Annotated in this window: 227 protein-coding genes, 4 tRNA genes and 6 pseudogenes (2 of these 237 running past the window's edge); 109 read left to right on the forward strand and 128 right to left on the reverse strand. The window is 67.7% G+C overall.

The annotated features are described in order from the left end of the window. On the forward strand, positions 1-725 hold the 3' portion of the coding sequence (locus tag EXE63_RS31080; protein ID WP_168145148.1) for an SDR family oxidoreductase. Its footprint begins 295 nt before the window's first position; only the last 725 of its 1,020 coding nucleotides appear in the window; its start codon lies off the left edge, out of view; it ends in the stop codon at positions 723-725. Here EXE63_RS31080 and EXE63_RS31085 read toward each other — a convergent pair. The 6 genes from EXE63_RS31085 to EXE63_RS31110 form a co-directional block, all read right to left on the reverse strand. Further along, positions 715-1,770, reverse strand: a complete 1,056-nt coding sequence (locus tag EXE63_RS31085) for a zinc-binding metallopeptidase family protein (protein ID WP_168145149.1) — start codon at positions 1,768-1,770, stop codon at positions 715-717. The genes EXE63_RS31080 and EXE63_RS31085 overlap by 11 nt on opposite strands. A gap of 81 nt (positions 1,771-1,851) precedes the next feature. Further along, on the reverse strand, positions 1,852-2,727 hold the full coding sequence (locus tag EXE63_RS31090) for a transglutaminase family protein (RefSeq protein WP_168145150.1): 876 nt from the start codon (positions 2,725-2,727) through the stop codon (positions 1,852-1,854). Continuing rightward, the gene (locus EXE63_RS31095; protein ID WP_436277731.1) at positions 2,724-5,402 is read right to left on the reverse strand and encodes a circularly permuted type 2 ATP-grasp protein; all 2,679 of its coding nucleotides are present in this window, start codon (positions 5,400-5,402) and stop codon (positions 2,724-2,726) included. The genes EXE63_RS31090 and EXE63_RS31095 overlap by 4 nt, the downstream gene beginning before the upstream one ends. After that, positions 5,402-8,716: a transglutaminase family protein gene (locus EXE63_RS31100; RefSeq protein ID WP_168145151.1), complete on the reverse strand. Its 3,315-nt coding sequence runs from the start codon at positions 8,714-8,716 to the stop codon at positions 5,402-5,404. Before EXE63_RS31100 ends, EXE63_RS31095 begins: the two co-directional genes overlap by 1 nt. Before the next feature lie 55 nt (positions 8,717-8,771). Next, positions 8,772-10,115, reverse strand: a complete 1,344-nt coding sequence (locus EXE63_RS31105; RefSeq protein WP_168145152.1) for a hypothetical protein — start codon at positions 10,113-10,115, stop codon at positions 8,772-8,774. 160 nt (positions 10,116-10,275) lie between these two features. Beyond that, the gene (locus tag EXE63_RS31110; RefSeq protein WP_168145153.1) at positions 10,276-10,773 is read right to left on the reverse strand and encodes a winged helix-turn-helix transcriptional regulator; all 498 of its coding nucleotides are present in this window, start codon (positions 10,771-10,773) and stop codon (positions 10,276-10,278) included. Positions 10,774-10,868: 95 nt separating this feature from the next. On the opposite strand from EXE63_RS31110, the gene EXE63_RS31115 reads away from it, so the two are divergent. Then, positions 10,869-12,053 carry a thiolase family protein gene (locus tag EXE63_RS31115; RefSeq protein ID WP_168145154.1) on the forward strand — a complete coding sequence of 395 codons (1,185 nt, stop codon included), beginning with the start codon at positions 10,869-10,871 and terminating at the stop codon, positions 12,051-12,053. A gap of 15 nt (positions 12,054-12,068) precedes the next feature. On the opposite strand, the gene EXE63_RS31120 is transcribed toward EXE63_RS31115, so the two are convergent. The 4 genes from EXE63_RS31120 to aspS form a co-directional block, all read right to left on the reverse strand. Further along, positions 12,069-13,421 (reverse strand): hypothetical protein, encoded by a 1,353-nt coding sequence (locus tag EXE63_RS31120; RefSeq protein ID WP_168145155.1) that lies wholly within the window; start codon positions 13,419-13,421, stop codon positions 12,069-12,071. An 85-nt stretch (positions 13,422-13,506) separates the two neighbouring features. Further along, a complete protein-coding gene (locus tag EXE63_RS31125) occupies positions 13,507-13,968 on the reverse strand; it encodes a nitroreductase family deazaflavin-dependent oxidoreductase (protein WP_168145156.1) in 462 nt (153 codons plus the stop codon). Between the two features lie 29 nt (positions 13,969-13,997). Beyond that, complete coding sequence (locus EXE63_RS31130) at positions 13,998-14,864, reverse strand: DUF8686 domain-containing protein (protein WP_234904339.1); 867 nt, start codon at positions 14,862-14,864, stop codon at positions 13,998-14,000. A 50-nt stretch (positions 14,865-14,914) separates the two neighbouring features. Continuing rightward, positions 14,915-16,687, reverse strand: a complete 1,773-nt coding sequence (gene aspS / locus EXE63_RS31135) for an aspartate--tRNA ligase (protein ID WP_168145158.1) — start codon at positions 16,685-16,687, stop codon at positions 14,915-14,917. A gap of 118 nt (positions 16,688-16,805) precedes the next feature. Between aspS and EXE63_RS31140 the strand changes: the two genes are divergently transcribed. Then, on the forward strand, positions 16,806-17,297 hold the full coding sequence (locus tag EXE63_RS31140; protein ID WP_168145875.1) for an SRPBCC family protein: 492 nt from the start codon (positions 16,806-16,808) through the stop codon (positions 17,295-17,297). Positions 17,298-17,307: 10 nt separating this feature from the next. Here the strand turns inward: EXE63_RS31140 and EXE63_RS31145 are convergent, their stop codons facing one another. Beyond that, positions 17,308-18,783, reverse strand: a complete 1,476-nt coding sequence (locus EXE63_RS31145) for a carboxylesterase/lipase family protein (protein WP_168145159.1) — start codon at positions 18,781-18,783, stop codon at positions 17,308-17,310. A gap of 82 nt (positions 18,784-18,865) precedes the next feature. Between EXE63_RS31145 and ypfJ the strand changes: the two genes are divergently transcribed. From ypfJ to EXE63_RS31170, 5 genes are read left to right on the forward strand one after another with little or no spacing between them, the layout of a single operon-like run. Then, positions 18,866-19,762 carry a KPN_02809 family neutral zinc metallopeptidase gene (gene ypfJ / locus EXE63_RS31150; protein ID WP_105366192.1) on the forward strand — a complete coding sequence of 299 codons (897 nt, stop codon included), beginning with the start codon at positions 18,866-18,868 and terminating at the stop codon, positions 19,760-19,762. Further along, positions 19,759-20,301 (forward strand): DinB family protein, encoded by a 543-nt coding sequence (locus EXE63_RS31155; RefSeq protein ID WP_436277732.1) that lies wholly within the window; start codon positions 19,759-19,761, stop codon positions 20,299-20,301. Before ypfJ ends, EXE63_RS31155 begins: the two co-directional genes overlap by 4 nt. Before the next feature lie 33 nt (positions 20,302-20,334). Next, positions 20,335-20,922 carry a TetR/AcrR family transcriptional regulator gene (locus EXE63_RS31160; RefSeq protein ID WP_168145160.1) on the forward strand — a complete coding sequence of 196 codons (588 nt, stop codon included), beginning with the start codon at positions 20,335-20,337 and terminating at the stop codon, positions 20,920-20,922. Beyond that, positions 20,919-22,481, forward strand: coding sequence for a flavin-containing monooxygenase (locus EXE63_RS31165; protein WP_168140750.1), 1,563 nt, complete (start codon positions 20,919-20,921; stop codon positions 22,479-22,481). Before EXE63_RS31160 ends, EXE63_RS31165 begins: the two co-directional genes overlap by 4 nt. Further along, positions 22,478-23,299: a mycofactocin-coupled SDR family oxidoreductase gene (locus EXE63_RS31170; RefSeq protein WP_168145161.1), complete on the forward strand. Its 822-nt coding sequence runs from the start codon at positions 22,478-22,480 to the stop codon at positions 23,297-23,299. Before EXE63_RS31165 ends, EXE63_RS31170 begins: the two co-directional genes overlap by 4 nt. A gap of 22 nt (positions 23,300-23,321) precedes the next feature. On the opposite strand, the gene EXE63_RS31175 is transcribed toward EXE63_RS31170, so the two are convergent. Next, entirely contained in the window at positions 23,322-24,230 is a 909-nt protein-coding gene (locus EXE63_RS31175; RefSeq protein ID WP_168145162.1) for an acyl-CoA thioesterase, read from the reverse strand. An 84-nt stretch (positions 24,231-24,314) separates the two neighbouring features. On the opposite strand from EXE63_RS31175, the gene EXE63_RS31180 reads away from it, so the two are divergent. The 4 genes from EXE63_RS31180 to EXE63_RS31195 are packed head-to-tail and all read left to right on the forward strand — an operon-like array spanning position 24,315 to position 28,635. Continuing rightward, positions 24,315-24,956 (forward strand): TetR/AcrR family transcriptional regulator, encoded by a 642-nt coding sequence (locus EXE63_RS31180; protein ID WP_168145163.1) that lies wholly within the window; start codon positions 24,315-24,317, stop codon positions 24,954-24,956. Between the two features lie 55 nt (positions 24,957-25,011). Continuing rightward, on the forward strand, positions 25,012-26,241 hold the full coding sequence (locus EXE63_RS31185) for an amidohydrolase family protein (RefSeq protein WP_168145164.1): 1,230 nt from the start codon (positions 25,012-25,014) through the stop codon (positions 26,239-26,241). A gap of 13 nt (positions 26,242-26,254) precedes the next feature. Further along, positions 26,255-27,385: an acyl-CoA dehydrogenase family protein gene (locus EXE63_RS31190; protein ID WP_168145165.1), complete on the forward strand. Its 1,131-nt coding sequence runs from the start codon at positions 26,255-26,257 to the stop codon at positions 27,383-27,385. Further along, positions 27,382-28,635 (forward strand): acyl-CoA dehydrogenase family protein, encoded by a 1,254-nt coding sequence (locus tag EXE63_RS31195; RefSeq protein WP_168145166.1) that lies wholly within the window; start codon positions 27,382-27,384, stop codon positions 28,633-28,635. Before EXE63_RS31190 ends, EXE63_RS31195 begins: the two co-directional genes overlap by 4 nt. A 10-nt stretch (positions 28,636-28,645) precedes the next feature. Here the strand turns inward: EXE63_RS31195 and EXE63_RS31200 are convergent, their stop codons facing one another. Then, positions 28,646-29,152: a hypothetical protein gene (locus tag EXE63_RS31200; protein WP_168145167.1), complete on the reverse strand. Its 507-nt coding sequence runs from the start codon at positions 29,150-29,152 to the stop codon at positions 28,646-28,648. 156 nt (positions 29,153-29,308) lie between these two features. On the opposite strand from EXE63_RS31200, the gene EXE63_RS31205 reads away from it, so the two are divergent. After that, entirely contained in the window at positions 29,309-30,055 is a 747-nt protein-coding gene (locus EXE63_RS31205) for a phytanoyl-CoA dioxygenase family protein (protein ID WP_168145168.1), read from the forward strand. A 12-nt stretch (positions 30,056-30,067) separates the two neighbouring features. On the opposite strand, the pseudogene EXE63_RS31210 reads toward EXE63_RS31205, so the two are convergent. The 5 genes and pseudogenes from EXE63_RS31210 to EXE63_RS31230 form a co-directional block, all read right to left on the reverse strand. After that, a pseudogene (locus EXE63_RS31210) lies at positions 30,068-30,328 on the reverse strand (Rv2578c family radical SAM protein); the annotation flags it as partial. 131 nt (positions 30,329-30,459) lie between these two features. Next, positions 30,460-31,227, reverse strand: a complete 768-nt coding sequence (locus EXE63_RS31215) for an ATP-binding protein (protein ID WP_168141302.1) — start codon at positions 31,225-31,227, stop codon at positions 30,460-30,462. Continuing rightward, a pseudogene (gene istA, locus EXE63_RS31220) lies at positions 31,224-32,740 on the reverse strand (IS21 family transposase). The gene EXE63_RS31215 and the pseudogene istA overlap by 4 nt, the downstream one beginning before the upstream one ends. Before the next feature lie 216 nt (positions 32,741-32,956). Next, positions 32,957-33,718, reverse strand: a pseudogene (locus EXE63_RS31225) (radical SAM protein); the annotation flags it as partial. 48 nt (positions 33,719-33,766) lie between these two features. Further along, positions 33,767-34,198 (reverse strand): Rv2576c family protein, encoded by a 432-nt coding sequence (locus tag EXE63_RS31230; RefSeq protein WP_168145169.1) that lies wholly within the window; start codon positions 34,196-34,198, stop codon positions 33,767-33,769. Between the two features lie 231 nt (positions 34,199-34,429). On the opposite strand from EXE63_RS31230, the gene urtA reads away from it, so the two are divergent. The 5 genes from urtA to urtE are packed head-to-tail and all read left to right on the forward strand — an operon-like array spanning position 34,430 to position 39,243. Then, a complete protein-coding gene (gene urtA / locus EXE63_RS31235) occupies positions 34,430-35,692 on the forward strand; it encodes an urea ABC transporter substrate-binding protein (protein ID WP_168145170.1) in 1,263 nt (420 codons plus the stop codon). A 29-nt stretch (positions 35,693-35,721) separates the two neighbouring features. Then, the gene (urtB, locus tag EXE63_RS31240; RefSeq protein WP_057164982.1) at positions 35,722-36,606 is read left to right on the forward strand and encodes an urea ABC transporter permease subunit UrtB; all 885 of its coding nucleotides are present in this window, start codon (positions 35,722-35,724) and stop codon (positions 36,604-36,606) included. Then, positions 36,603-37,721 carry an urea ABC transporter permease subunit UrtC gene (gene urtC, locus EXE63_RS31245; RefSeq protein ID WP_168145171.1) on the forward strand — a complete coding sequence of 373 codons (1,119 nt, stop codon included), beginning with the start codon at positions 36,603-36,605 and terminating at the stop codon, positions 37,719-37,721. The genes urtB and urtC overlap by 4 nt, the downstream gene beginning before the upstream one ends. Further along, complete coding sequence (gene urtD, locus EXE63_RS31250) at positions 37,718-38,551, forward strand: urea ABC transporter ATP-binding protein UrtD (protein ID WP_168145172.1); 834 nt, start codon at positions 37,718-37,720, stop codon at positions 38,549-38,551. Before urtC ends, urtD begins: the two co-directional genes overlap by 4 nt. Beyond that, a complete protein-coding gene (gene urtE, locus EXE63_RS31255) occupies positions 38,551-39,243 on the forward strand; it encodes an urea ABC transporter ATP-binding subunit UrtE (protein ID WP_168145173.1) in 693 nt (230 codons plus the stop codon). Before urtD ends, urtE begins: the two co-directional genes overlap by 1 nt. Before the next feature lie 40 nt (positions 39,244-39,283). Here urtE and EXE63_RS31260 read toward each other — a convergent pair whose 3' ends face one another. Then, positions 39,284-40,366: an IS630 family transposase gene (locus EXE63_RS31260; protein ID WP_168145174.1), complete on the reverse strand. Its 1,083-nt coding sequence runs from the start codon at positions 40,364-40,366 to the stop codon at positions 39,284-39,286. Positions 40,367-40,414: 48 nt separating this feature from the next. Next, positions 40,415-40,849 (reverse strand): D-aminoacyl-tRNA deacylase, encoded by a 435-nt coding sequence (gene dtd / locus EXE63_RS31265; RefSeq protein WP_168145175.1) that lies wholly within the window; start codon positions 40,847-40,849, stop codon positions 40,415-40,417. Positions 40,850-40,871: 22 nt separating this feature from the next. Here dtd and EXE63_RS31270 point away from each other — a divergent pair, with 22 nt between their 5' ends. Next, a complete protein-coding gene (locus EXE63_RS31270) occupies positions 40,872-41,426 on the forward strand; it encodes a hypothetical protein (RefSeq protein ID WP_168145176.1) in 555 nt (184 codons plus the stop codon). 207 nt (positions 41,427-41,633) lie between these two features. After that, entirely contained in the window at positions 41,634-42,905 is a 1,272-nt protein-coding gene (locus EXE63_RS31275) for an APC family permease (protein ID WP_234904340.1), read from the forward strand. On the opposite strand, the pseudogene EXE63_RS31280 reads toward EXE63_RS31275, so the two are convergent. Continuing rightward, positions 42,891-44,105: pseudogene (locus EXE63_RS31280) on the reverse strand (cation:proton antiporter domain-containing protein); the annotation flags it as partial. The gene EXE63_RS31275 and the pseudogene EXE63_RS31280 sit on opposite strands and share 15 nt — an antisense overlap. A 67-nt stretch (positions 44,106-44,172) precedes the next feature. Between EXE63_RS31280 and EXE63_RS31285 the strand changes: the two are divergent. Beyond that, a complete protein-coding gene (locus EXE63_RS31285) occupies positions 44,173-45,591 on the forward strand; it encodes a DUF2254 domain-containing protein (protein WP_168145177.1) in 1,419 nt (472 codons plus the stop codon). A gap of 102 nt (positions 45,592-45,693) precedes the next feature. Beyond that, positions 45,694-46,083, forward strand: coding sequence for a hypothetical protein (locus EXE63_RS31290; RefSeq protein WP_234904341.1), 390 nt, complete (start codon positions 45,694-45,696; stop codon positions 46,081-46,083). Between the two features lie 145 nt (positions 46,084-46,228). On the opposite strand, the gene EXE63_RS31295 is transcribed toward EXE63_RS31290, so the two are convergent. Genes EXE63_RS31295 through EXE63_RS31305 form a run of 3 tightly spaced genes read right to left on the reverse strand, consistent with a single transcriptional unit; the run spans position 46,229 to position 48,700 of the window. Beyond that, the gene (locus EXE63_RS31295) at positions 46,229-46,708 is read right to left on the reverse strand and encodes a lipoprotein LpqH (RefSeq protein WP_168145178.1); all 480 of its coding nucleotides are present in this window, start codon (positions 46,706-46,708) and stop codon (positions 46,229-46,231) included. Between the two features lie 42 nt (positions 46,709-46,750). Beyond that, on the reverse strand, positions 46,751-48,010 hold the full coding sequence (hisS, locus tag EXE63_RS31300) for a histidine--tRNA ligase (RefSeq protein WP_168145179.1): 1,260 nt from the start codon (positions 48,008-48,010) through the stop codon (positions 46,751-46,753). Positions 48,011-48,019: 9 nt separating this feature from the next. Continuing rightward, positions 48,020-48,700 (reverse strand): MBL fold metallo-hydrolase, encoded by a 681-nt coding sequence (locus EXE63_RS31305; protein ID WP_168145180.1) that lies wholly within the window; start codon positions 48,698-48,700, stop codon positions 48,020-48,022. Positions 48,701-48,837: 137 nt separating this feature from the next. On the opposite strand from EXE63_RS31305, the gene EXE63_RS31310 reads away from it, so the two are divergent. Both EXE63_RS31310 and EXE63_RS31315 read left to right on the forward strand, forming a co-directional pair. Further along, positions 48,838-49,713: a peptidylprolyl isomerase gene (locus EXE63_RS31310; protein WP_168145181.1), complete on the forward strand. Its 876-nt coding sequence runs from the start codon at positions 48,838-48,840 to the stop codon at positions 49,711-49,713. A gap of 4 nt (positions 49,714-49,717) precedes the next feature. Next, a complete protein-coding gene (locus EXE63_RS31315) occupies positions 49,718-50,701 on the forward strand; it encodes a peptidylprolyl isomerase (protein ID WP_168145182.1) in 984 nt (327 codons plus the stop codon). A gap of 10 nt (positions 50,702-50,711) precedes the next feature. Here EXE63_RS31315 and EXE63_RS31320 read toward each other — a convergent pair whose 3' ends face one another. Further along, entirely contained in the window at positions 50,712-51,005 is a 294-nt protein-coding gene (locus EXE63_RS31320) for a DUF4333 domain-containing protein (protein ID WP_234904342.1), read from the reverse strand. Positions 51,006-51,153: 148 nt separating this feature from the next. Between EXE63_RS31320 and ehuB the strand changes: the two genes are divergently transcribed. From ehuB to ehuA, 4 genes are read left to right on the forward strand one after another with little or no spacing between them, the layout of a single operon-like run. Next, positions 51,154-52,035, forward strand: coding sequence for an ectoine/hydroxyectoine ABC transporter substrate-binding protein EhuB (gene ehuB / locus EXE63_RS31325; protein ID WP_168145183.1), 882 nt, complete (start codon positions 51,154-51,156; stop codon positions 52,033-52,035). A gap of 12 nt (positions 52,036-52,047) precedes the next feature. Continuing rightward, the gene (gene ehuC, locus EXE63_RS31330; RefSeq protein ID WP_168145184.1) at positions 52,048-52,770 is read left to right on the forward strand and encodes an ectoine/hydroxyectoine ABC transporter permease subunit EhuC; all 723 of its coding nucleotides are present in this window, start codon (positions 52,048-52,050) and stop codon (positions 52,768-52,770) included. After that, the gene (gene ehuD, locus EXE63_RS31335) at positions 52,767-53,426 is read left to right on the forward strand and encodes an ectoine/hydroxyectoine ABC transporter permease subunit EhuD (protein WP_168145185.1); all 660 of its coding nucleotides are present in this window, start codon (positions 52,767-52,769) and stop codon (positions 53,424-53,426) included. Before ehuC ends, ehuD begins: the two co-directional genes overlap by 4 nt. A 1-nt stretch (position 53,427) precedes the next feature. After that, positions 53,428-54,192, forward strand: coding sequence for an ectoine/hydroxyectoine ABC transporter ATP-binding protein EhuA (ehuA, locus tag EXE63_RS31340; RefSeq protein ID WP_168145186.1), 765 nt, complete (start codon positions 53,428-53,430; stop codon positions 54,190-54,192). Here ehuA and EXE63_RS31345 read toward each other — a convergent pair. The 6 genes from EXE63_RS31345 to yajC form a co-directional block, all read right to left on the reverse strand. Beyond that, complete coding sequence (locus tag EXE63_RS31345) at positions 54,189-56,525, reverse strand: RelA/SpoT family protein (protein WP_168145187.1); 2,337 nt, start codon at positions 56,523-56,525, stop codon at positions 54,189-54,191. The two genes, ehuA and EXE63_RS31345, sit on opposite strands and share 4 nt — an antisense overlap. A gap of 66 nt (positions 56,526-56,591) precedes the next feature. Continuing rightward, a complete protein-coding gene (locus EXE63_RS31350) occupies positions 56,592-57,128 on the reverse strand; it encodes an adenine phosphoribosyltransferase (RefSeq protein ID WP_168145188.1) in 537 nt (178 codons plus the stop codon). A 19-nt stretch (positions 57,129-57,147) separates the two neighbouring features. Then, on the reverse strand, positions 57,148-58,791 hold the full coding sequence (locus EXE63_RS31355) for an ABC transporter substrate-binding protein (protein ID WP_210000166.1): 1,644 nt from the start codon (positions 58,789-58,791) through the stop codon (positions 57,148-57,150). A gap of 11 nt (positions 58,792-58,802) precedes the next feature. Beyond that, positions 58,803-60,044, reverse strand: coding sequence for a protein translocase subunit SecF (secF, locus tag EXE63_RS31360; RefSeq protein ID WP_168145190.1), 1,242 nt, complete (start codon positions 60,042-60,044; stop codon positions 58,803-58,805). A gap of 3 nt (positions 60,045-60,047) precedes the next feature. Further along, positions 60,048-61,859, reverse strand: a complete 1,812-nt coding sequence (gene secD / locus EXE63_RS31365; protein WP_168145191.1) for a protein translocase subunit SecD — start codon at positions 61,857-61,859, stop codon at positions 60,048-60,050. A gap of 101 nt (positions 61,860-61,960) precedes the next feature. Further along, entirely contained in the window at positions 61,961-62,320 is a 360-nt protein-coding gene (gene yajC, locus EXE63_RS31370; RefSeq protein WP_168145192.1) for a preprotein translocase subunit YajC, read from the reverse strand. Positions 62,321-62,588: 268 nt separating this feature from the next. Between yajC and gabT the strand changes: the two genes are divergently transcribed. Continuing rightward, the gene (gene gabT / locus EXE63_RS31375) at positions 62,589-63,932 is read left to right on the forward strand and encodes a 4-aminobutyrate--2-oxoglutarate transaminase (protein ID WP_168145193.1); all 1,344 of its coding nucleotides are present in this window, start codon (positions 62,589-62,591) and stop codon (positions 63,930-63,932) included. Positions 63,933-63,974: 42 nt separating this feature from the next. On the opposite strand, the gene EXE63_RS31380 is transcribed toward gabT, so the two are convergent. Next, positions 63,975-64,799 (reverse strand): alpha/beta fold hydrolase, encoded by an 825-nt coding sequence (locus EXE63_RS31380; protein ID WP_168145194.1) that lies wholly within the window; start codon positions 64,797-64,799, stop codon positions 63,975-63,977. Between the two features lie 57 nt (positions 64,800-64,856). On the opposite strand from EXE63_RS31380, the gene EXE63_RS31385 reads away from it, so the two are divergent. Together EXE63_RS31385 and EXE63_RS31390 are read left to right on the forward strand one after the other, a co-directional pair. After that, entirely contained in the window at positions 64,857-65,321 is a 465-nt protein-coding gene (locus EXE63_RS31385; RefSeq protein ID WP_210000168.1) for a MarR family winged helix-turn-helix transcriptional regulator, read from the forward strand. Positions 65,322-65,409: 88 nt separating this feature from the next. After that, positions 65,410-66,480, forward strand: coding sequence for a GGDEF domain-containing protein (locus tag EXE63_RS31390; RefSeq protein ID WP_168145195.1), 1,071 nt, complete (start codon positions 65,410-65,412; stop codon positions 66,478-66,480). 1 nt (position 66,481) lies between these two features. Here the strand turns inward: EXE63_RS31390 and EXE63_RS31395 are convergent, their stop codons facing one another. The 5 genes from EXE63_RS31395 to ruvC are packed head-to-tail and all read right to left on the reverse strand — an operon-like array spanning position 66,482 to position 69,785. Beyond that, positions 66,482-67,144 carry a hypothetical protein gene (locus tag EXE63_RS31395; protein ID WP_168145196.1) on the reverse strand — a complete coding sequence of 221 codons (663 nt, stop codon included), beginning with the start codon at positions 67,142-67,144 and terminating at the stop codon, positions 66,482-66,484. A gap of 40 nt (positions 67,145-67,184) precedes the next feature. Next, entirely contained in the window at positions 67,185-67,574 is a 390-nt protein-coding gene (locus tag EXE63_RS31400) for a DUF1304 domain-containing protein (RefSeq protein ID WP_168145197.1), read from the reverse strand. Between the two features lie 5 nt (positions 67,575-67,579). Next, positions 67,580-68,641, reverse strand: coding sequence for a Holliday junction branch migration DNA helicase RuvB (gene ruvB / locus EXE63_RS31405; protein WP_168145198.1), 1,062 nt, complete (start codon positions 68,639-68,641; stop codon positions 67,580-67,582). Beyond that, entirely contained in the window at positions 68,641-69,231 is a 591-nt protein-coding gene (gene ruvA / locus EXE63_RS31410) for a Holliday junction branch migration protein RuvA (RefSeq protein ID WP_168145199.1), read from the reverse strand. Before ruvA ends, ruvB begins: the two co-directional genes overlap by 1 nt. Continuing rightward, positions 69,228-69,785, reverse strand: a complete 558-nt coding sequence (ruvC, locus tag EXE63_RS31415; RefSeq protein WP_168145200.1) for a crossover junction endodeoxyribonuclease RuvC — start codon at positions 69,783-69,785, stop codon at positions 69,228-69,230. Before ruvC ends, ruvA begins: the two co-directional genes overlap by 4 nt. Before the next feature lie 104 nt (positions 69,786-69,889). On the opposite strand from ruvC, the gene EXE63_RS31420 reads away from it, so the two are divergent. Continuing rightward, on the forward strand, positions 69,890-70,537 hold the full coding sequence (locus tag EXE63_RS31420) for an SDR family oxidoreductase (RefSeq protein WP_168145201.1): 648 nt from the start codon (positions 69,890-69,892) through the stop codon (positions 70,535-70,537). On the opposite strand, the gene EXE63_RS31425 is transcribed toward EXE63_RS31420, so the two are convergent. Further along, a complete protein-coding gene (locus EXE63_RS31425; RefSeq protein ID WP_168145202.1) occupies positions 70,534-71,535 on the reverse strand; it encodes an SDR family NAD(P)-dependent oxidoreductase in 1,002 nt (333 codons plus the stop codon). The genes EXE63_RS31420 and EXE63_RS31425 overlap by 4 nt on opposite strands. A 39-nt stretch (positions 71,536-71,574) precedes the next feature. Here EXE63_RS31425 and EXE63_RS31430 point away from each other — a divergent pair, with 39 nt between their 5' ends. Next, positions 71,575-72,570: an AraC family transcriptional regulator gene (locus EXE63_RS31430; protein WP_234904343.1), complete on the forward strand. Its 996-nt coding sequence runs from the start codon at positions 71,575-71,577 to the stop codon at positions 72,568-72,570. Here the strand turns inward: EXE63_RS31430 and EXE63_RS31435 are convergent. After that, positions 72,516-73,271 (reverse strand): YebC/PmpR family DNA-binding transcriptional regulator, encoded by a 756-nt coding sequence (locus EXE63_RS31435; RefSeq protein WP_168145203.1) that lies wholly within the window; start codon positions 73,269-73,271, stop codon positions 72,516-72,518. The genes EXE63_RS31430 and EXE63_RS31435 overlap by 55 nt on opposite strands. A 180-nt stretch (positions 73,272-73,451) precedes the next feature. On the opposite strand from EXE63_RS31435, the gene EXE63_RS31440 reads away from it, so the two are divergent. Next, on the forward strand, positions 73,452-74,663 hold the full coding sequence (locus EXE63_RS31440) for an acyl-CoA dehydrogenase family protein (RefSeq protein ID WP_168145204.1): 1,212 nt from the start codon (positions 73,452-73,454) through the stop codon (positions 74,661-74,663). Between the two features lie 97 nt (positions 74,664-74,760). Continuing rightward, the gene (locus tag EXE63_RS31445; RefSeq protein ID WP_168145205.1) at positions 74,761-76,425 is read left to right on the forward strand and encodes a purine-cytosine permease family protein; all 1,665 of its coding nucleotides are present in this window, start codon (positions 74,761-74,763) and stop codon (positions 76,423-76,425) included. Here the strand turns inward: EXE63_RS31445 and EXE63_RS31450 are convergent. Next, positions 76,422-77,315 (reverse strand): SDR family NAD(P)-dependent oxidoreductase, encoded by an 894-nt coding sequence (locus tag EXE63_RS31450; RefSeq protein WP_168145206.1) that lies wholly within the window; start codon positions 77,313-77,315, stop codon positions 76,422-76,424. The two genes, EXE63_RS31445 and EXE63_RS31450, sit on opposite strands and share 4 nt — an antisense overlap. Before the next feature lie 49 nt (positions 77,316-77,364). Here EXE63_RS31450 and EXE63_RS31455 point away from each other — a divergent pair, with 49 nt between their 5' ends. Further along, positions 77,365-77,937: a TetR/AcrR family transcriptional regulator gene (locus EXE63_RS31455; RefSeq protein ID WP_234904344.1), complete on the forward strand. Its 573-nt coding sequence runs from the start codon at positions 77,365-77,367 to the stop codon at positions 77,935-77,937. Here EXE63_RS31455 and pdxT read toward each other — a convergent pair. The 11 genes from pdxT to EXE63_RS31510 form a co-directional block, all read right to left on the reverse strand. After that, on the reverse strand, positions 77,934-78,524 hold the full coding sequence (gene pdxT, locus EXE63_RS31460) for a pyridoxal 5'-phosphate synthase glutaminase subunit PdxT (protein WP_168145207.1): 591 nt from the start codon (positions 78,522-78,524) through the stop codon (positions 77,934-77,936). The two genes, EXE63_RS31455 and pdxT, sit on opposite strands and share 4 nt — an antisense overlap. Next, positions 78,521-79,369 (reverse strand): acyl-CoA thioesterase II, encoded by an 849-nt coding sequence (tesB, locus tag EXE63_RS31465; RefSeq protein ID WP_168145208.1) that lies wholly within the window; start codon positions 79,367-79,369, stop codon positions 78,521-78,523. Before tesB ends, pdxT begins: the two co-directional genes overlap by 4 nt. Positions 79,370-79,376: 7 nt before the next feature. Next, positions 79,377-80,282, reverse strand: a complete 906-nt coding sequence (pdxS, locus tag EXE63_RS31470) for a pyridoxal 5'-phosphate synthase lyase subunit PdxS (RefSeq protein ID WP_105365329.1) — start codon at positions 80,280-80,282, stop codon at positions 79,377-79,379. Between the two features lie 67 nt (positions 80,283-80,349). Next, a complete protein-coding gene (locus tag EXE63_RS31475) occupies positions 80,350-81,384 on the reverse strand; it encodes an NUDIX hydrolase (protein WP_168145209.1) in 1,035 nt (344 codons plus the stop codon). After that, positions 81,381-82,511, reverse strand: coding sequence for a glycosyltransferase family 4 protein (locus tag EXE63_RS31480; protein ID WP_168145210.1), 1,131 nt, complete (start codon positions 82,509-82,511; stop codon positions 81,381-81,383). The genes EXE63_RS31475 and EXE63_RS31480 overlap by 4 nt, the downstream gene beginning before the upstream one ends. Beyond that, positions 82,511-83,362: a phosphatidylinositol mannoside acyltransferase gene (locus EXE63_RS31485; RefSeq protein ID WP_234904676.1), complete on the reverse strand. Its 852-nt coding sequence runs from the start codon at positions 83,360-83,362 to the stop codon at positions 82,511-82,513. Before EXE63_RS31485 ends, EXE63_RS31480 begins: the two co-directional genes overlap by 1 nt. 92 nt (positions 83,363-83,454) lie before the next feature. Then, positions 83,455-84,120, reverse strand: coding sequence for a phosphatidylinositol phosphate synthase (gene pgsA / locus EXE63_RS31490; RefSeq protein ID WP_168145211.1), 666 nt, complete (start codon positions 84,118-84,120; stop codon positions 83,455-83,457). Continuing rightward, positions 84,117-84,686, reverse strand: a complete 570-nt coding sequence (locus EXE63_RS31495; RefSeq protein ID WP_168145212.1) for an ATP adenylyltransferase — start codon at positions 84,684-84,686, stop codon at positions 84,117-84,119. The genes pgsA (EXE63_RS31490) and EXE63_RS31495 overlap by 4 nt, the downstream gene beginning before the upstream one ends. Next, positions 84,683-86,731, reverse strand: a complete 2,049-nt coding sequence (gene thrS, locus EXE63_RS31500) for a threonine--tRNA ligase (RefSeq protein WP_168145213.1) — start codon at positions 86,729-86,731, stop codon at positions 84,683-84,685. Before thrS ends, EXE63_RS31495 begins: the two co-directional genes overlap by 4 nt. A gap of 70 nt (positions 86,732-86,801) precedes the next feature. After that, on the reverse strand, positions 86,802-87,215 hold the full coding sequence (locus EXE63_RS31505; protein WP_168145214.1) for a TIGR02611 family protein: 414 nt from the start codon (positions 87,213-87,215) through the stop codon (positions 86,802-86,804). Next, the gene (locus EXE63_RS31510; protein WP_168145215.1) at positions 87,212-87,832 is read right to left on the reverse strand and encodes a PaaI family thioesterase; all 621 of its coding nucleotides are present in this window, start codon (positions 87,830-87,832) and stop codon (positions 87,212-87,214) included. The genes EXE63_RS31505 and EXE63_RS31510 overlap by 4 nt, the downstream gene beginning before the upstream one ends. A gap of 37 nt (positions 87,833-87,869) precedes the next feature. Between EXE63_RS31510 and EXE63_RS31515 the strand changes: the two genes are divergently transcribed. Beyond that, a complete protein-coding gene (locus tag EXE63_RS31515; RefSeq protein WP_168145216.1) occupies positions 87,870-88,343 on the forward strand; it encodes a DUF1990 domain-containing protein in 474 nt (157 codons plus the stop codon). On the opposite strand, the gene EXE63_RS31520 is transcribed toward EXE63_RS31515, so the two are convergent. The 4 genes from EXE63_RS31520 to EXE63_RS31535 form a co-directional block, all read right to left on the reverse strand. Next, positions 88,344-89,111 (reverse strand): enoyl-CoA hydratase/isomerase family protein, encoded by a 768-nt coding sequence (locus EXE63_RS31520; protein WP_168145217.1) that lies wholly within the window; start codon positions 89,109-89,111, stop codon positions 88,344-88,346. It lies immediately after the preceding gene. 1 nt (position 89,112) lies between these two features. Beyond that, positions 89,113-90,201, reverse strand: a complete 1,089-nt coding sequence (locus EXE63_RS31525) for an acyl-CoA dehydrogenase family protein (protein ID WP_168145218.1) — start codon at positions 90,199-90,201, stop codon at positions 89,113-89,115. Beyond that, positions 90,188-91,066, reverse strand: coding sequence for an acyl-CoA dehydrogenase family protein (locus EXE63_RS31530; protein ID WP_168145219.1), 879 nt, complete (start codon positions 91,064-91,066; stop codon positions 90,188-90,190). The genes EXE63_RS31525 and EXE63_RS31530 overlap by 14 nt, the downstream gene beginning before the upstream one ends. A gap of 71 nt (positions 91,067-91,137) precedes the next feature. Next, positions 91,138-92,190 carry a phosphotransferase family protein gene (locus EXE63_RS31535; RefSeq protein ID WP_168145220.1) on the reverse strand — a complete coding sequence of 351 codons (1,053 nt, stop codon included), beginning with the start codon at positions 92,188-92,190 and terminating at the stop codon, positions 91,138-91,140. Positions 92,191-92,271: 81 nt separating this feature from the next. Between EXE63_RS31535 and EXE63_RS31540 the strand changes: the two genes are divergently transcribed. The 6 genes from EXE63_RS31540 to EXE63_RS31565 all read left to right on the forward strand — a co-directional run bounded on the left by EXE63_RS31540 (position 92,272) and on the right by EXE63_RS31565 (position 101,846). Beyond that, positions 92,272-94,770 (forward strand): glycogen/starch/alpha-glucan phosphorylase, encoded by a 2,499-nt coding sequence (locus tag EXE63_RS31540; RefSeq protein WP_168145221.1) that lies wholly within the window; start codon positions 92,272-92,274, stop codon positions 94,768-94,770. A 10-nt stretch (positions 94,771-94,780) separates the two neighbouring features. Next, positions 94,781-97,159 (forward strand): phosphoketolase family protein, encoded by a 2,379-nt coding sequence (locus tag EXE63_RS31545; RefSeq protein WP_168145222.1) that lies wholly within the window; start codon positions 94,781-94,783, stop codon positions 97,157-97,159. Between the two features lie 199 nt (positions 97,160-97,358). Next, a complete protein-coding gene (locus EXE63_RS31550; protein WP_168145223.1) occupies positions 97,359-98,021 on the forward strand; it encodes an Abi-alpha family protein in 663 nt (220 codons plus the stop codon). After that, positions 98,018-99,253 carry a DUF445 domain-containing protein gene (locus tag EXE63_RS31555; RefSeq protein WP_168145224.1) on the forward strand — a complete coding sequence of 412 codons (1,236 nt, stop codon included), beginning with the start codon at positions 98,018-98,020 and terminating at the stop codon, positions 99,251-99,253. Before EXE63_RS31550 ends, EXE63_RS31555 begins: the two co-directional genes overlap by 4 nt. A 91-nt stretch (positions 99,254-99,344) precedes the next feature. Then, positions 99,345-100,478: an LLM class flavin-dependent oxidoreductase gene (locus EXE63_RS31560; RefSeq protein ID WP_168145225.1), complete on the forward strand. Its 1,134-nt coding sequence runs from the start codon at positions 99,345-99,347 to the stop codon at positions 100,476-100,478. Positions 100,479-100,487: 9 nt separating this feature from the next. Continuing rightward, a complete protein-coding gene (locus EXE63_RS31565) occupies positions 100,488-101,846 on the forward strand; it encodes an NtaA/DmoA family FMN-dependent monooxygenase (RefSeq protein WP_168145226.1) in 1,359 nt (452 codons plus the stop codon). On the opposite strand, the gene EXE63_RS31570 is transcribed toward EXE63_RS31565, so the two are convergent. Together EXE63_RS31570 and EXE63_RS31575 are read right to left on the reverse strand one after the other, a co-directional pair. Then, positions 101,830-102,933 carry a DUF1214 domain-containing protein gene (locus tag EXE63_RS31570; protein WP_168145227.1) on the reverse strand — a complete coding sequence of 368 codons (1,104 nt, stop codon included), beginning with the start codon at positions 102,931-102,933 and terminating at the stop codon, positions 101,830-101,832. The two genes, EXE63_RS31565 and EXE63_RS31570, sit on opposite strands and share 17 nt — an antisense overlap. Continuing rightward, positions 102,930-103,505, reverse strand: coding sequence for a TetR/AcrR family transcriptional regulator (locus tag EXE63_RS31575; protein ID WP_168145228.1), 576 nt, complete (start codon positions 103,503-103,505; stop codon positions 102,930-102,932). Before EXE63_RS31575 ends, EXE63_RS31570 begins: the two co-directional genes overlap by 4 nt. Positions 103,506-103,617: 112 nt before the next feature. Between EXE63_RS31575 and EXE63_RS31580 the strand changes: the two genes are divergently transcribed. Both EXE63_RS31580 and fdxA read left to right on the forward strand, forming a co-directional pair. Further along, a complete protein-coding gene (locus EXE63_RS31580; protein ID WP_234904677.1) occupies positions 103,618-104,778 on the forward strand; it encodes a sulfotransferase family protein in 1,161 nt (386 codons plus the stop codon). 75 nt (positions 104,779-104,853) lie between these two features. Continuing rightward, positions 104,854-105,207, forward strand: a complete 354-nt coding sequence (gene fdxA / locus EXE63_RS31585) for a ferredoxin (protein WP_168145229.1) — start codon at positions 104,854-104,856, stop codon at positions 105,205-105,207. A gap of 4 nt (positions 105,208-105,211) precedes the next feature. Here the strand turns inward: fdxA and EXE63_RS31590 are convergent, their stop codons facing one another. From EXE63_RS31590 to EXE63_RS31600, 3 genes are read right to left on the reverse strand one after another with little or no spacing between them, the layout of a single operon-like run. Further along, entirely contained in the window at positions 105,212-106,144 is a 933-nt protein-coding gene (locus tag EXE63_RS31590) for an LLM class flavin-dependent oxidoreductase (protein ID WP_436277733.1), read from the reverse strand. 38 nt (positions 106,145-106,182) lie between these two features. After that, positions 106,183-106,587: a hypothetical protein gene (locus EXE63_RS31595; protein ID WP_168145230.1), complete on the reverse strand. Its 405-nt coding sequence runs from the start codon at positions 106,585-106,587 to the stop codon at positions 106,183-106,185. A 31-nt stretch (positions 106,588-106,618) separates the two neighbouring features. After that, the gene (locus tag EXE63_RS31600; protein WP_168145231.1) at positions 106,619-107,113 is read right to left on the reverse strand and encodes a MarR family winged helix-turn-helix transcriptional regulator; all 495 of its coding nucleotides are present in this window, start codon (positions 107,111-107,113) and stop codon (positions 106,619-106,621) included. Between the two features lie 66 nt (positions 107,114-107,179). Here EXE63_RS31600 and EXE63_RS31605 point away from each other — a divergent pair, with 66 nt between their 5' ends. Continuing rightward, entirely contained in the window at positions 107,180-108,964 is a 1,785-nt protein-coding gene (locus EXE63_RS31605) for a chloride channel protein (protein WP_234904345.1), read from the forward strand. Continuing rightward, positions 108,961-110,139, forward strand: a complete 1,179-nt coding sequence (locus tag EXE63_RS31610) for an FAD-binding domain (RefSeq protein ID WP_168145232.1) — start codon at positions 108,961-108,963, stop codon at positions 110,137-110,139. Before EXE63_RS31605 ends, EXE63_RS31610 begins: the two co-directional genes overlap by 4 nt. Positions 110,140-110,150: 11 nt before the next feature. On the opposite strand, the gene EXE63_RS31615 is transcribed toward EXE63_RS31610, so the two are convergent. Continuing rightward, on the reverse strand, positions 110,151-110,777 hold the full coding sequence (locus EXE63_RS31615) for a flavin reductase family protein (RefSeq protein WP_168145233.1): 627 nt from the start codon (positions 110,775-110,777) through the stop codon (positions 110,151-110,153). 60 nt (positions 110,778-110,837) lie between these two features. Next, positions 110,838-110,909 (reverse strand) — tRNA-Val (locus EXE63_RS31620). A 147-nt stretch (positions 110,910-111,056) separates the two neighbouring features. Between EXE63_RS31620 and EXE63_RS31625 the strand changes: the two genes are divergently transcribed. The 5 genes from EXE63_RS31625 (at position 111,057) to EXE63_RS31645 (ending at position 112,889) form a co-directional block, all read left to right on the forward strand. Then, positions 111,057-112,070: an alcohol dehydrogenase catalytic domain-containing protein gene (locus tag EXE63_RS31625; RefSeq protein ID WP_168145234.1), complete on the forward strand. Its 1,014-nt coding sequence runs from the start codon at positions 111,057-111,059 to the stop codon at positions 112,068-112,070. Between the two features lie 44 nt (positions 112,071-112,114). Beyond that, on the forward strand, positions 112,115-112,531 hold the full coding sequence (locus EXE63_RS31630) for a DUF6636 domain-containing protein (RefSeq protein WP_168145235.1): 417 nt from the start codon (positions 112,115-112,117) through the stop codon (positions 112,529-112,531). A 95-nt stretch (positions 112,532-112,626) separates the two neighbouring features. Beyond that, positions 112,627-112,699: transfer RNA gene (locus tag EXE63_RS31635), tRNA-Gly, on the forward strand. Positions 112,700-112,727: 28 nt separating this feature from the next. Then, positions 112,728-112,801, forward strand: a tRNA-Cys gene (locus EXE63_RS31640). 13 nt (positions 112,802-112,814) lie between these two features. Continuing rightward, positions 112,815-112,889: transfer RNA gene (locus tag EXE63_RS31645), tRNA-Val, on the forward strand. 63 nt (positions 112,890-112,952) lie between these two features. On the opposite strand, the gene EXE63_RS31650 is transcribed toward EXE63_RS31645, so the two are convergent. The 6 genes from EXE63_RS31650 to EXE63_RS31675 form a co-directional block, all read right to left on the reverse strand. Further along, positions 112,953-113,495 carry an LppA family lipoprotein gene (locus tag EXE63_RS31650; RefSeq protein WP_168145236.1) on the reverse strand — a complete coding sequence of 181 codons (543 nt, stop codon included), beginning with the start codon at positions 113,493-113,495 and terminating at the stop codon, positions 112,953-112,955. 13 nt (positions 113,496-113,508) lie between these two features. Then, a complete protein-coding gene (locus EXE63_RS31655) occupies positions 113,509-114,267 on the reverse strand; it encodes an SPW repeat domain-containing protein (protein ID WP_168145237.1) in 759 nt (252 codons plus the stop codon). Between the two features lie 80 nt (positions 114,268-114,347). Further along, positions 114,348-115,079 carry an Rv2253/PknI dimerization domain-containing protein gene (locus tag EXE63_RS31660; RefSeq protein WP_168145238.1) on the reverse strand — a complete coding sequence of 244 codons (732 nt, stop codon included), beginning with the start codon at positions 115,077-115,079 and terminating at the stop codon, positions 114,348-114,350. A gap of 18 nt (positions 115,080-115,097) precedes the next feature. Continuing rightward, the gene (locus EXE63_RS31665) at positions 115,098-115,406 is read right to left on the reverse strand and encodes a hypothetical protein (RefSeq protein ID WP_105364205.1); all 309 of its coding nucleotides are present in this window, start codon (positions 115,404-115,406) and stop codon (positions 115,098-115,100) included. A 49-nt stretch (positions 115,407-115,455) separates the two neighbouring features. Continuing rightward, positions 115,456-116,355, reverse strand: a complete 900-nt coding sequence (locus EXE63_RS31670; protein WP_168145239.1) for an extracellular catalytic domain type 1 short-chain-length polyhydroxyalkanoate depolymerase — start codon at positions 116,353-116,355, stop codon at positions 115,456-115,458. A 19-nt stretch (positions 116,356-116,374) separates the two neighbouring features. Beyond that, positions 116,375-116,806, reverse strand: coding sequence for a type II toxin-antitoxin system Rv0910 family toxin (locus tag EXE63_RS31675; protein ID WP_168145240.1), 432 nt, complete (start codon positions 116,804-116,806; stop codon positions 116,375-116,377). 27 nt (positions 116,807-116,833) lie between these two features. Here EXE63_RS31675 and EXE63_RS31680 point away from each other — a divergent pair. Continuing rightward, positions 116,834-117,665, forward strand: a pseudogene (locus EXE63_RS31680) (class I SAM-dependent methyltransferase). A gap of 16 nt (positions 117,666-117,681) precedes the next feature. On the opposite strand, the gene EXE63_RS31685 reads toward EXE63_RS31680, so the two are convergent. From EXE63_RS31685 to EXE63_RS31695, 3 genes are all read right to left on the reverse strand, one after another. Further along, complete coding sequence (locus EXE63_RS31685) at positions 117,682-118,605, reverse strand: AEC family transporter (protein ID WP_168145241.1); 924 nt, start codon at positions 118,603-118,605, stop codon at positions 117,682-117,684. Between the two features lie 36 nt (positions 118,606-118,641). Next, positions 118,642-119,694: a 3-deoxy-7-phosphoheptulonate synthase gene (locus EXE63_RS31690; RefSeq protein ID WP_168145242.1), complete on the reverse strand. Its 1,053-nt coding sequence runs from the start codon at positions 119,692-119,694 to the stop codon at positions 118,642-118,644. Positions 119,695-119,917: 223 nt separating this feature from the next. Further along, positions 119,918-120,103 carry a hypothetical protein gene (locus tag EXE63_RS31695; RefSeq protein ID WP_168145243.1) on the reverse strand — a complete coding sequence of 62 codons (186 nt, stop codon included), beginning with the start codon at positions 120,101-120,103 and terminating at the stop codon, positions 119,918-119,920. Positions 120,104-120,128: 25 nt separating this feature from the next. On the opposite strand from EXE63_RS31695, the gene EXE63_RS31700 reads away from it, so the two are divergent. The 6 genes from EXE63_RS31700 to EXE63_RS31725 are packed head-to-tail and all read left to right on the forward strand — an operon-like array spanning position 120,129 to position 123,590. Then, on the forward strand, positions 120,129-120,785 hold the full coding sequence (locus EXE63_RS31700; protein ID WP_168145244.1) for a class I SAM-dependent DNA methyltransferase: 657 nt from the start codon (positions 120,129-120,131) through the stop codon (positions 120,783-120,785). Between the two features lie 14 nt (positions 120,786-120,799). Then, positions 120,800-121,276, forward strand: a complete 477-nt coding sequence (locus EXE63_RS31705) for an SRPBCC family protein (protein WP_168145245.1) — start codon at positions 120,800-120,802, stop codon at positions 121,274-121,276. 48 nt (positions 121,277-121,324) lie between these two features. Beyond that, complete coding sequence (locus tag EXE63_RS31710) at positions 121,325-122,041, forward strand: Clp protease N-terminal domain-containing protein (RefSeq protein ID WP_168145246.1); 717 nt, start codon at positions 121,325-121,327, stop codon at positions 122,039-122,041. 8 nt (positions 122,042-122,049) lie between these two features. Then, on the forward strand, positions 122,050-122,475 hold the full coding sequence (locus tag EXE63_RS31715; RefSeq protein WP_168145247.1) for a PPOX class F420-dependent oxidoreductase: 426 nt from the start codon (positions 122,050-122,052) through the stop codon (positions 122,473-122,475). Between the two features lie 48 nt (positions 122,476-122,523). After that, the gene (locus tag EXE63_RS31720; RefSeq protein ID WP_168145248.1) at positions 122,524-123,066 is read left to right on the forward strand and encodes a hypothetical protein; all 543 of its coding nucleotides are present in this window, start codon (positions 122,524-122,526) and stop codon (positions 123,064-123,066) included. Continuing rightward, positions 123,039-123,590: a GNAT family N-acetyltransferase gene (locus EXE63_RS31725; protein WP_436277763.1), complete on the forward strand. Its 552-nt coding sequence runs from the start codon at positions 123,039-123,041 to the stop codon at positions 123,588-123,590. Before EXE63_RS31720 ends, EXE63_RS31725 begins: the two co-directional genes overlap by 28 nt. Here EXE63_RS31725 and EXE63_RS31730 read toward each other — a convergent pair. Together EXE63_RS31730 and zapE are read right to left on the reverse strand one after the other, a co-directional pair. After that, a complete protein-coding gene (locus tag EXE63_RS31730; RefSeq protein WP_168145249.1) occupies positions 123,566-124,321 on the reverse strand; it encodes an alpha/beta fold hydrolase in 756 nt (251 codons plus the stop codon). The two genes, EXE63_RS31725 and EXE63_RS31730, sit on opposite strands and share 25 nt — an antisense overlap. Then, entirely contained in the window at positions 124,322-125,362 is a 1,041-nt protein-coding gene (gene zapE / locus EXE63_RS31735) for a cell division protein ZapE (RefSeq protein WP_168145250.1), read from the reverse strand. Between the two features lie 35 nt (positions 125,363-125,397). Here zapE and EXE63_RS31740 point away from each other — a divergent pair, with 35 nt between their 5' ends. From EXE63_RS31740 to msrB, 4 genes are read left to right on the forward strand one after another with little or no spacing between them, the layout of a single operon-like run. Continuing rightward, a complete protein-coding gene (locus EXE63_RS31740; protein WP_168145251.1) occupies positions 125,398-126,168 on the forward strand; it encodes a pyrimidine reductase family protein in 771 nt (256 codons plus the stop codon). A gap of 31 nt (positions 126,169-126,199) precedes the next feature. After that, entirely contained in the window at positions 126,200-127,759 is a 1,560-nt protein-coding gene (locus EXE63_RS31745) for an alpha/beta hydrolase (protein WP_168145252.1), read from the forward strand. A 20-nt stretch (positions 127,760-127,779) separates the two neighbouring features. Beyond that, complete coding sequence (gene aftC / locus EXE63_RS31750) at positions 127,780-129,069, forward strand: arabinofuranan 3-O-arabinosyltransferase (RefSeq protein ID WP_168145253.1); 1,290 nt, start codon at positions 127,780-127,782, stop codon at positions 129,067-129,069. Continuing rightward, positions 129,066-129,494 carry a peptide-methionine (R)-S-oxide reductase MsrB gene (gene msrB / locus EXE63_RS31755; RefSeq protein WP_168145254.1) on the forward strand — a complete coding sequence of 143 codons (429 nt, stop codon included), beginning with the start codon at positions 129,066-129,068 and terminating at the stop codon, positions 129,492-129,494. The genes aftC and msrB overlap by 4 nt, the downstream gene beginning before the upstream one ends. Here the strand turns inward: msrB and EXE63_RS33345 are convergent. From EXE63_RS33345 to hemE, 4 genes are read right to left on the reverse strand one after another with little or no spacing between them, the layout of a single operon-like run. Further along, the gene (locus EXE63_RS33345) at positions 129,442-131,772 is read right to left on the reverse strand and encodes a putative bifunctional diguanylate cyclase/phosphodiesterase (RefSeq protein WP_168145255.1); all 2,331 of its coding nucleotides are present in this window, start codon (positions 131,770-131,772) and stop codon (positions 129,442-129,444) included. The two genes, msrB and EXE63_RS33345, sit on opposite strands and share 53 nt — an antisense overlap. 41 nt (positions 131,773-131,813) lie before the next feature. Next, complete coding sequence (gene hemQ / locus EXE63_RS31765; protein WP_168145256.1) at positions 131,814-132,506, reverse strand: hydrogen peroxide-dependent heme synthase; 693 nt, start codon at positions 132,504-132,506, stop codon at positions 131,814-131,816. A 4-nt stretch (positions 132,507-132,510) separates the two neighbouring features. Next, positions 132,511-133,866 carry a protoporphyrinogen oxidase gene (locus EXE63_RS31770; RefSeq protein ID WP_168145257.1) on the reverse strand — a complete coding sequence of 452 codons (1,356 nt, stop codon included), beginning with the start codon at positions 133,864-133,866 and terminating at the stop codon, positions 132,511-132,513. Continuing rightward, entirely contained in the window at positions 133,863-134,912 is a 1,050-nt protein-coding gene (hemE, locus tag EXE63_RS31775) for a uroporphyrinogen decarboxylase (RefSeq protein WP_168145258.1), read from the reverse strand. Before hemE ends, EXE63_RS31770 begins: the two co-directional genes overlap by 4 nt. A gap of 58 nt (positions 134,913-134,970) precedes the next feature. Between hemE and EXE63_RS31780 the strand changes: the two genes are divergently transcribed. Both EXE63_RS31780 and EXE63_RS31785 read left to right on the forward strand, forming a co-directional pair. Continuing rightward, on the forward strand, positions 134,971-135,573 hold the full coding sequence (locus EXE63_RS31780; protein WP_194166545.1) for a DUF3000 domain-containing protein: 603 nt from the start codon (positions 134,971-134,973) through the stop codon (positions 135,571-135,573). Then, positions 135,573-136,847 (forward strand): HRDC domain-containing protein, encoded by a 1,275-nt coding sequence (locus tag EXE63_RS31785; RefSeq protein WP_168145259.1) that lies wholly within the window; start codon positions 135,573-135,575, stop codon positions 136,845-136,847. The genes EXE63_RS31780 and EXE63_RS31785 overlap by 1 nt, the downstream gene beginning before the upstream one ends. On the opposite strand, the gene dxs is transcribed toward EXE63_RS31785, so the two are convergent. Next, a complete protein-coding gene (gene dxs, locus EXE63_RS31790; RefSeq protein WP_168145260.1) occupies positions 136,844-138,754 on the reverse strand; it encodes a 1-deoxy-D-xylulose-5-phosphate synthase in 1,911 nt (636 codons plus the stop codon). The genes EXE63_RS31785 and dxs overlap by 4 nt on opposite strands. Before the next feature lie 27 nt (positions 138,755-138,781). Next, a complete protein-coding gene (gene nhaA, locus EXE63_RS31795; RefSeq protein WP_168145261.1) occupies positions 138,782-140,092 on the reverse strand; it encodes a Na+/H+ antiporter NhaA in 1,311 nt (436 codons plus the stop codon). A 269-nt stretch (positions 140,093-140,361) separates the two neighbouring features. Between nhaA and EXE63_RS31800 the strand changes: the two genes are divergently transcribed. After that, complete coding sequence (locus tag EXE63_RS31800) at positions 140,362-141,630, forward strand: integrase core domain-containing protein (RefSeq protein WP_168145262.1); 1,269 nt, start codon at positions 140,362-140,364, stop codon at positions 141,628-141,630. A 96-nt stretch (positions 141,631-141,726) separates the two neighbouring features. Further along, complete coding sequence (locus EXE63_RS31805) at positions 141,727-142,992, forward strand: HNH endonuclease (protein WP_168145263.1); 1,266 nt, start codon at positions 141,727-141,729, stop codon at positions 142,990-142,992. Here EXE63_RS31805 and EXE63_RS31810 read toward each other — a convergent pair whose 3' ends face one another. Further along, positions 142,993-144,189, reverse strand: coding sequence for a class I SAM-dependent RNA methyltransferase (locus tag EXE63_RS31810; protein WP_168145264.1), 1,197 nt, complete (start codon positions 144,187-144,189; stop codon positions 142,993-142,995). Beyond that, positions 144,186-146,180 (reverse strand): APC family permease, encoded by a 1,995-nt coding sequence (locus tag EXE63_RS31815; RefSeq protein WP_168145265.1) that lies wholly within the window; start codon positions 146,178-146,180, stop codon positions 144,186-144,188. The genes EXE63_RS31810 and EXE63_RS31815 overlap by 4 nt, the downstream gene beginning before the upstream one ends. 111 nt (positions 146,181-146,291) lie before the next feature. Here EXE63_RS31815 and EXE63_RS31820 point away from each other — a divergent pair, with 111 nt between their 5' ends. Then, positions 146,292-146,963 carry a potassium channel family protein gene (locus tag EXE63_RS31820; RefSeq protein ID WP_210000953.1) on the forward strand — a complete coding sequence of 224 codons (672 nt, stop codon included), beginning with the start codon at positions 146,292-146,294 and terminating at the stop codon, positions 146,961-146,963. After that, entirely contained in the window at positions 146,963-147,628 is a 666-nt protein-coding gene (locus EXE63_RS31825) for a potassium channel family protein (protein WP_168145266.1), read from the forward strand. The genes EXE63_RS31820 and EXE63_RS31825 overlap by 1 nt, the downstream gene beginning before the upstream one ends. On the opposite strand, the gene EXE63_RS31830 is transcribed toward EXE63_RS31825, so the two are convergent. Continuing rightward, entirely contained in the window at positions 147,616-148,293 is a 678-nt protein-coding gene (locus EXE63_RS31830) for a DUF3159 domain-containing protein (protein ID WP_436277734.1), read from the reverse strand. The genes EXE63_RS31825 and EXE63_RS31830 overlap by 13 nt on opposite strands. Next, positions 148,290-148,661, reverse strand: coding sequence for an OB-fold nucleic acid binding domain-containing protein (locus EXE63_RS31835; protein ID WP_168145267.1), 372 nt, complete (start codon positions 148,659-148,661; stop codon positions 148,290-148,292). Before EXE63_RS31835 ends, EXE63_RS31830 begins: the two co-directional genes overlap by 4 nt. Before the next feature lie 121 nt (positions 148,662-148,782). Here EXE63_RS31835 and EXE63_RS31840 point away from each other — a divergent pair, with 121 nt between their 5' ends. Further along, complete coding sequence (locus tag EXE63_RS31840; protein ID WP_168145268.1) at positions 148,783-149,484, forward strand: serine aminopeptidase domain-containing protein; 702 nt, start codon at positions 148,783-148,785, stop codon at positions 149,482-149,484. Here EXE63_RS31840 and EXE63_RS31845 read toward each other — a convergent pair. Beyond that, entirely contained in the window at positions 149,481-150,212 is a 732-nt protein-coding gene (locus tag EXE63_RS31845; protein WP_168145889.1) for a DUF3710 domain-containing protein, read from the reverse strand. The two genes, EXE63_RS31840 and EXE63_RS31845, sit on opposite strands and share 4 nt — an antisense overlap. After that, complete coding sequence (gene dut, locus EXE63_RS31850) at positions 150,188-150,652, reverse strand: dUTP diphosphatase (RefSeq protein WP_168145269.1); 465 nt, start codon at positions 150,650-150,652, stop codon at positions 150,188-150,190. Before dut ends, EXE63_RS31845 begins: the two co-directional genes overlap by 25 nt. Positions 150,653-150,677: 25 nt before the next feature. Between dut and EXE63_RS31855 the strand changes: the two genes are divergently transcribed. Beyond that, positions 150,678-151,166 (forward strand): DUF3093 domain-containing protein, encoded by a 489-nt coding sequence (locus tag EXE63_RS31855; RefSeq protein WP_168145270.1) that lies wholly within the window; start codon positions 150,678-150,680, stop codon positions 151,164-151,166. A gap of 9 nt (positions 151,167-151,175) precedes the next feature. On the opposite strand, the gene EXE63_RS31860 is transcribed toward EXE63_RS31855, so the two are convergent. Continuing rightward, the gene (locus EXE63_RS31860; RefSeq protein ID WP_105364183.1) at positions 151,176-151,478 is read right to left on the reverse strand and encodes a DUF4193 domain-containing protein; all 303 of its coding nucleotides are present in this window, start codon (positions 151,476-151,478) and stop codon (positions 151,176-151,178) included. Between the two features lie 174 nt (positions 151,479-151,652). Here EXE63_RS31860 and cei point away from each other — a divergent pair, with 174 nt between their 5' ends. Further along, positions 151,653-152,306: an envelope integrity protein Cei gene (gene cei, locus EXE63_RS31865; RefSeq protein WP_168145271.1), complete on the forward strand. Its 654-nt coding sequence runs from the start codon at positions 151,653-151,655 to the stop codon at positions 152,304-152,306. 1 nt (position 152,307) lies between these two features. Here the strand turns inward: cei and EXE63_RS31870 are convergent, their stop codons facing one another. Then, positions 152,308-153,150, reverse strand: a complete 843-nt coding sequence (locus EXE63_RS31870; protein ID WP_168145272.1) for an inositol monophosphatase family protein — start codon at positions 153,148-153,150, stop codon at positions 152,308-152,310. Between the two features lie 72 nt (positions 153,151-153,222). Between EXE63_RS31870 and ppgK the strand changes: the two genes are divergently transcribed. Further along, a complete protein-coding gene (gene ppgK, locus EXE63_RS31875; RefSeq protein ID WP_210000170.1) occupies positions 153,223-153,987 on the forward strand; it encodes a polyphosphate--glucose phosphotransferase in 765 nt (254 codons plus the stop codon). A gap of 206 nt (positions 153,988-154,193) precedes the next feature. Continuing rightward, entirely contained in the window at positions 154,194-155,612 is a 1,419-nt protein-coding gene (locus EXE63_RS31880; RefSeq protein ID WP_234904346.1) for an RNA polymerase sigma factor, read from the forward strand. Here EXE63_RS31880 and EXE63_RS31885 read toward each other — a convergent pair. The 3 genes from EXE63_RS31885 to EXE63_RS31895 all read right to left on the reverse strand — a co-directional run bounded on the left by EXE63_RS31885 (position 155,609) and on the right by EXE63_RS31895 (position 157,708). Beyond that, positions 155,609-156,403 (reverse strand): hypothetical protein, encoded by a 795-nt coding sequence (locus EXE63_RS31885; protein WP_168145274.1) that lies wholly within the window; start codon positions 156,401-156,403, stop codon positions 155,609-155,611. The genes EXE63_RS31880 and EXE63_RS31885 overlap by 4 nt on opposite strands. A gap of 36 nt (positions 156,404-156,439) precedes the next feature. Continuing rightward, the gene (locus EXE63_RS31890) at positions 156,440-157,273 is read right to left on the reverse strand and encodes an SDR family NAD(P)-dependent oxidoreductase (RefSeq protein ID WP_168145275.1); all 834 of its coding nucleotides are present in this window, start codon (positions 157,271-157,273) and stop codon (positions 156,440-156,442) included. A gap of 66 nt (positions 157,274-157,339) precedes the next feature. Next, the gene (locus tag EXE63_RS31895) at positions 157,340-157,708 is read right to left on the reverse strand and encodes a DUF952 domain-containing protein (RefSeq protein WP_168145276.1); all 369 of its coding nucleotides are present in this window, start codon (positions 157,706-157,708) and stop codon (positions 157,340-157,342) included. A gap of 135 nt (positions 157,709-157,843) precedes the next feature. Here EXE63_RS31895 and EXE63_RS31900 point away from each other — a divergent pair, with 135 nt between their 5' ends. Both EXE63_RS31900 and EXE63_RS31905 read left to right on the forward strand, forming a co-directional pair. After that, positions 157,844-158,035 (forward strand): DUF7455 domain-containing protein, encoded by a 192-nt coding sequence (locus tag EXE63_RS31900; RefSeq protein WP_105361684.1) that lies wholly within the window; start codon positions 157,844-157,846, stop codon positions 158,033-158,035. Between the two features lie 61 nt (positions 158,036-158,096). Next, on the forward strand, positions 158,097-159,026 hold the full coding sequence (locus EXE63_RS31905; RefSeq protein WP_168145277.1) for a YihY/virulence factor BrkB family protein: 930 nt from the start codon (positions 158,097-158,099) through the stop codon (positions 159,024-159,026). On the opposite strand, the gene EXE63_RS31910 is transcribed toward EXE63_RS31905, so the two are convergent. After that, positions 159,016-159,252 carry a DUF3039 domain-containing protein gene (locus EXE63_RS31910; RefSeq protein WP_168145278.1) on the reverse strand — a complete coding sequence of 79 codons (237 nt, stop codon included), beginning with the start codon at positions 159,250-159,252 and terminating at the stop codon, positions 159,016-159,018. The genes EXE63_RS31905 and EXE63_RS31910 overlap by 11 nt on opposite strands. A gap of 60 nt (positions 159,253-159,312) precedes the next feature. Here EXE63_RS31910 and EXE63_RS31915 point away from each other — a divergent pair, with 60 nt between their 5' ends. From EXE63_RS31915 to EXE63_RS31925, 3 genes are all read left to right on the forward strand, one after another. Continuing rightward, positions 159,313-159,711 (forward strand): DUF3099 domain-containing protein, encoded by a 399-nt coding sequence (locus EXE63_RS31915; RefSeq protein ID WP_234904347.1) that lies wholly within the window; start codon positions 159,313-159,315, stop codon positions 159,709-159,711. Between the two features lie 147 nt (positions 159,712-159,858). Beyond that, positions 159,859-160,818 (forward strand): sigma-70 family RNA polymerase sigma factor, encoded by a 960-nt coding sequence (locus tag EXE63_RS31920; protein ID WP_057168796.1) that lies wholly within the window; start codon positions 159,859-159,861, stop codon positions 160,816-160,818. Positions 160,819-160,953: 135 nt separating this feature from the next. Continuing rightward, on the forward strand, positions 160,954-161,658 hold the full coding sequence (locus tag EXE63_RS31925) for an iron-dependent transcriptional repressor DtxR (protein WP_168145279.1): 705 nt from the start codon (positions 160,954-160,956) through the stop codon (positions 161,656-161,658). A gap of 13 nt (positions 161,659-161,671) precedes the next feature. On the opposite strand, the gene EXE63_RS31930 is transcribed toward EXE63_RS31925, so the two are convergent. The 3 genes from EXE63_RS31930 to EXE63_RS31940 all read right to left on the reverse strand — a co-directional run bounded on the left by EXE63_RS31930 (position 161,672) and on the right by EXE63_RS31940 (position 165,151). After that, positions 161,672-162,712: a DUF4192 domain-containing protein gene (locus EXE63_RS31930; RefSeq protein ID WP_168145280.1), complete on the reverse strand. Its 1,041-nt coding sequence runs from the start codon at positions 162,710-162,712 to the stop codon at positions 161,672-161,674. A 97-nt stretch (positions 162,713-162,809) separates the two neighbouring features. Further along, positions 162,810-163,811 (reverse strand): CNNM domain-containing protein, encoded by a 1,002-nt coding sequence (locus EXE63_RS31935; RefSeq protein WP_168145281.1) that lies wholly within the window; start codon positions 163,809-163,811, stop codon positions 162,810-162,812. After that, the gene (locus EXE63_RS31940; RefSeq protein ID WP_168145282.1) at positions 163,808-165,151 is read right to left on the reverse strand and encodes a hemolysin family protein; all 1,344 of its coding nucleotides are present in this window, start codon (positions 165,149-165,151) and stop codon (positions 163,808-163,810) included. The genes EXE63_RS31935 and EXE63_RS31940 overlap by 4 nt, the downstream gene beginning before the upstream one ends. 174 nt (positions 165,152-165,325) lie before the next feature. Between EXE63_RS31940 and sthA the strand changes: the two genes are divergently transcribed. The 4 genes and pseudogenes from sthA to EXE63_RS31960 all read left to right on the forward strand — a co-directional run bounded on the left by sthA (position 165,326) and on the right by EXE63_RS31960 (position 169,583). Further along, positions 165,326-166,732, forward strand: a complete 1,407-nt coding sequence (sthA, locus tag EXE63_RS31945) for a Si-specific NAD(P)(+) transhydrogenase (RefSeq protein WP_168145892.1) — start codon at positions 165,326-165,328, stop codon at positions 166,730-166,732. A gap of 101 nt (positions 166,733-166,833) precedes the next feature. Then, positions 166,834-167,812 (forward strand): annotated as a pseudogene (locus EXE63_RS31950) (proteasome assembly chaperone family protein). Between the two features lie 36 nt (positions 167,813-167,848). After that, positions 167,849-168,871, forward strand: coding sequence for an alpha/beta fold hydrolase (locus EXE63_RS31955; protein ID WP_168145283.1), 1,023 nt, complete (start codon positions 167,849-167,851; stop codon positions 168,869-168,871). 13 nt (positions 168,872-168,884) lie between these two features. Further along, complete coding sequence (locus EXE63_RS31960; protein ID WP_168145284.1) at positions 168,885-169,583, forward strand: PhzF family protein; 699 nt, start codon at positions 168,885-168,887, stop codon at positions 169,581-169,583. Between the two features lies 1 nt (position 169,584). On the opposite strand, the gene nrdR is transcribed toward EXE63_RS31960, so the two are convergent. Both nrdR and EXE63_RS31970 read right to left on the reverse strand, forming a co-directional pair. Then, positions 169,585-170,046 (reverse strand): transcriptional regulator NrdR, encoded by a 462-nt coding sequence (gene nrdR, locus EXE63_RS31965; protein WP_105361640.1) that lies wholly within the window; start codon positions 170,044-170,046, stop codon positions 169,585-169,587. A gap of 74 nt (positions 170,047-170,120) precedes the next feature. Then, on the reverse strand, positions 170,121-170,618 hold the full coding sequence (locus EXE63_RS31970) for a LysM peptidoglycan-binding domain-containing protein (RefSeq protein WP_168145285.1): 498 nt from the start codon (positions 170,616-170,618) through the stop codon (positions 170,121-170,123). 174 nt (positions 170,619-170,792) lie between these two features. On the opposite strand from EXE63_RS31970, the gene EXE63_RS31975 reads away from it, so the two are divergent. Genes EXE63_RS31975 through lexA form a run of 4 tightly spaced genes read left to right on the forward strand, consistent with a single transcriptional unit; the run spans position 170,793 to position 172,812 of the window. After that, positions 170,793-171,224, forward strand: coding sequence for a MarR family winged helix-turn-helix transcriptional regulator (locus EXE63_RS31975; protein WP_168145286.1), 432 nt, complete (start codon positions 170,793-170,795; stop codon positions 171,222-171,224). 19 nt (positions 171,225-171,243) lie between these two features. Then, positions 171,244-171,666 carry an organic hydroperoxide resistance protein gene (locus EXE63_RS31980; RefSeq protein WP_168145287.1) on the forward strand — a complete coding sequence of 141 codons (423 nt, stop codon included), beginning with the start codon at positions 171,244-171,246 and terminating at the stop codon, positions 171,664-171,666. Beyond that, positions 171,659-172,105: a DoxX family protein gene (locus tag EXE63_RS31985; RefSeq protein WP_168145288.1), complete on the forward strand. Its 447-nt coding sequence runs from the start codon at positions 171,659-171,661 to the stop codon at positions 172,103-172,105. The genes EXE63_RS31980 and EXE63_RS31985 overlap by 8 nt, the downstream gene beginning before the upstream one ends. A 32-nt stretch (positions 172,106-172,137) precedes the next feature. Then, positions 172,138-172,812, forward strand: a complete 675-nt coding sequence (lexA, locus tag EXE63_RS31990) for a transcriptional repressor LexA (RefSeq protein WP_168145289.1) — start codon at positions 172,138-172,140, stop codon at positions 172,810-172,812. Positions 172,813-172,818: 6 nt separating this feature from the next. On the opposite strand, the gene EXE63_RS31995 is transcribed toward lexA, so the two are convergent. Next, positions 172,819-174,843 (reverse strand): sunset domain-containing protein, encoded by a 2,025-nt coding sequence (locus EXE63_RS31995; RefSeq protein ID WP_168145290.1) that lies wholly within the window; start codon positions 174,841-174,843, stop codon positions 172,819-172,821. A 116-nt stretch (positions 174,844-174,959) separates the two neighbouring features. Continuing rightward, positions 174,960-176,117, reverse strand: a complete 1,158-nt coding sequence (locus EXE63_RS32000) for an acyl-CoA dehydrogenase family protein (RefSeq protein ID WP_105366293.1) — start codon at positions 176,115-176,117, stop codon at positions 174,960-174,962. Positions 176,118-176,214: 97 nt separating this feature from the next. Between EXE63_RS32000 and EXE63_RS32005 the strand changes: the two genes are divergently transcribed. Then, positions 176,215-178,497, forward strand: a complete 2,283-nt coding sequence (locus tag EXE63_RS32005) for a molybdopterin guanine dinucleotide-containing S/N-oxide reductase (protein ID WP_168145291.1) — start codon at positions 176,215-176,217, stop codon at positions 178,495-178,497. On the opposite strand, the gene EXE63_RS32010 is transcribed toward EXE63_RS32005, so the two are convergent. Genes EXE63_RS32010 through EXE63_RS32025 form a run of 4 tightly spaced genes read right to left on the reverse strand, consistent with a single transcriptional unit; the run spans position 178,488 to position 182,909 of the window. Further along, complete coding sequence (locus tag EXE63_RS32010) at positions 178,488-179,048, reverse strand: TetR/AcrR family transcriptional regulator (RefSeq protein WP_168145893.1); 561 nt, start codon at positions 179,046-179,048, stop codon at positions 178,488-178,490. The two genes, EXE63_RS32005 and EXE63_RS32010, sit on opposite strands and share 10 nt — an antisense overlap. A gap of 16 nt (positions 179,049-179,064) precedes the next feature. Then, positions 179,065-181,287, reverse strand: coding sequence for an acyl-CoA dehydrogenase family protein (locus EXE63_RS32015; RefSeq protein ID WP_168145292.1), 2,223 nt, complete (start codon positions 181,285-181,287; stop codon positions 179,065-179,067). A gap of 9 nt (positions 181,288-181,296) precedes the next feature. Then, positions 181,297-181,701 (reverse strand): Zn-ribbon domain-containing OB-fold protein, encoded by a 405-nt coding sequence (locus tag EXE63_RS32020; protein ID WP_105366289.1) that lies wholly within the window; start codon positions 181,699-181,701, stop codon positions 181,297-181,299. 2 nt (positions 181,702-181,703) lie between these two features. Then, on the reverse strand, positions 181,704-182,909 hold the full coding sequence (locus EXE63_RS32025; protein WP_168145293.1) for a thiolase family protein: 1,206 nt from the start codon (positions 182,907-182,909) through the stop codon (positions 181,704-181,706). A gap of 138 nt (positions 182,910-183,047) precedes the next feature. On the opposite strand from EXE63_RS32025, the gene EXE63_RS32030 reads away from it, so the two are divergent. After that, positions 183,048-184,415, forward strand: coding sequence for a PE-PPE domain-containing protein (locus EXE63_RS32030; protein WP_168145294.1), 1,368 nt, complete (start codon positions 183,048-183,050; stop codon positions 184,413-184,415). 70 nt (positions 184,416-184,485) lie between these two features. On the opposite strand, the gene hflX is transcribed toward EXE63_RS32030, so the two are convergent. From hflX to EXE63_RS32055, 5 genes are read right to left on the reverse strand one after another with little or no spacing between them, the layout of a single operon-like run. Further along, complete coding sequence (gene hflX / locus EXE63_RS32035; RefSeq protein ID WP_168145295.1) at positions 184,486-185,886, reverse strand: GTPase HflX; 1,401 nt, start codon at positions 185,884-185,886, stop codon at positions 184,486-184,488. Between the two features lie 32 nt (positions 185,887-185,918). Further along, on the reverse strand, positions 185,919-186,767 hold the full coding sequence (dapF, locus tag EXE63_RS32040) for a diaminopimelate epimerase (protein WP_168145296.1): 849 nt from the start codon (positions 186,765-186,767) through the stop codon (positions 185,919-185,921). Further along, complete coding sequence (miaA, locus tag EXE63_RS32045; protein WP_168145894.1) at positions 186,764-187,663, reverse strand: tRNA (adenosine(37)-N6)-dimethylallyltransferase MiaA; 900 nt, start codon at positions 187,661-187,663, stop codon at positions 186,764-186,766. Before miaA ends, dapF begins: the two co-directional genes overlap by 4 nt. A 38-nt stretch (positions 187,664-187,701) precedes the next feature. After that, complete coding sequence (locus EXE63_RS32050; protein ID WP_168145297.1) at positions 187,702-188,382, reverse strand: class III extradiol ring-cleavage dioxygenase family protein; 681 nt, start codon at positions 188,380-188,382, stop codon at positions 187,702-187,704. Positions 188,383-188,386: 4 nt separating this feature from the next. Further along, positions 188,387-189,274, reverse strand: coding sequence for a DMT family transporter (locus EXE63_RS32055; protein WP_168145298.1), 888 nt, complete (start codon positions 189,272-189,274; stop codon positions 188,387-188,389). A 162-nt stretch (positions 189,275-189,436) separates the two neighbouring features. On the opposite strand from EXE63_RS32055, the gene EXE63_RS32060 reads away from it, so the two are divergent. Continuing rightward, positions 189,437-190,804 (forward strand): DUF349 domain-containing protein, encoded by a 1,368-nt coding sequence (locus EXE63_RS32060; protein WP_168145299.1) that lies wholly within the window; start codon positions 189,437-189,439, stop codon positions 190,802-190,804. Here the strand turns inward: EXE63_RS32060 and EXE63_RS32065 are convergent. Both EXE63_RS32065 and miaB read right to left on the reverse strand, forming a co-directional pair. Beyond that, positions 190,801-191,403 (reverse strand): Rv2732c family membrane protein, encoded by a 603-nt coding sequence (locus EXE63_RS32065; protein WP_168145300.1) that lies wholly within the window; start codon positions 191,401-191,403, stop codon positions 190,801-190,803. The two genes, EXE63_RS32060 and EXE63_RS32065, sit on opposite strands and share 4 nt — an antisense overlap. Then, the gene (gene miaB / locus EXE63_RS32070; protein WP_168145301.1) at positions 191,391-192,911 is read right to left on the reverse strand and encodes a tRNA (N6-isopentenyl adenosine(37)-C2)-methylthiotransferase MiaB; all 1,521 of its coding nucleotides are present in this window, start codon (positions 192,909-192,911) and stop codon (positions 191,391-191,393) included. The genes EXE63_RS32065 and miaB overlap by 13 nt, the downstream gene beginning before the upstream one ends. Positions 192,912-192,992: 81 nt before the next feature. Here miaB and EXE63_RS32075 point away from each other — a divergent pair, with 81 nt between their 5' ends. From EXE63_RS32075 to EXE63_RS32095, 5 genes are read left to right on the forward strand one after another with little or no spacing between them, the layout of a single operon-like run. Beyond that, the gene (locus EXE63_RS32075) at positions 192,993-193,721 is read left to right on the forward strand and encodes an amino acid ABC transporter ATP-binding protein (protein ID WP_168145895.1); all 729 of its coding nucleotides are present in this window, start codon (positions 192,993-192,995) and stop codon (positions 193,719-193,721) included. A 26-nt stretch (positions 193,722-193,747) separates the two neighbouring features. Next, positions 193,748-194,560: a glutamate ABC transporter substrate-binding protein gene (locus tag EXE63_RS32080; protein WP_168145302.1), complete on the forward strand. Its 813-nt coding sequence runs from the start codon at positions 193,748-193,750 to the stop codon at positions 194,558-194,560. 12 nt (positions 194,561-194,572) lie between these two features. After that, positions 194,573-195,253 (forward strand): amino acid ABC transporter permease, encoded by a 681-nt coding sequence (locus EXE63_RS32085; protein ID WP_105366277.1) that lies wholly within the window; start codon positions 194,573-194,575, stop codon positions 195,251-195,253. Continuing rightward, positions 195,250-196,119 carry an amino acid ABC transporter permease gene (locus EXE63_RS32090; RefSeq protein WP_210000185.1) on the forward strand — a complete coding sequence of 290 codons (870 nt, stop codon included), beginning with the start codon at positions 195,250-195,252 and terminating at the stop codon, positions 196,117-196,119. Before EXE63_RS32085 ends, EXE63_RS32090 begins: the two co-directional genes overlap by 4 nt. Before the next feature lie 54 nt (positions 196,120-196,173). Continuing rightward, a complete protein-coding gene (locus EXE63_RS32095) occupies positions 196,174-196,872 on the forward strand; it encodes an SDR family oxidoreductase (RefSeq protein WP_168145303.1) in 699 nt (232 codons plus the stop codon). A gap of 16 nt (positions 196,873-196,888) precedes the next feature. Here EXE63_RS32095 and recX read toward each other — a convergent pair whose 3' ends face one another. Both recX and recA read right to left on the reverse strand, forming a co-directional pair. Further along, positions 196,889-197,416 (reverse strand): recombination regulator RecX, encoded by a 528-nt coding sequence (recX, locus tag EXE63_RS32100; protein ID WP_168145304.1) that lies wholly within the window; start codon positions 197,414-197,416, stop codon positions 196,889-196,891. Further along, positions 197,385-198,431, reverse strand: coding sequence for a recombinase RecA (recA, locus tag EXE63_RS32105; protein WP_168145305.1), 1,047 nt, complete (start codon positions 198,429-198,431; stop codon positions 197,385-197,387). Before recA ends, recX begins: the two co-directional genes overlap by 32 nt. A gap of 170 nt (positions 198,432-198,601) precedes the next feature. Here recA and EXE63_RS32110 point away from each other — a divergent pair, with 170 nt between their 5' ends. After that, on the forward strand, positions 198,602-199,486 hold the full coding sequence (locus tag EXE63_RS32110) for an alpha/beta hydrolase (RefSeq protein ID WP_168145306.1): 885 nt from the start codon (positions 198,602-198,604) through the stop codon (positions 199,484-199,486). Between the two features lie 4 nt (positions 199,487-199,490). Here EXE63_RS32110 and EXE63_RS32115 read toward each other — a convergent pair whose 3' ends face one another. Then, positions 199,491-199,685, reverse strand: a complete 195-nt coding sequence (locus tag EXE63_RS32115; protein ID WP_105366269.1) for a DUF3046 domain-containing protein — start codon at positions 199,683-199,685, stop codon at positions 199,491-199,493. Between the two features lie 9 nt (positions 199,686-199,694). Then, complete coding sequence (locus tag EXE63_RS32120) at positions 199,695-200,867, reverse strand: glycosyltransferase (RefSeq protein ID WP_168145307.1); 1,173 nt, start codon at positions 200,865-200,867, stop codon at positions 199,695-199,697. Positions 200,868-200,909: 42 nt separating this feature from the next. On the opposite strand from EXE63_RS32120, the gene EXE63_RS32125 reads away from it, so the two are divergent. After that, positions 200,910-201,353 carry a limonene-1,2-epoxide hydrolase family protein gene (locus tag EXE63_RS32125; protein ID WP_168145308.1) on the forward strand — a complete coding sequence of 148 codons (444 nt, stop codon included), beginning with the start codon at positions 200,910-200,912 and terminating at the stop codon, positions 201,351-201,353. Continuing rightward, entirely contained in the window at positions 201,350-201,760 is a 411-nt protein-coding gene (locus EXE63_RS32130; protein ID WP_105366266.1) for a DUF5313 domain-containing protein, read from the forward strand. Before EXE63_RS32125 ends, EXE63_RS32130 begins: the two co-directional genes overlap by 4 nt. A 2-nt stretch (positions 201,761-201,762) precedes the next feature. On the opposite strand, the gene pspM is transcribed toward EXE63_RS32130, so the two are convergent. From pspM to pgsA (EXE63_RS32150), 4 genes are all read right to left on the reverse strand, one after another. Then, positions 201,763-202,587, reverse strand: coding sequence for a phage shock envelope stress response protein PspM (pspM, locus tag EXE63_RS32135; protein WP_168145309.1), 825 nt, complete (start codon positions 202,585-202,587; stop codon positions 201,763-201,765). Positions 202,588-202,595: 8 nt separating this feature from the next. Next, positions 202,596-203,405 carry a phage shock protein PspA gene (pspA, locus tag EXE63_RS32140; RefSeq protein ID WP_168145310.1) on the reverse strand — a complete coding sequence of 270 codons (810 nt, stop codon included), beginning with the start codon at positions 203,403-203,405 and terminating at the stop codon, positions 202,596-202,598. Positions 203,406-203,491: 86 nt separating this feature from the next. Further along, positions 203,492-203,800 (reverse strand): transcriptional regulator ClgR, encoded by a 309-nt coding sequence (gene clgR, locus EXE63_RS32145; protein WP_105366263.1) that lies wholly within the window; start codon positions 203,798-203,800, stop codon positions 203,492-203,494. A gap of 43 nt (positions 203,801-203,843) precedes the next feature. Beyond that, complete coding sequence (gene pgsA, locus EXE63_RS32150) at positions 203,844-204,437, reverse strand: CDP-diacylglycerol--glycerol-3-phosphate 3-phosphatidyltransferase (protein ID WP_168145311.1); 594 nt, start codon at positions 204,435-204,437, stop codon at positions 203,844-203,846. A 42-nt stretch (positions 204,438-204,479) separates the two neighbouring features. Here pgsA (EXE63_RS32150) and EXE63_RS32155 point away from each other — a divergent pair, with 42 nt between their 5' ends. Then, on the forward strand, positions 204,480-204,989 hold the full coding sequence (locus EXE63_RS32155; RefSeq protein WP_234904348.1) for an amino-acid N-acetyltransferase: 510 nt from the start codon (positions 204,480-204,482) through the stop codon (positions 204,987-204,989). On the opposite strand, the gene EXE63_RS32160 is transcribed toward EXE63_RS32155, so the two are convergent. Beyond that, positions 204,986-207,523: a DNA translocase FtsK gene (locus EXE63_RS32160; RefSeq protein ID WP_210000193.1), complete on the reverse strand. Its 2,538-nt coding sequence runs from the start codon at positions 207,521-207,523 to the stop codon at positions 204,986-204,988. The two genes, EXE63_RS32155 and EXE63_RS32160, sit on opposite strands and share 4 nt — an antisense overlap. Before the next feature lie 273 nt (positions 207,524-207,796). Here EXE63_RS32160 and EXE63_RS32165 point away from each other — a divergent pair, with 273 nt between their 5' ends. Genes EXE63_RS32165 through EXE63_RS32180 form a run of 4 tightly spaced genes read left to right on the forward strand, consistent with a single transcriptional unit; the run spans position 207,797 to position 211,991 of the window. Further along, positions 207,797-209,935: a SulP family inorganic anion transporter gene (locus EXE63_RS32165; RefSeq protein WP_234904349.1), complete on the forward strand. Its 2,139-nt coding sequence runs from the start codon at positions 207,797-207,799 to the stop codon at positions 209,933-209,935. 39 nt (positions 209,936-209,974) lie between these two features. Next, complete coding sequence (locus EXE63_RS32170; RefSeq protein WP_168145314.1) at positions 209,975-210,289, forward strand: putative quinol monooxygenase; 315 nt, start codon at positions 209,975-209,977, stop codon at positions 210,287-210,289. An 8-nt stretch (positions 210,290-210,297) separates the two neighbouring features. Further along, complete coding sequence (locus EXE63_RS32175; RefSeq protein ID WP_168145315.1) at positions 210,298-211,116, forward strand: mycofactocin-coupled SDR family oxidoreductase; 819 nt, start codon at positions 210,298-210,300, stop codon at positions 211,114-211,116. Beyond that, positions 211,116-211,991, forward strand: a complete 876-nt coding sequence (locus EXE63_RS32180) for an SAM-dependent methyltransferase (RefSeq protein WP_168145316.1) — start codon at positions 211,116-211,118, stop codon at positions 211,989-211,991. The genes EXE63_RS32175 and EXE63_RS32180 overlap by 1 nt, the downstream gene beginning before the upstream one ends. On the opposite strand, the gene EXE63_RS32185 is transcribed toward EXE63_RS32180, so the two are convergent. Both EXE63_RS32185 and dapA read right to left on the reverse strand, forming a co-directional pair. Beyond that, positions 211,988-213,664: a ribonuclease J gene (locus EXE63_RS32185; RefSeq protein WP_168145317.1), complete on the reverse strand. Its 1,677-nt coding sequence runs from the start codon at positions 213,662-213,664 to the stop codon at positions 211,988-211,990. The genes EXE63_RS32180 and EXE63_RS32185 overlap by 4 nt on opposite strands. After that, entirely contained in the window at positions 213,661-214,599 is a 939-nt protein-coding gene (gene dapA, locus EXE63_RS32190; protein ID WP_210000195.1) for a 4-hydroxy-tetrahydrodipicolinate synthase, read from the reverse strand. The genes EXE63_RS32185 and dapA overlap by 4 nt, the downstream gene beginning before the upstream one ends. Positions 214,600-214,643: 44 nt before the next feature. Between dapA and EXE63_RS32195 the strand changes: the two genes are divergently transcribed. The 5 genes from EXE63_RS32195 (at position 214,644) to EXE63_RS32215 (ending at position 217,408) form a co-directional block, all read left to right on the forward strand. Further along, positions 214,644-215,213, forward strand: coding sequence for a tRNA-specific adenosine deaminase (locus EXE63_RS32195; RefSeq protein WP_168145319.1), 570 nt, complete (start codon positions 214,644-214,646; stop codon positions 215,211-215,213). Between the two features lie 75 nt (positions 215,214-215,288). After that, on the forward strand, positions 215,289-215,603 hold the full coding sequence (locus EXE63_RS32200) for a WXG100 family type VII secretion target (protein WP_168145320.1): 315 nt from the start codon (positions 215,289-215,291) through the stop codon (positions 215,601-215,603). Continuing rightward, on the forward strand, positions 215,603-215,887 hold the full coding sequence (locus EXE63_RS32205; protein ID WP_168145321.1) for a WXG100 family type VII secretion target: 285 nt from the start codon (positions 215,603-215,605) through the stop codon (positions 215,885-215,887). Before EXE63_RS32200 ends, EXE63_RS32205 begins: the two co-directional genes overlap by 1 nt. Further along, complete coding sequence (locus tag EXE63_RS32210) at positions 215,884-217,152, forward strand: WXG100-like domain-containing protein (RefSeq protein ID WP_234904350.1); 1,269 nt, start codon at positions 215,884-215,886, stop codon at positions 217,150-217,152. Before EXE63_RS32205 ends, EXE63_RS32210 begins: the two co-directional genes overlap by 4 nt. Then, positions 217,145-217,408 (forward strand): HU family DNA-binding protein, encoded by a 264-nt coding sequence (locus tag EXE63_RS32215; protein WP_168145322.1) that lies wholly within the window; start codon positions 217,145-217,147, stop codon positions 217,406-217,408. The genes EXE63_RS32210 and EXE63_RS32215 overlap by 8 nt, the downstream gene beginning before the upstream one ends. A 216-nt stretch (positions 217,409-217,624) precedes the next feature. On the opposite strand, the gene EXE63_RS32220 is transcribed toward EXE63_RS32215, so the two are convergent. From EXE63_RS32220 to EXE63_RS32245, 6 genes are all read right to left on the reverse strand, one after another. Then, positions 217,625-218,347, reverse strand: coding sequence for an SDR family oxidoreductase (locus EXE63_RS32220; protein ID WP_168145323.1), 723 nt, complete (start codon positions 218,345-218,347; stop codon positions 217,625-217,627). An 82-nt stretch (positions 218,348-218,429) separates the two neighbouring features. Then, positions 218,430-219,521 carry a GGDEF domain-containing protein gene (locus EXE63_RS32225; RefSeq protein ID WP_168145324.1) on the reverse strand — a complete coding sequence of 364 codons (1,092 nt, stop codon included), beginning with the start codon at positions 219,519-219,521 and terminating at the stop codon, positions 218,430-218,432. Positions 219,522-219,568: 47 nt separating this feature from the next. Continuing rightward, positions 219,569-220,459: a haloalkane dehalogenase gene (locus tag EXE63_RS32230; RefSeq protein WP_168145325.1), complete on the reverse strand. Its 891-nt coding sequence runs from the start codon at positions 220,457-220,459 to the stop codon at positions 219,569-219,571. A gap of 3 nt (positions 220,460-220,462) precedes the next feature. Beyond that, entirely contained in the window at positions 220,463-221,671 is a 1,209-nt protein-coding gene (locus EXE63_RS32235; protein ID WP_168145326.1) for a winged helix-turn-helix domain-containing protein, read from the reverse strand. 43 nt (positions 221,672-221,714) lie between these two features. Then, on the reverse strand, positions 221,715-222,182 hold the full coding sequence (locus tag EXE63_RS32240; protein ID WP_168145327.1) for a dihydrofolate reductase: 468 nt from the start codon (positions 222,180-222,182) through the stop codon (positions 221,715-221,717). Next, a complete protein-coding gene (locus EXE63_RS32245; protein ID WP_168145328.1) occupies positions 222,179-222,979 on the reverse strand; it encodes a thymidylate synthase in 801 nt (266 codons plus the stop codon). The genes EXE63_RS32240 and EXE63_RS32245 overlap by 4 nt, the downstream gene beginning before the upstream one ends. 42 nt (positions 222,980-223,021) lie before the next feature. Here EXE63_RS32245 and EXE63_RS32250 point away from each other — a divergent pair, with 42 nt between their 5' ends. Then, on the forward strand, positions 223,022-223,759 hold the full coding sequence (locus tag EXE63_RS32250) for a dienelactone hydrolase family protein (protein ID WP_168145329.1): 738 nt from the start codon (positions 223,022-223,024) through the stop codon (positions 223,757-223,759). Here EXE63_RS32250 and EXE63_RS32255 read toward each other — a convergent pair whose 3' ends face one another. Then, positions 223,760-224,212 (reverse strand): hypothetical protein, encoded by a 453-nt coding sequence (locus EXE63_RS32255; RefSeq protein WP_168145330.1) that lies wholly within the window; start codon positions 224,210-224,212, stop codon positions 223,760-223,762. Between the two features lie 44 nt (positions 224,213-224,256). Next, a protein-coding gene (locus tag EXE63_RS32260; RefSeq protein WP_210000198.1) for an arylsulfatase crosses the window boundary here: on the reverse strand, positions 224,257-224,623 show its end. The gene runs 1,211 nt beyond the window's last position; the window shows 367 of its 1,578 coding nt (coding positions 1,212-1,578); the start codon falls outside the window, past its right edge; its stop codon occupies positions 224,257-224,259.

The following is a 224,623-nucleotide window of genomic DNA, read 5'->3' on the forward strand; positions in this document are numbered from 1 at the left end:
AACTCATCGGACCCGCTCGCGACGGCACGCTGCGGGTGCTGCACGCCGCGGCCCGGCACGGGGTGCGCAGGGTGGTGCTGACATCCTCGTTCGCCGCTGTCGGCTACAGCCCGAAACCGTCCGGGGCGCCCTATGACGAATCCGACTGGACCGACCCGGCGCAGGACAACAGCCCCTACGTGTTGTCGAAAACACTCGCCGAGCGGGCGGCGTGGGAGTTCGCGGCCGAGCACCCCGGCGCCCCGGAGCTGACGGTGATCAATCCGGTGGGGGTGTTCGGCCCTGCGCTGGGATCGAACCTGTCCAGTTCGGTCGGCATCATCGCGATGCTGCTGTCCGGCCGGCCGTCACCGCTGCCGCGCGCCTCCTTTACCGTCGTCGACGTCCGCGACGTGGCCGACCTGCACATCCGGGCCATGAGCTCGCCGGTGGCTGCCGGGCAGCGCTACCTGGCCGCAGCCGGTGCGGCGATGACGCTGCCCGAGATCGCGGCCACCCTGCGGGAACGCCTCGGCGAGGACGCGGCCGGGGTACCGGTCGAGGTGGCCTCCGATGACGAGGTCCGCGCCGCGGCGACCGAGCGGCCGGAGCTGGAAGTGTTCGCCGGTCTGCTCGGCACTCCCAAACAGATATCGGCCGCCAAGGCCGTCGCACAGCTCGGCTGGCAGCCCCGTCCGGCGGCCGACGCGGTGACCGCCACCGCGGCAAGCCTGCTCAGCCGCTGACCGCGGCCAACTTCGTCGGCGATGAGGTGATCTCGTCGATCACCGTGTGGATGAAGCGCATCTTCTCCAGCACCGACGCGGGCAGCACGAACGGGTACAGGTCATCGCGGCCCATCGATCGGTTCACCATGTTCAGCGCCCACGACAGCGGCAGCCACATCTCGATGATGGTGTCGAATCCGCTGGGGCCCAGCGCCCGTCGGTCGAAGGTCGCACCGGCCGGGGCCAGGCTGAATGCGGCGGCGGTGTCCAGGGTGTCGCGGATGTGCAGATAGTGGGCAAACGTTTCGGCCCAGTCCTCGGCGGGGTGCATGGTCGCGTAGGAGGAGACGAAATCGCTCTTCCAGCCCGCCGGCGCACCCTCGTTGTAGTGCCGGTCCAGCGCGGCCTGGTAGTCGAGGTCGGGATCGCCGAACAGGTCGTTGAAGCCCGCGAGGTATTCCGGCGACGGGCTGACCAGGCGGTAGAAGTAGTAGTGCCCGAGTTCGTGGCGGAAGTGCCCGAGCAGGGTCCGGTAGGGCTCCTCCATCGCGACCCGCAGCTGTTCGCGGTGCACGTCATCGCCTTCGGCGAGATCGAGGGTGATGACACCGTCGGCGTGCCCGGTGAACACCTTCTCCTGCACGCTGCTCAGCAGGTCGAAGGCCAACCCGAACTGTGGGTCCTCGTCACGGCCGACGATCGGAAGCTTGAGCTCGTACAGCTCGGCGATCACCCGGCGCTTGGCTCTCTCGGCGCTGGCGAACTTGGCGAGAGCATTGGTGTCGGCATCGTGGGGCCGGGTTCGGGTCAGCGCACAGGATGCGCACAACTTGACGACGGGCCCCCGCTCCACCAGCCAGTTGCATTCGGCCAGATGAAGATTGGCGCACAGCCGGTACTTCTGCTCATCGACCGCGCCCGCGTGCTCGCTCTCCTCCTCGGGCGCAATGACCAGCAATGCCATATCGTCGAGTGAGAAACCCAGCCTGGAGCCGCACGACAGGCACTTCGAATTCTCGAAGGCCAACCGCTGTCCACAATTCGGGCAGTTGAAATCCCGCATGTCCCACCCTCCCTGATGACGCGGTAGACACCGCGCCCGCGTGGACGTTCCCCGTGCGGCACGTCCTCAAACCGATTTCCGTCAGTACGGGGCCACGTCGACGGAGACCTCGATCACGCTACTCTCCGAGTCGGTGTAGATGATGCCGCGCAGCGGCGGGACATCGGCGTAGTCACGGCCGAAACCGACCACGATATAGCGCTCGTCGACCATCTGGTCGTTGGTCGGATCCAGCCCCAGCCACTGATTCTGCGGGGTCCACACCGAGGCCCAGGCATGGGTGGCGTCCACCCCGACCATCCGCTCCCGCCCGGGCGGCGGGTCGGTGGCCAGGTAGCCGGACACATAGCTGGCGGCGAGGCCGTTGGCGCGCAGGCAGGCGATCGCCAGCCGGGCGAAGTCCTGGCAGACGCCCTCTCGGACCGCCAGCACCTCGGACACCCGGGTGGACACCGTGGTCGACCCGGAACGGTAGGTGAAGTCGTTGTTGATCCGCGAGTTCAGGTCTCGCAGCACCTCGATCAGCGGCCGCTCCGGGGTGAAACTCGGCGCCGCATAATCGCGCACCTCATCGGTGATCTCGGCGGACGCGAGGTCGAGGGTGAACTCGGTGGCCAGTGCGCCGTCCGGGCCGACCGGGCGGGCGATCTCCCACGGGGCGCGTGCCGAGCCGCCGCCATAGAGATCGGGTGCCGGCGGGTCGACCTCGACGATCGAACGGCTGGTCACGATCAGCGTGCGGTGCCGCTGCGTGACGTGGAAATACGAGCTGAGATTGCCGTAGACATCGCGGCTGGTGGTGCTGTCCGTGGTGTCCGGGTCGATGACCAGTTCATGGGACAGGCAGCGTTGGGTGTCGGTCTCCCGTGGCGTCAGAAAGCCCCGGCCGTAGGAGCTCGTCACATCGTCGGAGTACCGGTAGGTGGTGCGGTGGGTGATCGCGTAGGTGCGCGTCACGGCAGCAACCTCCGCTCATCCGGGCCCCACAGCGGCTGGATACCGGTCGGCAGGGACAGGTGCGCGGCCGTGATCAGATTGGACAGCTCCCGCAGGTCGGCGTGCAGACGGTCGAGCAGCTCCACGAGTTCGGTACGGCGGCCGTCGGATCCGACGGTCTCCAGATCGGCCGGGTCGACCCGGCGCAACGTGGCGGCGATCTCGTCGGCCCAGCGTTCCGGCCGCGAGGATCCCGACGACGACGGCAACCGTTTCAGGTTCGCGCGCAGCCTCTCCAGTTGGAACACCAGCGATCTGGGGTTCTCCTCGTCGAAGAGCACCAGATCCGCGATCGCCGACACGCTGACCTTGCCCAGCGTGCGGCGCCGGTAGATCACCGATGACTCGCAGGCCACCAGCATCGACTCGGTGACGGTCTGTTCGGCGCCGGGCCGGCGCACGGTGGTCAGGGTGGCCCGCAGCAACGCGGTCAGTCCGAGACCGCGCTCGATCCGTTTGCCGATGTCCATCATGGTCCAGCCGATGTCCTGCACCATCGATTCGGCGGCCATCCCGGACAGCGCCAGCATCCCGGCCAGTGTCTGGGACTGCGCGGTCAGCAGGTAGGCGTCGCCGGCCGCCTGTGATTCGGGCGGGGCGCCGTAGCTGTTGCCTTTCCCGTCGTTTCGCTCGCCGCGGTGGACCACGGCGCGTTCGACGGCGGCCAGCACCATCCAGGTGTCGTTGGACATCTGGTCGCGCACACCCCTGGCCGCCAGACCCAGCCGTTCCACCGACTGCGCCAGTGAACCGGGGCGCCGCCGATCGGCGGTCAGCGCCCACAGCGTGCTGGGCGCCACCGCGATTGCCTCGTGGTCGTCATCGCCTGCGCCGGTGTCGGTTCCGGTGATCGAGCCGATGGCACCGAGAAGCACCGGTACGCACTGGCTCTCCTCGGTGTCCTGGCGGTACCGGTATTCGTGGTAGCGCTCGCGGGTGACGGTGAGCAACCGGGCCATGTGCTCGGCGCGCTCGGCGTAGCGGCCCAGCCAGAACAGATCGGACAGCACGCGCGGCGAGCTCACGGCGCGGGTGGGGCTCGGCGTCATGACCGGCAGGTCCACCGCCGGGGCGGGCACTGCCTTGGCCCGGTCCGGGGTGCGCACCCAGACATCCTTGGCGGCAACGGTATCCAGGGTGTAGGCGGCGTTTCCCGGGGCCGGCAGGAACCCCAGACCGCCGATCATCGGTGCGTAACCGCCGCGCTGGGCGACCGTGAACAGCCGCACGCCGACATCGGCGGCCGACACGCCCCCCGAGTAGTAATCGGTTGGTGCCGAAGAAAATTGCGGAAGTTCCTGGCCCACCCAGCGCCACGGGTGAGCACTGATCCGCGCGGCCAGCAACTCGCGGTCGGCCACCGTGAGTGTCGGACCCACGATCGTGTGACCACCGGAGGTCGGTTTGATCAGCAGCGTGGACAGGTTGGACAACAGGTGAGAACGCTCCAGTTCGGCGCCTCCCCAGTAGGTCTGCGGGGAGGCCAGCAGCGGGGTCTCCCCCACCAGCATCTCGCTCAGCCGGGGCAGGAAATGAAGCAGCCCTGGGCTTTCCAGGATCCCACTGCCCAGGGTGTTGACCACGGTGACGGCGCCGCGGCGCAACACCTCGACCAGTCCGACCACACCGAGACGCGAGTCGGCGCGCAGATCGAGGGGGTCGACGTAGGCGGCGTCGACCCGGCGCAGCACCACGTCGACGCGTTTGAGGGTGCCCAGCGACCGCATCCACAACGTGCCGTCGCGCACCACCAGATCGGCGCTCTCCACCAGCGGGAAGCCCAGCACGCTGGCCAGGTAGGCCTGATCGAACGCGGTCTCGGACTGGGTGCCGGGGCTCAACACCACCACCACCGGCTCCTCGGCGGCCTCGGGCGCGGCGTCGATGAGCGCCAGCCGCAGCGCCTGGGCCCACGGGGACACCGGGCGTGGCGCGATCCGTTCGTACAGGTCGGGAGCGGCGTGCGCGATCACGCGACGACCCGCAAGGGCATAGCCGGCGCCCGAAGGCGCCTGGGTCCAGTCGGCGTTCGCGCGGAAACTGCCGTCGGCGGCGCGGCTGACATCGCATCCGTGTAGGAACAGCTGGTGGCGACCGGGCACCTCGATGCCGTGCGCGGCGCGTACGTACGCCGGATGCGCGAAGAGCAGCTGCGGGGGCAGCACCCCGCTGGTGATCGACCGGCGTTCGCCGTAGAGGTCGGTGAGCACGGCGTCGAGCAGCCGGGAGCGCTGGACCAGACCGGCTTCCAGGATGTCCCAGTCGGCGGTGGAGATGAGCAGCGGCAGCCCGTCCAGGCGCCACGGCTCGGCCACCGCGTCATCGGTGAGGGCATCCTGGTCGACGTGTACGAAGGTGATGCCGTCGTCATCGACGAGGTTGCGCACCGTGTCGCGCAGCCGGTCAAGTCCGTCGGGGCCCCGGTCCCCGACGCATTCGGCGAGTTCCTGCCAGGCCGGGCGAATGTCGCCGGCGGCATCGATGAACTCGTCGTAGCCGGTACCCCGCGTGCCCCGGACGTCGAACAGGGCCTGCTGGGTGCGCCTGGCGCGGTACCCGGCCAGCACATCGACGGTCCGCGCCGGCGCGCCGGACAGCCCGGAGGTGGGCTCCATGGAGCCGGTGCGAAGAACCATCAACGCAGAACGGTACGCACCCGGCGCAGGTCCAGGATGCCGGGCGCGCCCGTGTCGGTCGACTGGCGCGCCTGCTTCTCCCGCAGGTCCGCCATATCCACACGTCCGGGAGTGAAGCCCGTCGCCTCGAAACGGCGCCCGCGCCGCGACTCGGCCTCCACCGCGTTCACCGGCGGGCTGTCGTAGGCCCGGCCGCCGGGGTGCGCCACGTGATAGGTGCAGCCACCCCGCGACGTACCGGTCATGGTGTCGACGAGTTCGAAGCGCAGCGGGCCGTCGACGGTGATGGTGGGATGCAACGCGCTGGGCGGTTGCCAGGCCCGGTAACGCACGCCGCCGACCTGGATGTCGGCCTTGCCGGTGGCCAGCAGCGGTATCGGGTGGCCGTTCGCGGTGACGATGTAGCGGTGCCGGTCGGCCCCGACGAGTCGCACCTGGATGCGCTCCACCGAGGAATCGACGTAGCGGGCGGTGCCGGTTCCGGAGGACTCCTCGCCGAGCACATTCCAGGGTTCGATCGCGCCGCGCAGTTCGATCTCGACGCCGTCGAAGACCGCGGTGCCGATACGCGGGAACCGGAACTCGGTGAACGGGTCCAGCCAGCTGGTCTCGAAATTCACCCCATGCGCCCGCAGATCGGCGGCCACATCGGCGATGTCTTGAATAATGAAGTGCGGCAACAGGTATCGACCGTGCAGATTCTCGCCGTGCCGGATCAGCGGCGCCTTGAGCGGTTCGTCCCAGAACCACGAGATCAACGAACGCACCAGCAGCGACTGCACCATCGCCATCTGGTGGTGCGGCGGCATCTCGAACCCGCGCAGTTCCAGCAGGCCGAGCCGGCCGGTGGGACTGTCCGGGCTGTAGAGCTTGTCGATGCAGAACTCCGCGCGGTGGGTGTTGCCGGTGATATCGGTGAGCAGATGGCGCAACGCCCGGTCGGGAACCCACGGTTTGGCAGCGCCGTCGTCGGCCAGCCGAGCGATCTCGGCGAACGCTATCTCCAGTTCGTACAAGGATTCCGAGCGCCCCTCGTCCACCCGCGGGGCCTGGGAGGTGGTGCCGATGAAGCGGCCGGAGAACAGATAGGACAACGCGGGATGGCGCTGCCAGTAGGTCAGCATCGACACCAGCAGATCGGGCCTGCGCAGCATCGGCGAATCGGCCGGAGTGACCCCGCCCAGGGTGATGTGGTTGCCACCGCCGGTGCCACCGTGGGTACCGTCCACATCGAACGCCTCGGTGGACAGCCTGGCTTGGCGAGCCTCTTCGTAGAGCGTCTCCAGCTGGGCCTTCTGCTCGGCGAAACTGCCGGTGGGGGCGACGTTGACCTCGATGACCCCGGGGTCGGGCGTGACGCTCATGGAGGTGATCCGCCCGTCACGCGGAGGACCGTAGCCCTCGATGACCACCGGGACGGCGATGGCCGCCGCGGCCTGCTCGATCCGGGTGATCAGCTCCACGAAGTGGTCCAGATCGGTGGTGGGCGGCAGATAGACGTAGAGCACCCCGTCGCGAACCTCGGCGACCAGCGCGGTGGTCGGCGCCTCGTCGGCCTCTTCCACCGGCGCCGGGGGCCCGGCGAGCTCGGTGGTGCGCAGCGTGGCGCGCCGCGCGGTCGGGTCGGCATCGAAGTCCTGCCGGGGTGCCCGCCAGCTGATCGAGTTCAGCGGAAGGCGCAGACCGGCCGGGGAATCACCGGCCAGCAACACGATTCGCCCGCGGCGCAGCTGCCAGTCGGCGCTGGCCCACCCGGAGTCGTCGTCACGGCGGTGCAACGGCATGACATAGGCCGCGGGCTCATCGGTCGAGTCGTCGAGCCGGGCGAGCAGCTTCGCCCGCCGTGCGGTGTCGTCCTCGACGAGGTCGTCACCGGTGGCGACGGGGTCCCCGGCCGGGCGACGCACCGCGGCGGCCAGACGCTCCAGCGGGTCCTCGTAGGCCGGCCGGACCTGGCCGGCGGGCAGCCCGAGACCGTCGGCGATCACCCCGAGCAGCCGGGCGCCGGCATCGGACGGGGCGTCATCGGCTTTGGTCTGCGCCCACGGGTCGGCCAGCAGCGCCGGATCGTTCCACAGCGGCTCACCGTCGTTGCGCCAGATCAGGCCGATCTGCCAGCGCGGCAACGGTTCTCCGGGATACCACTTGCCCTGGCTGCGCTGGATCAGGCCACGGGGCGCCCACACCTTGCGCAACCGCTCGGCCAGCACCGAGGCGCGCTCGCGCTTGTGCGGGCCATCGGCGGTGGTGAGCCATTCGGGATCGGTCTGGTTGTCGATCGAGACGAAGGTGGGCTCGCCGCCGACGGTCAGACGCACGTCACCGGCGGCCAGCCGTTCGTCGATCTGCGCTCCGAGGCTGTTGATGGCCGCCCACGCTTCGGGCGTGTAGGGCAGCGTGACCCGCGGATCCTCGTGAATGCGGGTGACAATGTTGGCGAAGTCGAGTGTCGATTCGCAGGGCCCGACGGAGCCGGTGATGGGCGCCGCGGACGCGGGGTGCGGGGTGGCCGACAGCGGGATGTGGCCCTCACCGGCGAACAGGGCCGAGGTCGGGTCCAGACCGATCCAGCCGGCTCCGGGAATGTAGACCTCGGTCCAGGCATGCAGGTCGGTGAAATCGGCGGCCGGCCCGGAGGGTCCGTCGAGGGCTTGCACGTCAGAGGTCAGCTGCACCAGATAGCCGGAGACGAAGCGCGCCGCCAGGCCCAGCTGGCGCAGGATGGAGACCATCAGCCAGGCCGAGTCGCGGCAGGAGCCGATCCCGGTGCGCAGCGTGTGATCCGGTGTCTGGACGCCCGGTTCCATGCGGACGCTGTAACCCACATCCGCCCGCACGGCGGCGTTGAGCTTGACCAGGAAGTCGATGGTGCGGGTGCCCGGGGCGATGCTGAAATCCTGCACCCAGGACGTGGTGATCTCACCGGGGCCCGATCCGACGCCGTCCTCGTCGACCGGACGCAGGAAGGGCTCCAGGTCGGCCAGCAGCTCCTTCGGGTATTCGAAAGGGAACTTCTCGGCCCATTCCTCGATGAAGAAGTCGAACGGGTTGATGACCTTCAGATCGGCGATCAGTCCGACGGTGATGCTCAGGCTGCGGGCACGGTTCGGGAACACCAGCCGTGCCACGAAGTTACCGAAGGCGTCCTGCTGCCAGTTGACGAAGTGGTCGGCCGGTTCGACCTGGAGCGAGTACGCCTCGATCGGCGTTCGTGAGTGCGGGGCCGGACGCAGCCGCACCACGTGCGGATGCACGTCCACCAACCTGTCGAAGGTATAGGTGGTCCGGTGCTCCAGCGCCACTTTGATTCCCATAGCGTCCGATCCCATCACAGGTAGCGCGGGATCGCATTGTGCGTGCCTGCGGCCGCTATTCCATCACCGCGGTCAGATCGAAATCATAGAACGCTTCCTTGACCGACTGCATAAGGGCCTCTTTGGTATTCGGCGCGCCCGGTTCCCAGGAGGCCACCGAGATGCATACTGCACCCCCGACGGTACCCGCGGCGACCAGCATCCGGCCGCCCATCCGCTCCAGGTCGCCCTCGGTCAGGCCCGGCTCCGGCGAGCCCGCCACGAAGAAGTCCGCCGGCGTCCCATCGGGACGATTGACCTCATCGGGCAGCGGGCCGCTGTTGGAGGATCCGATGGGCTTGCCGACCTTGAGAACCAGCTTCTCCAGGCGGCGCAGCAGGAACTTCGGGGAGTACGGGACCAATGGCAGCGGAGCCAGCAGCCACTCGCGACTGCCGGCCAGTTCGGTGAGCGCGGCCTTGATGCCGGCCCGGATCTCGCCGAGATCGACCGGCGAGCGCTCCCCGTCGGCCATCACGGTGATGGTGTTGAGCGCGTTGCCCCGGGTGTCGCCGTCGACGCGTTCACTGACCGGCAGCGACAACATCGCCTTTCCGTCCGCGTCGACCCTGCCGACGATGGTTCCGATCCGCGCGGCGATACCGGCCAGCAGTACATTGCTGGAGCCGCCGAGTGCTCGGGCGCGGTGCTCCCATTCGGTCTGGTCGACGCGCACCGAGATGGTCGGCAGGTGCACGGCCTGCTGCGGGTGTCGTACCGCGGAGACGGGAGCGACGGCCCTCGCCGATTCGGACAGTTCCGCGGACTGTGCACGGGCAATGCGTACCGCCCCCAGTGCCGCGGACGGAACGTCGCGCAGCGCGAGCAGGGTGGTGCGTGCGTCCTGCCGCAGGGCCGACGCGCGAGCGCGGGACCGGGAAGCGGGATAGTCCAGATCGCGGCCGGTGCCGTTCACGGCGTGGGTGATCGATTCGATGAGGGCGCCGGCGTCGGCGACGGTGTGCGACACCACGAGGGTGACCACCGCGCCACCTTCGACGAGCGGCTGCACCCCGATATGCCACGGCGGGCCGTGTTCGGGGTCCACCGGCACGTCGGCGCGTTCGTTGACGAAGTCCCAGACCTCGTCGCGGCGGCGCTCGGCCGCGGAGATGTCGATCGGACCCGGTTCACCGCAGGACACCCAGTGGTGCCTGCCGAACGGGATGGACGATCGTTCGACCAGCCTGCCCAGCAGCCCGTCGGCCAGGTTGCGGTGGAACCGCCGCAGCCCGTCCATGTCCACGCCGCGCTCGTAGATCCACGAGTACTGGATCACCGGTCCGCGCCGCAACGCCCGCAAACCCAGATAGGAGCCCTGGTCCATATAGGCGAGCGTGTTGTCAGCCGGGTACGTCATTTGCCGGGGCCTCTCTTGACACGGAATATCCATCGCCATGTGCGGGCCCCCCGTACACCTGATCGACGTAGCGAACGAATTTTAACGAATTAGTCAATATCGCGGGCGGCTATGCACGGAAGTCGGATGACTTTAACCCGAAACCGTCAACGGTGGGCGGCTACGGCCGAGCCTGAGCGGGTCCCCCACCGGGGCGGACCTGCCGCATGCCCAACTCGTCAAAATCCACGGAATGCCCTTTTTCGCAAACAATCTCGACGCGGGCGTCGGCATCGCAGCCAAGATGGGTGAGCCTCATCCGGCCGGTGTAGGGCAGGTGCTTGCGACCCCATTCGAACATCGACCAGACCACCGGCATGAAGTCGACGCCGGCCTCGGTGAGCACGTACTCCTGGCGCTCCCGCTGCCCGAATTCGCGGTACGGACGCTTTTCTAGCAAACCTGCGCTCACGAGCTCGGACAGCCGCGCCGACGTCGCCGCCTTGGTGATGCCCACCCGTCTGGAGAAATCGTCGAATCGGGTTGTGCCGTAGCAGGCCTCCCGCATGATCAGCATCGCCGACTTCTGGCCCACGACGGTCATCGCCTTTTCGATCGGGCACTCCCCGATCGCCGACCACGCGTCACGATCGGCCAGCGGCCCCTGCAGCATTGTCATCGAGATCACTCCGAAGCTGGGTTGTTGTTACTAGACCTAGGTGTTAGATCTAAGTATAGAGAGCAGTACTCAGCGCGAGTTCTTGAGGAGCAGACATGTCGGGATTCTCAGATCGGGATGCGGTCATCGTCGGCGCGGTCCGGACACCGGTCGGCAAGGGCAAGGCCAACGGCGCGCTGCACGGCGTGTTGCCCGCCGATCTGCTGGCGCACAGCCTGCGCGAACTGATCGCACGGACCGGCGTCGAGCCCGCCCAGGTCGACGATGTCATCGCCGGAGCGGTGACCCAGGTTGGCGACCAGTCGGTGAACATTGCCCGTAATGCACTGCTGGGCGCCGGATTTCCCGAGTCGGTTCCCGGCACCACCGTCGACCGGCAGTGCGGCAGCAGTCAGCAGGCCATCAGCTTCGCCGCTCAGGGCGTGCTCGCCGGGGCCTATGACGTCGTGATCGCAGCCGGCGTCGAATCGATGTCACGGGTGCCGATGGGCTCCTCGGTACTGCCCGGCAGCGACCCGTTCGGCCTGGACATGGCCGCCCGCTACCCCGAGGGCCTGGTCCCGCAGGGCATCAGCGCCGAACTGATCGCCGCGAAGTGGAAGCTGTCGCGGGCCCAGCTCGACGAGTTCTCTGCGAGCAGCCACGAGAAGGCGGCGGCCGCCACCAAGGCCGGCCTGTTCGACGCCGAACTCGCACCGATCGCCGGGCTGAGCACCGATGAGATCATCCGCCCCGGGACGACCGTGGAGACCTTGTCCGGACTGCGCCCGGCGTTCTACAACGAGGCGTACGCGGCCCGTTTCCCGCAGATCCACTGGGAGATCACCCCGGGCAACTCCTCGCCGCTGTCCGACGGCAGCGCCGCGGTGATGATCACCAGCGGGGCGACCGCCAAACGGCTGGGTCTGCGACCGCTGGCCCGTATCCACACCACCACCGTGGTGGGCTCCGATCCGCTCTACATGCTGACCGGCGTCATCCCGGCCACCGAGAAGGTGCTGCGGCGCGCGGGGCTCACGCTGGCCGATATCGACCTCTTCGAGGTGAACGAGGCATTCGCGCCGGTGGTGCTGAGCTGGGCCGCCGATACCGGTGCCGACCTGGCCAAGGTGAACGTCAACGGCGGCGCCATCGCCATCGGACACCCGCTGGGGGCCAGCGGCGCGCGCATCGTCACCACCCTGGTCAACGCGCTGCAGCAGCGCGGCGCCCGCTACGGCCTGCAGACGATGTGTGAGGGCGGCGGTATGGCCAACGCCACCATCATCGAACGGCTCTAGGCATTTTCAGCGCGATCACCATTCGATCTTCGGCGCCAGCCCGAAGTCTGCGAATGCCGCCGCGACGGCATCCGCAAGGGCCGGCGCCGAGTTCGGGCCACCGACCTTCCACGACGCGATGCTGATCGCCACGGTGCCGCTCGAGATCGTGACGCCGAGCGCCAGGTGTCCACCGCGGCGGGCGAAAGCGGCTTCGGTGACCCCGTTTTCGATCATCCGCCCGATGAAGAAGTCCGCCTCGGTGCCGTCGATCCGGCTCAGCGCGGGCGGCATGTCACCGGCGTTGGAGCAGCCGATCGGCTGCCCCTCCTGCAGAACCGCCTTTTCCACCTGTGCCATCAGGAACTTGGGGACGAACGGGATCAGCGGGAGCGGCGCCATCATCGCGTCCCGGCTCGCCTGCATCTCGATGAGGGCGTCCTTGACGGCCTTGCGCAGCGGTCCGAGATCGGCCACCACGGTGGCGGGGTCCACGGTCACCGTGATGGCATTCAGGGCGTTGCCGCGGGTGTCGCCCTCGGTGCGTTCACTCACCGGGAAGATCAGCGTCACCATCCCGTCGTCGTCCACCCGGCCCAGCGCGTGGCCCAGCCGAGTGGCCAGCGCGGCCACGAACGCGTTCCTTGTGCCGCTGAGTTCGGCCACTTTCTGGTCGAAGGTCTCCACATCGACGCTCGCCGCCACCATCGGCACGGTGACCGGCTCCCTCGAGCCGGCCGCAACGGCGGGCTTGCGGGCCTTCGCCGTCTTGGCCTTCGGGTTGGCCGCCGCCTGCTGACGCTGCAGCCGCACCGTCCCGATCAGCGAGGACGGAATTCCGGGCAGCAATCGGGCCGTGGCACCCAGGTCCTCGCGCAGTGCCCGGCCGAGAGTGCGCGATCCGGGGTCCGGGTATCCCAGCTCCCACCCGCGGCCCTCGACAGCGGACACGATCGACAGCGTCGACGCGGCGCCGTCGGCGACGGTGTGCGAGAACACCAACGACACCGCCGAAGCGCCACCGGACAGCGGTTGCACCGCCAGATGCCAGGCCGGCCCAGTTTCCGGATCGACCGGAATTTTGGCGCGCTCGTTGGCCCATTGCCACACCTGCGAACGTGCCCGCTCGACGGTGCCCACCTCGATGTTGTCGGGTCCGGCGCTGCGCACCCAGCGGTGCCTGCCGAACGGGAGCGGCGACCGTTCGATCCGGCGGCCCAGGAGGGTGTGTTGAAGGTTGCGCTGGAAGCGACGCAGACCGTCCAGGTCGACGCCGCGTTCGTAGATCCACACCGATTGCCCGACCGGCCCGCGCCGCAGAGCGCGCAGCGCGATATAGGACGCGTGGTCCATGTAGTCGACGGTGTTCGGCGCACCGGTGTTTCCCATGTCAGCTCCCCGCAGCACACACAAGCTCGATAGTCGCAGGTGAGCGTACGGTCAGGACACCGTCAACGACCGCACTTCGGCAAACTCAGGCGCGCACCAGCTCGAATAACGGGATGGCTCGCGAGGTCTTGGCCTGGTACTCGGCGAACACCGGGGCCACCGCGACGATCTTCGGGTAGGTCGCGTCACGCTCGTCGTCGGGCAGTTCGCGCGCGGTCACGTCATAGGCATCGGTGCCGATCTCGATATGCGCCTTCGGATCGGCCCGCAGATTGTGCACCCACGCCGGGTGGGTCGGCGCACCGGCATAGGACCCGACGATGAGCACCTTGCCGTCGATCTCGAGGTAGGCCAGCGGAGAGAGCCGGGGTCGGCCCGACTTCGCGCCGACGGTGTGCAGCAGGACCAGGGTGGCGCCCTCGAACGGGCCGCCCACCCGGCCCGCGTTCGCGCGGAACTCCTCGACCACGCCGCGGTTGAAAGCGTCGAGTGCCGCGGTGTCCGCTACGAGCTTGCTCTTGTCGAGATCATCCTGGGATTCGGTCATGAAAGATGTCAGCCTTTCCGCCCCGGCGTCTATTCCGGCCGGGTCTGTCGCCACCACGCAATGATGTACAGCACCATCGCCGCCGCCAGGGCGACCAGTACCCAGACCACCACCGCGAGGTCGATCCAGGCGCCGGCCGGCGGTGCCCCGGGCAGCACGTTCCGCAACGGCACCACGGCGAAAAGCATCGCCGCGAACCAGGTGATGAACGGTGGCTGCAGCTTGCGTCGATCGAGGACGGTCTCGATCGCCACGAACAGCGCCGCCGCGGGCAGCGCCAGCAGTACCAGCAGGATGCCCGCGATGAGCACCAACGCCTCGCGGGTTCGCTCCAGCTCGAACGCCACGGCCGGTGCGGTGGCGCCGGGTGAGCCGACAGTGCCCAGTCGGCTGTCGATGACCCACCCGTTGACGCTGCCGCCGACCACGATCGGCGCGGCGATCGGGCGCTGATCGTCGCCGGTGCCGGCGAACAACTGCATGCCGATGGTGTCGGTGACATAGCTGTCGAACGGCCATTCATCGGGGTCGCCCACCGCCACCAACGAGGTGGTGAGCTCGTTGCCCACCAGATCGTCGTGGAGGTAGATGAGCTCGCCGGAGTCCGTCCAGGAGCTCAGCCGGATCACGTACTGGTCCGGTGGCTCGGCCTGCAGCTGCGTACCCGGATGCACCAGCACGTCGATCACCAGCCGGTTCGCCGATGTGTCCACCTGACTCAGCCGCACGATGACGGCGGTCTCCCCGCTCGTCGCCGCCTCGGGAAACCGGAACTGCGCGGGAGGCTGCTCCAGCACGCTGTACCCGATGAGTGAGGCGACGTACACGACGGCCACGATCACGACGGAGGTCAGCACCGTCGCTCGCCGTGACGACTGACCCCCCGCACGCTGCACGCGCGGATCGTAGCCCCGCCGCGGAGGCATCGGCAGGCGTTTGCGAACGACTACTTGGCGTCGGCGCCCGGCTTGGCGTCGATGCCCGCCTCCTTACGCTGCTGCGCGGTGATCGGCGCGGGCGCATCGGTCAGCGGGTCCACCCCACCGCCGGACTTCGGGAACGCGATGACCTCACGGATCGAGTCGAACCCGGCCAGCAGCGCGGTGATGCGGTCCCAGCCGAAGGCGATACCGCCGTGCGGCGGGGCGCCGAAGGTGAAGGCGTCCAGGAGGAACCCGAACTTGTCCTGAGCCTCATCGTGATCGATGCCCATCATCGCGAAGACCCGCTCCTGGACGTCGCGACGGTGGATACGGATCGACCCGCCGCCGATCTCGTTGCCGTTGCAGACGATGTCGTAGGCGTTGGCCAGCGCGGTGCCGGGCTCGGTGTCGAAGGTGGCCTCGGACTGCGGCTGGGGCGCGGTGAATGCGTGGTGCACGGCGGTCCAGGCACCGGAGCCGACGGCGACGTCACCGGAGGCCGTCGCGTCGTCGGCGGCCTCGAACAGCGGCCAGTCCACCACCCAGGTGAACGCCCAGGCGGCCGGATCGATCAGGTCCAGGCGCTTGGCGATCTCGATGCGGGTCGCGCCGAGCAACGCCCGGCCGGCCTTGGCCGAACCCGCCGAGAAGAAGATGCAGTCGCCGGGCTCGGCGCCGACGTGGGCGGCCAGTCCGGCGCGCTCGGCGTCGGTGAGGTTCTTGGCGACCGGGCCACCCAGTTCACCGTCCTCGCCGACCAGCACGTAGGCCAGGCCCTTGTGCCCGCGCTGCTTGGCGAACTCCTGCCAGCCGTCGAGGGTGCGCCGCGGCTGGGACGCCCCGCCCGCCATCACGACGGCACCGACGTAGTCGGCCTGGAAGACCCGGAAGGTGGTGTCGGAGAAGTAATCGGTGCACTCCACGAGTTCGACCGCAAAGCGCAGATCGGGCTTGTCGGAACCGAACCGGCGCATCGCGTCGGCGTAGCTGATCCGCGGGATCGGCGTCGGCAGGTCATAGCCCACCAACGCCCACAGCGCCTTGAGGATTTCTTCGGAGATCGCGATGACGTCATCGGCCTCGACGAAGCTGAGCTCCATGTCGAGCTGGGTGAACTCGGGCTGGCGGTCGGCGCGGAAATCCTCGTCCCGGTAGCAGCGCGCGATCTGGTAATAGCGCTCCATCCCCGCCACCATGAGCAGCTGCTTGAACAACTGCGGGCTCTGCGGCAGCGCATAGAACGAGCCGGGCTGCAGACGTGCGGGCACCAGGAAGTCGCGGGCGCCTTCGGGGGTCGACCGGGTCAGTGTCGGGGTCTCGATCTCCACGAAGTCGTGCTCGGCCAGTACGCCACGGGCGGCGGCATTCACCTTGGACCGCAACCGGATTGCCTGTCCGGGGCCTTCGCGCCGCAGATCCAGGTAGCGGTAGCGCAGCCGGGCCTCCTCGCCGGCGGTCTCGTCGAGCTGGAACGGCAGCGGCGCGCTCTCCCCCAGCACCGTCAGCTCGGTGGCGTTGACCTCGATGTCACCGGTCGCGATGTCGGTGTTCGCGTTGCCCTCGGGGCGCACCTCGACGACACCGGTCACCGCGACGCAGAACTCGGCGCGCAGCCGGTGCGCCTGCTCGAGCACCGCGGCGTCCCGGAAGACGACCTGAGATGTCCCGGACGCATCGCGCAGATCGATGAAGATGACACCGCCGTGGTCGCGCCGACGCGCCACCCAGCCCGCCAGGGTCACCGTCTGACCGGCGTCGGTGGACCGCAACGATCCGGCGGCATGGCTGCGCAGCACAAAAACTCCTCATGAAGATGGGTGAGACGACAGCCCAGTCTAATGGGGTGGGTGCGGGCACCAGCGACCGCAGTCCGCGGCTGGTCACGAGCCCGGCTAGGGTCAGCGGGTGGCGAAAATGTACCCGTGCGAGCGCGTCGACCTGGATTTCATCTCCGATGCCCCGTTCCGCTTCGTCAGCACCGTCGACCTGACCGTCACCCCCGAGCAGTTGTTCGAGGTGCTCTCCGACGCCGGGTCGTGGCCGCAGTGGGCAAGCGTGATCACCGACGTGACCTGGACCAGCCCGCAGCCCTATGACATCGGCACCACCCGTACCGTCACGATGCGCGGCGGGATCATCGGCGATGAAGAATTCCTCGCCTGGGAGCCCTACAGCCACATGGCCTTTCGCTTCAACGATGCGTCGACGACCAGCATCGCCGCTTTCGCCGAGGACTACTGGATCGTGCCGACCGCGAACGGCTGCCACCTGACCTGGGTGATGGCGATGAAACCGAACGGCACCGCCGCCCGGTTGGGCATGTCGGCGGGAAAACCGGTGATGGCGTGGATGTTTCAGCGATTCCTGCACAACCTGCGCCGCTACACCGACCGGCATTACGGCTAGCCGCCCGCCGCTAATAGACCCCGTCCCACGCCGCGCGCCGGACGGCATCGGGGTCCTCGACGGTGACATCGCGGGTCGAGCGGATCACCAGGGTGCGCCGGGTTTCGGCGTCATAGCGCGGCCACACGCTCCGTCCGTCGGTGGCGAAGTCCAGCCAGGTGCGCTGCATCCGCCTGCCCACCGAGGGTTGCACCCGCCGGCCCAGCGGATGCAGCTTGCGCCCCAGGTAGGAGCCGTAGCTGTGCTGGATGTGCACGATCTCACTGCCGTGTGTCGCGCCGAGACCGAGCGCCTTGAGCGTCCAGGTGGTGTGGTCGAAGCGGTACACGTGGGTGGGTGCATCGGCACTGTAGGCATCGGCGAACGCCCAGGTGGGCGCGCCGAACATGGCATCGGAACCGAAATCGATCAACGCCCGCCTGCGCGGGAATCCCGGGTATGCGGCCAGTACCCGGTCCCTGGCCTGCGGCGCCCGGCGCGCGAAGAAGCCATCGATGCCGGCGGCCGTGGTGGGCAACATGGGTGGCTTGCCCCAGGCGAACATCGACGCCTCGTGGCTGTTGGTGCCGATGATCAATGGGGTTGTGGCCACCCGCCCCAGCCGCGCGGCCTCGATCGGATGATGCGGGAGCAGATCGACACCGTGGGTCAGTCCGTAGGCCAGGGTGGGTGTCTGGGCGGCGCTCTCCAACTGGATCTGACCGGCCGCCCGGCGCAGCTTGCGCTGGGGCAGCGCCTTGAGCTCGTCGATGCCGACGCCGAGTTCGGCGAGGAACGCGTGCGACTGACGTGCCCGACTCTCCCGGTCGGCGATCAGCGGCAGCGCCGGACTCTGCGCGATGGCCCGGTCGAAAAGGCCCTCGGCGGCCGGGCTGGCCAGCAACGCGAGCACCGAGGTCGCGCCGGCCGATTCGCCGAACACCGTGACCTGTCCGGCGTCCCCGCCGAACGCGCCGATGTTCTCCCGGATCCAGCGCAGTGCCGCGAGCTGATCACGCAGACAGAGGTTGTCATCGAAACCCGGCCCGAGATCGCCGAGCTCGAATCCGCCGAAGACACCGAGACGGTAGGTCACGTTGACCACCACGACGTTGCCGTTGGCCGCCAGCCGGGAGCCGTTGTAGAGCTGAAGTTGACCGGCGCCGTAGACGAATGCGCCACCGGGGATCCACACCATCACGGGCAACGATGCGGACACGTCGGGTGACCAGATGGTGACGGTCAGGCAGGCTTCGTCCCGCATCTTCGGGTCGTCGCGGCCGCCGCCCACGAAGGAGCGACCCTGCGGCGGCAGCGGGCCGTGATCGGTGGCGTCGCGCACCCCCGGCCACGGCCGCAGCGGGCGGGGCGCCATGAAGCGCAGATCGTCCACGGGTTGTTCGGCGTAAGCGACGCCGCGCCAGACTCCCACCCCACCGTCGGTGGTGCCTCGGAGCAGTCCGTGCGCCGTCTCCACGATCGTCGTCAGTTCGGCGACAGGGGGCACACCGCAATCGTAGTGTGGAAAGCTGAGCCCGGCTTGGACCAGGCGACGAGTGCCGGCGCGCAGATGGGGTTGGTGGGCAACGATGACCTTCAACGAAGGTATGCAGATCGACACGAGCACCACGTCGAGCAGCGGCGGGCGACGCGGTGGAGGCGGACGGGGCATCGCCGTCGGCGGCGGTCTCGGCGGGCTGTTGATCATCGTGGTGGCCCTCTTCCTCGGGGTGGACCCCGGCAGCGTGATGCCGCAGACCCAGGGCGGTGGTTATGACACCGAAGGGGTTTCCGCACCGGGGTTCGACCTGGACCAGTGCAAGACCGGCGCGGACGCCAACGCGATCGTGCAGTGCCGGGTGATCGCCACCGGGAACTCGGTGGACGCCGTATGGGCCCAGCAGTTGCAGGGGTATCAACGGCCGCAGGTGCAGTTGTTCACCGGATCGGTGGATACCGGTTGCGGCCCGGCCACCAGCGAGGTGGGTCCGTTCTACTGCCCGGCCGACCGCACCGCCTATTTCGACACCGACTTCTTCGACGTCCTGCGAGATCAATTCGGTTCCAGCGGTGGCCCGTTGGCCCAGGAGTATGTCGTGGCTCACGAGTTCGGGCACCATGTGCAGAATCTGCTCGGGGTGTTGGGGCGCGCGCAGCAGGATCCGCAGGGCCCCACCGGCGGCGGGGTGCGCACCGAACTGCAGGCCGACTGCTATGCCGGGGTGTGGGCCCACTACGCAGCCATCACCAAGCAGGAAGGCACCGACGTCACATTCCTGGAACCGTTGAGCGACAAAGATATTGCCGATGCGCTCTCGGCCGCGTCATCGGTCGGCGATGACCGTATCCAGAAGCAGGCCACCGGCCGGGTGAATCCGGAGGCCTGGACGCACGGATCCTCCGAGCAGCGACAGAAGTGGTTCACCCAGGGTTACCGGACCGGTGACCCCAACCAGTGCGACACCTTCGCCCCCGGCGCATTGTGACCGGAGGCATCGTCCCCGACGACAAGGACTGGACCTGGGTACTCACCCGGGCCTGCCCGGACTGTGGTTTCGACCCCGCCACCGTGCACCCCACCGGCGTCGCCGGGCGCATCCGCCGTGACGCCGCGGCCTGGGTCACCCGCCTGGCGCAACCCGGCGTCCGGGTCCGTCCGGCACCCGGGGTGTGGTCGCACCTGGAATACGGCTGTCATATCCGGGACGTGCACCGCATCTTCGATCACCGTGTGCAGTTGATGCTGACCGAACCCGATCCACTGTTCCCGAATTGGGACCAGGATGCCACCGCGATCGCCGACGATTACGGGTCCCAGGATCCCGGGGTGGTCGCCGGTGAACTGTGCGACGCGGCGACCGCCGTCGCCGACCGCTACGACCGGGTATCCGATGACGGCTGGAACCGACGTGGATTACGCAGCAATGGAAGCGAATTCACCGTCGCCACCATCGCCGTCTACCACCTGCACGATATCGTCCACCACGCCTGGGACGTGTCCGGGAGAGATTCCGGGTTTTCCTGAACACATTGCACACATCTGACTAATGTGTCCAACATGGCCCGCACCGGTTCCCGCTCACCGGCGCTGCTCGCCGCCACCGCGGACACCCTGCGCAGGCTGGGCCCCCGCCAGTTCAGCCTGACCGCCGTGGCCGAGGCCGCCGGGGTGTCCCGCGGCACGGTACACAACGCGTACGGCAGCCGCGACCAGGCCATCAAGGTCGCGCTCGAGCACCTGGCAGCGCGTTTCGTCGACGCCATGGCCACCGAGGTGGACCGCCACGACACCCTGGCCGATCAGGTGGCTGCCGCGGCGGTGCTCATCTGTGCACACCGTAGGCGTTCGGATTTCGTTGCCGCAGACGGCATCAACGAGAGCATCCTGGTGCTGCTGCTGCGCAATATCGGCGACGACCTGGTGACCCGGGCGGTGGCGTTGTGGCGGCAGCGGGTCAAGACCGCCCAGAGCCGCGGGGAGGTCGGTGCCACACTCGATCCCGCCCGGGCCGGCGAATGGATCGTGCGGGTGCTCTTCAGTTTCGAACTGCTCCCTCCGATGGGCGTCAATCTGGACAACCCACGGGCGGTGCGCACATTCGTGGCCGGCCACATCATCGACGGACTCAACGGGAGACCCACGTGAACGAACCCGATCATGAGGTGGCCATCATCGGCGCAGGCCCCGGCGGGATCGCCGCCGCCCACTATCTGCGGCGCCAGGGCATCGATGATTTCGTGATCATCGAACGCGGAGAGGATTTCGGCGGAACCTGGCGTGACAACCACTACCCCGGCCTCGCCGTCGACATCCCCAGCCTCTGGTATCAGCTGTCGTTCGCACCCAACCCCGACTGGTCGCGCCTGTTCGCGCCCGGCCCGGAGCTCTACCGATACCTGCGTGACACCGCCACCCGACTCGGCCTCTACGACCACCTGATCACCGGCGCCGAAGTCACCCAACAACGCTGGGATGACGCCGCCGGGTTGTGGCGGCTCACCATCGGAGGCCGGCCCGAACTGACCGCGCGCTTCCTGATCAGTTCGGTGGGCGGCTATGTCAACGCCAAACAACACATCGACATCGACGGCGCCGAGGACTTCGCGGGAACCATCCTGCGGCCCAACGCCTGGGACGACTCCTACGTCACCGCGGGCAAACGCATCGCCGTGATCGGCACCGGCTCCAGCGGAGTGCAGATCTCGGCCGCACTGTCCGCCGAGGCCGCGCAGCTCGATATCTACCAGCGCACGCCGGCTTGGGTGCTGCCCAAGATCGACTTCGATCTGCCCCCGGTCCTGCGGCGGATCCTGCGCATCCCCGGTGTCCTGGCCACTGTGAACGCGGCCGGACGCCTACTGATGGACGCCGCGATGATCGCACCGATCGTGCACGTCTTCTCCCGGCTCCCCGACCGGATCCTGGTGCGGCTGATACCGATATACGACGCCTACTGCCGGGCGCTGTACCGGCTGCTGCTGAAATGCACCGTGCGTGACCCCGCCACCCGGGCCGCACTGGTGCCCGGCTACGGCATCGTCGCCAAACGGCCGGTCATCTCCAGTGCGTTCTTCCGCGCGCTGAACAACCCGAACACCCGATTGATCACCACGCCCATCGAGCGGATCACCCGTGACGGTGTGCAGACCGCCGACGGGATACACCGGCCCGCCGACCTGCTGGTAGCGGCCACCGGCTACGAACTGTGGACCGATCCCGAAACCTACCGTCCGGCAACGATTCTGGGCACCGACGGTTTCGACCTCGCCGAGTACTACCGCAGCCACGGGTTGGCGAGCTACGCCGGCACCGCCCATCCCCGGCTGCCGAACCGGTGGGAGATCGTGGGCCCGCACGGGTTCGTCGGTTTCGCGTGGTGCGATTTCGTCGAGACCATGGCCCGGCACGCGGCGCGGGTGATCGGACAGACCCGCCGGCAGGGCTTCCAGGTCGCGGCGGTCACCGGGGAGGCTTTCGATCGCTGGAACGCCGATATGGCCCGGCGCGGCAAGACCGCGCATCTGTACTTCACCGCCTGCAATCCGGGCCTACGCACCTATTTCATCAATTCGCGTGGCGAAACCGTGTACCACCGGCCGCAAACCATCACGGCGTCACGGCGGTTCGCCCGCCGCGGTCCGCTCGACGACTACCGATACAGCCGGCGCAGTGTGTCGGCACTGACCGAGGAGCAGCCCGCATGACCGACCTGCCGCTGGCCGGACGCGTTGCCTATGTCACCGGAGCCGCTCGCGGACAGGGCCGTTCGCACTGCGTCCGGCTGGCCCGGGCCGGCGCCGACATCGTCGCCATCGACGCGTGCGGGCCGGTCGCCGCGAGCAACGGGTACGCCCCGGCGACCGCCGCCGACCTCGCCGAGACCGTCGCCCTCGTCGAGGGCGAAGGCCGCAAGATCTTGGCCCGCGAGGTCGACGTCCGCGACGCCGACGGACAGCAGCGAGTCATCGCCGACACCGTCGAGCAGTTCGGCAGGCTCGACATCGTGGTCGCCAATGCCGGGGTGCTGAACTGGGGCCGGCTGTGGGAGATCTCGCCGCAGCAGTGGCAGGACACCCTGGACACCAATCTGACCGGTGTGTGGAACACCATCCGGGCCGTCGTGCCACCGATGATCGAGGCCGGCAACGGCGGCTCGATCATCAACATCAGTTCGGCGGCGGGCATCAAGGCGGTGCCCGGCTGCGGGCATTACTGCGCCACGAAGTTCGGGGTGGTGGCGCTGACCAACTCGCTGGCCGTCGAACTGGGGCCGTACGGCATCCGGGTGAACTCGGTGCATCCCTACGGCACCGACACCCCGATGGGCAATGACGTGGCCATGTACCAGATGTTCGCCGACAACCCGACCTACATCCACAGCTTCTCGCCGGGCGCGCTGCCGACCGATTCACTGGCCGCACCGGATCTGGTGTCCGATATCGTGCTGTGGCTGGCCGGTGACGGCGCTTCGCTGGTGACGGCGGCTCAGATCCCGGCGGACAAGGGCTACTTGAAGGTATGACCCGCCGCCGGCAGGTGTGCCCTCACAGCCGGGATTGTTCCTTGATGCCGGTGTCGGTCGTGCGCAGCGGACGGATCAGCGCGTCCTGACTGAAGGACGCGAGCAGCTCGCCCTCCTCGGTGTGCACGGTGCCGCGCACATAGGACATGCCGGCACCGACCTGGGTGCTCTCGTGGCCGTAGAGCAGCCAGCCCTGCCACTGCACGGGCTCGTGGAAGCTGACCGAGATCGTCATCGGTGCGGTCGATACCGTCAGATGTGCCTGTGCGGTGCCGATACCGGCGTGTGCGCGCATGGTCGTTGAAATCCCCAGGTGTCCGGTGAAATACGCAATCAGTGCCTTGGCCAGGTCGTCCCGGGCCGGAATCGGATCGTAGTGCAGCCAGGCGAACAGTTCGGGCGGTCCCACCTCGTCGGGGCTGTTGACATCGACGACGTCCACCAGGCGCAGCTGCCGGCCGGTCATCGGCATCTTGCCCGCGTTGGCGTCCGCGGGGGCGGCCACCTGCGGCCGCGGCAGCTGGTGTCGGATCACGTCACCGGAGGGCACATCGGCCAGCACGGTGATGGTGATGCACCGCTTGCCGTTCTGGGAGGCGGTCACCACCGCGGTGGCCGTCGAACGGCCCTCGGCCACCACGTCGATGTCGAGTTCCACCGGCGGGCCGACCAGCACCACGCGGGCGAACACCGCATAGGCCGAGCGCACCGACTTGTCCGGGAACCGTTGCGCCACAGCGACTATGGCCTGGGCGAGCACCTGGGTACCCTCCACCACCTGACGATCGTCGGCACCGGCAAGTCCGGTCTGGGCAATGAAGCGGTTCTCCCCGTCGGGTTGCGGAGCGAACAGCTCGAGCAGTCCCTCCAGCGTCCACAGCACCTGTTCCGGCGACTGGTCTGAAATTGTGGTCTTGTCCGATGTCGTCATGCGTCCCTTCCTGGCGGCTCTGCAAAAACGGTAACGTCATTCTCACGGGTTGCACAATGGTTCCGGTCCAGAGGGGGTCCGCAGATGGCCAAGTCGACGGCACGCATACCGGCAACCGCGGAGGAAGCCGAATCGCGGCCCGCCCGGTTCATGAAGTCGGCCCTGGAGATCCTCGGTGAGACCGGTCGCACCGATTTCACCGTGCTGGCGGTGGTCGAAAGATCCAAGACCTCGCTGCGGTCCTTCTACCAGCACTACTCCACCAAAGACGAGCTCCTGCTCGCGCTCGTCGACAGGATCATGTCGGAGTCGGCGGCCCGCTGGCGCGCCGATCTGCAGGGTCTGGACGCGATCTCCGCACTGCGCACCCTGGTGGCCCGTATCAGCGCCCCGGCCGCGTCGACCAAACAGGACAGCATCAACCGCGGACTGACCTTCTACAACGACCATCTCGCCGAGACGTTGCCCCGCGAATATGCCCGCGTGTTGTCTCCGCTACACCTGCTGATCAGGGACATCATCGCCGCCGGCATCACCGAGGGCGTCTTCCGCGAAGCCTCCGAGACCGAGACCGACACCGCGTCCGCGCTCATCATGCAGACCGTGCTGGGCGCGCTGCGATTGCGCGTGCTCGGCGCCGAGCTGAACGGCGCCCCCGTCGAGGGAAGCCACATCTTCGAGTTCTGTGTGCGAAGTCTGCTGCGTGACCCCGGCCAACCCATCTGACGATCGTGGTAACGTCATTACCACTCCACGGAAACCAGCCTTTCAGGAGATGGAAATGCCTTCACGCACCCTGTCGTATCCGGTGTTCGACGCCGATAACCACTTCTACGAGCCCAAAGAAGCGTTAACGCAATTCCTTCCGGACCACCGCAAAGGCGTCATCGACTACATCGAGGTCCGCGGCCGGACCAAGATCATGGTCCGCAACCAGGTCAGCGACTACATCCCCAACCCGACCTTCGAAGTGGTCGCACGGCCCGGCGCGCAGGAGGACTACTTCCGGCACGGCAGCGGCGGCAAGAGCTACCGCGAGGTGATGGGCAAGCCGATGAAGGCCATCCCGGCGTTCCGCAATCCGGCAGCCCGCCTCGAGGTCCTCGACAGCCTGGGCCTGGACTACACGTTGATGTTCCCGACGCTGGCCAGCCTCGTCGAAGAGCGCCTGAAGGACGACCCGGATCTGATTCTCGACATCGTGCATGCGCTGAACCAGTGGATGTACGAGACCTGGCAGTTCAACTACGAGGACCGCATCTTCTCCACCCCGGTGATCAACCTGGGCAACGTCGACCGCGCCCTGGAAGAACTCGAATGGTGTCTGGAGCGCGGCGCCAAGACGGTCCTGGTCCGGCCCGCCCCGGTGCCGGGCTACCGCGGCAGCCGCTCGATGGGCGTGGAGGAGTTCGATCCGTTCTGGGACGCCTGCGTCAAGGCCGGCATCCCGGTGGCGATGCACGCCTCCGACAGCGGGTACTCGAACTACCTCAACGACTGGGAGCCCGCGACCGAGTTCAAGCCGTTCTCCCCCACGTCTTTCCGGATGGTCGCGATGGGCAAGCGCCCCATCGAGGACACCATGGCCGCGTTGGTGTGCCACGGCGCGCTGACCCGCAACCCGGACCTGCGCATCCTGTCGGTCGAGAACGGCGCCTCCTGGGTGCCCTACCTGCACTACCAGTTCAAGGACGTCTACTCGAAGATGCCGGACTCCTTCCCCGAGGATCCGATCCAGGCGTTCCGGCGCTGCGTGTACGTGGCGCCGTTCTGGGAGGACAACTTCAAGGACATGGCCGATCTGTGCGGTATCGACCGCGTCATCTTCGGCTCCGACTGGCCGCATCCGGAAGGCCTTGCCGATCCGATCAACCTGGTCAGCGATCTGGAAGCCAACGGCCTCGACGAACAGGGCGTGCGAAAGGTGATGGGCGCCAACTTGATCGACCTGTTCAAGGTGCCCAACCAGATCGTGCACAAGCCGGACGTGCCCGCCATGACGTTCGCCTGAGGAGGAGATCACCATGACCGCTGCGGCCAATCCGGAACAGATGCTGTTCGCCTCGACCGCGCAGGCCTTCCTGGACAAGGAGGTCCCGCTGAGCACGGTGCGCGAGATACAGGGCAGTGGGGGCTCTTTCGACGCCCAGTGGTGGCAGCGTGCTGCCGAACTGGGCTGGGCGAGCCTGCTGGTACCCGAGGAACTCGGCGGCGGCAGCGTCTCCGGTGACGGCGTGGCCGACCTTGCCCTGCTCGCCGAGCAGGCCGGGCGCACCGTCGCTCCCGGTCCGCTGCATCCGGTCAGCGTGGTGCTGGCCGGACTGGTCGAGGCCCCGGACGGCCACGAGGCGACGATCGAGTCGCTGGTGTCCGGTGAAGCGGTGGCGAGCTGGGCGGTCTATGAACCCGGGAAGCCGTTCTCCCCGGCGACGGCGGAGCTGACGGCCACGGCCACCGATGGCGGCTACCGGCTCGACGGCGTCAAGGACCGGGTCGAATCCGGTGATGCGGCCGATGTGCTGCTGGTCACCGCGGCCCTGGACGGCGCGGTACGACAGTTCGTGGTGCCCGCCGACGCGGCAGGTGTGAGCGTGCAGACGCAGCGCTCGGTGGACATGGTGAAGCGCTACGCCCGAATCTCATTCGACGGTGTCCAGGTCGACGCCTCCGCAGTGGTCGGCTCGGCCGGGCAGACCGCCCAGGTGATCGAACGTCAGCGCCAGGTGGCGCTGGTGCTGCAATGCGCCGAGACCGTCGGCATCCTGGACGCGGTGCTGGCGATGACCAATCAGTGGCTGCTCGACCGGCACAGCTTCGGCAGGCCGCTGGCCTCCTATCAGGCCCTCAAGCATCGGTTCGCGGACATGAAACTGTGGTTCGAGGCCGCCAGGGCCACCACCGCCGGTGCCGCCGAGGCCGTCGGCGCCCGGTCCCCGGACGCACACAAGTTCGTCAGTGTCGCGAAAGCCTATGTCGGCGAACGAGCCCCGGTGATGCTGCAGGACTGTGTACAGCTGCACGGGGGTATCGGCGTGACCTGGGAGCATGACTTGCACCTGTATCTGCGGCGGGCGGCCCTGAACCGGGCGATGTTCGGCTCGCCCGAGGACCACCACCGAGTCATCTTCGAGCTGAGCCGAAAGGTGCCCGCATGACCGACACCGCGATCTCCACCCACACCGATGAGTCGGTCGCCGATTTCAGCGCCAGGGCACGGGCATGGCTGACGGAGAACATGCCGCCGATCGACCCGGAGAATCCCCCGTTCATGGTGCGCGCCGAGCAGCAGTCCTGGGACCGGGCCAAGGAATTGCAGCAGAAGTTGCACGCGGGTGGGTTCGCCGGCATCTGCTTCCCCCGCGAATACGGCGGGCTGGGACTGGATCTGGCCTACCAGAAGGCGTTCAACGCCGAATGCCGCGCCTACGAGATGCCGCTGATCCTGAACACTCCGTCGTTCACCATCTGCTCGGCAACCATCCTGGACGTCGGCAGCGAGGACCAGAAGCGCGAACGTATCTCGGCCGCCATCCGCGGTGAGGAGATCCTGTGCCAGCTGCTGTCCGAGCCCAGCGGCGGCTCCGATCTGGCCGGGGTGATCACCCGGGCCGACCGGGTCGGCGACAAATGGATCATCAACGGCGCCAAGACCTGGAGCACCAGCGCGTTCGCGGCCGACTACGGCTTGATGCTGGCCCGCACCGACTGGACCGTGCCCAAGCACGCGGGCCTCACCATGTTCCTGGTGCCCCTTTCCGCACCCGGCATCACGATGCGCCGGATCACCGAGGTCAACGGCAACGAGGAATTCTGCGAGGAATTCTTCGACGGTCTCGAACTCGGCGATGAAGCGGTGGTCGGTGCGGTCAACGACGGCTGGACCGTGGCGTCGCGCCAGTTGCACCACGAGCGGCGGGCCGTCGGTGGTGGATCCGAATTCGCCAGTGGCACAGGCGCCGAGAACGCCAGCGAGATGCCGCCCGACCATGTGGGCCTGGCCGAGGCCACCGGACAGAGCGGCGACGCCCGGGTGCAGGACCTGGCCGGCCGTGCACTGGCTCGTCGCATCGTCAAGGACCAGCTCATCGACCACGTGTCCCGGTGCATCGCAAACGGTTCGCTGCCGCCGAACGCCGGCACCTTGATCCGGTTGTTCCACGCCGAGACCACCGAACTCGAGGTCGACACCGCGCTGGCCATCGCCGGCACCGCCGGGGTGATCGACGAGGGCACCGGGCTGCAGGAGATCGGCGTGCGCTACCTGTCCCGGCAAACGGGTTCACTGGGCGGCGGCAGCTCCGAGATGGCCCGCAACGTCATCAGCGAGCGGGTTCTCGGCTTCCCACGCGAACCGGCCGCCGACCGTGGTGTTCCGTTCAATCAGGTCAAACGCAACAAGGGCTAGGTTTTCCGGTTCAGCGTCGGTCGCGCTTGGCCTGGCGCCGGGCGCCCGCGGCGATCGAGCTCGCCTCGCGCTTCTTGCGGCCGGGTGACTGCCTGGTCTTGTCGGCCAGCACGCGCGGTTTGACCCCGGAGCTGCGTACCACTTTCGCGGGCGGCGCAGCCTTCGGGGACTCGTTGCGCGCCATTGCCAGACGCTCATCCTTGAGTTCGCGTGCACTCTGCCGGGCGGCGGCACCGAGTTGGCGACTCACCCGTGCCAGCGCGTCCTCGAAGATCTCGGCGCGGGCGGCGTTGTTGGCATTGGCCGGACGTGCCTTGCCACGAGCGCCCTTCGCCGGCACCCGCGCGGACGCTTGGCGCCGATACATCCCGACATGCTTGTTGCGCGCACGACGCACCCGCGCGTGCAGATCGAGCAGCGCGTCTTCGTCGAGCCCACTCAGTTCGGCCTGGGCAGTTTCCCGCACCAACAGCAGGTCGGATTCGCTCAACGAACTCAAGAGTTTTTGCGTGGTCATACTTCGAATGCATACTCGCTTCCACGACCCGCGGGGCGCGAAAGCGCAAAGCCGTGACATGGCGAGCGGGTGGCGCGGCCTGCGCATCTGTCGGATCTTGCTGCAGATGCCGGAAATTCGGTTGCTTCGGCGCTCCGGCGGCAACAGGATGGCTCCATGCTCGACGTCGACCGCTTCATCAGTCACGGCTACCTCAAGATCGAGTCCGCCTTCGACCGCGAACTGGGCCTGCGCTGCCGCGAACAGCTGTGGAGAGCCACCGGCCTGGACCCCGCCGATCCCACGAGTTGGACGGAACCACTGATCAGGGTGACCGCCATGGCGACCCCGGATTTCACCGCGTCGGCCAACACCGACGTTCTCACCGAGGCGTTCGATGTCCTTGTCGGGCACAATGGTTGGCGGCCCCGACTCGGGATGGGCACCTTCCCCCTGCGCTTTCCGAGCACCGCGGCGCCACCGGAAGCGGGATGGCATGTCGAGGCGTCGTTCCATGACGCCGAGGGCCCACGGCTGAGCCTGCGTTCCCGCGGCCGCGCGTTGCTGATGCTGTTCCTGTACTCCGACGTCGGCCCCGATGACGCACCGACCGCGATCCGGGTCGGCTCGCATCTGGCCGTACCGAAAGTGTTGGCCGAGTATGGGTCCGACGGTGCTCCGTGGATGCCGATTTGCGAGAAAGTGGTCCCGGCGACCGAGAACTGCGATGTCGTCTCGGCCACCGGCCGCATCGGTGACGTCTACCTGTGCCACCCGTTCGTGGTGCACACCGGGACCGCGCACCGCGGCGCGGTCCCCCGGTTCATGGCCCAGCCTCCCCTGGAGCCCACCGGCGAACTCGACCTCGAGGCCGGGCATCCGAGCCCGGTGGCCGCCGCTGTCTTGCGCGGGCTCACGGGGTGACGGCTCGACTCGTCAGAACAAGGTGGGGTGCGCCGGTGCCGTGACTTCGGAGGAAACGGCACCGGCGCGCGCCATGGGCCCACGCCCAGTCAATCGGTACCGCGCCAGCAGCGGCGCCACCCGGGCGCGCAGCTCATCGCGGTACTCCGGCGGGAGATAGGCCCCGCGCCGGTACAGACTCCGGTATCGGAAGACGAGTTCGGGATGCGCACGCTGCAGCCACTGCATGAACCACCCCCGGGTGGAACCGCGCAGGTGCAGCCCGAACACGGTTGTCAATGGACAGCTGAAACTGCCCGTGGGCGGACATGAGAAGTGCCCGTTGGTGGCCAATAAGAACGGCCCAGTGGCGGACACGAATCTGCCCATGAGGGTGTGTCCGCCACCGGTGGTTGAGGCCGTTGTTAGGTCAGGGGTTTGACTCCTTTCCCGTGCAGGGCTTGGGCCAGGCGCACGGAGTCGCCGCTGGTTTGGCACAGGTGCGCGTGGTGCAGGAGTCGATCCACGGTGGCGGTCGCCAACGTCTTGGGCATCAGCTCGTCGAATCCGCTCGGGTGAAGGTTTGACGAGATCGCCACCGAGCGGCGTTCGTAGGCGGCTTCGACGATGCGGTAGAGCCCTTCGGCGGCATCCGCGCCGACCGGCAACAGTCCAACGTCATCGATCACCACGAGCTCAGCGCGCACGATCTTGGCGACGGCTTTGCCCAGGGAATCGTCAGCGCGATGTGCCCGGACGAGCACTCCGATCTGTTCGAGGGTGAACCACGCCACCGGCATCCCGGCTTCAATGACTTTCTGCCCCAAGGCTTCGAGGAAGAACGTTTTGCCGGTGCCGGCGGGCCCGCAGACCACCAGGTTCTCCCGGCGCCCAACCCATTCCAAGGTCTGTAACGCTTGTTGGGTGGGTAGCGGGATCGACGACGTGCCCGGGTCCCACACGTCGAAGGTTTTCCCGGTGGGGAAGCCGGCGGCTTTGCGTCGGGATGCCAGCATGGAGCGGGCCCGTCCGGCCGATTCTTCGACCAGTAGCGCTTTGAGGACTTCGGTGGGGTCCCAGCGTTGCGCGCGGGCGGTGGCCAGCACGTCGGCGGCGATGGCCCGGGCGTGCGGTAACCGCAGGGCACGCATCAGGGTTTCCACATCGGCGGGCAGCGCGGTGGTGGTGGTCATGCGATGTCTGCTTCGGGTGTGTCGTTGATGTTGGTGCCCAACAGGTCCCAACCCTTGGTGCCCTGAGCCAGGGACGTGGCTTCGCTGGCGCCGCGTCGGGTGGGATCCAAGCCCTTGCTGGCCAGGATGGAATCAAGATCGCCGGTCGCGAAGCGGCCATGGGTCGCGGCATGGCCGAGCGCCCAGTCGACATCAGCGGGCCCGGCCAACGCGGACAGTTCGACGGCGTGGGCCATCTTTTGAATCATCCGTTCGGTGCCGACGGCGGCCGCTTCGGTGAGCCATAGGGCTGCCCGGGCCCCAACGCCACGAAGAGTCGTTCAGCGGTGTTGCGGGCCCGGATCCGGTAGTCACCGGGAACCTTGTCGCGGTGGGCGGGGAAATGAGCATCGTCGATGGCGGGGCTGCCCGGGGTGGCACGGTGGTGCCGGGCCACTTCGACCGGGCCGCCGTCATCGAGGGCGCAGATCACCACTTCGTCGGTACCGCCGTGGTGACGGATCCACACCGTCTGCCCCAACAGCGTTGCCGGAAGGGAGTATTGACAGTGTTCGAAGGTCACCATCGGGGTGTTGTCGGGAACCCGGCGGGTCACCCCCAACGCGGCGGTGTGCGGCAGGTCGGGCACCGCGTGCAGCGCGGGGCGTTCCTGGGTGAGCATCTCGACCGGGCGACGACCGGTGCTGCGGTGCACCCGGGCATTGATGTCGGTGACGAACTGCGCGCACGCCGCCTCCACCTCGGCGAAGCTGCTGTACTGGGGCAGCAGGTTCGTTTCGGTGGGCACGATGTCGGCTTTGGCGAGCTTGACTGCGTTCTCCACCCCTCCTTTGGAGGCCGGGTCGGCAGGCTCGCAGGTCAGTACCGAGATGCCGTAAAAGCGTCCGAAGGTGACTGCGGCGCGGTTGCGGACGGGAACCCCGGCGATGTGTCCGACGGTGACGGTTTTCTCGTTGTCGGTCAGCAGATAAGTCGGGGCACCACCGACGATGCGGAAGATCCGGTCCAGCCCGGCGAAGACACTGGGTGCGGTGCGGTCCCGCAATGCGATCACCACCCGGTAGCGGCTCCAGGCCAGCCACGCCACCAACAGCACCACTTTGCGCCCGGCGACGATAGGGCCGTCGCCGAAGTCGTACTGCAACCACAGTCCAGGATCAGTGATCCAGGGCCGATGCACGCGTGTATTACCCAGTCGCCATTGTGATTTGATTTCCGAAAGGGCTCGCCGGGTGGTGCGGTCAGTGCCGGTATATCCCAGCACGACTAACTTGTCGTGGGCTTTGTCGCCGCGGATCTTTCCCTTCGACTCCGCGACCCAGCCTTCCAGGACGTCACGCCAATCGTCGATCATCCGGGCCCGCCGAGTGGCCGGCGGCAGACCCGCGTCGCGGTCTTCAACCGCCTTCTTCACCGTGTGGTGCGAGCAGCCGCACAACTGCGCGGCAGCGCGGTAGGACCCGGTCAGGTCGTAGGCATTGAGTATTTCCATGAGTTCTCCGTCAGACTTCACGTAGGTCTCTCCTGTGGTTTTCAGTTCGACTAGGCATCGACATCGAAACCGCAGGAGAGGCCGCTACGGCGCTGACGCGCCGAGCAGCACAGACAAGGTCTGGGCAGATTCATGACCGCCTACGGGCACTTTCGTGTCCGCAGGTGGGCAGTTCTTATTGGCCGCGAATGGGCATTTTCATGTCCGCCAGTGGGCAGTTTTTCATGTCCGCCGACACACGGTGGCGCCCGTCGCGCCGGCGTCGGCAATCGCGTGCAGCAGCGCATCGAGATGCTCGGTGGAATCGGTCAGGCCGGGCAGCACGGGCGCGACCATCACGTGGCAGTTCAGGCCGGCGTCACGGATGGCCGAGATCAGTGCCAGCCGGGCCTGCGGGGACGGTGTGCCGGGTTCGATGTCGCGCTGCAGCTCCGGGTCCGCGACCGCCAGCGAGATCGACACACTGGCGCCCGGACCGTCGTGCTCGGCCTCGGCGATCAACGGCAGATCGCGGCGCAACAGGGTGCCCTTGGTCAGGATCGAGTACGAGGTACCGGATTCGGCGAGCGCGGTCAGGATGCCCGGCATCAGCCGGTAACGTCCCTCGGCCCGCTGATAGGGATCGGTGTTGGTGCCCAGTGCCACCGTCTCCCGGGCCCATGAGGGCCGCCGGAGCTCACGGGAAAGCACTTCGGCCACATTGGTTTTCACCACGACCTGGGTGTCGAAATCCGCACCGGAATCGAAGTCCAGGTACTCGTGGGTCGGCCGGGCGAAACAGTACCGGCAGGCATGCGAGCAGCCGCGGTAGCCGTTGACGGTGTACCGGAACGGCAGCATGGCCGCATCGGGCACCTTGTTCAGCGCGGATTTGCACAGGATCTCGTGGAAGGTGATCCCGTCGAACTCCGGCGTGCGCACGGTGCGGACGAAACCGAGCCGGGCCAGACCCGGCAGTGCACCGTCGTCGGCGCGCACACTCTGCCCGTCCCATCGCATGATTCCCATCGAACATCTGTTCGATGGGAATGTCAAGCGGTCAGACGGTCACCACTGGGTGCCCTGGCAGGTGACGCTGTAGGGGTTGTCCTGCGCGGCGATGATCTGGTCGCCCGCAGCGATATCGCAATGCGCGTTGGGCGGGCCGACCGACCCCTTCGTCGTGCTACTCACTTGCAGGATGGCCCACTGCGGATCGGCGAGCGTGGTTTCGAACACCCACGGCGCCCCGGGACCCACGGTGATGGTCTCGCGCTTCGCGTAGGTGTAGGCGTCGGCGTTGTAGGCCTCCATGCTCGGCGGCTGCGCCGTCAGGTAGAACACCTGGAACTGATAGGGCGCCCCCGAGGTCAGGGTGTAGCGCACCACCTGACCGTCCGGCTCAGCACTGGCCGTCGCGGTACCGAAGGCGAGCGCCGCGCCCGCCACCATCGCCGCAGCGCCGGCGACAGCTCCTACCTTGCTCGTGGTTTTTCGCATGCCCATCACATCGCCGGACGCTACCGGATCGTTACAACCGACCGTTGCGCACCGCCCGGCAGCGACTTGTACCCGGTGAATGAACGGATAACACCCGTCGAGCCACAGGTTAATTTGTTCGTCACATAGAGAAATTTCACAGAAACCTAGGCGTCCTAACGTGCCGATTCGACACCCACACGGGTTCTCCAAAGTTCTGACGATGCACTGAAATCGAAGGAAAGGCCTTAGATGCGACTCCCCCGACCGATGTTCAACAGATCAGCATTGATAGCGGGGAGCGTCGTGGTCACCGCCTCGATGGTGCTCTCTGCGTGCGGTAGCAAGGCCAGCGACGAAGAGGGCGCTGCGGCTGCCTCGTGTGTGGACACCTCGGGTTCCACCATCAAGGTCGGTTCCCTGAACTCACTGTCGGGCACCATGGCCATTTCCGAGGTCACCGTGCGCGACGCCATCAAGCTCGCCGTCGACGAGATCAATGCCGCCGGTGGCGTGCTGGACAAGCAGATCGAGATCGTCGGCGAGGACGGCGCCTCCGAACCCACCGTGTTCGCCGAGAAGGCCGAGAAGCTGATCAGCAGCGACTGTGTCGCAGCCGTTTTCGGTGGCTGGACCTCGTCGAGCCGCAAGGCCATGCTGCCGGTGTTCGAGAGCAACAACTCGCTGCTCTACTACCCCGTGCAGTACGAGGGCCTGGAATCCAGCAAGAACATCTTCTACACGGGCGCGACGACGAACCAGCAGATCGTCCCGGCGCTGGACTACCTCAAGGAAAAGGGCACCAAGTCGCTCTACCTGGTGGGCAGCGACTACGTCTTCCCGCAGACCGCCAACCGGATCATCAAGGCGTACGCAGAGGCCAACGGCATGGAGATCAAGGGTGAGGACTACACGCCCCTTGGCTCGACCGACTTCTCCACCATCATCAACAAGGTCCGCACGGCCGACGCCGACGCGGTGTTCAACACCCTCAATGGCGACTCCAACGTCGCGTTCTTCCGTGAGTACAAGAACGTGGGCCTGACCCCGCAGGAGATGCCGGTGGTCTCGGTGTCTATCGCCGAGGAAGAGGTCGGCGGCATCGGCGTGCAGAACATCACCGATCAGCTGACCGCGTGGAACTACTACCAGACCATCGACACCCCGGTGAACAACGCGTTCGTGGCCGCCTACAAGAAGGCCTACGGCGAGAACAAGCCGACCTCGGATCCGATGGAGGCCGCCTATGTCTCGGTGTACCTGTGGAAGAACACGGTCGAGAAGGCACAGGCCTTCGACACCAAGGCCATTCAGGACAATGCGGGCGGCGTGAGCTTCGACGCCCCCGAGGGCCTGGTCACCATCGACGGTGAGAACAACCACATCACCAAGACCGCGCGCATCGGCGAGATCAAGCCCGATGGCCTCATCTACACGGTGTGGGAGTCCCCCGCGCCGATCGAGCCCGATCCGTACCTGAAGTCCTACCCGTGGGCCGCCGGGCTCTCCGGCTGATCCAGGCGAGCGAAGCGAATAGATAACGCATGGATGTCCTGATCGGACAGCTGGCAACAGGATTGAGCCTCGGCTCGATCCTGTTGCTCGCTGCACTAGGCCTGTCACTGACCTTCGGCCAGATGGGCGTCATCAACATGGCGCACGGCGAATTCATCATGGCCGGCTGCTACACCGCCTATGTGGTGCAGCAGGTCATCTCGAACACCGGTGCCTCACTGCTGATCTCCCTGGTCGTCGGCTTCCTCGTCGGCGGCGCGATGGGTGTCCTGCTCGAAGTCACACTGATCCAGCGGATGTATGACCGGCCCTTGGACACCCTGCTGGTGACCTTCGGTGTCGGCCTGATCCTGCAACAGATCGCGCGCGATATCTTCGGCGCCCCGGCGGTCAACGTCGTCGCACCGGAATGGCTTTCCGGCGGCGTGGAGATCCTGGGCGCGGTGGTGCCCAAGACCCGCATCTTCATCCTGGTGCTGGCCGCCGTCGCGGTCGTGGCGCTGGCGACGGCACTGAAGGCCAGCCCGATGGGCCGCCGGATCCGCGCGGTCGTGCAGAACCGGGACCTGGCCGAGACCAGCGGGATCTCGTCCCGGCGCACCGATATCACCACGTTCTTCATCGGTTCCGGCCTGGCCGGGGTGGCCGGGGTGGCGCTGACGTTGATCGGCTCGACCAGCCCGACCACCGGGCAGAGTTATCTGATCGACGCGTTCCTGGTCGTGGTGGTCGGTGGTCTGGGACAGATCAAGGGCACCGTCATCGCCGCACTCGGGCTCGGGTTCCTGAATTCGTTCATCGAGTACAGCACCACGGCCTCGCTGGCCAAGGTGATTCTGTTCGTGATCATCGTGTTCTTCCTGCAGGTCCGCCCGCAGGGCCTGTTCACGGTTCGAACGAGGAGTCTGGTGTGAAGCAACTCATCGGTCGTTGGCAGACATGGGCCGGCTTCGGCGTCGGCGCCATCGTGTTGTTCGGTCTGGCTCCCGCGATCCTGTCCGATTTCCGGCTCGGGCTGTTGGCGAAGTTCCTGTGCTTCGCGATCGTCGCCGTCGGCATCGGATTGGCTTGGGGCCGTGGCGGAATGCTGGTGTTGGGCCAGGGCGTGTTCTTCGGCCTCGGCGGCTACATCATGGGCATGCACCTGAAGATCTCCGACGCGGCGCTGACCAACCAGGACGTGCCGGATTTCATGCAGATCGCCGGTGTGCGGGAACTGCCCGGGTACTGGCAGCCGTTCGCCTCGCCGGTCGTCACCCTGGTGGCCATCGTGGTGATCCCCACCGGGATCGCGGCCCTGCTCGGGTTCGGTGTGTTCAAACGCCGGGTCAAGGGCGCCTATTTCGCGATCCTGTCCCAGGCGCTGGCGGCCGCACTGGCCATCCTGCTGATCGGGCAGACCAGCGTCGGGGGCAGCAACGGGCTGACCAACTTCCGCACGTTCTTCGGGTTCTCGCTCAAGGACCCGGTGAACAAGCAGATGCTCTACTTCATTGCCGCCGCGGTGCTGCTGGGATCGGTCGCAGTGGTGCGCCAGCTGATGCAGAGCCGCTACGGGGAGCTGCTCGTCGCCGTGCGTGACGGTGAGGAGCGGGTGCGCTTCCTGGGCTACGACCCGGCCAATATCAAGGTGGTCGCCTATGTGGTGGCCGCGCTGTTCGCCAGCATCGCCGGTGCATTGTTCGCCCCGATCGTGGGCTTCATCGCACCGTCGCAGGTGGGCATCCTGCCCTCGATCGCGTTCCTGATCGGCGTCGCCATCGGCGGGCGCACCACCCTGCTCGGGCCGGTCCTCGGCGCCATCGGGGTGGCCTGGGCGCAAACCCTGCTGTCCGAACGCTTTCCGTCGGAGTGGACCTACGCGCAGGGTCTGTTGTTCATCGTCGTCGTCGGCTTCTTCCCGGCCGGGCTTGCCGGGCTGGGCGTGTTCCTGCGCCGGCGCCGCAAGGGCAAGCCGGATGCCGAGCCAGAACCGGTCCCGCTTCCCGACCCCGACCCGGAACCAGAGAAGGCCGGAGCCAACGCATGAGCGCAGTAGAGACCGAAATCCACCCGGAGCCCGCCCCCGGCGGCAACGTCGGTATGGGTACCCAGTATCTGGAAGTCCGCGGGCTCACCGTCGATTTCGACGGTTTCAAGGCCGTCAGCGATGTGGATCTCACACTGTTCCAGGGTGATCTGCGTTTCCTCATCGGCCCCAACGGCGCCGGTAAGACCACCGTGATCGACGCGATCACCGGCCTGGTGTCGGGCACCGGTTCGGTGAGCAAGTCCGGCGTGGAACTGCTCGGCAAAAAGGTGCACCAGATCGCTCGGCGCGGTGTCGGGCGGACGTTCCAGACCGCCAGCGTGTTCGAGCAACTGACCGTGCTGCAGAACCTGGACATCGCGGCGGGCGCGGGACGGTCCGTGCTGACGCTGCTGCGCCGTCGCTCCAGTGTGCTGCCCGCCATCGAAGAGGCCCTCGAGATCACCGGGCTGGCCGATCTCGCCGACAAACCCGCCGGGGTGCTGGCGCACGGGCAGAAGCAGTGGCTGGAGATCGGCATGCTGCTGGTGCAGAACGCCGATGTGCTGCTGCTCGACGAGCCGGTCGCCGGGATGAGTCACGAGGAACGCGAGGAGACCGGAAACCTGCTGCGCCGCATCGGTGGTGAGCGCACCGTGGTGGTCGTCGAGCATGACATGGACTTCATGCGGGCGTTCGCGACATCGGTGACGGTGCTGGCCCGCGGTCAGGTGATCGCGGAGGGTTCGGTGGCCGAAGTGCAGGCCAACCCGAAGGTGCAAGAGGTCTACCTCGGCACCGCGGCGGCGGGCACCGAAGGCGTGCTGGACGAACTCAAGGAGGAGTCCTGATGCTCGAACTCGTCGACGTCCGGACCGGCTACGGCCGCTCCGAGGTCATTCACGGGGTCAACCTCGAGGTTCCCTCCGACGGGGTGGCCGCGGTGATGGGCCACAACGGTGCGGGCAAGACCACCCTGCTGCGCGCAGCCGTGGGCCTGCTGAAATGCAGTGCGGGCAAGGTCCGCTTCGACGGTGACGACATCACCAAATTGCGGCCCAGCGCCAGGGTGGCCAAGGGCTTGGCCTATGTGCCGCAGGGCCAGCAGTCGTTCGGGCAGCTCACCACCGCGGAAAACCTCCAGGTGGTGGCCGACGGACGCAAAAACGGTAAGAAGCTGATCGACGAGCAGCTCGACCTGTTCCCCGCGCTCAAGGAGCTGCTGACCCGACGGGCCGGTCTGCTCTCCGGAGGTCAGCGCCAGCAACTGGCGATCGCGCGTGCCCTGATCACCACCCCGAAGTGCCTGATCCTCGACGAACCGACCGAGGGCATCCAGCCGTCGGTGGTGGCCGAGATCGAGGCCGCGATCACCGCGTTGACGGCCCGCGGCGATCTCGGTGTGCTGCTGGTCGAGCAGCACATCGGTTTCGCCCTGGAATCCGCGCAGCGCTACTACATCCTGGAGGCCGGCCGGGTGACCTCCAGCGGCACCGGCGGATCTGCGTCGGAGGCCGAGGTGCGCGCGGCCATGGCGATCTGACGGCACCGCCGTCGTGGCCATCTAGTGGTGTGTCCTGCATTTAGCTGACTTTTTCGAGGGCGATCCGACCGCGTGCGACCTTGGCGAGGATGGACTCCGCGGTCGCAGTCCACACGTAGGGCCGTGGGTCGTCGTTGTGTGAGTCGATGTATTCCTGGATGGAGGCGACGAGATCGGGAACGGAGTGAAACGCCCCGCGCCGCAACGCCTTGTCGGTCAGCTCACGGAACCAGCGTTCCACCAGGTTGAGCCACGACGACGAGGTCGGGGTGAAGTGCAGGTGGAACCGGGGATGCTTGTCCAGCCAGGTTCGGACGTCTTCGTGTTTGTGGGTGGCGTAGTTGTCCAGAATGAGGTGGATCGCCAGATCCTTGGGCACCTGCCGGTCGATGGTCTTGAGGAATGTCAGCCATTCCTGGTGCCGGTGCCGTGGCATGCACTGGCTGATCACGATGCCGGTCAACACGTTCAGCGCGGCGAACAGGGTGGTCGTGCCGTGACGCTTGTAGTCGTGGGTCATCGTCTCGCCTCGCCCCTTGACCATCGGCAGCGATGCCTGGGTGCGGTCCAACGCCTGCACGGAGGACTTTTCATCGGCGCACAAGACGATCGCCTTCTCAGGCGGATTCAGGTAGAGCCCAACGACGTCGACCAGCTTCTCCTCGAACCTCGGATCGTTGGACAACTTGAATGTCTCGACCCGGTGCGGTTTAAGACCTCGCGCCGACCACACCTGCTGCACAGTCGATTTCGATACCCCGCTGGCTGCGGCCATGGTCCGACAACTCCAATGGGTTTCCCCCGCCGGACGGTAGTTCAATGTCAGGTCCACGATCTCATCGATCTTCTCCTGCGGAATCGTCTTCTTTCGGCCCCGGCCCTCGCGCACCCGACCCAGCTTCGCCAAGCCCTCCTCGCCGAAGCGGTCACGCCAACCTTTCACCGAGGCCGGCGACACCGACAACGACGCAGCGATCGCAGTGTTGGCCATGCCATCGGCGGCCATCAACAGCGCCTTCGCCCGCACCACCTCCCGATGCGCACCCGACTGCGACCGAGCCAACGACTCGAGCACTTCACGTTGTCCAGCAGACATCTCCAGCGCAGGCACGGGCTTTCTCACAGTCAGAATCATATCCAACAAATCACCAATTAATTGCAGGACATACCACTAGTTCAGCTCCAGCAGCACCGTCACCGGGCCGTCGTTGACGAGTTCGACGTCCATGTGCGCCCCGAACACGCCGGTCTGCACCGGCGCACCGAGCGCACGCAGGGCATCGGCGAACGCGTCGACGAGCGGTTCGGCGACCGGGCGGGGCGCGGCGGCGTTCCACGACGGGCGGCGACCCTTGACGGTGTTCGCGTACAGGGTGAACTGGCTGACCACCAGGATCGGCGCACCGGTGTCGGCGGCGGCCTGCTCTTCGTCGAGAATCCTCAGCCGCCAGAGCTTTTCGGCCATCTTGGCGGCAAGGGCGCCGTCGTCGGTGTGGGTGATGCCGACCAGGGCGAGCAGGCCCTGACCGGCCGGCTCGATCTGCCCGACGGTCGCGCCGTCCACCACCACCCGTGCCGATGTCACCCGTTGCACCAGAACTCGCATGCACCGACCCTAGAGTGTTCCCATGACCTCACCGGGCGGGCCACGCATCCTCGCCGAACAGGGCGGCCTGGTGGTCGCCGAGGACGGGCCGCACGTGCTGGTGATCGATCGCGGCAGCGGCCTCACCCAGATCGCGGCGTTCGTTCTGCTGGTCATCACCCTGGTCTTCGGCGGCTTCGGTGTGGTGTCGACCTCGATGGCGCTCGGCGGCAGCGAGAAGAACCCGCCGTTGCTCGTGGGTCTGGCGATTCTCGCGGTCGGCATCGCCGCCGCGGCGGCCCTGGTCTTCACCGTCCGGTCGCTGCGCCGCATCCGGTCGGCACCGTTGAGCGCCTTCGTGCCGGTGGCCGTCTTCGATCGCAGCGACGGCACCTACCGGGATGGGGTGGGACAGGTCGTCGGCAGGCTGGATCAGGTGCGCTTCGAGAAGCGGATGCAGATCGGGTCCAGCTCACCGAAGCTGGTGGCCGTCACACCGCATGGTGCCTATGTTCTCAAGCGCGGCAACCCGTTCGGCGGACGCATTCACGGGATGGACGCGGTGCTGTCCACCGCGATCTTCGGCGCCGGGAGCTGACCCGTCGCCGACAGGTGTTTGTTGTTGCCGCGTCGCGGGGAACCCGGTGTCGGTGCCTGTCTGTCACGCCGATATCGGCCTCCTCACCGCTGGTCCTCCGCCCTGGGAAGCAGTGTCAGCGGCCGGTGACCCGAGCCGGGCAGTCCATGGTCGCCTGCACCCCGGGGATGCGCGGTGAGGGCGGGTGCGGGCGGAAAGAGCCTGTCGTTGACGGGTTCGGTTGCGCTGGGAACCGGGGTGATGATCGGCGCAGGAATTTTTGCGCTGATCGGGCAGGTCGCTGAGTTCGCGGGCTCGGCTGTGCCGTGGGCGTTTCTCGCAGCGGCGGTGGTGGTGGCATTCAGCTCCTACTCCTACATCCGCTACTCGAGCACCAATCCGTCATCGGGCGGCATCGCGATGCTGCTCAAGGCCGCCTACGGGCCGGGAGTGGTGGCCGGAACGTTCTCGCTTTTCATGTACGTATCGATGGTGCTGGCCGAAGGCCTGCTCGCGCGGACATTCGGTACGTATCTGCTGCGCCCGTTCGACATGCAGGGCTCGGCGGTATGGGTCGCGGCACTCGCGGTGGCCGCGATCGTCGCTGCCGCCACGGTCAATCTGGTGGGCAACACCGTGGTGGAATCGGCGGTGACGGTGACCGCGGTGGTGAAACTGGTCGGCATCGCCGTGATGGCGGTCGCCGGTATCGCGGCCACCGGCATCTCAGCGCTGCCCCGATCGCTCAGCGGCAATGACCAGCCCTCCTCGAGCCACGGCTGGTGGGGATTTCTCGCCGGCGTCGCGTTGTGCATCCTCGCCTACAAGGGTTTCACCACGATCACCAATCAAGGCGACGATATCCGGGACCCGCAGCGAAACATTGCCCGCTCCATAGTGATCGCCATCGGTGTGTGCACGCTCATCTATCTGCTGCTGGCCGTCGCGGTGGCCGGCAGCCTCTCGGTGCCCGAGATCCTTCGCGCCCGCGACTACGCTCTGGCAGAGGCGGCCGCCCCGCTCTTCGGCCCCGCGGGCGTCTGGTTGACCGTCGGCATCGCCATCGTGGCCACGGTGTCGGGCCTGGTCGCGAGCCTGTTCGCGGTGTCGAGGCTCTACGACATGCTTCGGGACATGGGCCAGGTGCCGGGCTTACCCGACAGCGTGACTCGACAGTCGCTACTCATCACCTCGGCCCTCGCGATCGGAACGGCCACGGCATTCGATCTCGGCCGGATCGCCGCGCTCGGCGCGATGCTCTATCTGTCGATGGACATCGCCATCCATTGGGGGATGATCCGTCATCTCAGGTGTGACGTCGATATCAAACTCTGGGTGCCGGCGGGAGCGATCGCGCTCGACCTTCTCGTGCTGGTTCCGTTCGTGGTGATGGTTTTCCGCACGAACCCGACGACACTCGCCATCACGGTTGCCGTCGCCGTCGTGATCGCACTGGCGCAGTGGATCACGGTGCGCCATCGAACGCCCGCCCGCGGGTGACGCCGCGGCCCGTCGATAGAGCACGCGACCGAACACCCCGGTGACTCCGAACGCGACCGTGCTGGCCGCCAACACCAGCGATCCCGCGGCCAGAACCTGCTCGTCCGCCCCGCATCGTTCGGCCTCCATTGTCAGGTAGAACAACGCCGACACTCCGACCGGCCCGAACCACCCCAGATACAACGCATCGGGGGTCCGCAGGCGCAGCGGCCCCTTCATGAGCAGCACGATGGGGACCCGCCGCAGTACAAGAACCGACATCACTAAAACCGCTCCCGGCCAACCGAATTCGCGCCACTGCTGCCATGGCAGAGCAGCGCCGAAAAGCACGAACAGCGGCAACACCGCGAATCTGTTGACTGCCTCGTCTATCGGCACCTCCGACGCGCGTTCGCTGCCGGTGCCCACGAAATTGAAGGCGACCCCGCCGACAAAGACCGCGAGCACGCCGTCGACCTTCACCAGTCCGGCCGCACCGAGCAGCCCCAACGCGAGCACTACGGTGAAGAACAGCGCGGGTGCGCTGGATGTCGCGCCGTGGCGCGCGCCGAGACGAAGCGCCTTGCCGCCCAGCCAGCCGACTCCTGCGCCGAGCACCACAGCACCGCCGACCTGCCACAGTGATTCGGCGAATGCGGCGCCCGGGCCCAGAGGGCCGGCGACCGCGACCGCGACCAGAACAAGGGGCAACGCCAGACCATCGTTGGAGCCGGATTCGAGGGACAACAGTTGACGATCGCGCGCCGGCAGGTCCCTCTCGGCCGCCTCCCCCGTCACGACGCTGGACGCCAGAACGGGATCGGTCGGACTGATCGCCGCTCCGAAGAGCGCAGCCGCCGCCAGTGGCATGCCGAGGATGGCCCACCCCAGGCCTGCCGACACCAGGGCCATCGTCGGCAGCACGATCAGCACAAGGATCGCGATCGCCCGACCGTGCCGACGGATGTCACCGAAGGGATAACGCAACGCCACCGCCATCACGGAGATCGCCAGCAGGATTCTGCTCATCTCGTGTAGCAAGGACTGCTCGGCGACCAACGTCGACATGGTCAACAGGCCCGAGACCTGCGGCCCCAGCACGACCCCGGCCGCCAGACCGAGCAGCGGTTCGGAAATCGGCAGGTGACGCATCTTGGCTGACATCGTCGCCACGATGACCCCGAGTAGACCGACGGTCGCAAGCACGGTATCGAGTTCCACGAAGCAGGGGTTCCCGCTGCGGCCAACCGCAAGCGTCGATTTCGCAGCGGATCCTATGCTCGTGGTCATGAACCACCCGGATGTCCGCGCCCATGACAGCGGTGCGAACACCCGCAGCCGGCCCGGCGTGCTCGCCGCCGTCAAGCAGCGTCGCACCAGACTTGTCGACGCGTGGCGCAGCCGGCTGTGGCCGGTGCCCGCACTGGGCGTGGTGGCGGCGATCTTCGCCGGCGTCGCGCTACCCGAACTCGACAGTGCGCTCGATCAGCAGATGCCGCCGGTCCTGTCGAGCTACCTGTTCGGTGGAGGGGCCGACGCGGCCAGGGAAGTGCTCGGCGCCGTCGCGACCTCGCTCATCACCGTGACCTCGCTGACGTTCTCGCTGACCGTCGTCACGCTGCAGTTGGCCAGCAGTCAGTACACACCGCGGTTGCTGCGGACATTCGCATCGGATCGGTTCGTCCAGCGCACGCTTGCACTCTTCTTGGCCACCTTCGTCTACGCGCTCACGGTGCTGCGGACCGTTCGCAACGACAGCGACTCCGGGGCGGAGTTCGTCCCGCAGATCGCGGTGACCGTCGCCTATCTGCTGGCCATGGTCAGCGTCCTGTGCCTGGTGCTGTTCCTGGGACATCTGGTCCGCCAGATCCGCATCGAGACGATGCTCGATCACGTCTCGACCGACATCGAACACACCGCCCGCCGGATGCTGGATCCGCTCGATGACGGCACGGGCGAGGACTTTGCGCCCTTCCCGCCCGCCGATGCGGCGACCGTCACCGCTCGATCGTCGGGCTTCCTCGTCGAGGTCGACGAGCAGGCACTGCTGGCGGCAGCGGTGGACGCCGACGCGATTGTCTGGATCGACCGGCCGGTCGGGACGGACATCCAGGCGGGGGTCCCCGTCGCGCTGTGCTGGCCGGCGCGCCCGTCGGGCGGCCTCGGGGACGATCGGCTGACCGCGCTGCGCGAGCGGGTTTCCGGCGCACTGTGCACCGGCATCGAGCGCACCGCGACCCAGGACATCGGCTATGGGCTTCGCCAGCTGACCGATGTGGTGGTGCGTGCCCTGAGCCCCGGTATCAACGATCCCACCACCGCCATCCACGGGCTGAACTCCTGCAGCGCGACCCTGTGCGCACTCGCCGGGTACCGCCTGGGGCGACGAACGCTGCGCGACGAACAGGACGTGGTGCGGGTGGTGCTGGCGCGACCGGACCTGCCCGACCTGCTCGACCTGGTCTGCAATCAACCCCGGATCTACGGTGCCAGCGACCCCGCGGTACTGGCCAGATTGCTGTCGATGTTGCGCGAACTCGCGTGGGTGGTGGTGTTGCCGACCGACCGTGAGGCGATCGCCGACCGGCTGGTGCGACTGGAAAATGCCGTCGCGGCAGAGCGCTTCGACCCGGCCGACCGCCGACGCCTGGATCAGCTCGCCCACCTCGTTCGCGAGGCTCTCGACCGCCGCTGGCCCGCCGGCTGAGCGGAGGAACAGCAGTAATTTGGCGGACCAGGTATCAACGCGGTCCAGCCGGGTAACCCATGGCCGAACAGGAATGGAGATTTACCCGACGGAAGGAAAGCCATGCGAACCCCTCGGTTCCGTAACACCGGTTCGGTGTCGGCAGGCACCGTGGCGCTGATGATGCTCATGGGCGGATGCAGCAACGACGCCCCGACCGCGGATTCTTCCAACCGCGGCTCCGGAACGGACACCGAGGACACCTCGGTGGAGAACGCCTACATCGTGCCGGCCTACGTCCCCGGCAGCTGCGCGATGCAGGTCGACGCCGGTGGCGTCATGCGCTTCACCGTCACCAACAACCGTCCCGCCGACACCGAGCGACTACTCGGGTTGTCGATGTCTGCGGCCGAACACGCGTCCATCCCCGCCCCCGCCGACATTCCGCCCAGTCGACCGTCGGCTTCGGCGAACCGAACGTCGGCGACGCACGCAACCCGGCGGTACGCCTGAAGCGGTTGGACGCAGACCTACGTCCGGCCATGTCGGCGGACGTGACGTTTCACTTCGAGCGAAGCGGCGATCTGACCATGCCGGTGCCGGTCGAGGCATGTCCGGTCCAGGCTCCGTGAATATCGGGTGACCTGGCGGCCGCCTGCTAGCAGTCCGTCCGGATCTCGTAGTCGGCAGTGGTGGTCTCGGCAGGATCGTCGTCATAAGAACCGGTGGCGGTTCCTGAGATCGTGAACGTACCGTCGACGACCTCGGCGTCGACCCGCACGTCGGTGGCGGCCGACGGTGTCGCACCGGTGGTGTTCCAGGAGCTCCCGGTGAAGCCGCCCAGACTCTGCAGCCGAACCAATCGCCCATCCACGGTGGCGCCGGTCCGAACCTGCGCGGTGAAGCCCGGCTCGTCCTGTGTCGACTCGATGAACCACACCCATTGGACCTGCTCGCACGCGACGGCCAGTCGTTCTTCGACCTCAGTGCCGTTGATCAGCACGCGGGCGGTGTGGGTCCCCAGCGCTTGGTAGTCACTGGCGCAGCCGGCGACCAGAACAGTCACGGCCAATGCCGACAGCGGCGCCGCGAGTGCCACCCGGTGCCGCTGTCCCGCAGCCGGCATGTGTGTGTCCATGTAAGGGGGGTACCCGCGCACGGCCAGGCCACACGCTATTCGTCAGCCCAATCGGGCACGCACCTCGGCGGCCACCGCGTCGATCGCGATGTCGACCTGCTCGCCGGTGCCGAGGTCCTTCACCCCGACGGTGCCCGCCTCGATGTCGCGGTCCCCTGCCACCAGTGCGATCGCGGCACCCGATCGGTCAGCGCCACGCATCGAGGCCTTGAGGCTGCGGTCACCGTAGGACAGATCGACACGAATACCGTTGGCGCGCAACGCAGCAGCCAGCTTCGCCAATTCGAGCTTGGCGGTCTCCCCCAGCGGCACGCCGTACACGTCGACCCGGTTGGCGGCGCCGACGGTCTTGCCCTCGGCCTTGAGCGCCAGCAGCGTGCGGTCGACCCCGAGCCCGAATCCGATACCGGACAGATCCTGCCCGCCGAGCTGGCTCATCAGGCCGTCGTAGCGTCCACCGCCGCCGATACCGGACTGGGCGCCCAGTCCGTCGTGCACGAACTCGAAGGTGGTCTTGGTGTAGTAGTCCAGCCCACGCACCATTCGCGGGTTCACCACATAGGGCACTCCGAGAGCGTCCAGGTGGGCCAGCACGGTCTCGAAGTGTGCCTTGGCGACATCGGAGAGGTGATCGAGCATCAGCGGCGCTGCGGCGGTCATCTCCCGGACCGCGGGACGCTTGTCGTCGAGCACCCGCAGCGGGTTGATCTCCGCGCGGCGGCGGGTCTCCTCGTCGAGATCGAGTGTGAACAGGAACTCCTGCAACAACTCCCGGTACTGCGGCCGGCACGTCTCGTCGCCGAGCGAGGTGATCTCCAGGCGGAAGCCGTCCAGCCCGAGGGACCGGAAGCCGCCGTCGGCCACGGCGATCACCTCGGCGTCGAGCGCCGGATCATCGACGCCGATGGCCTCCACCCCGACCTGCTGCAGCTGGCGGTAGCGACCCGCCTGCGGGCGCTCGTACCGGAAGAACGGGCCCGCATAGCAGAGCTTGACCGGCAACTGCCCGCGGTCCAGGCCGTGCTCGATGACCGCGCGCATGACACCGGCGGTGCCCTCCGGCCGCAGCGTCACCGACCGCTCACCGCGGTCGGCGAAGGTGTACATCTCCTTGCTGACCACGTCGGTGGACTCGCCGACGCCGCGGGCGAACAGCGCAGTGTCCTCGAAGATCGGCAACTCGACATCGCCGTATCCGGCGCGCCGGGCAGCGCCCAGCAGGCCGTCACGCACCGCCACGAATGCGGCGGAGTCGGGCGGCAGATAGTCCGGCACGCCCTTCGGCGCCCTGAAATCAGTCACGGTATTCACTCACAGAGTCAGACCTTCGAGGAATGGATTGGTTCGGCGTTCGATGCCGATGGTGGATTTTTCACCGTGGCCCGGTAGTACCACGGTGTCGTCGTCGAGCACCAACAGTTTTGTCACGATCGAGGTCAACAGCTGACGGCCGCTACCGCCGAGCAGATCACTTCGCCCGATCGCACCCTTGAACAAGGTGTCACCGGTGAACGTCATCCCGTCGCACCGGAAGCAGACCGATCCCGGCGTGTGTCCGGGCGTGTGGTCCACCGTCACGGCGATACCGCCCAGGTCGAGCTGCATGCCGTCCTCGGCCAGCTCGATGACCTGGCGTGGTTCGGAGAAGAACGCGGACACCGCGCGCTTACCGAACCCCAGCATCAGCGACTGCGCTCGTCCGGCCGCATTGAGATCCATGATCGGATCGGTGAGCATCGCGCGGTCCTGCGGATGGATGTACACCGGGCAGCCATAGGTGTCGGCCACCTTCTGCGCCGACCACATGTGGTCGATGTGACCGTGGGTCAGCAGTACCGCGGCCGGGGTGAGCCGGTGCTCGTCGAGGATGGCACGCAACCGGCCGAACGCCGACTGACCGGGGTCGACGATGACGGCGTCGGCTCCGGCGTGTGGGGCCAGCACGTAGCAGTTGCACGCCAGCACCCCCGCGGGGAATCCGGTGATCAACACCGGGCAAGTTTCCCACGACCACTTTCCCGACCGGTATTCGCGCGGGTCGCACGGCCGCCACTCAGAAACGCCTGGCACACTCGGTGCCGATGTGAACGCGCGGCCGACGCTGCGCAGACCCGAGGAGGACAGCGGCGGTGCCGACCAACGAACAGCGACGGGCAGCGGCCAAACGCAAGCTCGAGCGCCAACTCGAACGCCGGGAGCAGCGGGCCAAGAGGCAACGTCTGATCACCATCATCGCCTCGGTGACCGGTGTGCTCGTGGTGGTCGGCGCGGTGGTGGCCACCGTGGTCATCACCAGCAAGGACTCGCCGGAGACCACGTCCGCTTCGACGACCACCAGCCTGGACCCGACGGCCCCGCAGCCCGCCTCAGATGGCACGCTGCCGCCCTTCGTGGCGCCGGCCGGTCTCGGCCAGGACTGCCAGTATCCGGCGGCGGGCGAGGCCAGCAGGAAGGTCGATCCGCCGCGCACCGGCAAGATCCCGATGGACGAGGCCGAGATCAGCGTCAGCATGGCCACCGACCAGGGCAACATCGGCCTGATGCTGAACAACGCCCAGGCGCCGTGCACCTCCAACAGCTTCGCCAGCCTGGCCGGGCAGGGCTACTTCAACGACACCCCCTGCCACCGGTTGACCACCAGCGACAGCCTGTCGGTCCTGCAGTGCGGTGACCCGACCGGCCAGGGCACCGGCGGCCCGGGCTACGAATTCGCCAACGAGTACCCGACCAACCAGTACCAGCCGGACAACCCGGCGCTGCAGCAGCCGGTGCTCTACCCGCGCGGCACGTTGGCCATGGCCAACGCCGGCGCCGGTACCAACGGCAGCCAGTTCTTCCTGGTCTACAAGGATTCGCAGTTGCCGCCGAACTACACCGTGTTCGGCACCATCGACGAAACCGGTCTGGCCACCCTGGACAAGATCGCCGGTGCCGGGGTGGAGGGCGGCGGCCAGGACGGCCCGCCGGCCACCAAGGTTCAGGTGAAGACGATTCAGCTGGACTGAGTCGATGAGCGTCCCGCCGTACGGGTCCTATCCGCCCGGCTACCCACCGGCGTACGGCTATCCGCCTCCGCCGAGGCCGACCAATGCGCTTGCCATCGCCTCGCTCATCTGTGCATTCCTGCTCGCGCCGCTGGGCGTCGTGTTCGGCCACATCTCGCTGTCCCAGATCAAGCGCAGTGGTGAGGACGGGCGGGGGCTGGCCATCGCCGGTTTGGTGATCGGGTATCTGCTCACCGTGCTGGGCGCGCTGGTGTTGGTGTTCACGTTCGTGGTGACGCGGGCGATCGTCGAGGACATCCGCCAGTACGACCCGGCCTCGCCGGGCTACACCGCCGCGCCGGGCATCGCCGCCGAAGAGCTGCCGCCGTTCGCACCGCGTACCGCGCCAGGCTCCAACTGCCAGTACCTCGCGACCTCGGAGCCCGCCGCCAGGCCGGTCGCGCCGCCGAGGATGGGCCGGGTACCGACGACGCCGGCGACCGTGACCGGCGTGATCACCACCGACCGCGGGGCGATCGGGGTGCGGCTGAACAACGCGCAGGCCCCGTGCACGGTCAACAACTTCGCCAGCCTGGCGCAGAAGGGCTACTTCAACGGCACCGACTGTCACCGGCTGACCACTTCCGCCGAGCTCGGGGTGCTGCAGTGCGGCGACCCGCTGGGTACCGGCAAGGGCGGGCCGGGCTATCAGTTTCCCAACGAGTACCCGACCAACCAGTACCGGCTGACAGATCCCGCGATGAAGATCCCGGTGATCTATCCCCGTGGCACCCTGGCCATGGCCAATGCCGGGCCCGGCACCAACGGCAGCCAGTTCTTCCTGGTGTACCAGGACTCCGAACTACCGCCCACCTACACGGTGTTCGGCACCATCGACGACGCCGGGCTCGCGGTGCTGGACAAGATCGCCGCCGGCGGCGTCGGTGACGGCAGCGATGACGGCGAACCGGCCACCCCGGTCACCATCGAGACGGTGCGGGTGCAGTGAGCGCGGTGGGTCAGCTGTCCTTCAGCTTGGACTGGATATAGAACTCGACGTTCTCACCCTCGACCTTGGTGACCTTGACTCCTGCGACGTAGTCGCCGTCCGGACCGGTGAACGTGCATTCGAACTCGGTGCCCGCCTCCGCCTTGACGCCGTCCGGGCAAGCAACATCCGTCGGGGTGAAACCGGTCTCCTTGGAGACCAGGTCGGTCACCGATTGCGCGGCGCCCTCGGGCTTGATGGTGGACCCGCAGCCGACCAGCAGCATCGCCACAGCGGCGCCGATCACGGCAAAAGCAGTACGCACCCAGCGATTATCGCAGACCGCAGCGCTGCGGGGTGGCGTCTGCGGCACGCCGGGCGAACCGGAAAGTTTTGACCTCAACCGATGATCGGCATACCTTCGATGCGAACTGTGGGTCGAAACTGATGTGAACGTGGCGCGAGGACTGACGATGATCAATTGGACACGGCGGGATCTGTTCAGAGCGGGCGCGGCGACCGGAGCGGCCGCGTTACTGGCGGCATGCAGCAAGGTGCCCGAAGCCGGTGAGGGCGGAACCCTGCAACGGATCAAGGATGCCGGCACCGTCAAGATCGGCATTGCCGGTGAGGTGCCGTACGGGTACACCGAGAACGGTGAGGTCACCGGTGAGGCCCCCGAGGTCGCCCGGGCCGTCTTCAGGGCGATGGGTATCGACCAGGTGGAAGCAACCCAGGTGGAGTTCGGGCAGCTCATCCCGGCATTGAACGCCAGCCAGTACGACATGGTTGCCGCCGGTATGGCGATACTGCCGGACCGGTGCGCCAACGCGCAGTTCTCCGCCGTCGACTACGTGACTCCGACCGCGCTGTTGGTGCCCGCCGGAAATCCCCAGCAGGTGAACAACTTCGACGATGTGAAAGCCAAGGGCGTGCCCATCGCCGTGCTGTCGGGCACTGTGGAGGAGGCCGTAGCCCGCGATCTCAGCATCCCGGCCGGCGATATTCAGCCCTACGAAGGCCAGCCGGAGTTGTTCCAGGCGTTGCTCGACCAGCGGGCCTACTGCGGGGCGCTCACCGATATCTCGCTGCGCCGGTTACTGGCCGACAATCCCGGGACTCCGTTGGAGATCACCGAGGGATTCGTGCCGGTGGTCGGCGGCAGGGAGCAGATCCAGGCCGGCGGTTTCGTTTTCCGCAAGGGCGACGACGAACTCGTGTCGCAATTCAACACCGAGCTGACCAAGCTGCAGGACAGCGGCGGCTGGCTGGAGATTGTGGCGCCGTTCGGATTCACCGCCGACAACCTGGTGCCCGAGGGTGTCACTACCGAGGAACTCTGCAAGGCCCCCTGAGCCGGCCGCCGTATGTTCGACAACCTCGGGTATTTCGTCGACACCATTGCCCGCGGGCTGCTACTGACCGTCGAGGCGACCGTCGGCGGTATCCTCATCGCCACCGTGCTCTCCTTCGCCGCCGGGTTGGCGATGCTGTCACGGTCCAGGATCATCCGGTCGCTCGCCCGCATCTACGTCGAAGTGTGGCGTGGCACCTCCGAAGTCGTGCAGTTGATGTGGATTTACTTCGTGCTTCCGGTGCTGGTGGGCTATCAGATCGTGCCGCTGGTTGCCGGCATCGCGGTGCTCGGGCTGAACCACGGCGCGTACGGTGCCGAGATCGTGCGCGGTGCCGTCCAGTCCGTGCCGCGAGCTCAGTATGAGGGCTGCATCGCACTGAATCTCACTCCAGCCCAACGGATGCGGCGCGTCATACTGCCGCAGGCACTGGTCGAGATGGTGCCGCCGTTCAACAATCTGTTCATCCAGCTGCTCAAGAGCAGTGCGCTGCTGACCATGATCACGGTGCATGAGATGACCTATCAGGCGCGCGAGGTGCTGATCAACAACTTCATCTCGGAGGCGGCGCTGATCTGGACGCTGGTGCTGTTGTTCTATCTGGCGCTTGCGGTCACCATCACCTTCGGGATGCGCGACCTCGAACGCCGCGCAGCACGCCTGGTGGGCCGCGAGCTCCCGCGCCGCCGACTATTCGCCAGACCGGGCAAGGTCCCAGAACGGTCGGTCCGATGATCTGGGACTGGGACTACGCACGGGAAGTGCTGCCCATCATCGTGGTCGACGGTCTGCGCACCACACTCGTGGCGACCGTGCTGGGCTCCATCATGGCCTACTCGCTCGGACTGGCACTGGCCCTGCTGCGCACGGTGCCCAACCGCCTGGTCAGCACCCCGGTATGGGCCTTTATCGAATTCGTGCGCAGCACACCACTGTTGGTGCAGATCTTCTTCTTCTTCTTCGTCCTTCCCAGCTTCGGTGTGAAATTCGACCCGCTGACCACCGGTATCGTCGCGATCGGACTGCATTACTCCACCTACACCGCCGAGGTTTACCGGGCCGGCATCGAGGCGGTGCCGCGCGGTCAGTGGGAGGCGACCGTGGCGCTGAGCCTGCCGGTCCGGCGCACCTGGACCGCGGTGATCCTGCCGCAGGCCATCCCGCGGGTGCTGCCCGCTCTCGGCAACTACACGATCTCGATGCTCAAGGAGACTCCCCTGCTGTTGATGATCGGTGTTCTCGACATCGTGGGCGTCGCCAACCAGGTTGGCTCGCGGGCCTTCCGGTATGTCGAGCCCATCACCATTGCCGGTGTCCTGTTCCTGGTGCTGAGCTACTCGGCGTCACTGCTCGTTCGATGGTTGGAGAGGCGTGTCAGCTACAGCAACTGAGATGATCGAATTCGCGGGCGTGCACAAACGGTTCGCCGATCACGTGGTGCTCGAGCACCTCGACCTGAAAGTCCGGCCTGGCGAGTTCGTCAGCCTGATCGGTCCGAGCGGCTCCGGGAAGACCACGATTCTGCGACTCCTGATGACGCTGGAACGGGTCAGCGAGGGCCGGATCTACCTGGACGGCACCTGCTTGAGCCACATGTCGCGCAAGGGCCGCGAGATCCCGGCCGACGAGGGCCACCTCCGGGCACTGCGCAAACGGATCGGCATGGTGTTCCAGCAGTTCAACCTCTTCCCGAACATGAAAGTGCTGCAGAACATCACCGAGGCGCCCAGACATGCGCTGGGATTGCCCACCGATGAAGCCGAGGACCGCGCACGCCGCCTGCTGGACCTGGTCGGGCTGGCCGACAAGGCGGGGGCGCATCCCTCCGAGTTGTCCGGCGGACAGCAGCAACGGGTGGCGATCGCGCGCGCACTGGCGATGCAACCCGATGTGCTGCTGCTCGACGAGGTGACCTCGGCGCTGGACCCCGAACTGGTGGCCGGTGTGCTGGCCCTGCTCAAGGACATCGCCGCAAGCACCGACATCACGTTCCTGTGTGTGACCCACGAGATGGATTTCGCCCGTGAGGTTTCGGATCGGGTGATGATGCTCGACCAGGGTCGGATCGTCGAGGACGGTACACCGGAGAAGTTGTTCACCGACCCCGAACAGCAGCGCACCCGCAGTTTTCTGCGCGCGGTGCTGGACCGGCGTTAGGCGGCGCTGGTGACCCGATACACGTCGTAGACACCCTCGACATTGCGCACCACGTTCAGCACGTGCCCGAGATGTTTCGGGTCACCCATCTCGAAGGTGAACCGGCTGATCGCCACCCGGTCGTTGGAGGTGGTCACCGACGCCGAGAGGATGTTGACCTTCTCGTCGGCGAGGACGCGGGTCACATCGGAGAGCAGACGGTGCCGGTCGAGTGCCTCCACCTGGATCGCGACCAGGAACACCGAGGACGGCGACGGCGCCCACTGCACCTCGATGATGCGCTCGGACTGGTCCTGCAGCGACTGCGCATTCGTGCAGTCGGTGCGGTGCACGCTGACGCCGCCGCCGCGGGTGACGAATCCCATGATGACGTCGCCGGGTACCGGGGTGCAGCACTTGGCCAGCTTGGTCAGCACCCCCGCCGCACCCGGCACGGACACGCCGACATCGTCGCTGGTGCGTTGCCGGACCGGCATGGTCGCCGGGGTGGACCGTTCGGCGATCTCATCCTCGGCCTCTTCGTCGCCGCCGAGCTGAGCCAGCAGTCGCTGCACCACATGGCGCGCCGAGGTGTGCCCCTCGCCGACCGCGGTGTAGAGCGCGGAGACGTCGGCATAGTGCAACTCGCGCGCGAGCGAGCTCATCGAATCGCCGTTCATCAACCGCTGCAACGGAAGTCCGCCGCGGCGCACCTCCTTGACGATCGCGTCCTTGCCGGCTTCCAGCGCCTCTTCGCGGCGCTCCTTGGCGAACCACTGCCGGATCTTGGCCTTGGCGCGCGGCGACACCACGAAGGTCTGCCAGTCCCGCGACGGCCCGGCGTTGGCCGCCTTGGAGGTGAAAACCTCGACCTGGTCCCCGTTTTCGAGTTTGCGTTCCAGCGCCACCAACCGGTGGTTCACCCGGGCCCCGATACAACGGTGGCCCACCTCGGTGTGCACGGCGTAGGCGAAGTCCACCGGCGTGGAGCCGGTGGGCAGGGTGACCACGTCCCCCTTGGGGGTGAAGACGAAGATCTCCTGCACGGCGAGGTCGTAGCGCAACGACTCCAGGAACTCACCGGGGTCAGCGGCTTCCCGCTGCCAGTCCAGGAGCTGGCGCATCCAGGCCATCTCGTCGATCTCGGTGGAGGTACCGCCCGCCGGTAAGCCGTTGCGCCCCTTGGCCTCCTTGTAGCGCCAGTGCGCGGCGATACCGAACTCGGCGGTGTCGTGCATCTCGTTGGTGCGGATCTGCACTTCCAGCGGTTTACCCTCGGGGCCGATCACCGTGGTGTGCAGCGACTGGTAGACGCCGTAGCGCGGCTGGGCGATGTAATCCTTGAAGCGGCCCGCCATCGGCTGCCACAACGAGTGCACCACACCCACGGCCGCGTAGCAGTCCCGCATGTCGTGACACAGAATCCGGACGCCCACCAGGTCGTGGATGTCGTCGAAGTCACGGCCCTTGACGATCATCTTCTGGTAGATCGACCAGTAGTGCTTGGGCCGGCCCTCCACCGAGGCATTGATCTTCATGGCGGCCAGCGATGAACCGATCTCGGCGCGCACCCGGGCCAGGTAGGTGTCGCGCGACGGGGCCCGGTCGGCCACCAGCCGTACGATCTCCTCATAGCGTTTGGGATGCAGGATCGCGAACGACAGATCCTCCAGCTCCCACTTGACCGTCGCCATTCCAAGCCGATGCGCCAGTGGCGCAATGACTTCCAGAGTCTCACGGGCTTTGCGCGCCTGCTTCTCCGGCGGCAGGAAGCGCATCGTCCGCATGTTGTGCAGCCGGTCGGCGACCTTGATCACCAGCACCCGTGGGTCACGCGCCATCGCGATGATCATCTTGCGGATGGTCTCGCCCTCGGCGGCGCTGCCAAGGGCCACCTTGTCGAGTTTGGTCACCCCGTCGACGAGATGGCCGACTTCGCTGCCGAAGTCGTCGGTCAGGGATTCCAACGAGTAGCCGGTGTCCTCCACGGTGTCGTGCAGCAACGCCGCCACCAGCGTGGTGGTGTCCATGCCCAGTTCGGCCAGGATGTTGGCGACCGCCAGCGGATGGGTGATGTAGGGGTCACCCGAGCGGCGCAGCTGGTCGGCGTGACGCTCCTCGGCGACATCGTAGGCGCGCTGCAGGATGGCCAGATCGGCCTTCGGGTGGAACTGCCGGTGCACCGCGACCAGCGGTTCGAGCACCGGGTTCACCAGGCTGCGCTGCGAGGTCATCCGGCGCGCCAGCCGCGCGCGGACGCGTCGCGATGCGCTGATCTTCGAGGTGTCCGGCGAGGTCACCTCGCCCGCGGGCGCGGGCGCGACGGCCTGGCCGTTGCCGGATTCGTCCGCCATGTTCACCTCCTAGCCGGTGGGAGTTCTCAGCCTGAAGTTCTCCGTCTGAAATTTCGACAATAGCCCTCAGTCGATGATGAGGCTGGTGACCTGCAGCGGTTGCACCGCGGCGCGTCCGTTCAACGCGGTCAGTTCGAGCACCACCGCGGCGCCGGTCACCCGGGCACCGCCCTTTTCCAGCACCTGGGCCGCCGCGACCAGCGTGCCGCCCGTCGCCAGCACATCGTCGATCACCAGAACGCTGCGGCCGGCCAGATCGATACCGTCGGCGGGGATCTCCAGCGTCGCCGACCCGTACTCCAGGTCGTACTGCACCGTGTGCACCGGCGGCGGCAGCTTGCCACCCTTTCGGACCGCCAGCACCCCGGTGCCCATCTTGAGCGCGACCGCGGCACCCAGGAGAAATCCCCGGGCATCCACCCCGGCGATCAGGTCCACCCCGTCGGCCACCTCGGCCAGCGCATCGGTGACGGCAGCCAGCCCACGCGGATCGGCCAGCACCGGGGTCAGATCCTTGAAATCGACGCCGGCGATCGGGAAGTCGGCGACATGACGGGTCAGGGCGCTGATGAGCGAGGCGGCTTCCTGCCTGCTGCCGCTCATGTCAGGGGACCAACGGGCTTCACGTCAGCGACCATCGGTCCATGTTCCATCCTGCTCCCCATCGGGTCGGGTTACTGCTGACAGCGCTCACCTGCTTGGAGGTGAGCAGAGTCCGCTGCTGACGGTACAGCGGCAGCGTCGGGACGTCGGCCCACAGGATCGGTCCGCTCTCCCCCAACAGGCGCGCCTGTTCCTTGGGGACCGTCGTCACCACCAGCGCGTCGATGATGCCGTCGATGCGCTCGTTGCTGTACCCGGACAGGTTGTTGCCGTTACCGGTGTGCAGGTCGTAGGCGTCCAGGGTCGACGAGCCCGTCGAGCCGCTGCCCGGGGCACCTCCGGTGCTGGCGATGAGCACGTCGATCGAGTTGTCGCGCAGGCTCAGCGGACCGACGGAATCGCCGGCGGCCTCGGTGACGGTGATCCCCGCGGCAGCACAGGCCTGGGCGATGGAACCGACGGTGGCGGCAAGTCGCGGGTTGGGGCTCTGATAGCCGATCCGGACGGTCAGCGGCTGGTTGTTCAGCGCCTGCCGCGCGCCCTCGATATTGGCGACGCTGAACTGCCCTGCCTCCCCCGCACTTTCGGCGGCCGAGACGGCGTCCTCGGTGGTGGGATTGAGCCGGGCGTTGGCGATCGGCACCTGCGCGTTGCGCGCGATGGTGTCTCGCGGTGTGCACAGCGACAAAGCACGCCGCGCCGGTGGTGCGGCCATCGGCCCCTGCGCCGAGTAGATCAGCTGCTCGATACCGGCCGATGCGGTGTCGGTGCGGGAGTACCCCGCGGGCAGGTTCAGGGTGCCCGCTGAGCCGGTCGAGATATCGACGACGTCGAAGGCCCCGCTGTTGATCCGGTCCTGGATATCGGCGCCGCGCGCCCACACCGTCACCCGCGGCGCGGCCGGCTTGGCGCCCCACCACTTGTCATTGGCCACCAGCACGACCGCGCCCTCCGCGGTCACCGAATCCACCTTGTACGGGCCGGAGGACGGCAGCCGCTTCAGGTCGACGTCGGCGCTCAGGTCCCAGGTCGAGTTCCAGGCCCGCGCAATGCGATCCAGGGCCCCGACATCGCTGGTCTGCACGGCGGTGGTGACTCCGCCGTCACCGAGGTCCAGCTCGTCGGCGAGCACATGCGAGGGCAGCATCGCGGTCGCCCCGAACAGCTGGCCGTAGTCCACGACGGCGCGGTCCTGGGCGAAGGACACCCGGGCCTTCTTCTGGCCCGGCACACAGTCGATCGTGGCGATATCGCGGTAGCCGGCGGTGCTGGCCGCATCGAAGGCCGGGAACCGGCCGGACTGCGCGGCCCAGGTCAGCACCATGTCATCGCAGGTGATCGGTTTGCCGTCGGAGTAGACGGCGTTGGCGTTGATCTCGTAGTCGAGCACCAACGGTGCGCGACCGACCACCGAGACCGTGCCGTAGTCACGGTCGCTGACGATCTGACCGTCCGGGCCGCGGTAGGTGAAGCCGGTGAGCACCCGGGCGAAGGCCTGCGGACCACCGGAGGCCGCGCCGGCCACCGAGTTGGTGTTGTAGGTGGTCAGCGATCCGTCGACGGCGTAGTCGATGACATCGTCGGAACCGGATGAGCAGCCCGCCAGCACCAAGCCCACCGACAGCGACAGCGCGGCCACCGCCGTGCCGGTCCGCTGGTTCACAGCCCGGGACACTAGGTCCGCCGTTTGCCCGACGGTCGGGTGGGCCGGTTCGGGCGCGCGCCGGGAGCGGGCTTGTCCGGTGCCGGTCCGGCAGGCGCGGTCACCGTCTTCGGCTCGTCGGCGGCACTCTCATCGACGGTGTCATCGTCGTCGATGTCGATATCGGCGTCGGCGCCCGTCTTGGCCGCTGCCGCGGCACGGCGCCGCATCACCCGCTTGGTGTGCTTGCTCACCAGCTCGGTGCGCTCCCGCAAACTCACCAGCAGCGGGGTGGCGAAATAGATCGAGGAGTAGGTACCGACGAGGACACCGACCAACTGCACGAGCGCCAGATCCTGCAGGGTGCCCACGCCGAGCAGCCAGACCGCGATGACCATCAGCGCGATGATCGGCAGCGCCGAGATGAGGCTGGTGTTGATCGAGCGCATGAACGTCTGGTTCACCGCGAGGTTGGCCTGTTCGGCGAAGGTCCGGCGGGTGGTGTGCTCGAAACCGTCGGTGTTCTCCTCGACCTTGTCGAACACGATGACGGTGTCATAGAGGGAGAAGCCCAGGATGGTCAGCAGGCCGATCACAGTGGCCGGCGACACTTCGAAACCCACCAACGCGTACACGCCCGCGGTGACGATCAGGTCGAAGAACAATGCCGCCAGCGCCGCAAGCGCCATGTACCGCTCGTAGCGCAGCGTGATGTAGATGGTGACGAGCACCAGGAACACCACCAGCGCGATGAGGGCCTTCTGGGTAATCTGCCCGCCCCAGGTCGAGGACACCGCCGAGTCGCTGATGGCCTGCTTGCTGGGCTCGCCGTTGGCACCCTTGGGCGCGAACGCATCGAACAGCGCGACGCGCAGCTTCTCGGTGTCCGCGTTGTCCAGCGTCTCGGTGCGGATCTGCACGGTGGCCGACGGGCCGTTGCCGACGATGACCACCGTCTCGGGCGGTTTGCCGAACGTGTCGCTGTAGACCGTCTCCACCTGTTCGGTGGTGGCCTGGCCCTTTGCGCCGTCGACCGGCATCGAGAACTTGGTGCCGCCCTCGAAGTCGATACCGAAGGTGAATCCGCGCACCAGCATGGCCAGCAGCGAGATGCCGACGATGACGCCACTGACGGCGTACCAGAGCTTGCGCTTGCCGATGACCTCGAAGGCGCCGGTTCCGGTGTAGAGGCGCACGAAGAAGCTGTGCTTCGGGGCCTCGCCGGACGCGGTCTCAGCCACGGTGGCCTCTTCCGAGGAGTGCTTGGCCGACATTGACTAACCCCGTCCTGTCGAGTGCACGGCACGCCGCTCGCGGGCGATCTGCTGAATCGCCCCGAGCCCGTTGTACGCCGGCTTGGCCAGCGTCGCGGACTTGGAGGTCAGGTACACCAGCGGCCAGGTCACCAGGAACACGACCAGGACGTCCAGGATGGTGGTCAGACCCAGCGTGAAGGCGAAGCCCTTCACCTGGCCGACGGCCAGGAAGTAGAGCACCGCGGCGGCCAGGAAGGTGACGGCGTTGCCGGACAGAATCGTCTTGCGGGCGCGGGCCCAACCGCGCGGCACCGCCGACCGGTACGAGCGGCCCTCGCGGATCTCGTCCTTGATGCGCTCGAAGAACACCACGAACGAGTCGGCGGTCGTCCCGATACCGATGATCAGACCTGCGATGCCGGCCAGGTCGAGCGTGTAGCCGATCCACCTACCGAGCAGCACCAGCAGGGCATAGGCCATGGCACCGGCCAGGATGAGCGACAGCGCGGTCAGCAGACCCAGCACCCGGTAGTAGAGCAGCGAATAGAGCAGCACCAGCGCCAGTCCCACCGCACCGGCGATCAACCCCGCCTTGAGCGAGGTCAAACCGAGTGTGGCCGAGACGGTTTCGGCTTCCGAGGACTCGAAGGACAGCGGCAGCGAGCCGTATTTGAGGACGTTGGCCAGCTCGCGCGCCGAGGCGTCGGTGAACTGTCCGGTGATCTGGGTGCGGCCACCGGGAATCGCCTCCTGGATCTCCGGGGCGCTGACCACCTGCGAGTCCAGCGTGAACGCGGTCTGGGTGCCGACGTTGGCGGCGGTGAAATCGGCCCAGGTCTGGGAGCCACCGCTCTTGAACTCGACATCGACGACGTAGTCACCGCGCTGCGGATCCAGTCCGGATCCGGCGGTCTTGATCTCTTCACCGCTCATGATCGACTTGTCGAGCAGGTACACGGTGTTGTGGTCCACCGAGCAGGTGACCAGCGGCAGGTTGGGATCGTCGTTGCCGGCGAGCACATCCTCCTCGTTGCAGCGGGTGGCCTGGAACTGCAGCGCCAGCAACTGGATGCTCTGGTCGGTGCTTTGGCGCAACTGCTTCTCGTCGGCGATGCGCTGAGCCAGGTCGGCATCCTCATCCGGTGCGCCGGGGGCAGCAGGAGGCTGGCCGGGAACGGGCGGCTGCCCGGGCGCCGGCGTGGGTGACGGCGACGGCGACGGCGACGGCGACGGCGACGGCGACGGTGCAGGCTCCAGCGGATAGGGACGCGGCTGGGCCGGCGGAGGTGCGGGTGCACCCGGCTCGGCGGCGGGTTCACCGGGAGTGCGGATCGGGGCCTCGGGCTCGGCCGGCGCCAGCAGCGGCGGCATGCCGGGGTCGCCGCCCGGCAGACCGGGCATGCCCGGCGCGCCTGCGGGGGGTGCCTGAGCGGCCGGATCGCCGGGAGCCTGCGCCGGCATGGCATGGATCACCGGGCGGATGTAGAGCCGTGCGGTCTGACCGAGGCTGCGGGCCTCGGAACCGTCATCGCCGGGAACGGTGATGACCAGGTTGTCGCCGTCGATGATGACCTCGGAGCCCGAGACGCCGAGCCCGTCCACGCGCGAGCTGATGATCTCCTGCGCCTGTAACAACGATTCCCGCGACGGCTGCGAGCCGTCCGGCGTGCGCGCGGTGAGAGTGACACGGGTGCCGCCCTGCAGATCGATGCCCAACTTCGGTTCGGCCTGCTTGTCCCCGGTCAGGAAGACCAGCAGGTAGACACCGACGAGAAGCACCATGAAGAGCGTCAGATAGCGGGCAGGGTGGACCGGCGCCGAAGACGAAGCCACGGTTCTTGGGTCTCCTTGAAACGATCAGGGGCGGGGATACTCAGCACTGCTCGGCTACACGATTGTGCAGCGCTACCGGGAGGGTACGCGGTGAAGCTGAGTCAGTTGCCGTCAGTCTTGGGTGCCGGCCTGTCGGTCAACTCCACGGCGCCGGACTCGTCTTCGTAGCTGTCGGTTTCGTCGTCTTCGTATTCGTCGTCATCGGCGTCCTCGATGCGGTCCCGGACGGCCAGCTTCATCCAGGTGGTGACGACGCCGGGGGCGATCTCGAGGTCGACGTGGTCGGCGGTGATACCGGCGATCGTGCCCTGCAGACCCGAGGTGGTGTGCACGCGATCGCCGATGGTCAGTGACTCGTGCAGATCGATGGTGGCCTGCATGGCCTTCTTCTGCCGGCGCGACGCGAAGAACATGAATGCGCCCATGATGAGGATGAGGGGCAGGAATACGACGAGGTCCATGAAACTGCTGTCCTTCGCGGTTGTTCAGCGGGTACGGCACACCAGTGTGCCATTACCGCTGCTCGCCTCCATCGGCTCACCCCTGCAGCTTCCGAGGGCGGGGGGCGACGTAACCCGTCTACTACACGGTGCTGAGCCAACCGAATTCGTGGCACAATTCCTTCCAATACACGTATTCCGAAGGTGTATCCCGTGCCAGCAGTGGTTTTCACCCGCATCCGCGGCCGGCGGATTAGGGTTTAGCCCACCCCCCGATCAGGAGTCAGCCGTGACTGCCGTCGAACAGACCCGTCATCTCGCCACCGCCATCCCAGGACCGAAGTCGTCGGCCCTGATCGACCGCAAGACCGCCGCGGTGTCCCGCGGTGTCGGCACCACGATGCCGGTCTATGCCGCCCGTGCCGGGGGCGGCATCGTCGAGGACGTCGACGGCAATCGGCTCATCGACCTGGGGTCGGGTATCGCGGTCACCACCATCGGCAACGCCGCGCCCCGGGTGGCCGAGGCGGTCGCCGCCCAGGCGGGCGAGTTCACCCATACCTGTTTCATGGTGACGCCCTACGAGCAGTACGTGGACGTCTGCGAACACCTCAACCGGCTGACCCCCGGTGCCGGCGAGAAACGTTCGGCGTTGTTCAACACCGGATCCGAGGCCGTCGAGAACGCGATCAAGATCGCCCGCTCCTACACCCGCAAGCAGGCGGTGGTGGCCTTCGACCACGCCTACCACGGCCGCACGAACCTCACGATGGCGCTGACCGCGAAGTCGATGCCCTATAAGAACGGGTTCGGCCCGTTCGCACCCGAGATCTACCGGGCGCCGCTGTCCTATCCGTTCCGGGACGCCGAGTTCGGCAAGGAACTGGCCACCGACGGTGAACTGGCCGCCCGGCGCGCGATCAGCGTGATCGACAAGCAGGTCGGGGCGGACAACCTGGCCGCCGTCATCATCGAGCCGATCCAGGGTGAGGGCGGATTCATCGTTCCCGCCCAGGGCTTCCTGGCCACCCTGCTGGCCTGGTGCCGGGACAACGATGTCGTGTTCATCGCCGACGAGGTGCAGACCGGGTTCGCCCGTACCGGGGCGATGTTCGCCTGCGAGCACGAAGGGATCGAGCCGGACCTGATCGTCACCGCCAAGGGCATCGCCGGCGGCCTGCCGCTGTCCGCGGTCACCGGCCGCGCCGACATCATGGATGCCCCGCACGTCTCCGGCCTGGGCGGCACCTACGGCGGCAACCCGGTCGCCTGCGCGGCAGCCCTGGCGACCATCGAAACCATCGAATCCGACGGTCTCGTGGAGCGCGCGGCTGCGATCGAGACGCTGATGAAGGATCGGTTGCACCAGTTGCAGGCCGATGACGACCGGATCGGCGATGTGCGCGGGCGCGGCGCGATGATCGCGGTGGAACTCGTCAAGCCCGGCGGTATCGAGCCCGATGCCGAGCTGACGAAGGCGCTGTGCGCGGCCGCCCACTCCCAGGGGGTCATCGTGTTGTCCTGCGGCACCTACGGAAACGTGCTGCGTTTCCTGCCGCCGCTGGCGATCAGCGACGAGTTGCTCAACGAGGGTCTGGACGTACTGGCGGCTGCGCTCAAGGAACTCGCGTAACCGGTTTCCCCGCGGTCAGAACCATCACGAATCCGGCGCGCCCTAGCGTGCCCGGGCACCGCTCCAAAACTGTTGCAGGCCGGCGACGACCGACTCGCGGTCGGTCAGCAGCGGCGAGGAGTGCCCGGAGCCGCGGACACCCAGCACGGTGGCGTCGGTCATCGGTTCCGCGACGGTCTGGGCGTCGGCCGGCCGCCAGCCGGTGATGTCGTCTCGGCCTGCCACCATGAGCACCGGGGCGGCAATCCGGGCCATGTCGGCGGACATGTCGGGACGGTTCAGCATCATCGACCGCACGGCACGGAACATCGACGGCCGGTCCGCCCGGACGAACGCACTCATCACCTCGTCCGCGAGGTTCGGTGCTGCAGAATATGATTCCCGCCCCACCAGCGCGTCCGCGAGCGGTTTGAGCAGCAGTGGGTTCGGCCCGGCGACCCGATAGAGCTGCACGAGCGGCCAGGCTTTGGTCCAGCGTTCGACCGATCGCAGAGCATGGGCAGGTGTGCCGATCGTGGTGAGGGTGCGCACGCGCTCGGGCCTGTGCACGGCCAGTTGGATTCCCACATGCCCGCCCCAGGCGTTGCCCACCCAGTCGACGGGTTCGTCGATGCCGAGCGCGTCCAGCACCGACACGGCCGCCGCGACACAGTCGGCGAAGCCGAAGTCGCGCCCGATGGGTTCGCTGCCGCCGTGCGACGGCCCGTCGATCACCACCACCGAGCGGCCGCCCGCCAGGTCCTCGGCGGCGCCGCACCACGATCGAGAATCCAGGAACAGACTGTGCCACAGCACCACCGGCGGACCGGCACCCAGCGTCTCGACACGCAACCTGCCCACATCGGTGACGATTTGCTCGACGGCCATGACTCTCCAATTACTTCGGAAACCGAAACTTCGGTAACCGTAGTATGCTGATCGTCCATGGCTCCGTCAAGTGAGCACCCCGACGACCGTCTGGCCATCGGCCAACTCCTCGTCCGGCTGCTGCGGCTGTTCCGTGATGACCTGACCGAGCCCCGCGCGGCCGCCGGCTTCGGCGATGTCCGGGAACCGCACTTCCAGATATTCGGCAACATCCGCACCGGTGGCATCCGACTGACCGAACTGGCCGACCGGGCACAGCTGAGCCTGGCGGCCGCGTCGGAGCTGATCAACGATCTCGTCGAGTCCGGTTACCTCAGCCGTCGCCCCGACCCGGCGGACGGTAGAGCCAAGCTCATCGACCTGACCGCACGGGGGCGCGCTCTCATGGCCGCTGCCGGAGACCGGGTCATCGATCTCGAGCAACGCTGGGCAGACGTCGTCGGTCGCGACCATTTCGCCCAGATGTGCCGCACGATGCAGCAGTTGCTCGACGAACTGGACCCCGAGCAGTCCCGCAGCTAGCTGCGCATTGGTGTGCTGAGCATCCGCTTGAACGCCGTACAGTGATACCGGCCACAATGGAGCTCGATCTTTCACACGAACTGACTCGATGAACACGATTCGCCGGTGGTGGCGGCAACCCGACCACTATGAGTGGCTCTCGGTGTACCTGGAGTCGCAACAGCTCCGCTGGCCTCTGCAATTGATCATGGCCGCCACGGTCACCGGACTCGGATTCGTGCCGCTGCTGCTGCTGTGGAGTCCGGCGGTGCCCTCCGGATGGCCGACCTACGTCATCGCGGTCTCGGCGACCGTGCTGTGCTGGAGCATGACGGTCGCATGGCTGATCCGATGGCCGTCGCGGCAGGTGTCCCGCATCTTCGCGGTGCTGTCGGCGGTGTGCGTCTCGGGGGCCTGCCTGATCGTCCTGGAACCACAGCACGGACTGCTGGCGTGCGCCATCTTCTCGGCGATCGGTGGCCTGGTGGCGTTCACCCAGAACAGCCCTTTCCTGGCACTGGTGCTCGGCATCGGAGTGGGTACCGCGGTGATCTGCGGCGTGCGGACCGCCATGATCGGCGATCCCGCCCTGGCGATCAGCCAGCTTCTGCTGATTCTGGCGAGCATGCTCACCGTGCCGATGATGGGCCAGATACTCGTCCAGCTTCTGGGCGCTGACGCGGTGAACTCGGACGTCGACGTCCTCACCGGCCTGCACAACCGGCGTGGGTTCTATCGGGCCGTGGGACACCGGGCCGGTCGCGTCCTCCGCGGGCGCGGGGCGCTCGGGCTGGTGATGGTGGATCTGGACTGCTTCAAACAGATCAACGACACCTTGGGACACGCCGCCGGCGACGAGGTACTCAAAGCGGTGGCCGCTGTGCTGCGCAGGGTCGCCGGCGGCGATGCCGTGGTGGCCCGTATCGGCGGCGAAGAGTTCTGCATCGCTGCCACGACCGGTGACCGACACATACTTCACCTCGCCGACCGGGTTCGCGCCGCGATCGCAGGCCTACCGGACGGGGTCACCGCCAGCGTCGGCACCGCCTTCGCCGCGCGTCTGCCGGCCTCCAGGGAGGCACTCGATGAGCTCCTCGGCGCCGCGGACCGCGCGATGTACGCCGCCAAGCGGGCCGGCGGCGATCAGGTCCGCCACGCGTCCGACACCGTCGCGCAATAGATCACCTGGTGGTGTGCAGCTCGTTGTTGCGGTCGCGCTTCCCGAACATGTCCCGCCAGCCGCGCTTGTGCTGCGCGTCCGCGGTGGGTCCGATGACCTCGGTCTTCTGATCGGGCATCACCACCGGCTGCGCACCCGTCGTGGCGACCGGCTTGGCGGTTTCGGCCTCGCCGATCTCCACGTCCCGGACGCTGCGCACCGACAACCGCCCGACCGCGACTGCGGCCAGGAAGACGATCAGCGCGCCGAGGCCGGAGAAGTACGCCAGCTCCACCACCACCCGCTTGCCCTCCGTGACGGCCACCGGGCTCCCGACATTGCCGAGGGCCAGCGGCGCCGCCAGCGCACGCCCCACGACAAACCACGCACCGGCGGCCACGGCCAGCCATCCGCCCAGCATGGCGGTGGCGCGATTACGCGACACCAGCAGCAGTAGGCCACCGATCACGGCCACCACACCCGGCAGCACTTCCAACCATCCCCGGCCCAGCGTCCACGTCCACGGCGAATCAGGGGTGTATGCGAAGTCGAAATAGGGCCCGACGAACGGGATGAAGGCTCCCCACATGCCAAGCAGGATCAACAGGAATCCGCTGAGCGCTCCGCGGCTGCGCGATATCGCCAGCCTGCCGCCGCGGGCAGGGCGTACTCGGGTGTCGGACATGGTGGCCTCCTCGGTCATGCCGAAGGACTACCCACCTTGATCACGCGGTAACCAGATTGACCGCCACGAACAGGACCGCAATCAACGGGAACACTCCCTGGGTGACGGCGGCGCGGGCCTTGTCCGGCGAGGACACCAACAACACCAGCGCGGCCGCCAGCATCGATCCCACCCCGGCCAACACCAGGGCGGTCCCGACCGCGTGGTGGCCGGCGATCGCTGCGCCGACACCGATCCCCGTCACGATGGCCAGGAACAGGTTGTAGAAGCCCTGATTGAAAGCCATTTCCTTGGTGGCCTCCGCCTCTTGGGCGCTCAGCCCGAAGGTCGCCCGGGTGCGCGGCGCGGTCCAGGTCAGCGATTCCATCACGAAGATGTACACGTGCAGCAGGGCGGCGAGGCTGGCGACGATGAGACCGGCAGTGAGCATGGAGACTATTCAAACAGCCCGGTCTGCCCGAAACCGGTGACCGGCGGTTGCAGACCGAGATGTGTCCATGCCAGCGGCGTCGCGACCCGGCCGCGCGGGGTGCGGGCGATCATCCCGGCCCGCACCAGGAACGGCTCGCACACCTCCTCGACGGTGGTGGCTTCCTCCCCCACCGCGACGGCCAGGGTGGAGACCCCGACCGGTCCGCCACCGAAGCTGCGGGTCAGGGCGGAGAGCACCGCACGGTCCAGGCGGTCCAGGCCGAGTTCGTCGACGTCGTAGACCTCCAGCGCCGCCTTGGCGATATCGCGGGTGATGATGCCGTCGGCACGTACCTCCGCGTAATCGCGGACCCGGCGCAGCAGCCGGTTGGCGATACGCGGGGTGCCTCGGGAGCGGCGGGCGACCTCGGACCCGGCGGTGGCCTCCAGTTCGATCCCGAGGATCCCGGCCGAACGGTGTAGCACCCGTTCCAGATCGGTCGGCTCGTAGAAATCCATGTGCGCGGTGAAACCGAAACGATCGCGCAGCGGGCCGGTCAACGCGCCGGAGCGGGTGGTCGCGCCCACCAGGGTGAACGGTGCCACGTCGAGCGGAATCGAGGTCGCCCCAGGGCCTTTGCCGACCACGACGTCGACCCGGAAGTCCTCCATCGCCAGATACAGCATCTCCTCGGCGGGCCGCGCGATGCGGTGGATTTCGTCGATGAACAGCACATCACCCTCGACGAGGTTGGACAGCATCGCCGCGAGATCCCCGGCGCGTTCCAGCGCCGGGCCGGACGTCACCCGCAGCGCCGAGCTCAGCTCGGCGGCGATGATCATCGCCAGTGAGGTCTTGCCCAGGCCGGGCGGGCCGGACAGCAGGATGTGATCCGGTGTGCCGCCCCGGTTCTTGGCACCCTCGAGAACCAGCTGGAGCTGTTCGCGCACCCGGTGCTGCCCGATGAACTCACCCAGCGTGCGCGGCCGCAGGCTGGCGTCGACGTCGGCCTCACCGACTGTCAGCGCCGGCGATACGTCCCGCTCCTCGGTGTCATCGTCGGGTTCTGAATCGAAACGGCCCATTACTTCTTACCCAGCATCGACAGTGCCGCGCGCAGCGCGGTCGACGTGGTGGCCGCCGGATCATCGGCGAGCACCTTGTCGGTGGCCTCCTCGGCCTGCTTGGCCGCGAAGCCAAGGCCGACAAGGGCTTCCACCACCGGCATCCGCACCGCGTGTCCGGTGACCGTTGCCGAACCGCCGGCGCCGGGCACCGCACCGATCTTGTCGCGCAGTTCCAGCACCAGCCGCTCGGCGCCGCGCTTTCCGATGCCCGGCACCCTGGTCAACGCGGTGACATCACCGTCGGCCAGTGCCTGGCGCAGCGAGTTCGCGTCATACACGGCCAGGGTGGCCAGCGCGATCTTCGGGCCGACACCGGAGACCCCCAGCAGCGTGCTGAACAGGTCGCGCGATTCACCGTCGGCGAAGCCGTACAACGTCATCGAGTCCTCGCGCACGATCATGGCGGTGATCAGCCGGGCCTCCTCGCCGCGGCGCAGCGTGGACAGCGTCGAGGGGGTGGCCATCACCTTGTAGCCGACACCGGCGGCCTCCACGACCGCGTGATCGAGGGCGATCTCGATGATCTCGCCGCGCACCGAGGCGATCATGCGCGGGCCGCCTTGAGCTTGGACTCGTACTTTCGTTTGGCCTCGGCGGCCTTGGCCTCCGCCTCGGCCATCCGGGCGATCATCGGCGCCCTCCAGCAGTGGCAGATGGCGAGCGCCAGCGCATCCGCAGCGTCGGCTGGCGTCGGCTTCTGTTGCAGTCCAAGGATTTTGGTGACCATGGTGGTGACCTGCGCCTTATCGGCCCGGCCGTTGCCGGTGACCGCGGCCTTGACCTCGCTGGGGGTGTGGAAGTGCACATCGATATCGCGGCGGGCGGCGGCCAGCGCGATCACGCCGCCGGCCTGCGCGGTGCCCATCGCAGTGTTGGCATTCTGGTTGGCAAACACCCGCTCGATGGCGATCACGTCGGGGCGGTGGGTGTCCATCCAGTACTCGACGGTGTCACTGATGGTGAGCAGCCGCCGTTCCAGCGCCTCCCCGGCCGGTGTCCGCACGACGTCGACATCGAGGGCGATGACATGGCGACCGCGACCGGTCTCGATCACCGACAACCCGCAGCGCGTCAACCCGGGATCGACTCCCATTACCCGCACGCCAGCCCCTTCGCCCATCAGAACACGTGTTCGATAGCGTAGCCGCCGGGCCCGACACATCCGGAGAGGGACACGCGGATATCTTGCCGTGCCACCATGGACAGATGCGAGTGGTCATAGCAGGCGGACACGGAAAGATCGCGTTGATTCTGGAGCAGCTGCTGGCGGCCCGGGGTGATGTGCCGGTCGGGCTGATCCGAAACCCCTCGCACGCCACCGATCTGGAGGCGGTCGGGGCGCAGGCCGTGGTGCTGGATCTGGAGCACAGCACCGTGGACCAGGTCGCCGAGGCGGTGCGCGGGGCCGATGCGGTGGTGTTCGCCGCCGGGGCCGGTCCGGGCAGCGGTGTCGCGCGCAAGCAGACGGTGGACCGGGACGCGGCGATCCTGCTGGCCGATGCGGCCGAGGCCGCGGGTGTGCCCCGGTATCTGATGGTGTCGGCGATATCGGCCGATGACCGCAGCCTGGACGACGGATACGACGAGGTCTTCTTGGCCTATATCCGCGCCAAATCCGAGGCCGATGCGAACGTGCGGGCGCGCAGCGCGCTGCAGAGCACCATCGTGCGGCCGGGCGGGCTCACCGACGACCCGGGCACCGGCAGGGTTCAGATCGCCGAGTCGACCGGCCGTGGCACGATCGCGCGCGCCGATGTCGCCGCGGTGCTGCTGGCGGTGCTGGACTCCCCCGCGACGGCGGGGCGGACCTTCGAGGTCATCTCGGGCGAGACGGCGATCGGCGAGGCCATCTAGACCGCCAGCAGTTTCTCGCTGAGCCCCCACAGTCGCTGCGCGGACTCCGGGTCGACCGCGTACCGGGTCACCCCCACGGTCATCTCGAACGGCCCGGTGCCGAACTCCACCGCCACCGGTTCGTCGATGTCCTCCAGCGGGGCGATGTCGCTGTTCTGCAGGAACACCCCGCCGATGTCGTCGAGCAGCGGGCTGGTCGCGGCCCACACTGTGGTGGCCGCGCCCTGCTGCGGTGTCTTGAGGTCGCGGTCGGGATCAATGACCACATTGCCGTGTTCGTCGATCAACCCCATCAGCTTCCACCCCTCGTCGGGCATCCACGGCGCGAGGTTCGTGCCGAGGATGCCGCCGGGATGCAGCGCGTAGCCGCGGATGCCGTCATCGGACCACAGCCGGTCCAGTTCGACGGCGAACAGCACGTTGGCCGTCTTGGATTGGCCGTAGGCCAGCATGCCGTCATATGAGCTCTCGTCCTCGAAATGCGGTTCATCCCAACGTATGTCGGACAGGTGGTGACCCCATGACGACAGCTCCACCACCCGTGCACCGGTCGCCGCACGCAGCGCGGGCAACAACGCGTTGGTCAGTTGGAAGTGGCCCAGATGGTTGGTGGCGAACTGCGCCTCGTATCCGCGGCCGTCGCGAACCAGCGGCCCGCCCATGATCCCGGCGTTGTTGACAAGCGTGTGCAACGGCCGGCCGGTGTCCAGATAGCCGGCGGCGAAGTCAGCGACCGACCGCGGATCAAGCAGGTCGAGGCGGTGGACCTGTACTCCGGGCAGGTCCGCCACCGCGGCCGCGGCGCGTTCCGGCGAGCGCGCCCCGACCACCACGGAGGCACCCGCGCGGCTCAGCGCCCGCGTGGTCTCCAGTCCGAGTCCGACGTGCCCGGCGGTCACGATGATCTGCCGGCCGGTGAGATCGATGCCGGCCAGCACATCCGTGGCCGACGATGCTGCGGTGAATCCTGAACCGATGGGGTGTTGTTTGTGCGTCATGCCCGGAATAACGTCCGGGCCGGCGGACTTTCCATCGTCATGAGTCCGCAAAGCATGCGCGATCGTCCGGAAGTCGGCCGCGACCCGCTCTCGGCGGTGCTGCGCTTGGTGGAAGCCCGCGGTGCGGTGTCCGGAGCGCTGTCGGCCGCGGGAGCCTGGACCACCGCTGCCGAGATCACCGAACCGCTGAAGTTCATCGCGGTCGTGCGCGGTGGCCTGCGGATCCACGCCGACGGGGTGAGCCCGGTGTACGCGAGCGCCGGCGACGTGGTGATCCTCAACCACCGTCGCCGGGTGACTCTGTCCAATAGCCCCGACGGCGCCGTCCCAGTCGCCTTCGAACTCAGCGCGACCGAACCGCTGGTGCGGATCGGGGACGTAGAGCAGGACGTCATGTTGGGCGGGCACATCGGCGTCAACGAGGTCGGCCGTCAACTCCTGCGCACCGCTCTTCCGCCGCTGCTGCACGTTCGGTCCGCCGCGCCCGGCGCCTCCGAACTGTACGACCTGGCGTCCCGGGTGTACGCGGAGATGACCGCAGCCCGGATCGGCAGCGACTTCGCCGTCGCACAGTTTGCGCAGCTGTTGGTGCTGGCGCTGCTGCGCACCCGTCTGGACCGGCCCGGTGCGGTACCGCCGGGTGTGCTGCGGCTGCTCACCGACGATCAGCTGCGACCGGCCGCGGCCGCCATGCACGCCGACCCCGGAAGGCCGTGGCGGATGGCGGAACTGGCGCGGATCGCCACGATGTCGCGGACTTCGTTCGCCGAGCGGTTCCGCACGTCGGCCGGGGTACCGCCGATGACCTACCTGAGCACGTTGCGGATGGTGCTGGCGCAACGCGCGCTGCGGGACACCGACGTCGCCGTCGCCGTTCTCGGTTACGAGCTCGGGTACGGGGCCGAGAGCGCGTTCTCCAACGCGTTCAAGCGCGAGGTGGGCGTGTCACCCCTGCGGTACCGGCAGGCCGCCCGTGCGGATCAGTCCTCGTCTAGCTGGGCCGCGACATCGTCCGGGATGTCGATATTGGTGTAGACATCCTGCACATCGTCGCTGTCTTCGAGCGCGTCGATCAGCTTGAGCACCTTGCGGGCGCCCTCGAGGTCCACCTGCACGCTGACCGACGGCTGGAAACCGGAGTCCGCCGAGTCGTAGTCGATACCGGCGTCCTGCAGCGCGGTCCGCACGGCCACCAGGTCGGTGGGCTCGGAGATGATCTCGAAGCTCTCGCCCAGATCGTTGATCTCCTCGGCGCCGGCCTCCAGCACGGCGGCAAGCACGTCGTCCTCGGTGAGGTCGTTCTTGTCGAGGGTGACGACGCCCTTGCGGGTGAACAGGTAGGACACCGACCCCGGGTCGGCCATGTTGCCGCCGTTGCGGGTCATGGCGACGCGCACCTCGCCGGCGGCCCGGTTGCGGTTGTCGGTGAGGCATTCGATAAGCACTGCAACACCATTGGGCCCGTAGCCCTCGTAGGTGATGTTCTGCCAGTCGGCGCCGCCGGCTTCTTCGCCGCCACCGCGCTTGCGGGCCCGCTCGATGTTGTCGTTGGGCACCGACGACTTCTTGGCCTTCTGGATGGCGTCATAGAGCGTCGGGTTGCCCGACGGGTCACCACCACCGGTGCGGGCCGCGACCTCGATGTTCTTGATCAGCTTGGCGAACATCTTGCCGCGCTTGGCGTCGACGACGGCCTTCTTGTGCTTTGTGGTGGCCCACTTGGAATGGCCGCTCATGCAGGTACGCCCTCTTTCTGGTCAAACGTCGACTACCCAGTCTACGGGCACCCACTTTCGTGTCCCCCAGCTTGGGTTCGTTGTCGGCACACCGGGGCGCCTTCCCCGTCAGGCCAGACTGCGTGTTAGTTGAGCCACAGTCGCCGCCGGAGTAACTTACTCCAAAGTAAGGTAGCTGCCATGACGTTCTCCCTGGAGTTGTCCTCAGACCTGCTCGACGTGCAGAAGTGGGTTCACGAATTCGCTGCCGACGTCGTGCGCCCTGCCGCCGCCGAGTGGGACGAGCGAGAGGAGACGCCGTGGCCGATCATTCAGGAGGCCGCCAAGATCGGCCTCTACTCGCTGGAGATGATGGCCGAACAAACCGCCGAACCCTCCGGCCTGGGCATGATCGTCGTCTTCGAGGAACTGTTCTGGGGCGACGCCGGTATCGCGCTGTCGATCCTGGGCACCGGATTGGCCGCGGCGTCCGTCGCCGGATCCGGCACCCCCGAGCAGATCGGTGAGTTCCTGCCCCAGATGTTCGGCACCGTCGAGAAGCCCGAGGTCGCCGCGTTCTGCGCGTCCGAACCCAATGCCGGCTCCGATGTGGGCTCGATCCTGACCCGGGCCCGCTACGACGAGGCCACCGACGAATGGGTGCTCAACGGCACCAAGACCTGGGCCACCAACGGCGGCATCGCCAACGTCCACGTCGTCGTGGCCTCGGTGCACCCCGAGCTCGGCACCCGCGGGCAGGCTTCGTTCATCATTCCGCCCGGCACAAAAGGTCTCAGCCAGGGCCAGAAGTTCCTCAAGCACGGTATCCGCGCCTCGCACACCGCCGAGGTGGTCCTCGACGACGTCCGCATCCCCGGGCGCCTGATCGTCGGCGGCAAGGAGAAGTTCGACGCGAAGATCGCCAAGGTGCGCGAGGGCAAGAAGGCCGCCGGCCAGGCCGCCATGGCGACCTTCGAGCGCACCCGCCCCACCGTCGGCGCGATGGCCGTCGGTGTGTCGCGCGCGGCCTACGAGTACGCGCTCGACTACGCCTGCGAGCGTGAGCAATTCGGTCGCAAGATCGGCGATTTCCAGGGTGTCGCGTTCAAGCTCGCCGACATGAAGGCCCGCATCGACGCCGCCCGCCTGCTGGTGTACCGGGCCGGCTGGATGGCGCGCAACGGCAAGCAGTTCGAGAACGCCGAGGGGTCGATGGCCAAACTGGTGGCCAGCGAGACCGCCGTGTACGTCACCGATGAGGCCATCCAGATCCTCGGCGGCAACGGCTACACCCGCGACTACCCCGTCGAGCGGATGCACCGTGACGCGAAGATCTTCACGATCTTCGAAGGCACCAGCGAGATCCAGCGTCTGGTGATGGGCCGCGCCATCACCGGTCTGCCCATTCGCTGAAACGACTTACGCCAGAGTCAATTTGGGGTGCAAACCTCGAGCCCGGTCGGAACACGGCCGTCACGCCGGGGAAACACGGTCGGCCTAATTTTGCCGAATGACACAGGAGCTCGGCGATGAGGTGCGCCATGCGGACCTCGACAACGACCTTGATCGGCTGACTGCCACCAAGGAGACGCTGGAGGACTACACGCTGCGCTTCGCGCCGCGCAGCTACCGCAAATGGTCCACCCGGGTGGTGGGCATCTCGGCACTCGGCGGTATCGCCTACCTCGCCGATTTCGCGATCGGCGCCAATATCGGCATCGCCTACGGGACCACCAACGCGTTGTGGGGAATTCTCATCTTCGCGGTCGTGGTGATGGTGACCGGATTTCCCCTCGCCTATTACGCGGCGCGCTACAACGTCGATCTCGACCTGATCACCCGCGGCAGCGGTTTCGGCTACTACGGGTCGGTGGTCACCAACGTCATCTTCGCGACGTTCACCTTCATCTTCTTCGCCCTCGAGGGCTCCATCATGGCGCAGGGCCTCGAGCTCGGACTCGGGATACCGCTGTGGGTCGGTTATGCGCTGTCCACCATCGTCATCTTCCCGTTGGTCATCTACGGCATGAAAGTGCTTTCCACACTGCAGGTCTGGACCACGCCGCTGTGGCTGGTGCTGATGGTCGCGCCCTTCGTCTATCTGGTGGTCAGCCACCCCGAATCGGTCGGGGAGTTCTTCGCCTTCCAGGGTGAGAGCGGCACCGGCGGTTTCGACCTGGGCATGACGCTGCTGGCCGCCGGCGTGTGCCTGTCGCTGATCGTGCAGATCGCCGAACAGATCGACTACCTGCGCTTCATGCCGCCCCGGACACCGGAGAACAGCCGCAGCTGGTGGACGTGGATGTTCCTGGCCGGACCGGGCTGGGTGATCTTCGGCGCCATCAAACAGGTGGTGGGCCTGTTCCTGGCGGTGTACCTGATCGCCAACGTCTTCGACGGCGCCGTGGCGAACGCGAATGAACCCGTGCACCAGTTCCTGGAGATCTACCGCAACTTCCTGCCGCCGTGGCTGGCCATGACGCTGGCAGTCATCCTGGTGGTGATCAGCCAGGTCAAGATCAACGTCACCAATGCCTACTCCGGCTCGCTGGCGTGGACCAACTCGTTCACCCGCGTCACCAAGCACTACCCCGGCCGGCTGGTGTTCCTCGCGTTCAACCTGCTGATCGCGCTGATCCTGATGGAAGCCAACATGTTCGCGTTCCTGAACTCCATCCTGGGGTTCTACGCCAACTGCGGTATCGCCTGGGTTGTGGTGGTGGCCTCCGACATCGTGTTCAACAAGTACCTCTTGAAACTGTCGCCGATGCAGCCCGAGTTCCGCCGCGGCATGCTGTACGCGGTCAATCCGGTCGGGTTCGTCTCACTGTTCGTCGCTGCCGGGGTGTCGCTGCTGACATTCTTCGGCATGCTCGGCGAGGCCATCCGGCCGTACTCGCCGCTGGTGGCCATCGTGCTCGGCCTGGTGCTGCCACCGATCATTGCCGTCGCCACCAAGGGCCGGTACTATCTGCGCCGCACCGATGACGGCATCGACCTGCCGATGTACGACGAGCTCGGCAACCCGTCCGGAGAACACCTCAAATGCCATGTGTGCCATCACGACTACGAGCGGCCCGACATGATGAAATGTGAGACCCACGACGCGTTCGTCTGCTCGCTGTGCCTGTCGACCGATAAGGTCGCCGACCACGTGCTGCCCGCCCAGTCCTAGCCCGGAACGGCCGGGTATCGCCCGTCCTCCTTGGGAAAATGCGGACGCAGCGCGGCGGCGAAGACGCGGTCGAGCGTGCGGTCGGGTAGCAACGGCAGCCACCGGATCATGGCCGCTTCGCGGCCGACCGTATAGCGCGTGCGCGGCTTGCGCACGGTGACCGCCTTGACGATCACCTCGGCCGCGGCGCCTGCGGGCAAGCCCGACTCGGTGGACGACACCGCCTGTGCGTTCACTGCCTGCAACAGTGCCCCGTAGCGCCGACTCTGCGCCGGGGTCATGGCCGACACCGACTCGCCGGCCGTGGCGATCGCGCGCCCGAGCATCTCCGTGCGCACGGCCCCCGGTTCGATCACCACCACCCCGACACCGAATGGAGCCATCTCGCGTCGCAGTGCGTCGCTGACGGCTTCGAGCGCGAACTTCGTTGCGGCATAAGGACCATAGGTGGCCATCGCGACCCGGCCGCCGACCGAGCTGATGTTGATCACCCGGCCTTTGGAACGCATGAGCGCCGGCAGCAGCATCTGGGTGACGGCCACCTGACCGAAGAGGTTGACCTCGAACATGCGTCGCCATTCGTCGATCGCGAACACCTCGATCGGCACGTTGGCCTGGACGGCGGCGTTGTTCACCAGCGCCCGCAGTGTCCGCCCCTGCGGGTCGTCGTTCACCCGGGCGGCCAGCGCCGCGATGTGGTCCGCTTCGGTGATGTCGAGGATGAGCGGCTCGATACCGGGTTCCCGGATCGCGTCGCCGTCCTGCTCGCGCCGGACACCGGCAAGCACATGGAACCCCCGCCCGGCCAGTGCGCGTGCCGTGGCGGCGCCGATGCCTGTGGACGCTCCGGTGACCACGGCCAACTCCCGGAATTCAGATGACGTTGTCATCTGAAAGAGGCTACGCTGTCAGATGACAATGTCAACATAGGATGGGCGCATGGTGACCCGCGTTGAATCAGCCGCCGCCACCCGACGCACCCTGCTCGACGACGCCGCCGAACTACTCGACAGCGGAGGCCCCGACGCCGTGACCCTGCGTGAGGTCGGCGCGCGGGCGGGCCTCAGCCGCGGTGCGCCCTACCGGCACTTCGCGAACAAGGAAAACCTGCTGACGGCGGTCGCCACCGAGGGCTGGGAGCGCATCGGCGATCGCATGCACGCCCTGCGGACAGACTCCCGGCTCCTCCCCGCCGACACGCTCCGCACCGCACTCCTCGGCGTCATCGAGATCAGCCGGCGCCAGCCGCACCTGTACCACCTGATGTTCAGCGCACCCGCTACAGACCCCACCGCGGTGGCCCGCGCCGCGCAACGCATGTGCGATGAGTTCACCGACATCGTCGCCGCGGTCGTCGGCGAACAGCACGCGCAGCGCTGCGCGGCCTTACTACTGACCGGCGCACACGGTGCAGCAGGGCTGGAATTGAGCGGCCTGCTCAGCAACGACAAATGGCACACCACCGCCGAGGAACTCACCGACAGCCTGATCGCTGCGATCGCCCAGGCCTAGCGGCCGGCCACCATGTCGACGAACATCGCGTGCACCCGCCGGTCGCCGGTCATCTCGGGGTGGAAGGAAGTGGCGAGCATCCGGCCCTGGCGTACCGCCACCGGATGACCGGCCGCCGTGGCCAGCACCTCGACCTCGGGTCCGACCCGTTCCACCCACGGGGCCCGGATGAACACCGCATGCACCGGACCGTCGATACCGGTGAACATCAGGTCCTCCTCGAAGGAATCGACCTGACGACCGAAAGCATTGCGGCGCACCGTCATGTCTATGCCGCCCAGTGGTAGCGCCTCGCGCCCGGGAACCCCGGCATCCAGGATCTCCCCGGCCAGCAGGATCATTCCCGCGCACGAGCCGTAGGCGGGCATCCCGTCTCGCAGCAACCCTCGCAGCGGCTCCAGTAGCTCGAACTCCCGCAGCAGGTGACTCATCGCCGTGGACTCGCCACCCGGAATGACAAGCGCGTCGACGGATTGCAACTCGGCGAGACGCCGCACCGTGACGGCCTCGGCGCCGGCTTCGTTCAATGCCGCCAGATGCTCACGGGTGTCGCCCTGCAGGGCGAGCACCCCGACAGCGACGCTCACTGGCCGGGTGGGGTGAAACCACGCTGATAGCGGGTCAGCCCCTCCTGCATCACCGACGCGACCATCTCGCCGTACTGGTTGAACAGCTTGCCCTCGGTGAGCGCACGCCCGCCGCAGGCCGACGGCGAGGACTGGTCATAGAGCAGCCACTCATCGGCGCGGAACGGCCGCATGAACCACATCGCGTGATCCAGCGACGCGATCATCAGATGCTTGCGCTCGTCGGGGTGATTGACCTGTGCCGAACCCAGCAGCGTCAGATCGCTCAAGTAGGCCAGCGCGCAGATGTGCAGCACCGGGTCATCCGGCAGCGGATCGCGGTGGCGGAACCACACCTGCTGCTGAGAAGCCTTGCCCGGCAACCGGTTCACCTGATCGCGGGGGACGATACGCACGTCCCATTCATCGAACTGGCGGAAACTGGCGTCGTCGAAGACCTTCGAGTTGGTCTTGAATCCGGGAATGTCATCGGGTGCGGGCGCCGACGGCATGGCGTCCTGGTGCTCGATACCGCTCTGATCGGTCTGGAACGACGCCGACATGCTGAAGATGGTCTGCCCGTGCTGGACGACACTCACCCGGCGGGTGGCGAACGATCCGCCGTCACGGATCCGTTCCACCAGGTACACCGACGGTGCGCGGGCATCTCCGGGGCGCAGGAAGTAGCCGTGCAGCGAGTGCACCTGAAACTTCGGATCCACCGTGCGCACCGCCGACACCAGCGACTGGCCGGCCACATGCCCGCCGAAGGTGCGCTGCAGGAAGCCGGACTCCGGGCTGAACACCCCGCCGCGGTAGATGTCGACTTCCAGTTGCTCGAGGTCGAGGATCTCTTCGATCGACACAGGCGGACTACCAGCCGCGTTCGGCGAGCCGGTGGGGCTGCGCAATGTCCTCCACGTTGATACCGACCATGGCCTCGCCGAGCCCGCGCGACACCTTGGCCAGCACATCGGGATCGTCGTAGAAGGTGGTGGCCTTCACGATCGCCGCGGCACGTGCGGCCGGGTCACCGGACTTGAAGATGCCCGAGCCCACGAACACGCCCTCGGCACCGAGTTGCATCATCATCGCCGCATCCGCCGGCGTGGCGATACCGCCGGCGGTGAACATCGTCACCGGCAGCTTGCCCGCCCGGGCCACCTCGACCACGAGGTCGTAGGGGGCCTGCAACTCCTTGGCCGCCACGAACAACTCGTCCTCGCTCAGCGAACCCAGCCGGCGGATCTCGCCACCGATGGAACGCATGTGCGTGGTCGCATTCGACACGTCGCCGGTGCCGGCCTCACCCTTGGAACGGATCATCGCCGCGCCCTCGGTGATCCGGCGCAGCGCCTCACCCAGGTTGGTCGCCCCGCACACGAACGGCACGGTGAACTTCCACTTGTCGATGTGGTTGGCGTAATCGGCCGGGGTCAGCACCTCGGACTCGTCGATGTAGTCCACCCCGAGGCTCTGCAGGATCTGCGCCTCCACGAAATGCCCGATGCGCACCTTGGCCATCACCGGGATGGTGACCGCGGCGATGATGCCCTCGATCATGTCCGGGTCGCTCATCCGCGAGACGCCACCCTGGGCGCGGATATCGGCGGGCACCCGCTCCAGCGCCATGACCGCCACCGCGCCGGCGGCCTCGGCGATGCGCGCCTGCTCGGGGGTGACGACGTCCATGATGACCCCGCCCTTGAGCATCTCGGCCATCCCGCGCTTCACCCGCGCGGTGCCGGTCTGACTACCGGAACCAGGTGCGGTTTCCATCGCTATCTCCTTCACATCGCTACTGATTCAGTCTAAGGGTGGTGACAAATCAATTGGATCCGCAGTCTCAGCGGATCAGCTGAGGCTGCGTACCGGGTCCGGCACCCCGCACGTCGGCCAGTTCACCGGCCTGTGCCAGTAGTTCGCCGAGCTGCAGCGGATACACGGTTTCCCCCTTGGCGACCAGCTCGCCGATCATTGTCTCATCGCACCATCGGTGACCGTGAATGTAGCGACGCTCCAGGGCGGTGTGACCTGTGGTAGAGGGTTCGAAGCGGGTGGTCCGGTGCACGAAGAACAGTTCCTCGCTGCGCATCACCGACCCGTTGAAGTTGATGACGGCCTCCCGCCGCCACACCGGGCCCACCAGCTCGGCCGGCGACACGGACAGCCCCGTCTCCTCGGCCAGCTCCCGCGCCGCGGTCTCGGCGAGCTCTTCCCCGGCCTCCACCGCACCGCCGACGGTGAACCACCAGCGCCGCGCGCCCGCACCCACGCGGGCCGGGTCGGAGCCACAGAACAACAGCACGTTGCCGTCCTCGTCGAGCAGCATGACCCTGGCCGAGACCCGCCTGCTGAACTGACCGGAATCGCGAGCCGCCGGACCCGCCCGCTCCGCAATCTCGAAGTACGTCGGCAGCGCCGCGGTGCCGCCGAGGTGCAGCAGTCGCACCAGCGGACGGTCCCGCAAGGCCAGGGTGTCGCGCACGGCGTCGTTGTGGAACCGGCGGGCCAGCAGCACCCGGGCTTCCGCATCGGCGAGTTCGGCAACCAGTGCCACCGGCAACGACAGCGGGTCGACGGTCTCCAGCGCGGCCGACAACTCGTTCTCCGCGGCCTCGCGCATGGCGCGGGGCGCTCGTTCGGCGGCATCGGCCAGGGCAGCCAGCCGTTTGCCCTCCGGCGCCCGCCCGTAGGCGTCGACGGCGACCGCACGGGCGACCACGGCGCGCCGCGCCAACAGACCGTCCAGCGCCTGCCAGGACAGGTCGTAGCGCACGTGCAGGCGATCCAGCCGGTTCGCCGTCAAGTAGGCCCAGCTGCCGAGCAGCAACAGCACGACGCCGAGGAGGACCAGCAGCACGATCACGATCCAGCTCACGTCGCCACCTGGACCTTGGCTCCCACGCTGCTCACCGTCTCGTACACCCGCATGATCTCGCCGGCCACCACCGACCAGTCGTAGCGCTGCACCGCCTCCGACGCCGCGGCCACATACTGCTTGCGCGCCTGGTCATCGCCGAGCAACTCGATCAGGCTGGTGGCCAACGCATCCGAGTCGCCGACCGGCACCAGTCGGCCGGCTTCGCCGTCGTTCAGCACCCGCCGAAACGCGTCGAGATCACTGGCCACCACCGCGGTGCCGGCGGCCATCGCCTCCACCAGCACGATCCCGAAACTCTCACCGCCGGTGTTGGGGGCGCAGTAGAGGTCGACACTGCGCAGCGCCGAGGCCTTGGTGGTGTCGTCGACGGCCCCGAGGAACCGCAGGTTCGCCGCGCACTCGCCGGCTTCCTCGGCCAGTTCCTGCTCATCGCCGCGGCCGACCACCAGCACCTCGACGTCGGGGAATTCGGCCACCAGCCGCGGCAGCGCGCCCAGCAGGACCGCCATCCCCTTGCGCGGCTCGTCGAACCGGCCGAGGAACAGTATCGAGCGCCCCGGCCGCGGGTAGCCCTGAAGCGTCGGCGCCGAAGCGAACTCCGAAACCGTGACGCCGTTGGGGATTTCGACGGCGTCGGAGCCCAGGGCCTCCATCTGCCAGCGCCGCGCGAGGTCAGACACCGCGATACGGCCGACGATCTTCTCGTTGAGCGGGCGCAGCATGCCCTGAAACACGCTCAGCGTCAACGATTTGGTGGTCGAGGTGTGGAAGGTCGCGACGATCGGGCCCTCGGCGATCATCAGCGCCAGCATGGACACGCTCGGCGCGTTCGGCTCGTGCAGGTGCAGCACATCGAAATCTCCGCCGATGAGCCACTTCTTGACCTTGCGGTGGGTGGCGGGCCCGAACCGCAGCCGTGCGACGGATCCGTTGTAGGGAATGGGGACGGCCCGCCCGCCGGACACCACGTAGTCGGGCAGGTGCGTGCCGGCGTCGGCCGTGGACGGGGCCAGCACGCTGACGTGGTGGCCGCCGGCCAGGAACACCTCGGCCAGTTGCAGCACATGGGCCTGCACACCGCCGTGCACGTCGAACGAGTACGGGCACACCATCCCGATACGCATCAGCGCTCCAGACGGGCGCGGCGCTCGTCAGAAAGGTCGGCGAGCCACTGCGGTTGCAGCATGTGCCAATCGGCGGGATAGTCGGCGATCCCGGCGGCAAAGTGATCGGCCAGGGCCTGGGTGATGACGCCGATGTCGCCCGACGACGTGTCCAGCGGCGGGTGCAGCCGAAGACCCCACCCGTCACCTTCGAACCAGGTGTGCGCCGGCAGCAGGGCTGCGCCGGTCTCACACGCCAGCTTCGCCGGCCCCGACGGCAGCCGGGTCTGCTCACCGAAGAAATCGACCGGAACCCCCGAGCGGGTCAGGTCACGGTCGGACATCAGGCACACCAGTCCGTTGTCGTTGAGCCGGTCGGCCAGGATCTCCGCGGGCGGCCTCGCTCCCCCGGTCAGCGGCAGCACCTCGAAGCCCAGGCTCTCGCGGTAGGCGACGAACCGGTTGTAGAGCGACTCCGGTTTCAGCCGCTCGGCCACCGTGGCGAACTGTCCGTAGGTGTTCGTCAGCCACACCCCGGCGATGTCCCAGTTACCGCTGTGCGGCAACGCGAACACCACACCGCGGCCGGCCGCCAGTGCGTCCTCGACATGCCGCTGTCCCTCGATGCGCTCCTGCACCTGCGCGGCGACGTCCCGATGGTTCATCGACGGCAGCCGGAACGCCTCGCGCCAGTATCGCCCGTAGGAGGCCAGCGAGGCGCGCACCAGACTGCCCGGCACCTGTGCGGCGGGCACGCCGAGCACCCGGCCCAGGTTCTTGCGCAACTGCTCGGGTCCCCCGCCGCGCGCCGCGTACAGCGCGCCGGCATCGAACATGTTGCGGGCCGCGAACTCCGGCATCGCCCGCACCATGCGCCAGCCCGTCGCGTATCCGAGATCGGACAACTGCCCACCCAGCGGAACCCGGAAGCCGCCGAACTTGGGCAGCCCCGATGTCGGCGTGCTCACGCGGCGTCCCCTTCGGAAGACGGGGTCGACGGTTGCGGCGGCATCGGGTCCATCGCGCCCGGCGACGTGCGCACGGCATGCAAGCGCTGCGCGAGGGTCACCAGGCTGGCCGCGGCCAGCCCCCACATGGCCACATCCAGCAGGACCGGCCACCCGAACAGCCCGGACAGGCCGGCACCGGTCAGCACGATGGCGAGCCGTTCGGGCCGTTCGATGATGCCGCCGTCGCCGCGCAGCCCGCTGGCCTCGGCGCGCGCCTTGATATAGGAGATGACCTGCGAGGTCACCAGGCAGATCAGGGTCGCGACCACGAGTGCGGTGCTGTGCGCGCCGAACGCGGCCCACCAGACCAGTCCGCCGAAGATCGCGCCATCGCTGAGCCGGTCACAGGTGGCGTCCAACACGGCACCGAACCGGGTGCCGCCGCCACGTTCCCGCGCCATCGCACCGTCGAGCATGTCGGCGAGGACGAAGAAGAAGACGGCCACCGAACCCCACCACAACTGCCCGATCGGGTAGAGGGTGAGGGCGGCGACGACCGAACCGGCGGTGCCCAGGATGGTGATGCTGTCCGGGGTCAGTCCGGTGCGCAGCGCCGCCCGCGCCACCGGGCCCGACAGCTTGGTGTAGGCCGCCCGCGTCATCAGATAGAAGTTGCTCACTGCGCAGCCTCGTCCATGCGATCCCACTCGGCGGCCAGCAGCCGCCGGGTCTCCCCGAGCAACTGCGGGATGATCTTCGACCCGCCGATGATGGTGATGAAGTTGGCATCCCCGCCCCAACGCGGGACCACATGCATGTGCAGGTGTTCGGCCAGCGAGCCGCCCGCCGAGGTGCCCAGGTTGAGGCCGACATTGAAACCGTGCGGTCGCGAGACTGCCTTGATCACTCGAATCGCCTTCTGGGTGAACGCCATCAGCTCGGCGGTCTCGTCGACGCTGAGGTCCTCCAGTTCGGACACCCGCCGGTAGGGCACCACCATGAGATGGCCCGGGTTGTACGGGTAGAGGTTGAGCACCGCGTAGACCAGCTCCCCGCGCGCCACCATGAGGCCGTCTTCGTCGGACATCCCCGGGATATCGGTGAACGGTTCGGTGGACTGCGCCGAACCCGCACCCTTCTTCATCGGCGACTCGGCGATATAGCTCATCCGGTGCGGAGTCCACAGCCGCTGCAGATGGTCGGGGTCACCCACCCCGGTATCGACGATGCCCTCGGCGTCGGTCACGGATCCACCCTGAACAGCTCGGCGTTGGGGGTTGCGTTCTCCCGCCGCGCGATCCAGTCCACGATGGCGTCGACGGCCGCTTCGCGCGGCACCGCGTTCACCTGGCTGCGGTCTGCGAAGCGGAAGGAGATTGCCCCCGCCTCGACATCCTTGTCACCGGCCAGCAGCATGAACGGCACCCGCTGATTGGTGTGGTTGACGATCTTCTTGGCCATCCGGTCATCGCTGGAGTCCACCTCGATCCGGACACCACGGCTGCGCAGTTGGGCCGCAACCTCTTCCAGGTAGGGCACGTGCGCGTCGGCGACGGGCACGCCGACCGCCTGCACGGGCGCCAGCCAGGCCGGGAACGCACCGGCATAGTGCTCGGTGAGCACACCGAAGAATCGCTCGATGGAACCGAACAGCGCGCGGTGGATCAGCACCGGCCGCTGCCGGGTGCCGTCCGCGGCGGTGTACTCCAACTCGAACCGGTCGGGCATGTTGAAGTCGAGCTGGATCGTCGACATCTGCCAGTTCCGGCCCAGCGCGTCCTTCACCTGCACCGAGATCTTCGGTCCGTAGAAGGCGGCGCCGCCGGGATCGGGCACCAGGGCCAGCCCGGAGGCCTCGGCCACCTCGCGCAGCGTGGTGGTGGCCTCCTCCCACACCTCGTCGGAGCCGACGTACTTCTCCGGATCCTTGGTCGACAACTCCAGATAGAAATCGTCGAGCCCGTAGTCGGACAGCAGGTCGAGCACGAACTGCAGCAGCGAGCTGAGTTCCTCACGCATCTGCTCGCGGGTGGTGTAGATGTGCGCGTCGTCCTGGGTCATACCGCGCACCCGGGTCAGGCCGTGCACCACGCCGGACTTCTCATAGCGGTACACCGAGCCGAATTCGAAGAGCCGCAGCGGAAGTTCGCGATACGACCGTCCGCGGGAGCGGTAGATCAGGTGGTGCATGGGGCAGTTCATCGGCTTCAGGTAGTAGTCCTGGCCGGGTTTGCGCACCGCACCGTTCTCGTCGAATTCGGCGTCGATGTGCATGGGCGGGAACATGCCGTCCGCGTACCACTCCAGGTGGCCCGAGGTGATGTACAGGTTCTCCTTGGTGATGTGCGGGGTGTTGACGAACTGGTAGCCGGCCTGTTCGTGCTTGCGCCGCGAGTAGTCCTCCAGCTCCTTGCGCACGATGCCGCCCTTGGGGTGGAACACCGGCAGACCGGATCCCAGCTCATCGGGGAAGCTGAAGAGATCCAGTTCCACACCCAGCTTGCGGTGGTCGCGGCGCTGGGCCTCCTCGATCAGTTCGAGATGGCGGTCCAGGGCCTCCTGGGATTCCCAGGCGGTGCCGTACACGCGCTGCAGACTGGCGTTGTTCTGGTTGCCACGCCAGTACGCGGCGCTGCTGCGGGTCAGCTTGAACGCCGGGATGAAACGGGTGGTCGGGATGTGCGGGCCGCGGCACAGATCGCCCCAGACCCGTTCCTTGGAGCGCGGATTGAGGTTGTCGTAGGCGGTCAGCTCGTCGCCACCGACCTCCATGACGTCCGGGTCCCCGGACTTGTCGTCGACCAGTTCGAGCTTGAACGGCTCATCGGCGAGTTCAAGGCGTGCTTGATCTTTGGACTCGTAGACGCGGCGGGAGAACAGCTGGCCGTCCTTGACGATCTTCTGCATCCGCTTCTCCAGCTTCTGCAGATCCTCGGGCGTGAACGGCTCGGCGACGTCGAAGTCGTAGTAGAAGCCGTCGGTGATCGGCGGGCCGATGCCGAGCTTGGCCTGCGGGAACAGATCCTGCACCGCCTGGGCGAGCACATGCGCGCACGAGTGGCGGATGACGCTGCGGCCGTCCTCGGTGTCCGCGGCGACGGCTTCGACCTCCACGTCGGTGTCGGGCACCCAGTTCAGGTCACGTAACCGGCCGTCGGCGTCGCGCACCACGACGATGGCGTCCGGGGCGCCCCGCTCCGGCAGACCCGCCTCGCGCACCGCCGCCCCTGCGGTAGTCCCGGCAGCGACCCGGATCGGGGCTGCGGGGGCGGAACTGGCGGCGGCGGTCATCGGTGGATCTCCTACTCAGATGTGGGCGTGTGATCGCGACCATGTTATCGGGGGTACGTGCGCGAGAAAGCTAGGACCCGACGCCGATCGGGCTCTTCAGCCAGGCCCAATCGATGCCGACCCAGCCGGCGACCAGACCGACCGCCCCGAACAGCCACAGGGTGACGACCACGACGGCGGCGGTGAACAGCGCGCTGAGCGCCTTGACCGCGATGTGCTGGCGGGTGAACCAGGCCATCACCGCGTCGTATCGGACCCGCGCGTGTTGCAGCACCACCTGCGCGGCGCGGAACTCGGTGGCCAGGATGCCCAGCCCCAGAAAGACGATGGCCCAGCCCGGTCCCGGGTACGGAATGGCGATGATGCCGACCACCAGCACCAGCGTGCCGACCACACCGACGGTGATCCGGTAGATCAGGTCGGCGACGGGACGATCGCGCACCTTGTCCCGCCAGCGTGCCCAGGCGCGCTTCTGCTCGCTCATGGTTGCCCCGGCTTGAGCCGGACGAACAGCGCGTCACCCTCGGTCAGCACCACGCCATCGTCGAGCACCCGGCCGCTGACGAAGATCTTGCGTCCGTCGATGCGATCGATCCCGGCGTCCACCTGCAGTTCCTTGCCGATCGGCACGATCTTGCGGTAGTCGATGCCCAGGTGCGCGGTGCGCTGATACATGCTCTTGGTCAGCTTGGCTACGGTGAAGCCGAGCAGCGAATCGAACAGCAGTCCGAGCACTCCGCCGTGCACCGCGCCGTTGCGGCCCAGGTGATAGCGGCGGAACTGCGCGGTGCCGCCGATGCGCCCGTCCTCGGTGACGTAGAGATCGACCGGCACCGACATGATGTTTCCCCGGTTGGGCAGATCCATCCGCCGCCCCGACGGCGAATGCCATTCGTCGGCCTCGTACGGCGCCAGTAGCGCCGACACCTTCTCGATCAGCTCTGCGGCCTCGGTGATCACCGCGTCGGGCGCGTCCGCGGCGCGGGCGTGGTCCTGCAGGGTACGTACCGCCTCGATGAAGCGTCCGTAGTCGGGCCCGCCACGGTCGGTGGGGTCGGGCGGATTGAATCCACCGCCTGTATGCGCTGCACCGGTCGTCACCCCGCCACGGTATTGCACACCTGCGATAGTGGTGGATGTGGATCTGACCTACCCCGATGTGGGCGCCACCAAAGGCCCGCTGCCCGACGGCTATCAGCACGTACGCGCGCATGCCGTCATCGGTCACGGCCGGACCCGATTCGAGGACGCCGCCGACGCCGTCCTGCACTGGGGCATGCAGCGGGGCGCCGGGGTGCTGGTCGAGGCCGACGCGGACGTCGCCACCGTCGGCGCCGAGGTGACGGTCGGATTCTGGCCGCTGCGGGCACCGTGCCGCGTGGTCTACGTCCTGGAGGAGACCGACCGGCGTGGGTTCGCCTACGGCACCCTGCCCGGACATCCAGAGACCGGTGAGGAACTGTTCGCGGTCCGCTACGACCCGGCCGACGGCACGGTGCACGCCGAGGTGACGGCGTTCGCCCGGCACGCCACGTGGTGGAGTCGCCTCGGCGGGCCGGTCACCCGGCTCGCCCAGCGGATCATCACCCGCCGCTATCTGAAGGCCGTGTGACTACTTGCTGCTCTGCAGCAGCCGCGCCACGTTCTGCTTCAGCTCGTCGGTCCCGAAGGTGAGTTCCTCGGCGGTGGTGGCGTAATCGAGCGTCATCATCACCTGACGCTCGAGCTGGATGTTGAGGATGCGCTTGGTCGCTTCGACCGCCTTCTGCGGCAGGTCGAGAATTTTCTTGGCGGCCGTGATCGCCTCGGCGAGCGGATCGGCGACCACGTGGTTGGCCAGGCCGAGCTCGACGGCCTTGGCGGCCGGGATGCGCGCGCCGGTCAGCGCGTACTCCTTGGCCTGCAGAATGCTCATCTGCATCGGCCAGATCAGCGGTCCCCCGTCGGCGGCGACGAGGCCCACCTGAACATGCGGGTCGGCCAGGAACGCCTTCTCCGCCATGTAGACGATGTCGGACAGCGCCACCACGCTGCAACCCAGGCCAACCGCGGGTCCGTTGACGGCCGCGATCACCGGAACCCGGCAGCGCGCCATGCCGATCACGATCTCGCGGCCGTCGGCAATGGTCTTGGCCCGCAAGTCCGGATCTTCACTGATCTGCTTGATGTAGTTGAAGTCACCGCCGGCCGAAAACGCTTTGCCCGCACCGGTGATCACCGCGGCCCGCGCGGTGCGGTCCAGACTGAGCCTGCTCCACAGCCGCGCCAGCCCGACGTGCAGATCGTCGTTGACGGCGTTGAGTTCCTCGGGCCGGTTCAGCGTGATGAGCCGCAGCGGCCCGTCGGCCTCGACCTGGATCTCCTTGGGCATGTCGTACATGTCAAACCGCCATTCTGAGGATTCGGCCCGCGATGATGTTCTTCTGGATCTGGGAGGTGCCGCCCATGACACTCTGGGACCGGCTGTAGAGATAGGTGTTGAACAGATCGATGTCGGTGGTGCCGGTCTGAGCCAGCACCGCGTGCCCCACCGACTGCTCGACCCAGGTCATCAACAGCTTGTCGATGGAGCCTTCCGGCCCGTGCGAGATTCCGTCGAGCTGTTCGGACAACCGTCGCCGCACATGCTGGCGCAGCACCTGCACCTGCACGGTGGCCCAGGCGAGTTCGTCACTGGTGGCCGCAGCACTCTTGCGGGCCAGCTGGTTGACCGTCTTCTCGTAGCGCGCCGCATATCCGAGTGTGGACGGCTCACGCTCGTGACCGACGACCGTCATCGCCAGCGCCCAGCCGTCGCCGGGGTTTCCGACCATCTGGCCGGCGGGCACCCGCGCTCCGTCGAAGAGCACCTGGCCGAACTCGTTGCTGACACCGTTGATCATCTTCAGCGGCCGCTGCTCGATGCCCGGCTGGTGCATGTTGACCAGAAACGCCGAAATGCCCTTGTGTCGCTTCACATTCTTGTCGGTGCGGGCCAGCAGCAGGCACCAGTCGGCCACGTCGGAGTAGCTCGTCCAGATCTTGTGCCCGTTGATCACGTACTCGTCACCATCGAGGGTGGCGGTGGTGGTCAGCGAGGCCAGGTCCGACCCGGCGCCCGGCTCGGAGAAACCCTGGCACCAGCGCTCGGTGCCGTCGATCATGCCGGGCAGGAAGCGCTGCTGCACCTCCTTGCTGGCATGGCGCCCCAGGCCGGTCACCAGGTAGCCCAGGCTGGGTCGCGGCGGGGCCCCGACGCGGGCCAGTTCCTCGTCGACGATGACGTCGTAGACCGGTGGCAACTCGAGGCCGCCGAATTCCTTGGGCCAGGTGGCACCGAAAAACCCTGCCGCGTGCAGGGATTGGTGCCACTCCCCCTGGCGGGCCCAGTACTCCTCGGTCGACTTCGGAAAGTTCGGGGCCTGCTCGGTCAGCCAGGCGCGCAGGCGCTCCCGGAAGGCCAGTTCGGCTGCGGAGTCACGAAAGTCCAACGGAGATCTCCTTCAACGACACCGGCCACAGACCGGTGGACACCAATACCCGGCGCAGGTGGACATGGGCCGCGCACTCCCAGGTGTTGCCGATCCCGCCGTGCACCTGGATCGACGTCTCACAGATGGTGTGCGCGGACTTCGCGCAGTACACCTTGGCGACGCGGGCCGCTTCGGCCGCTACTCCGGGCTCCTCCTCGTCGACCGCCCACGCGGCGTAGCGCAGGATGCTGACCGAGCCCTCGATGAGCACCAGGCTCTCGGCGAGCAGGTGCGCCACCGCCTGGTAGGAGCCGATGGCCTTGCCGTACTGCTCGCGCACCTTGGCGTAGTCGCAGGCCAGGTCGAACGCCCCGCGGGCCGCGCCGAGGATGTCGGCGGCGGTCACCACCAGCGCCAGCGCCTGGGCCCGCTGGGGATCGATCTCACCCACCACGGCGGCGGCGCCGGACACGGGCGCGGCCCATCGGGTCAGGTCGACACCGGGGCTCGCGTCACCGAGGTCGGCGGTGGTGACGCTGCCGCCGTCGAGCCAAACTCCGCGGCCGAGACCCCGGGCATCGGGTGCGATGCCACCGAAGACGACCGTGGCGTCTCCGTGCCCCAGATCGTCGGCCAGCACCGGGCCGAGAAACGGTACGTCGACCAGTCCGCGGCCGAACTCCTCGGCGACCAGCGCCACCTCCACGCCGGAGGCGCCGTCGGAGCGCAGCGAGCGCCAACCGGTGGCCGCCACGGTCTTCTCCAGCCGGGAAACACGGTCCGCGTCGTCCAATTCCCCGACAGCTCCCGGGCCGAGATCATCGGCCAGTTTCGCGGCCGCATCCCGCAATTGTTGCTGCTCACTGGTCAGCCGAACATCCATGAGAGGAGCCTATCCTTTCTGGAGAATCCGATTCTCATCAGGCCAGAACTTTACTATCACACGGCCGATTGTCACAGTCCGCCGGCCAAAGCCCAGGCTCGTTCGGCCAGCCCGCGGTAGCGGTCCCGGAACAGATCGGTGCCCGCACGCGCGTCGGACGCGTTCCCGTCCAGCCCGCGCCGCCACACCCCGGCCACGATCGATGCCAGCCGGAACATCGAGAACACCACAAAGATGGGCAGGTCCCCCGGAACGTCCCGGCCGGCTTCCCGGCAATACTCGGCCACGAACTCCGACTCGCCGGGCATCCCGGTGCCGGCCAGATCCTCGCCCGCGACCCCCATCAGCGGATCCGCGTCACCGGGCAGGTGATAGGTCATCGCCGCGTAGCCCAGGTCGGCCAGCGGGTGCCCGATGGTCGCCAGTTCCCAGTCCAGCACCGCGACGATGCGCGGTTCGGTGGGGTGCAGCAACACATTGCCCAGCCGGTAGTCGCCGTGCGCGATGCACGCGTCATCCCCGTCGGGCAGATGGTCGGGCAGCCACGCCGCCAGCCGGTCCATCTCGACGCATTCCTCGACCTTGACGGTCTCCCAGGTCCTCGTCCACAGCGCGACCTGCCGGGCCAGATAGCCGTCGGGCCGCCCGAAATCCGTGAGCCCGACCGCCCGCCAGTCCACCTTGTGCAAGCGGGCCAGCACCTGGGCCAGGTCGCGGTACACCGCGGCCCGTTCAGCCGGCGTGCCATCGCGCAGCACCCGATCGGGAAAGATCCTGCCCGGCACGTGGTCCATCACGAAGAACGGCGTACCCAGCACCGACTCGTCGGTGCACATGGCCCGCATCCGGGGCACCGGCACCTCGCTGTCGGCCAGCGCGGACATCACCCGGTACTCCCTACCGACATCGTGTGCGCGCGGCAGCAGGGTACCGGGCGGTTTCTTGCGCAACACGAATTCCCCTCTCGCACTGTGTAGATGAAAGGTCGGGTTGCTCTGTCCGCCCTGAAACTGCCGGATCTGCAGCGGGCCGTCGATGCCGTGGTCACCCAGATAACGGACCAGAGCCGCGTCATCGAAGCGGTGCTGGGGCAGGACGTCGACGAGTTCGGGTACACCGGACATCTCGGCAGCGTCTCACATCCGTTAACCCGGCCGACGCCTGTTGCGCGCGCGATGTGCACGAACCCCTGCCAGACTCCTTCCATGACTGATCTTGTTGCGCCCTCCCCCGCCGCCGAACGCGCCCGCACCGGGCTGTCCTCCGACGCCCTGCGCCGCGCGATCATCGACCATGTGCGGTACTCCATCGGCCGCCCGGCCGCGGCACTGCGACCCGAGCACTACTACCGGGCGCTGGCGCTGGCGGTGCGGGACCGCATGCAGGACAATCGGGTTGACTCCACCCAGACCTCGCTCGACCTGGGCAGCAAGGTCACCTGCTACCTGTCCGCGGAGTTCCTGATGGGACCGCAACTGGGCGCAAATCTGCTCAACCTCGGCATCGAGGCTGCCGCGCGGGACGCACTCGCCGAGCTGGGGCAGGACCTTGACGAGGTGCTGGCCTGCGAGGAGGAGCCCGGACTGGGCAACGGGGGTCTGGGCCGGCTGGCGGCGTGTTACCTCGACTCGCTGGCCACCCTGGAACGGCCCGCCATCGGCTACGGCATCCGCTACGAGTTCGGCATCTTCGACCAGGAACTGCACGACGGCTGGCAGGTGGAAAAGACCGACAACTGGCTGGATGCCGGAAACCCCTGGGAGATCGCCAAACCCGATGTCAGTTACCTGGTGAACTGGGAGGGACACACCGAGCACTACCTCGACGACGCCGGCGTGGCCCGGATCCGCTGGTGGCCCGGCCGGGTGGTCAAGGGCGTCGCCTACGACACCCCGATCCAGGGGTACGGCGTCAAGACCTGCAACGTGCTGACACTGTGGAGCGCCCGCGCGGTGCAGGAGTTCGCGCTGGACGCCTTCAACACCGGGGACTACTACAAAGCCGTCGAGGAGGAGGTCAGCGCCGAGACCGTCACCAAGGTCCTCTACCCCAATGACGAGCCGGACGCCGGCAAACGGTTGCGGCTGTTGCAGCAGTTCTTCTTCGTGTCCTGCTCACTGCAGCATGTCCTGCACATCATGGATGATCTGGCCGACGCTTCGGTGCTCGATCTGCCGGAACGGTTCGCTCTGCAGCTCAACGACACCCATCCCTCGATCGGCGTCGCCGAGTTGATGCGTCTGCTCGTCGACGAACGGCGCCTCGAATGGGATCTGGCCTGGGCCATCACCGTGGCCACCTTCGGCTACACCAATCACACCCTGCTGCCGGAGGCGCTGGAGAAGTGGCCACTGGATCTTTTCGGTGAGAGCCTGCCGCGGCACCTGGAGATCATCTACGAGATCAACAACCGTTTCCTCGACGAGGTGCGCGCCCGCTTCCCCGGTGACGAGGACCGGGTGCGCCGGATGTCGCTGATCGGCGAGGACGGCGCCAAGAGTGTGCGGATGGCCCACCTCGCCACGGTCGGCAGCCACGCCATCAACGGTGTGGCCGCGCTGCACTCGGAACTGCTCAAGGAAAGCGTGCTCAAGGACTTCTACGAGCTGTGGCCCGAGCGTTTCTCGAACAAGACCAACGGTGTGACACCGCGCCGGTTCGTGGCGCTGTCCAACCCGGGTCTGCGCGATCTCCTGGATCGCAAGATCGGCGACGGCTGGCTGACCCACCTGGACCGGCTGCGCGGACTCGAGGCGTTCATCGAGGATGACGACTTCCGGCAGGAATGGCGGGATGTCAAGCGCGCCAACAAGGCTCGACTCGCCGAATTCGTCCGCGCCGAAACGGGCGTGCAACTCGACCCGACCTGGCTGTTCGACATCCAGGTCAAGCGGATCCACGAGTACAAGCGCCAGCACCTCAACGTGCTCAACATCGTCACCCAGTACCTGCGCATCAAGAACAACCCCGGCATCGACATGGCCCCGCGGGCGTTCATCTTCGGCGGTAAGGCCGCACCCGGTTACTTCCTGGCCAAACGCATCATCAAGCTGATCACCGCCGTCGGCGACATGATCAATTTCGATCCCGAGGTCAACCGCTACATGAAGGTGGTGTTCCTGCCGAACTTCAACGTGCAGAACGCCCACCTGATCTACCCGGCGGCCAACCTGTCCGAGCAGATCTCGACCGCAGGCAAGGAGGCCTCCGGCACCGGCAACATGAAGTTCATGATGAACGGCGCCCTGACCATCGGCACCCTGGACGGCGCCAATGTCGAGATCCGCGAGGAGGCCGGCGCGGAGAACTTCTTCCTGTTCGGACTCACCGTGGACGAGGTCGAGGCGCTCAAGCACGACGGCTACCACCCGGCCTCCTATGTCGCCGCCAACCCGGAACTGCGTGCCGTGCTCGACCTGATTGCCGGTGGGCACTTCTCCCACGGTGACACCGAGGTGTTCCGGCCACTGGTCGACAACCTCACCCACGACGATCCCTTCCTGGTGCTCGCCGATTACGCCTCCTACGTGGAGTGCCAGGATCGGGTGAGCGCCGCCTGGCAGGACCGCGACGCCTGGTCGCGGATGTCCATCCTCAATGCCGCGCGCAGCGGGAAGTTCTCCTCTGACCGCGCGATCGAGCAGTATTGCGACGACATCTGGGGTGTACGGGCCGTACATGTGAAAGCCGCCAACAACGGGTAGACCGGTAGGTATGACTGCACCGACTGAATCTGCACCGCTCTCCGACGATGAGGTCGCCCTGCTCGACGCGTACTGGCGGGCAGCCAACTATCTGTCGGTCGGGCAGATCTATCTGCTGGACAACCCCCTGTTGCGGGAGCAGTTGGTCGCCGAGCACGTCAAACCCCGACTGCTCGGGCACTGGGGCACCACCCCGGGCCTCAACCTCCTCTATGCGCACCTGAACCGGGTGATCACCCAGCGCGATGCCGATGTCATCTTCATCACCGGGCCCGGCCACGGCGGGCCGGGCCTGGTGGCCAACGCCTACCTGGAGGGCACCTACTCCGAGGTGTACACCGGGATCGGCCAGAACGCCGCGGGCCTGCAGAAGCTGTTCCGCCAGTTCTCCTTCCCCGGCGGCATCCCCAGCCATGTGGCGCCGGAGACCCCGGGCTCGATCCACGAGGGCGGTGAACTGGGCTATGCGCTGGTGCACGCCTATGGCGCCGCGTTCGACAACCCGGACCTGGTGGTGGCCGCCGTCGTCGGCGACGGGGAAGCCGAGACCGGCCCACTGGCCGCGAGCTGGCATTCCAACAAGTTCCTCGACCCGGTGCGCGACGGAGCGGTGCTGCCGGTCCTGCACCTCAACGGCTACAAGATCGCCAACCCCACCGTGCTGGCCCGCATCCCCGCCGACGAGCTGGACTCCCTGATGCGTGGTTACGGCTACGTACCGATCACCGTCGCCGGCGACGATCCCGCCGATGTGCACCGGCAGCTGGCGGCAGCCCTCGATGACGCGTTCGACCAGATCGCCGCCATCCAGCGCGCCGCCCGCGAGGACGGCCAGACCGGCCGGCCACTGTGGCCGATGATCATCCTGCGTACCCCGAAGGGGTGGACCGGGCCCCGCGAGGTGGACGGTAAGAAGGTCGAGGGCACCTGGCGTTCCCATCAGGTGCCACTGTCCGAAACACGCACCAACGCAGAGCATCTCGAAGCCCTCGGCACCTGGATGCAGAGCTACCACCCCCAGGATTTGTTCGATGACACCGGCGCGCTGCGCCCGGACCTGAGGGCACTCGCGCCCGCCGGCGACCGGCGGATGAGCGCCAATCCGCACGCCAACGGCGGTGTGCTGCTCCGCGAACTGGACCTGCCCTCCATCGCCGACTACGCCGTCGAAGTGCCGAGCCCGGCCGCCTCCACCGGCGAGGCCACCAAGGTGCTCGGCACCTTCCTGCGCGATGTGATCACCCGCAACGCCGACAACTTCCGGCTGATGGGTCCCGACGAGACGGCGTCGAACCGGCTCTCGGCGGTCTTTGATGCCACCGACAAGGCTTGGCAGGCAGAGCAATCCGAGGATGACGAGCACCTGGCGCCGGACGGCCGGGTGATGGAGGTGCTCTCCGAGCATCTCTGCCAGGGCTGGCTGGAGGGATATCTGCTGACCGGCCGGCACGGGTTCTTCAGCTGCTACGAGGCCTTCGTCCACATCGTCGATTCCATGGCAAATCAGCACGCGAAATGGCTGGCCAGCACCAACGCCCTCCCCTGGCGACGGCCCATCGCGTCACTCAATTATCTTCTGACCTCGCATGTCTGGCGCCAGGACCACAATGGGGCCTCGCACCAGGATCCGGGCTTCATCGACCACATCGCCAACAAGCGGCCCGAGGTGGTACGGGTGTATCTGCCGCCGGACGCCAACAGCCTGCTGTCGGTGGCCGATCACTGCCTGCGCAGCCGCCAGTACATCAATGTCATCGTCGCCGGTAAGCAGCCGGCGCTGAACTACCTGAGCATGGACGAGGCCGTCGCGCACTGCGCCCGCGGCGCCGGGATCTGGGAATGGGCGGGCTCCGAACACGGCACCGACGCACCCGATGTGGTGCTGGCCTGCGCCGGGGACGTCCCGACGCTGGAAACCGTTGCGGCGGCCGATATCCTGCGCAGGAAGCTGCCGGGGTTGTCGGTGCGCGTGGTCAACGTGGTGGACATCATGCGGCTGCAGCCGCAGTCCGAGCATCCGCACGGGATGACCGATCACGAGTTCGATGCGTTGTTCACCACCGACAAGCCGATCATCTTCGCCTACCACGGATACCCGTGGCTGATCCACCGGCTGGCCTACCGGCACGCCAACCACAGCCAGCTGCACGTCCGCGGCTTCAAGGAGCGCGGCACCACCACCACACCGTTCGACATGGTGATGCTCAACGACCTGGACCGCTTCCATCTGGTGATGGACGTCATCGACCGCGTCGACGGGCTGGGCAGCAACGCCGCGGGCCTGCGCCAGGAGATGGTCGACGCCCGGCTGGCCGCCCGCGCCTACACCCGCGAACACGGTGAGGACGATCCCGCCATCACCGGCTGGACCTGGGAGCCCAACGACTGACGCTGCTGACGTGTTTGCCGTCGGCAACCGCGGCGGCCCCGGACCAACGGCGCGCTGTCCGTCGAACGACGGACCAAATCGATGGAAAACGTGCGCATATCGCACAGAATGTGAGTTGCGCGGGATTGGTGCACGGCCCGTAAGTGCGGGTAACTAGGGTGCTACCCATAGTTGCTGATGACCGACACTGAGGGGTTCCGTGGACCTGGAGGGCCTGATCGGCGGGGGGCTGTCCCTGCTCGGCGGCGTCGCCAAGCGGGCTCCGCTCGCCGGTGACGTACTGCCACTGCTCGCCGACGCCGAGCGCGCGGTGGTGCGGGTGATGCGCAGGCACCTCACCGACCTCGATCCGCCCGCCGCGGTGACCTCCGGGGAGGACGAACAAACCCTCACCCCGAATCAGCTGCTGCGCACCTTGCTGGACCGGTCGATGTACACCAGCCCCGACACGAGCCGCGACGTGCTCTATCTGGCTCTGCTGCAGGCGCTGGTGCCCGATGAGGCACGGATTCTGGCCGCCCTCTCCGACGGCTCCGCCTATCCCGTCATCCACGTGGCCGAACCGGGAACCGGAGGCAGCGCCGTCTACGCGCTCAAGAACGCCTCGACGGTGGGCCGTTCCGCCGGGGTGTCGCTGCCGCGTCACACCCCGCTGTATCTGAGCCGGCTGCTGCGACTCGGCCTGGTGCGACTGGGCCCGGAAGCCTCGTCCATGTACGACGAGTACGAAATGTTGCTGACCGACTCTGCGGTGAACGTCGCCATGGCCACCGCGCGACGCGGTGTCCGATCCGCTCGGGTGGTCCGGCGCACCGTGCGCATCAGCGATCTCGGTCAAGAGTTGTGGGAGGCAGCGAAGTGAGCGACTTCTGGGAGAACGCGTTCTCCTATCCGTTGTGGGTGTACTTCACCATCCCGTTCGGCGCGGCCTTCGTCGGCTGGATCACCAAGATCCTCGCACTGAAGATGATGTTCTACCCCGTGGAGTTCAAGGGGATCAAGCCCTATTTCGGCTGGCAGGGCCAGATCCCCAGGCGTGCACCGAAAATGGCTGCGGTGGCGGTCGATTCGCTGACCTCCGGGATCCTGAAACCCGAGGAGCTCTTCGACAAGATCGACCCGGACGAACTGGTCAAGGAACTCGGCGAACCGCTGCGCGAAGCCGCCGAGGAACTCGTCAACACGATGATGATGTCCTTTCAGCCACAGGTCTGGCGCGCCACACCCGATCAGGTGAAGGACCTCATCGTCAGCAATGTCGAGGGTCGCATCCCGTCCGCCGCGCGCGGCATGTTCGAGGAGTTCCGCGGCCAGGTCGACCAGATCTTCGATATCAAGCACATGGTCGTGACCAACCTGGTGCGCGACAAGGCCACCCTGAACGCCGTCTTCGAGGACATCGGCCGACCGGCATTCACCTTCCTGATCAGATCCGGGCTGGTCTTCGGTTTCATCATCGGCCTGGTGCAGATGCTGGTCTTCGGTGTCACCGGCTGGCACCTGGCGTTGCCGCTGTTCGGCCTGCTGACCGGTGGACTCACCGACTGGGTGGCGCTGCAGATGATCTTCCGGCCGCTGGAACGCAAGAACGTGTTCCTCGGCATCAAGTGGCAGGGCGTGTTCCAGGCCCGCCGCAAGGAGGTCATCCGCGGGTACGCCGCGTTGATGGCCCGGGAGATCTTCACCCCGAAGGCCATCATGGAGAGCCTGCTGACCGGTCCGATGTCGGACAAGTTCTTCGACATCGTCCAGACCGAGATCGGCCGCACCATCGACGATCAGATGGGATTCGCCGGCCGGGTGGTCAACGTGCTCGGTGGCCGCCAGTACCAGGAGATGAAGGTACAGATCGCCAACTCGATCATCGAGAAGCTCCCGGAGACATCGTCGTATATCGAGCAGTACGCGGCCAGCCGCCTCGACCTGGAGAACGTGATGGTCGAGAAGATGGACGATCTGGATTCGCAGTCCTACGAGAACCTGTTGCGGCCGGCCTTCAAGGACGACGAATGGATCATCGTCGTGTTGGGTGCGGCCCTCGGATTCCTGTGCGGTGAGCTGCAATTGCAGCTCATCCTGCTGTTGGCCGGCTGAGGCCGAATCAGGCTGCGCGCATCTCTTGCCGGAATGTCCGGCCCTCGGAGACCGTTGTCGCCTGAGACCGCGTGCGAAAGTGAGAAGACCTGTGGCACACCTGCACCTCGGCGTCGCCCTGGACGGCACCGGTTGGCATCCGGCGTCGTGGCGGCAACCCGACGCCCGGCCCGCCGACCTGCTGACCGCGCCCTACTGGACCGAACTGGTCGTCGAGGCCGAGCGGGGGTTGTTGGACTTCGTCACCATCGAGGACGGGCTGGTGCTGCAGTCCGACCATCCGTGGCGACCCGATCAGCGCACCGACCGCGTCCGCGGTCGGCTCGATGCCGTGCAGATCGCGGCGCGGGTGGCGCCCAGGACCCGCCACATCGGGCTGATCCCCACCGCCATCACCACCCACACCGAGCCGTTCCACCTGTCCAAGGCGGTGGCCACGCTCGACTATGTCAGCGCCGGGCGGGCGGGTGTGCGGGTGCAGGTGTCGGCCAATCCCGAGTCTGCGGGACATTTCGGGCGCGAGGTGGCCGATGACGCGCTGGCCGAGGCCGCCGACCATGTCGAGGTGGTGCGCCGGCTGTGGGACTCCTGGGAGGATGACGCCGAGATCCGCGATACCGCCACCGGCCGGTTCATCGATCGGGACAAGCTGCACTACATCGACTTCCAGGGCCGCTGGTTCTCGGTCAAGGGCCCCTCGATCACCCCGCGGCCGCCGCAGGGCCAGCCGCTGGTGGCCGCGCTCGGCCACGGCGATCCCGCTTACCGGTTGATCGCCTCGGGCGCCGATCTCGGGTTCATCACCCCGCACAGCAGCGACGAGGTCACCGGCATCATCGAGACCATCACCGCGCTGCGCACCGACAACACCACCCCGCTGCGCATCCTGCCGGATCTGGTGGTGTTCCTGGCCGACACCCCGACTGCCGCCGCAGCGCACCGCGCGCAGCTGGATGAGGCGCTGGGCCGCGAATACATCAGTGATGCGGAGGTTTTCGTCGGAACTTCGGCGCAGCTGGCTGACCTGCTGCAGCAGTGGCAGGCGGCCGGCGCGGACGGTTTCCGGTTGCGGCCGGCCAGCATTCCGCACGATCTGCAGCAGATCACCGGTGCCCTGGTGCCCGAGCTGCAGCGCCGCGGGGTGTTCCGCAGGGGTTATGAGCACTCCACCCTGCGCGGCCTGTTCGGGCTGTCCCGCCCCGCCAACCGGTACGCCCACTTTTAGGACACTCCGATGACCAAGCCCCTCAAACAGATTCATCTCGCCGCACACTTCCCCGGTGTCAACAACACCACGGTCTGGAGCGACCCGGGTTCGGGCAGCCATATCGACTTCGGTTCGTTCACCCATTTCGCGCAGACCGCCGAGCGCGGCAAGTTCGACTTCCTGTTCCTGGCCGAGGGCCTGCGCCTGCGCGAACAGGGTGGGCAGATCTATGACCTCGATGTGGTGGGACGCCCGGACACGTTCACCGTGCTCGCCGCGCTGGCCGCCGTCACCGAACGGCTCGGGCTGACCGGCACCATCAACTCGACGTTCAACGAACCCTATGAGGTGGCCCGGCAGTTTGCGTCGCTGGATCACCTGTCCGGCGGGCGGGCCGCGTGGAACGTCGTCACCTCATGGGATGCCTTCACCGGGGAGAATTTCCGGCACGGCGGGTTCCTGGCCGAGGACCAGCGCTACGCCCGTGCCGAGAGTTTCCTGGCCGCCGCACACACTTTGTTCGACTCGTGGCGCGGTGACGAGATCGTGGCCGACAAGGACACCGGCGCCTTCCTGTCCGACGCCGACGCCGGCAGATTCTCCTACCGGGACGAACATTTCGACATCTCCGGCCGGTTCAACGTGCCGCGCAGCCCGCAGGGCAGGCCGGTCATCTTTCAGGCCGGCGACTCCGATCACGGCCGCGAGTTCGCGGCTCGCGCGGCGGATGCCATTTTCTCCCGGCACGCGACGCGCGCCGAGGGGCAGGCGTTCTATACCGATGTGAAGGCACGACTGGCTGCCTACGGCCGGCGTCACGATCAACTGCTGATCCTGCCCGCGGCGACGTTCGTGCTCGGTGACACCGATGCCGAAGCCGCCGATATCGCGCAGGAGGTCAGGTTGGCTCAAGTTTCCGGGGCCACCGCGATCAAGTTCCTGGAGCAGCTGTGGAACCGCGATCTGTCCGACCATGACCCCGACGGGCCGTTGCCCTCGGTCGATCCGGTCGTCGGGGAGAACACCGTCGCCCGCGGCCGCGCCAGCGTGCGGATGCACCGTGATCCGGTCGCCGTCGCCGACGAGTGGCGCGCGAAGGCCGAAGCCGAAAACCTCAGCAGCCGTGAGCTCATCATCGAGGTGACCGGCCGGCAGAACTTCATCGGCTCACCGGCGACGGTGGCCGAGGAGATCAACACGCTGGTGCAGGCAGATGCCAGTGACGGTTTCATCCTGGTACCGCATGTCACCCCGGCCGGGCTCGATCCGTTCGTCGATGCGGTGGTGCCGCTGCTACAGGAACGCGGGGTGTTCCGGGCCGAGTACGAGGGCACCACCCTGCGCGAGCACCTCGGTCTGACGCCCGAGGTCAGTCCACCTCGGTAGGCGCCTGCGAGGCCTTCACCAACTGCACCACCGGCTTGTCCGGCACCTCGTCGGCGAGGAACCAGCGGAATGCCAGGTTGCCCCGCGGATAGTCCAGCGTCGTCAGCGAATTGGGGTGTGCCGTCGAACCGCGGGACAGCACCACGGTGACCGAACCATCGGCATTGGGCACCGCGGTGTGGCCGTTCAGCGAACTGCGCGCATCGCGCACACCCGGGGTCGCCATGAACTGGTTCCACACCACCAGGTTCCAGAACCGGCAGGCGGGTGGACGGTGGGTGATCACCAGTGCCTCGTCCTCGGCGAGGTCGAAGCTGCCGTAGGCGTAGCAGGCATCGCGCGCCGACCAGCCGAAGTTGGCGTCCGGCACCTGGTAGGGCGCCGCGAAATCGTTTGCCGCCATGGCGGTTTCGTGACCGAGTTCGTGGTTGTCGGCGACCTTGGCGCCGACGGCCAGCGGCAGGATCGCGAACATGGTGCGCATCCAGGCCGCGCTCGCGCGCAGCGCCGTGGCCGTCTCGGTGTCGCCGTGCCGAAACGGCTCGGGCGCATCGAGCGCCTCGATGTGCCAGGTGACCGCGGTACCCGTGTGCGGGTCGGCCTGATAGTCGCGGGTCATCAGCACGGCGGCGTCGGGCGCAGGGCCGAACTCGAAGCTGAAATTCCCGTCGGCGTCGAAATCCAGGTCTTCATCGCGGAACACCGCAATGATCCGGTCCGACCAGGCCCCGGGTGCCGGTTCGTTGTACGCGGTGACCGAGAAGTACACACTGTCACCGCGGTTGCCGCTGATCCGGTAGCGCCGCTGCGGGTCGACCGGGCAGATGAAATAGATGGCATCGGTGTTGTCCCCGCCCCAGCGCCGGTCCGGTCGCCACGGCGAGTTGACCTCCAACCACTGCGGGCGGCTCGGGTCGGCGAACAGGTAGGTGTCCAGCGCGACGCCCAGCGTGGTGGCCAGCATCCGGTAACCGTCGCCGATGTGGCGGTCGTCGGTCACCGCCTTGTCCCCCTCCAGGAACGAGCGGTCCAGGTCACGCAGGGTGTCGAGCAATTCCCGCCAGGCCGTCGTCGATTCGTGTGTCATGTACTGATTCCTCTCACGATCAGGGTGGCGGTGCGCTCGATCCACGCATCGTCGGGGACGGCTCCGCGGGCCAGCAGGGCCACGAAGGTGATACCGGCGATCGATTCGGCAAGGTCGGTGGCGGTGACATCGGCGCGCATCTCGCCGCGCGCCACGGCGGCGTCCAGATACTCGCCGAGGCCGCGGACGATGATGTCACCGAAGCGTTCCAGCAGGGTGGTGTGCAGTGCCGGGTCGGCGGCCATCTCCCCGACGAGGCCGGGTAGTGCCGCGCGGGCAGCGGGGGTGGCGAACACGGCCAGCGTGCGGCGCACCATTTCCCGGATATCTCCGAACAGCGTTCCGGTGTTCGGCAATTCAGTGCTGGCATCGAGCGGGAAGACCGCCTCATGAACCAGGGCTGCCTTGCTGGGCCAGCGCCGGTAGATGGCCGGCTTGCTGGTGCCGGCGCGCACCGCGATGGCGCCGACGGTGAGGTAGGCGTAAGCCGTCTCACCGATCAGCTCCACCGTGGCGCGCAGCACGGCGTCGTCGATGTGCGGATTTCGGGGGCGTCCGATCTCTGTCGTCATTACGAAACCCAGAGTAACATAAGTCGATGTGACCGACACCACAGCAGGAATCGTCCATCTCGACGACCTGGCCGAGCCGCGGTATAGCGCTGAGGCCCAACAGATCCGGGACATGATGGCCTCCATCGCGCCCGACTTCCCGTTGGATTCAGCGGTCCTGCATGCCCGAGCGCGGGCCGACACCGGCCTCACCGACTTCGGGCCCGACGACTACCGCGAACGACTGGACCGGTACGTGGCCGAGCTGCGCGAGATCGACATGCACGGCCCCGGCGTGGTCAACTTCCACGCACAACTGGTGCAGTGGCTCAAGAACCGACTGCTGCTGACCGACCTGCTGACCCGGCATCCCGAGATTCACGATATCGAGGTGCTGGCGCCGGTGGTCATCGCCGGGCTGCCCCGTACCGGGACCACCCACCTGCACAACCTGCTGGCGGCTCCCCCGACCTTTCGCAGCCTGCCCTACTGGGAGGGCGTCGAGCCGTTTCCGTTGCCGGCCGAGGCCGGCCTGACGCCCGACCCCCGCGTGAGCAGGATGGACATGGCGGTGCAGGTGATGGACACCCTGATGCCGCACTTCGCGCTGATGCACGAAATGACCACCGAGCATGTGCACGAAGAGATTCAGCTGCTGGCCAACGACTTCTCCACGATGCTGATGGAGACACTCGCCGACGTGCCGCGGTGGAGCGCCTACTACTGGTCGCGGGATCAGACGAGCTCGTATGAGTATCTGCGCACCCAACTGCAGGCGTTGCAGTTCCTGCGCGGCGGGCGGCGCTGGGTGCTGAAATCGCCGCAGCACCTCGGCCAGCTCGCGGTGCTCGACACCGTCTTCCCCGGTGTGATCGTCGCGTTCACCCACCGCGATCCGGTGCCGGTGGCCTTGTCGATGATCGCGATGATCACCTACAGCGAGCGGATGCACCGCGACCGGGTGGATGTCCCGCGGATCGCAGCGAGCTGGGTGAACCGGCTGGAGAAACTGCTGGGCGAGTGTGTGCGCCAGCGCGACACCATCCCGGCCGAGCGCTCCGTCGATATCCGGTTCGACGATTTCATGGCCGACGAACTCGGCACCGCCGAGCGGTTGTTCACGCTGGCCGGCGAGCTCTTCGACGCGCCGGTGCGCACGGCGGTCACCGAGTACCTCGATGGTCACCGCCGCGGCAGGCTGGGCCGGGTCGCCACATCGGCGCAGATGTTCGGCCTGGACGAGGACGACCTGCGGGCGCGGTTCGCCGGGTATGCGCAGCGGTTCTTGAGCTGAGAAAGGACCAAAGTCCTTTTCTGCGGTGCCCTTGGACTCCGGTGCCCGAGGAGCCTTGTTTCTTACTGTCGTGGCATGACCTACGTGATCGGCTCGGCATGCGTTGACGTGATGGACAAGTCGTGTGTGGCGGAATGTCCCGCGGACTGCATCTATGAGGGCGCCCGTTCGCTGTACATCAATCCGAACGAGTGCGTGGACTGCGGCGCCTGCAGAATTGCGTGCCGACTCGATGCGATCGAGTACGAGACCGATTTGCCCGAGGACGAGCGGGCACACCTGGCCGACAATGCGGAGTTCTTCCTGACGGTGCTGCCGGGGCGGGACGCGCCGCTGGGCTCACCGGGCGGTGCGCTAGCCCTCGGGCCGGTCGGCGTGGACACCCCGTTGGTGGCGGCGATGCCGGCACGGGACGTCCCGGCGCACTAGCCCCTCATCGTGGGGGAATCACCCGGCACTGCCGCACCAGTTCGGCCAGCGCCGCGTCGTCCCCGGCCGGCAGCGAGATCGTCAGCCCGTCGCACAGCCCGGCGTACCACTGCTCGAGCACCTCGGGGATCTCGTCGTAGGTACCTTGGGGCACCAGCTGTTCGAGTGCACCGAGGTCGGTGACACCGATGCGCTCGAGCTGGCGGCGGTAGGCGGGCGTGCTGTACAGGAACGCCAGCTCACTGCGCCGGGTGTCGCGCAATGCGTCGATCTCTTCACGCGTCGCGGCCATCAGCGGCTGCGGATTGGCGATCACCCGCGGCGATCCACCGGCCAGCGCAGGCAGCGTCTGGGTGCGCATGATCGTCGGATGGGAGCTGGTGGGGTGACAGACGAAGCCGTCGGCCACCTCGCCGGCCATGGCGACCATGCGCGCGTTGACGCCGCCGGTCCAGATGGCCGGCGCCGGATGATCCAGCGGGCCGGGATTGAAATAGGGCTGCAGCTTGTCGAAGGTGTAGTGCGCACCAACATAATTGAGCCGCTCGCCGGTCTGGAAGGCATGGAAGATCGCCCGCAGGGCGCGAATGTAGTCGGCCATCCGGGACACCGGCTCGGACCACGCCGTAGAGAAGCGTCCGACGATGTTGCCGCGCACCTGGGAGGCGATGCCCAGCTGGAATCTGCCGCCGGAGAGTCGCGCCAGATCCCACGCCGCGTAGGCGGTGATCATCGGGCTGCGCGGGAACGCCAGGGCCATGCTGGTGCGCACGGTGATGTCGGTGGTGGCCTGCAGCGCGAACGCGGCCACCGTGAACGGGTCGTGGATGGTCTCGGAGACATGGATGGTGTCGAAGCCGAGGCGTTCGGCGCGCGCGGCGAAGGCGCCGATCTCGGCCGGGCCCAGGGTTGCCGGCGCGGTGGCCACCATTTCCACCCATCAGTCCTACCAGGTGGCCCTCGCGCCGGCGCGGTTCAGCTCACCACCCGCTGGATATGTTCCCGAAAGCGTGCGCGCTCTGAGGGCGGCACCGGGGGCGCAAACGCGACGACGACGGTTCCGGCCTGGAACAGACCCTGCCGGGCCGCAAACTTCTGGGCACGCCCCGTACTGGAAAAGGACTTGACCCGCACAGAGTCGGTCACGATGGACTGATCGCAACCTGCGTCGGGGCATTCGTACTTCGTGGTGTCCACCGGATGCGCCACCGGAAAACCCTCCCGGTCCAACGCCTCCACCACCCCACGGGCGGTTAGTGCGTTCAGTTCACCGCCGCGCACCGCGGTGGCGGTGGCAGAGCCGTTCTCGCCCCGCTCCGCCGGGTCCGCGGGCGCGTCCATCGAGCATCCGCCGACTCCAACTCCGACCGCGATGCCCATGGTCAATACCTTGTACGGCAATCGCACTCAGTCATCCCCTGTCTATCGTGTCCGGATGCGATGACGCCGCCGGTTCGCCACCGGCCCGGGTGAATGCCGACAGTGCGCGGACCAGTCCGTGCCGGTCGGCGCGGGGCATCTGCGCCACGACGTCGGCGAGCGCGGTGCGCCGGACGGCCGTGACGGCGGTGACCACCTCACGCCCCCTCGCGGTGAGATCCACCACCAGTTCCCGCCGCGAATCCGGATTCTGCCGCCGATCGAGCAGCCCCGCGGCTACGAGCCGCTCCACCATCCGGCCCGTGGTGGAGGGTTGTACGTCGAGAAGGCCCGCCAGTGTCGCAAGCTTCACCGGCCCGCGGTTACTCAGGATGACCAACGTCCGGAACTGCGGAATCGTCAGCGTCTCGTCGACATCGGCAATGGAGCGCGCCGATATCGCCACCAGCAGCCGGGACGCCGTCAGCAGCGCATCGGTGATCGCATCGATCGAATCGTCGGCGTCGTGGCCGGTTGTGCCGGTCATTGCCCTCCTCTTCACTGACGGATCCCCCGATTTCAATGCACAGGCCAACTATTGCATACTGCAATTGTGGCTGGTCGCGATGGTACGGGTCGGCGCCTGCGGGCGGCGCGGTCGGTTTCGTGGGGCCGTTGGCTCCGCGAGGCCCCTTCGGCCCTGGTCCCGCTGGCGATAGCGATCGGGGCGATCACCGGGCTCGGCGCGGTTGGATTTCGCTGGCTGGTAACAGCTTTCACGCAGATGTTCACCGGCTATGCGGACTACTCGGGTCTCGGCCGGGTCGCCAGCACGCACTGGCCGCAACTGGGGTTCTGGTTCCTGCTGCTGGCCCCGGTCATCGCCGGCGCGGTCTATGGGCCGTTGGTCCACCGGTTCGCCCCCGAAGCGCGCGGGCATGGTGTCCCGGAGGTGATGTACGCGGTCAGTCATCGCGGCGGCCGAATAGCCCCTCAGGTCAGCCTGGTCAAGGCGCTGGCCTCGGCACTGTGCATCGGTGGCGGCGGCTCGGTCGGCCGGGAAGGACCCATCGTGCAGATCGGGTCGGCCGCCGGGTCGACACTGGCACAGGTGCTGCGACTCGATGTCCCGCGGATGCGGTTGCTGGTGGCGTGCGGTGCGGCGGCCGGCATCTCCGCGACCTTCAACGCACCGCTGGCAGCTCCGTTCTTCGCACTCGAACTGATCCTGCGCAACTTTGCCGCCGAATCCTTTGGCGCCGTGGTGTTGTCCAGCGTGACCGCCGGGGTCGTGGGCAGGGCGATACTCGGGGACCACCCTTTCCTGGCGCTGCCGGCCTTCGCCGTCCGCAGCACCCCCGAATATCTGCTCTACGCGGCGCTGGGCGTCGCGGTCGGCATCATCGGGGTGGCGTTTTCCAAGATCCTCTATCTCGTCGAGGATCTCTGCGACTGGGTGTGGCGTGGACCGGAGTGGGCCCGTCCGGCGGCCGGCGGTGTCGTACTCGGCGGGCTGCTCATCGCCCTGCCCGAGATGTACGGCGTCGGGTACCCGGTCCTGGAGAACGCCGTCGAGGGCCACTACCTCGTCGGCGTGTTGCTGATCCTGATGGTCGGCAAGATGTTGGCGACCAGCTTGACCATCGGCATCGGCGGCTCGGGCGGGGTGTTCGCGCCGACCCTGTTCATCGGGGCCATGGCCGGAACCGCGTTCGGCACGATCGCACACCAGCTGTTCCCCGCCGCGACAGAGTCCGCCGGTGCCTACGGATTGATCGGGATGGGCGCCGCCCTCGGCGGTGCCACCGGCGCGCCGATCACCGCCGTGATCATGCTTTTCGAGCTCACCGGCCAGTACTCGATCATCCTGCCGCTCATGGTCGCGGTCGTGATCGCCGCCGGCACCGGACGCCTGTTGTCCAAGAACACCATCTATACCGCCAAGCTGTGGCGACGCGGCGTGGACCTCGACGCGGCGCCCGTCGAACGTGATTGGGTCGCAGCCGATGTGGCCGTTGCGGCGCCCACCCCGCTCATTGAGCGGACCACCCTTAAGGACGCCGCCGCGGCGCTGGCCGCGACGGCGCTTGGCATGCTGCCCGTGGTCGACGACGACCGGCGCTACCTCGGATGCGTGAGTGCCCAGGCCGTCACGGAGGCGCTCGCCGACCCGAGCCGACCGCACGATATCGCGCCGCTGATCGCGGTGCCCCCCGCGGTGCACGCGAACACGCCCGCCGACGGAGTGCTCGCCACGCTGAGCGGACGCGGCGGCACCGGGCTGCCCGTGCTCGACGACGAAGAGGCCGTCCTCATCGGATGGATCACCTACGAATCAGTACTGGCCACACGACACGACGAGCCCGGCGCAAGCCGGACGGGGAGGGCGGCGACATGAGAATCGCCATCAGCGGCGCCGGAGTGGCCGGCCCCGCGCTCGCGTATTGGCTGCACCGCGCCGGGCACGAACCGACGCTCGTCGAGCGTGCGCCACACTTCCGCACCGGCGGCTACATCATCGACTTCTGGGGTGTCGGCTACCGGGTTGCCGAGAAGATGGGCATCGACACGGCGGTGCGCGACGCCGGCTATCAGGTCACATCGTTGCGTTCGGTCGGCGCCGACGGGCGGGTGCAGGCCGAGGTGCGCACCGATGCGATTCGCCGGGCCGCGGGTGACAAGTACACCAGCCTGCCGCGGGGCGATCTGGCCGCCGCGATCTACTCGACCATCGAGAACAGCGTCGAGACGATCTTCTCGGACACCATCACCGCCGTGCACGATCACAGCGACGGCGTGCGACTGGAGTTCGAGCACGGTCTGGCCCGCGAATTCGATCTCCTGGTGGGCGCGGACGGACTGCATTCCACGGTACGAGAGTTGACGTTCGGCCCGGAAAACCAGTTCGAGCGCTATCTCGGCGCTCAGGTGGCCGCGTGCGTCGTCGACGGGTACCGGCCGCGCGATGAGCTCATCTATGTGACGCACAACCTTCCGGGTCGCCAGGTCGCCCGATTCTCGTTGCGCGACAACCGCACGTTGTTTCTGTTCGTGTTCCGGTCCGACCGTGATCACGAGTTCGGTGACAGCGCCACCACCCGGGCCCGGTTGCGTCGCGAGTTCGGCGACGCCGGATGGGAGTGCCCCCAGATCCTCGACGCACTGGACGATGCGGACGACCTCTATGTCGACGTGGTGAGCCAGATCCGGATGGACCGGTGGTCGCGAGGACGCGTCGCGCTGATCGGTGACGCCGCGGCGTGCGTCTCGCTGCTCGCGGGTGAGGGCACGGGCCTGGCGATGACCGAGGCCTATGTTCTGGCGGGCGAACTGACACGCGCCGGTGGCGACCACCGCCGAGCGTTCGACGCGTACGAGAACCGGCTGCGGCGTTTCATCGAAGGCAAACAAGACGGTGCGCAGAAGTTCCTGTCATTCTTCGCGACCCGGACACCGATGGGCATCCGGGTACGCAATCTGGCGATGCGCGCGATGAACGTGCCCGTCCTGGCCGACGTGGTCCTGAACCGCAGCCTGCGCGACGACCTCGAACTGCCCGACTATGCGATGTGAGAACGTGTGACTCAGATGGTCGGCCGGTCCATCGTGAACACGCCCTCGGGCCCGACCTCCGAGTAGTTCGCAGGCCCACCGGCGCGCAGGATCGGCCGCGGGCCTGCGGTGTCATAGACCCCGTCAACCAGCCACTGCCGATCGATGTGCACGGCGATCACCTGGCCCAGCACCATCCAGGTTTCGACGGGACTGCCGTCGACGTCGGTGAGCTGAATGAGTTGGGTGAGTTGGCATTCGAAGTTGACCGGGCTCTCCAGCACCCGAGGCGCCGCGATGGTGGTGGAGTCCACGGCGGTCAGCCCGCTGCGGTCGAATTCGTCCTCACCGGACGGCATCGGCGCGGAGGTCTCGTTCATGGCGGCGGCGAGCTCACGAGTCGCGAGGTTCCACACGAACTCTCCGGTGGCCTCGATGTTGGCCACACTGTCCTTCCAGCCGACCGAGGCGAATCCGATGATCGGCGGCCGGTAATTGAAACCGTTGAAGAAGCTGTAGGGCGCCAGGTTGCGCACGCCGTCGGCGGCCCGGGTGGAGATCCAGCCGATCGGCCGGGGCCCGACGATGGCGTTGAACGGATCGTGCGGCAACCCGGTGCCGTCCGCGGGCCGATAGAAATGGGCGCCGTCGCCTGCCATGACCCCTCTTCCGATCGGCCTGAGAAAGCAAAAGAACCGCCCGAGGGCGGCTCTTGCTTGTGGTCCCGACTGGGATCGAACCAGTGACCTTCCGCGTGTGAGGCGGACGCTCTCCCCCTGAGCTACGAGACCGGGGAACGAGGACGAAGACTAGCACGCGGCTACCTGCTAGCTGGAATTGGCTGGTCAGGGTGGCGCCAGTTTTCACGCAAACCGGACCGTTGAAAGACCCATGCGCGGGTAGACATGGGTCAACACGACCCAACAGGGAGGATTGAGATGGCACGTCATCAGGCGGTTCATGTCGCATCGGCCGGAGCAGCGCTGGAACTCGCCGAGGTGGACACCACCCCGCCGGGTCGCGATCACGTTCGCATCGCCGTGCAGGCCTGCGGTGTCTGCGGCACCGACCACGCGTTCGTCAACGGCGCCTTCCCGGGCCTCACCTGGCCGCTGACGCCCGGGCACGAGATCGCCGGCACCATCGCCGAGATCGGTGATGGTATTCAGGATTACGCGGTCGGCGACCGGGTGGCCGTCGGCTGGTTCGGCGGGCACTGCGGACGCTGCGTGCCGTGTCACCAGGGGGACTTCATCCATTGCGCCAACGGGCAGATCCCGAGCTGGCACTACCCCGGCGGCTACGCCGAGTCGGTCACCGTGCCCGCCAACGCGCTGGCCCGGATTCCCGACGAACTGTCCTTCGCCGAGGCCGCCCCGATGGCCTGCGCGGGGGTGACGGTGTTCCACGGGTTGCGCGAGACCAGGGCCAAGCCCGGTGACCGGGTCGCGGTGCTCGGTGTCGGTGGCCTCGGACATCTGGGCGTGCAGTTCGCCCGTGCGATGGGCTTCGAGACCATCGCGATCGCCCGCGGAGCGGACAAGAAGCAGGACGCCCTCGATCTCGGTGCGCACCACTACGTCGACTCCAAGGCCGGCGATGTGAGTGAGGCGCTGCAGGCCCTCGGTGGGGTGTCGGTGGTGCTGGCGACGGCCGCCAACTCTCAGGCCATGGCCGACACCGTGGGCGGGTTGCTGCCGCGCGGGGAGCTGATCGTGGTGGGTGTGACGCCGGATCCGCTGCCGGTCAGCCCGCTGCAGCTGATCACTCCGGGCGTGAGCATCACCGGCCACCCGTCCGGGACCGCGCGCGATGTCGAGGACACCTTGAAGTTCGCCGTGCAGTCCGGGGTGCGGGCCCGCATCCAGGAGCTTCCGCTGGCTCAGGCCGCCGAGGCGTATGCGGCGATGGACACCGGCAAGGCCCGCTACCGGATGGTGCTGACGGTCTGAGAATTCGCGCTGACCAGCGGATGGTTGGCCGCTAGGGTCGTCGCATGATCCTTCGAGTGTTCGCGGTCGCCGCAGCGACCGGGGCCGTTACGACGTTCTGCGCGGCTCCAGCCGCCGCGGAGGACTTCGCCCATTTCACCTCGCCGAGCGGGAACGTCAGTTGCATTCTGGACTCCGAGTACCTGCGATGCGATATCGCCGAGCGGGACTGGGCTCCCCCGCCGCGGCCGGCCGACTGTGAGCTTGATTACGGACAGGGCATCGCGCTGACGCCCGGCGAGCCGGCGACCTTGGTCTGCGCTGGGGATACGACGTTGGGCGGGTCCGACGTACTGGCCTACGGCCGGTCGATCACCCGCGGCGCGCTCAGTTGCACCAGCGCGGAGAGCGGAATGTCCTGCCGAGACAGCGGCAGCGGTCGCGGCTTCTCCCTCTCGCGCCAGGTTTACCAGCTGTTTTAGCGCCGATTGCCGCGCGGTTACAAGTGATTTGTAGTTACTCGTGTGGTTGGACTAATGTTCCTTTCCGCACCGGGTGACGATCTCACCCGAGGCACGCGGACGTGGCGCAGTTGGTAGCGCACAACCTTGCCAAGGTTGGGGTCGCGGGTTCGAATCCCGTCGTCCGCTCGAAGGTGCAGTGGCATCAACCCCAAATGGTGGAGTGGCCGAGTGGTGAGGCAACGGCCTGCAAAGCCGTGCACACGGGTTCGATTCCCGTCTCCACCTCCAAAGTTTCGACCCGGCGCGATTAGCTCAGCGGGAGAGCGCTTCCCTGACACGGAAGAGGTCACTGGTTCAATCCCAGTATCGCGCACCACAGTTCTTGCAGGTCAGGCCCGGTCATCCGGGCCTTTCTTGTTTCTATGCCCGATGCCACGGTTCACAGGCCGCCCGGTGGCAGATTCGCCTGGCGCAGCCGGCAATCTGACGTGGCAGACAAGACGCCCACGGCCTCGGTGCCGAATTCGACTGACACGCCGTCATTGCCGGAGAAGATGACATCATGATCGCGAGGTCTGTCGACGGGCGTGGTGACATTGATGGCGCCCAACTGGGCCGCACCCCGTCGCACGACGTCGAGCGCTTGCGGCCAGGCCTCTTCGGGGACCGGCCCGTTGAACACGACATAGATGTAGGCGTGCACCCCTGCAGTGTTGGCGTAGTCGCCGCTGCACCCACCCCAGCTGTCTTCTTTCACATGCCAGGTCAATCCCGTTGACATTGAGGCGATCTGGGCGGCCCACCCCTCGACAGCCGCCCGGTACTGCTGTCGCGCCGCTTCGAATGAGGGCCTGGTGCGCAGGTCTGCTTCTGCATCGCTGACCATCGCTGCATCTTGGTCGCCTCCGCCTGTCGTACCGCAGGCGCTCAGCACCGCGACCGACAGCACAGCGACAATGACGCGCCTCAGGCTCTCCAGCACACAGCCCCCACCGTCAGCGAAACTGTTCGCGGTACCGCTCAGCCGAATCATCCCGAACAGCGGTGGCGAAATCCATACGCTCATCACGCAGGTAGCCCGCGACGCCGAGCCCCGTGGCCAGCGCCCCGGCCACCCACGCCGCCCACGCGATCGTGTCTCCCGCGTATCCGGCCGCCCACGGCGACAGGAACATCGCGAACCCCACGATGGCGAGCAACAGGAAATCGTGGGTCGGCTCGGAGGCCAGCAGTGACCAGACGGCCACCACGGCGATCATGGCGCCCAGACCGATGGTGACGGCGGTCCCGGCGATCGACGAGTGGAACGCGATACCCATGATGACGCTGGCGCCACCCACTGCCAACGCCGCCCGGCCGATGCCGTAACTCCAGCGGTGTCGCAGCCGCTGACTGTCACCCCACTCGCTCATCCCGTCCTGGGTCTGGGTCTTGTCGTGCGTCCAGCCGATACCTCCGAGAATGAGGGCCAGGCCCCCGGCCACCCAGCAGGTCCAGGCAGCGCCCCGGTCGACGTTGAAGCCGCCGCTGAGGAACGGCAGCGCCAACATGACCACTCCGACCACCACCAAACCCCAATGATCGGGGGCCCGGTTGTGAGCGAGGACCGACATCGCCCCGAAGAACGCGATGAATGCTGCGAACCCGAATGCGAGTCCCTGCCCCGCCTGCGTCGAACTGACCACGAACGCCGACACCGCGGCGCACACACCGATGACTATTGCGACCCAGCCAATCCACAATTTCAAGTTCATACCTAGTAATCAACGCCGGTACCGCTGGGACATCTAGGGTCCTTTGGGCCATACTTTGGACCCCTGTCCCGCCCGACGCACTACACCGCCTCGCCCACCCGACCCGCCGTCAACGGCGTCACCACCGTGTTGCCCTGGTCCCCGCACTCGTCGGTGTCGACGACGGTGGTGAGCGCACCGGTGAACGATCCGTCCGGGCGCGGGGTGAAGCCCAACGTCACCGTCGTCCAGGACTCCCCGGCGATCGATCCGTCGTCATAGGTACAGGTGGACTTCACCCGCGCGGGTGCGATGTCCTCCCAGGTCCCATTGGTCAGCTTGAACGTCAACGTGCGGGCACCGGGCATGCGCGCCTGGTCCTGACCCAGCACCTCACCGGTGGCGATGCAGTCGGTGTCCGTGCAGGCCGATGTCAACGTCAGCCAATCCTGGGCCGGCCCGGCATCGGCCCCCTCACCCCAGTTGGTGTTGCCTTCGGCCTCGCGATATGTGGCCTGATCCCAGTGATATTCGACGCGGTACACCCCGTTGAGCAGGTCGGGCCGCGGCGCCGGCTCGGCCGCCGGCTCACCGTAGCTCAGGAACCACACCGCAATCCCGGACGCAGCAGCGATCACCACCACCGCCGCGGCGACCGCGAAAGCGGTGATCCGCGCGGGTGTGAATCGCGGCGGCGCCGGCTCCGGATCCTCATCGAACGCCCACGCGTGCGCCGCCTGGGTGTGCGCGTCGGCGACGCCGGCCAGCTCGGTGGGCGCACCGGCATCGGCCAGGTAGCCGGTCGGCTCCTCGCTCTCCGGCGGCTGCGTCATAGCCGGGACACTAACGAACTACGCCTTGACCGTCAGCATCCATGCCGGAACCCAGTGCGTCACCGGCCTTTCCGAAGCGCCGAAGGTGATCGAATACGTCACCAGACCCCACCAGGCGCCCTGCTCGCAGAGTCCCCAGCAGGTCAGCTCCCCCTCGACCACCTTGTGCATCTGCAGCCCGAGCGGGTGATAGCGCCCCCACTGGCAGTGCGGCTGCCGTGGGAACAGGGCGCCCAGATCGACCAGCACGGCGCGCGGTGGGTCGACGCGGCGGAAGACGTCCCGCGCCGGCTGGCCGCCGTGCCCGATGCTCTGCATCTCGCCCACTGTTCGATCATATGTTCGAATGGAGTCGGCGGATACACCCGGGAACGAACTACCGGCCGTGCGCGTCGAAGAACTGCGCCGACACCTCCGAGGCGTCGAACGCACGCGTGGCCGGCCCCACCTGGTTGGCCGGCAGGATCTCCGGGGCACCCGGCCAGGTGTGCCCACCGCCGTCGACCCGCAGGAACACCACTTCGGTGCCCGCCGCGCACGCGTAGCTGACGCGTTCGGCGCTCGTCCCGTCGCCGGAACCGGGCACCGGCGCAATCACCGGGTCCGGCGCGCAGCCGTTGAGTTCGCGCCAACGGTCCACCACGGCGTAGGCCGCCAGGATGGTGCTGGGTCCGCCCCGACCGATCATCGGACCGCCGTTGAACGGCACGATGGGATCGACGGTGCCCTGTGAGGTCAGCACCGATACGGGCTGTGACGGGTTACATGGGACCTGATCACCCAGGGTCGCGCCGATCGGAACGATCGCGGCGAACATGTCCGCGCGATCACAGGCCAGCCGGTTGGCCATGAATCCGCCCGCCGACAGCCCGGTCGCGAACACCCGGCCCGCCGGGATCCCCAAATCGGCCGTCAGCCGATCCACAAGGGCGACAATGAATCCCACGTCATCGACACCGGTGCGGTCCGGGACCGACGCGCCGCGCCCGTCGGCCCAGCTTAGGTCGATACCGTCCGGGTACACCACCGCATATCCATGGGCGTCGGCCACCGCGTCGTAGTGGGTGAGCGCGGCATGCTGCCGACCGTTCTGACCAGCGGCATGCATGTTGACCACCAGACCGGTCGGCGGTCCCGGCGGCAGGTGCAGGTAATACGTGCGCTGCAGGCCCCCGACGTCGATCTGCGCGGTCGGCGGTTCCGCGCCCGCCACCGATACCGGCCCCAGCACGCAGAGCAGGACCACCAGCAACGTCGCGGCGAATCTGCCCCTCACCCACGCGAGCTTAGAGCCGTCAGGTGTAGAGCGTCTCGAACTTCTCGATGGAACGTTCGATATCGCCCTTGACCGTGCGGGCGGCGACCGATCCGATCGGGCCGAACAGCGGCGGCCCGCCGAGTTCGAGGGTGACGGCGAACTTGCTGCCCGACGACGTGGGCTGCACGCTCAGCTTCAGCCCGTACTTGGTGCCGCCGACGCCCTTGCCCACGACCTCCAGCAGATGCGGTGCGTCGAGCTTGCGCACCGTCCAGGTGACGCGATTGCGCATCCCCTTGGCACCGGCCACCCCGATCAGCGTGGTGCCGACGGTCAGCTCGTCGGGAATGTCGCTGCGCCAGCCTTCGTGCATCACCAGCCAGTCCCCCAGCTCGTTCAGATTCGACGCGTGATCCCACGCCGTCTGCGGGTCGAGCGACAGTTCGCGGGAAAGTTCGAGCTTTGCCATGCGCCGAATGCTAGTAGCTTCGGTGTAGTGGACAGCAGCAGAGCCGACGCCGGCAACCTCACCGGAGTGTCCGAGACCGCATTGTTGACGCTCAATGCCCGCGCGCACCAGGCCCGCCACCCCAAGGCCGTCATCGACGACCCGATGGCGATCCGGTTGGTCGACGCGATCGATGTCGATTTCGACAAGTTCGGCCGCAAGGGCCAGGAGATGGCGTTGCGGGCCGTCGGCATCGACCGGGCGGCCACCGCATATCTGTCGACGCATCCGGGGGCCACCGTGGTCGCGCTCGCCGAGGGGCTGCAGACCAGTTTCTGGCGCCTCAGCGCGGCACTGCCCGACACCGATTTCCGATGGATCACCGTCGATTTCGCGCCGATTGTCGAGCTACGCCAGCGACTGCTCCCCACTTCGGAGCGGATCACCAACCTCGCACAGTCGGCACTGGATTACCGCTGGATGGACCGGGTGGACACCGACAAGGGTGTCTTCATCACCGCCGAGGGCCTGCTGATGTACCTGCAGCCCGAGGAGGCGATGGGGTTGATCACCGAGTGCGGCCAAGCGTTTTCCCGGTGGTCAGATGATCTTCGACCTGCCGCCGGTGATCGTGAAGAAGCTGACCCGCAAGAAGGGCATCCGCGCATCGACCCGATACCGCGTCCCGCCGATGCCGTTCAGCCTGTCCCCCGCCGAGCTGGCCGACCTCGTCAATACCGTTCCCGGCATCCGCGCGGTGCACGATCTGCCCATCCCCAAGGGACGCGGAGTGTTGTTCGGAAAGCTGTTTCCCGCGTTCTGGCAGTGGAAGTGGAGCAAGCAGTATCGGGGGGCCTACACGCTGCTCGAGTTCGGCTGATGCACCCGCTGGACGCTCAGAGCCCCAGCAGATAGGCGATGCCGGCGATCACCGGAACCGAGGCGAGCGTGGTGATCAAGGTGGCATCGCGGGCCAATTTCTCACCACGTTCGAACACCGAGGCGTAGGTGTTGAGGTTCTGCGCGGCGGGCAACGCCGCCAGCACGGTGGCGATCGCGGTCTGTTCCGGCGAGAGCCCGAACGCCCAGCGGGCGAGCACATAGGCCAGGGCCGGCATCAGCAGCACCTTGAACACCACCGCCAGCCAGAGATCGACCCGGCTCTCCTTACCCGTCCCGCCGGTCTGGGTGACCAGGGCGATACCGAACGCCAGTAGCACCGTGGGTATCGCGAGATCGGCCAGCAGTTCCAGCGGTTGGTGGATGGCCCTCGGCAGGGTGGTCCCGGTGAGCCCCAGGACGGTGCCGATGGCACTGGCGACGATGATCGGATTGGTCACCAGGCCTTTGATCTGAGCCGCCACCGACCCGCCGTCGCGCCCGCCGGAGTTGATGATGGCCACACCGAGCGGGACCAGCAGCACCGTCTGGAACACGATCAGTGCCGACACTTCGGTGATGCTGCCCAGCACATACGCACTCAGCGGGATACCGAGGTTGCCGGCGTTGACCCATGATGCGGCCCACGCACCGATGGTGGCGTCGGCCCGGTCGCTGCGCCGCAACGTCACCGCGATGACGAAGTAGCCGGCGAACACGATGAGTGTGGTGACGGCCGAGACCAGCAGCGGCCATGAAAACACCTGCGCAGGATCGGAGTCCGATAGGGACAGCAGCACGAGCGCGGGCACCCCGACGTGGAAGGCCACCCGGTTGAGCACCATCCGCGCGTTGTCGCCCAGCACGTTGCGGCGGCCCACGATGGCGCCGACGACAATGATGATGGCGATGACGGCGAAGGCCTCCAGCACCGCCAGCACCGCGCACCCCTTTCCCCGTACGTAGCGTAGCGCGCCTCAGCGCGCGGCGAGCTCCCGCAACACCAGATCGGTTGCCGCCCAGTCCATGCACTTGTCGGTCACCGACTGGCCGTAGGCCAGCGGGCGCGCCTCGGGCGCCTGGGCGCCGGCGACGAGGAAGCTCTCCAACATCACACCGCTGACCGGCAAGCCGTCACGCACCAGCTGGGCCACCTCGGCGGCCACCCCGGCCTGCCGGATGTGGTCCTTGCCGGAATTGGCGTGGCTGCAGTCGATCACGACCCGGCCGGGCAGTCCGGCGGAGGTCAGCTTGGCCGCAGTGTCGCGCACCGTGTCGGCGTCGTAGTTGGGGCCGGCGGTGCCGCCACGCAGGATGACGTGGCAGTCCTCGTTGCCCTCGGTGTTCACCAGCGCACCGCGGCCCATATCGTCCATGCCGAAGAAGACATGCTGAGCCGCAGCGGCTTTCACGCCGTCGACGGCGACCTGGATGTTGCCGTCGGTGCCGTTCTTGAACCCGACCGGCATCGACAGTCCCGACGCCAGCTGGCGGTGCACCTGGGATTCGGTGGTCCGGGCGCCGATGGCACCCCAGGCGACCGCGTCCGCGATGTACTGCGGGCTGGTGGGTTCCAGGAATTCGCATCCGACCGGCAGTCCGATATCGATGATGTCGAGCAGCAGTTGTCGTGCGGTGCGCAGTCCCCGGGTCACATCGAAGGTGTTGTCCATGCCGGGATCGTTGATCAGGCCCTTCCACCCGATGGTGGTGCGCGGCTTCTCGAAGTACACCCGCATCACGATCTTGAGCCGGTCACCGAGTTCGTCGGCGACCTTGACCAGCCGGCTGGCGTAGTCCAGCGCCGCCTCCGGGTCGTGCACCGAGCAGGGACCCACGACGACGAGCAGGCGATCGTCGCGCCCGGCCAGGATGTCGGCGATCTCGTCGCGATCGCGGGCGACACGCTCGGCACGGCGGGCGCCCAGCGGGAACTCGGAGAGCACGTCATGCGGGCTGGGGATCTCGCTGAAACTGCGTATCCGCCGGTCCGACGTGGCGGGTGCGGTGGCGGTCTGCGCCAGGTTCACGGTGGTGCCTTTCTGGTATGGACACCGCAGTGACATCTCCGGCGCCCTTTAATGACGAAAGGCAGCGACCCAAATGGGGTCACTGCCTGGGCTCCGGGTGGATGCGTCGCTTAGCGCTGCGCTTTATCGGCTCCGCCCGGAGCCTCGATAAAGCGCCAATAGCCGGCGCGCACGCGGATGTTCACGACGGTCAGGCTACACCGCGGCCGACGGACGTCAAAAGTCAGGGCCGCAGGCGCCAGGCGTAGCCCGCGATGCCCACCCCGATCAGCGCGATGATCGGGCCGAGCACCGACCAGGTGGTGGTGCCGCTCATCGGACTGCCCCCGACCACCCCGAATCCCTGGAACGCGAACAGCGTTCCGAACATGGCGACGACGATTCCGATGACCAACACCGCGATACGCATACCGTCGACAGTAGCCTCAGCGTCGATGGCTGAAACCCCGTTCCTGGACCGCACCCGCGACGGCTATGACCGCACCGCCGCGGGATATGTCGCCGCCTTCGGACACCACCTGGACGACAAACCGCTCGACCACGCGATGCTGGCGGCGTTCACCGCCATGGTCCCCGCGGGCCGGCGTGTCATCGACATCGGCTGCGGCACCGGCGCGGCCACCGTGGTGCTGCGCGACCACGGCGTCCGGGTATCGGGAATCGATCTGTCCCCCAACATGATTGCCCACGCCCGCCGGCTCCATCCGGATATCGCGTTCAGTGTGGGGTCGATGACCGACCTGGACCTGCCCGACGGCTGCGCCGGCGGCGTGTGCGCCTGGTACTCGGTGATCCACATCCCCGACGAGCAGTTACCCGCCGTGTTCGCCGAGTTCCATCGCGTGCTCGTCCCGGGCGGTGTGACACTGCTGGCCTTCCAGATCGGCGACCGGCCCCGCCATCTGACCGAGGCATTCGGCGAACCCGTCGATCTGCTGTTTCACCGCCGCCGGCCCGAGGCCGTCGCGCAGCTGCTCCTCGATGCCGGCCTGCCCGTGCACGCCCAACTGGTCCGCGGCCCCGAGGGCGACGGTGTTGAATCGACACCGCAGGGGTATCTGATCGCCCGCAAACCCGCACCCGACGCCTGAGGAGCCCACCCGCCATGACCGAACGCATCGAAGTGCAGCGCACCATCGCCGCACCGGCCGCCGATATCTTCGCGGCGCTGGCCGACCCGCAGGGGCACGTCGCCATCGATGCTTCCGGCATGCTGCAGGACGCGACCGGCGTCCCGGCGGCACAGGTCGGCGACCAGTTCGTCGTGCACATGGATCGTGAAGCGCTGAACGACTTTCCGATGGGCCGCTACGACGTCACCGTCGACATCACCGAGTACGAGCAGGACCGGCTGATCGCCTGGACGATCCTGGGTCAGATCAAGCCGCAGATCGGCCACGTCTACGGCTACCGGCTGGAACCGGCCGACGGTGGCACCCTGGTCACCTCGTTCTACGACTGGTCCAAGATCGCCGACAAGTGGCGCGAGGCCGGCATCTTCCCGGTGATCCCGGAGAGCGCGCTGCGCGCCACCCTCGGAATCCTGGACCGCACGGTGCGGCGCGGCTACCCGAAGCCCTGACGTCAACCCAGAGTTGACGATTTATCGAAGTCAACCTACGGTTGACGCATGACCGATTCCGTCAGCCTCGACACCCTCATCCGCGCCATCAAATCCGTCCACACCGACGCCCTCGAACAACTCACCGATGCGGTGCTGGCGGCCGAACACCTCGGCGAGGTCGCCGATCACCTGATCGGCCACTTCGTGGACCAGGCCCGCCGCTCCGGCGCATCGTGGACCGATATCGGCACCAGCATGGGGGTCACCAAGCAGGCCGCCCAGAAACGCTTCGTGCCCAAGGCCGACACCGCCGGCATCGACCCGAACGAGGGGTTCGCGCGGTTCACCCCACGGGCGCGCACCGCCGTGGTCGCCGCCCAGACCGCCGCCCGCGACGCGGAGAACATCGAGATCGGTCCCGAACACCTGATCCTGGGCCTGCTCGGCGACACCGAATCCCTGGCCATCGCCATCCTGGCCGCCCACGGCGTCGAACCCGACCAGATCCGGGCGGCGATCACCCTGCCGCCGGCGACGGGCCAGGCGCTGGACCTGGTGCCCTTCAGCGGGCCGGCCAAGAAGGTGCTCGAACTGACCTTCCGTGAGGCACTTCGCTTGGGCCACAACTACATCGGCACCGAGCACATCCTGCTGGCGCTGCTGGAATCCGAGGACGGCGACGGCCCGCTGCACGGCCTCGGCATCGACAAGGACCGCACGACCGCCACACTCATCGAGCTGCTGGCCTCCATCACGGGAATGAAACCGGACGCGCCGCTGTAGAACAGCGCATGGAACTGAACGCAGCCGCCCGCGAACTCATCGGCGCCGGGGTGGACGCCACGCTGGTCACCATCAACCCCGACGGCAGCCCGCAGGCCTCACTGGTCTGGGTGGCGGTGCAGTCCGGTCCCGACGGTGACGAACTGGTGGCCGCGCACCTGTCGGACAAGTACCAGAAGGTGCGCAATGTCCGGCGGGATCCGCGGGTCACCGCGACCATCCTGGCGCCGGCCCAGCCCGGCCAACAGCGGCAGTACCTGTCGGTGACCGGCACCGCACGCATCGTCGAGGGCGGCGCACCCGAACTGCTCAAGGAATTGGCCATCGCGCTGCTCGGTTCCGACGAGCACTTTCCGCCGGCCGACGCACCGGCCGGTTTCCTGACCCGGATCCGCATCGAATCGGTCGGCGGCCAGGGGCCCTGGGTCGGCTAAACCGCCGAACACCGGAGTGCGCGCCGGGCATGTGCCAAGATGCCAGGCATGCGATTGGCAAAGGTCCGCACCTGGTTCGCGGTTCTCCTGACGAGCCTGACCGCCGCGGTGGCAGTCGGCATCGCGCCGCCCGCCGCGGCAGCGGTCACCCCCATCGGCAACCTGGGTGAGACGTTGCGCGTCCAGTTCGACGACTTCGTCGCCGACGTGACCGTGCACGACGTGGTGGGCGTGCCGGTGCCTCCCGGGTGGGGCTGGAACGGCTCTCCGCGCTGGCGCGCCCAGGGTGGTCCCTGGCGCGCCGGGGTGACGGTGCACGTCATCTCCGCGCCCAACCCGTACAAGCTGGCCATCGCCACCACGTTCAGTGGCGTCACCCCGTATGCCGACGCGTATGCCGCCAAGCACACCGACGCGCCGGACGCGCTGGAGAAGGCGCTGCTGAACGCACCCCCCGGGGCCACCGTCAACGGTGGCGTCTACTGGGACGTCTACCGCGCGCTGGTCACCAACGTCGTGATGATCAACCCGCAGACCGGCACGCACCTGGCCCAGTGGAACATCTGGCAGCCGGGCTCGCCGCTGCCCTGATCGTCGTGCGCGTCGAGGTACCCGGACCGGCGGATCTGACCGAACTCGCCGCCGTCGCCGCCATCACCTTTCCGCTGGCCTGCCCGCCCGGTGTCACCGCTGAGAACGTCAACGCCTTCATCGCGGCGAACCTGTCGGTGCAGGCGTTCGCCGGCTACCTGGACGACCCGGAGCGCGTCGTGCTGATCGCCCGCGACGACACCCGAATCCTCGGCTACGCCATGTTGATTCGCGGCGTACCCAAGGACGCCGATGTGCAGCGGGCGGTACCGCTGCGCCCGGCCGTGGAGATCTCCAAGATGTACACGCTGCCCGACGTGCACGGCGCAGGGGTGTCCGCGGCGCTGATGGCCGAATCCCTGCGGCGCAGCACCGATGCCGCCTGCGTCTGGCTGGGCGTCAACCAGGAAAACCAGCGGGCACAACGCTTCTACGCCAAGTCCGGTTTCCGGGTCGGCGGCACCAAGACGTTCCGGCTCGGCGACAGCGTCGAGAGCGACTACGTGATGGTGCGGCCGGCCTGAGCACGCTGCAGGACATCGCGCACGGCCTCGAGTACCTCGTCGGGATGGGTGAGGTGCACCGAGTGCGTGGAGCCGGGCCAGCAGAGTAGCGGTTCGCCGAGTACGTCGGCGATGCGCTGGTGGGCGGATCGCACCGCATGGGTGGGCTTGCGGTCCGCGGTGATGACGGCGGCCGGCACCCGCGGCAACCCGTTCTCGTCGAACTGCGCCGACAGGTCCGAAAACCCGGCCACCACTCGGCCCAGGCTGACCAGATCCGCTTCGGCTGCGACCCGCGCATGGGCCGCCGCACAGTCCGGGCGCATCTGCACCCTGTCGGCCTCGCGCACCGATGCGCGCACCGCCTGTGCCTTCACCACACGGTGAATCACCGGGATTCGGCAGACGAAGGCCACGGCGCGGAGCGCGCGCTCGGCGCGCCGGCACTGCACCGTGTCGTTGATCGGCGTGGCATCCAGCAGCACCAGCCCTGCCACATCGCCGGGGTACTCACGCGCGAGCAGCAGCCCGACCGCACCGCCCAGGCTCTGTCCGACGACGACGACCGGTCCGGCGCCCAGCCGCTCGACGAGTTCATGCAGATCCGCCGCTGCCGCGCCCAGCGGTTCGGGGAGATCCTGGCTGATGACACGGCAACCCGGTTCGGCGGCAAGCGAATCGGCCAACCCGGGGAAGAAGCCGTCGCATCGCGCGCCGGCCCCCGGGAGCAGCAGTACCGCGGGCCCGGCCATTCAGCTCGTCGACGACTGTGCCGCGGCAGTCAGTGCCAACATGCGCGATGTGGCGCGCAGGTACTTCTTGCGGAACCCACCGGCCACCATCTCGTCGCTGAAGATGGTGTCCAGCTTGGTGCCCGAGGCCAGAATCGGGATACCGGCGTCATACAACCGGTCCGTCAGCGCCACCAGGCGCAACGCCACGCTCTGGTCGTCGATCGGGTGCACACCGGTGATGAACACCTCGGTGACATCGTCGATCAGCGCGTGATAGCGCGACGGGTGCATGGTGGCCAGGTGAGCGCACAGCGCGTCGAAATCATCAAGGGTGGCACCGCTTTTCGCCGACGCCGCGGTGCGCACCTCGTCATCGGTCAACGGTTCGGGCGCCGGAGGCAACCCGCGATGCCGGTAGTCGGGGCCCTCGATGCGGATGGTGGTGAAAATCGCCGACAGCGTGTTGATCTCACGCAGGAAGTCCTGTGCGGCGAAGCGGCCCTCACCGAGCTGCTCGGGCAGCGTGTTCGACGTCGCCGCGATCGACACGCCGCGCTCCACCAGCGCCGAGAGCAGCCGAGAGATCAGCGTGGTGTTGCCCGGATCGTCGAGTTCGAACTCGTCGATGCAGACCACCGCATAGTCGGCGAGCAGGTCGATGCACTCGGTGAAGCCGAACACCCCGGCCAGCTGGGTCAACTCGCCGAACGTCGCGAACGCCACGGGGGCATCGCCCTGGGACATCGTGTAATACGTCGACGCCAGCAGGTGGGTCTTGCCGACACCGAACCCGCCGTCGAGGTACACGCCGACGCCGGGCAGCACCTCACGCTTGCCGAACAACTTCTTCTTGCCGGCCCGGCGTTGCATGGCCAGCTCGCAGAACGAACGGCAGTGCCCGACGGCCGCCGCCTGCGACGGTTCGGACGGATCGGGCCGGTACGTGTCGAAGCTGACATCGGCGAAGGTGGGCGGCGGGACCAGCTGTGCGACCAGCCGTTCGGGGGTGACACTCGGCCGCCGATCGACCAGACCCGCGACGGCGCCCGTGCTTTGCATGTCAGGCACCCTAGCGACGTGCTGCAATGTTGCCCATGTCGGATAGCACCGCTGGGACGGATCTCACAGCCTTCGGGCCGGTCTCCACCGTCGAGGAGGACCGCCTCGCGCAGTACTACGCCTACCCCGAGAACCTGGCCTCCTGCTGGGTGCGGGCCAATTTCATCAGCAGCCTCGACGGCGCCGCGACGGCCGACGGCCGCTCCGGGGCCCTCGGCGGCGCCGGGGACCGCGCCGTGTTCCGGCTGATGCGCGAGCTGGCCGATGTGGTGGTGGTCGGCGCGGGCACGGTGCGCATCGAGACCTACTCCGGCGCCCAACTCGGAGTCCCCGAACGGCAGCGCCGCTGCGCGAGAGGGCAACGCGAGGTGCCACCCATCGCCATCGTCACCCGCTCCGCCGACCTCGACCACGACCTGGCGGTGTTCACCCAGACCGAGGTCCCCCCGCTGCTGCTGACCACCCACGACACCGCCGCCGATGCGCGCGCCCGGTTCGCCGGCCTGGCCGAGGTCTACGACTGCTCGGACACCGATCCCGGTGGCGTCGACCTCGGCGCCGCCCTGCGCACCCTGGCCGGCCTCGGGCTGACCCGGGTGCTCGCCGAAGGCGGCCCCAGCCTGCTCGGCACGTTCATCGCCGACGGCCTGCTCGACGAACTCTGCCTGACCATCGCCCCGACGGTCGTGGGCGGCGGATCGACACGGATCGCCGACGGGCACCGTGAGCTGATCACCCGGCTGCGACGCAGACACGTGCTCGGCGACGACGAGGGCTATCTGTACACGCGCTACAGCCGCGACTGATCCGGAGCCGGCGATCGCTACTGTGGTCGGCATGCGTGTGGGGATTCTGTCGACGATCGCCCTGTCGTCGGTCGCAGTACTGCTGACCTCGTGTGCCCCACTGTTGGCCGCCAACCCGCGTTTCGCCACCGATGACGGCGCCGGGCCGCAGGGCGCACCGACCACCACCGCCGAGGCCGACGGGCCGCCCGCGCTGGAGGCGCCCAAGAGCGACTTGTCCTGGCAGGACTGCACCTCCCGGGTGTTCGCCGATGCCGCCGTGCCCGCGCTGCCGGGCGTGACCCTCGACTGCGCCACCTACGAGGCCGACCTCGATCCGATCAAGGGCGCCAACGGCTCGATTCCCATCGGGGTCGTGCGGGCCACCTCGGTGGACACCCCCGAAGACGCCGGTCCGCTGGTGATGACCACCGGCACCGACCTGCCCTCGTCATCGCAGCTGCCGGTCTGGCTCTCTCGCGCCGGCGCCGACATTCTCAAGACGAACCCCATCGTCGCCGTCGATCGCCGCGGCACCGGACTGTCCGACCCCATCGACTGCCGCGACCTGTTCGACCGGCAGGAGATGATCGACCAGGCCCAGTTCGAGCCCGGCGACGACCCGGTGGCCAACCTGAGCGCCATCGTCCAGACCGCCACCACCACCTGCACCGACACCATCGCCCCCGGCGATTCGGCCTATGACAACGCCCACGCCGCCGAGGACATCGAGCGGCTGCGCAGCACCTGGGACGTCCCGACGATCGCGCTGATGGGCATCGGCAACGGTGCACAGGTCGCGTTGGCCTACGCCGGATCTCACCCCGACAAGGTGGCGCGGCTGGTGCTGGATTCTCCGCTGCCGCTGGCCATCGGCGCCGAAGCGGCCACCGAGCAGAAGGTCAAGGGACAGCAGGCCGCACTCGACGCGTTCGCCGCGCAGTGCGCCGCCACCAACTGCGCGCTGGGTCCGGACCCCAAGGGTGCCGTCGACGCGTTGCTCACGGCCGCCCGCAACGGCGACGGCCCCAACGGCGCCTCGGAAGCGGCGGTGGCCGATGCCATCATCACCGCGCTGGCTTTCCCGCGCGGAGACCGGGTCAGTGCCACCAATGCGCTGGCCGGTGCCATCGCCGCCGCCCGCGCCGGTGACACCAATGCGATGACCAATCTGATCACCCAGGCCGAGACCATCCGCCAGACCGACGGACAGTTCGTCAACAGCTGCAGCGACGCGCTCAATCGGCCCACCCCCGACCGGGTCCGCGAACTCGTCGTCGCCTGGGACCGGCTGTACCCGCAGTTCGGCACCGTCGGCGCCTTGCGGATGGTCAACTGCCTGAGCTGGCCCAGTGGCACCGCACCGCAAGATCCCGAGAACCTCAATGTCCCGGTCATGCTGCTGGGCGTGCAGAACGATCCCATCGTCGGCAACGAGGGGGTGGCCGCGGTGGCCGCCACCATCATCAATGCCGGCTCCAACAGCAAGCGGGTCATCTGGCAGGGCATTGGGCACGGCGCGAGCATCTACACGGCCTGCGCGCTGCCGCCGGTCATCGGTTACCTGGAAAGCGGCAAACTGCCCGAGACCGACACGTTCTGCCCCGCCTGATCAAGCCTGGACCTGCTGCGGTGTACGGTGCGCTGGTGTCGTTCCTGCCTTCCGGTGTGCTGAACGCCTTTCGCCCCAGCACCACACCGCCCAGCACCGCCACGATTCTGCGGTCGATTCTGTGGCCCGTCGCCATCCTGTCGGTGATCCACCGCAGCTACGTGCTGGGCACCAACGGTTACATCACCGATGACTTCGGCCCTGTCTACCGGGCGGTCATCAATTTCAAAATGGGCTGGGACATCTACAACGAGAACTTCAACCATGTAGACCCGCACTACCTGTACCCGCCGGGTGGCACCCTGCTGCTCGCCCCGTTCGGCTACCTACCCGTGGACGCCGCGCGCTACTGGTACATCACGTTCAACGTCATCGCCTTCCTCATCGCGGCGTACCTGCTGCTGCGGATGTTCGACTACACCCTGAAATCGGTCGCCGCGCCGGCGCTGCTGCTCGCGATGTTCTGCACCGAATCCGTCACCAACACTTTGGTGTTCACCAACATCAACGGCTGCATGCTGCTGGGCGGGGTGCTGTTCTTCAAGTTCCTGCTCAAGGGCGGACGCAACGCCGAACTGCTGGCGGGCGCGGCCATCGGCCTGACCCTGGTGGTCAAACCGTCGCTGGCGCCACTGTTGTTGCTACCGGTGCTCAATCGCCAGTTCTACACATTGATCACCGCTTTCGGTGTGCCGCTGGTGTTCAACGCGGCCGCATGGCCACTGGTGTCCGATCCGATGAGCTTCGTGCACCGCACCGTGCCGTACATCATGGAAACCCGCGACTACTTCAACTCGTCGATCCTGGGCAACGGCATCTACTACGGGCTGCCGATGTGGCTGATCCTGGGGCTGCGCATTCTTTTCACGCTGCTGGCCGCGGGCAGCCTGTACCTGCTCTACCGCTACTACCGCGAACGCGATCCGCGGTTCTGGCTGCTGACCTCATCGGGTGTGCTGTTGACCGCGTCGTTCCTGGTGCTCTCGTTGGGCCAGGGCTACTACTCGACCATGCTGTTCCCGTTCCTGATGACGGTCGTGCTGCGCAACTCGGTGCTGCACAACTGGCCGGCCTGGCTGGCGGTGTACGGGTTCATGACCATGGACCGCTGGCTGCTGGGCCACTGGCCGACCACCGGACGCTTCCTGGAGTACATGAAGATCACCTACGGCTGGTCGCTGCTGTTGGTGGTCGTGTTCTGCGTGCTGTACTTCCGCTATCTGGACGCCAAGTCCGAAGGCAGGCTGGACGCCGGTATCGATCCGCCGTGGATGACGGATGAGCGTCGGCGCGCTAGCGTTGAACCATGACGATCCCGGGTCCCAAGCTTGAGCTGACCGACGACCAGTGGCGCGAGAAGCTCAACCCCGCCGAGTTCGCGGTGCTGCGCCGCGCCGGCACCGAACGGCCCTTCACCGGCGAGTACACCGACACCAAAACCGCCGGGGTCTACGCCTGCCGGGCCTGCGGTGCCGAACTGTTCCGCAGCACCGAGAAGTTCGAATCCCATTGCGGCTGGCCCTCTTTCTTCGACCCCGCCGACTCGGAAGCGGTGATCCTCAAACGCGACGATTCGCTGGGCATGACCCGTATCGAGGTGATCTGCGCGAACTGCCACAGCCACCTCGGGCACGTCTTCGAGGGCGAGGGTTACCCGACGCCGACCGACCAGCGGTACTGCATCAATTCGATATCGCTGCGTCTGGTGCCGGCCGGCGCAACCTCAGCAGACTGAGCATGTCCGGCGGCGTCAGCGGCGCGGTGTACAGGTAGCCCTGCGCCACCTGACAGCCGTAATCGCGTAACAGCGCCGCGGTTTCGGCATCCTCCACACCCTCGGCGACCGTGGTCAAACCGAGCTCGCGAGCCAGGTCGATCACCGCACGCACGATCGCCGCGGCGCGGCGATCGTCGCGCACCCTGGTGACGAACGCCCGATCAAGTTTGAGTTCGTCGACATCGAGCTCCCACAGGTAGGACAGCGCCGAATAGCCGCTGCCGAAATCATCGATCGCAACCCGCACCCCGCCCTGGCGCAGCTGCTCGATCACTGCTCGGGCACGCTCGTGGTTGCCCAGCAGCAGGTCCTCGGTGATCTCGACGGTCAACACCTCATGGGGCAGGCCGCGCTCATCCAGCGCCCGCTCGACGGTCCGCGGCAGGCCGAGATCGCTCAGCGATGGCGCGAACACATTGACCGCGACCGGCACCAGCAGGCCCTCATCCCGCCAATCCGCGACCTGGTCGAGCGCCTGGGTCAGCACGAGCTCGGTGATCGGCCGCATCAGCCCATGGTCTCGGACGAGTTGCAGGAACTGGTCGGGCACCAACAGACCCCGCTCGGGGTGCGGCCAACGCACCAGAGCCTCCACCCCGACGATCGAGTCGTCGTGCAGGTCGAACTTGGGCTGATACGCCAGGGTGAGTTCCCGGTTGTCGATGGCATGCCGGAGCTGGCCCAGCAGCAGGAGGGCCACCGCGCTCTCCCGCGCCGCAGCCTCGGCGGCTCCCCTGGCCTCGGCCCCCGGGTGCACGTCATCGGCGATGTCATCGGCGGAGTACACGTGCACCCCGCGCAGGCGCGACCGCTTGGCCATGTACATCGCCACATCGGCCTGCTTGAGCAGGGCGTCGGCGGAGATCTCCAGGTCGTCCGCGGTGGCGGCTGCCAGGCCGGCGCTGGGACTCAACGACAGGGCGTGACCGTCGATCGCGAACGGCTCGTCGAAGGCGCGCAGCACCTGCAGGGCCACCTGACGGGAATCCTCGGTGTTGCCCTCCATCAGCACCACGAACTCGTCGCCGCCGATGCGTGCGACGGTATCGCTGGACCTGGCGGCGCCCAGGATGCGCTGGGCGGCCTGCACCAGCAGCAGGTCACCGGCGGGATGGCCGAGGCCGTCGTTGACGAGTTTGAAGTCGTCGAGGTCCAGTGAGAGCACCGCGACCGACTGCTCATCGCGGCGGTGCAGCGCCATCGCATGCGTCAACCGGTCCAGGAACAGCGCGCGGTTGGCCAGACCGGTGAGCGGGTCCCGCAATGCCTGCGCCTCGACGGCCTTGAGCAACCGGCGATTCTCCCCCACCACGATGAACTGTCGCAGCAGCACCAGCACGATCAGCACCACCGAGGCGAGCAACGCCGGCGGCAGGCCAGGCGTGCCGGCAAACCGCACCAGCGCGACCGTCATGGCCAGGACGATCGGTACGTAGGGCAACCACATCGCCGTGCGGGAGATCTCCCGATCTGCCGCGCCGCGCCGGTGTGCGCCCTGCTCCGGACTCAACGCGGCAAGGGCGATCAACAGCAAACCCACCGCCCAGCCGATGCTGCCGTACGTGACGGCCGTGGGATTCTCGTGGGAGCTCGTGTAGACGAAGACGCCGTCGGCCACCGCGATCAACACCATGCCGCTGACCAGCAGTGTCAGCGATCGCCGCTGGGCCAGACGCGCCCGGCCCAGCACCAGCACCGCCACGGTCAACACGCCCAGGTCCAGTACCGGGTAGGCCAGCGCGACGCCGACCGCGAACCGGCTGGCCCCACCGTCCCGGAACACCTGATCCAGCACCGTCCACCAGCCGATCTGGAAGAACGCGACCGCCACGATGATTCCATCGAGCGCCAGCCGGCTGTGGGTGTATCGAGACGCGCCGACAGGCACCATCAGCAAAGCAATGCAGACGAACACCGGGAGCAATAGATAACCGAAGTCCGCGACGGTCGGGAAGGGCGATTCGACGAGCCACCACTCGTAGTACGCCCAGATCGCCGACCCCGCGGTGTACCCGGCCATGCCGATCGTGACGCAGACCCAGATGGTGCGTTGACGACCACGGAACCGCCAGGCAGCGTGGGCACAACAGCCGGTCACGAACAGTGCGAGCACCACGAAACCGAGATCCTCGATGGCGATCCGAGCCTGCGGGGAACCCCATCCGCCGAGCAGCCAGACGCAGAACGCCAGGGTTGCGACCGTAGCCACCGCCCCCACCCGGCCGACCATCGGCATCCTCAGACGCTAGCAAACTTCTTCGGCACCGTGCCCCAAATTTACGGCAGCTTCATCAACAGCTGTTCGACGCTCACTCGCGGGCCGGTGAAAAACGGCGTCTCCTCGCGCACGTGGCGGCGCGCCTCGGTGTAGCGGAGCTTCCACATCAGTTCGACGATGCGGCCCAGATCGGGGCCCTCGAAGGCCAGGATCCACTCGTAGTCACCGAGCGCGAAGGCCGGCACGGTGTTGGCCCGCACATCCGGGTACTCGCGGCCCGCCATACCGTGATCGACGAGCATCTTGCGGCGCTCGTCATCGGGCAACAGGTACCAGTCCAGTGACCGCACGAACGGGTAGACGCAGACGTAGTCACCCGGATCCTCACCGGCGACGAAGGCCGGCACGTGGCTCTTGTTGAACTCGGCGGGGCGGTGCAGCGCGACCACACTCCACACCGGGTCGCTGGCCAGGCCGAGGGTGGTCCGGCGAAACGTCGAGTAGGTGGCCTGCAGGTCTTCGACCCGCTCGGCGTGCGTCCAGATCATGAAGTCGGCGTCGGCCCGGAAACCGGTGACGTCGTACAGGCCGCGGACGACGACGCCGTTGTCCTCCTGCTGCTTGAGGAACGTCGCGGTCTCATCGATCACCGACGAGCGATCCTGGTCGAGCGCCTCCGGCTGGACGGCGAAGACCGAGATCATCATGTACCGGGTCATCGAGTTGAGCTTGTCGTAATCGAGCTTGGCCATGGGCCTATCGTGCCACGCCGGAGGCCACCAGTTTCGCGGCCGCCCTGGTGGCAGAGCCCACACACGCGGGCACCCCGATACCGTCCAGATAGCCACCGGCGACAGCCAGGTTCGGCGGCAGACCGGCCCGCACCTCGGCCACCAGATCCGCATGGCCGGGCCCGTACTGGGGCATCGCGTCGATCCAGCGCTGCACCCGGTAGTCCACCGGGTCGGCGGCGATGGAGAACACGTTCTGCAGATCCTCCAGCGACCAGTTCAGCAGCTCGTCATCGCCGACGCTGCGCGCCAACGTGTCCCCGAACCGTCCGTAGGACAGCCGAACCAGTTCCACATTGCCGCGGCGGCCCCATTTGCGCGACGTGAGGGTGATCGCCTTGGTGTGCAGCTGTTCTCCGGTGGCGACGAGCACCCCGGACTGGTCGGGCAACGGGGTGCCGCCCGGCAGCGCGAGCGCCACCAGCGCGGTCGAGGCCACCCCGATGCGGCGGGCGGCCGCGGCGCTGCGCGGGGCGATGTGCTCGACGAGGCGGACCAGCCGCGGCGCGGGCACGGCGAGCACCACCGCATCGGCCGGCCAGTGCCCGCCCTCGTCGTCGATCAGCTCCCAGCCGTGCGCGGAGCGCTCCATCCGTGCGATCCCGACGTGCGCCCAGCGCAGGTCCGCCCGCCGGGCCAGTTCGTCGATCAGGACCCGGTAACCGCCGTCGAGGGCCCCGAACACCGGGCCGGGTTGCGGGGGCGGCAGCGCGTTGCGGACGGCCTCGGTGAGGCTGCGGGCGCCACGGTCCAGCGCGGCGGCCAGCGTCGGTAGCGCCGAACGCACCCCGATGGTGGCGGCCGACCCGGCGTACACACCGGTCAGCAGCGGCTCGACCGATCGGGTGACCACCTGCGCGCCGAACCGGTCACCGACCAACTCGCCGACCGACGGGTCCGCGCCGGAGCGCCAACTGAAGGCACGGCGGGGTTCGTCGGCGATCTGGGCCACGGTGGCGGCGTCGACCAGTCCGGCCACCGACTCGGCCTGCGCCGGGATGCCCTGCAGGGTGCCCGCCGGCAGCTGATGCAGGTGTCCCTGGCTGTAGATCAACGGCCGGGCGCCGGCACTGGCGACCTGTCTACCCGACAGTCCCAGCTCGGCCAGCAGGGCGGTCACCTCGGGGCGGCGGGTGATGAACGCCTCGGCCCCGACATCCATCGACATCCCGCCGACCTGCTCGGTGCGCAGCACCCCACCGAGGCGGTCGGCCGGGTCGAACAACGTTATCGACGCGTCCGGACCGGCCGCGACCCGCAGCCGGTAGGCCGCGGTGAGGCCCGAAATACCGCCTCCGACAACGCAGTACGTGGATCTCACAATGAATGCACCAGGGATACGAGCTCGGTCACCACCCCGGGGTCGGTGGGCGGCAGCACACCGTGACCGAGGTTGAAGACATGACCGGACGCGCCGGCAGCAATGGCCGCGCGGCCGTCCTCGACGACTGCCCGGGCGGCACGCTCCACCACCGGCCAGCCGGCCAGCAACACCACCGGATCCAGGTTGCCCTGCAGCGCCGTACCGGGCCGGACCCTGCCGGCCGCGGCTTCCAGCGATGTCCGCCAGTCCACACCCACCACGGTGGCCCCGGCCTCACCCATCGCTCCGAGCAGCTCTGCGGTGCCGACCCCGAAATGCGTCATCGGCACGCCGCGGGCCGCCAGCGCCGCGAAAATCCTTGAGCTGTGTGGCAACACGTGGCTGCGGTAGTCGGCCAGCGAGAGCGTGCCGGCCCACGAATCGAACAACTGGATGGCGTCGACGCCGGCATCCAGTTGTGCCGACAGGAACTCGATGGTCAGGTCGGTCAGCGAGGTCATCAGCGCATGCCAGGTATCCGGCTCACCGAACATCATCGCCTTGGTCTTCTCGTGGTTGCGGCTGGGGCCGCCCTCCACGAGGTAGGACGCCAGCGTGAACGGGGCCCCGGCGAATCCGATCAGCGGCACCTCGCCCAGCGCGGCGACCAGCAGCGATACCGCGTCGCTCACCGGCGCCACCTGGGAGCGCTCCAGCGGCTTGAGGGTGCCGACATCGGCACGGGACCGGATCGGCTGCTCGATGACCGGCCCGACGTCGGGCACGATGTCCAGCGCGACACCGGCGGCCTTCAGCGGCACCACGATGTCGGAGAACAGGATCGCCGCATCGACCCCGTGCCTGCGCACCGGCTGCAGGGTGATCTCGCAGACCAACTCGGGGTCGAAGCAGGCATCGAGCATCTTGTGGTTGGCGCGAAGGGCGCGGTACTCGGGCAGCGAGCGTCCGGCCTGGCGCATGAACCACACCGGGGTGCGGCTCGGGGTGCGGCCGGCGGCAGCGGCGAGATAGGGCGACTCTGGCAGGTCACGACGGGTGTTCATCGAGCCCTATGGTGCCATGTGGCCAGAGATCGGCGCGCCTGCGCACAGGTGAGACGAGATGGGTCTAGCGTCCCACACTGTGACGTCCGCCGAACCGGCTCAGTTCCGCACCGCGGTTGCGGCCATGAATGCGGCCACCGTTCGGCCGGAAATCGAGCTGGGACCGATCCGACCGCCGCAACGCCTGGCCCCCTACAGCTACGCGCTGGGCGCCGAAGTGCGCCATCCCGATGCCCCGGTCGTGCCGGAACGCTCCGAGGGCGATGCCTTCGGGCGGCTGATCCTGCTGCACGACCCCGAAGGCGCTGAGGCCTGGGACGGCACCATGCGCCTGGTCGCCTACATCCAGGCCGACCTGGACTCCACCGAGGCCGTCGACCCGCTGCTGCCGGAAGTTGCCTGGAGCTGGCTGGTGGACGCCCTTGCCGAGCACGGCGAGGCCGTCACCGCCCTGGGCGGCACGGTCACCGCCACCACGTCGGTGCGCTACGGCGACATCTCCGGCCCGCCACGTGCCCATCAACTCGAGCTCCGCGCCTCCTGGACGGCCACCAACCTGGAGTTGGGCCCGCACGTGCAGGCCTTCTGCGAGGTCCTCGAGCACGCGGCCGGTCTGCCGCCTGCCGGAGTGACCAGCTTGGGATCCCGCACCCGCGCCTGATGACCGAGCCCGAAGAAGAATCCGGGGACACACCCGAACCGGAAGCGACTCCCCTGCTGGCCCCTGCCGACGGCGTGCCGCCGCTCGCCAGCTATCCCAGCGATATCGTGCGGGCGGCCGAACTGCTGGCCGGCGGCACCGGCCCGTTCGCGATAGACGCCGAGCGCGCCTCGGGTTTCCGCTACTCCAACCGGGCCTACCTGGTGCAGATCCGCCGGGCGGGCGCGGGCACGGTGCTGATCGATCCGGTGAACCACGGCGGCGATCCGCTGCAGGTGATGGCGCCGCTGGCGAAGGTACTGGCCACCGACGAGTGGGTGCTGCATGCCGCCGACCAGGACCTGCCATGTCTGGCCGAACTCGGGATGACCCCGCCGAGCCTCTATGACACCGAATTGGGGGCCCGGCTGGCCGGATTCGAGCGGGTGAACCTCGCCGAGATGGTGCGTCGCCTGCTGGGGTTGGGTCTGGTCAAGGGTCACGGTGCCGCCGACTGGTCCAAGCGCCCGTTGCCCGCGGACTGGCTCAACTACGCGGCACTCGACGTGGAGGTGCTGCTGGAGTTGCGCGCCGCGGTCGCCGCCGCGCTCGACGAGCAGGGTAAATCAGATTGGGCCGCACAAGAATTCGAGTTCCTGCGGACCGCTGAACCCACCGTCACCCGGCGTGACAGATGGCGCCGCACCTCGGGCATCCACAAGGTGCGCGATCCCCGGGCGCTGGCCGCGGTGCGCGAGTTGTGGACCGCGCGTGATCAGATCGCGCAGCGCCGCGATATCGCACCCGGCCGGATCCTGCCCGACGCGGCGATCGTCAACGCCGCCACCGTGGATCCCGACACGGTCGAAAAGATCGTCGCGCTACCAGTTTTCGGTGGAAGCCGGCAACGGCGCGGCGCACAGGTCTGGCTGGACGCCTTGGCCAGGGCCCGTCAGGACCCGAACCCGCCGACGGGTTCCGAACCACTCACCGGACCGCCCCCACCGGCCCGCTGGGCCCGGCGCAAGCCGGAGGCCGCCGAACGGCTGGAGGCCGCCCGCGGCGGTTTGTCCGAACTCTCGCAGCGGGTTTCGGTTCCCACCGAGAATCTGCTGACACCCGACACCGTCCGGCGACTGTGCTGGGACTGGCAGCCCGTCGAGGACATCGCGTCGGCCGTCGAGGAGTTCCTGACACAGGCCAGGGCCCGGCCGTGGCAGCGCGAGCTGACAGTGCCGGTGCTGACCGCGGCGCTGACGCCGAAACCCGATGAGCCCGAAGGCGCTACGCCCTAGTCGAACCGTTGGCCGACGTGTTCGGCCACCGTGGAACCCAGCGCCGCAACCCAACCGGTGATCTGACGCGCGATGTGCTGATCGGTCAGACCGACGTCGGTGAGCACCTCATTGCGCGAGCCATGCGTCTGGAATTCCTGTGGCACGCCGACATCGCGGCATGGCACATCGATTTCGGCGGCCCGCAGTGCGGCGGACACCGACGACCCGATGCCGCCGTGCACACCGTTGTCCTCCAGGGTCACCACGAGCTTGTGCGCGGAGGCCAGCGCGTGCAGCGCCTCGGGCACCGGCAGTACCCAGCGCGGATCGACGACGGTCACACCGATGCCGTGCTGCTGCAGACGCTGCGCGACCGCCAGGCCCATCCGGGCGAACGAGCCGACCGCGATCAGCAGCACGTCGTCGGAGGACCCGGCGCTCGGCTTGGCCAGGATGTCGACCCCGTCGCGCCGCTCCAGCGCCGGGATGTCTTCGCCAACGGAACCCCTCGGGAACCGGATGGCCGTCGGGCCGTCCTTGACCTCGAGTGCCTCGCCGAGTTCCTCACGCAGACAGGCGGAGTCACGGGGTGCGGCGACCCGCATGCCAGGCACGATGCCCAGGATCGAGAGGTCCCAGACACCGTGGTGGCTGGCGCCGTCGGGACCGGTGACACCCGCGCGGTCCAGCACGATGGTCACCGGAAGCTTGTGCAGCGCAACGTCCATCATCATCTGGTCGAAGGCGCGGTTGAGGAACGTCGAATAGATCGCCACCACCGGGTGCATGCCACCCATGGCCAGTCCGGCGGCCGAGGTCATCGCGTGCTGCTCGGCGATACCGACGTCGAAGAGGCGGTCCGGATACAGCTGGCCGAAAGCGGCCAGGCCCGTCGGGCCGGCCATCGCCGCGGTGATCGCGACGATGTCACGGCGACGCTTGGCGATCTTGATCAGTTCGTCGGAAAAGGTGCCGGTCCAGCCCGGGGCGGACACGGCGGTCGCCTGGCCGGTGATCGGGTCGATGATGCCGCAGGCGTGCATCTGCTCGGCTTCGTCGGCCTCGGCGGGCGCGTAGCCCATCCCCTTGCGCGTGACGACATGCACGATGACCGGCGCGTTGAAGCCGCGGGCGTGCCGCAAGGCCGCTTCGACAGCGTGCTCATCGTGGCCGTCGATCGGACCGACGTACTTCAGGCCCAGATCGGTGAACATGGCCTGCGGCTGCAGCGCGTCCTTCAGGCCCGCCTTCACGCTGTGCATGCACTGATAGCAGATCTCCCCGATGACGGGCACACCGCGAACCACGTCGCGGCCCTTCTCCAGGAGCTTCTCGTAGCCGGGTTGCAGCTGCAGGGCCGCCAGGTGATCGGCCAGCCCGCCGATGGTGGGCGCGTAGCTGCGGCCGTTGTCGTTGACGACGATGACCACCGGCCGCTTTGCTGCGGCGATGTTGTTGAGCGCTTCCCAGCACATACCGCCGGTCAGCGCGCCGTCACCGACGACGGCGACGACATGCCGATTGCGGTGCCCGGACAGTTCGAAGGCCTTGGCCAGACCGTCGGCGTAGGACAGAGCCGTGCTGGCATGGCTGGACTCGACCCAGTCGTGCTCGCTCTCGGCGCGCGCCGGGTAACCCGACAATCCGTCCTTCATCCGCAGCTGGTCGAAGTCGGCGGCGCGTCCGGTCAGGATCTTGTGCACATAGGACTGGTGCCCGGTGTCGAAGATGATCGGATCGTGCGGCGAATCGAAGACCCGGTGCAGCGCCAGCGTCAACTCGACGACGCCGAGGTTCGGGCCCAGATGCCCACCGGTTGCAGCGACCTTGTGAATCAGGAATTCACGGATTTCACCGGCCAGCTCAGCGAGCTGCGACTGGGACAGGTGCTGCAGATCGGCGGGACCGCGGATCTGTTTAAGCATCCCGCCAGTTTAGCCACGCAACACCCATCAGTCCTGTCGAGGCTGGTAGATGTCGGGCACTCCATCTTGATCGGCGTCCATTGTCTCCTCGTGCTCGATACGCCGATATGAGGCGTTTCGGGTGGCCAGGAGTACCGAGGCGAGCAATGCCGCAAGCAGGGAGCCGACCAGCACGCCGACTTTCACAAATTCGTCACGTTCGGAACCGAGCCCGTAGGCGAGGTCACCGATCAGCAATGACACCGTGAATCCGATACCGGCGAGCATCGACACCCCCAACACGTCGACCCAGCGCAGCGAGGAATCCAGCTCGGCCCTCGTCAGCTTGGACAACGTCCAGGTGACGAGGAAGATGCCGATCGGCTTGCCGAGCACCAGGCCGAGCACGATGCCCAGCGTGATGGGGTCGGTGAGGGCTCTGGCGAGGCCGCTGAAACCGCCCAAGCTGACCCCGGCGGCAAAGAACGCGAACACCGGGATGGCGATTCCCGCCGAGATGGGTCGCGAGCGGTGCTCGAAATACTCGGCCATGCCGGAATCGGTCTCGACGCCGCGGCGTGTCGCGGCGCGGTGCACCGGCACCATGAAGCCGAGCAGCACACCGGCGACGGTGGCGTGCACGCCGGACTCGTGCATCAGCACCCACGTCGCGATGGACAGCGGGATCAGGATCCACCAGGCCTGAACGCCGCGCTGGACGCAGACCGCGAAGATGGCCAGCGGAACCAGCGAAAGCCCCAGGGCGGCGACGTTGAGGCTGTCGGTATAGAAGACGGCGATGACGGTGATGGCCAGCAGGTCGTCGACCACGGCCAACGTCAGCAGAAACATCCGCAGCGCCGACGGCAGATGGGTGGAGATGACGGCCAGCACAGCCACCGCGAACGCGATATCGGTCGCCGTGGGGATGGCCCACCCCTTGAGCGCGCCTTCTCCCCCCTGCGAAGCGACCGCGACGAAGATCAGCGCGGGCACCACCATGCCGCCGACCGCGGCGGCGATGGGCATTGCGGCCCGCCCGGGGTCCCGCAGATCACCGGCGACGAACTCGCGTTTGAGTTCCAGGCCGACGACGAAGAAGAAAATGGCGAGCAACGCGTCGGCCGCCCAGGCGCCGAGGCTGAGGTTCAGGTGCAGCCCGAAGGGCTCGCCGCCGACTTTCATGTCCCGAAGCGCGAAATAGCTTTCCGCCCAAGGCGAGTTGGCCCAGACGATCGCGGCGGCGGCGGCGATCAGCAGAATGATGCCGCCGACGGTTTCCTTGCGCAGGATCTCGGTGACCCTGCGCGTTTCCCGCCACGAGCCGCGGCTCAACAGTCTATTGCGGTCTTCGGTCATCGATTCTCCCTTGGTCAGCGTGGCGCGAACGCCGACCAGACTTCCCGGCACACCGGGTGTCAGGTTACCGGTGCGTGGGTGTCGGTGTGGAACGAGTCCACGGCCGTCGGCAGCTTCGGGCACGCGGTCGATCAGTTCGGCCGGCTCCGCCGAACTGATCGACACCACCGCCTGTCATGTCTCAAGACATCGGTGACAGTTCTGCATCAGGACATCGGTGACACTTCGAGGGGTCTTGGTGGTGACACTTCTGCGCCGAGGCTGCGGGGGTGGCTGTTAATGAACCTATCGATCCTCGTGTCCGGTTGGCGATCTCACAGTGGCCTGATGACGCGCCGCGTGGGGCGGTCTCGACGTTCTGCGCCGAGCACGGCATCTCCCGAAAGTCGTTCTACGCGTTACGTCAGCGCGCGAAGACCGATGGGCAGGCCGAGGTGCTCGAACCCAAGTCTCGGCGGCCGAAGTCGAGTCCGTCGAAGTTAACTGAGGAGGTTAGGCAGCAGGCCGTGGCCGTGCGTGCCGCTCTGGAGGCTTCCGGCCGCGACCACGGACCGATCAGCGTGTACGACAAAATGCACGCGATGGGCCTGCCGCAGGTCCCTTCCATCGCAGCGTTGGCACGGATCTTCCGTGAGGCCGGTGTGGCTCGTCTTGAGCCCAAGAAGAAGCCCCGCTCGGCATGGCGACGGTTCGTCTACCCGGCCCCGAACGCGTGCTGGCAAGTCGACGCCACCCAGTACGTGCTCACCGGTGGCCGCACGTGTGTGATCTTCCAACTCATCGACGACCACTCCCGCTACGCGGTGGCCTCCCATGTGGCGTGGACAGAGACCGCCGAAGCGGCCATCGCAGTGTTTGACAAGGGCGTGGCAGCCTGTGGTGTTCCCCAACGGTTATTGTCGGACAACGGAATTGCGCTCAACCCCTCGCGGCGTGGCTACCTCGGCCGACTCGTCAAACACCTATCGCGACTAGGGGTTCAGGCGATCACCGGCAAGCCCGACAAGCCCACCACCCAGGGCAAGAACGAACGCTTCCATCAGACCTTGTTCCGCTACCTCGACAAGCAGCCGCTTGCCAGCACGCTGGCCGAGTTGCAGGCCCAGGTCGACGCGTTCGACGACATCTACAACACCGAACGTCCCCACCAAGGGCTGCCAGGACGCGTCACACCGCGCACGGCCTGGGAGGCAATCCCCAAAGCTGACCCACCGCGCCCCAGGCCCGACGCGCCGGTTCTTCCAGCGGTCACCACACCGCGCAGGTCTGCGCCCACCGACCTCCCCGCCGGCACCAAAGTCGCAACCCTGACCAGCGCCGGCGCATTCGTCCTCGCCGGAGTTCGCTATCAAGTCGATGGCGGGCGCGGTTTCGAACAGGTCTTGGTGGTCATCGACGGCGAGAAGATCACCGTGGCTGACCTGGACGGCGAAGTCCTCATCGAACACACCCGACCCGCACCGGGCGTGAAGTACGTCGGCAACGGACGCCCCCGCGGTCCACGCCCCAAGAACGAGAAACCGTCACCGATGTCCTGAGACATCAACTGTCACCGATGTCCTGATGCAGAACTGTCACCGATGTCCTGAGACATCACATCGACACCACCGCCCGGGTCGTGTAGTATCGAACACATGTTCGAACAGTCGGCGACCGACGAGCTGCAGGCCCGCGAGGCGGCGCTGCGGGATCGTATCGCTGACCTGGAACGACACAAGTCCGTCGCCGCTGCCGAGCAAGCCCGATGCGCTGCTGAATGGGACGCCGTCCGCCGCCAGCTCGAAGCGCGGGCCGGCATGCCGGCCAAGCGGCGCGGACGCGGTCTCTCCTCGGAGATTGCGCTCGCGCGCCGGGATTCGACCGCGAAGGGCGATCAACACCTCGGGTTCGCCAAGGCATTGGTCCATGAAATGCCCTGTACCCTGGCCGCTTTGGAGGCGGGAGTGCTCTCGGAATGGCGGGCCACCATCATCGTGCGGGAGTCGGCGTGCCTGACGGTCGAGGACCGCCGTCGGCTCGATCATCGGATGTGCGGCGATCCGGCCGCACTCGACGGATTGGGCAACAAACGGATCACCGCGAAGGCCAAAGCAATCGCCTACGAACTCGATCCGCACGCCGTCGTCGATCGGGCCGCCAAGGCGCCAGAGGAACGCACGGTGACCACCCGTCCGGCGCCGGACAACATGCTGTACCTGACCGCGCTGCTACCAATGGCGCAGGGAGTCTCGTGCTACGCCAGCCTGAAACACGCCGCCGACACCAATCCCGACGGGCGTTCACGCGGACAGACCATGGCCGACACCTTGGTCGAGCGCGTCACCGGGCGCCCGGCCGACGTCCCGGTGCCGATGACGGTGAACATGGTGCTCTCCGACGAAGTCCTCCTCGGCAACAGCGACGCCAGCGCAGTCGTCCAGGACTACGAACCGATTCCGGCCGCGGTGGCGCGCAGGATGATCACCGATGCCATCGATGCACAGGGCTGGGTCGAGCTGCGCCGGCTCTACGCCGCCCCGGAGAGCGGCGCGCTGGTGGCGATGGACTCTCGCGCCCGGGCGTTCCCGAACGGTCTGGCACAGTTCATCCGGCTGCGCGACCACACCTGCCGAACCCCGTACTGCGATGCACCGATTCGCCATATCGATCACGCCGAGCCGCATGCGCGGGGCGGCCGAACGAGTGCCCTGAACGGTCGAGGCTCGTGCGAGCGCTGCAATCACGTCAAGGAACAGCCGGGCTGGACGGTCCGCACCCTGTTCGATCCGGGTGGCAGGCACGTGGCCGAGCACACCACCCCCACCGGGGCCACCTACCGATCGACCGCGCCACCGATTGCCGGCGGTCTGCGCATCCTGACCCGTGACGTACACCTCGTCACCGTCAACCGCGCGGCCTGATTACCGGTTGAGCACCGCCACACATTCCACGTGGTGGGTGAGCGGGAACGAATCGAACACCCGCAACTGCTCCACGGTGTACCCCTGCCGCCGGTACTCCCCCACGTCACGGGCGAATGATGCTGCCTCACAACCGATATGGATGATACGCGGTACCTCGGATGCGGCCAGCTGCTCGATGACCTCCCGGCCCGCGCCGGCACGCGGTGGGTCCAGCACCACCACGTCGGCCCGACCCTTCTCCGCCGACAATGCGCGACGCACCGAATCCGTCACCACCGACACCTGCGGCAGGTCGGCAAGTGCGGTCCGCGCGGACCGGGCCGCACCGCGTGAGGTGTCGACGGTGAGCACCCGCCCGGTCGGCCCCACCGCGTCGGCCAGCACGGCAGCGAAAACGCCTGCCCCGCCGTAGAGATCCCATGCGGTCATGCCAGGCTGCAGATGCGCCGCCTCACTCACCAGTGAGCTGTAGACGCGGGGCGCGTCGCGGTGCGCCTGCCAGAACGCGGTGACCGGGATCCGCCACTGCCGCCCGCCGATCTCCTGCACCGCCTCATAATCACCCTCGACGACCTGCGTGCTCGCCTTGCGCCCGCCGTTGCGCGGGCCGGCCTGCACCACATGCCGGCGCCCGGCATCATCGAGCGCCACATGGAGTTGCGCCCCCGGCGGCCAGCGCGGCCCATCCAGCCCGTCGAGCATCCCGTCGGGCAGCTGCGCACAGTTCAGATCATCGGCCAATTCGGCGCTGTGGTAGCGGTGGAAGCCCGCGCGGCCGGCGTCCGACACGTCCAGGCGTACCCGGGTGCGCCAGCCCGTCGCCCCACCGTCGCCGACTTCCTCGGCCACCCCGGACCATGCGTGGCCGCCGAGTCGCTCCAGCTGATTGGCGACCACCGCCCCCTTGAGGCGGCGCGCGGCGGCGGGTTCGGCGAATGCCAGATCACAGCACCCGGCACCGTCGCGGCCGGCAATGGTGCACAGCGAATCCACCCGGTCCGGTGACGGCTCGATCACCTCGACAACGTCGGCATGCCAATACGATCCGCGTTCGGATACCACCCGCACGCGCACCACCTCGTCGGGCAGCGCGTAGCGCACGAAGACCACCCGGCCGTCGTGTCGCGCCACGCAACTACCGCCGTTGGCGGCCGGACCGGTGGTGAGGATCAGGTCAGCCTCGGGTGCGGTCAATCAAGGAATCCTCTACGTGCATCGCCGGGCGCGGACTGCGGCTGCAGTTTCTTCAGTCGCTCCGACGAGTTGAGCTGCCAGGGTACCGACGTCACCATGACGTTCGGCTCGAAGAGCAGTCTGCCCTTCAACCGCAGCGCGCTCTGGTTGTGCAGTACCTGCTCCCACCAATGGCCGACCACGTATTCCGGGATGAACACCGTGACCACGGTACGCGGCGATTCCTTGGCCACCCGCTTCACGTAATCCAGTACCGGCCGGGTGATCTCGCGGTACGGCGAGGCGATGACCTTCAGCGGCGTGCTGACATCGCTTTCCTCCCAGGTGTGCACGAGCTCGCGGGTCTCGGCGTCGTCGACGCTGACCGTGATCGCCTCCAACACGTCCGGGCGGGTGGCCCGCGCGTAGGCCAGGGCCCGGCGGGTCGGCAGATGCAGTTTGGACACCAGCACCACCGCGTGGTTACGGCTGGGCAGCACGATGTCCTCCAGCTCGGCTTCCTGCTCTTCCAGCTCGCGGGCCACCGTGTCGTAGTGCCTGCGGATGAGCTTCATGATCACGAACAGCACCGCCATCGCCAGGATCGCGATCCAGGCACCCGCGAGGAACTTCGTGACCACCACCACCAGCAAGACCGAGCCGGTACACATGCACCCGACCGCGTTGATCGCCCGCGATCGCATCATCTTGCGCCGTGTCGCAGGGTCGGTCTCGATCTTCAGGAAGCGGGTCCAGTGCCGCACCATGCCGAGCTGGCTGAGGGTGAACGACACGAACACCCCGACGATGTAGAGCTGGATCAGCGCGGTGGTCTCGGCCTGGAATGCGACCACGAAGGCGACGGCGGCGAACGCCAGAAACAGGATGCCGTTGGAGAACGCCAACCGGTCGCCGCGGGTGTGCAGCTGCCGCGGTAGATAGCGGTCCTGGGCCAGAATCGATCCCAGCACCGGGAAACCGTTGAACGCGGTGTTGGCCGCCAGCACCAGGATCAGCGCGGTGACCAGAGCGATGAGGAACAGACCCACCGGGAAGTCATGGAACACGGCATCGGCCAACTGAGCGATGAGGGTCTTCTGGTGGTAGCCCTCCGGAGCGCCGACCAGCTGCTCCTCCGGCCGTTCGGCCATCTTCACGCCGGTTTCCTTGGCCAGCAGGATGATCCCCATGAACAGCGTGGTCGCGATCACACCGAGCAGCAGCAGCGTGGTCGCCGCGTTGCGCGACTTGGGTTTCCGGAAGGCCGGGACGCCGTTGCTGATGGCCTCCACGCCCGTCAGGGCCGCCGAACCTGAGGAAAAGGCCCGCGCCACCAGGAACACCAGGGCGAAACCGAGGATCTCGCCGTGTTCGGAATGCATCTCGAAATCCGCGGATTCGGCTTTGAGATCGTGGTCCAGCACGAAGATCTGGAAGAACCCCCAGCCCAGCATGGTGATCATGCCGAACATGAAGGCGTAGGTCGGGATGGCGAAGGCGGTGCCCGACTCCCGGATCCCGCGCAGGTTCAGTGCGGCCAGCAGCAGGATCGCCGCCACTGCGAAGAGCACCTTGTGCTGATTGATGAACGGCACCGCAGAGCCGATGTTGGCCATCGCCGAGGACATCGACACCGCCACGGTCAGCACGTAGTCCACCAGCAGCGCACTGGCCACCGTCAGGCCCGGCGTGTGCCCCAGATTGGTGGTCACCACCTCGTAGTCGCCGCCGCCCGACGGGTAGGCGTGCACGTTCTGGCGGTAGCTGGCGATCACGATCAGCATGACGGCGGCCACCGCCAGGCCGACCCACGGCGCGAACGAGTACGCCGACAGTCCGGCCACCGAGAGCACCAGGAAGATCTCCTCGGGTGCATAGGCGGTGGACGACAAGGCATCGGAGGCGAAGACCGGCAGCGCTATCCGCTTCGGCAGAAGCGTGTGGCCCAGCTTGTCGCTGCGGAATGGTCTCCCCAGGACCAGCCTGCGCGTGGCGGTCGATAGCTTGGACACGAGTGCCAAGAGTAAGCGCACCCGGGTTTGGCTGTAGCGTTCCGGGTGCGCTGGTGCAATGGCGTGTTCGATGTTGCGGTATTCCTGGGCAGCGGCCAGAGAGGACCGATGGTGCGGGTAGTGGTGATGGGGTGCGGCCGGGTCGGCGCATCGCTGGCGGACGGCTTGGCCAGGATCGGCCACGAGGTGGCCGTGATCGACCGGGATGCGACGGCGTTCAACCGGTTGTCCCCCGAGTTCCCCGGTGAACGGGTGCTCGGCATGGGTTTCGACCGGGATGTGCTGCTGCGCGCCGGGATTCAGGACGCCGGGGCCTTCGCCGCGGTGTCCTCGGGTGACAACTCGAACATCATCTCCGCGCGCGTGGCGCGGGAGACCTTCGGCGTGGAACGCGTCGTCGCCCGTATCTACGACGCCAAACGCGCCGCCGTCTACGAGCGCCTCGGCATCCCCACCGTGGCCACCGTGCCGTGGACCACCGACCGCCTGCTCAACGTGCTCACCCGGGAATCCGAGACCACCAAGTGGCGAGATCCGTCCGGCAACGTCGGCGTGGCCGAACTGCCGCTGCACGAGGACTGGGCCGGCCACGCGGTGACCGAACTGGAAGCCGCCACCGGCGGCCGCGTCGCGTTCATGCTGCGCCTGGGCACCGGACTGCTGCCCGACACCAAGACCGTCATCCAGGCCGGTGACCACGTGTTCCTCGCCGCCATCTCCGGGCACATCGGCGAGGCACTGGCGATGTCGGCCCTGCCGCCGAGCGAGGACAACGATCGCTGATGAAAGTCGCCATCGCCGGAGCCGGCGCAGTGGGCCGTTCCATCGCCCGTGAACTCGTCGCAAGCCACGACGTCACGCTGCTGGAACGCGATCCCCTACACATCGACGTCGACGACATCCCGGCAGCGCACTGGCGCCTCGGCGATGCCTGCGAGCTCAGCCTGCTGGAATCGGTGCGGTTACAGGAGTTCGACGTGGTGATCGCCGCCACCGGCGACGACAAGGCCAACGTGGTGCTCAGCCTGCTGGCCAAAACCGAGTTCGCGGTGGCCCGGGTGGTCGCACGGGTCAACGACCCGCGCAACGAGTGGCTCTTCGACGAGAACTGGGGCGTCGACGTGGCGGTGTCCACACCGCGCATGCTGGCCTCGCTGGTCGAGGAGGCCGTCGCGGTGGGTGACCTGGTGCGGCTGCTGAGCTTCCGTAAGGGCCAGGCCAATCTGGTCGAGATCACCCTGCCCGATGACACCCCGTGGGGCGGCAAGGCCGTGAAGCGGCTCAATCTGCCGCGTGACGCGTCCCTGGTGACGATTCTGCGCGGCCCGCGGGTGATCGTGCCGGAGGGCGACGAACCGTTGGAGGGTGGCGACGAGTTGGTGTTCGTGGCCACCGCCGACGCCGAGGACGAACTACGCGAGCTGCTACTGCACCCTCAGGCGCGCTGAGCGGGCTCGTGGGCGTGTAGTGCCCGCTGAGCGACCTTGATGGCGAAGTAGGTGATGACGGCCGCCACCCCGGTCAACGGCCAGCCCATGGCGATCCGGGCAACCCCGAGCAGACCGGTCTCGTCGGCGTCATAGAGGTAGTGCTGGACCAGGAAACGGGATGCGAACACCGCCACCCAGGTCAGCGTCGCGATATCGAAGGCGAGAACCGCCCGGCGCACCTTCCGCCAGTCGCGGTCGTGGTTGTTGACCCAGCCCCAGATGTAGCCGACCACCGGTCGCCGGATCAGCACCGAGAGCGCGAACACCGACGCCCACACCAGCGACGACCAGATGCCAAGCAGGAAATAGCCTTTGGACTCGCCGACCAGGTAGGCGATGAGCGCACTGATGCCGACGCCCATGAATCCGGACACGGCCGGCTGCAGCGACTCCTTGCGGATCAGCCGCCAGACCAGCACGAGCGCCGCCACCCCGAGGGCGGCGAAGATCGCGGGCATCAAACCGAAATTGGTGGACACCGGCACGAACACCAACACCGGAAGCGACGAGTAGATCAGGCCACTGACGCCGCCCATCTGCTCCAGAACGGCCTGGGCGCCCTTCTTGGGCGGCTCCTCGGCGGCAGCGTCGGCGGTGGAATGCTCGGAGTTCTGCTCCGTCACTTCTGAATCTCGTAGAGCGGGTTGTAAATGGCCTTGGTGCCGTTGTCGAGCTGGCCCAGGCGGCCGTGCACGCGCAACGTCAGACCGGACTCGATACCCGCGATGCGGCGCTGTCCCAGCCACACCAGGGTGACCGAATCGGTGCCGTCGAACAATTCGGCCTTGACGCCACCGGCGCAACCCTTGCCGTTGCACTCGACGCTGCGCAGCGTGCCGACCATGGTGACTTCCTGGCCGCGCTGACAGTCGATGGCCTTTTGCGCGCCGGTGCCGGCGGCCTCATCGCTGAGCTGATCGACGTCGACTTGCTCGGGGTCTTCCGTCAGTCGGCGGGTGAGCCGACGCAGATACCCTTCGGCCGTAGCCATGACCTCTCCCTGCCGCGAATCCGTCGTGGATCCACTACCTGACCAACGCCACCGTAGACCTGTTGGTTCCGATTCGCCACGTCGCGCGCGGGCAACGCTGCCGAACTGTCACCATCGTGTGATGGCCGTCAACTTGCGTGGTGTGACAACGGTTCTGCTGGCCGGGACCGGCTCCGATGACGACTACGTCTACCGGGCCTTTTCCGCGGCGTTGCACGACATCGGTGCGATTGTCGTCACACCTGCGCCCGAACCGTCCAGGCTGATCGCCGGATACCTGGCCGCCCTGGACGAGGCCGCGCGCAGCGGGGCGCCGATCGCCGTCGGCGGGGTGTCCATCGGCGCCGCGGTGGCGACCGCGTGGGCGCTGAAGCATCCCAGCAAGGCCGTGGCAGTGCTGGCGGCGCTGCCCGCCTGGTCCGGTGCGCCCGGTGACGCGCCCGCCGCGCTGACCGCCCGCCATTCGGCCCAGCAGCTGCGCGAGGAAGGGCTGGCGGCCACCATCACCGCGATGCAGGCCGGCAGCCCGCCGTGGCTGGCCGCCGAGTTGACCCGGTCCTGGCTGGCCCAGTGGCCCGCGCTGCCCGATGCCATGGCCGAGGCGGCCGCCTATGTGGCACCGACGGTCGAGGAACTGCGGGCGCTGACGGTGCCGATGGGCCTGGCGGCCGCCGTGGACGATCCCGTGCACCCCGCCGATGTCGCGGTCGAGTGGGCGGCAGCGGCCCAGCACGCGGTGCTGCACACGCTGACGCTCGAGGAGATGGGCGCCGACCCCGCCCGGCTGGGCGCGGCCTGTGTCGCGGCCCTGCTGGAGAACTAGCCGCCGGTGATGGTGCTGCGCATCTGCTGCATCGCCGAACCCTCGGCGCTGCGCCGTGCCGCCGGCTCCGGCGGCAGCTGGCCCTGAGCCTGCGCCTGGGCCTGCGCCTGCTCGGCGGCGGCGCGCAGCTGGGCGGCCATCGCCTCGGGCAACTGCACCGTCAGTGGCGTGCGCACCGGCAGCGGCGTGTCACCACGGCGAACTACAGTGTCGGCCAACGCTTCCCGCGCCTCCGCGGCCAACGCATCGGCATTCTCGGGCAACCCGTTGACGACACACCGGATCATCCAGCGGTAGCCGTCCACGCCGATGAAGCGGACCACCCCGGGCTGCTGCCCCTCCGGCGCCGAGGTGCTGGCTCCGACCACCTCACGGCCCCACGGGCCGTCCTCGACCCGGACCTTCGCATTGTCCTTGCGCAGCGAATCGGCCAACTCCGCGGCCACCTCACGCCACAGGCCGGCCGATTTCGGGGCCGCGTAGGCCGCGACGGTGAACCGGCCGTTGGGGGTCACCACCCACACCGAACTGGGCACCCCCTGGTCGGTCAGTTCCACCTGCACCTGGCCCGCCGCGGGCATCGGGACCAGAACGGACCCGAGATCCAGCCGCGCATGTTTCGCCGACTCCGGGTCGTCGAAATCCTCGATATCGAACGGCCCGTCGAAGTCTTCGGCTTCGTCAGTCACGTTGTCGCCCTCTTTCACAAACTCGAATGTCCGCCGGATGAACCGTGCCCACCCGCGCCGCGGGTCGTCTCGGCCAGCCCGGCCTCGTCGAACGATGTCACCTCGACGAGTTCCGGCAGTTCCACCCGCTGCACCAGCAGTTGGGCGATGCGATCTCCGCGCCGCACCACGATCGGCTCCTGCGGGTCGAGATTTATCAGTGTCACCTTGATCTCGCCACGGTAACCGGCGTCGACGGTGCCGGGCGTATTGACGATCGAAAGACCCACGCGGGTGGCCAATCCCGACCGCGGATGGATCAATCCGACCATCCCGTGCGGGATGGCGACGGCGATCCCGGTCGGTACCAGCGACCGGTGGCCGGGCGCCAGTTCGACATCGACGGCGCTGAACAGGTCGACGCCGGCGTCGCCGTCATGGGCCCGGCTGGGCATGGGGAGGTCGCGATCCAATCGCACGACCGCCAGAGAAGTGGGCACGGCCGATGAGATTACTCTTGGGTACGTGTCAGACACGCGCGCCATCACCCAAACCGTGCGCTACCGCGAGCGCCTGCGGCTGCCGTGGTGGTTCTGGTTGCCCGGATTGGGGCTTGCCGCCCTCATCGCCGCCGAAGTGAACATGGGCGTGCAGGGCCTGCCGGGCTGGGCGCCCTATGCGGTGCTGTTGCCGGTCGCCGCGGCCGCCCTGATGTGGGCGGGCCGGATGGAGATCAAGGTCGTCCAGAACGGGGACGGGCCCGGTGGCGCTGTCGAGTTGTGGGCGGGCCCGGCACATCTGCCGGTGAGCGTCATCTCGCGGTCCGCCGAAGTGCCCAGGTCGGCCAAGTCGGCGGCCCTGGGCCGCCAACTCGACCCCGCGGCCTACGTCTTGCACCGGGCGTGGGTCGGCCCGATGGTCCTCATCGTGCTCGACGATCCGGACGACCCCACCCCGTACTGGTTGGTCAGCTGCCGACATCCCGACCGGGTGCTGGCCGCGCTGCGCAGCTGACCGCTGCGATCACGCCGCGCAGTCCGTGCAGACGAACAGACCGTTCTTCTCACTGGCCAGCCGGCTGCGGTGATGCACCAAAAAACAGCTTGAGCAGGTGAACTCGTCGGCCTGCTTCGGGACGACCCGAACGGACAGCTCCTCACCGGACAGATCGGCACCCGGAAGTTCGAACGACTCCGCGGACTCTGATTCATCGACGTCCACAACGGCCGATTGGGCCTCGTTTCGTCGCGCTTTGAGCTCTTCCAGCGAATCCTCGGACACATCGTCTGTCTCGGTTCGCCGTGGAGCGTCGTAGTCGGTAGCCATATTCATCCCCTCCGGTACCGTTTGCAGCACCCTTGCAGCAGTGCTTTGTACCAGCGTCGAACGCCTACACCAAATGATTCGTGCCCGGAATCGACGCAGATTGACTGTGATTTATATCACACGGCAAAACCCCTGGTAGGAATGCATGCCCTGGCATGGCCTTAAGGTGCAGGGGTGGTCGCATCCATCACCGAGGGCACGGCGTTCGACAAACACGGTCGTCCGTTCCGCCGCCGCAACCATGTACCCGTGCTGTGCCTGTTCCTGGCGCTCGCCTTGGTGACCGGCGTGGTGTGGGTGATCGCGCTCAATCAGTCCACCGAAGCGACTCAGGCCGTCGCGTGCAACGCACCACCTCCACCCACCGGCGACGCCAGCCAGCCCGTACTCGGCGAGCAGGTGTCCCCGACCGAGATGGCCGAGGTGATGCCGGCCCGGCTGGCCGACACCAAGGTCCAGGTACTCAATGCCAGCGGCCAGGGCGGGCAGGCGGCCGAGGTGTCCGGCGCGCTGCGCGACCTCGGCTTCGCCCAGCCCACCGCGGCCAACGACGCGGTGTACGCCGACAGCCGGCTCGAATGCCAGGGCCAGATCCGGTTCGGCGAAACCGGGCGCGCCGCGGCGGCCGCCGTGTGGCTGGTCGCGCCGTGCACCGAACTCTTCCTGGACGGCCGCTCCGATGACACGGTGGATCTCGCCGTGGGTACCGAGTTCAGTGAGTTCAGCCGCAGCGACGATATCGACGCCATGCTGGCGGGACTGCGCCCGGACGCCACCGCGCCCGCAGATGCGTCGCTGCTGACCAAGATCCACAGCGCAACCTGCTGACCTACCTGACCTGCGCCAGGGCCTCGTCGAGTGCGGCCGCCACGCCCGGCGCGGCGGCCACCAACACGTCCTGCGCATCACCCGTCAACGCCGGTAAGCGCAGCACGGCACCGGCCTCGGCGGCGATCACCGCCCCCGCCGCCCAGTCCCACACGTGCACGCCGTCCTCGAAATAGGCGTCGAGGCGACCGGAGGCCACCATGCACAGATCCAGCGCACACGATCCGATCCGGCGGACATCGCGCACGCCCGGCAGCAGTGCCGCCAACACCGCGGCCTGCCGCCGGCGCTGTCCGGCGTCATAGGAGAAACCGGTACCCAGCAGCGCCAGCGACAGGTCATCGATGGCGTTGCACCGCAAAGCGGTTGACACGCCGTCGCGGGTCACGGTGGCGCCGTGCCCGACCGCGGCCGAATACAGCTCGCCGGTCGCCACATTGACCACCGCACCGGCCACCGACACGCCGTCGATCTGCACGCCGACCGACACCGCATACGCCTCGATGCCGTAGACGAAGTTGACGGTCCCGTCGATCGGGTCGATCACCCAGACCGGCACGCCGGGCGCGGCCACCGCCGAGCCGCCCTCCTCCTCGCCGAGGACATGGTCATCGGGCCGGCGTTGGGCGAGCCGCTCGCGCAACAGCCGCTCGGTCTCGGTGTCCACCACGGTCACCGGATCGGTCGGACTGCTCTTCGTCTGGATCGAACCGGTCTGGACGGCACCGCTCTCGGACACTGTGCCGAACACCTCGGGCCGTCTGGTCCGCACGAAAGTCGCCGCCTCCGTGGCCAGTTGCCCCGCCACGGCGCGCAGCGTCCGGGGATCGTTGTCATCGGGCATGGCTACATCGCACCACAAGCCTCTATTGTGGTGGCGAATTACCTTGTCCGCCGCCTGCTTAGGAGCGTGCCAGTGACCGAATCGACCAACACCGGATTCGGCGTCGACGTCGGCGGCAGCGGAATCAAGGGCGGCATCGTCGACCTGGACACCGGCGAACTGGTCGGAGAGCGGTTCAAACTCGCCACCCCGCAACCGGCCACCCCGGCCGCGGTGGCCACCACCGTCGCCACCGTGGTCCGCGAGTTCGGTTGGACCGGCAAACTCGGCGTGACCTACCCGGGCGTGGTGACCAACGGCATCGTGCGCACCGCGGCCAACGTGGACAAGGATTGGATCGGCACCGACGCGGCCGCGGTCATCAGCGCCGAACTCGGCGGGCAGCACGTCACGGTGCTCAACGACGCCGACGCCGCCGGCCTGGCCGAGGAGCACTACGGCGCGGGCAAGGACAACACCGGTGTGATCGTGCTGCTCACATTCGGCACCGGTATCGGCTCGGCCGTCATCCACAACGGCGTGCTGCTGCCCAACACCGAGTTCGGCCACCTCGAGGTGGGCGGCAAGGAAGCCGAGCACCGGGCCGCATCCTCGGTGAAGGAACGCAAGGAATGGAACTACCAGCGCTGGACCGAAGAGGTCACCAAAGTGCTGGTAGCGGTCGAGAACGCGATCTGGCCGGACCTGTTCATCGCCGGCGGCGGCATCAGCCGCAAGGCCGACCGCTGGATCCCGATGCTCAAGAACCGCGTCCCGGTGGTGCCCGCCGCCCTGCTCAACAGCGCCGGGATCGTGGGTGCCGCGATGGCCGCACAGGGCATCCACGTCGAGCCCTGATTCCGCCGAACACGACGCGCGCGCCGAGTCAAATTTGCCGCTCGGCGCAGCGCGCGCCCACACTGTCGTTACAATGGTCAATGGCGGCCGCCTACCGAGATAGCGGCGGATATCCGAGCAGAGATCAACGCCAATATTCGAGACAGCCGACGATTTTCGGTGACGCCTGCGCGCGCCATCGGATCCGCAAGACCGAGAGGGTGTACGTGGCAGCGACAAAGACCAGCCCGGCAACCGATGAGCTGGTAACGCCCACCGCAACCAAGACGCCTGCAAAGAAGGCGCCCGCCAAGGCCGCTGCAAAGGCGCCTGCCAAGCGGGCCGCCAAGAAAGCTCCCGCCAAGAAGGCCCCGGCCAAGGGTGCCGCGTCCCGCACCAAAAAGGACGAGTCCGCCGAGGGCGTCACCGATGGCGAAGACATCGAGGCCACCGACGATCTCGAAGCGGAGCCCGGCGACGTCCTCGACGTCGAGGATGTCGAGATCGAGGACGACGAGATCGAGGACGACGCCGAGGACTCCGAAGAGGCCGAAGCCGACGGTGACGAGGCAGAAGCCACCGACGGCGCCAAGGCCAAGCCCGCCGCCAAGGCCGATGAGGAGATCGCCGAGCCGTCCGAGAAGGACAAGGCATCCGGTGACTTTGTCTGGGATGAAGAGGAATCCGAGGCGCTGCGCCAGGCACGCAAGGATGCCGAGCTCACCGCCTCCGCGGACTCGGTCCGTGCCTATCTGAAGCAGATCGGCAAGGTGGCGCTGCTCAACGCCGAAGAGGAAGTCGAGCTCGCCAAGCGCATCGAGGCCGGGTTGTACGCGACTCAGCTGATGACCGAGCTGACCGAGAAGGGCGAGAAGCTGCCCGCGGCCCAGCGCCGCGATATGCAGTGGATCTGTCGCGACGGTGACCGGGCCAAGAACCACCTGCTCGAAGCCAACCTGCGCCTGGTGGTCTCGCTGGCCAAGCGCTACACCGGCCGCGGCATGGCGTTCCTGGACCTCATCCAGGAGGGCAACCTCGGTCTGATCCGCGCGGTCGAGAAGTTCGACTACACCAAGGGCTACAAGTTCTCCACGTACGCCACCTGGTGGATCCGGCAGGCCATCACCCGCGCCATGGCCGATCAGGCCCGCACCATCCGCATTCCGGTGCACATGGTCGAGGTGATCAACAAGCTCGGCCGCATCCAGCGCGAACTGCTGCAGGACCTGGGTCGCGAGCCCACGCCCGAAGAGCTCGCCAAGGAAATGGACATCACGCCGGAGAAGGTGCTGGAGATCCAGCAGTACGCCCGTGAGCCCATCTCGCTGGACCAGACCATCGGCGACGAGGGCGACAGCCAGCTCGGCGACTTCATCGAGGACTCCGAGGCCGTGGTGGCCGTTGACGCGGTGAGTTTCACGCTGCTGCAGGATCAGCTGCAGTCGGTGCTGGAGACACTGTCCGAGCGCGAGGCCGGCGTGGTCCGGCTGCGGTTCGGGCTGACCGACGGCCAGCCCCGCACCCTCGACGAGATCGGCCAGGTCTACGGCGTCACCCGCGAGCGCATCCGTCAGATCGAGTCCAAGACGATGAGCAAGCTGCGCCACCCGAGCCGCTCCCAGGTGCTGCGCGACTACCTGGACTAGTGCTTGACGCGGCGCTCGCGCAGTTTGTAGCTCATCGGCCATGACTCGCGCGACTCGTCGCCGGTCAGCGGCACTCCCTGGCTACCCAGCTTGACGTCGTAGGCCTCCAGATCGGGGCCTGCCTCACGCTCGGCGCGTTCGCGGGCAAGGTAGTAGAGCTGGTCGATCTCGAGTTCCTTGAACGCGACGAAGGTGCTGCGCCGGGCGGTGTGCGGGCTGGTGGCCTCGGCGACCATCCGTTCGGTCAGCACCCGGCCCCCCAGCACCGCCGCACCGAGCAGCGCGAACGGCAGCACCCAGTAACAGACGAACGACAGCGGGGTCTTGGTGTCCAGGATCGTCGCGTCGCCGTACACGATCGGCGGGATCGCCGAGGAGATCGTCATCCCGGCGAACGCTGCCACCCAGATCCAGGTGATCCGGGTCGTGATCGCGGCGAACAGTTCGCTCTTGATCACTTCGGCCGGCTGATCGGCTTCGGCGAACTCGCGCACGAACGGCCTGCCCACCAGCACGCCGATGAGCGCGACCAGAAAGATGCCGAGGCTGCTAAGCGGCTGGAGCCAGCGCTCCATGAAGACCTGGCTGACGGTGAGGGTCAGCACCGTCAGGACGGCGAAGGTGGCGATGGCGCCGACCTCCAGGGTGCGGGCCGCGCTGCCACGCACCCGCCCGATGACATAGGAGGCCACCGCGACCGCGAGTGCCACCAGCACCGCAGCCGTGAAGGGCACGTTGCCGACCAGAATCCAGTAGACGATCCACGGCGCGAAGCCGGACAGTATTGCCACAGTCAGTCAGTTTACAAAGTCATCGGCATTTGTTAATCAGCGAATCACCACGGCGCTGGGTTCTCTTGGCGAACCGAGCATTTCGCGGTGCGACGGCGGACGGCGCCCGTCCTCGTCGGTGATCCCGTAGCGGTTGGCCAGTTCGGCGGCGATCAGTGTCTGCCCGCTCAGGGCGGCCAGTTCCGGATCGGCGAACAGCGCATCGATCAGATGCCCGGTGAACTCCGGGGTTTCGGCGTGCCGGGCGGTCGCCGCCAGCGCATCCGGTGTGCCGGCGAACGCCGAGCGCAGCCGTTCTGTCAGCAGGATGCCCATCCAGATGGACACGCAGGCCACCGAGGTATCGCCGAAATCGACGGCCATATCGGCCGCCATCTTGTCGATGCCCGCCTTCTGCGCGCCGTAGGCGGGGCCGTGCATGTAGCAGACCGAACCCGGCGAGGAGGTGAAGGCGATCAGCCCGCGCGGCCGGGTGATCAACAGGGGCGCCGCGTGCCAGGACGCGACGTAGGCCGAGCGCAACCCGACGTCGAGCACGTCGCCCAGTCCGACAGGCTTCTCCCAGAAGGGCTTCGCTCCGGTGAGCTCGTCGTGGATCACGGCGGCGTTGTTGACCAACAGGTCCAGCCCGCCGTTGTCGTCACGCACACGGGCGAACAACTGCGCCACCGCGTCGTCGTCGGCATGGTCGACCGGCACCGCCACCCCGACGCCGCCGGCCGCGCTGACCAGTTCAGCGGTGCCGGAATCTGCGATGGAGCGGCCGGTGACGTAGACCCGCCAACCGTGGGCGCCGAGGGCCGTCGCGATACCGCGGCCGGCGCCACGACTGGCGCCGGTCACCACCGCGACGCGCCCGGATGCACTCACTCCCCCAACCTAACGTCCCAGCTTCCGCGTCTACGATGGCGGCGTGGATTTCGAGGCGGCCGTGGGCTATTCGGGAGGCGCCGGCAACTCAGCGAAAGAGCCGTCCGCGGCGGGCAGATAACGCGTGACACTTGTCACAGCATCAGCGGGCAACGGCCCGTACAGGTGTGGGAACAGCATCGATTCAGGATCGGTCGGCACTCCCGGCTCCCAGCGGACCGGATCGGCAAGCCGGGAAGGATCGATGCGCAGCAACACGAGATCAGTGCGGCCCGCGTACAGACGGTTGGCCGGCAAATGAACCTGCTCAGGGGACGACAGATGAATGAAACCGGCTTCGGCCAGCGTTGCGGGGCGGTGCTCACCGACCTCCGACGCGCGCTGCCATTCCTGGTCGCCGCACAGGTGCACGAGGACAGCGTTCTGGGTAGTCATGATTTCCAGCTTGCGCCCCCGGTAACGCGACCGCAGTGAGACACGACACACCGGTGAACCCCCGGGGAACAAGGCCAGAACCGAAAACGTCTGACACAGTAGACATACGCACCAAAGCTGAACGGAGGATGTGCCGTGAACGCAACTCTGATAAGTCCGGAACTGACCCGGGCCGATCGCTGCGACCGCTGTGGTGCCGCCGCGCGTGTACGCGCGAAGCTGCCGTCCGGCGCCGAACTGTTGTTCTGCCAGCACCACGCCAACGAACACGAAGCCAAGCTGATCGAGCTGGCTGCCGTGATCGAGGTCAGCGCAGTCGACGCCTAGCGACCCGCGCGCCCGGTGCTCTCGGGCGGCGGAGTCCATCGTCGGGAATGCTGGTCTGGTGATGACCGATCAGTCCCCGGCAAAGCCATCACGTCATCATGTCTGGCCGATCACCAAACGCACCCTGAGCAAATCGTGGGACGACTCGATCTTCTCCGAAGCCGCCCAGGCCGCGTTCTGGTGCGCGTTGTCGCTACCGCCACTGCTGCTGGGCATGCTCGGCAGCCTGGCCTACCTGGCACCGCTGTTCGGTCCGGACACCCTGCCGACCATCGAGAATCAGCTCATCGGCACCTCGGAACGGTTCTTCTCCGAGAACGTGGTCAACGAGATCATCGCGCCCACCATCTATGACATCGTGCGGTCCGCCCGCGGTGAGGTCGTGTCGCTGGGATTCGTCATCTCGCTGTGGGCGGGATCCTCGGCGGTGTCGGCATTCGTGGACTCGGTGGTCGAGGCGCATGACCAGACGCCGCTGCGCCATCCGGTGCGGCAGCGCTTCTTCGCACTCGGGCTGTACGTGATCATGCTGGTGAGCGCGGTGCTGACGGCGCCGTTCATCGCGCTGGGCCCGCGCAAGATCACCACCTACATCCCGGACAGCTGGTCGCATGTGCTGCAGTACGGGTACTACCCGGTGCTGGTGATCGCGCTGATCCTGGTGGTGACCGTGCTCTACCGGGTGTCACTGCCCAGCCCGCTGCCCACCCACCGACTGGTGGTCGGTGCCGTGCTGGCGACCGCGGTGTTCCTGATCGCCACCTTCAGCCTGCGGTTCTATCTGAGCTGGATCACCGCGACCGGCTACACCTACGGCGCACTCGCGACGCCGATCGCGTTTCTGCTGTTTGCGTTCCTGGCCGGCTTCGCCGTGATGATCGGCGCGGAACTCAACGCCGCGATCCAGGAGGAGTGGCCGGCCCCGGACACCCATGCCCGACGGTTGCGCGTGTGGATCGCGGGGAAGACCGAGAAGAACGCTACTTCTTGAGCTGCTCGTAGATTCGCTTGCAGTCGGGGCAGACCGGAGAACCCGGCTTGGCCGACTTGGTCACTGGAAAGACCTCACCGCACAGCGCCACGACATGCGTGCCCATGACGGCACTTTCGGTGATCTTTTCCTTCTTCACATAGTGGAAGAACTTGGGGGTGTCGTCGTCGGTCCCGTCGTCGACGCGCTCGTCGGTATCCGGCCGCTCGATGGTCTGGGTCTGCATTGCTCCATTGTGCCCGAGACCGGCCACCCCACGCGCCAGAAGATGTGCAACAGTGGAGGTATGAAACACGGCCCCGAGCTGAGTTTCGACGACGAAGGTCGCCCGGTCCTCATCACCCGCGCTGCACTCCCCCAGGACGAGCAGCACCGCGCACGTGTCCGCAAGTACCTGAAGATCATGGCTTTCCGCATCCCGGCCCTGATCCTGGCCGCCGGCGCCTACGGGATCTGGCACAACGGGTTGATCTCACTGGCAATCCTGCTGGTCTCCATCCCGTTGCCCTGGATCGCTGTGCTGATCGCCAATGACCGTCCGCCGCGCAGCGCAAGCGAGCCGCGCCGATACCAGGACGCCGGCCCCAGACGCACTCCGTTGTTCCCCACCGCCGAACGTCCGGCGCTGCAGCCACCGGTCCGGCCGACCCCGAGCGCCGGTGGCGAACCCGGCGTTCCCGGCTGAGCGGCATCTTCTCCACTTCTCAGGACATTCTCAGGTCAGAGGTTTGAAACCGCAGGTCAAGTGGTATGCCACCGAGACCGGGCGGGAACTCTGAGGCACCCTCGGGCGTTGTACGTCATGACAGTTCAACCGAGCAGGAGGCCGTAAATGGCGATCGCCACCGCAAGCCGCTTCGATTCCGATCTGGACGCCCAGAGCCCAGCTGCCGACCTTGTCCGGGTGTACCTCAACGGCATCGGTAAGACCGCGCTGCTGACCGCCGCCGACGAAGTCGAGCTCGCCAAGCGCATCGAAGCCGGCCTGTTCGCCCAGCATGTGCTGAACACCAAGAAGCGTCTCGGTGACGCCCGCAAGCGCGACCTGGCCGCCGTCGTACGTGATGGTGACGCGGCCCGTCGGCACCTGTTGGAGGCCAACCTGCGCCTCGTGGTGTCGCTGGCCAAGCGCTACACCGGCCGCGGTATGCCGCTGCTGGACCTGATCCAGGAGGGCAACCTCGGACTGATCCGCGCCATGGAGAAGTTCGACTACGCCAAGGGATTCAAGTTCTCGACCTACGCCACCTGGTGGATCCGGCAGGCCATCACTCGCGGTATGGCCGATCAGAGCCGCACCATCCGGCTGCCCGTCCACCTCGTCGAGCAGGTCAACAAGCTGGCCAGGATCAAGCGCGAGATGCACCAGAACCTCGGCCGCGAGGCCACCGACGAGGAGCTGGCCGAGGAGTCGGGCATCCCGGCCGAGAAGATCGCCGATCTGCTGGAGCACAGCCGCGACCCGGTGAGCCTCGACATGCCGGTCGGCAGCGATGAGGAAGCCCCGCTGGGTGACTTCATCGAGGACGAGAACGCCATGTCCGCCGAGAACGCGGTCATCTCCGAGCTGCTGCACACCGATATCCGGTATGTGCTGGCCACCCTCGACGAGCGTGAGCAGCAGGTGATCCGGTTGCGCTTCGGCCTCGACGACGGGCAGCCCCGCACCCTGGACCAGATCGGCAAGCTGTTCGGTCTGTCCCGGGAACGGGTCCGCCAGATCGAGCGCGAAGTGATGTCCAAGCTGCGCAACGGGGACCGTGCCGAGCGGCTGCGTTCCTACGCCAGCTGACCGCAGACCCGCACCACAGTGATGCCCGCCGCGACCCGCGGCGGGCATCACAGCGTCGCAGGGGATGTTGCACCCCTGTTCAGGCAGCCGGACGGCTAGACTGGGAATCTGACGGCAGGGCCTGGAAGGTAGGGCATGAACGATCTCATCGATACCACCGAGATGTACCTGCGGACCATCTACGACCTCGAAGAAGAGGGAGTGGTTCCGCTGCGTGCTCGGATCGCCGAACGGCTCGAGCAGAGCGGTCCGACGGTCAGCCAGACCGTGTCCCGGATGGAGCGCGACGGACTGCTGCACGTGGCCGGCGATCGCCACCTCGAACTCACCGAAAAGGGCCGCTATCTCGCGGTCTCCGTGATGCGCAAGCACCGTCTCGCCGAGCGGCTGCTGGTGGACGTGATCGGCCTGCCCTGGGAGGAAGTCCACGCCGAGGCCTGCCGCTGGGAGCACGTCATGAGCGAAGACGTGGAGCGCCGGCTGGTCCAGGTGCTCGACAACCCGACCACCTCGCCGTTCGGTAACCCCATCCCGGGGCTGTCCGAGCTCGGCTTCGGCGGCACCGGCAACGGCGAGGACGCCAGCCTGGTCCGCCTCACCGAACTGCCGGCCGGTTCACCGGTCGCGGTGGTGGTTCGCCAACTCACCGAGCACGTGCAGGGCGACGTCGAGCTGATCGGCCGCCTGAAGGAGGCCGGTGTGGTCCCCAACGCACGCGTCACCGTCCAGGTCACCGACGATCCCAGCGAGCACGGCGGTGTGCTGATCCTGATCCCCGGGCACCAGGAAGTCGAGCTGCCCCATCACATGGCGCACGCCGTGAAGGTCGAAAAGGTCTGAGCGAGGCCGGTGTTCAGCCGGCTCGCTGACCGAACGCGAGCCGCGGCGGCAGCCGCACACCGAGCTTGCCGGCGGTGCGGTAGCCGGACAACGCCATCCCACGGATCTGTTCCGGGCGCATGCCCGACTGCAGCGCGCTGTCGAGCATGGCCGCCATCCGGTGCGCCGGATCGATGCGCACGGCCTCCTCCAGGGCGATACCGGCCAGCGGACCGTCGCCGCGCGCATAGGCCGAGAAGGCCAGCAGCGACAACGCGTCGGGGCGCCGGCCCTGCGGCAGTACCCGCGCCATCAGCGCCCACAACGACTCGGCCGCAGCGGCACAATCGCCCACCGCCAAGGCGTACAGGGTGTCGCGGACCTGCGGATCGGCCAGCGCACAGACCACCGTCACCAGCTCCGCATCGGCCGGTTCGATCCCGTCGGCGAGGCGGGCCGCGGCGGCCATCGCCGCATGCACGGCCTCCCGCGCGGTCCTGGTCGTCAGCCGGATCGCCCCGTGGTTGGCGATGGCCTCGGCGAGGCGCGCACAGCGATCGGTGTCGGTGACCGCGATGACCTGCTGCAGGTCGGCGCGGCGCCTGTAGAGCCGGCGGCCGTCCAGCACCGCGGCCGCCGCCAGCGGTGAGGCCCCGGGGTCGTCGACCTCACCGTGAGCGCCGCATCCGTCGGCGCAGAACCACCGCCCGCCCGCGGCCACCCGGTCGACCACCAGCACCGCGAGCAGCTCGACCCCTTCGGCCGCCAACGACCGCGACAGCGAGTCGGCCAGCACCTCGTGATCGGTGCCGCAGGCCTCGCAGTCGGCGCCGAACTCGTCGATGACCACCGCGATCGCCTGATCGGGGGCCGCCGCACCGATCACCTCGGCCAGCTGGCCGGTGTTCTCGGCCAGACCGGGTGACAGGTCGACCCGCATCACACAGCCCAGTTCGGCATCATCGACGGTCACCACCGCCAGCGAGTGCTCGGGGACGAAGCCCAACACGGCGGGCAGTGCGGCGATCAGCGAGGCGGGTCGACCGATGTCGAAACCGCGAGATTGTGTTGTCATGCGCTCCACGGTGACGGGCGGCGCCCACCGGAAACCGGGCCAGCACCCTCGCGTGGCGGCCGGCTGTGCACGAATCCGTAATTGTGGAGGAAGCCGGTCAGCTCGCCGAGTCCGCGGTCGGCAGCAGCCTTTCCAGGACATCGGCCAGCGTGATGAGTCCACGGACCCGGCCGTCGTCGACGACCACCACGAGATGACTGCGGGTCTCCCGCATGGTGCGCAGCGCGGCATACACCGGGGTGTCGGCCGCCAGTTTCAGCGCCGGCCGCATGAGGTCGGCGGCGGTGATCGTGCTCGGCGCATTCACCGTGTCGCGCACGTGCACCACACCGTCGCCCTCCACCAGCAGCCGCAGATGGCCGGTGGCCCGTGACCGGGTCTGGATCTGGGCGGGTGTGGCATCGAGGGCCACGCCGCTGGGTGCGGCGCCGTCGCGGACCATGTCACCGATCGTCAGCGCCTGCAGCTCCAGCGCGCTCAGCAGGTGACCGTGATAGCGCTCGTCGAGGGTGCCGACGGTCGCCGAGTGCTCGACCAGGTGCCGCAGGGCATCCGGATCCTGGCCGGTGGCGACCTGATCGACCGGGTCGACGCCCACCTTCTTCAGGCACCAGTTGGCCAGTTGGTTCAGTGCGCCGATCAGTGGACGCGTCACCCACATGAAGGCCCGCATCGGGAGTGCCAGCAGGGTCGCCGACCGCTCGGGATGGGCGATCGCCCAGGATTTCGGTGCCATCTCACCGACCACGAGGTGCAGGAAGGTGACGATGATCAGCGCGAGCACGAAACCGCCCACGTCGGCCAGCCAGGCCGGTGCGCCCCAGCCCGCGATCGCGGGTGTGAGCCAATGGTGCACAGCGGGTTTGGTGATGGCACCGAGGGCCAGGGTGCAGACGGTGATGCCGAGCTGGGACCCGGCCAGCAACACCGAGAGCTCCGAGGCCGAACGCAGCGCCGCGCGTGCCGAGCGGCTGCGCGGGGCGGCGTCTTCGAGGCGATGCCGCCGCGCCGCGATCAGTGCGAACTCCACCGCGACGAAGAAGGCGCTCGACGCGATCAGCAGCGCGGTGACGAGCGCGACCACCCATGGGTTGCTCATCGCACCTCCACCAGAACACTTGCCGGAACGTGCTTGTCGACGCCCCGCACGGTCGCGTGCAGTTGCCGCGCGACGGGCGGGTCCTCGGCGATCAGTTCGGCCGGTTCCACGCCGAGATCGACGGTGATGCTGTCGCCGACGGCGGGCAGACCGCCGAACTCGGCGATGATCAGACCGGCGAGCGTCTCGTAGTCACCCTCGGGAAGATCGTGACCGACGGCGCGGCTGACCTCGTCGAGCGCGACGTCACCGCGCACCAGCCAGCCCTCGGGGGTCGCGACGATATCGTCGTCGGCGCCCGCACCGTCGTGCTCGTCGTCGATCTCGCCGACGAGTTCCTCGGCCAGATCCTCCATGGTGAGCACCCCGGCGAAACCGCCGTATTCATCGATCACCAAAGCCATTTCGTCGCGCGCCGCGTTGAGGGTGCGCAACGCCGAGGGCAGCGGCAGCGTGGTCGGCAGGATGACCGCCTGCCGGCTCATCGAGGCCGCGGTGGCACCCGGATCGACGGCACCGAGCAGGTCGTGCAGATGCACGACGCCGATCAGGTCATCCGCGGATCCGCCCACCACCGGATAGCGGGTGTGGCCGGTGGCCATCTTGTCCAGGACTGCGTGCACCGGCTCGTCGGCGAGCACCACGTCGACCCGGGCCCGCGGGATCATCGCGTGTTCGGCACTGCGGGTGGGGAAATCGAGGATGCGGTCCAGCAGCGTGGACAGGTCCTCGGGCAGTTCGCCGGTCTCCCGGGAGTCGGCCACGATGTGCTCCAGATCGCGCGGGGTGGCCGAATGCTCGACATCGTGCACCGGTTCGATGCGCAGCGCCCGCAACAGCAGATTCGACGAGGCATCGAAAAGCTTGATGAGCCAACCGAACACCGCGAGATAGACGGTGGTGGACAGGGCCAGCTTGTCGGCGACGGCCTCGGGCCGGGCGATGGCGAGGTTCTTCGGGAAGAGCTCACCGAACACCATCTGCACCACCGTGGAGAACAGCACCGCCAGCACGGTGCCGATCGCGACACCGACCGCGATGGGCACGCCCACATCGCCGAGCAGCTCGCCCAGCCCCGCACCGATGAGCGGTTCGGCGACATAGCCGACCAGCAGGCCGGTCACGGTGATGCCGAGCTGGGCGCCGGAAAGCATGAACGAAGTGCGCCGTGTCACCTTCAGCGCGCGCGCCGCCGCAGCATCCCCGGCCTGTGCCCGTGCCTTCAGCCGCGACCGGTCCACGGCCATGAAGGCGAATTCCTGAGCCACGAAGTAGCCGGTCAGCGCGGTGATCGCCAACACGACCGCGATGCCGGCCAAGATTCCCAGTGCGGTCAGCATGGCGTGTCGGGGCGCGGTCTTCGGCGTTTGCGCTTCGCGCGTCTCATACCCGTACCTACGAACGGCGCCGCGGCGGAGTTCCCGAGCCGACTGTGCCGAATTTGTTCACAAGCAATTAGCCGTGCAGACATCGGGATCGGCCATTACCGGCGTAGGACTTCAGCCATGGGTTCCATGCAGGAGTACGACCTGGTCGTCATCGGTTCCGGCCCCGGGGGCCAGAAGGCCGCGATCGCGGCCGCCAAGCTGGGCAAGACGGTGGCGGTGATCGAACGCGGGCTCATGCTCGGCGGCGTCTGCGTCAACACCGGCACCATCCCCAGCAAGACCCTGCGCGAGGCGGTCGTCTACCTCACCGGGATGAACCAGCGCGAACTGTACGGCGCCAGTTACCGGGTCAAGGAGAACATCACCCCCGCCGATCTGCTGGCCCGCACCCAGCATGTCATCGGCAAGGAGATCGACGTGGTGCGCTCGCAGCTGATGCGCAACCGCATCGAGCTCTACGTCGGGCACGCCCGCTTCCTGGATGCGCACACCGTGCACGTCGACGATCCCAACCGGGCCGAGCGGGTCACGGTCAGCGGCCGCAAGATCGTGATCGCCACCGGCACCAAACCGGCCCGCCCGGCCGGCGTCGACTTCGACGAGCACCGGGTGCTGGATTCCGACGGCATCCTCGACCTCAAGTCCATCCCGACCTCCATGGTGGTGGTCGGCGCCGGCGTCATCGGCATCGAGTACGCCTCGATGTTCGCCGCGCTGGGCACCAAGGTCACGGTCGTCGAGAAGCGCCCCAACATGCTGGAGTTCTGCGATCCGGAGATCATCGAGGCCCTCAAGTTCCACCTGCGCGATCACGCCGTCACCTTCCGATTCGGCGAGGAGGTGACCGCCGTCGACGTCGGCGCCTCCGGCACCGTGACGACGCTGGCCAGCGGCAAGCAGATCCCCGCGGAGACGGTGATGTATTCGGCGGGCAGGCAGGGCCAGACCGATCACCTGGATCTGCCGAGCGCGGGCCTGGAGGCCGACAACCGCGGGCGGATCTTCGTCGACGACAACTATCAGACCAAGGTCGACCACATCTACGCCGTCGGCGATGTCATCGGATTCCCGGCGCTGGCCGCGACCTCGATGGAGCAGGGGCGGCTGGCGGCCTATCACGCGTTCGGTGAGCCGACCCACTCGATCACCGAGATCCAGCCGATCGGGATCTATTCGATCCCCGAGGTCTCCTACGTCGGGGCCACCGAGGTCGATCTGACCAAGGAATCGGTGCCCTACGAAGTCGGGGTGTCCCGGTACCGCGAGCTGGCCCGCGGGCAGATCGCCGGCGACTCCCACGGCATGCTCAAGCTGCTGGTCTCCACCGAGGATCTGCGTCTGCTGGGTGTGCACATCTTCGGCACGAACGCCACCGAGATGGTGCACATCGGCCAGGCGGTCATGGGGTGCGGCGGGACCGTCGAATACCTGGTGGACGCGGTGTTCAACTATCCGACGTTCTCCGAGGCCTACAAGGTCGCCGCACTCGATGTGATGAACAAACTGCGGGCGCTCAGCCAGTTCCGGCGCTGACGGGACTTCCCGCCGCCTCCCCCGTGTTGGCACAGATGTCCGGGGTCGCACACAACGACCGCGGCAAAGTGCGAGACACTAGTGAACAGGAGGTGAACCACATGGCCGAAAACCAGGAACAGCACTACCAGCCCGACCAGAACGGTATGTACGAGCTGGAGTTTCCTGCCCCCAACTGTCCACCACGGATGGACGGGGCCCGTGATGATCCACGCGCTGGAGGGGTTCTCCGATGCCGGTCACGCCATCAAGCTGGCGGCGCAGCACCTGAAGGACACCCTCGACACCGAACTGGTCGCGTCGTTCGCCATCGATGAGCTGCTGGACTACCGGTCGCGGCGGCCGATGATGACGTTCAAAACCGATCACTTCAGCAGCTACGACCAGCCCGAGCTGAACCTGTACGCGCTGCACGACAGCGTCGGCACGCCATTCCTGCTGCTGGCAGGCATGGAGCCCGACCTGCGCTGGGAGCGTTTCGTCACGGCTGTACGGCTGCTGGCCGAGCGCCTCGGCGTGCGTCAGACGATCGGGCTGGGCACCATCCCGATGGCGGTCCCGCACACCCGGCCGGTCACCCTGACCGCGCACTCCGCGAACACCGAACTGATTGCCGAGTACACCCCGTGGGTGGGCGAGGTCCAGGTACCCGCGAGTGTGTCCAGCCTGCTGGAGTTCCGGATGAGCCAGCACGGCCACGACGCGGTCGGTTTCACCGTGCACGTACCGCACTACCTGGCCCAGACCGCGTACCCGCCGGCCGCCGAGAGCCTGCTCATCGAGGCAGCCAGGGCGGGCGCGCTGCAGATCCCGCTGAATGCGCTGGGTGAGGCGGCCGCCGAGGTGCACACCAAGATCAACGAGCAGGTCGAGGCAAGCGCCGAAGTCGCTCAGGTGGTGGCACAGCTGGAGCGTCAGTACGATGCGTTCGTTGCCGCTCAGGAAAATCGCTCGTTGCTGGCACGTGACGAGGAACTTCCCAGCGGCGACGAACTGGGTGCGGAGTTCGAACGTTTCCTCGCCCAGCAGGCGGACGGCAAGTTCGGCGAGGGCTTCCCCGACGGCGACGAGACCACCTGACCGAGCGCCGCGACCGGATTGCGAGGAGTGACCGATATGACCGATCGCAAACCGAACCTGCGCAGCGTGCGGGAAATCTCCCCCACCTTGCAGTTCCGCACCATTCACGGCTACCGGCGTGCGTTCCGGGTCGCCGGCTCGGGCCCGGCGATCCTGTTGATCCACGGAATCGGTGACAACTCGACAACCTGGCACACCGTGCAGTCGATGCTCGCCCGGCGGTTCACCGTGATCGCCCCGGATCTGCTGGGCCATGGCCAGTCCGACAAGCCGCGCGCCGACTACTCGGTGGCCGCCTACGCCAACGGCATGCGCGATCTGCTCAGCGTGCTGGACATCGACCGGGTGACGGTTGTCGGCCACTCGCTCGGCGGCGGCGTGGCCATGCAGTTCGCCTACCAGTTCCCTCAGCTGGTGGACCGGCTCGTCCTGGTCGGAGCGGGCGGTGTCAGCAAGGACGTCAATGTGGCGTTGCGCGTCGCGGCGCTGCCGATGGCCACCGAGGCGCTGGCACTGTTGCGGCTGCCCTTGGTGCTGCCGGCCCTGCAGGCCATCGGACGCGTCGGTGGGGCCATGCTCGGTTCCACCGGGCTGGGCCGCGATCTTCCCGATGCGCTGCGCGTACTCGCCGATCTTCCCGAACCGACCGCGTCTGCGGCGTTCGCCCGCACGCTGCGGGCGGTGGTCGACTGGCGCGGCCAGGTGGTCACCATGTTGGACCGCTGTTATTTGACCGAATCCGTTCCCGTGCAACTGGTCTGGGGATCCCACGATTCGGTGATCCCGGTCAGCCATGCCCGGCTCGCGCACGCCGCGATGCCGGGTTCGGCACTCGAGATCTTCGAGGGCTCCGGGCATTTCCCGTTCCACGACGATGCCCATCGATTCGTCGATGTGGTGCAACGCTTCGTCGACACCACGATTCCCGCCGAGTACGACCACGAGATGCTGCGCGGACTGTTGCGCGCCGGCCTCAGCGAACGCGCCATCACCGGCTCGCCGGGCACCAGGGTCGCCGTGCTCGATGCGATGGGGGCCGACGAGCGCAGCGCCACCTGACTACCATCGGGGTATGGCCGTCGATGTGACCGTTCTGCGGGTGTTCACCGATTCACGAGGCGAGTTCGGCAACCCGCTCGGGGTGATCGATGCCGCGACCGTGGATCCGGCCGACCGGCAGCGCGTCGCCGCCGAACTGGGCTACAGCGAGACCGTCTTCGTCGATATCCCGGAGCCCGGTGCGGCGAGCGCGCACGTCCGCATCTACACGCCCGTCACCGAGATCCCCTTCGCGGGGCATCCGACGGTGGGCACGTCGTGGTGGCTCAAGCAGCGCGGCACGCCGGTCCGGACGATGCACGTCCCGGCCGGCCTGGTGCAGGTGGAGTATCTGTCCGAACCCGACGGCGAATGGACCGCGATCAGCGCGCGCTCGGACTGGGCGCCCGAACTGGTCATCTACGACCTGGCGTCGGTCGATGAGGTGCTCGCCGCGGACCCAGCCGAGTATCCCGACGATGCCGAGCACTACCTGTGGGCGTGGACCGACCGCGAGCGGGGAGCGCTGCGGTCGCGGACGTTCGCGCCGCAACTCGGGATCGCCGAGGACGAGGCCACCGGTTCGGCCGCGGTGCGGATGACCGACTATCTGAGCCGGGACCTGCTCATCACGCAGGGCAAGGGATCCGAGATCCGCACCTGGTGGGATCCGACGGGTTGGGTGAAGATCGCCGGCCGGGTCGTCGAGGACACCGGGGTGCGACTCGACTGATTCAGCCGGACGTGGAGACTCGGTGCGCGCGCAGCGCCTCGATCTCGCGCTCGAAATCGTCGGCCGAGGTGAACGACCGGTACACCGAGGCGAACCTCAGGTAGGCGACCTCGTCGAGATCGCGCAGCGGCCCGAGGATCGCCAAACCCACTTCGTTGCTGGGAATCTCGGGCGATCCGGCGGCACGCACCGCATCCTCGACCTGCTGGGCAAGAAGGTTGAGCGCGTCGTCATCGACCTGCCGGCCCTGGCATGCCCGGCGCACACCCTTGATGACTTTCTCTCTGCTGAACGGCTCGGTGACACCGCTGCGTTTGACGACCGCGAGCACCGCGGTCTCCACGGTGGTGAACCGTCGCCCGCATTCCGGGCAGGATCGGCGACGCCGGATGGCCTGGCCCTCATCGGTTTCCCTGGAGTCGACGACGCGCGAATCCGGGTGACGACAGAACGGACAGTGCATCACCGCTCCTTTGCCGCACCGCAGGTGGACGAGTTCGAATGTCTTCGAGCCTACCTGGGTGAGGCGAGGCGGCATCAACCGATCGGTGCGATGAGGGTCTGCCCGGCCTGCACCGTGCCGGTTTCGAGCTTGTTGAGCTCGCGGATGCGCTCGACCACCGGGGCCGTGGGCACATCGGGCGCCACCCGGTGTGCGATGTGTTGCAGCGTTTCACCGTCCTGCACGTAGATCACCGACAGCCGGGTGGGCATCTGCACGGGCTCCTCGATGGGGCCGCCCAACTGCGCAACCAGCCCGAGCCACAACGTGATCCCGCCGGCCAGCAGCGCCAGCAGCACCGTGGCGCCCGGGGTGATAGGGCGACGCCGGTGCGAGGCGCGCGACATCAGCACGCCGGTGCCGCGGTGGCCCAGGGGCGTACCCGCCGGACGACGCGCCGGCTGCACGCGGCGGCGGCGCACCACGACATCGCGGGGCAACGGCCACACCTCGGCAGCCGTCGACGGCTGTGCTGCGGGGGCCTGGACATAGGCACCGTGCCGGGTGATCGGCCGAGTTTCGAGAATTGTCATCTGACTGCCTCTCCGAGTAGGTGGCGTTCGCTTCTGTGTTCGAATGCTAGTCGATCATGTGTTCGATGAATAGAACATGTGATCGAACTGTTGCGAAACGATAGACGAGGCCACCGACAAGCGATCCGAGCGATATCAATTGCGCACAATTTAATTGTGCAATAAGGTTGTCGGGTGCAGGCCGCCCGACTCGACGACCAGTTGTGCTTCGCGTTGTACTCCGCGTCGCGGGCCGTCACGGCGGCCTACCGGCCGCTGCTGGACGAACTCGGCATCACCTATCCGCAGTACCTCGTGCTGCTGGTGCTGTGGGAGGAAGAGCACTGTTCGGTCGGGCACGTGGGCCGGCGACTCCACCTCGATTCCGGAACGCTGTCACCGCTGCTGAAGCGGCTGGAGAACAGCGGACTGGTGGTCCGGCAGCGCGCCGCCGATGACGAACGCCGCGTCGAGGTGACCTTGACACCCGCCGGGCGAGCGCTGGAGGCGCGTGCCGCCTGCGTACCCGAACGCCTGCTGACGTCGGCGAACACGTCCGAGGGGGACATCGCGGCGCTACGCGACGTGCTGCGCGGACTGGTGGACCAACTGGATTCCCTGCAGTGACAACACGGAAGGATCGACCATGAAGACGCTCTACACCGCGGAGGCACTCGCCACCGGCGAGGGCCGCGACGGGCACGGACGCACATCGGACGGGAAGGTCGATGTCGCGCTGAGCATCCCGAAGGAAATGGGCGGCTCGGGCGCGGGCACAAACCCCGAGCAGTTGTTCGCCGTCGGATACGCCGCCTGCTTCCACTCTGCGCTGCGACTGGTCGCACGCCAGCAGAAGGCCGACGTCTCCGATTCCGCGGTCGGCGCCCGGGTGGTGCTCGGATCCGGCGACGACGGCGCCTTCGGCCTGGCGGTCGAACTCGAGATCACCCTGCCCGGCGTGGATCACGCGACGGCACAGCAGCTCGCCGAGGCCGCCCACCGGGTCTGCCCCTACTCCAACGCCACCCGCGGCAACATCGAGGTCACCCTGACTGTGGCCGATGAGTGAGCTTCCGGCCCCACCGCCGACCACCCGGGCACGCACCATTGCGCGGCTGGCTCTTGCGGGCGCCATGATCTTCGCCGGTTTCAGTCACCTGTTCTGGGCTCGCGAGGAATTCCAGGCCCAGGTCCCCAAGTGGGTGCCGATGGACCCCGACGGTGTGGTGATGGCCTCCGGCGGTGTCGAGATCACCCTCGGCGTCGGACTCGCCCTGCTGCGGCGCGACCGCGTGCTGGTCGGCCGGCTGCTCGCGGCGTTCTTCGTGCTGATCTTCCCCGGGAACATCGCACAATTCGTCAACCACGCCGACGGTTTCGGTCTCAACAGCGATACCAGCCGATTCATCCGACTGCTGTTCCAGCCCGTCCTGATCGCGTGGGCACTGTGGTCGACGGCGGTGCCGCGGGGCGCAGGCAGATCCGACACGCCTCGAACACATGTTTGATTATCTGCGCGACGGCGACTACATTCGGCGCCATGAGCGACAGCACCGAAACCCCTGAGGCACGCTCCAGCCTGACCGAGCGTCAGCGCACCATCCTGGAGGTCATCCGCACCTCCGTGACCAGTCGCGGCTACCCGCCCAGCATCCGCGAGATCGGCGATGCCGTCGGCCTGACCTCGACGTCGTCGGTGGCCCATCAGTTGCGCACCCTGGAACGCAAGGGCTACCTGCGCAGGGACCCGAACCGTCCACGCGCGGTGGATGTCCGCGGTTCCGACGAAATGGTGACCCCGGTCGTGGCCACCGATGTCGCCGGCTCGGACGCCCTGCCCGAACCCACCTTCGTCCCGGTTCTCGGCCGGATCGCCGCGGGCGGGCCGATCCTGGCGGAACAGGCTGTCGAGGAGGTCTTCCCGCTCCCCCGCGAGTTGGTCGGCGAGGGGTCACTGTTCCTGCTGAAGGTGGTCGGCGAGTCCATGATCGACGCCGCCATCTGCGATGGCGACTGGGTGGTCATCCGCCAGCAGAACGTCGCCGACAACGGTGACATCGTCGCGGCGATGATCGACGGTGAAGCCACCGTCAAGACCTTCAAGCGCACCCGGGGTCAGGTGTGGCTGATGCCGCACAACCCGGCGTTCGACCCCATCGACGGCAACGACGCGGTCGTGCTCGGCAAGGTCGTCACCGTGATCCGCAAGATCTGAGGACGCTCAGTCGGCCCGGACGAATCCGTTCGTCCGGGCGAAGTCCTCACTGGCGAACCAGATCTCGGCCTCGGTATCGCGATATCCCGGGCTACCCGGAGCCCAGTAGAGCCCGGTCTTGGTATCCGCCTTGATCGGATAGCCCTCCGGCGCGCGGTAGCGGTCACCGGTGGCAAGGCGCATCGAGGTCCAGCCGGCGTCCTCGGGTTCCTCGTCCTGGATCGCGGCGTGGCGGCCACTGGGGAAATCCGGCTCGTACTCGGGTACGACCATGGTCGGTGGATCGAACTGCTCCGCAGGCGTCTCTGGAAGAACTTCGATTCGCGTCGGCGCGGTGTCGACCGCATCCGGATCATGGTCGAAACTCAGCGGCTCCGCCTGCGGCACACCGAGTTCCTCGAGCTCATCGCCATCGGCGTCCTGATCGTCGGAGCCGTACTCATCGGAGCCGTACTCGCCGGGTTCCTCGTCGTACTCGTAGTCCTCGTCACCGGATTCGTCATCGGCGGCGTCGGTGCCGGTGCCGGTGGGGAGCGCCGACGCCCACGGGCTCTGCGGCGTGTAGACGGCCGGTTCGGGCCGGCTGGGATAGCCGGACTCGAAACGGTCCTCGTGCCCGCCGTCGTAGCCGCGCTCGTAGGGGTCGTCGCCGAACTCGTCATCCTCGCGGGGGCGCCGGTTACGCAGTACGGCGATGGCGACCAGCGCGATCACGCCCACCAGCGGGATCAGGCCCAGCAGCCACCACCACGAGAACCACGAGCTGCCGCCGTCGTCGGTGTCGGTGCCCGCGGGGGCATCCGCCGGTGCCTGCGGTGCGTCGGCGCCGGGCACCTCCAGGCCCACGAGCTGAGACTGCAGGCCGGCGGGCTCGGTGCTGAAGGTGTTGGTCGCCTTGTCCCACGAGATCGAGCCGCCGTTGAACTGCTGGCTGATGACGGTGCCGTTCTCGGTTTGATCGCCCTTCGGCGCGCCGAGTTCACCCGTCGCTCCACCGAGCTTCTCCCAGGCCGCGTTCATCGCACCGCGCACGATCACCGCACCGAAATCGGGCGTCCAGAAGATCACCGGCCTGTCCGCGGCGGCGAAGGTCGCCACCCGGCTCTGCGGTGTCAGGCCGCCGTCGGCCTCACTGGCGGTGGGGAACCCGAGGTCCCCGGTCGGTCCGCCGACACTCTCGTACTTGGCCAGCACCTGACCGGTGACCACATTGGCCCCGGTATCCGGGCGGTAGAAGATCTTGCCGCCGGTGTAGTTCTGCCCGACCCCATCGGCGCCGATCGCGTACTGCGCGCCCTCCTCGGCCCCCAGCGGGCCCAGCGCACCGCCGGCCGCCCGCCGGGCGGCGGCGATGGCCGATGTGGCGTCCGAGGGGACCTCGATGGCCCCGAGCTGACCTGCCAGCTCGGGCGGCACCGTGGTGAAGGCCTTGGTCTTGCGATCCCAGGAGATCTCACCGCCGGTGAACTTCTGCGTGACGGTGTCGCCGTTGGTGGTCTCGTCTTCGCTGGGCACTCCGAGCACCCCGGCCGAACCACCGAGGGCATCCCAGGCCTGGTTGATGGCCCCGCGGACGACCCGGGCACCGGTGTCCGGGGTCCAGAAGATGACCGGCTGGTCGGGCGCGCTGAACGTGGAGTTGCGGCTGTTGGCCGCGCGGCCCGGGCCCTCGTCGATCGTCGGGAAGCCCAGATCACTGTCGGCGGGGCCGCCCAGGGATTCGTACTTCTCCAGGATGGCGCCCGTGATGATGTGCGCACCGGTGTCGGGGGTGAAGAAGATCTTGCCCGACGCGAAGTTCTGCCCGAAGCCGTCTCCGGCCGGGTAGACCCCACCGTCCTTGGGACCCAGTGGGCCCCCGTCACCGCCGCCGGTCTCCCAGGCCGCGGTGATCGCCGCGTCGGCGTCACCTTCCGGTGTCGCCGCGACCGGTGGCGCCAGCAGCACCGTGCCCGCGATCAGTGCGGCACTCACCAGCCCTGTCGCCGCCAGGCTGACAAGCCTGCCCAGCCGGGTCCGCTGCCTGGTCATTCGGTCCTCCCCGAAGTAGCGCAAAACCACACGAAAGTATCGCGTTCGTCAACTTTGCGTCAGCTGACGGCGAACTCGTGGGATATCGCGACCTGCGCCGAAACGTGTCGGGGCGCTCAGACCCCCAGGCCGCGACCGATGATCTCCTTCATGATCTCCGTCGTTCCGCCGTAGATCGTCTGGATCCGCGAGTCCAGGAATGCCCGCGCGATCGGGTATTCCCGCATGTAACCGTAGCCGCCGTGCAGTTGCAGGCAGCGATCCACCAACCGAACCTGCGCCTCGGTGCTGTACCACTTGGCCATGGCGGCCTGCTCGACGGTGAGCTTGCGGTCCAGGTGCAAACGGATGAATTCGTCGACCATGATCCTGATCGCGGTGGCCTCGGTCGCCAGTTCGGCGAGCACGAACCGGCTGTTCTGGAAGCTGCCGATCGGCTTACCGAAGGCCTTGCGCTCCTTGGTGTATTGCAGGGTCTGCTCGAGGGCGGACTCCATGGCCGCGGCGGCCATCACGGCGATGCTGATGCGTTCCTGGGGCAGATTCTGCATCAGGTAGAGGAAACCCATCCCCTCCTGGCCGAGCAGGTTCTCGACCGGAACCTTGACATCGGTGAACGAGAGTTCGGCGGTGTCCTGGGCATCGAGGCCGATCTTGTCGAGGTGGCGGCCACGCTCGAAGCCCTCCATACCGCGCTCGACGACCAACAGGGAGAAGCCCTGGGCACCCTTTTCGGGATCGGTGCAGGCAACCACGATCACCAGGTCGGCGTGGATGCCGTTGGTGATGAACGTCTTCGAACCGTTGAGGATGTAGTGGTCACCGTCGCGAACCGCGCGGGCCTTGATGCCCTGCAGGTCGCTGCCGGTGCCGGGTTCGGTCATGGCGATCGCCGTGATCAATTCGCCGCTGCAGAATCCGGGCAGCCAGCGCTGCTTCTGCTCCTCGGTGCCCAGCTCGATCAGGTACGGCGCGATGACATCGTTCTGCAGCGTGAAGCCCAGGCCGCTGTGGCGGCCGGCGCTGGTCTCCTCGGTGATGACGACGTTGTAGCGGAAGTCCGGATTGCCGCCACCCCCGTACTCCTCGGGCACGGCCATCCCCAGAAAGCCCTGCTTACCGGCCTCCCGCCAGACCTCGCGGTCGACGATCTTGGCCTTCTCCCATTCCTCCTGGAACGGCGCCGCGTGGCGGTCCAGGAAAGCGCGATAGGACTCGCGGAACAGATCGTGCTCCGGCTCGAACAGCGTGCGGTCGAATTTGACGGCGCCCATGCGTGACCTCCGGTACTGGTATCAGGGTGTGTGGCGCCCAACATATACCAACCGGATGGTTGGTCGAGCGGTGCGTCCGGCGACCTAGGATTGGTGCGTGTCACGAGCCAGCCTGGCCCACTGGGGTGCCTTCACCGCCGAGGTCAGGGCCGGCGACATCGCGGCGGTGGCGCCGCAGACCGGTGACGCCGATCCATCCCCCCTGCTGCACAACCTGCCCGGTTCGATCCGGCACCGCTCGCGGGTCACCGGCCCCGCCGTGCGCCGCGGCTGGTTGCGCAGCGGACCCGGCCCCAGCGACCGGCGCGGTGACGACGAATTCGTGGCGGTGTCCTGGGACGAGCTGACCGAGCTGCTCGCCGGCGAACTGCGCCGGGTGATCGACACCCACGGCAATGAGGCCGTCTACGGGGGCTCCTACGGCTGGGCCAGCGCAGGCCGGTTCCACCACGCCCAGAGCCAGGTACACCGGTTCCTGAAACTCATCGGCGGCTATACCTCGTCGCGGCACTCCTACAGCCTGGGCGCCACCGGCGCGATCATGCCCCGCGTCGTCGGCACCCATGACGACCTGTTCAAGCGGTCCACCCAATGGGAGGTGATCGTCGAACACACCGACCTACTGGTGGCCTTCGGCGGTATCGCCCTCAAGAACACCGGCATCAATCACGGTGGTACCACCGCACATCCGGCCCGAGCGGCGCTGCGCCGGTTCCGCGAACGGGGCGGACGCATCGTGTCGTTCTCACCGCTGCGCGACGATGTCGACGGCGAGCACGAATGGCACGCACCGGTACCCGGCACCGATGTGGCCATCATGCTGGCCCTGGCCCATGTGCTGGCCACCGAGGGTCTGGCCGACCGCACATTCCTGGACACCTACTGCGTCGGGTACGAGCGGTTCGAGCGGTATCTGCTCGGGACCGACGACGGTGTGCCGAAGTCCCCGGCATGGGCATCGACCATCAGCGGGTTGGCGGCCGAGGATCTGAGGGCACTGGCCCGCCGGATGGCGGCGGGCCGCACCCTGGTCACCATCAGCTGGTCGCTGCAACGTATCCGCCACGGCGAGCAGGCCCCGTGGATGGGCTTGACGCTGGCCGCGATGCTCGGTCAGATCGGCCTTCCCGGAGGAGGTTTCGGGCACGGGTACGGATCGATGAACGAGCCTGGGCTGGCGCCGCTGCGGGTGCGGCTCCCGGTGCTGCCACAGGGTCACAACCCGGTGCCCACCTTCATCCCGGTGGCCGCCGTCAGCGATATGCTGCTGCACCCCGGCCGGGAGTACGACTACAACGGGCTGCGCCTGACGTTCCCCGACATCCGGCTGGTCTACTGGGCCGGCGGGAATCCGTTCCACCACCACCAGAACATCCCGCGGTTGCGCCGCGCGCTGGCCCGGCCGGACACCATCGTCGTGCACGATCCCTACTGGACCGCGATGGCCAGGCACGCCGATATCGTGGTGCCCTCCACCACCGCCTATGAGCGCGACGACTATTCCGGTTCACGCAACGACCCGATGCTGACGGCGATGCCGGCGCTGACCGAGCCCTACGCGCAGTCACGGGACGACTACACGACCTTCGCCGAACTCGCGCAGCGCCTCGGTGTGGCCGAGCAGTTCACCGAGGGCCGCACCGCCCGGCAGTGGCTGGCGCACCTTTACGACACGTGGTCGGCCGGTGTGGATTTCGCCGCGCCCTCCTTCGATCAGTTCTGGGCCGACGGGCAACTGCGACTGCCCACCGAACCCGGGCTGACCCTGCTGGCCGACTTCCGCACCGACCCGGACACGAACCGGTTGAACACCCCGAGCGGGCGGATCGAGATCTTCTCCTCCGAGATCGACGGCTTCGGCTATGACGATTGCCTGGGGCACCCGGCCTGGTTCGAACCCACCGAATGGCTGGGCGGCGAGCGCGCCAAGACCTACCCGCTGCACCTCATCGCCAACCAGCCCGCCAGCCGCTTGCACAGCCAGCTCGATGGCGGTGCCACCAGCCAGCAGTCCAAAGTCCAAGGGCGCGAGCCGATCCGGATCCATCCGGGAGATGCTGCCGAACGCGGCCTGGCCGACGGTGACGTGGTGCGGGTGTTCAACGACCGCGGCGCCTGCCTTGCCGGGGTGGTGATCGACGACCGGTTGCGCCCGCGGGTGGTGCAGCTGTCCACCGGCGCCTGGTTCGATCCGCTCGACCCGGCCGACCCGGATTCGCTGTGCGTGCACGGCAACCCGAACGTACTGACCGACGATATCGGCACCTCGGCACTGGCCCGCGGCTGCACCGGTGCACACGTGCTGGTGCAGCTGGAGAAGTTCACCGGCGAGCTGCCACCGGTGAAAGCGCATGAGCCGCCGGTGATCCGTCAGCTCTGAGACAGCCGGGGGGCGACGAGGTCGACGAACGCGTCGACGACCCGGTAGGCGTCGGCGATCGGATGGCCGTGCACCAGGGCACCGGAGAGCATGGTGCTGATGATGCCCCACAGCATGATCGCGGTATCGGCCGACTCCCGGGCACCCAGCGCAGCGAAGTCCGCGGACAGGGTCTGCTGGGCCACTGCCGCGAACTCTTCCATCAGCGCCGCCGCGTTGGCATCGGCGGTGTTCTGCAACAGCATGCAGACCCTGAAGAAGGCGGGACGCCGCTCGAAGGTGGCGATGATGCCGCGCACCTTCTCCCGCACCCGGAGTTCGGCCGGGCGGGTGTCCGCGGCCGCGGGCGCGAAAACCGGCTGGGCCCAGTCCATCAGGACCGCCGCGTACACATGCTCCTTGGAACTGAAGTAGCGGTACAGCGTGCCCAGCGCCACGTCGGCCGCGTCGGCGACATCACGCATCTGGATCTGGTCGTAGTCCTGCGCCTTGAGCAGCGCCTGCGCGGCGGCCACAATCTGGGACCGGCGGGCCTGCTTATAGCCGGGCATATCGGTCACGGCGGCCTCAGTTCCTCGGCAGCCCGAGGATCATCGTCGCGATGATGTTCAGCTGGATCTCGATGGTGCCGCCACCGATGACCTCGGCGGGCATCATCAGGCTCTGCCCCACCGCAGGCTGCTCGCCGCCACCGACCATGGCCGCGCGACCGCTGAAGGCCAGCGCGTCCGCGGTCACCCGGCGCACCAGCAGCGCGGTGCCGACCTTTCCGACGCTGCTCGCCGGCCCCGGGCCGTGCCCGGCGAGCCTGCCCAGGGTGTCCCGCACCGCGAGTGCGCCGATGGCATTGGTCGCCGCCCGGACCTCACCGAGGGCCCGGCGCACCACCTCGTCCTGCGGGCCGGCCCGACGGGCCAGGGTGCGCAGCTCACTTTCCTTGTCCAGCTTGACATAGGCGCCGATCGCCACCCGCTCATTGGCCATCGTGGCCAGCGCATGGGACCAACCCGCGGTGGGTTCGCCCACCAGCATCCCGTCGGGAACGAAGACGTCGTCGAAGAAGACCTCGTTGAAATGTTCGTCACCGCTGGCGGTGCGCAGCGGCCGGACCCGGATCCCCGGGGAGGTCATGTCGACCAGAAAGTACCCGATACCCTTGTGCTTCTTGGCTTCCGGATCCGTGCGGGCCAGCAGGGCGCCCCAGTCGGCACGCTGGGCCGAGGACGTCCAGACCTTCTGCCCGTTGATCCGCCAGCCGCCGTCGACCTTGGTCGCCCTGGTCGACAGCGCGGCCAGATCCGATCCGGCACCCGGTTCGGAAAACAGCTGGCACCAACCGATCTGACCACGCATCGTCGGTACCGCGAACCGGTCACGCTGCTCATCGGAGCCCGCGGTGAGCACCGTGGGCAGGATCCACTGAGCGATCCCCAGCGACGGCCGCGTCAGATAGGGCCGCTTGTCGTACTCCTCATCGATGATCAGTTGCTGCGCCGGTGAGGCATCCAGCCCCCAGGGCGCCGGCAGATGCGGCGCGACCAGGCCGGCATCGGCCAGCGCCGTGCGTTGTGGGCCGGTCCAGTACTCCGCATACTCGGGGTTCTGCCTACCGGGTTTCTCGTTGCGCAATGCGGCCGCCGCGTCGAGAGCCCCGGCGACACCGGCGCGGAACTCCGGCTCGACCTCGGTGAGCTCGATGGCGAAATCACGCCCGGGCAGGTCCGGATCGCCAAGGGCACCTGCCCAATCCGTCACCGGACCGATGGCGGCGGCCAGGCTGATGGCACGCTTCCAGTACAGGTGCAGGTCGTGCTCCCAGGTGTAGCCGATCGCGCCGAACATGGTGAGCGCATCGACGACGAGTTCGGGAAGCCGGCCGATGGCGCCGACCGCGGCACCGGCGGCGGCGATGCGGTGCTGCACCGCCGACTGGTCGGCACCGCGAATCGCGTCCCACGCCGAGGCCGCGGCGAGTTCGCTGTTGATGAACAATGTCGCCGCCTTGTGCTGCAGGGCCTGGAAGGCCCCGATCGGTCGGCCGAACTGCTCGCGCACCTTCAGGTAGGCGACGACGTTGTCCACACACCAGCGCGCGATACCTGCGGCCTCGGCGGCGATCAGGCCGACCGCGATGCCCTGCGCGGTCTGCTCATCCATCCCGGTGAGCACGTCGCCGGCGGTGACACCGGCACAGTGCAGGGTGCCGACATCGCGGGTCAGGTCGGTGGGTGACTGCGCCCGCACCGTGACGCCCGGCGCGCCGGCGTCCAGGACGAACCAGCGGGTTTCGCCCGCTTCGGTGGTGGCGCCGACCACGAGATGCTCCGCCGAGCCCAGTCCGAGCTGCGGCCCGGCCGAGCCGTCCAGCTGCCATCCCGCGTCGCCGGCGGTGGCCCGGATCTCACCGTCGCCGGGCAGCAGCAGCGCCGCCGTGCGGCCCGCCCCGATGGCCTGCAGCAACACCCGGGCGGCGGGCCCGTCGGGATCGGCGGCGGCCACCGCGGCACCGGCGATGACGGTGGGCAACAGTGGACCGGGCAGCAGGCCGTAACCGGCGGCGTCGATGACGCAGGCGGCCTCGGCCAGCGTGCCGCCCTGGCCGCCGAACTCCTCGGGCAGGTGCACCGCGTGCAACCCCTGGGCGACGAGGGTGGGCCAGAAGTCGGGCCGGGCTCCGGCCGCGATCTCCTCGAATTGCGATCTGGTGAGTTCCAGTCCCCCGTGGCGCCTGGCGAAGCCGGCCATCGAGTCGGTGAGCTGGATCTGTTCGTCGGTCAGGGCCACGACCACGGGAGTCTCCTATCGCGCCGCGGTGTAGTGCAGCAGGGTGATGTCGGCCTCGGGGTGCTCGGCGAACACCGGAGACACTGCCATGCCGACCCGCAGCTGCGCCGCGTCGACGTCGACGAGTTCGGTGGCCAGCCGCGGCCCCTCGTCCCACTGCACCACGCCGAGTAGATGTGGCACCGCATCGGCGAACTGCGGTGCGACCGGCCGCTGCGCGACGGCGAAGCTGACGAGCGTGCCCGCACCGGAGATCTGGCGCCATTGCAGGTCATCGGCGAGAGTGCCGGGAGCGAGCACCCGCGGGTAGAAGACATAGGCGTCCAGCGACGGCGAGAACTGGATCCACACCTCGTGACGGCGCAGGCCGTCCCAGAACGGGGCCGAGGTCGGGGTGGGCAACGGTACCGGACGCGCCATGGCTAGTCCCCCTCCAGCACGAGTGCTTCTTGTTCGCTGAGCACGCCGCCGTTGCCGGACACGAAAGCGCGGTGACAGTCCGCGATCTGGGTGGCCTCGGCACGGCCCATCAGTTGCCGGGTCGCGTCGCAGACGTGGTGCATGCCGCCGGCGTTGCCGGGCTGCCCGTAGCCGAGTTGCCCGCCCGCGGTGTTCATCGGGAAGTCACCGCGGAAGGTCAGGTCATGGTCGGTGACGAATTGCATGCCCTTGCCCTTCTCGCAGAAGCCGGCGTCTTCGAGGGTGAGCAGCGCGGTGATGGTGTAGCAGTCATAGATCGACACCATGTCCATGTCCGCGGGCGTCGCGCCGGCCATGCCGAACGCGGACGCGGCGACCTTGACCATCGGTGTCTGCAGCGGATCGGCGGCGTACACCGGTGACTTGTAGGGCACCCGTTCGCCGAAGCCCTTGATCCACACCGGGCGGTTGCGGCTCTTGCGCGCGAGGTCGGCATTGGTGACCAGCACCGCCGAACCGCCCATGCAGGGCATCACGATCTCCAGCATGTGCAGCGGCGAGGCGATGATGGGGCTGTCCAGCACGTCGGCGATGCTCAGCGGTTTGTCCTTGAACACCGCACCCGGGGTGTGGTTGGCGTTGACCCGTTGGTCGACGACGATCTTGGCCATCGCGGTCTCGTCGTATCCGTATGCGGCGCCGTACATCTGGGCAACCTGCGCGTACGGCCCGTTCTGGCCGAGATAGCCGTAGGGGATCTCGAACTCGGCCTGCGGTGAGCCGTAGCGGTAGCTGGACGCGCCGAAGTACAGCGCATCGCCCGGATCGTAGGGGCGCTCGGGCGACATCGGGGTGAGGTAGTTGGCCGGGATGGCGCACAGCACCGCCTGGCAGATACCCAGTTCGATGGCCGCCGCGGCCCGCCACACCATGGCCGCACCGGACGCACCGCCGAGGTCGACCAGTTCGGCGTAGTTGACCGCCAGGCCCAGGTACTCGGCGACGGTGGAGGGGACGAACAGCTGGGATTCCATCACCCCGCACGTCACCAGGCCGTCGACCTGGTCCACCGTCAGCCCGGCGTCCGCGACCGCGGCGGCGGCCAGCCGTGCCCACTGCTCCAGGATGAACTCCGGCGCCCCGGTCGGTTTCCGCGTCGCGGGCAGCTCGTGGAAACCGACGATCGCGGCCTCGCCCCGTAGGCCCATGTGATGCTCCCTCCGATCGGTCTGCCCCACATTATTAGAACGAGATTCTAGTTTCAATTCGGGCCCGGTTCTCGGTTCTGTCAACGGCATGGCGGCCGGGGTGCGACGATCCGATGAGCGCTTACCCGGGGGTGCCAGATGCGTACTGCACGACGTTCGATCACGACCCTGCTGACGTTGCTGACCGCGGTTCTCATCACGGTCGCCTCGACCCTGACGATGGCCGTCGCCCTCGCCGCGACGGCGCTCATCGTGCCGGGCACCGGGACACCGAATGCCAACATCGTCGGCGACTACATGGAGAACGCCCGCGACTACTACATCTCGCCGTTCAACCCTGCATGCACCGAGGCCAACGACTGCGCGCTGCAGGGCATCGACTACCCCGCGCAGTTCTGGCCGATCCCGCTACCGGGCTGGGGCGGGCTGCAGGGCGCCAAGTGGGATGTGTCCACCGGTGAGGGACTGAGCACACTCAACTCCACACTGGTGGACACCCTGGCGCAGAATCCCCCGAACACACCGGTCGTGATCTTCGGCTACTCGCAGGGCGGCAACATCGTCAGCCGGGAGAAGCGCAACCTGGCCGGACTACCCAAGGACCAGACCTACCTGTCCTTCGTGATGATCGGAAACACCAACCGGCCCAACGGCGGACTCTTCGAACGACTGGCCTTCCTGGGACACGTACCCATCCTCGACGCCACCTTCGGACTGCCCGCACCGACCGACACCTGCGACCACATCTGCGCCACCGATATCGCGTTCCGCTATGACGGAGTCGCCGACTTCCCGCTCTACCCGCTCAACGCACTGGCAGTCCTCAACGCGATCGCCGGATTCTTATACATCCACGGCACCTACCTGGCGCCCAACGAGGACAGCGATGTCGGGGAACTGCCCGACGGCTACACACCCGAGGAACTCGCCGAGCAACTCGCGAACGAGGACAACTGGGACGAGCACGGCGACACCCGCTACATCACCATCCCGACCAAGACGCTGCCGATCGTGCGACCGTTCCTGGAGTTCGCCGGATTCACCGGGACCGGGTTCATCATCAAGCCGATCGTCACGCTGCTGACCCCGGTGCTCGAGGTGTTGATCGAGGCCGGCTACGACCGTTCGCTGAGTTACGGTGTGCCCGCTCCCTTCCGGCTGATTCCGCGGATCAACCCGTTCGTGCTGGCCCGCGATGTGGTCGACGCGATCGGCGAGGGCATCCACGATGCGTTCGGGGGCGGTTCGGCGCCGCAGCAGGCGCCCGCGCAGCAGCAGGCGCCGGTGCGCACGGCGGCCGCGGTCGACGTTGCCGAGCTCACCGAGCCGGCCGCCGACACCGACGTGCTCGAAGACACCGCAACAATCGACGAGAGCGAAGAGACCGACATGCCCGAGCAGACCGAGGAGATCGAGGAACCGACCCAGCGCGCTCGGCTCACCGAGGCCAGAACCTCGCCCAAGACCGCCAAGTCCACCACCCGGTCGGTGCGCCAGGCCGCATGAGCGGCGCGGGTGGGCGCATCGGCCGCGGAATCCGGGGGATCCTTCGACGACGGTGCGCCTACCCGCGCGACTACCAGTTGCTGAACTCGCGCAGGCTGGCGGCCAGCGGGACCGGCACCCGCGCAGTGATTTTGGTGCCCGTCTCGGTGTGCTCGGTGGTGTCGATCCGGCCCTCGGTGTGCACCCGGGCGACCAGGTCACCGCGGTCATACGGCAGTGTCACGTCGACGAAGGCGTCGGTGGGTTCGACCAGCTCCACCAGGCGGGCGCGCAGCTGATCGAGTCCCTCGCCGGTGTGCGCGGACACGAACACCGCATCCGGTAGGGCGCGCCGCAGCTGGGCCAGGGCGAGATCATCGGCGGCGTCGATCTTGTTGACCACCAACAGTTCCGGGGCCGGTGAGCCGTCGTGATCGGAGTAGACATCGCGGACCACGTGGCGGACCGCGTTGATCTGCGCCAGCGGGGTGGCATCGGAGCCGTCGACCACATGCACCAGCAGATCGGCGTCGACGACCTCCTCCAGCGTGGAACGGAACGCCTCCACCAGCTGGGTGGGCAGGTGCCGGACGAAGCCGACGGTGTCGGTCAGCACGAAGGGCCGGCCGTCGTCGAGTTCTCCGCGACGGGTGGTCGGCTCCAGGGTGGCGAACAGGGCGTTTTCCACCAGCACCCCGGCGCCGGTCAGCGCGTTGAGCAGACTGGACTTTCCGGCGTTGGTGTAACCGACGATCGCGACCGCGGGCAGATCGGCGGCCCGGCGCTTACCGCGCTGGGTGTCGCGGATCTTCTTCATGTCCTTGATCTCGCGGCGCAGCTTCGACATACGCTCGCGGATGCGGCGACGGTCGGTTTCGATCTTCGTCTCACCCGGTCCGCGGGTGCCCACACCGCCGCTGCTGCCACCGGCGCCACCGCCCTGGCGGGACATGGATTCACCCCAACCGCGCAGTCGCGGCAACATGTACTCCATCTGGGCCAGCGACACCTGCGCCTTGCCCTCGGCGGAGGTGGCGTGCTGGGCGAAGATGTCGAGAATCAGCGCGGTCCGGTCGATGACCTTGACCTTGACGACCTTCTCCAACGAGTTGAGCTGGGCGGGGCTGAGCTCGCCGTCGCAGATGACGGTGTCTGCGCCGGTGGCGGTGACGATATCGCGCAGTTCGATGGCCTTGCCGGAGCCGATGTAGGTCGACGCGTCGGGTTTGTCGCGGCGCTGCACGAGGCCTTCGAGGACCTCCGAGCCCGCGGTCTCGGCCAGCGCGGCCAGCTCGGCCATGCTGGCGTCGACATCGGCCGCGGTGCCCTCGGTCCAGACGCCGACCAGTACCACCCGCTCCAGGCGCAGCTGTCGGTATTCGACCTCGGTGATGTCGGTGAGTTCGGTGGAGAGCCCGGCCACGCGGCGCAATGCCGCGCGGTCCTCGAGGGCCAGTTCGCCGGTGCTGGGAATGTAATCGGGTTCAGTCATATGTTCTTTCGATGGTGGCACGGTGGCCGGGGTCACGCACCTGAATATTCACCGTGCGCGACGAGCACCGACGGGCCGCGCAGGTAGCTGGTCGCCTCGGTGATGGAGACGGTGACCACACCGCCGGGGATGCGGACCGCCAGGGAGCCGGTTTCCTGCCCCAGATGGTTCAGCGCCGCCAGCGCAGCGGCCACGGTTCCTGTTCCGCAGGAACGGGTTTCGCCGACTCCGCGTTCGTGCACGCGCATGTCCACCGAGCCCTGCGTCGGTGTCGTCAGGATTTCCACGTTGACCCCGTCGGGGAACTGGGAGGTGTCGAAGGACACCGGTGCGCCGACATCGAGGGCGGCCAACTCGGCCGTGTCGAGGTTCGTGACACACGCCAGGTGTGGATTGCCGACATCGACTCCCAGACCGGTGAAGCGCTGTCCGCCGACCACGGCCGTTCCGGTGCCCAACCGGTTGGCCTTGCCCATATCGACGGTCACCTCGGCGTGCGTGGGGCTGAACTGCTCGATCACCACCGGTCGTGCACCGGCCAGCGAGCCGACCACGAACTCGTCGCGGGTCTCCAGCCCGGCCGCGCGCAGGTAGTGCGCGAAGACCCGCACCCCGTTACCGCACATCTGGGCGATGGAACCGTCGGCATTGCGGTAATCCATATACCAGTCCTGGGCCGACACCCCGTCGGGCAGCGTCTCGAACACCCCGGCGGCGGCCGCGGCACCGGCCGTCGTCACCCGCAGCACACCATCGGCGCCCAGCCCGCGGCGCCGATCACACAGCGCGGCCACCATGTCTGGGGTCAGCGCGAGCCCGGCGTCCAGGTCGGGCAGCACAACGAAGTCGTTCTGCGTGCCGTGACCCTTCGCGAACCTCATTTGTCCAGGATACGCAGCGCCGCAGCGGCCAGGTCCGGCGCCGAACCGTCGAGCCAGTTCACCCGGTGATCGCGGCGGAACCAGGACCGCTGCCTGCGCACATAGCGGCGGGTACCCACGAAGGTGGGTTCTCGTGCGGCGGAGCCGTCGCCCAGGGCGTCCAGGTCGGCCAGCACCTGCGCGTAACCGAGGGCCCGCGACGCCGTCACCCCGGCCCGCAGGCCACGCTCGATCAGGCCGGTCACCTCGGCGACCAGACCTTCGGCGAACATCGTGTCGGTGCGCTGCCGCAGCCGCTCATCCAGAATGCTTGTGTCCCAGTCCAACCCGAGGATCACCGTGCCCCAGCGCGGGGTTCCGATGCGGGGTGCCGACGCCGCGAACGGTTTGCCGGTGAGTTCGACCACCTCGAGGGCACGCACGATGCGGCGTCCGTCGGTGTCCAGGATGGCGGCTCCGGCCGCCGGATCGACCCGGGTCAGCTCGGTGTGCAGCGCGGCCACCCCGACCTCGGCGAGGCGGGCCTCCCAGCGGGCCCGGACCGTCGGGTCGGTGGCCGGGAACGACCACTGGTCCAGCAGGGACTGGATGTAGAGCATGGACCCGCCGACGATCACCGGCACCGCGCCGCGGGACATGATCGCCTCGATATCGGCCGCCGCGTTCTCCTGGTACCGCGCGACCGAGGCGTTCTCGGTGACGTCGAGGACGTCGAGCTGGTGGTGCACGATGCCGCGGCGCTGCTCGGGCGGCAGTTTGGCGGTGCCGATGTCCATCCCGCGGTAGAACTGCATCGCGTCGGCGTTCACGATCTCGCCGCCGAGCCGCTCGGCCAGGGCCAGCCCGAGTGCGGACTTGCCGGTCCCGGTCGGCCCGATGACGGCGACGGGCCGGATGTCGGGGCGAGCGGAGCGACGGGGGTGCAGGGTGCCGCTCACGGGAGCCAGGTGCCCACGAAATAGCCGACGCCGAACGGTGCCCCGCGGTAGAGCTCGCGGGCGCGGACGGGCTGCCGGCCGGTGAGTCCGGCCAGCACCTCATAGGCGCTCTGCCCCACCGCGCCTCCCGCGCACCTGATCACCGTGTCGGCGTCACCGGCCGCCAGCGCGTCATCCAGCGCCGCCTGGGCGGACACCGAATCCGGCTCGAAACCGCCCGGTGCGGACTCGGTCAGGGTGTTGGCGCCGTCGGCGACCACCAGCACGCCGATCGGGTCCGGGGATTCTTGAAGCTCGCTGCGCAGCGTCACGCCGCGGTGCACGGCCGCCTCGCCGACGTCGGCGTGGACCCGCACCTCGGCCAGGCAGCCGGCGTTCACCTGCGCACGCACCCAGCCGGCGATCAGCGCGGCCAGCGGAAGCTCGGTCACCGGGCCGTCGGCCTGCGGACCCAGCGAGACCCGGATATCGGCGCCGTAACCGGCAAAGGTCCCCTTCGCGGACGCTGGGATGACCTGATCGGTACCACCCGCGCCGATGACGATCCAGCGCCCCGGCAGTGCGGCGGCCGCCGTCAGCACCGCGGCACGCAGGTCGGCCACTTCGGCCGCCGCGGCACCGGCGAGTTCGGGCACCAGCACCGGCGCCGAGGGGATCAGAGCAATGGCCGCCAACACGCCATCACGCTATCGCCTTACCGGTGTCGGGCTGATCGGCCCAGCCTGCCTCCCCGCGGGCCAGCGCCGCGGTCGCGACCATCATCACCGCAACCGCCGCGATCAGGGTGATCCAGCCGGCCTCACCGGGGCGCAGGCTTTCACCGAGGACCACGACGCCCAGCACCGAGGCCACCACCGGTTCGGTCACCGTCATCGTCGGCAGCGAGGCCGTGATCGACCCGGCCCGGAAGGCGGCCTGCTGATAGGCGGTGCCCGCCACCGCCACCACAGCCCAGGCGTAGAGCTCCGGGGTGCGCAGCAGTTCCCACACACCGTCGCCGATCCGGTCGACCACGCCCTTGGTGAGGATCGCGAAAAGTCCCCAGAGCGCGCCCGATACGCACGCCAGCAGCATCGCGCTGATCTTGCGACCGGACCAGATCCGCGCACCGACGATGCACAGCACCAGCAGCGGCCCGAGCACCGCACCGACGGCCAGCCAGGTCTCGGTGTCGGCCCGCGAATGCCCGGCCGTCGGGTTACCGACGGTGACGATCACCACCACCGATGCCGCCAGCAGCACCGCCCAGGTCCATTGGAATCTGCTCACCCGGTGATGGGTGGCGCGGGCGTTCAGCGGCAGCGCGAACAGCAGCGAGGTCACCAGCAAGGCCTGCACCAGCAGCACCGAACCCAGTCCCAGCGCGGCCGCCTGCAGACCGAACCCGACCGCCGAGACCAGGCTGCCGACCCACCAGACGCGGTCCTTGAGCAACCGCAGGAACAGCTGGAGATGGCTGACCTGCTCGTCGGTGACCTCATGCGCGGAACGCTGGTGGATGACATCGCCGATGGCGATGAACAGCGCAGCGCCCAGAGCCAGCAGTGCGGCGATATCCGCCTTGTCCAACGGGGGCCTCCCAACCGGTCAGGGCACTGAGGGTGCCGGTAAACACGTGCCGATCGCAACCGCGGTTCGACCCGACCTGCTTGAATAGCCATCGGAAGCTATCGGCGCCGCGTCGCGCGGCAGGTGCGTGGGTCAGACCACGCGGAGTGCGAGGGAATGAACATGACGACCAACGACTCAGGTTCCGGCGAGACCACCGGGGAATCGGCAGCTGCGGCCCCGGCCCCCAAACCCACGCCCAGGCCGGGTCCGCGCCCGACCCCGCACCCCCGCCCGGCCGCAGCCGTGGCCGCCACGCCCGTCGTCCCGGCACCTGCCTCGGTGGACCCGCACCGGTTCGGCCGCGTCGAAGAGGACGGCACCGTCGTCCTGATCACCGCCGCCGGGGAACGCGTCATCGGCTCCTGGCAGGCCGGCGAGCCCGAGGCCGCCTTCGCCCACTTCGGCCGCCGCTACGACGATCTGCACACCGAGGTCGCCCTGCTGGAGACCCGGCTGGCCTCCGGCACCGGCGACGCCCGCAAGATCAAATCAGCCGCATCCGCACTGCTGGAGACCCTGCCGACCGCCGCGGTGCTCGGTGACGTCGACGCCGTCGAACAGCGCCTGAAGTCCATTCTCGAACACGCCGACGGGGCGGCCGCCGAGGAACGGGCACGCCGCGATGAGCACCGCGCCGCCCAGACCGCCCGCAAGGAGGCGCTGGCCGCCGAGGCCGAGGAGATCGCCAACGCCAGCGGCCAGTGGAAGTCCGCCGGTGACCGGCTGCGCGCCATCCTCGACGAGTGGCGCACCATCACCGGTCTGGACCGCAAGACCGACGATGCGCTGTGGAAGCGGTACTCGGCGGCCCGGGAGACGTTCAACCGGCGCCGGGGTTCACATTTTGCCGAGCTGGACCGCGAACGCGTCGGTGCCAGACAGGCCAAGGAGGCCCTCTGCGAGAAGGCCGAGAAGCTCAGCGATTCCACCGATTGGGCGGGCACCGCGGCGACCTTCCGGGATCTGCTCGCGCAGTGGAAGGCCGCCGGCCGGGCCGCCAAGGACGTCGACGACGCACTGTGGGCGCGCTTCAAGGCCGCCCAGGACACCTTCTTCGAGGCCCGCAACGCCATCAATGCCGAACGCGACGCCGAGTTCGGCGCCAACGCGGTCGCCAAGGAGAAGCTGCTGGCCGAGGCCGAACGCATCGATGTCTCGGACCCCAAGGCCGCGCAGGCCGCGCTGCGGACCATCGGTGACAAGTGGGACGCGATCGGCAAGGTGCCGCGCGAGAAGTCGGCCGATCTGGAGCGCCGGCTGCGCGCGGTCGAGAAGAAGGTCCGCGACGCCGGGGCCACCGACCACACCGACACCGAGGCGCAGGCACGGGCCGACCAGTTCCGGGAGCGCGCCGAGCAGTTCGAACGCCAGGCGGAGAAGGCCGAAGCGGCAGGCAAGGCCAAGGACGCGGAGAAGGCGCGGGCCAGCGCCGCCCAGTGGCGGGAATGGGCGGAGACCGCTGCGGAAGCGGTCACCAAGAAGCGTTAGGGCTTGTCGGGGTCGGGGCCCGCGTCGGGATCGAGGTCATCGAGCAGCGTCTTGTGCTGGCGCGCAGCGACGGCACGGCGGCGCTCCTCTTCGGCGGCCAACTGCACCGCGGTGCGTGACCACACCACCCGCGCCCAGTGGAACGCCAGCAGCAGCACCGCGATCCAGCCGATGACGAGCCCGATACCGGGGCCCGGCAGGCCCTCGCCGGCGGTCTGGCGGGACCAGACCGCGAGCATGCCCGCCGGGCAGGCCACCGTGGTACCGGCCAGCGCGATCCAGGCCAGCGTCCAGCGCCGGGTCAGCAGCGCCAGGACGGAGAATCCGATGCTGAAGACCAGCGCCAGCCACACGAACACCCGCGACGGCAGGGACAGCCCGTCGGCGATCGCGGTCTCGTTGGCGATCAGCACATCGATGCCGCGGGAGGATCCGGTGTGCGGCAGCAGGAACGACACCAGCACCACGAACACCAGGATCGCCACCACCAGCGCGCGGGCGCCGGGGTCGATCTCGGAGGCGACCCGGCGTTCGGCGGCCTCGATATCGCCCTTGAACGCGTCGAAGTCCTTCGGGTCCCGGCCGCTCACAGCGCACACCCGCCGGTGACGGGGGCGGCCGGCGGTGCGCCGACGCCCGGCATGCCCAGGCCCACACCGGTGACCGGGCGAACACCGGCGGCATGCGCGTCCCCGGCCCGGGTGCGGCGATGGGCGGACACCACACCGTCGGCGACCAGGAAGTGCGGGGCGGCGCGGGTCACGGTCGTGGTGACGATGTCACCGGGACGGATCTCGGCGCCCCCGGCGGCGAAGTGCACCAGCCGGCCGTCGCGGGCACGCCCGGACATCCGCGCGGTGGCGGCATCCTTGCGGCCCTCCCCCGCGGCGACCAGCAGCTCGACCTGCGTGCCGACCTGAGCCTGGTTCTCCTGCAACGAAATCTGCTCCTGTAGGTCGATGAGGCGCTGATAGCGTTCGCTGACAACCTCTTTGGGCAGCTGGTCGGCGAGCACGGCGGCAGGTGTGCCGGGGCGCTTCGAGTACTGGAAGGTGAAGGCGTTGGCAAAGCGCGATCGCGCCACCACGTCCAGGGTGTCCTGGAAGTCCTGCTCGGTCTCGCCGGGAAAGCCGACGATGATGTCGGTGGTGATGGCGGCGTGCGGTATCGCGGCACGCACCCGGTCGATGATGCCCAGGTAACGCTCGGCGCGGTAGGAGCGCCGCATCGCCTTGAGTACGCGGTCAGAGCCCGACTGCAGCGGCATGTGCAGCGTGGGACACACATTGGGTGTTTCGGCCATCGCCTCGATGACATCGTCGGTGAACTCGGCGGGATGCGGTGAGGTGAACCGCACGCGCTCCAGCCCGTCGATGTTCCCGCACGCCCGCAGCAGGTCGGCGAAGGCGCCGCGCTCGCCGAACGACACCCCGTAGGCGTTCACGTTCTGCCCCAACAAAGTGACCTCGAGCACACCCTGGTCCACCAGGGTCTGCACCTCGGCCAGCACGTCGCCGGGGCGACGGTCCACCTCTTTACCGCGCAACGAGGGCACGATGCAGAACGTGCAGGTGTTGTTGCAGCCCACAGATATGGAAACCCAAGCGGCATAGGCAGATTCGCGAGCCGCGGGCAGTGCCGACGGGAACTCCTGCAGCGCCTCGGCGATCTCGACCTGGGCCACCCGCTGATGGCGCGCCCGCTCCAGCAGCACCGGCAGCGAGCCGATGTTGTGGGTACCGAACACCACATCGACCCAGGGCGCCTTCTTCAGCACGGCGTCGCGGTCCTTCTGGGCCAGGCAGCCCCCGACGGCGATCTGCATATCGGGCTCGGCGTTCTTGCGCGGCGCCAGATGACTGAGGTTCCCGTACAGCTTGTTGTCGGCGTTCTCGCGCACCGCGCAGGTGTTGAACACCACGATGTCGGCGTCGGTGCCCTCGACGGCGCGGACGTAGCCGGCGGCCTCCAGCAGCCCGGACAGCCGCTCGGAGTCGTGCACGTTCATCTGGCAGCCGTAGGTGCGCACCTGGTAGGTGCGCACGGGGGCCGCGGGTCGAGCACCCGCCTCCACAGTCGAGGCCAACACGGAAGTCACGACGATCATGTTACGGGGGTGTCGATACGCCCCATCCTGAGCATTACCTGGGTAGGGTTCCCATCCATGACCACCGCGGCTTCGGTCCCGATGATCTCGCTACAGGGTGTGAACAAGCACTTCGGCGATCTGCACGTGCTCCAGGACATCGACCTCGATGTCCCGCGCGGACAGGTCGTGGTGGTGCTGGGCCCGTCGGGTTCGGGCAAATCAACGTTGTGCCGCACCATCAATCGGCTCGAGCCGATCGATACCGGCACCATCTCCATCGACGGCGAGGTGCTGCCCGAGGAGGGCCGCAAGCTCGCCCAGCTGCGCTCGGATGTCGGCATGGTCTTCCAGTCGTTCAATCTGTTCGCACACAAGACAATTGTCGAGAACGTGATGCTGGCGCCGGTCAAGGTGCGAAAGCTGGGCAAGGACAAGGCCCGGAGCGAGGCGATGGCCCTGCTCGACCGGGTGGGCATCTCCAACCAGGCCGACAAGTACCCGGCACAGCTGTCCGGCGGGCAGCAGCAGCGGGTCGCGATCGCCCGCTCGCTGGCGATGAGCCCCAAGGTGATGCTGTTCGACGAGCCGACCAGTGCGCTGGATCCGGAGATGATCAACGAGGTGCTGGCCGTCATGACCTCGCTGGCGTCGGAGGGGATGACCATGGTGGTCGTCACCCACGAGATGGGCTTCGCGCGCCGCGCGTCACACCGGGTGGTGTTCATGTCCGACGGCGCGATCGTCGAGGACGCCGAACCCGAGGAATTCTTCAACAACCCCAAGTCCGACCGTGCCAAGGATTTCCTGGGCAAGATTCTCAACCACTGATCGTCCACCACCGAAAGGACCATGACATGCCGTCTCTGCGCTTCCGGGTGGCTGCTGCCGCCATTGTGGCCGCAGCGCTGCCGCTGACCCTCGCCGCCTGCGGCGGAGGCGGTGGCGACGAATCCAAGGTCGTCATCGGCACCAAGTTCGACCAGCCCGGTCTGGGGCTGAAGAACCCGGACGGCACCATGAGCGGGTTCGACGTCGACGTCGCCACCTATGTCGCCGAGCAACTCGGCTACGCCCCCGAGGACATCGAGTGGAAAGAATCGCCGTCCTCGCAGCGCGAGACGCTGATCCAGAACGGCCAGGTCGATTTCATCGTCGCGACGTATTCGATCACCGACGCCCGTAAGGAGAAGGTGGACTTCGCCGGGCCGTACCTGATCACCGGGCAGAGCCTGCTGGTACGCGCCGACAACTCCGACATCGTCGGCGCCGAGTCGCTGGAGAACAACAAGAAGCTGTGCTCGGTCACCGGCTCGACCCCGGCCCAGCGCATCAAGGACAAGTACCCCGGCGTGCAGCTGCAGCAGTACGACACCTACTCGGCCTGTGTCGAGGCACTCAAGACCGGCGCCATCGACGCGGTGACCACCGACGAGGTGATCCTGGCCGGGTACGCCGCCCAGTCCCCCGGAACCTTCAAGATCGTCGGTGAACCGTTCTCCGAGGAGCGTTACGGCATCGGCCTGAAGAAGGACGACACCGAAATGCGCACCAAGATCAACGACGCCATCACCAAGATGGAGGCCGACGGCGCCTGGAAGGAAGCCTTCGACAAGAACCTCGGGCCCGCAGGCATCACCGCGCCCGAGCCGCCGACCGTCGACAAGTAACCGCGCAGGCACGTGGAGATCTTCACCGAGTACCAGGACCGGATCTATGCCGCGTTCTGGATCACCATCCAGCTGACGGTGCTCTCCGGCGTCGGTGCGCTGGTGCTGGGCACCGCACTGGCGGCGATGCGACTGTCGCCGATACCGGTGATGCGGGGGTTGGGCACCACGTATGTGAACGTGGTGCGCAACACCCCGCTGACCCTGATCCTGGTGTTCTGCTCGCTGGGTCTCGCCAACACGTTGCACATCACGCTGACGGACCCGGACTCGCCGACCTCGATCGTGGACAGCAACTTCCGGCTGGCCGTGCTCGGATTGACGGTCTATACCGCGGCTTTCGTGTGTGAGGCCATCCGGTCCGGCATCAACACCGTGCCGCTGGGTCAGGCCGAGGCCGCCCGGTCCCTGGGCCTGACCTTCTCCCAGAACCTGCGGATCATCATGCTGCCGCAGGCCTTTCGTGCGGTGATCATCCCGCTCGGTTCGGTGCTGATCGCCCTGACCAAGAACACCACCATCGCCTCGGCGATCGGGGTGGCCGAGGCGGCGCTGTTGATGAAGGAGATGGTGGAGAACACCTCGGCACTGCTGCTCGTCGGCGGGATCTTCGCGATCGGTTTCGTCATCCTGACGTTGCCGACCGGGTTGCTGTTCGGCTGGCTCGGCAAACGACTGGCGGTGCTGCGGTGAGCGGCGCCACAGTTCTCTTCGATGCACCGGGTCCGCGCGCCCGGGTCCGGCACCGGATGCTGGCCGGCCTGACGGTTGTCGCCTTCGCATTGATCTTCGGCTGGGTGATCTGGAAGTTCGCCGCCGCCGAACAGTTCACCGCCGCCAAGTGGGAGCCCTTCCTCACCCCGGACCTGTGGACGACGTATGTGCTGCCCGGCGTCAAGGGCACCCTGACCGCGGCGGCGGTGTCCATCGTGCTGGCGCTGGTGCTCGGGTGCCTGCTCGGAGTGGGCCGGCTGTCACCTATCCCGGTGGTGAGCTGGGCGTGTGCGACGTTCGTGGAGTTCTTCCGGGCCGTGCCGGTGCTCATCATGATGTTGTTCTCCTACGCGTTGTTCGCGCAGTACAACGTCTTTCCCTCGGAGTACCTGGCGCTGGCCGGGGTGATCACCGGCCTGACCCTGTACAACTCGGCGGTGATCGCCGAGATCGTGCGCAGCGGCGTGCACTCACTGCCGCGGGGACAGGCCGAGGCCGCCTCCGCGCTGGGCATGACGTGGAGCCAGACCATGGGCTCGATCCAGTTGCCGCAGGCCATCACCTCGATGCTGCCGGTGCTGGTGTCGCAGATGGTGGTGGTGCTCAAGGACACCGCGATCGGCTACCAGATCACGTTCGTGGAAATGGTGCGCCAGGGCCAGAGCATCGGCTCGTCGTACGGCAACTACATCCCCGCCCTCATCGTGATCGCGGCCCTGATGATCGGGCTGAACTTTGCCCTGTCGTCCTTGGCCACCCGCCTCGAGGCCCGGCTGCGCCGGTCCAAGAAGGGACCCGCGCCGCTGGCCGCCCGGGCGAACGTTCAGGACGCGCCCGGCGTCTGATTGCCGGCCAGTGCCAGGCCCGCACACGCGATCACCGAGCAACAGACCATCACGATGCCCAGCGGGCCGGCCGTGCGCTCGCCGGCCAGACTGACCAGCGGCGAGACGGCGGCGGCCAGCAGGAACTGGGTGGCCCCGAGTGCGGCCGAGGCCGAGCCTGCCGCCTGCGGTGCGGCCGATAGTGCCAGCGCGGTCCAGGCCGACAGTGCCGACGCCGCGGCCGCCGCGGCCGCCGTCGACACCACGGTCGCCGAACTGGGCGGTCTCGACATCTTGGTCAACAATGCGGGCGTCGCCTCCGGGGCACTCATCGAGGACTTCGCCCTTGAGGAGTTCGACCGGATCGTGAACATCAACGTGCGCGGCGTATTCGCCGCCAGCAAGGCCGCGGTGCCCCATCTGGGCAAGGGTGGCCGGATCATCAACATCGGCAGCGTGAACGCCGATCGTGTTCCGGTGCCCGCCTTTTCGGTGTACGCGCTGTCCAAGGCCGCGGTCGCCGGCTTCACCCGCGGCCTGGCCCGTGAACTCGGCCCACGCGGGATCACCGTGAACAATGTTCAGCCAGGCCCGATCGCCACGGACATGAACCCCGCCGACGGCCCGCTGGCCGACCAGATGACTCCGCTTTTGGCGGTCGGGCACTACGGTCACACGAGCGACGTCGCGAGTGCCGTCGCCTTCCTGGCGTCACCGGACGCCGGCTATATCACCGGCATCGCCTTGAACGTCGACGGTGGCTTTCTGATCTGACAGCCACGCTGATGACCTAGACGGAACGGCGTTCGCGCTCCTGGGCGAGTTGCGTGCTGACGACATCGAAGGCCATCCCCTGGTGGTATCCGCGCCGGGCCAGCATGCCCACCAGCCGCCTGGTGACCTTCACCTCGTCGTCGAGCTTCTCGCGACGCAGCTTGCCGGCCACCAGCTCCTCGGCCCGCACCCGCCAATCCCCCGCGTCCACGCTGTCGAGGGTCTCGGCGATGAGCTCGGGATCGACCCCTTTGGTGCGCAGCTCGGCGGCCAACGCGCGCTTGCCTTTTCCGGCATTGGCACGCCGTGCGCGCACCCATTCCTCGGCGAACGCCGCGTCATCGAGCAACCCGACCTCGACCAGCCGGTCGAGCACCCGGGCACTGACATCGTCGGGATAACCGCGCTTGGTCAGCCCAGCTTCCAGCTCGGCACGGGTGCGCGCCCGAACGGTGAGCAGGCGAAGGCACACGTCCCGCGCCTGCTCCTCCCGTTTGGGCTCGGCCGGCTGCTCAGAAGTCGACGGGGGCGGGCAGAATGTCATCTTCGGCGGTCAGCACGGCGCCGATGCCGAGCTTTTCCTTGATCTTCTTCTCGACCTCGTTGCCCACATCGGGGTTCTCCAGCAGGAACTTGCGGGCGTTCTCCTTGCCCTGGCCGAGCTGCTCGCCCTCGTAGGTGAACCACGAGCCGGACTTGCGGATGAAGCCGTGCTCGACGCCCATATCGATGAGCGAACCCTCACGGCTGATGCCGTGGCCGTACAGGATGTCGAACTCGGCCTGCTTGAACGGCGGCGACACCTTGTTCTTGACGACCTTGACGCGGGTTCGGTTACCGACGGCGTCGGTTCCGTCCTTGAGGGTCTCGATACGCCGGACATCCAGACGCACGGAGGCGTAGAACTTCAATGCCTTACCGCCCGTGGTGGTTTCGGGTGAACCGAACATCACGCCGATCTTCTCGCGCAACTGGTTGATGAAGATCGCGGTGGTGTTCGAATTGCTCAGCGCACCGGTCATCTTGCGCAGCGCCTGGCTCATCAGGCGGGCCTGCAGGCCGACGTGGCTGTCACCCATCTCGCCCTCGATCTCGGCGCGCGGCACCAGTGCGGCCACCGAGTCGATGACGAGCAGGTCGATGGCACCGGACCGCACGAGCATGTCGGCGATCTCGAGGGCCTGCTCACCGGTGTCGGGCTGGCTGACCAGCAGTGCATCGGTATCCACACCGAGCTTCTTGGCGTAATCCGGATCCAGGGCGTGCTCGGCGTCGATGAACGCCGCGATGCCGCCGGCGGCCTGCGCATTGGCCACCGCATGCAGGGCGACGGTGGTCTTACCCGAGGATTCCGGGCCGTAGATCTCGACGACGCGGCCGCGCGGCAACCCGCCGATACCGAGCGCGACATCGAGGGCGATGGATCCGGTCGGGATGACCGCGATGGGCTGGCGCACCTCGTCGCCGAGCCGCATCACCGAACCCTTGCCGTAATTCTTCTCGATCTGAGCCATCGCCAGTTCGAGTGCTTTTTCGCGATCAGGAGCCTGTGGCGCCATGGGAGTACCTCTCCGGTAGTCGTGCGGTTGACCGGGGTTCCGGTCGGTTGGCTGTCAGGTTAGGACCAGCCACCGACAAGTGATTCTCGGTCGAACGAACACCAGGTTAGCGAACAGGTGTTCGAAGGCAAGCGGACACGCCGCGAGACGCGGACCGGTATGGTCGGCCCGTGGCCCAGCGCGAAGATCTCCGAGTGCCCCATGCAGGTGAGCACCTCGCGGTCTACCTGTATCGCCCCGATTCGCCGGACCCCGACACCGCCTGCATCGTGATGGCCCACGGCTTCGCCGGCACCCGCGATGACGGGCTGCCCGCTTACGCCGACGAGTTCTGCGCAGCCGGGTACACCGTCGCGCTGTTCGACTACCGGGGATTCGGCGCGTCGACCGGCGAACCGCGCCAGGTCATCGACATCGCCGCCCAACACGCCGATTACCGCGCCGTCGTGCGGTGGGCCCGCACGCTCGACGGTGTCGACCCCACCCGCATCGCACTGTGGGGGTCGTCGTTCAGCGGCGGTCACGTCCTGGCCGTCGCAGCCGATGACCCGTCCATCGCGGCGGTCGTCTCCCAGGCTCCGTTCACCGATGCCCTGCCGACGCTGGCCAAGGTACCGCCGACGACATCGGTTCGCATCACCGTGCTGGCGCTGCGCGATCAGATCCGGGCATGGCGCGGAGCGCCACCGCTGCTGGTGCCGGCAGTCGGCGCACCCGGCACGGTGGCCGCCATGACCGCCCCCGACGCCGAACCGGGCCTGGCGGCCATTGTCGGGCCGGATTCACGCTGGCGCAACGAGTTCGCGGCGCGGCTCATGCTGCGGTTCCCGTTCTACCGACCGGTGCGCAAGGCCGCGCGGCTACGCATGCCGGTCCTGGTGTGCGTCTGCGACGAGGACACCACCGCTCCTCCCGGCTCGACCATTGCCACCGCGAGGCGGGCACCGCTCGGAGAATTACGGCACTACCCGTACGGCCATTTCGCCATCTACCTCGACCCGCAGGTCAGGGCCGACCAACGCGAGTTCCTCGACCGCGTGCTCGCGCAACCCTGATCCGTCACCACTGGTCGCGCGGAACATCGAAGTCGGCGCACAGCGCCCGCCACACGGTCCGCGGCTCGACACCGGCCTCGATGGCCTGGGCGGCGGTGCGTCCGCCCAGCGCGCTCAAGACGTGATCGACGAGCACCGAGGCCCCATAGGCACCACCGAACAGACCGGTGACACGTTCGTTGAACTCGGTGATGCGCACGCCGACAACCTACCGAGTCGCCGCCGCTGCGTCATGGCACACCCGTACCGGATCGGCCACCTCACCCGCACCGGCCCCGGCCCGGATGGCGGCGGCCCGGTATCCCGGATCAGCCAGCACCGAGCCCACCGCGGCGGTCAGCGCCTCGGCCGTCAGCGGCCGGATCAGTCGTCCACTTCCTTGCCGCACAACGCGATTGGCGATCTCCCATTGATCGCCCCCACCGGGCACCGTCACCAGCGGGACACCGTGCAGCAGTGATTTCGCCACGATGCCGTGGCCTCCCCCACATACCAGCACGTCCGCCCCGGCCAGCAGTTCGTCCTGGCGGCCGAGCCCGACGACCGCCCAGTCCGGCACCTCCACCTGCGCACCGGCCAGCCGCGACACCGCCACCCGCACTCCGTCGGGCAGTCCGCGGCCGGGCCCCAGCGCGGTCAGCGCCAGTTCCGCCAGGCCGGCGGTACCGGTGCTCGCCGTCGAGGGCGCCACCACGACCAGCGGGCCCGGTCCGGGTGGCGGCTTCAGCACCGCCTCGGTGGGCTCGAAGTGCAGCGGGCCGACGACAACGGCCTCCTCCGGCCAGTCCGGGCGGGGCACCTCCAGGGCGGGCAGCGTCGCGATCAGCCGCCGCAGCGGACCCGGATCCCGCCCGGGCAATCCGATGCCCAGGCGCGCGGCCGACCGGTCCCGGTCCCCGGCCCGGATGGAACGCGCGGTCAGCGCCCGCAGCACCGCGTCGCGTGCCCGTCCGCGCAGGCCGACACCCGGGGCCAGCCCGCTCCCGAGCGGGGGCAACCCCTTCGATGGAAGGTAGAGCGGATGCGGGACGACCTCGATCCACGGGATGCCGAGCAGTTCGGCCGCCATCCCGCCGGCGGCGGTGATCACATCGGAGCACACCAGATCGACTGCCAGCGCGCGTAGGACGGGAGCGTTGCAGACCGCCATCCGGGCGGCCCGCTGATGGATCTTCGCACCGGCATCGTCGTCGTCATCGCCGACTTCGAGGTCGAGACCCTCGAGCAGAACGGCCTCCACACCGGCCGCCCGCGCGGTGTCGAGCCATTGCCGGCCGGTCAGCAGCGTCACGGTATCGCCGGCCGCCAGGAATTTCAGGCACAGCGCGATCGCCGGGAACGCATGTCCGGGATCGGGTCCGGCGACCACGGCAACTTTCACGCGCCCACCCTGTCACAGCTCCGACGATCTACCCTGTGGGGTATGACCGAGCAGGTATCGCCCACCAGCACCGAAGCCGACAACATCGCGACGGTGGAGAAGTTTCTGTTCTCGCTCCGGGGTCCCGATCTGGATACCGCCGGCGCCCTGATCGACGAGCACCTCGTCTATCAGAATGTCGGATTCCCGACCATCCGTGGCAGGCAACGCACCCTCAAGCTGTTCAAGGGACTGGACCGCCCGGGTTTCGCCTTCGACGTCGCCATCCACCGCACCGCCGCCGACGGCGCCGTCGTGCTCAACGAGCGCACCGACGTGCTCGCGTTCGGGCCGGTCCGGCTGCAGTTCTGGGTGTGCGGGGTGTTCGAGGTGCACGATGGCCGCATCACCCTGTGGCGGGACTACTTCGATCAGTTCGACTTCGCCAAGGCGATGGTGCGGGGCCTGGTAGGAGCGGTCATCCCGGCGCTTCGCCCCCGGCTGTGAGCAGGACCAAACCCAGCTTCTTCCAGCTGGTCGGCTACTGCCTGGGCAAGCGGCTGCCCGATTCGATGCTGGACTGGGTGCGCAACGACCTGGCCGGGCCGGGCGCCACCCGACGGCTGATGCTGCGGGTGCTGGTGCCGGCGGTGCTGATCCTCGCGCCGTTCTGGCTGATCCCGACGACGCTGTATGTGCATCTGAGCATGACGGTGCCGATCCTGATCCCGTTCGTCTACTTCTCGCACGCGCTGAACAAGATCTGGCGCCGGCACATGTTGCGGGTCCACGGCCTGGACCCGTCGCTGGTCGACGCGTTGGCCCGCAAGCGCGATGCCGCCAAGCACCAGTCCTATGTCGATCGGTTCGGCCCCCGCCCGGATTCCGCGGAACTGGGCACCCACGACATCTGACGCTAGGCGCCGCGCAGTTGGCCCAACTCGCTGTAGGCCTGCGCCCAGCCCTGCAGCCGATCGGTCGCGGTGACCAGCTCGTCGCGGTAGCGCCGACCGGCCAGCGGGTTGTTCGCACCGGCGTTCACCGAGGACACCAACTGCGCTGCCGCGGTGACCATCTCGTCGTACTGCCGGGCGCCCTGGTGCAGCTGTGTGCTGAATGCCTGGATGGTCGGTGTCAGATGGGCACGCGACTGCGGGGATGCCCCGGCCGCCCGCTCCATCGCGACCACCTCATTGGCGGTGGCCGCCATGGTGGCTGCCGTCTGCCCGGCCGTATCCGCGATCTCACGCAATTCCCCGGCGGGCAGCAGCCGGCCTCGTTCGAGCACTCCGAGCAGGGAGAATAAGCCCCGTTCCGAGGACGCCAGCGCGGCCATCGGTTTACGTGCCGCGGACCCGAACGGCGGCATCCGGCGGGCGGTCGGCCCCACCGGCAGCGGTTCGGCGCGTAGCCACCGGTAGCGCAGGAACAGCAGCGTGGCCGGGAAGGCGGCACCGGCGGCGACCACCCCGGTGACGATGAGCGCCCAGACCGGGGTGCTCCACGACGCCAGCACCGCGGTCACCAGGATCCAGAACAGGCTGCTGACACCGAAGAACACGGCCAGCCGCAGCGCCCAGCGCCGCTTGCGCAGCAGCTTGGCACGCGGATCTGCCAAGGCAGCGAGCCTCTGGGCGAGCGCGCCGGAGAACTCGGCGGCGGTGTCTATCCCGCCCTGCACGCCGCGTTCGGCCAACGCGCGCCAGCCGCGCGGTCGCCCTGCCCTCGGGTTCGTCGCCATGACCAAACCTATTGCTGGAGCGGGTTTTCGGGTGCAGCGGCGGGCGGGTTGGCGGCGGGCGTCGCGGGTGCGGCAGCGCCACCGGAGGGCAGCGCGTCACCGCGCATCGACGCACGGATCTGCTCCAGGCGAGAGTGTCCGGCCATCTGCACACTGGCCGACTGGACTTCCATCATCCGGCCCTGCACCGAGTTCTGCGCGAGTTCGGTGGCGCCCATCGCGTTGGCGTAGCGACGCTCGATCTTCTCGCGCACCTCATCGAGGTTGGGCGTGGTGCCCGGCGCGGCGATCTCGCTCATCGACCGCAACGAGGCGCTGACCTGCTCCTGCATCTTGGCCTGCTCCAGCTGACTGAGCAGCTTGGTGCGCTCGGCGATCTTCTGCTGCAGCACCATCGCGTTCTGCTCGACGGCCTTCTTGGCCTGTCCGGCGGCCTGCAGCGACTGGTCGTGCAGAGCCTTGAGGTCTTCGACGCTCTGCTCGGCGGTGACCAGTTGGGCGGCGAACGCCTCGGCGGCGTTGGTGTACTCGGTGGCCTTCGCGGCGTCGCCGGTGCCGGCGGCCTGATCGGCCAGCGTCAGCGCCTGGCGGACATTGGCCTGCAGCTTCTCGATGTCGGCGAGCTGGCGGTTCAGCCGCATCTCCAGCTGACGCTGGTTCCCGATGACCTGGGCGGCCTGCTGGGTCAGCCCCTGGTGCTGGCGCTGGGCGTCCTCGATGGCCTGCTGGATCTGCACCTTCGGATCGGCGTATTCGTCGACCTTCGAGCTGAACAGCGCCATGAGGTACTTCCACGCCTTGACGAACGGATTGGCCATGGGTTCATTCCACCTTCACGTGTTCGGGTGTGCGCAACTGCCGGTGTGCAACTTGTTGGGTGCCAACCTATCGTTTCAGCACCCGGTCAGGCCACCGCCATGGACACAACCTGGGGAATCACGACCTTCGTGGTGGCGTCGATGCCGGTGACACCGCCCTCGTCGCGGGCCATCTGCTCACCCGCGGTGAAGAGCACCCGCGACATCGGGATGGCGAGGGCGTCGCAGATGGCGCTGAGCAACTCGCTGGAGGCCTCTTTGCGGCCCCGCTCCACTTCGGACAGATATCCCAGGCTGACCCGCGCGGAATCGGACACCTCACGCAGGGTGCGACCCTGAGTCGTCCGGGCTTCGCGCAGCACGTCGCCGATCACCTCGCGCATCAGTGTCGTCATACACCGATCAACGCCACCGGGTGCCCGCTGGTTCCCGAATGCCTCAGGTTGCCGGACGGGTCCGGGAATCACGCGCCGCCGAGACCACGTAGTCGACGCCGGTGAGCACCGTCAGCACCACGGCCAACCACATGATCCAGGTTGCCGCCACCAGCCACGCGCCGGATAGCGGAAGGATGAACAGACCGATCGCCACGGCCTGGACCAGCGTTTTCAGCTTGCCACCGCGGCTGGCGGGGATCACCCCGTGGCGCAAGACCGCCAATCGGAGCACGGTGATGCCGACCTCGCGGACCATGATGACGATGGTGATCCACCAGGGCAGGTCACCCAGCATCGACAGCCCGATCAGCGCGGAACCGATCAGCAGTTTGTCCGCGATCGGATCGGCCAGCTTCCCGAACTCGGTGACCATGCCGTAGGCACGTGCCAACGCCCCGTCGAAATGATCGGTGATGACGGCCACCGCGAACACCACGAAAGCGGTTGTTCGCCAGAATGTCTGATGCCCGTCCTCGACGAAGAGCGCCACCACGAACACGGGGACGAGGAGAAACCGGATACCGGTCAGCAGGTTGGCGACGTTCGCGACGGACGCACGGGGCACCACTGGATCGGTATCTGATTGGCCCGGCACCGCAACAGAATATCGGTAGCGCATGCCGATACTCTCGCAGCTGTGAGCGAGGTGGTTGAACACGTGACGGTTCGTCGGGCCAGTACATCCGATGTGCCGGCCATCAAGGAGCTCGTCGACATCTATGCAGGCCGGATTCTGCTGGAAAAGAACCTGGTCACGCTGTACGAGGCGGTGCAGGAGTTCTGGGTCGCCGAGCTGGCCGGCGAGATCGTCGGCTGCGGTGCACTGCACGTGTTGTGGGCCGATCTCGGTGAGGTGCGCACCGTCGCGGTCAACCCGAAGGTGCGCGGCCACGGGGTCGGGTACCGCGTGGTGGACCAGCTGCTCAAGGTCGCACGGGATCTGCACCTGAGCCGGATCTTCGTGCTCACCTTCGAGACCGAGTTCTTCGGCAGGCACGGCTTCACCGAGATCGACGGAACGCCGGTCAGCGCCGAGGTGTTCGAAGAGATGCGCCGGTCCTATGACACCGGTGTTGCCGAGTTCCTGGACCTGTCCTATGTCAAGCCCAACACCCTCGGCAACACCCGGATGATGCTCAACCTCTAGAAGTCGTCCTCGTCGTCGGCGTCGGCGCCGTTGGCGTCCGCCCCGCCGCGGATGAGCGCCAGGGTGCCTGCCAGCTCATCGGGCTTCACCAGGACCTCACGCGCCTTGGAACCCTCGGACGGCCCGACGATCTGGCGGGTCTCCATCAGGTCCATCAGCCGTCCCGCCTTGGCGAAGCCGACCCGCAGCTTGCGCTGCAGCATCGAGGTGGAACCGAACTGGCTGGACACCACCAGCTCGACGGCCTGCAGGAAGACATCCATGTCATCGCCGATATCGGGATCCACATCGGTGCGCTCACCGGTCGGCTTGGCCTTGGTGACACCCTCGATGAACTCCGGCTCGGCCTGGGCCTTGGTGGCCTCGACGACGGCTTGGATCTCCTCGTCGGTGATGAACGCGCCCTGCATGCGCTGGGGCTTGTTCGCGCCCATCGGCAGGAACAGCCCGTCGCCCATACCGATGAGCTTCTCGGCGCCGGGCTGGTCGAGGATGACGCGCGAGTCGGTCAGCGACGAGGTGGCGAACGCCAGCCGCGAGGGCACGTTGGTCTTGATCAGGCCGGTGACGACGTCAACCGAGGGCCGCTGGGTGGCCAGCACCAGGTGGATGCCGGCGGCCCGCGCCTTCTGGGTGATGCGCACGATGGCTTCCTCGACATCGCGCGGTGCGGTCATCATCAGGTCGGCGAGCTCGTCGACGATCGCCAGGATGTAGGGGTAGGGCTTGTAGACCCGCTCGCTGCCCAGCGGGGTGGTGATCTCCCCGGAGCGCACCTTCTCGTTGAACACGTCGATGTGACGCACTCGGGAGGCCTGCATGTCCTGGTAGCGCTGTTCCATCTCCTCGACCAGCCAGGCCAGTGCCGCGGCGGCCTTCTTGGGCTGGGTGATGATCGGCGTGATGAGGTGCGGGATGCCTTCATACGGCGTCAGTTCCACCATCTTCGGATCGATCAGGATCATCCTGACCTCCTCGGGGGTGGCGCGCGCCAGCAACGACACCAGCATGGAGTTCACGAAGCTGGACTTGCCCGATCCGGTGGAGCCGGCCACCAGCAGGTGCGGCATCTTCGCCAGGTTGGCCTTGACGTACTCGCCCTCGATGTCCTTGCCGAGTCCGATCACCAACGGGTGGTGGTCGGCGCGGGTGCTCGGGGCGGTCAGCACATCGGCAAGGCGCACCATCTCACGGTCGGTGTTGGGAACCTCGATGCCGACGGCCGATTTGCCGGGGATGGGTGCGAGCATGCGCACGCTCTCGGTGGCCACCGCATAGGCGATATTGCGGTGCAGCGCAGTGATTTTCTCGACCTTGACGCCGGGTCCGAGCTCGACCTCATAGCGGGTGACGGTCGGGCCGCGGGTGCAGCCGGTGACGGCGGCGTCGATCTTGAACTGCTGCAGCACCGAGGTGATGGCGTCCTTCATGGTCTCGTTGGCCGCGGTGAGCGTCTTGGGCGGATCGCCGGCGACCAGCAACTCCAGCGACGGCAGCACGTAGGGGCCCTCGACGACCCGGTCCATGACCAGGGTTTCCTCGACCTTCTTCGGCTTCTTCGGCGGCTCGGCCTTCGGCTTGCGCACCTTGGCCGCAACGGGCTCCGGGATGGTCGGGGTGTCGGTCGCGTCGGGCAGCGGGTAGTTGTCCATCGGCGAGCCGGCGGGCAACTCGGGGGTCGGCCACTTCTGGGCGTCACCGTAGTCATCGTCGTAGTAGCCGTCGGAGAAGTCCTCGGTGACGGCCTCGTCGGCGTACTCGGCGTTCTCGTCGTCGTAGTCGTCATCGTCGTAGTCGTCGTACCCGCGGGTGCTGAACATCGAGCGCAGTGTCTCGGGCAGTTCGCGGATGGTCGTCCCGGTCAGCAGCAGCAGACCGAAGAGCACGCCGATGACGAGCAGCGGAGTGGCGATCCAGACCGTCAGCCCGTCCGAGAGTGGCCCGCCCAGGACGAACCCGATGAAGCCGGCCGCATCTCGGCGCGCGGCCGCGTCCAGCGGGGCGCCGGACCAGATGTGCCAGAGGCCGAGCACCGGCAGGGCGATCATCGCCGAGCCGAGGATGAGCCTGGGCCGGGCGTCGAGGTCGGGTTCGGTGCGCATCAGCACCACGGCGATGCAGGCGAGGATGATGGGCACCAGCACCACGGCGCCGCCGATGACGGTGCGCACGACGGTGTCGATCCAGCCACCGACCGGGCGCGCCGCGTCGAACCACGAACTCGCGGCGACGACGACGGCGATACCGAGCAGCGCGAGTGCTATCCCGTCGCGCCGGTGTCCGGGTTCCAGGTCGCGGGCCCGGCCCACGGATCGGGCGGTGGAACCGGCCCCCTTGGCCACCATCAGCCAACCGGCGCGGGTGCCCCGGCCCACCGCGGCGCCGGCGGAGGCGAAGCGCGAGGGGTTACGACGAGGCGCCGGCTTGCGGCGAGGAGCCGCCGGGCGCGCCGATTTCGATCCGGTCCGCGCGCTGGAACTGGCCTTTGACCTGCTCGAACGGGCTCCGGACCGGGCGGCGGTCTTGTTAGCCATGGGTGTCAGCCTAGTCGCTTGCGTCCCATTTTCACCATCTGCCACACGTGTCACAAACAGGTATCGAAATGCGGCCCGTGCGGCCACTTGTCACGACACGACTGATTCCGTGGCCCCCGAAAAGCTGCCCCAGCTGCGCAGTATCAAACGTGGGCAGCGTCACGGGGCTTCGGAACGACGAATTCCGTTGCGGTCGCTACCCTCGAAGCGGTGAGCCTGCCGACAACGAGCCGCCATGTTAACCCTTTGTTACGCACCATAATTCGCTATGACGTGCCCGCATCGCTGGTCGTCTTCCTGGTCGCCCTGCCGTTGTCCATCGGTATCGCGGTCGCGTCCGGGGCGCCGGTGGTCGCCGGCCTCATCGCCGCGATCATCGGCGGCATCGTGTGCGCCGTCGTCGGCGGATCTCCGCTGCAGGTCAGCGGCCCGGCGGCCGGGCTGACGGTCGTCGTGGCCGAGCTCGTGGCGCAGTTCGGCTGGAAGGCGACCTGCGCCATCACCGCCGCCGCGGGAGTACTGCAGATCCTGCTGGGGCTGAGCCGGATCGCGCGCGCCGCGCTGGCCATCGCGCCCATCGTCGTGCACGCGATGCTGGCCGGCATCGGCATCACCATCGCCCTGCAGCAGGTGCACGTGCTGCTCGGCGGCGGCCCACGCAGCAATGCCTGGGAAAACCTGGTGTCGCTGCCCGGCCAGCTCGCCACACCGCGGTGGACCGATGTGCTCATCGGCGGGCTGGTCATCGCCGTCATGCTGTCCTGGCGGTTCACACCGGCCACCGTCCGCGCCGTCCCCGGCGCGCTGGTGGCCATCGTCGCGGCGACCACCCTCAGCTACCTGCCCGGCCTGGGCACCGAGCGCATCGTGCTCGACGAATCCGTCATCGAGGCCATCGGGCTGCCCGAGATGCCGCAGGGCACCTGGAGTTCCATCGCGCTCGCCGTGCTGACCGTCGCCCTGATCGCCAGCGTCGAGAGTCTGCTCTCGGCGACCGCCGTGGACAAGATGCACAACGGTGCACGCACCGACTTCAACCGCGAACTCGTCGGGCAGGGCACCGCCAACGTGTCCTCGGGCCTGCTGGGCGGGCTCCCCGTCACCGGCGTCATCGTCCGCAGCACCGCCAATGTCGGGGCGGGCGCCAAGACGCGGGCGTCGGCCGCGCTGCACGGTGTGTGGCTGCTGCTGTTCTCGGTGCTGCTCGTCAACGTCGTCGAGATGATCCCGATGGCCGCCCTGGCCGGGCTGTTGATCGTGATCGGCGTCCAACTCGTCAAACTCGCGCACATCGACCTCGCGCGCCGCACCGGTGAACTGTTCATCTACGGCGTCACGCTGGGTTGTGTGGTGTTCCTCAACCTGCTGGAGGGCGTGCTGATCGGCCTGGTGCTGGCCATCGCCATCGCGGCGTGGCGCATCGTGCGGGTGTCCATCGTGGCCGAAGACCTCACCAGTCGCATCGGGGCCGGCGGCCCACCGCGCTGGCATGTGGCGATCACCGGGTCGTGCAGCTTCCTGGCGCTGCCCCGGCTGAATTCGGCGCTGTCGGACATCCCGCACGACGCCCAGGTGTTCATCGACCTCAACGTCGACTACCTCGATCACGCCGCGCTGGACGCCCTGCAGGAGTGGATCACACAGCACCGCGACCACGGCGCCGAGGTCACTGTCACCGAGACCGGCACTGCGCGAATGGAATTCGCGCACTCCCAGCCCCCGCGCCGCGACACCGAGGGCCGCCGGGTGGTCAGCGCGTTGCGGTTGATCTGGCCGGCGCAGCTCGCCGGCGGGGTGGACAGATTCAGCAACGGGCTGGCCCCGCTGCTGCGGGCCCGGATGGAACCGGCAGGCGGCAAACATGATCCGCACACCATGCTGATCAGCTGTGCCGACGCACGGATCCTGCCGAACCTGATCACCGACAGCGCACCCGGTGAACTGCTCAACCTGCGCAACGTGGGAAACCTGGTGGGCGATGACCTGTCGGTCGATTCGGCGCTGAGTTACGCGCTGGGCCGGCTGTCGGTGCGCACCGTCGCGATCTGCGGGCACTCGGGCTGCGATGCCATGCACGATCTGATGCACGGCGGCGCCGACGGTTCGGTGGGGCGCTGGCTGGATCACGGCGCCGACGCGCTCGCGGCCTTCCGGGCCTGTGATCCGGTCGCGTCCGCGGCCGCGGACGCCGGATTCACCGGCACCGACCAGCTCAGCGTCGTCAACGTCGCCGTGCAGGTACGGGCGGCACGACGGCACCCCCAGGTCGCCGCACGGCTTGCCGATGGCACCGTCACCGTGGTGGGGCTGTTCCTCGATCTGGTCACGGCACGGCTGTACCTGGTGGATTCGGACTCGGTCACCGAGATCGACCCGCACGGCGCCCCCGTGACGGCCGCCACACCACAGTAAGGTGACTCGGCGAACCACTGGAGAGCCGAGGAGTAGCCCATGCCTGTTGTCGTCGTCGCCACCATGACCGCCAAGCCGGAGTCCGTCGATATCGTCCGAGCGGCCTGTACCGATGCCATCGCCGAGGTACACGGTGAGCCGGGCTGTGAGCTCTATTCACTGCATGAGGCCGACGGGACCTTCGTATTCGTCGAGCAGTGGACCGATGCCGACGCGCTCAAGACGCACAGCACCGCACCCGCCATCGGCAAGCTGTTCGGCGCGGTGGGTGAGCACCTCGACGGTGCGCCCGATATCAAGATGCTGACCCCGGTCGTGGCCGGGGATCCCGCCAAGGGTCAGCTGCGCGGCTAGACGCGGACATGGGATCGCTATCGGGCAAGACCGCGTTCATCACCGGGGCGGCGCGCGGGCAGGGGCGCGCGCACGCCGTGACGCTGGCGTCCGAGGGCGCCGACATCATCGCCGTCGATCTGTGCCATCAGATCGCCTCGGTGCCCTACCCGTTGGCAAGCCCGGATGACCTCGCGGCCACCGTCAAACTCGTCGAGGAGACGGGGGCGCGTATCTACGCCGTCGAAGCCGATGTGCGCAAACGTGATTCGCTCAAGAGTGCGCTGCGCGCCGGGACCGAGGCCTTCGGCGATCGGCTGGACATCGTGATCGCCAATGCCGGGATCGCTCCGATGGCGGGTGAGGATGCCTGGCAGGACGTGATCGACGTGAACCTCACCGGCGTCTACAACACCGTCGATGTGGCGATGAAGCCGATGGTGAAGTTCGGCAACGGCGGTTCGATCGTGCTGACCAGTTCGGTGGCCGGCCTGGTCGGGCTGGGCTCCCCCATCGCGGGTTCGGTCGGCTACGCCGCCGCCAAGCACGGCATCGTCGGCCTGATGCGGGTGTATGCGAATGTGCTGGCACAATTCAACATCCGGGTGAACTCGATACACCCGGCCGGTGTGGACACCCCGATGATCGACAACGACTTCACCCGCAGCTGGCTCGAAGGGATGGCTCAGCAGTCCCAGCGGGGGCCCGACATGTCCAACGCCCTGCCGGTGCAGACGCTGCAGGTCGAGGACATCGCCAACGCGGTGCTCTGGCTGGTCACCGATGCATCCCGCTACGTCACCGGGGTCGCGCTGCCGCTGGACGCCGGGTATGTGAACAAACGCTAGTGGCTGCGAACCCGGCTGCGCAGACGGCCTTCGGGCCGATGGTGCTGGCTGCCATCGAGCAGTTGGAGGAGCCCGAGCGCCGCCTGGTTGACGACGACCTCGCGGAGTCCTTCCTGCCCGGCAGACTGCGCGCGCTGGTGCGGCTGGCGCGGTTCGGACCGCTGCGCCGCATGCTCATCGCCGCCTCGGACCGGTCCGGCCCCGGACTGTGGGCCAGCGTGGTCTGCCGGAAACGGTACATCGACGAGAAGGTGTCCGACCCGGTCAGCGAGATCGATGCCGTGGTGATCCTGGGTTCCGGGCTGGACACCCGGCCCTATCGCATCGCCCGGTACGGCGATCTGCCGGTGTACGAGCTCGACCAGCCCGTCAACATCGAACGCAAGACTGCGGCGGTGCAGCGGGCGCTGGGCGGCGTACCCGCATCGGTGCAGCTGGCGGGCGTGAATTTCGAGCATGACAACGCGATGACGGTGCTGGCCGACAACGGTTTTCGCGATACCGGGCGAACGCTGTTCATCTGGGAGGGTGTCACCCAGTACCTGACGCCCGAAGGCCTGCACCGCACCTTCGAGCAATTGCGTGCCGTCACACCGGGCAGCCGGCTGATCTTCACCTATGTCCGGCAGGACTTCATCGACGGCACGAATCTTCAGGACGCCGAGGCCGTGTACCGAAAGTTTCGGCGGCGCAGCCAGGTCTGGAAGTCCGGTCTGGATCCCGAACGGGTCGAGGAGACCCTGCGCGGCTACGGATGGCGGGTGCTCGAACAGGTAGGCCCCAGCTACTACCGGGACCTCTACATCCGGCCGACGGGACGCACGATCAGGGCTTCGCCCATCGAGTGGACCGCGCTGGCGGTGCGTTCGGACTAGATCTCGATGACCGTCGGCACGATCATCGGCTGGCGCCGGTAGGTCTCCCCTACCCACTTGCCGACGGCGCGCCGCGCGGCCTGCGCAATGCGTCCCGTGTCGGTGACATGCTCACCGGCGAGGCGCTCCAGCTCCTGCTGCACCTTCTGCGCGGCGGGCTCGAGCGCCTTGGGGTCCTCGGAGAAGCCCCGCGAATGCAGCTGCGCAGGACCCGCGAGCTTGCCGGTCCCCCGATGCACGACGACCGTGATGGCGATGAAACCGGAAGCGAGCGTGAGCCTCTCGCCGACAACGGATTCACCGACATCACCGGTGATCAGACCGTCGACGAACATCTTGCCCACCGGCACCGCGCCCGCGATCGACGTCACCCCGTTGACCAGGTCGACACTGACGCCGTTCTCGGCCAGCATCACGTTCTCCGGCGGCACACCACTGAGGACCGCCAGCTTCGCGTTTGCGCGCATGTGCCGCCAGGTGCCGTGCACCGGCATGACGTTGCGCGGACGCACCCCGTTGTAGAGGAACATCAACTCGCCGGCATAGGCGTGACCCGTGACGTGCACCCGGGCTTGGGCATTGGTGACGACGCGGGCCCCGATCTTCGACAGCGAGTCGATCACGCCGTACACCGCCTCCTCGTTGCCGGGGATCAGCGATGACGACAGGATGATCAGATCGCCGTCGGTCAGCGTGATGCTGCGGTGCTCCCCGCGCGACATCCGCGACAGCGCCGCCATCGGCTCGCCCTGCGTGCCGGTGGTGATCAGGACCACCCGGTCGGCAGGCAACATCTCGGCCGCCGCGATATCGATGACCTTGGAGTCGTCGACGGTGAGGAACCCGAGGTCGCGGGCGATGCCCATGTTGCGCACCATCGAACGACCCACGAAGGAGACGCTGCGGCCCAGAGCCACGGCCGCGTCGATGATCTGCTGGACCCGGTCCACATTGGAGGCGAAGCACGCCACGATCACCCGGCCCTCGGCACCGCGGATCAACCGGTGCAACGTCGGCCCGATCTCACTCTCGGACGGACTGACGCCCGGATGCTCCGAATTCGTCGAGTCACACAGGAACAGGTCGACGCCCGCATCGCCCAGTCGCGACATGCCGGGCAGGTCCGTGGGGCGCCCGTCGAGCGGCATCTGGTCGAGTTTGATGTCACCGGTCACCAGGACGGTGCCGGCCCCGGTGTGCAGTGCGACGGCCAGGCAGCCGGGGATCGAGTGGTTCACCGCGAAGTACTGGCACTCGAACACCCCGTGCGTACTGCGCTGCCCCTCGGCCACCTCGATGAACACCGGTTTGATGCGATGCTCACGGCACTTCTCGGCGATCAACGCCAAGGTGAACTTCGACCCGACGATCGGGATGTCGCGCCGCAACTTCAGCAGATGCGGGATGGCCCCGATGTGATCCTCGTGCGCGTGGGTGATGACGACGGCCTCGATATCGTCGAGCCGGTTCTCCACATGCCGGATATCCGGCAGGATCAGGTCGACACCGGGCTCGTCGTGGTTCGGGAACAGCACGCCGCAATCGATGATGAGCAGTCGGCCCAGGTGCTCGAAAACGGTCATGTTGCGGCCGATTTCGCTGATCCCGCCCAGTGCGGTCACCCGCAGACCGCCGGGGGCCAGCGGTCCCGGGGCCACCAGATCGGCGCTCACAGCACGCCGGCCGACCGCATGTCGGCGGCCAGTTCGTCGATCTCGGACGGGGTGGCAGGGATCTGCGGTAGCCGGGGTTCGCCGGCGTCGACGCCGAGCAAGCGAAGGCCTTCCTTGGACATGGTCACGCCACCGAGTCGGTTCTGCGCGTAGTTCAGCGGCCCCAGGGTCGCGTTGATCTTGCGGGCGGTGGCGATGTCACCGGAGTTGAACGCCGACAGCATCTCTCGCAGCTGCGCGGCGGCGACGTGGCCCCAGACGCTGATGAAACCGACGGCGCCCATCGCCAGCCAGGGCAGGTTCAGCGCGTCGTCACCGGAGTAGTAGGCGATGCCGGTCTGTGCCATCAGCTGGCCGGCGCCGTGCAGATCGCCCTTGGCGTCCTTGACAGCGACGATGTTCGGGTGCTCCGACAGGGTGCGCAGAGTGTCCCAGTCGATCGGGATGATCGAGCGGGGCGGGATGTCGTAGAGCACCACGGGGAGCTCGGTGGCGTCGGCGACCGCGGTGAAGTGCGCGACCAGGCCGCGTTGCGACGGGCGCGAGTAGTACGGGGTGACGACCAGCAGACCGTGCGCCCCGGCGGCGGCGCTGGCCTTGGCCAGGTGCACGCTGTGCGCGGTGTCGTAGCTCCCGGCTCCGGCGATGATGCGGGCGCGGTCACCGACCTCCTCGAGGACGGCCTCCAGCAGCGCGATCTTCTCGTCGTCGTTGGTCGTGGGCGACTCCCCGGTGGTCCCGGAGATCACCAGACCGTCGCAGCCCGCGTCGACCAGGCGCTTCGCTACCTTCTTGGCGACAGCCAGCTCCACCGAGCCGTCCGGGCCGAACGGCGTCACCATGGCAGTCAGCACGCTGCCCAAGCGCGTGCTGACGTCGATTCCACCGGTGCTCACGGGCGTCAGATTACCCGGTAGTACCAGTGGTTTATGCATCGCCGCCGCACTGCGCGGCCCTTGTTGCGGCGTTAGAGTGCCGCATGAGCCTCCCCCGCCGCCTGCTCGATGTCATCGACCTCGACGTTCTGCCCTTGACCGAGGCCGGCGTGGCCGCGGGCAACAAGGTGTTCGGTGCGGCGATCCTGCGCAAATCCGATCTGTCGCTGGTCCTCGCGGGCACCAACGACGAGACCACCAATCCCTTGTGGCACGGCGAGGTGCACACCCTCACACAGTTCTACGAACTGCCCGAACACCCGCCGACCTCGGATCTGCTGTTCATCTCCACCCATGAGCCGTGCACCATGTGTATGTCGGCGATCACCTGGGCGGGGTTCGACAATTTCTACTACTTCTTCAGCCACGAGGATTCCCGGGACAGCTTCGCCATTCCGCACGATCTGCGCATCCTGCGTGAGGTGTTCGGGCTGGAACCCGGCGGCTACCGCCGCGCCAACGCGTTCTGGACGGCGTACTCGATTCCCGCGCTGGTCGACGCGCAGGACGATCCGGAACTGCGCGCCCAGCAGGCGCGGATCACCGAGCGGTACGCCGCACTCTCGCAGAGATACCAGGACACCAAGGGCGACAACGACATTCCCCTGAGGTGAGCCGCAGGCAAGGGACCGAGGCGTCGGCCGAAATTGGTGTCGAGGCAGACCAACGGGCCGCATTAGGCTGGATCTGTGGCTGGTCATCTCGAGGTCGATACGGATGCTGCGTTCAGTACCTCGCGTTCGGTGAGCGCCGACGCCGAGGAACTGCGCGAAGGTGTGGCTGAGCTTTCGCACGAATGGGCGAATGTGTCACGTGGTTGGTCGGGCGCCGCCGCGTCCGCATACTCGCCGTTGTTCCAGGAATGGCAAGAGGGTGCTGCAAAGCTTGTCGAATCGCTTGCCGAGTCGGCGAACCTGCTCGCCGAAGCTGCGGTCCGCTACCAAGAGCAAGACACCGCCTCGTCTGAGTCCGTCGCGGCGACGGCCCGACAGATGGGGCTCTGATGCGCTACCGGGTCGAACTCGACGAACTCCTGACCTTCGTCGACAAACTGGAGTCGTTCGGAAAGCGCGCCGAAGCCATCGCCGCTCGGGTCGACAGCCAGGTGGCCGACCTTCACGCAAGCTGGTCTGGCGACGCCGCGACCGCTCATCGCGCCCAGCACGACGAGTGGATCGCTGCCGCGGCTCAGATGCGGGAGGCGGTGATGGACCTTCGTACAGCGGCGCACACCGCGCACCAGAACTACACCGATGCCGCGCGTCTCAACGTCGAGATGCTCTCATGACAGTCCAGGACGTCGATCCGGAAACCTTCTACGGCGTCGGGGCACGGCTGTTCGAACTGGCCGGCGACATGTATGACGCGTTCCAGGTCAACGTCACGATTCTCGGTGACACCGGTGCCATGGCCGGCAGCGACGATGCCGGCACCGCATGGGCACAGTCGTATGACGCGCGCGTCGGTGAAGTGCTCGGAGCCGTCAATGACCTGACATTGGCCTTGGAGAACTACGGCGGCGTCATCGTTCAGGCTGGGTACAACCACGCCGTCGCCGAGCACAACGCCACGCCGGGATCAGGGGCCCCACCGGTGAAACCGGCCGAACCCGTCAGCGTCGCGGGCATCCTGGCTGCGCCGCCGTCGGCAGGCGGTCCCGGAAAAGGCTTGATCGACAACGCCATCGGCCTGGCCGACCAAGTCGGCGTGCCGGTGCCCGACGGTGACACCGACAAGATCGACAAGGCCGCGCAGGCGTGGGATCGGCTGGCGACGGTCTACCAGACGACGACGGTCGTCGAAGCGCTGGAGGTGAACGCTCGCCGGTTCAACGACACGAAGTCACCCGAAGTGGAGTTCATCGGCCGGGATCTGCTCGAGTTGCGCGATGCCACCAAGGCGATTCTGGACAGCTGCGCCGAATTGTCCAAGTCGTGCAACGACTACCGAACTGCGCTCGATGAACTCCGGGACAATATCGGAGGGATTCTCGAAGACCTCGCCATTGAGCTGGGCGCAACCGCCGCGATCGGTGTAGCGGCGTCGTTCGTCACCTTCGGCGTCGGGGCTGTGGCCGCCACCGCCAAGGCCGCCCACACGATTACGAAGTTCGCGAAGATCATCGGGATGGCTGTTGCGTCATGGAAGATGACGAAGAACATCGCAGGGGGCGTCAAGAAGGTCGCGGATATCGCGAAGGTCCGCAAGCAGTTGGAGCGCATCAAGAATCTGGGGCGCAAGCGAAAAGACGGTGAAACAAGTCAACAGCCATCAGCGACCATACCGCTGGGCGCGCCGAAGAGCATCAGCGGCTACACCAAGCACGCCGAAGAGCAGATCGCAGGCCGCGACGGCGGTGTGGGGGTACGGCGGGACGCGCTGGAAGATGCATTCAGCAATCCGGTGAAAAATGTTGAAAGGCTTGTCGATCAGCAAGGAAGAGTGAGTTACCGCTATACAGGCGACGATGCGACCGTCGTGGTAAATGAGCAAGGCAAAGTAATCACGGGCTGGGCAAATAAGAGCAGTGGCACGGGAGGAACAGGTGGATAGCAGCTTCGGATTTCTGAGCAAATCAGATAGCGATTTGTTGAAGGCGATTCTCAACCGGCGGAACCCGGAACTCTCTGCCCGAATCGGCCTGTCGGCCTCGGTGTCACGTGCAGACGCCGGCGGGGTCATATCCGCGATCTCTGATGAACTCACCGACAACCTGGACGCGGATTGGGAGCCAACTCAGCACGGAAAGCGCATCAGCGACGTTCTCGCGCGCGTCAACGCGATGCGTATCGCGGAATGGCCCGAGTAGCGCTAGATGTCCCGCTGACCGGCCCGTCGCCCCCGCCGAGATACGCACAATGGTTGTTCAGGGTGCAGACAGCACAACCATTCCGCGTGATTCGGCGCTGTGCACTTGACTAGCAATAGCGCAGGGGGCGTTGATACTGCGTCCATGGCGTGAAAGTGCGAGAAGGCAACGCCCCGAACGCAGGGTCAATCCAATGCCCGCGGGCGATGTGACTCCCTACGCGGTACGCAGGTACTCCGACCCACCCACGTAGACGATGCCGGGGTGGTACTGCGAGTTGGCGGCACCGGCGATGGCGGCCGCGAACTCGTCCGTCGACGGCAGCGGTGCGCTGCGGCGCGGTTCGAGGGCGGGGCCCTGCAGCCGGGTCAGCACGCTCGTCCCGTCGATCATGTCGCCGGACACGACGGTGAAATGAATTCCGCGACGGGCGAATTCGTGGCGCATGCCGTACATCGCGGTTTCGCCGGCACGCATGCTCGCCGCGATCGGCGCGTAGCCCATCGGCACCGCCTTGTGCGGGTAGAAGTGCGCCTGGTGGCTGGTGACGAACACGACGCGGGCGCCGGGCGGCATCAGCGGTAGCGCCAGCGCGACCAGGCGCCGCTGGGCGTCGCGGTTGAGTCGCATCGCGTAGCCGGGCTCGGCGTCGCGCTCCAGGCCACCGGACGCGTTGAGCACCAAGGTGTCCAGCCGGCCGAAGCGCTGGCGGATACCGGCGATCATCGCCTCGGCGGCGGACTCGTCGGAGATGTCGGCGGCCACCGCCGACGCGTGTCCTCCGGCGTCACGGATGGCGTCGGCCACGGCATGGGCCCGGCCCGCCTTTTCGCGGTAGTTGACGATCACGTGGGTCCCCGGGTGCGCGAGCTGATGTGCGACCTCCGCGCCGATTCCGCGAGATGCGCTGGTCACCAGGGCGATCTGTGGTTCGTGCATGTTGGGTCCTTTCACCAGGCCGTCACGTCACGTACTCGGCTCACGGTACACCCAATTTAAGAAAAATAAGAGATCTTTAAGGTCACGGTGAGGTGGCGGTCGCATCGCTGCGATGTATCCGGTTTCCGCCCGCGCGCTTCGACCGGTACATCGCCAGGTCAGCGGCCCGGATCAGCTCGTCGAGGAACTCCGTCGGGTCCGCTGCGGTGCCGGGGACGATCGCCGCGCCGCAGGTACCCAGGCTGGCAGTGATCTGCACCGGCAGTGCGGCAATACCGAGCCGGATACGTTCGACGGTCTCGGCGTGACTCTCGACGCTCGCCGTATCGGCGATCACGAACTCCTCGCCGCCGAGACGACCCACGGCCGCATCCGCACCACAATTCTGGATGAGGACGGCACCGATCCCGACCAGCGCCTCGTCGCCTGCCGCGTGCCCCCTGGTGTCGTTGAGCCTCTTGAAGTCGTCGATATCGATCATCGTCACGTTCACCTCGGCGCGTTCCCCGCGACGCTCCAGGAGCATCTCGTGCACCGAGTTGAAGAAGGACCGCCGGTTCGGCAGCCCGGTCAGCGGATCGAAATCGGAGGACCGCAATTCCGTGTGCAACGAGTGCACCAATGCGTGGATACCGAACGGCACGCCGAGATTGAGCCCCAACACCAGCAGCAGCGACGCGACCACGACGGCGGCGTCACCGGTATCGGCGAACAACCGGGCGGCGGCGATCGCTGCACAGCCGACGGCCACCGCGAAATTGGCGAGCACGTGCACGAGCGCGTGGAAGTAGGCGAGCAGGCCGCCGATGGCCGCGAACATCGCGCAGCCCATCAGGGCGCCGTAGGAACTCGACAGCGCCAGGGTGCCCGCGGCGATCGACAGGCAGCACACCGCGTGGTAGATCAGCGACTGCCTGCGGGTGGGCCAACCGATCAACCAGATGGAGCTGACCGCCAGCCCACACGCGGACGCCGCGATCGCCATGGCGCGCGTGGTAGCGGTGTCCGGCCCAGAGGGACTGGTCAGCATCACCACCGGCACAGCGGCAAACAGCAGCGTGAACACGAAGGTCGCCAGCCGCCACGGCAGGTCCAGCCCGCGGTCCTGCAGGTAGACGCTGAACCAATGGAATTGGTCGGCCTGTCGCCACCACCGGCCGCCGCGCCCCGCCATCTGGAACAGTCTGCCCGTTATTTACGCATCCGTCACCCCGTACGCCGCTATCCCCGGTTGACGAAGTCCGCCACCACTCCGGCGAGTTCACGGCCCTTGTCCTCCTGCAAGAAGTGCCCGCCGCCGGCGATCGTCACGTGCGCCTGCCCTGCGGCACCGGGAATGAGCTTGCGCAGCGGGGCGTCGGCACCACGGGTGATCGGGTCCGCGTCGGAGAACGCGCACAGAAACGGCCGATCGAACCGTTGCAGCCCTGCCCAGGCGGCCCGGTTCGGGGCGGCCGCCGGGTCGTCCGGACTGGTCGGCACCAGCGTCGGGAACTGGCGCGCGCCCGCCTTGTACGTGTCGTCCGGGAACGGTGCGTCGTAGGCCGCGATCACCTCCGGCGTCAGGTCCGATACGCAGCCGCCGTTGACGATGGTGCCGACCGGGAACTCCTGGGTCTCCTGGCTGAAGCGCTGCCAGGCCAGAAACGCCTCGCCGGGATGCTGATCCCCCGTCGGCAGGGTGGTGTTGGCCGCCACCACGCGGGCAAACCGTTCGGCGTGCTCACCGACCAGGCGCAGCCCGATCAGCCCACCCCAGTCCTGGCAGACCAGCGTGATGTCGGTGAGCCCGATCGCCTCGATGGCCCCCCACGTCCAATCGACATGCGACTGATAGGTGTAGTCCTCGCGAGTCGCCGGTTTGTCGCTGCGGCCGAAGCCGATGAGGTCGATGGCCACCGCCCGCAGGCCGGCATCGACGAGCACGGGGATCATCCAGCGGTACAGGTAGCTCCAGGACGGCTCCCCGTGCAGCAGCAGCACCACCGGCGCGTCGGCCGCGCCCTCGTCCAGATAGTGCACGCGCAGCCCGTCGACCTCCAGGTAGTGCGGGGCGAACGGAAAGTCCGGCAGGTCGGTGAAGCGCTCGTCGGGGGTGCGCAGAACATCCATGGCTCAGCTAAGCAGGGCGGCCCGCAGTTCGGGGACCAAATCACCGCGGTCACCGACCGCGACGTCATCGAGGCCCAGCCAGCCGGCCATCGCCCGCAGTTCGGCGGCCATCCCCGCCGCCACCCGGGATCGATCCCGGCCGTCCTCGGTGAAGGCGCCCACCACATGGAGCACCCCGTCGGCGCGCTTGAGGTCGACGCGCCCCACGAGCTCGCCGTCGAGCAGGAAAGGCCATACGTAGTAACCGAATTGGCGCTTGTGGGCCGGGGTGTAGATCTCGATCCGGTAGTGGAAACCGTCGAACAGGCGCTCCATCCGGGGTCGGAAGAAGACCAGCGGATCGAACGGGCACAGCAGCGCGGTACCACGGTCGCGCCGCGGCACCTTCTGCCCGGTACGCAGGTAGGCCGGGGCGTTCCAGCCCGCCACCTCGACCGGCTCCAGCTCGCCCTCGGCCACCAGCGCGGCGACCGCGGGCTTGCTCTGTGTGGGGTTGAGCCGGAAATAGTCACGCAGGTCCGGTTCGGTGCCCACCCCCAGCGCGCCGGCGGCCCGCAGAATCAGCTCGCGCACCGCCTCCTCGTCGGACACCTCCCGCGCCAGCACCTCCGGCGGCAGCACACGTTCGGTGAGGTCGTAGTGGCGGGCGAACCCGACCCGTGTCGCGGTGGTCAGCACACCCGAGGACCACAGCGCCTCGGCCACCCACTTGGTATCGCTGCGATCCCACCACGGACCTTTGCGGCCCCGGGGTTCGGCCTCCAGATGCGCCTCGATCTGCCCTGCGGTGGACGGGCCCCGCTCGGCGATCGCGGTGACGATGTCCTCGGCCAGCCGGGCGTTGCGCTTGACGATCTCGGTGCCCCAGCGGCCGTGCTCGTACTCACGCATCCGCCACCGCAGCAGCGGCCAGTCATCCACGGCCATCAATGCGGCCTCATGCGCCCAGTACTCGGTGAGCAGGCGTGGCGCTCGTGCGGTGTGACTCCAGGCCGCCCGATCCAGCACGTCTCGGTCATAGGGACCGAGCCGGCTGAAGACCGGCGCGTAATGCGCGCGCACGCAGACCGACACCGAATCCAGTTGCAGCACCTGAATCCTGGAGATCAGGCGTTTGAGGTGTCCGCGGGTCAGCACGCCCGGCTTGGGCTCGTGGAAGCCCTGGGCGGCGACGGCGACCCGTCGGGCCTGCGCGGCGGTCAAAGTAGGCACGCCGCCATCGTTCCCTACGGCACCGACAACTCCGTCGGCGCGGTTAGGTGCGCAGGTAGCTGCTGAACCGGTACCGCAGGCCCGAGTCGCTGGTCAGCCAGTCCCCCTCGGCGCCGACCCAGGTTTCGTCGAGCACCGGTGCGGTCGCGTCGTCGTCATCGCGCGGCAGGTCGATGTCGACCTCGGTGATCTCGCATCGGTCGGCCAGCGGCAGCGCCGCTGCATACAGCTGCGCACCACCGATCACCCAGATGTCCCGCGAGGCCGGTAGTTCGGTCACCACGTCCGCGCCGTCGGCGCGGTACCCGGGATCCCGCGAGACCACCACGTTGCGGCGCCCGGGCAGCGGGCGCACCTTGGCCGGCAGCGACTCCCAGGTCAGCCGGCCCATGACGACGGTCTGCCCCATGGTCAGCTCCTTGAACCGGGCCTGATCCTCGGGAAGCCGCCAGGGGATGCCGTTGTCCCGTCCGATCACCCCGGAGGTCGACTGCGCCCAGATCAATCTCATACCGCCACCGGGGCCTTGATGCCCGGGTGCGGGTCGTAGTTCACGATGGCGATGTCCTCGTAGGTGTAGTCGAAGATCGAATCCCGGGGCGCCAGCACGAGTTCGGGATAGGGACGCGGATCGCGGGACAGCTGCAACGCCACCTGGTCGACATGGTTGTCATAGATGTGGCAGTCCCCGCCGGTCCAGATGAACTCGCCGACCTGCAGGCCGGCCTGAGCCGCCATCATGTGGGTCAGCAGCGCATAGCTGGCGATGTTGAACGGCACGCCGAGAAAGAGGTCCGCGCTGCGCTGGTACAGCTGGCAGGACAGCGTGCCGTCGGCGACATAGAACTGGAAGAACGCGTGGCACGGTGGCAGCGCCATCTGCGGGATCTCCCCGACGTTCCAGGCCGACACGATGTTGCGCCGGCTGTCGGGGTCGCGCTTCAACAGTTCCAGCGACGCGCTGATCTGATCGATGTGCTCACCCGACGGTGTCGGCCAGGAGCGCCACTGCACGCCGTACACCGGTCCGAGATCACCGGTGTCAGAGGCCCATTCATCCCAGATGGTGACGCCGCGCTCCTGCAGCCAGCGCACATTCGAGTCACCACGCAGGAACCACAGCAGTTCGTAGACGATGGACTTGGTGTGCACCTTCTTGGTGGTGATCAGCGGAAAACCGGCGGCCAGGTCATAGCGCAGTTGATGGCCGAAAACGCTGCGGGTCCCCGTGCCGGTGCGATCAGATTTCGGTGTCCCCTGGGCCATCACCAGGCGCAGCAGATCCTCATAAGGGGTCGCAATGGGCACACGGTCAGCTTACGTCGAGCCGCGTGGAGTACAACGGATGCCATGCCGACCACCACAGACACCATCACCACCGCCGACGGCGCCTGCCGCGTCACGGTCGCGACTCCCGACGGGGTCGGGCCCTGGCCAGCGGTGGTGATGTACCCCGACGCCGGCGGCGTCCGGGCCACCTTCGACGAGATGGCCGCCCAACTGGCCGGGTACGGCTACGTGGTGCTCGTCCCCGATGTCTACTACCGCGACGCCGGGTGGGCGCCCTTCGACATGGGCACGGTGTTCGCCGATGACGACGAACGCAAGCGGCTGTTCGGGATGATCGCCAAGGTCACCCCCGAGATCATGGCCGCCGACGCGGCCGCGTTCTTCGACTACCTGCAGGCCCGCCCCGACGTCTCCGGCGACACCTTCGGCACCACCGGGTATTGCATGGGTGGGCGGACCTCGCTGATCGTTGCGGGCCGGGTCCCCGACCGGGTGGCGGCGGCAATGTCGTTTCACGGCGGCGGGCTGGCCGCCGACGATCCGGGCAGTCCGCACCTGCTGGCCGACAAGATCAAGGCCCGGGTCTACGTGGGCGGGGCCCGCGACGATGCCTCGTTCACCGTCGAGGACTCGCTGGTCCTGGAGGCGGCGCTGGCCGAGGCCGGGGTCGATCACACCATCGAGTTCTACTCGGCCGCACATGGTTTCGCGGTGCCGGACAACCTGCCCTATGACGAGGCGGCGGCCCGCCAGCACTGGGAGGCGATGGCACAGGTGTTCGGTAGCACGCTGAGCTGACTACGCGTCGTCTCGGTGTAGGTAGGTGCGTATCGCCCGCGCGATCCCGCGCCCGGCGTAGATGCCGGTGGCCGCGGACAACAGGATCATCGCGATGAACATCACCAGCCAGTTCGTCCGGGCGTGGCTGACGTTCCACCACACGATGGTGAACAGCACCGCGCAGACGAACAGCACGATATCGCGCCAGTTCCCCCGGTAGGACATGGCGGCGTCACGCAACTCACGCGTGCGTTCACCGGCGGTGATCAGTTCGTCGATGCGCTGGTCGATACTGGCCTGCAACCGGGCACGCCGTTCGGCCTGGTCGGCCGGAATCCGCTCCAGCAGGTCCATGTCCTTGACGATCAGGCCGCGCACATCCGGTGGTTTGAGGTTGCCCGCGATGACCCCCAGCATGGCGCCGCCGGCAATCGGTGCAGCGCCCAGTGCGAGTTCGGCGATTCCCGGCATGTGTTCCCCCTTGGTGGAGTTCGGAGCCCGACGCTACCGCAGGCTCAATTGCCGGTGGGCAGCGCGATGTTCACACCATCGGTGGCGAGCTGATCTCTGAGGAACTGGAATCTCTGGTATTGCGTGACGGTGATCGGGCCCGAATAGCCTTCGCTCTGTAGCTTGCGCGGAGGGTACTTCAGATAGGTCTGCATCAGCTCCTTGATCGCCTCGTTGATGGTCACGAGCGTCCAGGTGTGTTCGGTGTAGTTGTTCATGAAGATGTCGTAGCGTTCCTGCGGGTCCTGCCAGAGATCAAAGATCTGCGGCACGGTCGCCACATATGCTTGCGCGCCCTTCCAACCGAGGTTGGTATCGACGGCGAGCCCTCCGGTGCTCGCACCATCATCACCGCGCAGATTGAAGACGGCC

This window comes from Mycolicibacterium frederiksbergense (assembly GCF_012223425.1).
Taxonomy (GTDB): domain Bacteria; phylum Actinomycetota; class Actinomycetes; order Mycobacteriales; family Mycobacteriaceae; genus Mycobacterium; species Mycobacterium frederiksbergense.

Coding starts and splice junctions, on each gene's coding strand:
- EXE63_RS31085 (WP_168145149.1), bottom strand. CDS start 1,770: ATGCGGGATTTCAACTGCCCGAATTGTGGACAGCGGTTGGCCTTCGAG.
- EXE63_RS31095 (WP_436277731.1), bottom strand. CDS start 5,402: ATGGTTCTTCGCACCGGCTCCATGGAGCCCACCTCCGGGCTGTCCGGC.
- EXE63_RS31100 (WP_168145151.1), bottom strand. CDS start 8,716: ATGGGAATCAAAGTGGCGCTGGAGCACCGGACCACCTATACCTTCGAC.
- EXE63_RS31105 (WP_168145152.1), bottom strand. CDS start 10,115: ATGACGTACCCGGCTGACAACACGCTCGCCTATATGGACCAGGGCTCC.
- EXE63_RS31110 (WP_168145153.1), bottom strand. CDS start 10,773: ATGACAATGCTGCAGGGGCCGCTGGCCGATCGTGACGCGTGGTCGGCG.
- EXE63_RS31115 (WP_168145154.1), top strand. CDS start 10,869: ATGTCGGGATTCTCAGATCGGGATGCGGTCATCGTCGGCGCGGTCCGG.
- EXE63_RS31120 (WP_168145155.1), bottom strand. CDS start 13,421: ATGGGAAACACCGGTGCGCCGAACACCGTCGACTACATGGACCACGCG.
- EXE63_RS31125 (WP_168145156.1), bottom strand. CDS start 13,968: ATGACCGAATCCCAGGATGATCTCGACAAGAGCAAGCTCGTAGCGGAC.
- EXE63_RS31140 (WP_168145875.1), top strand. CDS start 16,806: ATGTACCCGTGCGAGCGCGTCGACCTGGATTTCATCTCCGATGCCCCG.
- ypfJ (WP_105366192.1), top strand. CDS start 18,866: ATGACCTTCAACGAAGGTATGCAGATCGACACGAGCACCACGTCGAGC.
- EXE63_RS31160 (WP_168145160.1), top strand. CDS start 20,335: ATGGCCCGCACCGGTTCCCGCTCACCGGCGCTGCTCGCCGCCACCGCG.
- EXE63_RS31170 (WP_168145161.1), top strand. CDS start 22,478: ATGACCGACCTGCCGCTGGCCGGACGCGTTGCCTATGTCACCGGAGCC.
- EXE63_RS31175 (WP_168145162.1), bottom strand. CDS start 24,230: ATGACGACATCGGACAAGACCACAATTTCAGACCAGTCGCCGGAACAG.
- EXE63_RS31180 (WP_168145163.1), top strand. CDS start 24,315: ATGGCCAAGTCGACGGCACGCATACCGGCAACCGCGGAGGAAGCCGAA.
- EXE63_RS31185 (WP_168145164.1), top strand. CDS start 25,012: ATGCCTTCACGCACCCTGTCGTATCCGGTGTTCGACGCCGATAACCAC.
- EXE63_RS31190 (WP_168145165.1), top strand. CDS start 26,255: ATGACCGCTGCGGCCAATCCGGAACAGATGCTGTTCGCCTCGACCGCG.
- EXE63_RS31195 (WP_168145166.1), top strand. CDS start 27,382: ATGACCGACACCGCGATCTCCACCCACACCGATGAGTCGGTCGCCGAT.
- EXE63_RS31200 (WP_168145167.1), bottom strand. CDS start 29,152: ATGACCACGCAAAAACTCTTGAGTTCGTTGAGCGAATCCGACCTGCTG.
- EXE63_RS31205 (WP_168145168.1), top strand. CDS start 29,309: ATGCTCGACGTCGACCGCTTCATCAGTCACGGCTACCTCAAGATCGAG.
- EXE63_RS31215 (WP_168141302.1), bottom strand. CDS start 31,227: ATGACCACCACCACCGCGCTGCCCGCCGATGTGGAAACCCTGATGCGT.
- EXE63_RS31230 (WP_168145169.1), bottom strand. CDS start 34,198: ATGCGAAAAACCACGAGCAAGGTAGGAGCTGTCGCCGGCGCTGCGGCG.
- urtA (WP_168145170.1), top strand. CDS start 34,430: ATGCGACTCCCCCGACCGATGTTCAACAGATCAGCATTGATAGCGGGG.
- urtB (WP_057164982.1), top strand. CDS start 35,722: ATGGATGTCCTGATCGGACAGCTGGCAACAGGATTGAGCCTCGGCTCG.
- urtD (WP_168145172.1), top strand. CDS start 37,718: ATGAGCGCAGTAGAGACCGAAATCCACCCGGAGCCCGCCCCCGGCGGC.
- urtE (WP_168145173.1), top strand. CDS start 38,551: ATGCTCGAACTCGTCGACGTCCGGACCGGCTACGGCCGCTCCGAGGTC.
- dtd (WP_168145175.1), bottom strand. CDS start 40,849: ATGCGAGTTCTGGTGCAACGGGTGACATCGGCACGGGTGGTGGTGGAC.
- EXE63_RS31270 (WP_168145176.1), top strand. CDS start 40,872: ATGACCTCACCGGGCGGGCCACGCATCCTCGCCGAACAGGGCGGCCTG.
- EXE63_RS31285 (WP_168145177.1), top strand. CDS start 44,173: ATGAACCACCCGGATGTCCGCGCCCATGACAGCGGTGCGAACACCCGC.
- EXE63_RS31290 (WP_234904341.1), top strand. CDS start 45,694: ATGCGAACCCCTCGGTTCCGTAACACCGGTTCGGTGTCGGCAGGCACC.
- EXE63_RS31295 (WP_168145178.1), bottom strand. CDS start 46,708: ATGGACACACACATGCCGGCTGCGGGACAGCGGCACCGGGTGGCACTC.
- EXE63_RS31315 (WP_168145182.1), top strand. CDS start 49,718: ATGAGCGTCCCGCCGTACGGGTCCTATCCGCCCGGCTACCCACCGGCG.
- ehuB (WP_168145183.1), top strand. CDS start 51,154: ATGATCAATTGGACACGGCGGGATCTGTTCAGAGCGGGCGCGGCGACC.
- ehuC (WP_168145184.1), top strand. CDS start 52,048: ATGTTCGACAACCTCGGGTATTTCGTCGACACCATTGCCCGCGGGCTG.
- ehuD (WP_168145185.1), top strand. CDS start 52,767: ATGATCTGGGACTGGGACTACGCACGGGAAGTGCTGCCCATCATCGTG.
- ehuA (WP_168145186.1), top strand. CDS start 53,428: ATGATCGAATTCGCGGGCGTGCACAAACGGTTCGCCGATCACGTGGTG.
- EXE63_RS31345 (WP_168145187.1), bottom strand. CDS start 56,525: ATGGCGGACGAATCCGGCAACGGCCAGGCCGTCGCGCCCGCGCCCGCG.
- EXE63_RS31350 (WP_168145188.1), bottom strand. CDS start 57,128: ATGAGCGGCAGCAGGCAGGAAGCCGCCTCGCTCATCAGCGCCCTGACC.
- secF (WP_168145190.1), bottom strand. CDS start 60,044: ATGTCGGCCAAGCACTCCTCGGAAGAGGCCACCGTGGCTGAGACCGCG.
- yajC (WP_168145192.1), bottom strand. CDS start 62,320: ATGGACCTCGTCGTATTCCTGCCCCTCATCCTCATCATGGGCGCATTC.
- EXE63_RS31380 (WP_168145194.1), bottom strand. CDS start 64,799: ATGGCCGTCGAGCAAATCGTCACCGATGTGGGCAGGTTGCGTGTCGAG.
- EXE63_RS31385 (WP_210000168.1), top strand. CDS start 64,857: ATGGCTCCGTCAAGTGAGCACCCCGACGACCGTCTGGCCATCGGCCAA.
- EXE63_RS31390 (WP_168145195.1), top strand. CDS start 65,410: ATGAACACGATTCGCCGGTGGTGGCGGCAACCCGACCACTATGAGTGG.
- EXE63_RS31395 (WP_168145196.1), bottom strand. CDS start 67,144: ATGTCCGACACCCGAGTACGCCCTGCCCGCGGCGGCAGGCTGGCGATA.
- EXE63_RS31400 (WP_168145197.1), bottom strand. CDS start 67,574: ATGCTCACTGCCGGTCTCATCGTCGCCAGCCTCGCCGCCCTGCTGCAC.
- ruvB (WP_168145198.1), bottom strand. CDS start 68,641: ATGGGCCGTTTCGATTCAGAACCCGACGATGACACCGAGGAGCGGGAC.
- ruvA (WP_168145199.1), bottom strand. CDS start 69,231: ATGATCGCCTCGGTGCGCGGCGAGATCATCGAGATCGCCCTCGATCAC.
- EXE63_RS31420 (WP_168145201.1), top strand. CDS start 69,890: ATGCGAGTGGTCATAGCAGGCGGACACGGAAAGATCGCGTTGATTCTG.
- EXE63_RS31425 (WP_168145202.1), bottom strand. CDS start 71,535: ATGACGCACAAACAACACCCCATCGGTTCAGGATTCACCGCAGCATCG.
- EXE63_RS31430 (WP_234904343.1), top strand. CDS start 71,575: ATGAGTCCGCAAAGCATGCGCGATCGTCCGGAAGTCGGCCGCGACCCG.
- EXE63_RS31435 (WP_168145203.1), bottom strand. CDS start 73,271: ATGAGCGGCCATTCCAAGTGGGCCACCACAAAGCACAAGAAGGCCGTC.
- EXE63_RS31440 (WP_168145204.1), top strand. CDS start 73,452: ATGACGTTCTCCCTGGAGTTGTCCTCAGACCTGCTCGACGTGCAGAAG.
- EXE63_RS31445 (WP_168145205.1), top strand. CDS start 74,761: ATGACACAGGAGCTCGGCGATGAGGTGCGCCATGCGGACCTCGACAAC.
- EXE63_RS31450 (WP_168145206.1), bottom strand. CDS start 77,315: ATGACAACGTCATCTGAATTCCGGGAGTTGGCCGTGGTCACCGGAGCG.
- EXE63_RS31455 (WP_234904344.1), top strand. CDS start 77,365: ATGGTGACCCGCGTTGAATCAGCCGCCGCCACCCGACGCACCCTGCTC.
- pdxS (WP_105365329.1), bottom strand. CDS start 80,282: ATGGAAACCGCACCTGGTTCCGGTAGTCAGACCGGCACCGCGCGGGTG.
- EXE63_RS31480 (WP_168145210.1), bottom strand. CDS start 82,511: ATGCGTATCGGGATGGTGTGCCCGTACTCGTTCGACGTGCACGGCGGT.
- EXE63_RS31485 (WP_234904676.1), bottom strand. CDS start 83,362: ATGGTGCGGGCGATGCCGGAGTTCGCGGCCCGCAACATGTTCGATGCC.
- thrS (WP_168145213.1), bottom strand. CDS start 86,731: ATGACCGCCGCCGCCAGTTCCGCCCCCGCAGCCCCGATCCGGGTCGCT.
- EXE63_RS31505 (WP_168145214.1), bottom strand. CDS start 87,215: ATGAGCGAGCAGAAGCGCGCCTGGGCACGCTGGCGGGACAAGGTGCGC.
- EXE63_RS31520 (WP_168145217.1), bottom strand. CDS start 89,111: ATGTACGACATGCCCAAGGAGATCCAGGTCGAGGCCGACGGGCCGCTG.
- EXE63_RS31530 (WP_168145219.1), bottom strand. CDS start 91,066: ATGGATGTTCGGCTGACCAGTGAGCAGCAACAATTGCGGGATGCGGCC.
- EXE63_RS31535 (WP_168145220.1), bottom strand. CDS start 92,190: ATGTCCGGTGTACCCGAACTCGTCGACGTCCTGCCCCAGCACCGCTTC.
- EXE63_RS31540 (WP_168145221.1), top strand. CDS start 92,272: ATGACTGATCTTGTTGCGCCCTCCCCCGCCGCCGAACGCGCCCGCACC.
- EXE63_RS31545 (WP_168145222.1), top strand. CDS start 94,781: ATGACTGCACCGACTGAATCTGCACCGCTCTCCGACGATGAGGTCGCC.
- EXE63_RS31565 (WP_168145226.1), top strand. CDS start 100,488: ATGACCAAGCCCCTCAAACAGATTCATCTCGCCGCACACTTCCCCGGT.
- EXE63_RS31570 (WP_168145227.1), bottom strand. CDS start 102,933: ATGACACACGAATCGACGACGGCCTGGCGGGAATTGCTCGACACCCTG.
- EXE63_RS31575 (WP_168145228.1), bottom strand. CDS start 103,505: ATGACGACAGAGATCGGACGCCCCCGAAATCCGCACATCGACGACGCC.
- EXE63_RS31580 (WP_234904677.1), top strand. CDS start 103,618: ATGATGGCCTCCATCGCGCCCGACTTCCCGTTGGATTCAGCGGTCCTG.
- fdxA (WP_168145229.1), top strand. CDS start 104,854: ATGACCTACGTGATCGGCTCGGCATGCGTTGACGTGATGGACAAGTCG.
- EXE63_RS31595 (WP_168145230.1), bottom strand. CDS start 106,587: ATGGGCATCGCGGTCGGAGTTGGAGTCGGCGGATGCTCGATGGACGCG.
- EXE63_RS31600 (WP_168145231.1), bottom strand. CDS start 107,113: ATGACCGGCACAACCGGCCACGACGCCGACGATTCGATCGATGCGATC.
- EXE63_RS31610 (WP_168145232.1), top strand. CDS start 108,961: ATGAGAATCGCCATCAGCGGCGCCGGAGTGGCCGGCCCCGCGCTCGCG.
- EXE63_RS31615 (WP_168145233.1), bottom strand. CDS start 110,777: ATGGCAGGCGACGGCGCCCATTTCTATCGGCCCGCGGACGGCACCGGG.
- EXE63_RS31625 (WP_168145234.1), top strand. CDS start 111,057: ATGGCACGTCATCAGGCGGTTCATGTCGCATCGGCCGGAGCAGCGCTG.
- EXE63_RS31630 (WP_168145235.1), top strand. CDS start 112,115: ATGATCCTTCGAGTGTTCGCGGTCGCCGCAGCGACCGGGGCCGTTACG.
- EXE63_RS31655 (WP_168145237.1), bottom strand. CDS start 114,267: ATGAACTTGAAATTGTGGATTGGCTGGGTCGCAATAGTCATCGGTGTG.
- EXE63_RS31660 (WP_168145238.1), bottom strand. CDS start 115,079: ATGACGCAGCCGCCGGAGAGCGAGGAGCCGACCGGCTACCTGGCCGAT.
- EXE63_RS31675 (WP_168145240.1), bottom strand. CDS start 116,806: ATGGCAAAGCTCGAACTTTCCCGCGAACTGTCGCTCGACCCGCAGACG.
- EXE63_RS31695 (WP_168145243.1), bottom strand. CDS start 120,103: ATGCGTATCGCGGTGTTGGTCATCGGAATCGTCGTCGCCATGTTCGGA.
- EXE63_RS31700 (WP_168145244.1), top strand. CDS start 120,129: ATGGCTGAAACCCCGTTCCTGGACCGCACCCGCGACGGCTATGACCGC.
- EXE63_RS31705 (WP_168145245.1), top strand. CDS start 120,800: ATGACCGAACGCATCGAAGTGCAGCGCACCATCGCCGCACCGGCCGCC.
- EXE63_RS31710 (WP_168145246.1), top strand. CDS start 121,325: ATGACCGATTCCGTCAGCCTCGACACCCTCATCCGCGCCATCAAATCC.
- EXE63_RS31715 (WP_168145247.1), top strand. CDS start 122,050: ATGGAACTGAACGCAGCCGCCCGCGAACTCATCGGCGCCGGGGTGGAC.
- EXE63_RS31720 (WP_168145248.1), top strand. CDS start 122,524: ATGCGATTGGCAAAGGTCCGCACCTGGTTCGCGGTTCTCCTGACGAGC.
- EXE63_RS31730 (WP_168145249.1), bottom strand. CDS start 124,321: ATGGCCGGGCCCGCGGTACTGCTGCTCCCGGGGGCCGGCGCGCGATGC.
- zapE (WP_168145250.1), bottom strand. CDS start 125,362: ATGCAAAGCACGGGCGCCGTCGCGGGTCTGGTCGATCGGCGGCCGAGT.
- EXE63_RS31740 (WP_168145251.1), top strand. CDS start 125,398: ATGTCGGATAGCACCGCTGGGACGGATCTCACAGCCTTCGGGCCGGTC.
- EXE63_RS31745 (WP_168145252.1), top strand. CDS start 126,200: ATGCGTGTGGGGATTCTGTCGACGATCGCCCTGTCGTCGGTCGCAGTA.
- msrB (WP_168145254.1), top strand. CDS start 129,066: ATGACGATCCCGGGTCCCAAGCTTGAGCTGACCGACGACCAGTGGCGC.
- EXE63_RS33345 (WP_168145255.1), bottom strand. CDS start 131,772: ATGCCGATGGTCGGCCGGGTGGGGGCGGTGGCTACGGTCGCAACCCTG.
- hemQ (WP_168145256.1), bottom strand. CDS start 132,506: ATGGCCAAGCTCGATTACGACAAGCTCAACTCGATGACCCGGTACATG.
- hemE (WP_168145258.1), bottom strand. CDS start 134,912: ATGAACACCCGTCGTGACCTGCCAGAGTCGCCCTATCTCGCCGCTGCC.
- EXE63_RS31780 (WP_194166545.1), top strand. CDS start 134,971: ATGGGTCTAGCGTCCCACACTGTGACGTCCGCCGAACCGGCTCAGTTC.
- EXE63_RS31785 (WP_168145259.1), top strand. CDS start 135,573: ATGACCGAGCCCGAAGAAGAATCCGGGGACACACCCGAACCGGAAGCG.
- dxs (WP_168145260.1), bottom strand. CDS start 138,754: ATGCTTAAACAGATCCGCGGTCCCGCCGATCTGCAGCACCTGTCCCAG.
- nhaA (WP_168145261.1), bottom strand. CDS start 140,092: ATGACCGAAGACCGCAATAGACTGTTGAGCCGCGGCTCGTGGCGGGAA.
- EXE63_RS31805 (WP_168145263.1), top strand. CDS start 141,727: ATGTTCGAACAGTCGGCGACCGACGAGCTGCAGGCCCGCGAGGCGGCG.
- EXE63_RS31825 (WP_168145266.1), top strand. CDS start 146,963: ATGAAAGTCGCCATCGCCGGAGCCGGCGCAGTGGGCCGTTCCATCGCC.
- EXE63_RS31835 (WP_168145267.1), bottom strand. CDS start 148,661: ATGGCTACGGCCGAAGGGTATCTGCGTCGGCTCACCCGCCGACTGACG.
- EXE63_RS31840 (WP_168145268.1), top strand. CDS start 148,783: ATGGCCGTCAACTTGCGTGGTGTGACAACGGTTCTGCTGGCCGGGACC.
- EXE63_RS31860 (WP_105364183.1), bottom strand. CDS start 151,478: ATGGCTACCGACTACGACGCTCCACGGCGAACCGAGACAGACGATGTG.
- EXE63_RS31870 (WP_168145272.1), bottom strand. CDS start 153,150: ATGCCCGATGACAACGATCCCCGGACGCTGCGCGCCGTGGCGGGGCAA.
- EXE63_RS31895 (WP_168145276.1), bottom strand. CDS start 157,708: ATGACTACCCAGAACGCTGTCCTCGTGCACCTGTGCGGCGACCAGGAA.
- EXE63_RS31905 (WP_168145277.1), top strand. CDS start 158,097: ATGACCGATCAGTCCCCGGCAAAGCCATCACGTCATCATGTCTGGCCG.
- EXE63_RS31910 (WP_168145278.1), bottom strand. CDS start 159,252: ATGCAGACCCAGACCATCGAGCGGCCGGATACCGACGAGCGCGTCGAC.
- EXE63_RS31915 (WP_234904347.1), top strand. CDS start 159,313: ATGAAACACGGCCCCGAGCTGAGTTTCGACGACGAAGGTCGCCCGGTC.
- EXE63_RS31920 (WP_057168796.1), top strand. CDS start 159,859: ATGGCGATCGCCACCGCAAGCCGCTTCGATTCCGATCTGGACGCCCAG.
- EXE63_RS31925 (WP_168145279.1), top strand. CDS start 160,954: ATGAACGATCTCATCGATACCACCGAGATGTACCTGCGGACCATCTAC.
- EXE63_RS31930 (WP_168145280.1), bottom strand. CDS start 162,712: ATGACAACACAATCTCGCGGTTTCGACATCGGTCGACCCGCCTCGCTG.
- EXE63_RS31935 (WP_168145281.1), bottom strand. CDS start 163,811: ATGAGCAACCCATGGGTGGTCGCGCTCGTCACCGCGCTGCTGATCGCG.
- EXE63_RS31940 (WP_168145282.1), bottom strand. CDS start 165,151: ATGCTGACCGCACTGGGAATCTTGGCCGGCATCGCGGTCGTGTTGGCG.
- sthA (WP_168145892.1), top strand. CDS start 165,326: ATGCAGGAGTACGACCTGGTCGTCATCGGTTCCGGCCCCGGGGGCCAG.
- EXE63_RS31955 (WP_168145283.1), top strand. CDS start 167,849: ATGACCGATCGCAAACCGAACCTGCGCAGCGTGCGGGAAATCTCCCCC.
- EXE63_RS31960 (WP_168145284.1), top strand. CDS start 168,885: ATGGCCGTCGATGTGACCGTTCTGCGGGTGTTCACCGATTCACGAGGC.
- nrdR (WP_105361640.1), bottom strand. CDS start 170,046: ATGCACTGTCCGTTCTGTCGTCACCCGGATTCGCGCGTCGTCGACTCC.
- EXE63_RS31970 (WP_168145285.1), bottom strand. CDS start 170,618: ATGACAATTCTCGAAACTCGGCCGATCACCCGGCACGGTGCCTATGTC.
- EXE63_RS31980 (WP_168145287.1), top strand. CDS start 171,244: ATGAAGACGCTCTACACCGCGGAGGCACTCGCCACCGGCGAGGGCCGC.
- EXE63_RS31985 (WP_168145288.1), top strand. CDS start 171,659: ATGAGTGAGCTTCCGGCCCCACCGCCGACCACCCGGGCACGCACCATT.
- lexA (WP_168145289.1), top strand. CDS start 172,138: ATGAGCGACAGCACCGAAACCCCTGAGGCACGCTCCAGCCTGACCGAG.
- EXE63_RS31995 (WP_168145290.1), bottom strand. CDS start 174,843: ATGACCAGGCAGCGGACCCGGCTGGGCAGGCTTGTCAGCCTGGCGGCG.
- EXE63_RS32000 (WP_105366293.1), bottom strand. CDS start 176,117: ATGGGCGCCGTCAAATTCGACCGCACGCTGTTCGAGCCGGAGCACGAT.
- EXE63_RS32010 (WP_168145893.1), bottom strand. CDS start 179,048: ATGCCCGGCTATAAGCAGGCCCGCCGGTCCCAGATTGTGGCCGCCGCG.
- EXE63_RS32020 (WP_105366289.1), bottom strand. CDS start 181,701: ATGGCGCGTCCGGTACCGTTGCCCACCCCGACCTCGGCCCCGTTCTGG.
- EXE63_RS32025 (WP_168145293.1), bottom strand. CDS start 182,909: ATGGGCCTACGGGGCGAGGCCGCGATCGTCGGTTTCCACGAGCTGCCC.
- EXE63_RS32030 (WP_168145294.1), top strand. CDS start 183,048: ATGCGTACTGCACGACGTTCGATCACGACCCTGCTGACGTTGCTGACC.
- hflX (WP_168145295.1), bottom strand. CDS start 185,886: ATGACTGAACCCGATTACATTCCCAGCACCGGCGAACTGGCCCTCGAG.
- dapF (WP_168145296.1), bottom strand. CDS start 186,767: ATGAGGTTCGCGAAGGGTCACGGCACGCAGAACGACTTCGTTGTGCTG.
- EXE63_RS32060 (WP_168145299.1), top strand. CDS start 189,437: ATGACGACCAACGACTCAGGTTCCGGCGAGACCACCGGGGAATCGGCA.
- miaB (WP_168145301.1), bottom strand. CDS start 192,911: ATGATCGTCGTGACTTCCGTGTTGGCCTCGACTGTGGAGGCGGGTGCT.
- EXE63_RS32075 (WP_168145895.1), top strand. CDS start 192,993: ATGATCTCGCTACAGGGTGTGAACAAGCACTTCGGCGATCTGCACGTG.
- EXE63_RS32080 (WP_168145302.1), top strand. CDS start 193,748: ATGCCGTCTCTGCGCTTCCGGGTGGCTGCTGCCGCCATTGTGGCCGCA.
- EXE63_RS32095 (WP_168145303.1), top strand. CDS start 196,174: ATGCCCAGCGGGCCGGCCGTGCGCTCGCCGGCCAGACTGACCAGCGGC.
- recX (WP_168145304.1), bottom strand. CDS start 197,416: ATGACATTCTGCCCGCCCCCGTCGACTTCTGAGCAGCCGGCCGAGCCC.
- recA (WP_168145305.1), bottom strand. CDS start 198,431: ATGGCGCCACAGGCTCCTGATCGCGAAAAAGCACTCGAACTGGCGATG.
- EXE63_RS32125 (WP_168145308.1), top strand. CDS start 200,910: ATGACCGAGCAGGTATCGCCCACCAGCACCGAAGCCGACAACATCGCG.
- pspM (WP_168145309.1), bottom strand. CDS start 202,587: ATGGCGACGAACCCGAGGGCAGGGCGACCGCGCGGCTGGCGCGCGTTG.
- pspA (WP_168145310.1), bottom strand. CDS start 203,405: ATGGCCAATCCGTTCGTCAAGGCGTGGAAGTACCTCATGGCGCTGTTC.
- clgR (WP_105366263.1), bottom strand. CDS start 203,800: ATGACGACACTGATGCGCGAGGTGATCGGCGACGTGCTGCGCGAAGCC.
- EXE63_RS32160 (WP_210000193.1), bottom strand. CDS start 207,523: ATGGCTAACAAGACCGCCGCCCGGTCCGGAGCCCGTTCGAGCAGGTCA.
- EXE63_RS32170 (WP_168145314.1), top strand. CDS start 209,975: ATGCCTGTTGTCGTCGTCGCCACCATGACCGCCAAGCCGGAGTCCGTC.
- EXE63_RS32175 (WP_168145315.1), top strand. CDS start 210,298: ATGGGATCGCTATCGGGCAAGACCGCGTTCATCACCGGGGCGGCGCGC.
- dapA (WP_210000195.1), bottom strand. CDS start 214,599: ATGCATAAACCACTGGTACTACCGGGTAATCTGACGCCCGTGAGCACC.
- EXE63_RS32195 (WP_168145319.1), top strand. CDS start 214,644: ATGAGCCTCCCCCGCCGCCTGCTCGATGTCATCGACCTCGACGTTCTG.
- EXE63_RS32205 (WP_168145321.1), top strand. CDS start 215,603: ATGCGCTACCGGGTCGAACTCGACGAACTCCTGACCTTCGTCGACAAA.
- EXE63_RS32210 (WP_234904350.1), top strand. CDS start 215,884: ATGACAGTCCAGGACGTCGATCCGGAAACCTTCTACGGCGTCGGGGCA.
- EXE63_RS32220 (WP_168145323.1), bottom strand. CDS start 218,347: ATGCACGAACCACAGATCGCCCTGGTGACCAGCGCATCTCGCGGAATC.
- EXE63_RS32225 (WP_168145324.1), bottom strand. CDS start 219,521: ATGGCGGGGCGCGGCGGCCGGTGGTGGCGACAGGCCGACCAATTCCAT.
- EXE63_RS32230 (WP_168145325.1), bottom strand. CDS start 220,459: ATGGATGTTCTGCGCACCCCCGACGAGCGCTTCACCGACCTGCCGGAC.
- EXE63_RS32240 (WP_168145327.1), bottom strand. CDS start 222,182: ATGAGATTGATCTGGGCGCAGTCGACCTCCGGGGTGATCGGACGGGAC.
- EXE63_RS32250 (WP_168145329.1), top strand. CDS start 223,022: ATGCCGACCACCACAGACACCATCACCACCGCCGACGGCGCCTGCCGC.
- EXE63_RS32255 (WP_168145330.1), bottom strand. CDS start 224,212: ATGCCGGGAATCGCCGAACTCGCACTGGGCGCTGCACCGATTGCCGGC.